General features: G+C 39.4%; 227 protein-coding genes, 2 tRNA genes and 1 riboswitch (2 of these 230 cut by a window edge). Of the genes, 124 read left to right on the plus strand and 105 right to left on the minus strand.

Annotated features, from left to right (window positions below):
* Positions 1 to 361, plus strand: partial view of a TonB-dependent receptor gene (locus tag VOI17_RS06800; RefSeq protein WP_323756491.1) — the 3' portion only. 2,045 nt of this gene lie to the left of the window's left edge; the window shows 361 of its 2,406 coding nt (coding positions 2,046-2,406); the start codon falls outside the window, past its left edge; its stop codon occupies positions 359 to 361.
* A 220-nt stretch (positions 362 to 581) separates the two neighbouring features.
* Here VOI17_RS06800 and VOI17_RS06805 read toward each other — a convergent pair whose 3' ends face one another.
* Positions 582 to 1,451: an SDR family oxidoreductase gene (locus VOI17_RS06805; RefSeq protein WP_323756492.1), complete on the minus strand. Its 870-nt coding sequence runs from the start codon at positions 1,449 to 1,451 to the stop codon at positions 582 to 584.
* A 131-nt stretch (positions 1,452 to 1,582) separates the two neighbouring features.
* On the opposite strand from VOI17_RS06805, the gene VOI17_RS06810 reads away from it, so the two are divergent.
* Both VOI17_RS06810 and VOI17_RS06815 read left to right on the plus strand, forming a co-directional pair.
* Entirely contained in the window at positions 1,583 to 2,533 is a 951-nt protein-coding gene (locus VOI17_RS06810) for an OmpA/MotB family protein (RefSeq protein WP_323756493.1), read from the plus strand.
* A 31-nt stretch (positions 2,534 to 2,564) separates the two neighbouring features.
* Positions 2,565 to 2,822: a hypothetical protein gene (locus VOI17_RS06815; RefSeq protein ID WP_323756494.1), complete on the plus strand. Its 258-nt coding sequence runs from the start codon at positions 2,565 to 2,567 to the stop codon at positions 2,820 to 2,822.
* Between the two features lie 63 nt (positions 2,823 to 2,885).
* Here VOI17_RS06815 and VOI17_RS06820 read toward each other — a convergent pair whose 3' ends face one another.
* Both VOI17_RS06820 and VOI17_RS06825 read right to left on the minus strand, forming a co-directional pair.
* Positions 2,886 to 4,139, minus strand: a complete 1,254-nt coding sequence (locus VOI17_RS06820) for a DUF819 domain-containing protein (protein ID WP_323756495.1) — start codon at positions 4,137 to 4,139, stop codon at positions 2,886 to 2,888.
* 35 nt (positions 4,140 to 4,174) lie between these two features.
* Positions 4,175 to 4,738: a peroxidase-related enzyme gene (locus tag VOI17_RS06825; protein ID WP_323756496.1), complete on the minus strand. Its 564-nt coding sequence runs from the start codon at positions 4,736 to 4,738 to the stop codon at positions 4,175 to 4,177.
* Positions 4,739 to 4,866: 128 nt separating this feature from the next.
* Here VOI17_RS06825 and VOI17_RS06830 point away from each other — a divergent pair, with 128 nt between their 5' ends.
* The 14 genes from VOI17_RS06830 to VOI17_RS06895 all read left to right on the plus strand — a co-directional run bounded on the left by VOI17_RS06830 (position 4,867) and on the right by VOI17_RS06895 (position 18,882).
* Positions 4,867 to 6,258, plus strand: coding sequence for a sodium-dependent transporter (locus VOI17_RS06830; RefSeq protein WP_323756497.1), 1,392 nt, complete (start codon positions 4,867 to 4,869; stop codon positions 6,256 to 6,258).
* A 60-nt stretch (positions 6,259 to 6,318) separates the two neighbouring features.
* Positions 6,319 to 7,410 carry a carbohydrate-binding family 9-like protein gene (locus VOI17_RS06835; RefSeq protein WP_323756498.1) on the plus strand — a complete coding sequence of 364 codons (1,092 nt, stop codon included), beginning with the start codon at positions 6,319 to 6,321 and terminating at the stop codon, positions 7,408 to 7,410.
* Positions 7,407 to 8,498 carry a putative glycoside hydrolase gene (locus VOI17_RS06840; RefSeq protein WP_323756499.1) on the plus strand — a complete coding sequence of 364 codons (1,092 nt, stop codon included), beginning with the start codon at positions 7,407 to 7,409 and terminating at the stop codon, positions 8,496 to 8,498. The genes VOI17_RS06835 and VOI17_RS06840 overlap by 4 nt, the downstream gene beginning before the upstream one ends.
* Before the next feature lie 231 nt (positions 8,499 to 8,729).
* Positions 8,730 to 9,065 (plus strand): n-acetylglutamate synthase, encoded by a 336-nt coding sequence (locus tag VOI17_RS06845; RefSeq protein WP_323756500.1) that lies wholly within the window; start codon positions 8,730 to 8,732, stop codon positions 9,063 to 9,065.
* Between the two features lie 23 nt (positions 9,066 to 9,088).
* Positions 9,089 to 10,081 carry a hypothetical protein gene (locus VOI17_RS06850; RefSeq protein WP_323756501.1) on the plus strand — a complete coding sequence of 331 codons (993 nt, stop codon included), beginning with the start codon at positions 9,089 to 9,091 and terminating at the stop codon, positions 10,079 to 10,081.
* A 40-nt stretch (positions 10,082 to 10,121) separates the two neighbouring features.
* Positions 10,122 to 10,484 (plus strand): glyoxalase/bleomycin resistance/extradiol dioxygenase family protein, encoded by a 363-nt coding sequence (locus tag VOI17_RS06855; RefSeq protein ID WP_323756502.1) that lies wholly within the window; start codon positions 10,122 to 10,124, stop codon positions 10,482 to 10,484.
* 176 nt (positions 10,485 to 10,660) lie between these two features.
* On the plus strand, positions 10,661 to 10,924 hold the full coding sequence (locus VOI17_RS06860) for an acyl-CoA-binding protein (protein ID WP_323756503.1): 264 nt from the start codon (positions 10,661 to 10,663) through the stop codon (positions 10,922 to 10,924).
* A gap of 107 nt (positions 10,925 to 11,031) precedes the next feature.
* Entirely contained in the window at positions 11,032 to 11,496 is a 465-nt protein-coding gene (locus tag VOI17_RS06865; protein WP_323756504.1) for a hypothetical protein, read from the plus strand.
* A gap of 170 nt (positions 11,497 to 11,666) precedes the next feature.
* On the plus strand, positions 11,667 to 15,362 hold the full coding sequence (gene purL / locus VOI17_RS06870; protein WP_323756505.1) for a phosphoribosylformylglycinamidine synthase: 3,696 nt from the start codon (positions 11,667 to 11,669) through the stop codon (positions 15,360 to 15,362).
* A 215-nt stretch (positions 15,363 to 15,577) separates the two neighbouring features.
* The gene (locus tag VOI17_RS06875; protein ID WP_323756506.1) at positions 15,578 to 16,168 is read left to right on the plus strand and encodes a hypothetical protein; all 591 of its coding nucleotides are present in this window, start codon (positions 15,578 to 15,580) and stop codon (positions 16,166 to 16,168) included.
* 142 nt (positions 16,169 to 16,310) lie between these two features.
* Complete coding sequence (locus VOI17_RS06880) at positions 16,311 to 16,898, plus strand: DUF6642 family protein (RefSeq protein WP_323756507.1); 588 nt, start codon at positions 16,311 to 16,313, stop codon at positions 16,896 to 16,898.
* Positions 16,899 to 17,256: 358 nt separating this feature from the next.
* Positions 17,257 to 17,688: a hypothetical protein gene (locus VOI17_RS06885; RefSeq protein ID WP_323756508.1), complete on the plus strand. Its 432-nt coding sequence runs from the start codon at positions 17,257 to 17,259 to the stop codon at positions 17,686 to 17,688.
* Between the two features lie 655 nt (positions 17,689 to 18,343).
* The gene (locus VOI17_RS06890) at positions 18,344 to 18,586 is read left to right on the plus strand and encodes a hypothetical protein (protein WP_323756509.1); all 243 of its coding nucleotides are present in this window, start codon (positions 18,344 to 18,346) and stop codon (positions 18,584 to 18,586) included.
* Positions 18,568 to 18,882, plus strand: a complete 315-nt coding sequence (locus VOI17_RS06895; RefSeq protein WP_323756510.1) for a type II toxin-antitoxin system RelE/ParE family toxin — start codon at positions 18,568 to 18,570, stop codon at positions 18,880 to 18,882. The genes VOI17_RS06890 and VOI17_RS06895 overlap by 19 nt, the downstream gene beginning before the upstream one ends.
* Positions 18,883 to 19,168: 286 nt before the next feature.
* Here the strand turns inward: VOI17_RS06895 and VOI17_RS06900 are convergent, their stop codons facing one another.
* The 8 genes from VOI17_RS06900 to VOI17_RS06935 form a co-directional block, all read right to left on the minus strand.
* A complete protein-coding gene (locus tag VOI17_RS06900; RefSeq protein ID WP_323756511.1) occupies positions 19,169 to 20,992 on the minus strand; it encodes an adenylate/guanylate cyclase domain-containing protein in 1,824 nt (607 codons plus the stop codon).
* Between the two features lie 20 nt (positions 20,993 to 21,012).
* On the minus strand, positions 21,013 to 21,501 hold the full coding sequence (locus VOI17_RS06905) for a hypothetical protein (protein WP_323756512.1): 489 nt from the start codon (positions 21,499 to 21,501) through the stop codon (positions 21,013 to 21,015).
* 164 nt (positions 21,502 to 21,665) lie between these two features.
* Positions 21,666 to 22,271 carry an HD domain-containing protein gene (locus VOI17_RS06910; RefSeq protein WP_323756513.1) on the minus strand — a complete coding sequence of 202 codons (606 nt, stop codon included), beginning with the start codon at positions 22,269 to 22,271 and terminating at the stop codon, positions 21,666 to 21,668.
* Between the two features lie 3 nt (positions 22,272 to 22,274).
* Positions 22,275 to 22,805, minus strand: a complete 531-nt coding sequence (locus VOI17_RS06915) for a Pycsar system effector family protein (protein WP_323756514.1) — start codon at positions 22,803 to 22,805, stop codon at positions 22,275 to 22,277.
* 110 nt (positions 22,806 to 22,915) lie between these two features.
* Entirely contained in the window at positions 22,916 to 24,679 is a 1,764-nt protein-coding gene (locus VOI17_RS06920; RefSeq protein ID WP_323756515.1) for an adenylate/guanylate cyclase domain-containing protein, read from the minus strand.
* An 86-nt stretch (positions 24,680 to 24,765) separates the two neighbouring features.
* Positions 24,766 to 25,239 carry a hypothetical protein gene (locus VOI17_RS06925; protein WP_323756516.1) on the minus strand — a complete coding sequence of 158 codons (474 nt, stop codon included), beginning with the start codon at positions 25,237 to 25,239 and terminating at the stop codon, positions 24,766 to 24,768.
* A 625-nt stretch (positions 25,240 to 25,864) separates the two neighbouring features.
* On the minus strand, positions 25,865 to 26,869 hold the full coding sequence (locus tag VOI17_RS06930) for a bifunctional oligoribonuclease/PAP phosphatase NrnA (RefSeq protein WP_323756517.1): 1,005 nt from the start codon (positions 26,867 to 26,869) through the stop codon (positions 25,865 to 25,867).
* 464 nt (positions 26,870 to 27,333) lie between these two features.
* The gene (locus VOI17_RS06935) at positions 27,334 to 28,074 is read right to left on the minus strand and encodes a hypothetical protein (RefSeq protein WP_323756518.1); all 741 of its coding nucleotides are present in this window, start codon (positions 28,072 to 28,074) and stop codon (positions 27,334 to 27,336) included.
* 309 nt (positions 28,075 to 28,383) lie between these two features.
* On the opposite strand from VOI17_RS06935, the gene VOI17_RS06940 reads away from it, so the two are divergent.
* From VOI17_RS06940 to VOI17_RS07015, 16 genes are all read left to right on the plus strand, one after another.
* On the plus strand, positions 28,384 to 28,821 hold the full coding sequence (locus VOI17_RS06940; protein ID WP_323756519.1) for a cupin domain-containing protein: 438 nt from the start codon (positions 28,384 to 28,386) through the stop codon (positions 28,819 to 28,821).
* Between the two features lie 130 nt (positions 28,822 to 28,951).
* Positions 28,952 to 29,464: a tetratricopeptide repeat protein gene (locus tag VOI17_RS06945; protein ID WP_323756520.1), complete on the plus strand. Its 513-nt coding sequence runs from the start codon at positions 28,952 to 28,954 to the stop codon at positions 29,462 to 29,464.
* Positions 29,465 to 29,641: 177 nt separating this feature from the next.
* On the plus strand, positions 29,642 to 30,517 hold the full coding sequence (locus VOI17_RS06950; RefSeq protein WP_323756521.1) for a DUF808 domain-containing protein: 876 nt from the start codon (positions 29,642 to 29,644) through the stop codon (positions 30,515 to 30,517).
* A 13-nt stretch (positions 30,518 to 30,530) separates the two neighbouring features.
* Entirely contained in the window at positions 30,531 to 30,887 is a 357-nt protein-coding gene (locus VOI17_RS06955; protein WP_323756522.1) for a hypothetical protein, read from the plus strand.
* A gap of 73 nt (positions 30,888 to 30,960) precedes the next feature.
* Entirely contained in the window at positions 30,961 to 32,802 is a 1,842-nt protein-coding gene (locus tag VOI17_RS06960; RefSeq protein ID WP_323756523.1) for a cystathionine beta-synthase, read from the plus strand.
* A 100-nt stretch (positions 32,803 to 32,902) separates the two neighbouring features.
* A complete protein-coding gene (locus VOI17_RS06965) occupies positions 32,903 to 34,042 on the plus strand; it encodes a helix-turn-helix transcriptional regulator (RefSeq protein ID WP_323756524.1) in 1,140 nt (379 codons plus the stop codon).
* A gap of 82 nt (positions 34,043 to 34,124) precedes the next feature.
* Positions 34,125 to 34,898 carry a hypothetical protein gene (locus VOI17_RS06970; protein WP_323756525.1) on the plus strand — a complete coding sequence of 258 codons (774 nt, stop codon included), beginning with the start codon at positions 34,125 to 34,127 and terminating at the stop codon, positions 34,896 to 34,898.
* A gap of 1 nt (position 34,899) precedes the next feature.
* Positions 34,900 to 35,934, plus strand: a complete 1,035-nt coding sequence (locus VOI17_RS06975; RefSeq protein WP_323756526.1) for a S41 family peptidase — start codon at positions 34,900 to 34,902, stop codon at positions 35,932 to 35,934.
* A 145-nt stretch (positions 35,935 to 36,079) separates the two neighbouring features.
* Positions 36,080 to 37,522, plus strand: coding sequence for an SDR family oxidoreductase (locus VOI17_RS06980; RefSeq protein WP_323756527.1), 1,443 nt, complete (start codon positions 36,080 to 36,082; stop codon positions 37,520 to 37,522).
* A 150-nt stretch (positions 37,523 to 37,672) separates the two neighbouring features.
* Entirely contained in the window at positions 37,673 to 38,506 is an 834-nt protein-coding gene (gene surE / locus VOI17_RS06985; RefSeq protein WP_323756528.1) for a 5'/3'-nucleotidase SurE, read from the plus strand.
* 191 nt (positions 38,507 to 38,697) lie between these two features.
* Positions 38,698 to 39,165, plus strand: coding sequence for a tRNA (cytidine(34)-2'-O)-methyltransferase (locus VOI17_RS06990; protein WP_323756529.1), 468 nt, complete (start codon positions 38,698 to 38,700; stop codon positions 39,163 to 39,165).
* A gap of 104 nt (positions 39,166 to 39,269) precedes the next feature.
* Positions 39,270 to 39,818, plus strand: coding sequence for a sigma-70 family RNA polymerase sigma factor (locus VOI17_RS06995; RefSeq protein WP_323756530.1), 549 nt, complete (start codon positions 39,270 to 39,272; stop codon positions 39,816 to 39,818).
* A 52-nt stretch (positions 39,819 to 39,870) separates the two neighbouring features.
* Entirely contained in the window at positions 39,871 to 40,590 is a 720-nt protein-coding gene (locus VOI17_RS07000) for a PIG-L family deacetylase (RefSeq protein ID WP_323756531.1), read from the plus strand.
* Between the two features lie 10 nt (positions 40,591 to 40,600).
* Positions 40,601 to 41,542 (plus strand): arsenite methyltransferase, encoded by a 942-nt coding sequence (gene arsM, locus VOI17_RS07005; protein WP_323756532.1) that lies wholly within the window; start codon positions 40,601 to 40,603, stop codon positions 41,540 to 41,542.
* Between the two features lie 338 nt (positions 41,543 to 41,880).
* On the plus strand, positions 41,881 to 42,606 hold the full coding sequence (locus tag VOI17_RS07010; protein WP_323756533.1) for an RluA family pseudouridine synthase: 726 nt from the start codon (positions 41,881 to 41,883) through the stop codon (positions 42,604 to 42,606).
* Between the two features lie 156 nt (positions 42,607 to 42,762).
* Complete coding sequence (locus VOI17_RS07015) at positions 42,763 to 43,893, plus strand: hypothetical protein (protein ID WP_323756534.1); 1,131 nt, start codon at positions 42,763 to 42,765, stop codon at positions 43,891 to 43,893.
* A gap of 451 nt (positions 43,894 to 44,344) precedes the next feature.
* Here VOI17_RS07015 and VOI17_RS07020 read toward each other — a convergent pair.
* The 8 genes from VOI17_RS07020 to tsaD form a co-directional block, all read right to left on the minus strand.
* Positions 44,345 to 44,415, minus strand: a tRNA-Cys gene (locus VOI17_RS07020).
* A gap of 132 nt (positions 44,416 to 44,547) precedes the next feature.
* On the minus strand, positions 44,548 to 46,608 hold the full coding sequence (rpsA, locus tag VOI17_RS07025; protein WP_323756535.1) for a 30S ribosomal protein S1: 2,061 nt from the start codon (positions 46,606 to 46,608) through the stop codon (positions 44,548 to 44,550).
* Positions 46,609 to 46,763: 155 nt separating this feature from the next.
* On the minus strand, positions 46,764 to 47,261 hold the full coding sequence (locus VOI17_RS07030; protein WP_323756536.1) for an HNH endonuclease: 498 nt from the start codon (positions 47,259 to 47,261) through the stop codon (positions 46,764 to 46,766).
* A 1-nt stretch (position 47,262) separates the two neighbouring features.
* Complete coding sequence (locus tag VOI17_RS07035) at positions 47,263 to 48,057, minus strand: C40 family peptidase (protein ID WP_323756537.1); 795 nt, start codon at positions 48,055 to 48,057, stop codon at positions 47,263 to 47,265.
* Positions 48,057 to 48,524 carry an SsrA-binding protein SmpB gene (gene smpB / locus VOI17_RS07040; RefSeq protein ID WP_323756538.1) on the minus strand — a complete coding sequence of 156 codons (468 nt, stop codon included), beginning with the start codon at positions 48,522 to 48,524 and terminating at the stop codon, positions 48,057 to 48,059. Before smpB ends, VOI17_RS07035 begins: the two co-directional genes overlap by 1 nt.
* Positions 48,525 to 48,920 carry a thioesterase family protein gene (locus tag VOI17_RS07045; RefSeq protein ID WP_323756539.1) on the minus strand — a complete coding sequence of 132 codons (396 nt, stop codon included), beginning with the start codon at positions 48,918 to 48,920 and terminating at the stop codon, positions 48,525 to 48,527. It abuts the gene before it with no gap.
* Entirely contained in the window at positions 48,910 to 49,230 is a 321-nt protein-coding gene (locus tag VOI17_RS07050; RefSeq protein WP_323756540.1) for a hypothetical protein, read from the minus strand. The genes VOI17_RS07045 and VOI17_RS07050 overlap by 11 nt, the downstream gene beginning before the upstream one ends.
* A gap of 7 nt (positions 49,231 to 49,237) precedes the next feature.
* Positions 49,238 to 50,251 (minus strand): tRNA (adenosine(37)-N6)-threonylcarbamoyltransferase complex transferase subunit TsaD, encoded by a 1,014-nt coding sequence (gene tsaD, locus VOI17_RS07055; protein WP_323756541.1) that lies wholly within the window; start codon positions 50,249 to 50,251, stop codon positions 49,238 to 49,240.
* Between the two features lie 62 nt (positions 50,252 to 50,313).
* On the opposite strand from tsaD, the gene VOI17_RS07060 reads away from it, so the two are divergent.
* The 3 genes from VOI17_RS07060 to VOI17_RS07070 all read left to right on the plus strand — a co-directional run bounded on the left by VOI17_RS07060 (position 50,314) and on the right by VOI17_RS07070 (position 57,607).
* Complete coding sequence (locus VOI17_RS07060; protein WP_323756542.1) at positions 50,314 to 54,816, plus strand: translocation/assembly module TamB domain-containing protein; 4,503 nt, start codon at positions 50,314 to 50,316, stop codon at positions 54,814 to 54,816.
* A gap of 41 nt (positions 54,817 to 54,857) precedes the next feature.
* Entirely contained in the window at positions 54,858 to 56,162 is a 1,305-nt protein-coding gene (locus VOI17_RS07065) for a deoxyribodipyrimidine photo-lyase (RefSeq protein WP_323756543.1), read from the plus strand.
* Between the two features lie 80 nt (positions 56,163 to 56,242).
* The gene (locus VOI17_RS07070; protein ID WP_323756544.1) at positions 56,243 to 57,607 is read left to right on the plus strand and encodes a sigma-54 dependent transcriptional regulator; all 1,365 of its coding nucleotides are present in this window, start codon (positions 56,243 to 56,245) and stop codon (positions 57,605 to 57,607) included.
* A 1-nt stretch (position 57,608) separates the two neighbouring features.
* Here the strand turns inward: VOI17_RS07070 and VOI17_RS07075 are convergent, their stop codons facing one another.
* Complete coding sequence (locus VOI17_RS07075) at positions 57,609 to 57,980, minus strand: response regulator (protein ID WP_323756545.1); 372 nt, start codon at positions 57,978 to 57,980, stop codon at positions 57,609 to 57,611.
* A gap of 296 nt (positions 57,981 to 58,276) precedes the next feature.
* Between VOI17_RS07075 and VOI17_RS07080 the strand changes: the two genes are divergently transcribed.
* The 7 genes from VOI17_RS07080 (at position 58,277) to VOI17_RS07110 (ending at position 69,800) form a co-directional block, all read left to right on the plus strand.
* A complete protein-coding gene (locus tag VOI17_RS07080) occupies positions 58,277 to 60,661 on the plus strand; it encodes a prolyl oligopeptidase family serine peptidase (protein WP_323756546.1) in 2,385 nt (794 codons plus the stop codon).
* A gap of 6 nt (positions 60,662 to 60,667) precedes the next feature.
* Positions 60,668 to 62,374 carry a gamma-glutamyltransferase gene (gene ggt / locus VOI17_RS07085; protein WP_323756547.1) on the plus strand — a complete coding sequence of 569 codons (1,707 nt, stop codon included), beginning with the start codon at positions 60,668 to 60,670 and terminating at the stop codon, positions 62,372 to 62,374.
* A 133-nt stretch (positions 62,375 to 62,507) separates the two neighbouring features.
* Entirely contained in the window at positions 62,508 to 63,848 is a 1,341-nt protein-coding gene (locus VOI17_RS07090; protein WP_323756548.1) for a serine hydrolase domain-containing protein, read from the plus strand.
* Positions 63,849 to 63,933: 85 nt separating this feature from the next.
* Complete coding sequence (locus VOI17_RS07095; RefSeq protein WP_323756549.1) at positions 63,934 to 65,424, plus strand: S10 family peptidase; 1,491 nt, start codon at positions 63,934 to 63,936, stop codon at positions 65,422 to 65,424.
* Positions 65,425 to 65,813: 389 nt separating this feature from the next.
* Positions 65,814 to 66,440, plus strand: a complete 627-nt coding sequence (locus VOI17_RS07100) for a TMEM175 family protein (protein WP_323756550.1) — start codon at positions 65,814 to 65,816, stop codon at positions 66,438 to 66,440.
* Positions 66,437 to 68,770, plus strand: a complete 2,334-nt coding sequence (locus VOI17_RS07105; RefSeq protein WP_323756551.1) for a tetratricopeptide repeat protein — start codon at positions 66,437 to 66,439, stop codon at positions 68,768 to 68,770. The genes VOI17_RS07100 and VOI17_RS07105 overlap by 4 nt, the downstream gene beginning before the upstream one ends.
* Before the next feature lie 55 nt (positions 68,771 to 68,825).
* On the plus strand, positions 68,826 to 69,800 hold the full coding sequence (locus VOI17_RS07110; protein WP_323756552.1) for an NAD(P)-dependent alcohol dehydrogenase: 975 nt from the start codon (positions 68,826 to 68,828) through the stop codon (positions 69,798 to 69,800).
* Between the two features lie 15 nt (positions 69,801 to 69,815).
* On the opposite strand, the gene VOI17_RS07115 is transcribed toward VOI17_RS07110, so the two are convergent.
* Together VOI17_RS07115 and VOI17_RS07120 are read right to left on the minus strand one after the other, a co-directional pair.
* On the minus strand, positions 69,816 to 70,340 hold the full coding sequence (locus VOI17_RS07115) for a hypothetical protein (protein WP_323756553.1): 525 nt from the start codon (positions 70,338 to 70,340) through the stop codon (positions 69,816 to 69,818).
* Between the two features lie 140 nt (positions 70,341 to 70,480).
* The gene (locus tag VOI17_RS07120; RefSeq protein WP_323756554.1) at positions 70,481 to 71,461 is read right to left on the minus strand and encodes a GlxA family transcriptional regulator; all 981 of its coding nucleotides are present in this window, start codon (positions 71,459 to 71,461) and stop codon (positions 70,481 to 70,483) included.
* Between the two features lie 124 nt (positions 71,462 to 71,585).
* On the opposite strand from VOI17_RS07120, the gene VOI17_RS07125 reads away from it, so the two are divergent.
* The 8 genes from VOI17_RS07125 (at position 71,586) to VOI17_RS07160 (ending at position 74,656) form a co-directional block, all read left to right on the plus strand.
* Positions 71,586 to 71,999 carry an SRPBCC family protein gene (locus VOI17_RS07125; protein ID WP_323756555.1) on the plus strand — a complete coding sequence of 138 codons (414 nt, stop codon included), beginning with the start codon at positions 71,586 to 71,588 and terminating at the stop codon, positions 71,997 to 71,999.
* A 17-nt stretch (positions 72,000 to 72,016) separates the two neighbouring features.
* A complete protein-coding gene (locus VOI17_RS07130) occupies positions 72,017 to 72,235 on the plus strand; it encodes a DUF4287 domain-containing protein (RefSeq protein ID WP_323756556.1) in 219 nt (72 codons plus the stop codon).
* 15 nt (positions 72,236 to 72,250) lie between these two features.
* Positions 72,251 to 72,652 carry a VOC family protein gene (locus VOI17_RS07135; protein ID WP_323756557.1) on the plus strand — a complete coding sequence of 134 codons (402 nt, stop codon included), beginning with the start codon at positions 72,251 to 72,253 and terminating at the stop codon, positions 72,650 to 72,652.
* A 9-nt stretch (positions 72,653 to 72,661) separates the two neighbouring features.
* Positions 72,662 to 73,153 carry a VOC family protein gene (locus VOI17_RS07140; protein WP_323756558.1) on the plus strand — a complete coding sequence of 164 codons (492 nt, stop codon included), beginning with the start codon at positions 72,662 to 72,664 and terminating at the stop codon, positions 73,151 to 73,153.
* A 107-nt stretch (positions 73,154 to 73,260) separates the two neighbouring features.
* Positions 73,261 to 73,473, plus strand: a complete 213-nt coding sequence (locus VOI17_RS07145) for a hypothetical protein (RefSeq protein WP_323756559.1) — start codon at positions 73,261 to 73,263, stop codon at positions 73,471 to 73,473.
* A 12-nt stretch (positions 73,474 to 73,485) separates the two neighbouring features.
* Positions 73,486 to 73,779 carry an RNA polymerase alpha subunit C-terminal domain-containing protein gene (locus tag VOI17_RS07150; protein WP_323756560.1) on the plus strand — a complete coding sequence of 98 codons (294 nt, stop codon included), beginning with the start codon at positions 73,486 to 73,488 and terminating at the stop codon, positions 73,777 to 73,779.
* Between the two features lie 16 nt (positions 73,780 to 73,795).
* On the plus strand, positions 73,796 to 74,236 hold the full coding sequence (locus VOI17_RS07155; protein WP_323756561.1) for a VOC family protein: 441 nt from the start codon (positions 73,796 to 73,798) through the stop codon (positions 74,234 to 74,236).
* Between the two features lie 63 nt (positions 74,237 to 74,299).
* Positions 74,300 to 74,656 carry an iron chaperone gene (locus VOI17_RS07160; protein WP_323756562.1) on the plus strand — a complete coding sequence of 119 codons (357 nt, stop codon included), beginning with the start codon at positions 74,300 to 74,302 and terminating at the stop codon, positions 74,654 to 74,656.
* 89 nt (positions 74,657 to 74,745) lie between these two features.
* Here VOI17_RS07160 and VOI17_RS07165 read toward each other — a convergent pair whose 3' ends face one another.
* A complete protein-coding gene (locus VOI17_RS07165; protein WP_323756563.1) occupies positions 74,746 to 74,946 on the minus strand; it encodes a hypothetical protein in 201 nt (66 codons plus the stop codon).
* A gap of 67 nt (positions 74,947 to 75,013) precedes the next feature.
* Between VOI17_RS07165 and VOI17_RS07170 the strand changes: the two genes are divergently transcribed.
* The 5 genes from VOI17_RS07170 to VOI17_RS07190 all read left to right on the plus strand — a co-directional run bounded on the left by VOI17_RS07170 (position 75,014) and on the right by VOI17_RS07190 (position 79,679).
* The gene (locus tag VOI17_RS07170) at positions 75,014 to 75,793 is read left to right on the plus strand and encodes a HipA family kinase (protein WP_323756564.1); all 780 of its coding nucleotides are present in this window, start codon (positions 75,014 to 75,016) and stop codon (positions 75,791 to 75,793) included.
* On the plus strand, positions 75,771 to 76,154 hold the full coding sequence (locus tag VOI17_RS07175) for a DUF3037 domain-containing protein (protein WP_323756565.1): 384 nt from the start codon (positions 75,771 to 75,773) through the stop codon (positions 76,152 to 76,154). The genes VOI17_RS07170 and VOI17_RS07175 overlap by 23 nt, the downstream gene beginning before the upstream one ends.
* A gap of 9 nt (positions 76,155 to 76,163) precedes the next feature.
* Positions 76,164 to 76,556, plus strand: a complete 393-nt coding sequence (locus VOI17_RS07180) for a thioesterase family protein (RefSeq protein ID WP_323756566.1) — start codon at positions 76,164 to 76,166, stop codon at positions 76,554 to 76,556.
* 877 nt (positions 76,557 to 77,433) lie between these two features.
* The gene (locus VOI17_RS07185; protein WP_323756567.1) at positions 77,434 to 78,546 is read left to right on the plus strand and encodes a VCBS repeat-containing protein; all 1,113 of its coding nucleotides are present in this window, start codon (positions 77,434 to 77,436) and stop codon (positions 78,544 to 78,546) included.
* Between the two features lie 149 nt (positions 78,547 to 78,695).
* A complete protein-coding gene (locus VOI17_RS07190; protein WP_323756568.1) occupies positions 78,696 to 79,679 on the plus strand; it encodes a formylglycine-generating enzyme family protein in 984 nt (327 codons plus the stop codon).
* Positions 79,680 to 79,797: 118 nt separating this feature from the next.
* Here the strand turns inward: VOI17_RS07190 and VOI17_RS07195 are convergent, their stop codons facing one another.
* The 5 genes from VOI17_RS07195 to VOI17_RS07215 all read right to left on the minus strand — a co-directional run bounded on the left by VOI17_RS07195 (position 79,798) and on the right by VOI17_RS07215 (position 83,086).
* Positions 79,798 to 80,703: a histone deacetylase gene (locus tag VOI17_RS07195; protein WP_323756569.1), complete on the minus strand. Its 906-nt coding sequence runs from the start codon at positions 80,701 to 80,703 to the stop codon at positions 79,798 to 79,800.
* A 117-nt stretch (positions 80,704 to 80,820) separates the two neighbouring features.
* A complete protein-coding gene (locus VOI17_RS07200) occupies positions 80,821 to 81,384 on the minus strand; it encodes a hypothetical protein (RefSeq protein WP_323756570.1) in 564 nt (187 codons plus the stop codon).
* A gap of 94 nt (positions 81,385 to 81,478) precedes the next feature.
* Positions 81,479 to 82,000 carry an acyl-CoA thioesterase gene (locus tag VOI17_RS07205; protein WP_323756571.1) on the minus strand — a complete coding sequence of 174 codons (522 nt, stop codon included), beginning with the start codon at positions 81,998 to 82,000 and terminating at the stop codon, positions 81,479 to 81,481.
* Positions 82,000 to 82,512 (minus strand): DinB family protein, encoded by a 513-nt coding sequence (locus VOI17_RS07210; protein WP_323756572.1) that lies wholly within the window; start codon positions 82,510 to 82,512, stop codon positions 82,000 to 82,002. Before VOI17_RS07210 ends, VOI17_RS07205 begins: the two co-directional genes overlap by 1 nt.
* A gap of 49 nt (positions 82,513 to 82,561) precedes the next feature.
* A complete protein-coding gene (locus VOI17_RS07215) occupies positions 82,562 to 83,086 on the minus strand; it encodes a gamma carbonic anhydrase family protein (RefSeq protein ID WP_323756573.1) in 525 nt (174 codons plus the stop codon).
* A 134-nt stretch (positions 83,087 to 83,220) separates the two neighbouring features.
* On the opposite strand from VOI17_RS07215, the gene VOI17_RS07220 reads away from it, so the two are divergent.
* From VOI17_RS07220 to VOI17_RS07245, 7 genes are all read left to right on the plus strand, one after another.
* A complete protein-coding gene (locus VOI17_RS07220) occupies positions 83,221 to 83,958 on the plus strand; it encodes a YceI family protein (protein WP_323756574.1) in 738 nt (245 codons plus the stop codon).
* A 90-nt stretch (positions 83,959 to 84,048) separates the two neighbouring features.
* Complete coding sequence (locus tag VOI17_RS07225; RefSeq protein WP_323756575.1) at positions 84,049 to 85,305, plus strand: anthranilate synthase component I family protein; 1,257 nt, start codon at positions 84,049 to 84,051, stop codon at positions 85,303 to 85,305.
* Between the two features lie 205 nt (positions 85,306 to 85,510).
* Positions 85,511 to 86,893, plus strand: a complete 1,383-nt coding sequence (locus VOI17_RS07230; RefSeq protein ID WP_323756576.1) for a serine hydrolase domain-containing protein — start codon at positions 85,511 to 85,513, stop codon at positions 86,891 to 86,893.
* A 1-nt stretch (position 86,894) separates the two neighbouring features.
* A complete protein-coding gene (locus tag VOI17_RS07235; RefSeq protein WP_323756577.1) occupies positions 86,895 to 87,368 on the plus strand; it encodes a sigma-70 family RNA polymerase sigma factor in 474 nt (157 codons plus the stop codon).
* Between the two features lie 4 nt (positions 87,369 to 87,372).
* Positions 87,373 to 87,918: a hypothetical protein gene (locus VOI17_RS07240; protein ID WP_323756578.1), complete on the plus strand. Its 546-nt coding sequence runs from the start codon at positions 87,373 to 87,375 to the stop codon at positions 87,916 to 87,918.
* 109 nt (positions 87,919 to 88,027) lie between these two features.
* On the plus strand, positions 88,028 to 88,255 hold the full coding sequence (locus tag VOI17_RS18000; protein ID WP_416376045.1) for a PLDc N-terminal domain-containing protein: 228 nt from the start codon (positions 88,028 to 88,030) through the stop codon (positions 88,253 to 88,255).
* A gap of 84 nt (positions 88,256 to 88,339) precedes the next feature.
* Positions 88,340 to 91,177: a pitrilysin family protein gene (locus tag VOI17_RS07245; RefSeq protein ID WP_323756579.1), complete on the plus strand. Its 2,838-nt coding sequence runs from the start codon at positions 88,340 to 88,342 to the stop codon at positions 91,175 to 91,177.
* Positions 91,178 to 91,245: 68 nt separating this feature from the next.
* Here VOI17_RS07245 and VOI17_RS07250 read toward each other — a convergent pair whose 3' ends face one another.
* The 4 genes from VOI17_RS07250 to VOI17_RS07265 all read right to left on the minus strand — a co-directional run bounded on the left by VOI17_RS07250 (position 91,246) and on the right by VOI17_RS07265 (position 95,542).
* Positions 91,246 to 91,794 (minus strand): hypothetical protein, encoded by a 549-nt coding sequence (locus tag VOI17_RS07250; protein ID WP_323756580.1) that lies wholly within the window; start codon positions 91,792 to 91,794, stop codon positions 91,246 to 91,248.
* 11 nt (positions 91,795 to 91,805) lie between these two features.
* Entirely contained in the window at positions 91,806 to 93,071 is a 1,266-nt protein-coding gene (locus VOI17_RS07255) for a hypothetical protein (protein ID WP_323756581.1), read from the minus strand.
* A 160-nt stretch (positions 93,072 to 93,231) separates the two neighbouring features.
* Entirely contained in the window at positions 93,232 to 94,503 is a 1,272-nt protein-coding gene (locus tag VOI17_RS07260; protein ID WP_323756582.1) for an acetyl-CoA hydrolase/transferase family protein, read from the minus strand.
* A gap of 118 nt (positions 94,504 to 94,621) precedes the next feature.
* On the minus strand, positions 94,622 to 95,542 hold the full coding sequence (locus VOI17_RS07265) for a hypothetical protein (RefSeq protein ID WP_323756583.1): 921 nt from the start codon (positions 95,540 to 95,542) through the stop codon (positions 94,622 to 94,624).
* Positions 95,543 to 95,740: 198 nt separating this feature from the next.
* Between VOI17_RS07265 and VOI17_RS07270 the strand changes: the two genes are divergently transcribed.
* The gene (locus VOI17_RS07270; protein WP_323756584.1) at positions 95,741 to 96,124 is read left to right on the plus strand and encodes a hypothetical protein; all 384 of its coding nucleotides are present in this window, start codon (positions 95,741 to 95,743) and stop codon (positions 96,122 to 96,124) included.
* Positions 96,125 to 96,176: 52 nt separating this feature from the next.
* Here the strand turns inward: VOI17_RS07270 and hisB are convergent, their stop codons facing one another.
* From hisB to VOI17_RS07330, 12 genes are all read right to left on the minus strand, one after another.
* Positions 96,177 to 97,274 carry a bifunctional histidinol-phosphatase/imidazoleglycerol-phosphate dehydratase HisB gene (gene hisB, locus VOI17_RS07275; protein ID WP_323756855.1) on the minus strand — a complete coding sequence of 366 codons (1,098 nt, stop codon included), beginning with the start codon at positions 97,272 to 97,274 and terminating at the stop codon, positions 96,177 to 96,179.
* A gap of 149 nt (positions 97,275 to 97,423) precedes the next feature.
* Positions 97,424 to 98,470 carry a histidinol-phosphate transaminase gene (gene hisC / locus VOI17_RS07280; RefSeq protein WP_323756585.1) on the minus strand — a complete coding sequence of 349 codons (1,047 nt, stop codon included), beginning with the start codon at positions 98,468 to 98,470 and terminating at the stop codon, positions 97,424 to 97,426.
* Positions 98,463 to 99,752 (minus strand): histidinol dehydrogenase, encoded by a 1,290-nt coding sequence (gene hisD / locus VOI17_RS07285; protein WP_323756586.1) that lies wholly within the window; start codon positions 99,750 to 99,752, stop codon positions 98,463 to 98,465. Before hisD ends, hisC begins: the two co-directional genes overlap by 8 nt.
* Positions 99,749 to 100,609 carry an ATP phosphoribosyltransferase gene (gene hisG / locus VOI17_RS07290; RefSeq protein WP_323756587.1) on the minus strand — a complete coding sequence of 287 codons (861 nt, stop codon included), beginning with the start codon at positions 100,607 to 100,609 and terminating at the stop codon, positions 99,749 to 99,751. The genes hisD and hisG overlap by 4 nt, the downstream gene beginning before the upstream one ends.
* Before the next feature lie 346 nt (positions 100,610 to 100,955).
* Positions 100,956 to 101,309 (minus strand): MmcQ/YjbR family DNA-binding protein, encoded by a 354-nt coding sequence (locus tag VOI17_RS07295; protein ID WP_323756588.1) that lies wholly within the window; start codon positions 101,307 to 101,309, stop codon positions 100,956 to 100,958.
* A gap of 29 nt (positions 101,310 to 101,338) precedes the next feature.
* Positions 101,339 to 101,560: a DUF6728 family protein gene (locus VOI17_RS07300; RefSeq protein ID WP_323756589.1), complete on the minus strand. Its 222-nt coding sequence runs from the start codon at positions 101,558 to 101,560 to the stop codon at positions 101,339 to 101,341.
* Positions 101,561 to 101,572: 12 nt separating this feature from the next.
* Positions 101,573 to 103,558 (minus strand): (E)-4-hydroxy-3-methylbut-2-enyl-diphosphate synthase, encoded by a 1,986-nt coding sequence (ispG, locus tag VOI17_RS07305; protein ID WP_323756590.1) that lies wholly within the window; start codon positions 103,556 to 103,558, stop codon positions 101,573 to 101,575.
* A gap of 76 nt (positions 103,559 to 103,634) precedes the next feature.
* Entirely contained in the window at positions 103,635 to 104,072 is a 438-nt protein-coding gene (gene sufU, locus VOI17_RS07310; RefSeq protein ID WP_323756591.1) for a Fe-S cluster assembly sulfur transfer protein SufU, read from the minus strand.
* On the minus strand, positions 104,069 to 105,280 hold the full coding sequence (locus tag VOI17_RS07315) for a cysteine desulfurase (RefSeq protein WP_323756592.1): 1,212 nt from the start codon (positions 105,278 to 105,280) through the stop codon (positions 104,069 to 104,071). Before VOI17_RS07315 ends, sufU begins: the two co-directional genes overlap by 4 nt.
* Positions 105,281 to 105,310: 30 nt before the next feature.
* On the minus strand, positions 105,311 to 105,994 hold the full coding sequence (locus tag VOI17_RS07320) for a GOLPH3/VPS74 family protein (RefSeq protein WP_323756593.1): 684 nt from the start codon (positions 105,992 to 105,994) through the stop codon (positions 105,311 to 105,313).
* A gap of 89 nt (positions 105,995 to 106,083) precedes the next feature.
* On the minus strand, positions 106,084 to 106,770 hold the full coding sequence (locus tag VOI17_RS07325) for a DUF6090 family protein (RefSeq protein ID WP_323756594.1): 687 nt from the start codon (positions 106,768 to 106,770) through the stop codon (positions 106,084 to 106,086).
* 89 nt (positions 106,771 to 106,859) lie between these two features.
* Positions 106,860 to 107,807, minus strand: a complete 948-nt coding sequence (locus VOI17_RS07330) for an acetyl-CoA carboxylase carboxyltransferase subunit alpha (RefSeq protein ID WP_323756595.1) — start codon at positions 107,805 to 107,807, stop codon at positions 106,860 to 106,862.
* A 125-nt stretch (positions 107,808 to 107,932) separates the two neighbouring features.
* Between VOI17_RS07330 and VOI17_RS07335 the strand changes: the two genes are divergently transcribed.
* Both VOI17_RS07335 and VOI17_RS07340 read left to right on the plus strand, forming a co-directional pair.
* Positions 107,933 to 109,012 carry an AI-2E family transporter gene (locus VOI17_RS07335; RefSeq protein ID WP_323756596.1) on the plus strand — a complete coding sequence of 360 codons (1,080 nt, stop codon included), beginning with the start codon at positions 107,933 to 107,935 and terminating at the stop codon, positions 109,010 to 109,012.
* A gap of 66 nt (positions 109,013 to 109,078) precedes the next feature.
* The gene (locus VOI17_RS07340) at positions 109,079 to 109,252 is read left to right on the plus strand and encodes a hypothetical protein (RefSeq protein ID WP_323756597.1); all 174 of its coding nucleotides are present in this window, start codon (positions 109,079 to 109,081) and stop codon (positions 109,250 to 109,252) included.
* Between the two features lie 55 nt (positions 109,253 to 109,307).
* On the opposite strand, the gene VOI17_RS07345 is transcribed toward VOI17_RS07340, so the two are convergent.
* Both VOI17_RS07345 and VOI17_RS07350 read right to left on the minus strand, forming a co-directional pair.
* A complete protein-coding gene (locus VOI17_RS07345; protein ID WP_323756598.1) occupies positions 109,308 to 110,627 on the minus strand; it encodes a M20/M25/M40 family metallo-hydrolase in 1,320 nt (439 codons plus the stop codon).
* Positions 110,628 to 110,818: 191 nt separating this feature from the next.
* Complete coding sequence (locus VOI17_RS07350) at positions 110,819 to 114,256, minus strand: amidohydrolase family protein (RefSeq protein ID WP_323756599.1); 3,438 nt, start codon at positions 114,254 to 114,256, stop codon at positions 110,819 to 110,821.
* 104 nt (positions 114,257 to 114,360) lie between these two features.
* On the opposite strand from VOI17_RS07350, the gene VOI17_RS07355 reads away from it, so the two are divergent.
* Entirely contained in the window at positions 114,361 to 115,362 is a 1,002-nt protein-coding gene (locus tag VOI17_RS07355) for a DNA/RNA non-specific endonuclease (protein WP_323756600.1), read from the plus strand.
* On the opposite strand, the gene VOI17_RS07360 is transcribed toward VOI17_RS07355, so the two are convergent.
* Positions 115,359 to 115,958 (minus strand): tetratricopeptide repeat protein, encoded by a 600-nt coding sequence (locus tag VOI17_RS07360; protein ID WP_323756601.1) that lies wholly within the window; start codon positions 115,956 to 115,958, stop codon positions 115,359 to 115,361. The two genes, VOI17_RS07355 and VOI17_RS07360, sit on opposite strands and share 4 nt — an antisense overlap.
* Before the next feature lie 314 nt (positions 115,959 to 116,272).
* Positions 116,273 to 117,088, minus strand: coding sequence for a 2,3,4,5-tetrahydropyridine-2,6-dicarboxylate N-succinyltransferase (locus tag VOI17_RS07365; protein ID WP_323756602.1), 816 nt, complete (start codon positions 117,086 to 117,088; stop codon positions 116,273 to 116,275).
* Between the two features lie 35 nt (positions 117,089 to 117,123).
* Between VOI17_RS07365 and VOI17_RS07370 the strand changes: the two genes are divergently transcribed.
* On the plus strand, positions 117,124 to 118,254 hold the full coding sequence (locus VOI17_RS07370) for a hypothetical protein (protein ID WP_323756603.1): 1,131 nt from the start codon (positions 117,124 to 117,126) through the stop codon (positions 118,252 to 118,254).
* Between the two features lie 159 nt (positions 118,255 to 118,413).
* Positions 118,414 to 119,073, plus strand: a complete 660-nt coding sequence (locus tag VOI17_RS07375; RefSeq protein WP_323756604.1) for a metal-dependent transcriptional regulator — start codon at positions 118,414 to 118,416, stop codon at positions 119,071 to 119,073.
* Here the strand turns inward: VOI17_RS07375 and VOI17_RS07380 are convergent, their stop codons facing one another.
* Both VOI17_RS07380 and VOI17_RS07385 read right to left on the minus strand, forming a co-directional pair.
* Positions 119,074 to 119,670: a hypothetical protein gene (locus tag VOI17_RS07380; RefSeq protein WP_323756605.1), complete on the minus strand. Its 597-nt coding sequence runs from the start codon at positions 119,668 to 119,670 to the stop codon at positions 119,074 to 119,076. It lies immediately after the preceding gene.
* A gap of 93 nt (positions 119,671 to 119,763) precedes the next feature.
* Complete coding sequence (locus VOI17_RS07385) at positions 119,764 to 120,639, minus strand: LytTR family DNA-binding domain-containing protein (RefSeq protein ID WP_323756606.1); 876 nt, start codon at positions 120,637 to 120,639, stop codon at positions 119,764 to 119,766.
* Between the two features lie 59 nt (positions 120,640 to 120,698).
* Here VOI17_RS07385 and mnmE point away from each other — a divergent pair, with 59 nt between their 5' ends.
* The 4 genes from mnmE (at position 120,699) to VOI17_RS07405 (ending at position 124,092) form a co-directional block, all read left to right on the plus strand.
* Entirely contained in the window at positions 120,699 to 122,114 is a 1,416-nt protein-coding gene (gene mnmE / locus VOI17_RS07390) for a tRNA uridine-5-carboxymethylaminomethyl(34) synthesis GTPase MnmE (RefSeq protein ID WP_323756607.1), read from the plus strand.
* Between the two features lie 184 nt (positions 122,115 to 122,298).
* Positions 122,299 to 122,715, plus strand: coding sequence for a GxxExxY protein (locus VOI17_RS07395; protein WP_323756608.1), 417 nt, complete (start codon positions 122,299 to 122,301; stop codon positions 122,713 to 122,715).
* 311 nt (positions 122,716 to 123,026) lie between these two features.
* On the plus strand, positions 123,027 to 123,809 hold the full coding sequence (locus VOI17_RS07400) for a leucine-rich repeat domain-containing protein (protein ID WP_323756609.1): 783 nt from the start codon (positions 123,027 to 123,029) through the stop codon (positions 123,807 to 123,809).
* Positions 123,810 to 123,858: 49 nt separating this feature from the next.
* Positions 123,859 to 124,092, plus strand: a complete 234-nt coding sequence (locus VOI17_RS07405; protein WP_323756610.1) for a hypothetical protein — start codon at positions 123,859 to 123,861, stop codon at positions 124,090 to 124,092.
* A 440-nt stretch (positions 124,093 to 124,532) separates the two neighbouring features.
* On the opposite strand, the gene VOI17_RS07410 is transcribed toward VOI17_RS07405, so the two are convergent.
* Both VOI17_RS07410 and pnuC read right to left on the minus strand, forming a co-directional pair.
* A complete protein-coding gene (locus tag VOI17_RS07410; RefSeq protein WP_323756611.1) occupies positions 124,533 to 125,525 on the minus strand; it encodes a hypothetical protein in 993 nt (330 codons plus the stop codon).
* Positions 125,506 to 126,111 (minus strand): nicotinamide riboside transporter PnuC, encoded by a 606-nt coding sequence (gene pnuC / locus VOI17_RS07415; protein ID WP_323756612.1) that lies wholly within the window; start codon positions 126,109 to 126,111, stop codon positions 125,506 to 125,508. Before pnuC ends, VOI17_RS07410 begins: the two co-directional genes overlap by 20 nt.
* A gap of 47 nt (positions 126,112 to 126,158) precedes the next feature.
* Positions 126,159 to 126,268, minus strand: a riboswitch (TPP riboswitch).
* 117 nt (positions 126,269 to 126,385) lie between these two features.
* On the opposite strand from pnuC, the gene VOI17_RS07420 reads away from it, so the two are divergent.
* Positions 126,386 to 126,769 (plus strand): hypothetical protein, encoded by a 384-nt coding sequence (locus tag VOI17_RS07420; RefSeq protein WP_323756613.1) that lies wholly within the window; start codon positions 126,386 to 126,388, stop codon positions 126,767 to 126,769.
* A gap of 3 nt (positions 126,770 to 126,772) precedes the next feature.
* On the opposite strand, the gene VOI17_RS07425 is transcribed toward VOI17_RS07420, so the two are convergent.
* From VOI17_RS07425 to VOI17_RS07435, 3 genes are all read right to left on the minus strand, one after another.
* Complete coding sequence (locus tag VOI17_RS07425; protein WP_323756614.1) at positions 126,773 to 128,068, minus strand: type II toxin-antitoxin system HipA family toxin; 1,296 nt, start codon at positions 128,066 to 128,068, stop codon at positions 126,773 to 126,775.
* 2 nt (positions 128,069 to 128,070) lie between these two features.
* Positions 128,071 to 128,379: a helix-turn-helix domain-containing protein gene (locus VOI17_RS07430; protein ID WP_323756615.1), complete on the minus strand. Its 309-nt coding sequence runs from the start codon at positions 128,377 to 128,379 to the stop codon at positions 128,071 to 128,073.
* A 548-nt stretch (positions 128,380 to 128,927) separates the two neighbouring features.
* Positions 128,928 to 129,827 carry a hypothetical protein gene (locus tag VOI17_RS07435; RefSeq protein WP_323756616.1) on the minus strand — a complete coding sequence of 300 codons (900 nt, stop codon included), beginning with the start codon at positions 129,825 to 129,827 and terminating at the stop codon, positions 128,928 to 128,930.
* A 406-nt stretch (positions 129,828 to 130,233) separates the two neighbouring features.
* On the opposite strand from VOI17_RS07435, the gene VOI17_RS07440 reads away from it, so the two are divergent.
* On the plus strand, positions 130,234 to 130,953 hold the full coding sequence (locus VOI17_RS07440; protein ID WP_323756617.1) for a DUF4397 domain-containing protein: 720 nt from the start codon (positions 130,234 to 130,236) through the stop codon (positions 130,951 to 130,953).
* A gap of 73 nt (positions 130,954 to 131,026) precedes the next feature.
* Here VOI17_RS07440 and VOI17_RS07445 read toward each other — a convergent pair whose 3' ends face one another.
* The 3 genes from VOI17_RS07445 to VOI17_RS07455 form a co-directional block, all read right to left on the minus strand.
* Entirely contained in the window at positions 131,027 to 131,347 is a 321-nt protein-coding gene (locus tag VOI17_RS07445; RefSeq protein ID WP_323756618.1) for a hypothetical protein, read from the minus strand.
* Between the two features lie 80 nt (positions 131,348 to 131,427).
* A complete protein-coding gene (locus VOI17_RS07450; protein WP_323756619.1) occupies positions 131,428 to 132,477 on the minus strand; it encodes a hypothetical protein in 1,050 nt (349 codons plus the stop codon).
* A 313-nt stretch (positions 132,478 to 132,790) separates the two neighbouring features.
* A complete protein-coding gene (locus VOI17_RS07455) occupies positions 132,791 to 133,186 on the minus strand; it encodes a hypothetical protein (protein WP_323756620.1) in 396 nt (131 codons plus the stop codon).
* Positions 133,187 to 133,396: 210 nt separating this feature from the next.
* On the opposite strand from VOI17_RS07455, the gene VOI17_RS07460 reads away from it, so the two are divergent.
* Genes VOI17_RS07460 through VOI17_RS07470 form a run of 3 tightly spaced genes read left to right on the plus strand, consistent with a single transcriptional unit; the run spans position 133,397 to position 135,374 of the window.
* Positions 133,397 to 134,143 carry a YHYH protein gene (locus VOI17_RS07460; protein ID WP_323756621.1) on the plus strand — a complete coding sequence of 249 codons (747 nt, stop codon included), beginning with the start codon at positions 133,397 to 133,399 and terminating at the stop codon, positions 134,141 to 134,143.
* Positions 134,144 to 134,149: 6 nt separating this feature from the next.
* Positions 134,150 to 134,746: a hypothetical protein gene (locus VOI17_RS07465; RefSeq protein WP_323756622.1), complete on the plus strand. Its 597-nt coding sequence runs from the start codon at positions 134,150 to 134,152 to the stop codon at positions 134,744 to 134,746.
* Entirely contained in the window at positions 134,712 to 135,374 is a 663-nt protein-coding gene (locus VOI17_RS07470) for an SCO family protein (RefSeq protein WP_323756623.1), read from the plus strand. The genes VOI17_RS07465 and VOI17_RS07470 overlap by 35 nt, the downstream gene beginning before the upstream one ends.
* On the opposite strand, the gene VOI17_RS07475 is transcribed toward VOI17_RS07470, so the two are convergent.
* The gene (locus VOI17_RS07475) at positions 135,349 to 135,807 is read right to left on the minus strand and encodes a hypothetical protein (RefSeq protein ID WP_323756624.1); all 459 of its coding nucleotides are present in this window, start codon (positions 135,805 to 135,807) and stop codon (positions 135,349 to 135,351) included. The genes VOI17_RS07470 and VOI17_RS07475 overlap by 26 nt on opposite strands.
* A 982-nt stretch (positions 135,808 to 136,789) precedes the next feature.
* Entirely contained in the window at positions 136,790 to 137,401 is a 612-nt protein-coding gene (locus tag VOI17_RS07480; protein WP_323756625.1) for a DNA-binding response regulator, read from the minus strand.
* 206 nt (positions 137,402 to 137,607) lie between these two features.
* Between VOI17_RS07480 and VOI17_RS07485 the strand changes: the two genes are divergently transcribed.
* The 3 genes from VOI17_RS07485 (at position 137,608) to VOI17_RS07495 (ending at position 143,018) form a co-directional block, all read left to right on the plus strand.
* On the plus strand, positions 137,608 to 139,512 hold the full coding sequence (locus VOI17_RS07485) for a sensor histidine kinase (RefSeq protein WP_323756626.1): 1,905 nt from the start codon (positions 137,608 to 137,610) through the stop codon (positions 139,510 to 139,512).
* A gap of 276 nt (positions 139,513 to 139,788) precedes the next feature.
* Positions 139,789 to 140,370, plus strand: coding sequence for a TIGR00730 family Rossman fold protein (locus VOI17_RS07490; RefSeq protein ID WP_323756627.1), 582 nt, complete (start codon positions 139,789 to 139,791; stop codon positions 140,368 to 140,370).
* Positions 140,371 to 140,519: 149 nt separating this feature from the next.
* Positions 140,520 to 143,018, plus strand: a complete 2,499-nt coding sequence (locus VOI17_RS07495; protein WP_323756628.1) for a hybrid sensor histidine kinase/response regulator — start codon at positions 140,520 to 140,522, stop codon at positions 143,016 to 143,018.
* Positions 143,019 to 143,028: 10 nt separating this feature from the next.
* Here VOI17_RS07495 and VOI17_RS07500 read toward each other — a convergent pair whose 3' ends face one another.
* On the minus strand, positions 143,029 to 143,688 hold the full coding sequence (locus VOI17_RS07500) for a CoA pyrophosphatase (RefSeq protein ID WP_323756629.1): 660 nt from the start codon (positions 143,686 to 143,688) through the stop codon (positions 143,029 to 143,031).
* Between the two features lie 137 nt (positions 143,689 to 143,825).
* Here VOI17_RS07500 and VOI17_RS07505 point away from each other — a divergent pair, with 137 nt between their 5' ends.
* The 3 genes from VOI17_RS07505 to VOI17_RS07515 all read left to right on the plus strand — a co-directional run bounded on the left by VOI17_RS07505 (position 143,826) and on the right by VOI17_RS07515 (position 146,274).
* The gene (locus tag VOI17_RS07505) at positions 143,826 to 144,488 is read left to right on the plus strand and encodes a DUF4159 domain-containing protein (RefSeq protein WP_323756630.1); all 663 of its coding nucleotides are present in this window, start codon (positions 143,826 to 143,828) and stop codon (positions 144,486 to 144,488) included.
* A gap of 108 nt (positions 144,489 to 144,596) precedes the next feature.
* Positions 144,597 to 144,965, plus strand: coding sequence for a BlaI/MecI/CopY family transcriptional regulator (locus tag VOI17_RS07510; protein ID WP_323756631.1), 369 nt, complete (start codon positions 144,597 to 144,599; stop codon positions 144,963 to 144,965).
* A gap of 10 nt (positions 144,966 to 144,975) precedes the next feature.
* Positions 144,976 to 146,274 carry a M56 family metallopeptidase gene (locus VOI17_RS07515; protein ID WP_323756632.1) on the plus strand — a complete coding sequence of 433 codons (1,299 nt, stop codon included), beginning with the start codon at positions 144,976 to 144,978 and terminating at the stop codon, positions 146,272 to 146,274.
* Here VOI17_RS07515 and VOI17_RS07520 read toward each other — a convergent pair.
* Positions 146,271 to 146,741, minus strand: coding sequence for a hypothetical protein (locus tag VOI17_RS07520; RefSeq protein ID WP_323756633.1), 471 nt, complete (start codon positions 146,739 to 146,741; stop codon positions 146,271 to 146,273). The two genes, VOI17_RS07515 and VOI17_RS07520, sit on opposite strands and share 4 nt — an antisense overlap.
* Before the next feature lie 69 nt (positions 146,742 to 146,810).
* Here VOI17_RS07520 and smc point away from each other — a divergent pair, with 69 nt between their 5' ends.
* The 4 genes from smc (at position 146,811) to VOI17_RS07540 (ending at position 152,889) form a co-directional block, all read left to right on the plus strand.
* The gene (smc, locus tag VOI17_RS07525; RefSeq protein ID WP_323756634.1) at positions 146,811 to 150,341 is read left to right on the plus strand and encodes a chromosome segregation protein SMC; all 3,531 of its coding nucleotides are present in this window, start codon (positions 146,811 to 146,813) and stop codon (positions 150,339 to 150,341) included.
* Positions 150,342 to 150,377: 36 nt separating this feature from the next.
* A complete protein-coding gene (locus VOI17_RS07530; RefSeq protein ID WP_323756635.1) occupies positions 150,378 to 151,079 on the plus strand; it encodes an SGNH/GDSL hydrolase family protein in 702 nt (233 codons plus the stop codon).
* Positions 151,076 to 151,930, plus strand: a complete 855-nt coding sequence (locus VOI17_RS07535; RefSeq protein ID WP_323756636.1) for a cyanophycinase — start codon at positions 151,076 to 151,078, stop codon at positions 151,928 to 151,930. Before VOI17_RS07530 ends, VOI17_RS07535 begins: the two co-directional genes overlap by 4 nt.
* 143 nt (positions 151,931 to 152,073) lie before the next feature.
* Positions 152,074 to 152,889, plus strand: coding sequence for a DUF6503 family protein (locus tag VOI17_RS07540; protein WP_323756637.1), 816 nt, complete (start codon positions 152,074 to 152,076; stop codon positions 152,887 to 152,889).
* Between the two features lie 176 nt (positions 152,890 to 153,065).
* Here the strand turns inward: VOI17_RS07540 and VOI17_RS07545 are convergent, their stop codons facing one another.
* Genes VOI17_RS07545 through VOI17_RS07555 form a run of 3 tightly spaced genes read right to left on the minus strand, consistent with a single transcriptional unit; the run spans position 153,066 to position 155,525 of the window.
* The gene (locus VOI17_RS07545; RefSeq protein ID WP_323756638.1) at positions 153,066 to 153,611 is read right to left on the minus strand and encodes a YceI family protein; all 546 of its coding nucleotides are present in this window, start codon (positions 153,609 to 153,611) and stop codon (positions 153,066 to 153,068) included.
* Positions 153,612 to 153,667: 56 nt separating this feature from the next.
* On the minus strand, positions 153,668 to 154,930 hold the full coding sequence (locus VOI17_RS07550) for a hypothetical protein (RefSeq protein ID WP_323756639.1): 1,263 nt from the start codon (positions 154,928 to 154,930) through the stop codon (positions 153,668 to 153,670).
* Positions 154,931 to 154,937: 7 nt separating this feature from the next.
* Entirely contained in the window at positions 154,938 to 155,525 is a 588-nt protein-coding gene (locus VOI17_RS07555; protein ID WP_323756640.1) for a YceI family protein, read from the minus strand.
* A gap of 275 nt (positions 155,526 to 155,800) precedes the next feature.
* Here VOI17_RS07555 and VOI17_RS07560 point away from each other — a divergent pair, with 275 nt between their 5' ends.
* The 7 genes from VOI17_RS07560 (at position 155,801) to VOI17_RS07590 (ending at position 163,007) form a co-directional block, all read left to right on the plus strand.
* Positions 155,801 to 156,421 carry a sigma-70 family RNA polymerase sigma factor gene (locus VOI17_RS07560; protein ID WP_323756641.1) on the plus strand — a complete coding sequence of 207 codons (621 nt, stop codon included), beginning with the start codon at positions 155,801 to 155,803 and terminating at the stop codon, positions 156,419 to 156,421.
* 19 nt (positions 156,422 to 156,440) lie between these two features.
* Entirely contained in the window at positions 156,441 to 157,184 is a 744-nt protein-coding gene (locus VOI17_RS07565) for a hypothetical protein (protein WP_323756642.1), read from the plus strand.
* Position 157,185: 1 nt separating this feature from the next.
* Positions 157,186 to 157,791 (plus strand): hypothetical protein, encoded by a 606-nt coding sequence (locus VOI17_RS07570; protein ID WP_323756643.1) that lies wholly within the window; start codon positions 157,186 to 157,188, stop codon positions 157,789 to 157,791.
* 24 nt (positions 157,792 to 157,815) lie between these two features.
* Positions 157,816 to 159,150, plus strand: a complete 1,335-nt coding sequence (locus tag VOI17_RS07575; RefSeq protein WP_323756644.1) for a hypothetical protein — start codon at positions 157,816 to 157,818, stop codon at positions 159,148 to 159,150.
* A gap of 562 nt (positions 159,151 to 159,712) precedes the next feature.
* Positions 159,713 to 160,900: an MFS transporter gene (locus VOI17_RS07580; RefSeq protein ID WP_323756645.1), complete on the plus strand. Its 1,188-nt coding sequence runs from the start codon at positions 159,713 to 159,715 to the stop codon at positions 160,898 to 160,900.
* Positions 160,893 to 161,978 carry an aminotransferase class V-fold PLP-dependent enzyme gene (locus tag VOI17_RS07585; protein ID WP_323756646.1) on the plus strand — a complete coding sequence of 362 codons (1,086 nt, stop codon included), beginning with the start codon at positions 160,893 to 160,895 and terminating at the stop codon, positions 161,976 to 161,978. Before VOI17_RS07580 ends, VOI17_RS07585 begins: the two co-directional genes overlap by 8 nt.
* A 105-nt stretch (positions 161,979 to 162,083) precedes the next feature.
* Positions 162,084 to 163,007, plus strand: a complete 924-nt coding sequence (locus tag VOI17_RS07590; RefSeq protein ID WP_323756647.1) for a universal stress protein — start codon at positions 162,084 to 162,086, stop codon at positions 163,005 to 163,007.
* A 73-nt stretch (positions 163,008 to 163,080) separates the two neighbouring features.
* Here the strand turns inward: VOI17_RS07590 and VOI17_RS07595 are convergent, their stop codons facing one another.
* Both VOI17_RS07595 and VOI17_RS07600 read right to left on the minus strand, forming a co-directional pair.
* Positions 163,081 to 163,488 carry a heme-binding domain-containing protein gene (locus tag VOI17_RS07595; protein WP_323756648.1) on the minus strand — a complete coding sequence of 136 codons (408 nt, stop codon included), beginning with the start codon at positions 163,486 to 163,488 and terminating at the stop codon, positions 163,081 to 163,083.
* Between the two features lie 113 nt (positions 163,489 to 163,601).
* Positions 163,602 to 164,138, minus strand: coding sequence for a MarR family winged helix-turn-helix transcriptional regulator (locus tag VOI17_RS07600; RefSeq protein ID WP_323756649.1), 537 nt, complete (start codon positions 164,136 to 164,138; stop codon positions 163,602 to 163,604).
* Between the two features lie 86 nt (positions 164,139 to 164,224).
* Between VOI17_RS07600 and VOI17_RS07605 the strand changes: the two genes are divergently transcribed.
* From VOI17_RS07605 to dapA, 8 genes are all read left to right on the plus strand, one after another.
* Entirely contained in the window at positions 164,225 to 164,764 is a 540-nt protein-coding gene (locus VOI17_RS07605) for an RNA polymerase sigma factor (protein ID WP_323756650.1), read from the plus strand.
* A gap of 13 nt (positions 164,765 to 164,777) precedes the next feature.
* Positions 164,778 to 165,449 (plus strand): hypothetical protein, encoded by a 672-nt coding sequence (locus VOI17_RS07610; protein WP_323756651.1) that lies wholly within the window; start codon positions 164,778 to 164,780, stop codon positions 165,447 to 165,449.
* Positions 165,450 to 165,459: 10 nt separating this feature from the next.
* Entirely contained in the window at positions 165,460 to 165,945 is a 486-nt protein-coding gene (locus VOI17_RS07615; RefSeq protein WP_323756652.1) for a hypothetical protein, read from the plus strand.
* Between the two features lie 62 nt (positions 165,946 to 166,007).
* Positions 166,008 to 167,345 (plus strand): exodeoxyribonuclease VII large subunit, encoded by a 1,338-nt coding sequence (xseA, locus tag VOI17_RS07620; RefSeq protein WP_323756653.1) that lies wholly within the window; start codon positions 166,008 to 166,010, stop codon positions 167,343 to 167,345.
* On the plus strand, positions 167,338 to 167,535 hold the full coding sequence (gene xseB / locus VOI17_RS07625; RefSeq protein WP_323756654.1) for an exodeoxyribonuclease VII small subunit: 198 nt from the start codon (positions 167,338 to 167,340) through the stop codon (positions 167,533 to 167,535). The genes xseA and xseB overlap by 8 nt, the downstream gene beginning before the upstream one ends.
* A 17-nt stretch (positions 167,536 to 167,552) precedes the next feature.
* Positions 167,553 to 169,607 (plus strand): NAD-dependent DNA ligase LigA, encoded by a 2,055-nt coding sequence (gene ligA, locus VOI17_RS07630; RefSeq protein ID WP_323756856.1) that lies wholly within the window; start codon positions 167,553 to 167,555, stop codon positions 169,605 to 169,607.
* Positions 169,607 to 170,104, plus strand: coding sequence for a DUF6913 domain-containing protein (locus VOI17_RS07635; RefSeq protein WP_323756655.1), 498 nt, complete (start codon positions 169,607 to 169,609; stop codon positions 170,102 to 170,104). Before ligA ends, VOI17_RS07635 begins: the two co-directional genes overlap by 1 nt.
* A gap of 5 nt (positions 170,105 to 170,109) precedes the next feature.
* On the plus strand, positions 170,110 to 170,970 hold the full coding sequence (dapA, locus tag VOI17_RS07640) for a 4-hydroxy-tetrahydrodipicolinate synthase (RefSeq protein ID WP_323756656.1): 861 nt from the start codon (positions 170,110 to 170,112) through the stop codon (positions 170,968 to 170,970).
* A gap of 73 nt (positions 170,971 to 171,043) precedes the next feature.
* Here the strand turns inward: dapA and VOI17_RS07645 are convergent, their stop codons facing one another.
* Positions 171,044 to 171,220, minus strand: coding sequence for a histone H1 (locus VOI17_RS07645; RefSeq protein WP_068416894.1), 177 nt, complete (start codon positions 171,218 to 171,220; stop codon positions 171,044 to 171,046).
* Positions 171,221 to 171,318: 98 nt separating this feature from the next.
* A complete protein-coding gene (locus VOI17_RS07650) occupies positions 171,319 to 172,569 on the minus strand; it encodes an aminotransferase class I/II-fold pyridoxal phosphate-dependent enzyme (protein WP_323756657.1) in 1,251 nt (416 codons plus the stop codon).
* A gap of 165 nt (positions 172,570 to 172,734) precedes the next feature.
* On the opposite strand from VOI17_RS07650, the gene VOI17_RS07655 reads away from it, so the two are divergent.
* From VOI17_RS07655 to cls, 4 genes are all read left to right on the plus strand, one after another.
* Positions 172,735 to 174,225 (plus strand): acetyl-CoA carboxylase biotin carboxylase subunit, encoded by a 1,491-nt coding sequence (locus VOI17_RS07655; protein WP_323756857.1) that lies wholly within the window; start codon positions 172,735 to 172,737, stop codon positions 174,223 to 174,225.
* 5 nt (positions 174,226 to 174,230) lie between these two features.
* The gene (locus tag VOI17_RS07660) at positions 174,231 to 175,529 is read left to right on the plus strand and encodes a DUF1015 domain-containing protein (RefSeq protein ID WP_323756658.1); all 1,299 of its coding nucleotides are present in this window, start codon (positions 174,231 to 174,233) and stop codon (positions 175,527 to 175,529) included.
* Positions 175,495 to 176,061, plus strand: coding sequence for a Maf family nucleotide pyrophosphatase (locus VOI17_RS07665; protein WP_323756659.1), 567 nt, complete (start codon positions 175,495 to 175,497; stop codon positions 176,059 to 176,061). Before VOI17_RS07660 ends, VOI17_RS07665 begins: the two co-directional genes overlap by 35 nt.
* 118 nt (positions 176,062 to 176,179) lie before the next feature.
* Positions 176,180 to 177,637 carry a cardiolipin synthase gene (cls, locus tag VOI17_RS07670; RefSeq protein ID WP_323756660.1) on the plus strand — a complete coding sequence of 486 codons (1,458 nt, stop codon included), beginning with the start codon at positions 176,180 to 176,182 and terminating at the stop codon, positions 177,635 to 177,637.
* Here cls and VOI17_RS07675 read toward each other — a convergent pair.
* Positions 177,634 to 178,398 (minus strand): MerR family transcriptional regulator, encoded by a 765-nt coding sequence (locus tag VOI17_RS07675; RefSeq protein ID WP_323756661.1) that lies wholly within the window; start codon positions 178,396 to 178,398, stop codon positions 177,634 to 177,636. The two genes, cls and VOI17_RS07675, sit on opposite strands and share 4 nt — an antisense overlap.
* Before the next feature lie 150 nt (positions 178,399 to 178,548).
* On the opposite strand from VOI17_RS07675, the gene VOI17_RS07680 reads away from it, so the two are divergent.
* From VOI17_RS07680 to VOI17_RS07695, 4 genes are all read left to right on the plus strand, one after another.
* On the plus strand, positions 178,549 to 180,357 hold the full coding sequence (locus VOI17_RS07680) for an acyl-CoA dehydrogenase (protein WP_323756662.1): 1,809 nt from the start codon (positions 178,549 to 178,551) through the stop codon (positions 180,355 to 180,357).
* A gap of 112 nt (positions 180,358 to 180,469) precedes the next feature.
* Complete coding sequence (locus VOI17_RS07685) at positions 180,470 to 181,714, plus strand: ectonucleotide pyrophosphatase/phosphodiesterase (RefSeq protein ID WP_323756663.1); 1,245 nt, start codon at positions 180,470 to 180,472, stop codon at positions 181,712 to 181,714.
* A gap of 40 nt (positions 181,715 to 181,754) precedes the next feature.
* The gene (locus VOI17_RS07690) at positions 181,755 to 182,306 is read left to right on the plus strand and encodes a hypothetical protein (RefSeq protein ID WP_323756664.1); all 552 of its coding nucleotides are present in this window, start codon (positions 181,755 to 181,757) and stop codon (positions 182,304 to 182,306) included.
* 87 nt (positions 182,307 to 182,393) lie between these two features.
* Positions 182,394 to 183,446: an aromatic ring-hydroxylating dioxygenase subunit alpha gene (locus tag VOI17_RS07695; RefSeq protein WP_323756665.1), complete on the plus strand. Its 1,053-nt coding sequence runs from the start codon at positions 182,394 to 182,396 to the stop codon at positions 183,444 to 183,446.
* A gap of 48 nt (positions 183,447 to 183,494) precedes the next feature.
* Here the strand turns inward: VOI17_RS07695 and VOI17_RS07700 are convergent, their stop codons facing one another.
* From VOI17_RS07700 to VOI17_RS07720, 5 genes are all read right to left on the minus strand, one after another.
* Positions 183,495 to 183,704 (minus strand): hypothetical protein, encoded by a 210-nt coding sequence (locus VOI17_RS07700; protein ID WP_323756666.1) that lies wholly within the window; start codon positions 183,702 to 183,704, stop codon positions 183,495 to 183,497.
* A 557-nt stretch (positions 183,705 to 184,261) separates the two neighbouring features.
* Positions 184,262 to 184,789 (minus strand): hypothetical protein, encoded by a 528-nt coding sequence (locus VOI17_RS07705; protein ID WP_323756667.1) that lies wholly within the window; start codon positions 184,787 to 184,789, stop codon positions 184,262 to 184,264.
* A gap of 90 nt (positions 184,790 to 184,879) precedes the next feature.
* Positions 184,880 to 185,335, minus strand: a complete 456-nt coding sequence (locus VOI17_RS07710) for an SMI1/KNR4 family protein (protein ID WP_323756668.1) — start codon at positions 185,333 to 185,335, stop codon at positions 184,880 to 184,882.
* Positions 185,336 to 185,446: 111 nt separating this feature from the next.
* Positions 185,447 to 185,917 (minus strand): DinB family protein, encoded by a 471-nt coding sequence (locus VOI17_RS07715; protein WP_323756669.1) that lies wholly within the window; start codon positions 185,915 to 185,917, stop codon positions 185,447 to 185,449.
* A gap of 24 nt (positions 185,918 to 185,941) precedes the next feature.
* A complete protein-coding gene (locus VOI17_RS07720) occupies positions 185,942 to 186,649 on the minus strand; it encodes an SDR family oxidoreductase (protein WP_323756670.1) in 708 nt (235 codons plus the stop codon).
* 154 nt (positions 186,650 to 186,803) lie between these two features.
* Between VOI17_RS07720 and VOI17_RS07725 the strand changes: the two genes are divergently transcribed.
* The 11 genes from VOI17_RS07725 (at position 186,804) to VOI17_RS07775 (ending at position 193,856) form a co-directional block, all read left to right on the plus strand.
* Entirely contained in the window at positions 186,804 to 187,538 is a 735-nt protein-coding gene (locus VOI17_RS07725) for an ABC transporter permease (RefSeq protein ID WP_323756671.1), read from the plus strand.
* Positions 187,535 to 188,284 carry an ABC transporter ATP-binding protein gene (locus tag VOI17_RS07730; protein WP_323756672.1) on the plus strand — a complete coding sequence of 250 codons (750 nt, stop codon included), beginning with the start codon at positions 187,535 to 187,537 and terminating at the stop codon, positions 188,282 to 188,284. The genes VOI17_RS07725 and VOI17_RS07730 overlap by 4 nt, the downstream gene beginning before the upstream one ends.
* A 143-nt stretch (positions 188,285 to 188,427) precedes the next feature.
* Entirely contained in the window at positions 188,428 to 188,862 is a 435-nt protein-coding gene (locus VOI17_RS07735) for an Rrf2 family transcriptional regulator (RefSeq protein ID WP_323756673.1), read from the plus strand.
* Between the two features lie 42 nt (positions 188,863 to 188,904).
* Entirely contained in the window at positions 188,905 to 189,291 is a 387-nt protein-coding gene (locus VOI17_RS07740; RefSeq protein WP_323756674.1) for a group III truncated hemoglobin, read from the plus strand.
* Positions 189,288 to 189,746: a hypothetical protein gene (locus VOI17_RS07745; RefSeq protein ID WP_323756675.1), complete on the plus strand. Its 459-nt coding sequence runs from the start codon at positions 189,288 to 189,290 to the stop codon at positions 189,744 to 189,746. Before VOI17_RS07740 ends, VOI17_RS07745 begins: the two co-directional genes overlap by 4 nt.
* Positions 189,730 to 190,455 carry an iron-sulfur cluster repair di-iron protein gene (ric, locus tag VOI17_RS07750; protein WP_323756676.1) on the plus strand — a complete coding sequence of 242 codons (726 nt, stop codon included), beginning with the start codon at positions 189,730 to 189,732 and terminating at the stop codon, positions 190,453 to 190,455. Before VOI17_RS07745 ends, ric begins: the two co-directional genes overlap by 17 nt.
* A gap of 3 nt (positions 190,456 to 190,458) precedes the next feature.
* Positions 190,459 to 190,782 carry a cupin domain-containing protein gene (locus tag VOI17_RS07755; protein WP_323756677.1) on the plus strand — a complete coding sequence of 108 codons (324 nt, stop codon included), beginning with the start codon at positions 190,459 to 190,461 and terminating at the stop codon, positions 190,780 to 190,782.
* A gap of 70 nt (positions 190,783 to 190,852) precedes the next feature.
* Entirely contained in the window at positions 190,853 to 191,317 is a 465-nt protein-coding gene (locus tag VOI17_RS07760) for a hemerythrin domain-containing protein (RefSeq protein WP_323756678.1), read from the plus strand.
* A 104-nt stretch (positions 191,318 to 191,421) separates the two neighbouring features.
* Entirely contained in the window at positions 191,422 to 191,961 is a 540-nt protein-coding gene (locus tag VOI17_RS07765; protein WP_323756679.1) for a DUF4142 domain-containing protein, read from the plus strand.
* A gap of 80 nt (positions 191,962 to 192,041) precedes the next feature.
* Complete coding sequence (locus tag VOI17_RS07770) at positions 192,042 to 192,401, plus strand: plastocyanin/azurin family copper-binding protein (protein ID WP_323756680.1); 360 nt, start codon at positions 192,042 to 192,044, stop codon at positions 192,399 to 192,401.
* A gap of 9 nt (positions 192,402 to 192,410) precedes the next feature.
* Positions 192,411 to 193,856, plus strand: a complete 1,446-nt coding sequence (locus VOI17_RS07775) for a pyridoxal phosphate-dependent decarboxylase family protein (RefSeq protein ID WP_323756681.1) — start codon at positions 192,411 to 192,413, stop codon at positions 193,854 to 193,856.
* Positions 193,857 to 193,878: 22 nt separating this feature from the next.
* Here VOI17_RS07775 and VOI17_RS07780 read toward each other — a convergent pair whose 3' ends face one another.
* The 21 genes from VOI17_RS07780 to VOI17_RS07880 all read right to left on the minus strand — a co-directional run bounded on the left by VOI17_RS07780 (position 193,879) and on the right by VOI17_RS07880 (position 219,582).
* On the minus strand, positions 193,879 to 194,316 hold the full coding sequence (locus tag VOI17_RS07780) for an energy transducer TonB (protein WP_323756682.1): 438 nt from the start codon (positions 194,314 to 194,316) through the stop codon (positions 193,879 to 193,881).
* A gap of 3 nt (positions 194,317 to 194,319) precedes the next feature.
* Positions 194,320 to 195,456: a PQQ-dependent sugar dehydrogenase gene (locus VOI17_RS07785; protein WP_323756683.1), complete on the minus strand. Its 1,137-nt coding sequence runs from the start codon at positions 195,454 to 195,456 to the stop codon at positions 194,320 to 194,322.
* Between the two features lie 61 nt (positions 195,457 to 195,517).
* A complete protein-coding gene (locus VOI17_RS07790) occupies positions 195,518 to 198,970 on the minus strand; it encodes a hypothetical protein (protein ID WP_323756684.1) in 3,453 nt (1,150 codons plus the stop codon).
* A 2-nt stretch (positions 198,971 to 198,972) separates the two neighbouring features.
* A complete protein-coding gene (locus VOI17_RS07795) occupies positions 198,973 to 202,659 on the minus strand; it encodes a HAMP domain-containing sensor histidine kinase (RefSeq protein ID WP_323756685.1) in 3,687 nt (1,228 codons plus the stop codon).
* A gap of 34 nt (positions 202,660 to 202,693) precedes the next feature.
* Positions 202,694 to 203,077 carry a DUF983 domain-containing protein gene (locus tag VOI17_RS07800; RefSeq protein WP_323756686.1) on the minus strand — a complete coding sequence of 128 codons (384 nt, stop codon included), beginning with the start codon at positions 203,075 to 203,077 and terminating at the stop codon, positions 202,694 to 202,696.
* Entirely contained in the window at positions 203,037 to 203,303 is a 267-nt protein-coding gene (locus tag VOI17_RS07805) for a hypothetical protein (RefSeq protein ID WP_323756687.1), read from the minus strand. Before VOI17_RS07805 ends, VOI17_RS07800 begins: the two co-directional genes overlap by 41 nt.
* Positions 203,304 to 203,329: 26 nt before the next feature.
* Entirely contained in the window at positions 203,330 to 203,872 is a 543-nt protein-coding gene (locus VOI17_RS07810) for a DUF420 domain-containing protein (RefSeq protein WP_323756688.1), read from the minus strand.
* On the minus strand, positions 203,865 to 204,464 hold the full coding sequence (locus tag VOI17_RS07815) for a hypothetical protein (protein WP_323756689.1): 600 nt from the start codon (positions 204,462 to 204,464) through the stop codon (positions 203,865 to 203,867). Before VOI17_RS07815 ends, VOI17_RS07810 begins: the two co-directional genes overlap by 8 nt.
* Before the next feature lie 75 nt (positions 204,465 to 204,539).
* Positions 204,540 to 204,860, minus strand: a complete 321-nt coding sequence (locus tag VOI17_RS07820; RefSeq protein ID WP_323756690.1) for a cytochrome C oxidase subunit IV family protein — start codon at positions 204,858 to 204,860, stop codon at positions 204,540 to 204,542.
* A gap of 67 nt (positions 204,861 to 204,927) precedes the next feature.
* Positions 204,928 to 205,692, minus strand: a complete 765-nt coding sequence (locus tag VOI17_RS07825; protein ID WP_323756691.1) for a cytochrome c oxidase subunit 3 — start codon at positions 205,690 to 205,692, stop codon at positions 204,928 to 204,930.
* Between the two features lie 16 nt (positions 205,693 to 205,708).
* Complete coding sequence (locus tag VOI17_RS07830; RefSeq protein ID WP_323756858.1) at positions 205,709 to 206,293, minus strand: cytochrome c oxidase subunit 3; 585 nt, start codon at positions 206,291 to 206,293, stop codon at positions 205,709 to 205,711.
* On the minus strand, positions 206,293 to 207,195 hold the full coding sequence (cyoE, locus tag VOI17_RS07835; protein WP_323756692.1) for a heme o synthase: 903 nt from the start codon (positions 207,193 to 207,195) through the stop codon (positions 206,293 to 206,295). Before cyoE ends, VOI17_RS07830 begins: the two co-directional genes overlap by 1 nt.
* A 4-nt stretch (positions 207,196 to 207,199) precedes the next feature.
* The gene (locus VOI17_RS07840) at positions 207,200 to 208,249 is read right to left on the minus strand and encodes a COX15/CtaA family protein (protein WP_323756693.1); all 1,050 of its coding nucleotides are present in this window, start codon (positions 208,247 to 208,249) and stop codon (positions 207,200 to 207,202) included.
* Positions 208,230 to 210,104, minus strand: coding sequence for a cytochrome c oxidase subunit I (locus VOI17_RS07845; RefSeq protein WP_323756694.1), 1,875 nt, complete (start codon positions 210,102 to 210,104; stop codon positions 208,230 to 208,232). The genes VOI17_RS07840 and VOI17_RS07845 overlap by 20 nt, the downstream gene beginning before the upstream one ends.
* A gap of 22 nt (positions 210,105 to 210,126) precedes the next feature.
* The gene (locus VOI17_RS07850) at positions 210,127 to 211,161 is read right to left on the minus strand and encodes a cytochrome c oxidase subunit II (protein WP_323756695.1); all 1,035 of its coding nucleotides are present in this window, start codon (positions 211,159 to 211,161) and stop codon (positions 210,127 to 210,129) included.
* Positions 211,162 to 211,179: 18 nt separating this feature from the next.
* On the minus strand, positions 211,180 to 212,595 hold the full coding sequence (locus VOI17_RS07855) for a quinol:cytochrome C oxidoreductase (protein WP_323756696.1): 1,416 nt from the start codon (positions 212,593 to 212,595) through the stop codon (positions 211,180 to 211,182).
* Between the two features lie 19 nt (positions 212,596 to 212,614).
* On the minus strand, positions 212,615 to 213,232 hold the full coding sequence (locus VOI17_RS07860; protein WP_323756697.1) for a cytochrome c: 618 nt from the start codon (positions 213,230 to 213,232) through the stop codon (positions 212,615 to 212,617).
* A 13-nt stretch (positions 213,233 to 213,245) separates the two neighbouring features.
* Entirely contained in the window at positions 213,246 to 213,779 is a 534-nt protein-coding gene (locus VOI17_RS07865; RefSeq protein ID WP_323756698.1) for a DUF3341 domain-containing protein, read from the minus strand.
* 2 nt (positions 213,780 to 213,781) lie between these two features.
* Positions 213,782 to 215,146, minus strand: coding sequence for an NrfD/PsrC family molybdoenzyme membrane anchor subunit (gene nrfD, locus VOI17_RS07870; protein ID WP_323756699.1), 1,365 nt, complete (start codon positions 215,144 to 215,146; stop codon positions 213,782 to 213,784).
* A 19-nt stretch (positions 215,147 to 215,165) separates the two neighbouring features.
* Positions 215,166 to 218,282, minus strand: a complete 3,117-nt coding sequence (locus tag VOI17_RS07875; protein WP_323756700.1) for a TAT-variant-translocated molybdopterin oxidoreductase — start codon at positions 218,280 to 218,282, stop codon at positions 215,166 to 215,168.
* A 37-nt stretch (positions 218,283 to 218,319) separates the two neighbouring features.
* Positions 218,320 to 219,582 (minus strand): c-type cytochrome, encoded by a 1,263-nt coding sequence (locus tag VOI17_RS07880; RefSeq protein ID WP_323756701.1) that lies wholly within the window; start codon positions 219,580 to 219,582, stop codon positions 218,320 to 218,322.
* A gap of 612 nt (positions 219,583 to 220,194) precedes the next feature.
* Between VOI17_RS07880 and VOI17_RS07885 the strand changes: the two genes are divergently transcribed.
* Positions 220,195 to 220,268 (plus strand) — tRNA-Pro (locus VOI17_RS07885).
* A gap of 326 nt (positions 220,269 to 220,594) precedes the next feature.
* On the opposite strand, the gene VOI17_RS07890 is transcribed toward VOI17_RS07885, so the two are convergent.
* Genes VOI17_RS07890 through sdaAB form a run of 3 tightly spaced genes read right to left on the minus strand, consistent with a single transcriptional unit; the run spans position 220,595 to position 224,103 of the window.
* Positions 220,595 to 221,962: an efflux RND transporter periplasmic adaptor subunit gene (locus VOI17_RS07890; protein ID WP_323756702.1), complete on the minus strand. Its 1,368-nt coding sequence runs from the start codon at positions 221,960 to 221,962 to the stop codon at positions 220,595 to 220,597.
* A gap of 1 nt (position 221,963) precedes the next feature.
* Complete coding sequence (locus VOI17_RS07895; protein ID WP_323756703.1) at positions 221,964 to 223,412, minus strand: TolC family protein; 1,449 nt, start codon at positions 223,410 to 223,412, stop codon at positions 221,964 to 221,966.
* A gap of 13 nt (positions 223,413 to 223,425) precedes the next feature.
* On the minus strand, positions 223,426 to 224,103 hold the full coding sequence (gene sdaAB / locus VOI17_RS07900; RefSeq protein ID WP_323756704.1) for an L-serine ammonia-lyase, iron-sulfur-dependent subunit beta: 678 nt from the start codon (positions 224,101 to 224,103) through the stop codon (positions 223,426 to 223,428).
* An 82-nt stretch (positions 224,104 to 224,185) separates the two neighbouring features.
* Here sdaAB and VOI17_RS07905 point away from each other — a divergent pair, with 82 nt between their 5' ends.
* Positions 224,186 to 224,992, plus strand: a complete 807-nt coding sequence (locus VOI17_RS07905) for an aminotransferase class IV (RefSeq protein ID WP_323756705.1) — start codon at positions 224,186 to 224,188, stop codon at positions 224,990 to 224,992.
* Here the strand turns inward: VOI17_RS07905 and VOI17_RS07910 are convergent.
* From VOI17_RS07910 to VOI17_RS07935, 6 genes are all read right to left on the minus strand, one after another.
* On the minus strand, positions 224,970 to 225,764 hold the full coding sequence (locus VOI17_RS07910) for a thymidylate synthase (protein WP_323756706.1): 795 nt from the start codon (positions 225,762 to 225,764) through the stop codon (positions 224,970 to 224,972). The two genes, VOI17_RS07905 and VOI17_RS07910, sit on opposite strands and share 23 nt — an antisense overlap.
* Before the next feature lie 111 nt (positions 225,765 to 225,875).
* Entirely contained in the window at positions 225,876 to 227,249 is a 1,374-nt protein-coding gene (locus VOI17_RS07915) for a DUF5723 family protein (RefSeq protein WP_323756707.1), read from the minus strand.
* On the minus strand, positions 227,249 to 228,877 hold the full coding sequence (locus tag VOI17_RS07920; protein WP_323756708.1) for a hypothetical protein: 1,629 nt from the start codon (positions 228,875 to 228,877) through the stop codon (positions 227,249 to 227,251). Before VOI17_RS07920 ends, VOI17_RS07915 begins: the two co-directional genes overlap by 1 nt.
* 27 nt (positions 228,878 to 228,904) lie before the next feature.
* Positions 228,905 to 229,093, minus strand: a complete 189-nt coding sequence (locus VOI17_RS07925; RefSeq protein ID WP_323756709.1) for a PspC domain-containing protein — start codon at positions 229,091 to 229,093, stop codon at positions 228,905 to 228,907.
* A gap of 23 nt (positions 229,094 to 229,116) precedes the next feature.
* Positions 229,117 to 230,112: an endonuclease/exonuclease/phosphatase family protein gene (locus VOI17_RS07930; RefSeq protein WP_323756710.1), complete on the minus strand. Its 996-nt coding sequence runs from the start codon at positions 230,110 to 230,112 to the stop codon at positions 229,117 to 229,119.
* A gap of 110 nt (positions 230,113 to 230,222) precedes the next feature.
* Positions 230,223 to 230,686, minus strand: partial view of an ABC transporter permease gene (locus VOI17_RS07935; protein ID WP_323756711.1) — the final stretch only. 1,951 nt of this gene lie beyond the right edge of the window; 464 of the gene's 2,415 nt are visible here — the last part of the coding sequence; the start codon falls outside the window, past its right edge; its stop codon occupies positions 230,223 to 230,225.

Below are 230,686 nucleotides of genomic sequence, written 5' to 3' on the forward strand. Positions count from 1 at the left end.
GGATGACAGTTCAGTGAGCCCTTCCAGACATGCAGCTCCTTCCTTTGGCGTAACCCGAATCACTTATAGCCAACAAAACCTGAAAATGGATTTGTATGCCATGTATAGTGGTGAAGTAAGTTTCGATAAAATGCCTGCCGAAGAACAAGGAAAGGACTATATGTACGCAGCAGACAGCAATGGAGATCCTTATTCACCAAGCTGGTACACGCTTAATTTCAAAGCGCTTTACAAACTATCCAACGGCATGACCATTAGCGGTGGGGTAGAAAACATTACCGATCAGCGTTATCGCCCATACAGTTCGGGGATTGTTGCTGCCGGAAGAAACATCATCCTTTCTTTAAAGGTTGATCTTTAGTGGTTGTTTTGTTCATGGTGCGTTCTGTGTATTCAGAGCGCACCTCTTTTTCTTCTTAATTCCCCCCTACTTCTTTAGTGCATTTTCGCACAAAAAAAGCGGCCAAAACATTTTGGCCCCTCTTGAAATATCTTACTGAGCCAGTAAAAAGACATCAGCTACAACTCAATATCTTTAATTTTACGCTTGGCTTTCCAGTAGCCCCAAAGTAGCTTAGGGCTTATTGCTTTTTTCCGCGTTGGGCTTCAAGCATGTCCCACATTTCTTGTGGTATTTTCTCCAAATGGCTGAATTCTCCAGCGCCTTGTAGCCACTCACCGCCATCAATGGTTACCACTTCGCCATTTACATATGCCGAATAATCCGACATTAAATAAGCCGCCAAATTGGCCAGTTCTTGGTGTTCTCCTACCCTGCCTACTGGCACCAGTTTAGCAGGATCGAATTTCTTCACTAAATCACCTGGCAGCAAACGGCTCCATGCACCTTCCGTAGGGAATGGTCCTGGGGCAATAGCATTCATTCTAATTTTATATTTGGCCCATTCTACCGCCAGAGAGCGTGTCATAGCCAAAACACCAGCTTTGGCGCAAGCAGAAGGCACTACATAACCAGAGCCTGTCCAAGCATAGGTAGTTACAATGTTCAATACCGTTCCTGGTTGCTTGTTGGCAATCCATTTTTTACCCAAAGCCAGGGTGAAATTGGTGGTGCCTTTTAAAACAATATCTATTACCGTGTCGAAAGCGCGGTTAGACAGCCGCTCTGTAGGACTGATAAAGTTTCCAGCCGCATTATTCAAAAGTGCATGGATCTGACCAAAACGTTCTTCGGTTACTTTCAGCACATTTTCTACTTGCTCGTAATCACGAACATCGCATTGAACGGCCAATACCTTTCCACCCGTTTGGGCTTCCATTTCCTTAGCCGTTTGCTCTAATACTTCAATCTTACGACTCGTGATCACCAAATTGGCACCCAACTCTAAGAAATATGTACCCATGGCACGGCCAAGACCTGTACCTCCACCCGTTACAATAATCGTCTGATCTTTTAGTGCTCCTTCTCTGAGCATTCCGTCTGTTCTCATAGTCTGTTTTGCTTCGATTACCAAGTTATAAATTATTATGCATGCAGCACAATCTTTTTAAGGCCGTCCATCGTTAATGTCCGTGATTTTCCGGTTCAGATTATTCATATTTACCCTGTAAACCTCAATTTATGAAACAGCTCCTTTCTTACCTTTCAATCGTTATTGTTCTTTCCTTATCCTCTTGCGTGGCCAAAAAAGATTTTGATGCCTTAATGTCGGAGAAAAACGGGCTATTAACAGAGAAAGCTCAATTAGAAAGCGAACTCTCCATAGCCAATGAGAAAATCAATCGATTGGAAGTTCAACTTAATGACCTAACCACCGAAAAAAACACCTTACAAAGTGACTTCGATATTATCGATAAGGAATTAAAAGCCCTGCGTTCTGAACATGGAAGAATCAAAGGGCTTTATGAAAACCTATTGACCAACAGCGGCCAGTTGAACCAAGATTTGGCCCGTCAACAAACACGCTTATTGGCCATGGAAGAAGACCTTGGTATTCAGAAAAAGAGAAATGAAGAATTGGCAGAGGACTTAAGCAAGCGCGAAGCGCGTGTAGCCGAATTAGAAAAGCTGATTTCTGATAAAGAGGCAGCTGTGCAGGCGCTTAAAAATAAGGTAACCAACGCACTGCTCAACTTCAATGAAGACGATTTAAAAGTGGAAGTAAGAAACGGAAAGGTCTATGTTTCGTTAGCAGAGCAACTATTATTTGGTTCTGGAAGCATAGCTGTCGACAAAAAGGGTGTTAGTGCATTACAACAATTGGCCAATGCCATTAAGACCAACCCTGATATTAATATTATGGTGGAAGGCCATACGGACAATGTCCCTTTTTCAAGAAAAACGCAATACATGAGCGATAACTGGGATTTGAGTGTACTCCGTGCTACTTCCATTGTGAGGATTCTGGTAGAAGGTGGTGTAACGCCTATGTCAATCACCGCTTCTGGCCGAGGCGAAAGCACTCCAGTTGCCGCAAATGATAGCCCAGAAAACAAAGCTAAAAACCGAAGAACAGAGATTATCTTGACGCCAAAACTGGACGAACTCTTTAAGATTCTAGAGAATTACTAAACCAATTTCATCAGCATTTGATTTCATAGTTATGTCAACACAAAACGAGTTTTCGAAATACAGTTTAGAAGAACTGGAGAAAAAGAAAAAGCACTTTAAAAGGCTGCAAATCATGATGTTTGCACTGACTGCGCTATCAGCCATTTTGCTTACAATCGCTGCCCTTGTAAAACATAATAACCAAGCCTATCAGCTCATCCCCTTCCTCGTGATTGCTGGCGTTGTATTCCCACTTTTGGTCTTTATGCCCATCCGTAAGAAGATACAGGCGGAGATTGAGAGTAGGTAGTCTATTTCAAGCTGAAAAAGAATAAACTTTAAACACTTTCTTCAATAAACTTTAAACTCCCTCTCAAGTCGAAACCCATTCCATAAGCTGAGCGCAAAGAATAGCGCCATAAGTACCGAGCGCATAGCCTAGTACGGCAAGTAATACTCCTACTGGTGCTAAAGCTGGGCTAAATGCCGAAGCCACAACTGGAGCCGAAGCAGCTCCGCCTACATTGGCTTGACTGCCTACAGCCACAAAGAAGAAAGGCGCTTTAATAATCTTCGCTACGATAATCATAATGATCACATGAACGAGCATCCAGCTGATGCCAATGGCAAACAGCCCTGGGTTATCAAACACTTCGCGGATGTTCATCTGCATACCAATGGTAGCCACCAGAATAAAGATAAAAACAGAACCCAAACGACTGGCACCTGCGCCTTCTAGTTTTCTGGCTTTGGTAAACGAAAGCCCTACACCAATGGTAGTGGCAATTACTACCAACCAAAAGAAGTCTGAATTGAGCGATGTTAGATTATACTTATCAAGGAAATCAATATTTCGTTCCATTACCGGCTGAATGGAATCAGCCCCCCAACGGGCCAAGGCAGTGGCACCAAAGGCCACTGCTAAAATGGTCATCACTTCGTTGAGGGTTGGCACCTTAGCGATACTCGCTTGATAGTCTTCTACCCTCTTTTTAAGGTCGTCTATGGCCGTTGTATCCGATTTCAACCAACGGTCTACTCTTTTGGCTTGATTGGCTCCATAGAGCAAAAATCCTGTCCATATATTGGCGCAGATCACATCGATTACAATCATCTGAGAAAAGAGCTCATCGCTTACCTCATAAATTTCTTTCATGGACGCTTGGTTGGCGCCTCCTCCAATCCAACTCCCCGCCACAGTAGTTAATCCTCTCCATACTTCTTCGGCACCCCCAACATCCAAAACACTTGGTGCAACAGCCGAAATAAATAAAATGGCAATTGGTCCTCCGATGACAATACCGATGGTGGCGGCAAAAAACATGATCAACGCCTTTGGCCCCAGGTTAATAATTCCTTTTAGATCGATGCTTAGACAAAGCAAAACCAAACTGGCTGGCAATAAATAGCGTGAAGCCACAAAGTACAAGTTCGACTCTTCACCCGAAATTAAGCCCAAAGGCCAATTGAGTAAAGCAGGCAAAAAGTAACACAATAGAATACTGGGGACAATAGTATAAAACTTCTTCCATAAAGGCTTTGGCGAATGCGAAGTGTGAAACACTGCGGCAATGACAATAAGAAGTAAACCGAGAACTACGGCATCATTAGTAAAAAATGGCTCCATACTTATTTGAATTTCGAACCCTAAAAAAAGGGATTTTAATCGTATTTATAACCTTCTCCTTTATCTTCTTCCAATTGAACACCTAAACCTAACACCAATCGGTTCACAAAATTGAAGTAAGCAATCACCAAAGCGGCATCTAAAATGGCCCTTTCTGATATTCCAGCTTCCTTTAAAGGAGTAATAAACTCGGCTTCATTCACCATACTTGGTGCGCTAGTTAATCCAGCTGCATAACGGCAGAGCAACAGATCCACCTCTTTGAGTTCTACTTTCTCGTAATCATTCCAAAGCGCCTGCACTTTCGTTTCATCTTTCCAGAAATGATTAAGTGCTGCGCCATGATGCGTTTGGCAGTATTCACAATCGTTAACAGCCGACACCACCACCGCAATCATTTCGCGCTGGTACCTTTTTAATGGTGACTGGCCAAACATAATTGTCATGTACAAATCCATATGATTCATGATGGACTCCGGATTTAGACTTTGTATTTTATGTACTTCGGCCAACTTTCCACGGGTTTCTAATAAGTGATCATAAACCTCCTTTAGCTTTCCTTCCGCTTGGGCGTGTTCAATTACTTCTATATAAGGCATGGTGCAATTCAAATTCGGCACAAATTAACATATAGACTACCAGTAAGGGAATTTCTGAAAGATTTTATGACCAATGGGAGGCACGGATTAATTTAAACACATATATTCGGGTTTTAAACTATTCAAATATGGCTAATAGAGGAGGTTTTTCAAGTCGGTTGGGTTTTATCATGGCAGCAGCTGGCTCTGCCGTGGGACTAGGTAACATTTGGGGGTTCCCTTATGAGGTAGGACAAGGCGGAGGAGCCGCTTTTGTGGTGATGTACCTTATTTTTTGTTTTGTATTGTGTTACCCCGTAATGGTTACGGAAATCGCTATTGGTCGAAAAACTCAAAAAAACCCTGTTGGGGCTTTCAACGCTTTAGGGTTTAAAAAATGGAATTTTGTAGGAAAAATGGGGATATTCAGTGGTTTCCTGATCCTTTCTTTCTATAACGTAATTGCAGGTTGGGCTTTCGGTTATGTGTACGAAATGGCGATAGGCAACTTTGATATTGCCACACATTTCAGTGAATTTACACAAGATGTATTTAAAGTGGGCGCGTACGGAATGGTATTTATGGCAACTACGGCTTACGTGGTATCCAAAGGTATTTCGGGCGGAATCGAAAAGGCGGCTAAATTTTTAATGCCTTCGCTTTTGATCATGATTCTCCTTATTGTGGGTTACGCTTTAACCTTACCCAACGCAATGGACGGTTTGAGATTCTACCTAGTCCCTGATTTTTCTGAAATCAATACCCAAGTAGTAATCAACGCTTTAGGACAAGCTTTCTTCTCTCTTTCTTTAGGAATGGGTGCCCTAATTACTTACGGTTCTTATGTGAATAAAAAAGAAAACATTGTTTCTGCTGCGGCTTTTATTACGCTTGCCGATGTAGGTATTGCTGTATTGGCGGGTATGATGATCTTCCCTTTAATTGGCTTTATGAGTGGTGGCGCAATGGACAATGTAGGCAGTGGCCCTGGATTAATTTTCGAAACCTTGCCTGAAATTTTTGGAACCATTGGAGGAACTCTTGGAGCAGTGGCAGGAACATTATTCTTCGTGTTGCTCTGTTTCGCAGCCCTTACATCAACAGTCTCTCTACTTGAAGTGCCTGTAGCCTATGTAGTGGACGAAAAAAATGTTAGAAGAAGCAGAGCAGTTTGGTTGGTAGCAGGTGCTATCTTCTTAATCGGTATTCCTTCTTTATTAGGAAACGGATATTCTGAATTCTTCTCGAAATTCGTTACTTACCCTGGCTCTGAAACCGCTACCGATTTCTTGAGTTTTATCGCCAATGTAGCCAATGATACACTTCTGCCTTTAGGTGGATGTTTGATCGTTTTCTTTGCTGCCCATGTTTGGAAAAAACACAATTTGGATGAAGAGCTTTCTCATGGCGCACCTAACTACAAAGGATCTTTCCTACAGAAGTACTTGAACTTTGCAGTAGGATATTTAGCGCCTGCCGTACTAGGGTTTATTTTCGTAATTACTGTGTTGAAGACCTACTTTGGTATAAGCATTTTTTAATTACTGATCAGAATTTATGATATTGAACCTCTTCCATAAACGGAAGAGGTTTTTTTATTTATGATGTTGAAGAAATTCTTATTTTTCATGGCCATTCTAGGCCATTGCATTACGGTCCAAGCCCAATTTCAGTTTATTCAAGGACGTTCTTACATAAGTCAAAAGACAACCACTCCTCTCAAAATTGATGGTTTAGAAAAGGAAGCTGCTTGGCAGTCAGCGCTATGGACGGATACTTTTATAGATATTGAGGGGGATAAAAAACCCAAGCCCTATTTCGACACCAGAATGAAAATGCTTTGGGACGATAATTACTTCTATTTCTATGCTGAAATGGAAGAACCGCATGTTTGGGCTACTCTTACAGAACGTGATGCCGTAATCTTCTACGACAACGACTTCGAAATTTTCATTGACCCGGACGGTGACACCCAGAATTACTATGAATTTGAAGTAAACGCCCTCAATACGGTATGGGATTTACTGCTCACTCACCCCTACCGCAATGGCGGTCATGCCATAGATCATTGGGATATCCATGGTTTAGAATCGGCTGTGCATGTCAACGGAACCCTAAACGACCCTAATGATAAAGATAAAGGTTGGTCGGTTGAAGTAGCCATTCCATGGGATGCCCTGAGTGAGGCCACTACTATGAAAACCCCACCTAATAATGGCGACCAATGGCGCTTAAATTTCTCACGGGTGCAATGGAAAACCGAAGTGGTTGATGGGAAGTATCTAAAGCAGAAAGATCCTCAAACAGACAAAAATCTACCAGAGCACAATTGGGTTTGGTCGCCACAAAGGGCCATTGCCATGCATGAGCCCGAGTTTTGGGGCATTGTTCAGTTTTCTGATAAAAATGTACTTGACGAAGGAGTTAGCATTGTGAAAGTCAATCAAACCGATGAAGAAATCAGGCAGGTGCTCTATTACTTTCATCGGGGTCAAATTGATTTCAAAAGAGACCAAAAAGCATTCGATCAATCACTTGATAATTTCGATTTACCAAACAAAGTGGGTCGATCCAATACAGTAACCTATAGCTTAAACAGCACCGAACAAACCTATTTATTAAAAGCACAAACCTCTGACACTGCTTGGTTCATTAACGACACGGGACGTATCTGGAAAGAAATAAAGCCATGAAAAAACGAGAATTTATAAAAAACATTAGCCTTGGTTCAGCAGCCTTTATGCTGGCGCCTTCCCTACTTACTTCTTGCGGAACAGCCAGTTCTACTGAAGGTGATTTTAAATACTGGGTATGGGTGGACGGCAACAATGAAAAAACCCTAGCCGACTGGAAAACAGAATTAACTGGGCTTCGCGAAGCAGGAATTACTGGGCTTATTATTGGCGGTGGACGACAAATGTTAGAGAAGCTGATTCCGATTGCACAAGAGCTTGGTCAGGAAGTACACGCTTGGCTTTGGACTATGAACCGCCCGGGCGACACCGAAGCACAGGCGCATCCAGAATGGTATGCCGTGAGCCGAAATGGAGAGTCTAGTCTTGATGTGAACCCCTATGTAGGCTATTACCAATGGCTCTGCCCTTCTAAACCAGAAGTGCAGGAGTATGTGAAGAACTTCATGGTGTCGCATTGCGATATCGAAGGGCTTTCTGCCATTCATTTGGATTATGTGCGCTATTGCGATGTCATTCTGCCCAACGGACTTTGGGCTAAATACGACTTAGTACAAGACCACGAGATGCCCGAATACGACTTCTGCTATTGCGAAACATGCCAAGGCAATTTCGAGACGGAACATGGTTACAGACCCGACAGCGTGGAAGACCCGAGTCAAGATGAAAAGTGGAGAAAATACCGATGGGACAGCATTACTAAATTGGTAAACCAAGTTTCGGCAGCGGTGCACGCCAAAGGCAAGAAAATGTCGGCTGCGGTATTCCCTTATCCAGAATTGGCCAGAAAACTTGTGCGTCAGTCTTGGAACGAATGGGATTTGGACATTGTGTTCCCAATGATTTACCACAACTTCTATGAAGAAGACATTCCTTGGATTGAATACGCTACGCAACAAGGCGTAAACGAATTGAATGGTAAATTCCCGCTGCACACTGGTGTGTATTTACCAGAAATGAAACCAGAAGAAATTGCTCAGACCATAGCCGCTGCCAAAGCTGGTGGTGCCAAAGGCATGTCTTTCTTTTCGAATGGTGCTTTAAAAGAAGAAAAGTTGAAGGCCTTTGCGGCAGTGAAAAAATCTTAACCCAGAGCACCGGAACATCAACTCACAATCAAAAGGAGCAAATCAAATAGGTTTGCTCCTTTTGTAATTTAGAACAGAGGATTGCTTAACTTCAAAAAGTAATGTGCTCAGCAGAGGAGCACATCAACCAAACCCAATATTAAGTTTTGTTTATCATTAAAATATATAGCTCACTCTCTTAAAATATTTTTACTAATTGTTCCCCAGAATAAATTATCACTTAGTACTTTCATGAACTACAACAATCGAAAATTCAGATCTGTAAGCAATACATTGAATGGTGAAACATCAGCTGATACCATTTTTGAATATGTGCAGGAAGGGAACATTCTCACCGCCCAATATCAAGGAGGCGAAATCGTTAAAGGTCATTTAATTGGATCAGTAGACGAACAAGGCTACATAGACATGCGATACCATCAAGTAAATCGTAAAGGTCAATTGATGACAGGCAAGTGTCACTCTAGGCCTGAAGTATTATCAAATGGAAAAATCAGGCTTCATGAAATTTGGGAATGGACCTCTGGAGATCTCTCAAAGGGAAATTCTATCTTGGAGGAAATTTAGGCAGCGTAAACTCAAAACACAGCATGCGTCATACAATCCTTCTCATTGGCCTCGTATGGCTCGTTTCTTCTTGTGCCACTGTAATCAATGGCAATTATTCTCAAATAAGAATAAAATCTGATAAAGAGGTTAATTACATCTATGAAGGCGACACAGTTATAAACAAGTTGAATGCGCCTGTTACTTTTGTAGCCAAAAATAGCAGAGAGCCTATCATCGTGTCAATTTTCAACGAAGAGAAATCCAAACGAGTTTATATTCTCCCCAAAAAAGCACCTGTCTATTGGTTAAACACCTTTAGCCCTTATCTCTCTGGCTATGTGGTTGATGAAATCACTGGCAAGAAATGGAAGTACCCTAGAAAAGTACACATCAATATGGACCTGCCCGGCAATTCTTATACCCCTTATTTCCCCATGGATAGCACGCTGCTGCTGAGGAGAAACAAGATCGGATTCAATCCATTTTCAGTTTTTTTGGCCTATCACCCGGGCGTGGAAGTAAGCTATGAAAGACTACACAATGATAAATTTGGCACCCAAATTAGTTACACCCATTTTCTAGCCAGAGACAATGAATATGCACGAAACGCCAATGGATTCAAGCTCAATATAGAAGAGAAGTACTTTTTCAGGAGCTATGAGCAAACAAGGTGGTATGTGAGTCTTGCCGGAGAATATTTGCATAAAACGCATGATGCTGTCCTTGATTTCTATACACAGACAACACCTGATGATCGCTTCTATTTTTCAGAGAGAATGAGAATCGAAAAAACATTTTACTCTATTTCTCCGCATATTGGAATTCAACATTACCTTTCTAAAAACTTGGTAGTTGAAACCTTTTTTGGAATAGGCTTGAGGTATCGAAAAACTGATCATTCTTGGACTCCCGACAACTATTACTACTATGAAGACCACTGGGATTGGCTGGACATAGAATATTATTCCAACAAAAAAGAGACGCGTATTTCAGGAAATTTCGATCTAAGTTTTAAATTAGGCTGGGCTTTTTAATACTAAGCACCTATAATATACCCATTTTAAAACCAGCTTTATGGAAACTGAAATGCTTCATGTAGTACCGGTATTACCTTCCACTAACATTGAAAGAGATGTAAAATGGTATGGCGAAAAAGTGGGTTTCAAATTGCTTTCTGGTGACCATATGTACGCTGTGCTCCAGCGTGAAAACATTTACATGCATTTACAGTGGCATGCAAACACGGAAGATGATCCTTTGAATGGAGGTTCAGTAATGAAGATTTTCGTAAAAAATATCCAACACATTTTTAATGAATTTGTAACCAGAGGAACTGTTACCAAGGAAAAGCTTAGACTCAAGACTTCATGGGGCACAAACGAGTTTGGCTTTTACGATTTGAACAACAATGCAATATTCATTGTAGAAGATGCCTAATCTCTATTAATAGAATGGCAATACTGAAAACCAGCTGACTTTGTTTAGCCTAGAATTCTCTATTGATTAACCTGAGCAAACTGATATTTAAAAGTTATACCCCTTGCATTTTCATAGTTGCATATCGCTCAATATTCAATAATTTTAGATTTCAAATTTAGCTAAACAAGATCGGAATGGAATCAAACGAAGCGTTTCAGAATGCACTAAAGACTGTGGACACCTTAACCCAACGTCCGTCAAACGAACAACTTCTAAAGCTATATGCCCTTTACAAACAAGCCACCCACGGAGACAATGACACCGACAGACCAGGAGGTTTTGACTTTAAGGCAGCCGCAAAATACAATGCTTGGAAAAATATAGAAGGACAAAGCGAGGAGGAAGCAATGAAAGCCTATATAGACCTTGTAAACGAGTTAAAATCCGCTGAAAATTAATTTCACAATAGCATTTAATGAAAGTCGTTTAGCCTAGGCGACAACAATTAATAATATTTTTCTTCGCATATTGCGAACGGTTAAATCAAAATTCAAAATAAACAACAATGGGATTATTTAGTTTCGGAAAGAAAAAGAAGAAACCTGCTAGGTCATGTGATTTAGAAGGCTCACTATTAGAGTTTGGTGAGGGTTATCTTTTAACATCCGCACAGATTATTAAATCAAAACGCTTTTGGGATAACAAAATGATAGAGCCTGAAACACTGGCTTATTCAAAAGCTCATTTTCAAAGAAATGACGAAATGGGTACCAAAATGCGCACAATGATTTTTCAAAAGTACAGCAGCCAAGAAAAACCTTGGTTATTGGGAGACGGTCAGGTCAGCCAATTTGAAATTGATAAAGAGCAAGCCAAAGATTATGCCCGTCAATGGTGGGAATCAAGCTTTAGCTTCACTCCTCCTTCGGCAGGCGCTGCAGAAAAAAACATGGATGCTGAAGAATATGAAAAATGGCGCGATTATGCCATTAACAAAGCCGGAGAAGAGCAATTGAGCAAAATGAAGTAATCGCCTTAGGCATACAAATAATTAATTATCCGTCAGTTCAGAATCTATTAGATCATGGGCTGACGGATTTTCTTTTTATGCCCCATTCAATCTCCATGTTTTAATTCCCAAAGCCGAATCTTTTACTAATTTTGCAAGCATAAATCTACACTCCTTAAAACCTCGTTCTAATGATTCAGTTTTTCGATGCAGGAAACGACAAAATCTACGCTTTAAATATTACGCAACCCCTACAAGATCAGGACATACCAAAACTTTCTTGGCTTTTTGGTGATGCTACTTTGATTGCGAGCGAAACCCTAGAAGGCACTTTTGTCGGCCCTAGAAAAGAAATGATTACGCCTTGGAGTACCAATGCGGTTGAAATCACCCAAAACATGGGCGTTTCTGGAATCGAGCGTATCGAGGAATTTGACAAAGTAGATTTAAACAACACCGCTTTCGACCCCATGTTGCAAGCGGCTTATAAAGGTTTAGATCAGCAGATTTACAAAATCGATATTCAGCCCGAACCTGTGCTTTATATCGAAGACATTGCAGCCTATAACCAAAAAGAAGGTTTGGCGCTGAACCAAGAAGAAATTGATTACCTCAACGGTGTCAGCGATCAACTGGGTAGAAAATTAACCGATGGCGAAGTATTCGGTTTTTCTCAGGTAAACTCCGAGCATTGCCGACATAAAATCTTTAATGGCGTATTCATTATCGATGGCCAAGAAATGCCTTCTTCCCTCTTCAAACTCATTCGTAAAACTTCGGAAGCACACCCTGCAAGATTGGTGTCTGCTTATAAGGATAACGTAGCTTTTGTAGAAGGCCCTCGTGTAGAGCAATTCGCACAAAAAACCCAAGACAAAGCCGACTGGTTTGAAACCAAAGATTTTGATTCGGTAATTTCATTAAAAGCCGAAACGCACAACTTCCCTACTACCGTAGAGCCCTTCAACGGAGCGGCTACTGGCGCAGGTGGAGAAATTAGAGATAGAATGGCAGGTGGAAAAGGTTCTATGCCTTTGGCTGGAACTGCCGTGTACATGACCTCCTATTCACGTTTAGAAAACGACAGAAACTGGGAAGCCAACATGCCGGAAAGAAAATGGTTGTACCAAACCCCAATGGACATTTTGATCAAAGCTTCGAATGGAGCTTCTGATTTTGGAAATAAATTTGGTCAACCGCTGATTGCTGGTTCGGTACTTACTTTTGAACATGCGGAAGCCGACAAAAAATACGGTTTCGATAAAGTGATTATGCTGGCTGGTGGCGTGGGTTACGGCAAGAAAAAAGACGCCTTGAAAGAATCTCCTGCTACTGGCGATAAAATCATCGTAATGGGTGGCGACAACTACCGCATTGGTATGGGCGGAAGTGCTGTATCTTCTGTAGATACGGGTGTTTTCTCTAGCGGCATCGAGTTAAACGCCATTCAGCGTTCGAACCCAGAAATGCAAAAGCGTGTGTACAACGCGGTGCGCGCCATGGCCGAAATGGATGAAAACCCAATCGTTTCAATTCACGATCACGGAGCAGGTGGCCATTTGAACTGCCTTTCGGAACTGGTAGAAGAAACGGGCGGCACCATTGACGTGAAGAAATTACCGGTAGGCGATCCTACCCTTTCCGACAAAGAGATCATCGGCAACGAATCTCAAGAGCGAATGGGCTTGATCATGAAGCAGAAAGACATTGAATTGATGGAGCGGGTGGCCAAAAGAGAAAGAGCTCCTTTCTATGTGGTGGGTGAAACCACTGGCGACCAGCACTTCAAATTCGAGAATAAAGTATCGGGTGAAAACCCAATTGATTGGAACCTCTCTCATATGTTTGGTTCTTCTCCAAAAACCATTTTGGAAGACAAAACCATCGCCAACACTTTTGCGGACTTGACTTATGACAACGCTAAAATTGAAGACTATTTAAAAGCGGTCCTTCAATTAGAGGCAGTTGCTTGTAAAGATTGGCTCACCAACAAAGTAGATCGTTGCGTTACGGGTCGTGTGGCCAAGCAGCAAACGGCAGGACCAATTCAATTGCCTTTAAACAATGTGGGCGTAATGGCCATGGATTACCGAGGCATTAAAGGAATTGCTACTTCTATCGGTCATGCGCCAGTGTCGGCTTTGGTCGATCCGGTGGCAGGTTCTCAGCTTTCGATTGCCGAGGCTTTGACCAACCTGATTTGGGCACCGATTGAAGGTGGACTCAAAAACGTTTCGTTGAGCGCCAACTGGATGTGGCCAGCGAAAAACGAAGGCGAAAACGCTCGTTTATACAAAGCGGTGGAAGGCGTAAGCCAGTTTGCCATAGAATTGGGTATCAATATCCCTACGGGGAAAGATTCCATGTCGATGACGCAGAAATACGAGAACGATGTGGTGTACTCTCCGGGCACTGTGATTATTTCTGCCGTAGGCGTAGTAACCGACCTGAAGAAAGTGGTGGAGCCTGTGCTTCAACCGATTGTTAACTCTTCTTTATTGTACATCGACCTTTCTGAAGATGACTTTAAATTGGGCGGAAGTTCTTTTGCGCAAGTCATTGGCAAAGTGGGCGTTTCGGCACCAATGGTGAAGGACAGCGCTAAATTCGCCAAAACCTTCGATTTGATTCAAACCTTAATTGAAGAAGAACACATTTTGGCCGGGCACGATATTTCTGCTGGAGGTATGGTGACTGCCTTATTGGAAATGTGTTTTGCACAAGAAGAATTTGGTTTGGAAGTAGACCTTTCTGGCATCGAGGCTGGAGACGATGCGCAACTGCTCTTCTCTGAAAAGCCAGGTTTACTCATTCAAATTGCCAACGAAAACAACGTTTCGATCAAAGACAGACTGAAAGCACTGGGCGTTACTTTCCACGAAATTGCGGTTCCAAAACCAGAAGACGAATTATCGATTAAAACAGCCAACGCTGATTATAACTTCGATATTTTGGAAATGAGAGACCTGTGGTACAAAACCTCATTCTTATTAGACCAAAAACAAAGCGGTGCCGAACTGGCCAAAACCCGTTTTGAGAACTATAAAAAACAACCATTACAATTCACTTTCCCACAAGGTTTTGAAGGCCAATATGCTGCGCTAGGCTTAAACCCCGACCGCAAAGAGAAAACAGGAATTAAGGGAGCGATTATCCGTGAAAAAGGCGTGAATGGCGACAGAGAAATGGCTTATGCCATGCATTTGGCTGGTTTCGATGTGAAGGACATTCACATGACCGACCTTATTTCTGGTGCCGAAGACCTGAGCGATGTCAACTTTATTGCCTTTGTTGGTGGCTTCTCCAATTCCGATGTTTTGGGTTCTGCCAAAGGCTGGGCGGGTGCTTTCTTGTACAACGAAAAAGCAAAAGCTGCCCTCGACAATTTCTATGCCCGTGAGGACACCATTTCATTGGGGATTTGTAACGGTTGCCAGTTGATGGGCGAACTTGGTTTGCTTTACCCAGAACACGAAACGCATCCTAAATTAAAGCACAACATTGCAGGCAAATTTGAGTCGGGTTTTGTGAATGTGACCATTCCAGAAAATGACTCGGTAATGCTAGGCTCACTTTCGGGCGCAAGGCTTGGTATTTGGGTGGCACACGGTGAAGGCCGTTTTGCTTTACCAGAGAAAGAATCGGCTTACAATGTAATTGCCAAATACTCTTACGAGGCCTACCCTGCTTCGCCAAACGGTTCTGACTACCATGTAGCAGGTTTGGCGAGTAAAGACGGCAGACACTTGGCCATTATGCCGCACTTCGAGCGCTCTATCTTCCCTTGGAACTGGGCGCACTACCCAATAGAGCAGCGCAAAGACATTCTCAGCCCATGGATTAAAGCCTTTATGAATGCTAAGGAATGGGTGGCTGCGCGAGCGTAGCTCGGTAATGCGTATTGAGTATTAAGTATTGAGCCGCTAAGGCTTATAAAGCATCAAAACCCACTTTTTCCGACACTTCGGAGGGAGTGGTTTTTTTGTTGGGAGTTGGTTAAAAAATAAGGTATGTAAATTTTACACTATGAAAATGTATATTCACTGCCACACTTCACCTTTGTGAACCATAAATAACGTTAGGTACAATACAAGATACTACTATGAAACAGCGGAAATTATTTGCAACTCGTGAATTCGATTTTAAAGATGAAGGACTGTTTGTTAGGGAAAAAAATCTAACAAGTAGCCATGAAACTGTTATCTCCTATGAAGACATTGCGATTAACAATCTTAGTAGGCGAAAAAAGATAGATACTATAATTATTGTTGTAACTGCCTTTTTTGGATTGATGTCTATTATTTTTTTGATAGCGAAAATATCGAGTGAGAAAACAGGCTGGGGTGAAATCATTGTGATGTTCGGTTTAGCATTGTTTAGTGGTATAATTAGTTATGTCAATTGTAAAAGGGAAGTAATAATTCCACTATATATTTCGGGAGGTATTATTTTATTTGAAAGAATCCCAAATAAGAATACTGTTGATCAATTCATTCTTGATCTCAAGAGTAAGATTAACAATTACCTAATAAATAAGTACGCAACAATCGATCATGACTTACCTAGCGAAGGTCAATTGAATAATTTAATTCACCTTAGAGAAAGGAAAGTGATTGATGATGATAAGTTCAGACAATTGAAAGAATCTTTACTAAAAGGAAAGAGTCAATCTGAAATTGGGTTTAGGAAATGAATTTCCCCAAGCCAAACCAACTCATCCTCGATTGTATCGAGGATGTAAGATAAGTCGGTTTTTAACCGATGGATAAGACAAAAGCTTCTATTAGAGTTACTTTTCGCCACTTGATGATTCAGCAGGTAACCAACAAACCACGATGAGAAACAATAATCAAAAAAAGAATATCTTTTGTTTAGAAGGAAGTTGGGATGCCAATTTTAAATCGAAATCAACAATTGAACCTGTTCTTGATTTGCTTGACAAATGTCAAATCACAAAATATATTCATAAGGATTGCGCTACAAAATCTGAAATGGAGTTTTACCTTAAAAAATGGACAAATAAACAATATGACGATTACCCTATCTTATATTTAGCGTTCCATGGAGAGCAAAACACATTACACCTTCAGGACAGTAAAATTACTCTTGAAGAAATTGCTGAAATACTCGCAAACAGATGCAAAGGAAGAATACTCATTTTCGGATCTTGCAGCACACTTAATATTGATAAACGTTACATAAAAAAACTTCTAAAAACGACTGCTGCACTAGCGGTATGTGGATATGGAACAGACGTTGATTGGGTTAAGTCAACCGCAAATGATCTACTAATAATAGAAGCATTACAAGGTAATGAGTTTTCACTCCGTGGAATCGATTCTATTGTAATCAAGATCAATGACATTGCTAAAAAATTTAAAGAATTAGAGTTTAGAATGATTACCCAAAAGGAACTAAAATAAATACTTCTCCGCCCTTGTGTTGGTGTTCTTCACCAACAAGCCACTAAGGACTAACCCACTATCGCAGGTTCTCTGATTTATCTGCCTTTGGGAGGCAGGCTCAGGGAAAGAAAAGAGCCGTCATCGAACAATTAGCATTTCACAGGTCAGAGGCCCCAACTGGTCTTAGCGTCTCGCTGAGACCTACAACCATATTTAAATGGTTAAAACCATGCATTCCAATCTCCCAGAGCTTACCCCTTGGGCTATAAAGCTAAGACAACTCACAACTTCGTTAAATAAACATGATTATAACCATTATAATTATACCTATATTATAGAAGAAGTAACCAACCCGTATTAAAACCACTGGATAAACATGAACAACTCCATCAGAATTGCTAGTCTATTTTTACTCTCTTTGATTCTTTCATGTAATAATGATGATACTGAGATTAAGGATGAAATAGAAGGTGCTATTACCTGTGCTCTTACTAATGGAACTGGGGTATGTCTTGATGGGCCCAAAAGTATAGTTCCAGGCAAAACGTACACCTACGCATTTAAAGTAAATAAAGAGAGGTCTGGCAATAAAGTGCATGAGGTAATTAATTGGGATGTAAAATCAGGAAAACTGGCAATCATAGATATAAAAACTACTATATCTGGGGATTTCACGACCTCAGTTGCAACCATGAAGTTTGAAAGCGATTTTGCCGGAGGCGTCATTAAAGCAAGTACTGTTCCTGATGATCAAGCCTCCCCTCTAGCGGTGAGTTCCATTCAGGTGCCTATTGGTGTTGAAAAGTAAAGATAACGTAGAAAGACTTTTTAATCCCCCACTGGTCTTCGCGTCTCGCTGAGACCAGCCCCAACTCATCCTCGATTGCATCGGGGAGGTAAGGCAACCGAAGTGTCGGAGGTCACGGTATCCTTCAAAATGAGCTTTGCGGTTCTTAGTGGTCTTTTCGGTTTTTTCATCCCATCTATATTTCTGAAAAAGACCTCCGAAGTCTCGGAGCAGGGTGACTGTTCTGAGCGATAACTTATTAAACTTTCTATTCAATTAATTTGTCGCAGTAGACCACTGTCGCAGGTTTTCCAAACCTGTGACCACTATTCACCAAGGACTCTGTCCTTGGGAAACCACATTTATCTCCAACATTGAGGTTTTAGACCCTTCGTTCCTCAGGGAAAGAAAAGAGACATCACCTAACAATTAATCTTTTACAGATCAGTAGGCTCTAGTTCATTGTCTTTCTACTAATTTACCCTATGCGCTACTCAGCGCTCTTTGCGGTAAAATAAGTAAACCGAACTCATCCTCCATTTTATTGAGTATGTATGACAAATCGGTTTCGAACCGTTAGATAAATTACCTTTGTACCATATATGCCTGGCCAAACGGGAATCTGGTATTAGTGAAACTCGTCAATTTTAAAGATATTTAGGTAAAGAAAATCAACATGGCAACTGTAGATAAATTAAGGAATGGATTGATTGACAAGATCCTAACCATACAAAACAAGGAGGTTTTGGAGGCACTCGACAAGCTCGTTTCTTCTAGTGTACCGGAAAGCCAAACTGTTCAACTTTCGGAGGAACAAAAAAAGATGTTGGAAATGAGCGAGGAAGACATAAAAAACGGGAGGTTGATTTCACAAGATGAAATGAACAAACGAAATCTGGAATGGCTGAACGCAATGTGATATGGACTAAAACAGCCGATATCCAATTTGTCGGAGTACTCGAATATTGGGTAAATAGGAACAAGTCACCCCGATATTCAAAAAAATTAGTCCGTTTAGTTGCCGAACGAACTAAGCAAATCGCCAAATCCCCCTTCATTTACAAATCCACTGATTTTAAAGATGTTTTCGTAGCCTCGCTAGGTAACTTCAGCATCTATTATAAAGTAACGAAAGACTTCATTCTGATTTCTGCCTTTTGGGATAACCGACAGAACCCGAAAAAATTACTAGAAATTTTACAGAGCGAAAAATAACGTGCTCAAACTCATCCTCGATTGTATCGAGGAGGTAAGGCAACCGAAGTCTCGGAGCAGGGTGACTGTTCTGAGCGATAACTTATTAAACTTTCTATTCAATTAATTTGTCGCAGTAGACCACTGTCGCAGGTTTTCCAAACCTGTGACCACTATTCACCAAGGACTCTGTCCTTGGGAAACCACATTTATCTCCAACATTGAGGTTTTAGACCCTTCGCATACTCAGGGAGAGAAAAGAAACATCATCGAATAATTTTCATTTCACTGATCAGAGGCTTTATCGTTAAGAAATCTTATTGACAAAGTACATCTTAATTTTTCCTTTTCCTTTGGCTTCAATTGCGCCTCTATATTCAAACTCAAACTCTTTATACTCTTTTAATAAATCATAGGTTTCTTCACTAATATTTACCCTACCTATTTCGCCTGAGCTTTCCATTCTACTAGCAACATTTACCGTATTTCCCCAAATGTCATAGGCAAATTTTGTAGTCCCAACGACTCCAGCGACAACAGAACCAGTATTGATTCCTATTCTTATATCAAAATTTGCCTTTTCAGAAAGATTGACATCCATCGTTTCTTTTACAAAATCGACAATATCAAGAGCTGCTAATGTAATTTTATAAGTGTGGTCTTTTGTTGGCATTGGTAACCCCGCAGCACACATGTAGGCATCTCCAATCGTTTTTATTTTTTCAAGACCGTATTTTTCAATAATCTTATCAAAATTTGAAAAGTAAAAATCGATGCTTTTTACAATTTCTTCTGGAGATAAATTTTCTGAATATTTAGTAAACCCTTTGAAATCTGTAAATAAAACAGAAACAGATTCAAATCTCTTAGCCTCTACAAATCCATTTAGTTTTAACTCATCTGCTGTTTCTTCGGGTAAAATATTTTTTAACAAAGTCTCAGACCGTTCCTTTTCTTGCGCTATTATTTTATTCTTTTTAAAAAGTGAAAAACCAAATACTACCGATAAAATTAGTGCGATAGTAATTGCAATGGCTATAATTCTTTGTTTTTTCTTTTGCTCGTTTAGTAAATTTACCTCCCCTTGTTTTTTAGCAACTTCAAACTTTGTTCTTTCATTTTCCATATCTTGAACTGCTTGAATATTTTGAACACTATCTCGGTATTGAATGTGTTTTTTATATAAACCGAATGAATTCTTGTAGTTTTCTCCTCTTTCATACAAGTCAGAAAGCTTTAAATAACCATCACTAATTTGTTCCTTTAAGCCGTACTTCTTCGCTAATTCCAAACTTTTACTTGCATAGTCAAAGGCCTTTTCTGTTTGATTTTTATCCAAATACACATCTGACATCGCATTTAAATACACACAAATTGGATAGTAATCTTCTAATTTTGTCAATACCAATATGGCTTCATTTAAATTTTCTTCTGCTTTAATATTTTCGCCTTTTTCTGCATAAACCAAACCAACGTTACCGAGATTATAAGCTTCTCCTTCCTCATATTTTAAGGCTTTAAATATACTTCCTGATTCTTTGAAAAAATATAAGGCTGAATCTAGTTTTTTTTGATTATAGTACTCATCTCCTAAGTTTAACTGCGCAGATGCTAAATTTATGGAGTCCACTACGTTTTCCTTTTTAAGTAACGATATACTATTTCTATAATAGCTTACGGCATTTTTACTATCGCCCATGATTGAGTATGCATCAGCAATAGATATTTTTATCGTGGCTTGTTTCTTAAAAAATTGATTGTCTTCTGCTATTTTAGCGGCTATGAAGTAATTGTCAAGGGCCTTCGTTAAGTCGCTTTTCAAACGATATGCATTTCCCATTTGTAAATAACCATGGTACACAGAATTAATAGAATCCAGTTCTTTTGCTGACTCAATTAATTCTTTACTATAAATTATTATTTCATTTGGATCAGTCTCAAACTCAGCAATCTCTTTTAAAATAGATAATTTCTGAGCTCTTTGATAGCTGTTGTTTTTTAAAACAAACTTTAAACTATCTATTTGTTTTTGATCTTGAGAATACGCCACTAGACTATACATCAAAAAAAAGCCCATTAATAAACAGGCTTTTAATTTTTTGAATACAGCTATTATTGCTTTCTTTCTCACTTATAGACTTAGATTATACACTACCTAACAGATCTAATTTTAATTTTTGGATCTATGATATATGTTTTTTGTGTTTGAAGAACCCCGTTTACTTCTAATTGAAACAGCATATTAAATTTAACCTCTACATTATTTTCAGTTGCATCTGGATTCACCATAAAACCTACAAGCCAACCCTCAGTGCTTAAGGGCTTTAAACAAACCCATAATTCATTACTTCCTGAAGTGTACTCATATTTTTGGAAACGAACAATTGTCGTAGGATCATTTGTTTCTATTTTGTAGGTGATTTGATCTCCAGGTATCACGTCTGAAGTAAATTGGTCTGCAGCAACTCCATTAAATTTAATTAAAGCTGTAGCATCATTTCCTGATATATTTGCCAAGGCATTTAGATCTAATGTTGCTTTAACTTCTTGAGTCATTGGAGTAACGTCCATATCATCACTTGATGAGCAAGAATTAAATGTTATTAAAGTGATAATCAGCAATAGTAAAAATTTCTTCATAACCTCTATTATAAAATTATACTTCCGAATATACCAATTCTTTAACTAATGAAACTTAATGCAATGAATGTTTAGTTGTTGATAAAGCTATTTTTGACATGCCTCCCTTGTTGGTGTTCTTCACCGACAAGCCATCCAAGGCTCAATACACAATTGGCATTAGATTAATTATTGCCAAACTCTTTATTCTTCAGCTCAGCTTTTATTCGCTTGATGTGTTCCTCTAAAACGGGTTGTCTTTGCTCCAAACCAAATTCAGAATGAAACCGATGATTTTCTAAGAATGCCAGCTCTCTCTTTTCCCATTCAGCCCTATTTTTGATTATACCCAGTGCCAGCCATTCTTTGTACAGCAATTCACTCCTTTCCTCATACTCGGGTAGCCCGAGATAGTCAAGATCTATATCGCAGATAATGCGCTCTAGAGTAGATTCAGGCTTTTGAGGTACTTTGGTCGCCTTGATTAACTTTTCGACCATGCTCATCTCCTGCGTTGAATAGCCTAATTCATTCATGGCTTCTTTTGCCATTTCTGCCCCTCTCTTTTCATGGTCGACAGCGCTTTCAGCAAAACCTAAGTCGTGAAAAAGAATAGCAATTTTCAATAGTTCTATCTCTTGATCGGATATGTCCTGATGCTCTGTATAACCTGACACTGCTGCAAGCATGGCTTGGGTATGCTCTACACTATGATAGGTATAGACATCATCCAAATCGTGTTGTAGTTTTTCAAATACAGCTTTTCGTAATATATCTAGTCTGCTTGCCAATTTTTAGAAGTTAAGTAAAGAGACAATAATCAAAATGAGCAACCAGAAAAAGCTCAACGATAAAAATTTGAGTGATTTTTGAACCGTTGCAAATTTAAAATCAATGATTTTACTATGGACATAAATCTGCTCTGCAAGTTGGCCATAAAGCTTATCTGGGTCTTGATTAATATCTCTATAGGCATCCCTGAAACCTTTTACATCACCATAATTTCTATTGGCATCTATAAAGAAGAATGCATTTGTATCGAAATTCATTTCCATTTGAGGCCTAAAACATCTTAACGCAAAAAATAAGCTGACGATCACAAGCGCAAACCACAAGCAAACCATGCCAGCGTATAATAAACTACCTTCCATAAACAGCGACACGTTAGCAATTTTATCGATGACCACTCCAATAAATAGACTGTGGAAAGAGAAGATCAAACCGGCCTTTATCTCTGCTGCCCTTATCAATCGATCGAGCCTTTCTAACTGTTCCCAATAGTTAGTTGAGTCTTCGGTAATGCGCTTTTTTTTAATTTCAGACATCGGTGTATTTGAATAAATTTCTAATTCTTAATATCAAAGAGTTAAGGAAGCACTTAACACCTCTCTTTAACCAGCTTTAAGCATTAATAGCAATTTAGTCTTTTTATGTATTAAGACATTACAGAATTACCTTCTTCAAACTGCTTAAATGTAACCCCATCAATTATGCTATCAGCATAATACATTTTTAAGATCCCTCTATTTTTCACTTCAATTTCGCCCCTATAACTACACTTAAAACTGTCTTTGACTAGATTATAGGTGCTTTCTGATATGTTGATTTTACCCGGCTCAGCGTTCGACTCCATTCGAGCGGCTATATTGACAGTATCTCCCCAAATATCGAATGCAAATTTCTTTGAGCCTACAACTCCGGCCACTACAGGCCCTGAACTGATACCGATTCTAATATCAAAGCTCATTTCTCTTGTATTTAAATCTTGCTTTGTCTCCTCTGTGAAACGTGCAATTTCAAAAGCAGCACAGAGCATTTTATGCGCATGGTCTTTTGTGACAAAAGGTAGGCCTCCCGCACACATATATGAGTCTCCTATAGTTTTAATTTTTTCGAGCCCATATTTCTCCATGATTTCATCGAATTTTGAAAAGTAGTGACTCACCGTTTCTACCAAAACCTCTGGAGAAAGATCTTTGGAATAGGATGTAAAACCCGCGAAATCAGTAAACAAAACGGTAGCGGATTCATATTTTTTAGCCCGCACTTTACCATTGGCTTTCAGCTCTTCAGCCGTTTCTTCAGGCAAAATATTGAGCAGTAAATTATCCGATCGCTGTTTTTCTTCTTCAATGATTTTATTGGTGGCACGAACGAACCTAAAACGCCTGTATTGCGCAATAGCCAGCAATGCAATAAAGAGAATGGTAATCGATGTGGCAATAACAATGATGCGTTGATTCTTCTTTTGTAAGTCTACTTCAAGCTGTTTTTGGGCTACTTCAAAATCCGTACGCGTATCGGCCATTTGTTGAACGGCCTCAATATTCTTCACACTGTCTCTATAGGCGATATGCGACTTAAAATAATTCAAGGCCAATGCCTGCTCTCCTACTTTTTCATAGAGTTCAGAGAGTTTGAGATTAGCATCACTTATCTCGTCTTTCAAGCCATACTGGGTGGCTAAATCCAAACTTCTTTTAGCATATTCAATGGAGGTTTGCCAATCTTCCTTTTTTTGATAAATCTCTGAGATCGCAATGAGATACTCAGAAATTGGCGGATAATCTTGTAGCTCTTCCAGTATCTCAATGGCCTCATTCATATTCTGTTCAGCCAAATCATCTTTACCTTGTGCTGCATAAACCATTCCTACATTCCCCAAACCATATCCCTTTCCCAATGGATAATCGACTTCCCCGAAAATATCCGTTGATTCTTTAAAATAAGTCAGGGCTAAATCAAATTTATCAACTTTAAATGCATTATCTCCAGCATTCAATAAGGCACTTGCCAAAGATGGTGGATAATCTGCCTCTCTCAATAACTCAATCCCTCGGCCATAATAGTTTTCAGCCGTTATGGAATTACCCATAATAGAATACACATCAGCAATAGATATGTATATCTCGCCTACACCTTGTTTCTTAATTGATTTTTCCGCAAACCTCATACTTTCAAAGTATGACTCAAGCGATTCTGGATAGTCTCCGAGAAGTCTCAAAGCATAACCTTTTTGCATATAACCATCTCTGAGGTCGAGAAACAAAGAATCCTTAGCGGCCATATTTATCAACAAGTCAGCAAAGATTATGATCTTCTCAGGATTCGTCTCATCCACTAATATCTCCCTAAGTAATGCCAATTCATTACCATTAAATTCACTCGAATTATAAATGGCTATTAGACTATCTGCCACTTTTTGATCTTGTGAAAAAAGAGAGTTGCTTAGGATACAAATGAAGCCTATTAAAAAACAGGCTTTATTTTTAATATTCATTTGAACTAAGTCCTTGGTGGTGGATTCAGTTTAATCTTTGGATCAACGCTATAGGTCGTTTTATTTCCATCGGCATCTTTCATCTGGAAAGTGAAGGTGTATTCTTGAATATCTCCTTGTAAAAACTTCTTATCGCTGATCGTCTTGGTAATTGAAGTCTTTCCAGACTTTACATTCTTGGTTTTTGCACCTAAAATGGTATCCACCGATATACTTTTAAGTGCCACGGTAAATCCTGAGTCTGCGACTAGAGGCTTAACAATCCACTTCACCTGCCCGCCCAGATAGGCATTGGATTGAAATCGTTCTATACTTCCCTTACCATTATTACTTCCAGGTGCTGCGCTATTATTATCTAATACTTTACAGGCGTCATCGATTGGGCCTTGTTTTCCTTTAGGATCAACTGAGGATAGCTTAACTGTGTCAACTTGCAGAGTAATTGTAATCTTAGGTATTGTTTGAGGTGTGGTACTCATAATTTTAAAAAATTAAATGGTTGAAAATGCTTTTACAATCTCTTGAGAAGGCAAAAATTGAATGAATGCTTAGGATCAGCGATTAGTAGTATTTACTAATCTAATAAATGATTGATTATCATTTATTTATTATCTGACAGGCGGTAATTATGACATTAATTAAAAAAACGCTTCTGAATAAGCCTGCCTGCGCCAAGCAGGCTGCCAGATGACTTACTTAATGGGATTGTCAAAAAATTTATTTTCTCTTCATTTACCAATGTAATTCGGAGTGTCATACCACCCCTAGGCTTCGTGGGTTTCGGTATCCTTCAAATTAACATTCAAGTTAATTCCAACTCATCCTCGATTGTATCGAGGAGGTATAATAAGTAGGTTCCTAACCGATAGATAAGTTAAAAACATCCGCCCTTGTTGGTGTTTTTCACCAACAAGCCGCAAAAGGCCTACACCCCTCTTTTTTTCTAGCTTTCGAATTTTCACTCGTTTCTCCCAAGCAGCTTAAATGGTTAAAACCATTTAACAAAGATATGTACAAAAATAGCCCACGGTTTAAACCGTGGGCTATTAATCTCAAAGCTCGGATATCCGTTTCAACGGTTTGATTTTATTCTTTTCGCAAGTATTACTGAATCGAAAAATACGCTGGTATTAAGCCTTTAATCTTCTCTACCGTTTCTGTGACGGATAATTCGCTCATCCCTCCTGAAGCATTGGCATGTCCGCCCCCATTAAAGTGTTCTGCTGCCAGTACATTCACAGGGTTCTCTACTCCTTTCGAACGGAAAGACATTTTCATGATGCCGTCTCTTTCTGTAAACACAATGGCCGCCTTCATTCCTTTAATCGATAAGGCTTGGTTGGCCAAGTTATCGGTATCTCCTTTTTGATAATTGTATTTCGCTAACTCCTCTTTCGATAATGAGATAATCGCCACCATGTAGTCTTCCATGATCTCCAACTTTTCGCACAGGGCATAGCCCTGCAAACGCAAACGACTCGCGGTGTTGTTATCGCATAATACTTCGTGTACTAAGTGATGCTCCACCCCTGCCGTCAATAGCTTCGCCAATATTTCGTGCGTACGTGGCTTGGTAGAAGGAAATCTAAAACTGCCCGTATCTGTCAATATACCGAGGTACAAAGGTGTGCCAATCTCGGAATCGAGTAAGGCGCCATTTCCCGATTGTTCGATCAATTCTACAATCAACTCCGAGGTAGAAGAAGCCGTGGTTTCAGAGACCGTTAAGGTGGGGAATGCCTCAGGGTTTAAATGATGGTCAATCATTACTGTTTTACAGGTTACTGCTTCTAACAAGGCTTGCATATCAGGCCCAATACGGTTGGTCGCATTGTAATCCAAACAGAAAACCAAGTCGGCTGCGGCAAAAGCGGCTGCGACTTCCTCTGGTTGTTCTGTCATTAACAGAAAAGCCGAAGTATCTAACCAATACAAAAAATTAGGTGCAGGATCGGGGTGACAAACCCTAGCTGTTTTACCTAGCTTTTCGATAAAACGTAAAAGGCCTAATGAGCTGCCAATTGAATCGCCATCTGCCGATTTATGTGAGGTGATTACAATGTTTGAAGCCGCTTTAATTTCAGCTTCTATTTGTTGATATATATTCATTTATATGTTGTTGATTTTTTACTCTTCTCTGCTCGGCTGATACTCTTTAACTATAAAAAGGCATCTCGCATTATTGGCTTACTGTTCAGCCTGCCCTCAGATTGGAAGGGCGACAAAGAACGCAGTTTAGATTAATCAATCCTAGGCTCAGACGAAGCATTCGCACGCAGACTGGGAGTCATGATAGGAAAACAGGTGAGTCAGATTTAAAAGATTAGAAGTTATTCTAAAATGGCACACATAAATGGTTAAAACCATTCTCCAAAGCTATATATACAAATAGCCCACGGTTAAAACCGTGGGCTATCAGTCACAAAACTTGCTTCAACCGTTTCAATTTGACCCAACGAATCCTCGAATGCATCGAGGATGTAAGACAATTCGGTTTTGAACCAATAGATAAGTAAATAGCACCTTAAAATCTTCGCCCTTGTTGGTGTTCTTCACCAACGAGCACTTAAAACCTACAGCGACTTTGAAAGTACTAGACCAGCAACAGTCAATGTGTTATTATCATTTGAAAGTACTGCATCAAGCGTAATCGATGCTCCGGTATCACCGACACCCGAATCCTCCCCAGGAGCGTTATCATCGTACTCAATATCGAATATTAATTCTTCTTTACTCGGATCATATGCAAAGGTCCCCACTTCTAAACCATTCTCTGCGCTAGAGGTCACTGTCAAGTCATTTTCAGCATACAGAAAGGTATTGTCTGACAAAAGCATCAAATAAGAAAATTCATCCCCATTTTCCACTCCCCAAACACCTATCACAGGAGAAGTAGCTGTTAACTCTATTTTATCTAAGATTAAATCACCATCAGCAAGGCTTAATCTAGTACTCCCCTCCAGAACTGATGCATTAAAAGTTACTGGAGTTCCAATATCACCAATACCCGAACCATCACCTGGTGCATTATCATCGTAGGCAATATTGAATGTTATTTCTTCTTTACTCGAATTATATGAATACGTGCCCAGTTCTAAGCCATTCTCTTGGCTGGAGCTAACAGACAAGTCATTTTCTGCATACAGAAACGTATTGTTCGACAAAAGCGTCAAATAGGCAAACTCCTCTCCATTTTGATTCCCCCAGATAGCTACTACTGAAACAACTTCATTATTGTCAGTATCTTCATCTTTCCCACAAGCGGATACTAAAAAAAGTAGGGCACAAATAATTCCGAAAATCTTGCTCTTCATAATTTTATTTTGATGGTTATAAGAAAAAAGACACCTCAATAAAGGTAGTTATAAATTATTACCCCACTCTTTTCTTGCTTTCCAGCCTTTGTTGACACTCTTTACCCACCTAACTCAGGTTGGTGTTCTTTACCAACAAGTCATATAACTTCTACGCTCTTCCTTATCTCAAAAAAATGTCTTCACATATTGCTCAGTCATTGTCTCGGCCTTGAAGTAGGTTTTGAATGAGTAATTAAAAAATAGATATATTCATGGCCATAAGTCGCTTCTGTGATACATAAATGAGGTTATACACAATTAGATTAGATGATGACATCCAAAGAAGTTATTAGAAAAGGTGAAGGTGAAAATTACAATTACTCGCAGGATCACTGTTTTATTAAATTGTCGTCACGACATACGAATGGAGAATTATGCATAGTCGAAGACACCATAAAACCAGGCTTCCATTTAAAGCGACATCATCATAAAATAATGACAGAGGTTTTCTATATGTTAGTTGGAGAACTTGAGCTCGTTTTTGATGACGAAACAATCATTCTTAGAGAAGGAGATACAATAACAGTTCCTCCAAATGTTTGGCATGAAGCTAAATCCTTGAAGGGAGGAAAAATGCTTACAATATTTAAAAACGGTGAATTTGACATCTTTTTAGAGCAACTCTCAACTATGACCGAAGGTGATTTTTCTAATCAAGAATTAATGAAGTCTTTCTCTGCCAAATTTGATATCTATGAAGAATAAAACGGTGTACAACAAAATTTAAACTGTAGGATCGGTAGGTATGTAGGCACTATGAAGTTTACAAATGCATTGAATTCCAATATACAAAATAAGCTAACTTATATAACTCCATCACGAGCAACCTATTGACATGAAGCCTTTAAGTCGAGAATTGAAAATTTACTCCAGCCTACTTATACTTCTATCTTCTGTATGCCTATTATTTTGGATTATTTATAAGCCAAAAAGCCCTGACGAAATCTTTGCCTCTAACTTTCAACCTTATGAAGCCCCATCAAATTTTCGTGGAAACGATTTGACCACGATGGATAATGATTATATACTGGGCTTAATAGAATACGATCAAGGTAATTACCCGTTGGCAATTTCGCTGTTCGAACAAACAGTAGAAAAAGACGCTCTTAACTACTCCGCAAGATTCCTATTGGGCATAAGCTTTATGGCACAGAAGGATTTTGACAATGCTGAACCCATACTTAAACAAATGGCAGAAGACCCTTCTCATCTCTTCCAAGACCAAGCTAGATGGTACCTAGGACTTATCTATTTGAGCGATGAAAATGAGGACAATGATGATTTGAGCAAAGCATTATTCGATAAGATCGAAAACGAAAGTTTGCGGAAGAAAGTAAAAAGCCTTTGATAGAGCTATCGTACACACGTTTGGCGTTCATCGCACGAATAAGCCACATGAAACAGCACTCTTCTCCTATCTTAATATAAAAAATTGAAAGTTGTAGCCGTAGTGCAGTTTCACTAGTTTTATCTCACAATACCTTAGTGGTGTAATTCAATTTATTCAAAACATTTAATACATAATATGGCCTCAGGATTTTTTGCGCTATTCGATGACATTGCAGTGCTCATGGATGATGTTGCCGTTATGACAAAAGTCGCATCCAAGAAGACAGCAGGGCTTCTTGCCGATGATTTGGCCGTAAATGCTGAAAAAGCATCAGGCTTTGTTTCTTCACGAGAACTGCCCGTTTTATGGAAAATAACCAAAGGCTCTTTCCTAAATAAGCTCATCATACTACCAATTGCCTTTCTGTTGAGTGCTTATCTACCGGAAGCCATTGTCCCTATCCTGTTATTAGGCGGCATGTACTTGGCTTTTGAGGGTGCTGAAAAAATATACCATTACCTTTTCCATAGAGGTCATACTAAACAAGCTGCTGATCTCACAAAACTATCAAAGGTTGAAGTACTTGAGCGTGAGGGGAAAAAGATCAAATCTGCCATCATTGTAGATTTCATCCTATCAGTAGAAATAGTCATTATAGCGCTGGGCACCGTAATTGACGAACCGATTAAAGTTCAAATTGTAGTGGTAACGGTGATAGCCATATTGGCCACTATTGGGGTTTACGGACTAGTAGCCTTGTTGGTGAGGATGGACGATGTAGGATACAAACTTATTGCCGCAAGCAACAACCAAGCTGGCGCTTCAAAAAGTATAGGTACGGCCTTAGTAAAGACATTACCAGTCTTGATAAGGATTTTAGCCGTTGTAGGAACCATCGCCATGATTTTGGTAGCAGGCGGAATTTATGTCCACAACATTCATTTCATACATGAGCTTGTTCATTCTTTACCCGGAATCTTAGGCGAGTTTATCGTTGGCTTAATGGTTGGTATTGTATCATTGACCATTTTTAAAGTATTCTCTAAAATCTTCAAGAACAAAAAGAAGTAGAACAGCAATCATTATGAAACAGGAAGAGTTAGCAGGTTCACCTGAGGAAAAATCACTTCAAGAACAAAAGAAGATCAAGTCGAATAGGTTGAATACATTTATTATAGGCATGCTCATTGGTGTTTCCGTGTATAGTGCTATAAAAAATGGCTTTGAGTTCTTTACATTTTTCCCATTAATCATTGCCTACTTTTTTTTTTTGCAAGAAGAAGAAAAAAAGAATAATCTTTCTCCAAAAAATGACTCCTCCTTGTTGGTATTCTTCACCAACAAGCCTTCCAAGACAGGAAAAGCCCCATCACCATTAGCCCCCATTTACCCTCGATTGCATCGAGGATCTAAAACAAGTTGGCTTCTAACCAGTGGGTAGGACAAAATCTCCTATAACATTTACATAATAAAGCGAATTGATGTATTATAGCGGCCTATCTAATTTGCAAATTATGGAAGGCAGTAAAACGCTCAATTATATTAAAGATGTATTAGAAAATATGCCAGCTGATTGGTTAAATCTAACCACTCATCGACTGGATATTTATGATGAGTCAAAGGCTAAAACTCAATTTATAGATCAATTTGAAGCTTTATTCAAAAATAATAACGTTTCAACATCGGCACTCAATGAATTACCAACAGCTTACGATTATATCCGATTAGGCCATCCGCTGTCTTGTGTGCTAGAATGGGCAATCGCTCACTTGAATAACCTAAAGTCAGAAAATGTAATCAGCTTTTCTTCCAAAACTACTCCTGTTTTGGCCATTCTTAGAAAAAACTTATTGATCCATAAAAACACCCAAATCAATTACACAGGTGAATTACCTGCATACTTCGATGCTGAAGTAATCAGGAGCGTCTATGGTTATAAATTTGAGTTGAATAAAGTCGGAAAAGCAGAAGATGTTATTTCGTTTGATGGTAGTACTGTTTTTCTTTCGGAAGAAGGTAAAATTGGCCAGATCACTCTCAATTCAAATATTGATTTTGTGGTGAACCTCCACTCCCACTTGGGAAGTGTCTTGGTGGTAAATGGAACAGAAAATGAAAGTTACGTTTCAGAAATTCAACATGTAAGAAGAAGAGAGACCATTGCCATGACCCCTGCCAATTGTCTTGTGGCTCTAAAGGCACTGGTAGAACAATCTTCTATTAAAAGTCAGCACAGTGCGGAGCCTTCAAAAACATCGGTATTAGATTCTCTTAAGTCCATTACGGGTACAACTTTAAAACCACTTGTTGCCTCAAGTGGATTGTCCATGCAGTATGCCATAATGATGGGACTGGTACACGATGCGTTAGAAAACCATAAAGGGAAGTCAATCAAGTTTCTTGTTCCTCCAAACTGTTATGGCGGAACAAATGACCAAGCTAGACGTGTTGCTGCTTGCCTTGACAATGTCGAAGTCGTAGACTTACCAGTAGATGGTGACAACGATATGGTGCAAAGTATCGATACCGTATTAGATAAAGTAGCGCAAGAAGATGCTATTCCTTACATCATTGCCGAAATCCCAACCAACCCAAGGGTTGAAGTGCCAGACCTTCAGCAATTAAAAGCGGTGTTAAGCAAAACACGCAAAACAAGCCAAGGAGCAATCGCTATTGACCCTGTTTTTGTTTTAGATCAAACCTTTTGCCCCAACTTCCACTTCTTGGGCGAGGGTGAAATACTCTCAACCATGAGGGCCATCTCTTACGCCAGTGGATCAAAATTTCCGAGTGGCGGAAAATGTACGGCTGGTTACGTTGTAGGAAATAACAAAACTGCGGCACTGATGGCCCACATAGAAAAGCATCTAACACTTTGCGATAACGAGGCTACAGACCTTCAATATGAAATCTTAGCCAAGCAATTGCCTTCAATGAACCAAAGAATCATTGATGCTTATAAAAACACACGCGAGTTCGTAAACTTCATTCACGAAGCTTTACCAACTGCTAAAATCAATTTCGTTTCGGAAGAACTGGCAGCACAAGGGTTTACACCATCTGTGTTTTCATTAGACCTTCCTACCAAAGGGAATACTGCGGAAGAAAAAGAAGCTTACAAAAGGGCCTTGAATCATAAGTTAATCCACTTAATGATTACAGAAATCCCGAATGAAAGCAAGTACTGTGTGAGTTATGGCCAGTTAAAAGGATGTTACTGGACAATCCCAGCAACCTCTACCCAGGGAACAACCAAAGAAGGCGACAAAGATTACATTGCCCGTGTATCACTTTCTGCTGACATGGACCTCGAACTACATAAAAAAGTGTTCTTAGATTTTGTAAAGGGAATTTAAACAAATGGGAGGCCGTAATAGCCTCCCATTTTTCATTAGGTATTTACCGAACACTAAAAAATAATTACAGGGAAAGTTCATGGAAAGAAAATAGGTCACAATGAATTTAAATGTAATCGAGATTCTGGTTTTTGTAAGTTTGATTCAAGGCTTCCTTTTTTCAATAGTCATTCTAACTCAAAACACCTTTAAAGTAAAAGCCAACAAGTATTTAGCATACAGTACTTTTTTGCTCTCCTATATTGGTGTAATCGAACTTTTAGTTGCCAAAGACCTAGATAAAGAATATTACTTCATCGACTATTTTGGGGACGATATTCCCTGGCTATTACTGTTTTACATTCCAATGGTTGTCTATTTTTTAAAGTCAACAAAAAACAAGTTTGCCAACAGTAAAAAACTATTTCTCCTTACCATTCCATTCTTTCTCTTTTGGGTTTTGTACACAATTATTGACCTACAGATAGACTTTGGGCTAATAGACTGGGAAATTGTAAACAACAACTACAGGCTGGTTTATGATATAGAATTCTACTTCTCAATCTTATTTAATGTGGTTCTATGTGTACTTTCATATTTTATCATCAAGCGTAGTAACATAAGTTTTGATGAAAGGAAATGGCTAAAAAACATCTGGTTTTTCATTGCTTCCCTACTGCTTATATGGGTAATTAACACCTTCATTCCAGATGACATTTACCCTTTTGAACATACAGACATCACCTATCCCGTTTGGCTAGGAGTTTCAATTTATGTCTACTGGCTTATTTTCAGAGGACTTATCCAATTAAAACTCTCTCAAGACAAATCCGAAATTCACAGCTTATTGAGTATACCAGAAAATGAAAAAGTGGTTACTCAAGCTGACGATAATTCCAAGAATCCATCTGAAACCAAGAACCTCTATTTTCAGAATTTTTTAGCGTTAATGAATAAAGAAAAGCTCTACAGAAACCCAGAATTGAGCAGAGATATTGTTGCCGAAAAACTAAACATGAGCACAGGCTATCTTTCTCAATTGATCAGTGCATCGACCAGTTCGAATTTCACTTCATTAATTAACGATTATAGGATTGAGGATATAAAACAGATGTTGTTAAATCCTGATTTCGATAAATACAGCATCGTTGCCATTGGTCTCGAAGCAGGCTTTAAATCGAAATCAACTTTTTATAGTGAATTCAAAAAGAGTACTGGGTATACACCCAATCAATTTAAATTGATAGAAAATAAGTCCTAATTCATTCATTTCTAACTTTTCCGGACTCCTACTTCTCTAGTTAACCCTAATATTGGGCTATCAATTAAAACCCTAATACCCTATGAAAGTATCGGTTTCGATAGTCATTTTAATCTCCTTTTTAAAAATTAGCGCGTTTGCCCAGGAACAAGAATCATTGCCCATGAACTATTTGGGTATTGGTGTTGGCTATAGTTTTGACAGAATCAAGGACGTTAATTTTTCACCACTTCAACAGCACGGAAGCTCCCTGTTTTATTCAATTTTCTACGAGCGACATGCTGAAAACACATTAAAAATCAGCATCAAATACAGTGATACGATACTGAAATCTGGACGCTCAAATAGATTTAAATCTTCAACTTATAACCCAAGTGTTAGCGTCACCTATTTAAAGAACTTATCTCCTGAACAGTCCTCCAACCTATACATTGGTGGCACTTATGAATTGAATATCCTATACATGGACTGGAATGGTCAGGATGCCTTCAGTTATCTTTCAACCAATGGATTATCCGTAAGCGCAGCCATTTCAAAACAATTAACATCGGAAAAAAATTTAGAGAGTACCATCTCAATTCCGGTAATACAGTTTTTAAGCCGCCCCCCTTATAATGGCATAGACGAGTACATTATTGAAAACCAAGACGACCCTCTAAAAATCATTTTCAATAGTGACTTGGTCTCATTCAAAGACTACAAATCGATTCGCTGGAACATCAACTACAACCATGAAATTTCCAATCGATTAAACTGGAAAGTTGATTACGACCTGAATATTCAAAAGGTAGAAAAAGCGCCAACATTTACCAGTTTATCCAATCGAATCTCGACAAGTCTCCTATATAAGCTCTAATATGAAAAAGCTCACTCTTCTACTCATGATGGCCTCATTATCCTCCTGTACTAACCTTATTTTGGATGAAGACGAACCTAATACCCAAAGCAATAATTTCGAGATCTTCTGGAATGATTTTGATAAGCATTATAGCCTCTTTACCATCAGAAACATCAATTGGGGTGAATTATATGAAACCTATAGGCCACAGATCAATGACAACATTTCAGATGAAGAACTGTGGAACATACTATCAAATTTAATTGAGCATTTAGATGATAGCCATACGGTTTTATATGATGGAAATGGAAATAGATACCGCTCTGGTTATACATTAAACCAGCAGTCTACAACTGAAATTAGCGAGGAACTCATCGTATCTAAATACTTAGACTCCGTTACAGAGGTGCCTTCAGAAGACCACCTTTCTTTCGGTAAAGTGAAAGACAAAGACATTGGGTATATCTATTTAGGTACTATGGACGGCCAAAACCCTGCTGCAATAGATAATGTAATCAATGAATTGAAAGACTATAAAGCTATAATTTTGGACCTGAGGCAAAACACGGGAGGAGATGATCGGTATTCGTCAAGAATTGCAAAAGCCTTTTCAGATGGAGAACACTTTATCTACACCGTTCAGACTAGAAATGGGCTTGATCATGATGATTTTGATGAAAAGAAAGAGTACCGCACCTATTCGAATGAAGAAAACCCTTACTTAAAGCCAGTTGTCGTTTTAACCGATAGAAAAACCATAAGCGCAGGAGAAATATTCTTACTACATATGAAATCCTTCGAACAAGTAGTTCAGATTGGAGATACAACGGCTGGAGATTTTTCAACCGTCAGCAACATGAGATTTCTACCCAATGCTTGGCATTATCAATATTCTATTCAAAAATTTCTATTGCCTAACGGAGAAAGCTTGGATGGCATTGGGCATGCTCCTGATATCTATGTAAAGAACAGCCAAGCAGATATCAGCGCTTCAAATGATAAAGTACTAGAAAAAGCAATTCAATATCTTTTTGATGAATATCAAATTCGATAAAGGGTATTGAATAGAATTATGAATCTTTTTGTCTAAGTTACTTTCTTAGGCCTACAAAGTCAATATCAACTAATTTCAGAACAACTAACCACAGTATGGAGTTGATTAGCCAATAGAAAATAAACCTTTGTGCTTAATTAAGAATATGAGAATACTACTAACAGGCGCATCGGGGTACATCGGAAAACGGCTTCTCCCCATTTTAGTTGACTCAGGACATCATGTTATTTGCTGTGTTAGAGACGTAAAAAGGTTTGCCCCGCCAGAATCACTGAAGTCAAAGATCGAAGTCATTCAAATTGACCTGCTAGATAAAGCTTCATTAGAAAACATCCCAAAAGACATTGATGGCGCTTTTTACTTAGTCCATTCTATGTCAGCATCCTCTGACTATGAATCACTAGAAAAAGAATCTGCTGTTAATTTTAGAGAAGCAATAAATAAAACTCAGGTAGCGCATGTAGTCTACTTAAGTGGAATTGTAAATGAATCTGCGCTATCAAAACACTTGGCTTCGAGAAAAAATGTTGAAACAGAACTGGGAAAAGGAAACTATAGTTTAACCACTTTAAGGGCTGGAATTATCATTGGCTCTGGGAGTGCTTCCTTTGAAATAATGAGGGATTTGGTAGAAAAACTCCCCATTATGGTTACGCCCAAATGGCTCAACACTAAATGTCAACCCATTGCAATCTCGGACGTAATTAAAATACTTACTCAAACGATCCTTAATCCTAAAACCTACAATAGTGATTTTGACATAGGTGGCCCTGATATTCTATCGTACAAAGAAATGCTGATTGAGTTTGGTCGGATGCGAAATCTCAAGCGCTATGTTTTTACTGTTCCGGTAATGACACCCAAACTCTCTTCCTATTGGCTTTATTTTGTAACATCCACTTCTTACAAACTTGCCACTGCGCTAGTAAATAGCATGAAAATCGAGGTGATATGCCGAAATGACGAGATCAATAAGATACTGAAAATACAGCCCCAGAACTACCAAATGGCTTTGCAAAGAGCCTTCAGTAAAATTGAAAGAAACGAAGTAGTTTCCAGTTGGAAAGATGCCTTTATAAGTAGTGATTTTGAGTTTAAAATATCAGATTTCCTTGAAGTACCCTCGTTTGGCTGCTTCAAAGACGTTAAGGAGAAACCTCTGTTTGATCGGGAGGCTAGTATTAATAAAATCTGGAGTATAGGAGGAGAAAACGGCTGGTACTATGGAAACTGGTTATGGAAATTAAGAGGCTTTTTAGACAAACTGTCTGGTGGTGTAGGCTTAAGAAGAGGCCGCACCTCCGAAAACTCTTTAAATGCTGGAGATGCGCTAGATTTCTGGAGGGTTTTGTATGCTAATAAAGAAGAGGGAAGATTACTCTTATACGCAGAAATGAAACTGCCAGGTGACGCTTGGCTTGAATTCAGAGTTGTCGGTAATAAACTCATCCAAACCGCCACATTTAGGCCTCTAGGCTTATTTGGTCGGTTATATTGGTTCTCAGTCCTCCCATTTCACGGCCTCATCTTTCAGGGAATGATAAATCAAATAACCAGCCCCAATCAATTAAACAGTAATCCACAATAATTAATTCGAGTATCTTATTAGTCTTTGTCTTTCGGACTGGCGTAGCCTATTTTAAAGAAAAACATAAACTTCAAAATCTCCTTCTATTGTATTCACTCCGTCAAAAGCTTATTTATTTTACCTTTAAGGAAACAACGACCTGCCAAAACCATGAAATGCTTTAAAAATATTACCCTCATAATTCTGCTCCTCTGCATCACGAGAGTTGCCGTTGGCCAAAACTACCGCATACTGATTTCTAATGACGATGGGATTCAATCACCATTGATAAGTACGTTGAAAACAGAGATTGAAAAACTCCCTAATGTTGAAGTTATCGTTGCGGCTCCCGCCCAGAACCAATCTGGTAGTAGTCAATCCACGAATACTGGTCCATTAGAAGTTGAAAAGATATTTAAAGGCGACCAATTTCTTGGTTATGCTGTGAATGGACGACCAGCCGATGCGGTCAGGTTTGGTATTCGGATATTGGGTAAAGACAAACCATTCGACCTTGTGATCTCAGGCATTAATAGTGGCTCTAATGTGGGGAACCTCTCCCACCTTTCTGGTACGGTAGGTGCGGCCATGGAAGGTCTCTATCATGGCATTCCTGCCATTGCCGTGTCGCAAGAGAGCCGAGGAGTAAACACAGAAGCCACCTCACGATTCATTGCTCAATTGGTGGCCAAATACCAAAACGAAGGTGCTCCAAAAGGGGTGGTGCTCTCGGTTAACATTCCTGCGGGCGAACTTAAAGGCATCATGGTGAAACCAATGGGAGACGCTTATTTGGACATGGGAAATTATGAACTGATAAGTGAAACCGACAACAAAATGGTGTACAATCAAAGAATAGGATTTGTAAGGTCGCAGAATGAGCAAACAGACACCTATGCCTACCAAAATGGTTACGTCACCATCACCCCAATTAAATTCGATTGGACGGCCTATGAGTTGATGGGATCCATTTCCAATTGGGGACTGAAACTGGAAAATAAATAAGGCCTAGGGCACTTTTTTCCGCCCTCGTTGATGTTCTTCATCAACAAGCCATCTAAAGGTTAAATACAACGAGGAGTTGAAAAGTAAAAACCACAAATAATGGGATTTTCGCCCTTGTTGGTGTTCTTCACCAACAAGCCACCTAAAGGTTACTTACAGCAGAGAAAGTAGAAAAGCAAAAACTTCAAATAATGGGATTTAATATTGTATTGATTGAGCCCGAGATACCTATGAATACGGGGAATATTGGCCGACTAAGCTTGGCCTCTGGATCCAAGTTACATCTGGTAAAACCCTTTGGTTTCGAGCTAGATGACAAGAGGGTAAAAAGAGCTGGATTGGATTACTGGAAGCATGTTTCTCTCTTCGTTTATGAGAGCATTGATGATTTTTACGCTAAAAATAAAGGTGGGAATTTCGCGTACTTTTCAAGCCATGGATTCCAAGATTATTGTGCTATTGACTACAAAGACGATATGTTCTTGGTATTTGGAAAAGAATCAAGTGGCTTGCCAGAAAGTATAGTGACAAAGAATGCGGATTTAGTTTATAACATCCCCATTTACAGTCCTCATATTCGAAGCTTAAACTTGGCCAATGCGGTTAGCATAGTTGTATATGAAGGCCTTCGAAATTTAAAAATGAATATCAGATCATGACTCTCAAATAATTCCTAGTAGAACATTACTGGTTAAGTGAAAACTGCGTCTTTTTTAAGCCTTGCGCGTCCCACGGTAAGTTTGAATCAATATTGAAGAATTATATGAATAACATCACCGAAAATATTTGGAATGATTTCTATAAAGAGCTGAAGAGCTTCACCCTAAAAAAGGTAAAGGATGAGGATATTGCCAATGACATTTTACAGGACGTATTCCTAAAGATCATTGCCAATTCAGACAAAATAGCAAATGCCACGAACCTGCGCCAATACATTTATGGCATTACTAGAAACGCCACAGTTGACCACTTTAGAAAAGCAGTTAGAGTAACGCACATAGAAAACGAATACTCCCTTATTTCAGAAGAAGAGACTGAATCGTTAAATGCCACAATTGCAGATTGTTGCATGAAGTCCTTCATTGCTCAACTTCCAGAAAAATACCGACAAGCCCTGATTAGAACGGAATTCGAAGAGGTTTCTCAGAAGGATTTGGCGAAAGAACTAAATATCTCCTATTCAGGAACAAAATCCAGGGTACAGAGAGGAAAAGAGAAGTTGAAAGCACTCATTTTAGAATGCTGTAACTTCCCAAGCGACAGCTACGGTAATCTCCAACCAACGAAATCAAAAAACTGTAACTGCGACTAATTTTTCATGCGTCTTTTTCTGACAACCAGCGTGTTAGAGAAAAAAGACAGAAATGAAAATCATGTACATCTTTCCCCATCCCGATGACGAATCATTTGGACCAGCGGGAGCAATCGACAGACAAATTCAAGAAGGTAACGAGGTTATTCTTCTTACCCTCACCAAAGGTGGCGCAACCAAGGTTCGCCATCAGCTTGGACTTACGGTTCAAGAAATGGGCAAAGTGAGAGAAAAAGAAATGCAAAAAGTACAGACGACTTTAGGCATTTCAGAAATGACCATCCTTGATTATGAAGATGGTGGACTTGCGAAGATCAATCCCTCCTATCTTGAAAGCGAAATTCTAAAATGGATCCAATATTACCGTCCCAATGTGGTGGTTACTTACCCGGTTCACGGAGGTAGCGGACATCACGATCACATTACACTGCACCACATCATCAAGCGTCTATTCTTCAACAAGAATGAAAGCCTAAACTTCTGGAAGCGACTGGCCTATTTCACGGTTATCGACACCGGACTCCCCATGTTCTTTGAAGGAGGAATACCTAGAGTCACCTGGACCAAAAAAGAGGACATCATGGTGACTGAACAACTGAGCGAGGCCAATATCACAAAAATGAAAGAAGCACTGCTTTGCTACGACACTTATCAAGAAATGGTAAAGACGACCAACGTAATCGACAGAATCGGAAATAAAACTCACTTCGAACTCGAAGATGAAATACATCCAAATACACTTTCATCCCTAACCGAATCAATTAACGCCTAAACTCAAGAACATGGAAACTCAAGTGATTAAAGAAGAGATCAAAAAGTCCTACGGAGCAATTGCCAAAAACGATATTCAAGCGGGCTGTTGCTCAACAGATTCAGGCTGTTGTGGAACCGAAGAACTAGGCAATTCAATGATGGCTGAAAACTATGAAAATATCAAGGGTTACGAAAAAGCCTCAGACATGTCTTTAGGCTGTGGATTGCCTACCGAAATAGCCAATATCAAAGAAGGCGACACTGTCATCGATCTCGGTGCTGGTGCTGGCAACGATGCATTTATTGCCAGAAGACTCGTGGGTTTAACAGGAAAAGTCATTGGAGTTGATATGACACCCGAAATGGTCATTCGCGCTTTGCAGAACAACCAAAAGTTGGGTTACAAAAACGTGGAGTTTGTATTGGGTGAAATTGAAAGTATGAATGGAATAGCCACAAATACGGCCGATGTGGTGATCAGTAACTGCGTAATGAACCTTATACCTGACAAGGAAAGGGCATTTAGTGTAGTTCACAGGGTATTAAAAGTAGGTGGCCATTTCAGTATTTCAGATATCGTATCCATTGGGAAACTTCCTGCGGCCATTTTAGAAGCTGCAGAAATGCATTCTGGCTGTGTAGCTGGAGCAAGTGAGAAAGGGGCTTATTTAGGCATTATAAAATCCGTTGGATTCAAGAACATCCAAATCAAAAAGGAAAGACGGATTGAATTACCTGATGAACTTCTTTTAAAATATGTCAGTCCTGAAGAATTATCCGCCTTCAGAAAAACAGATGCTGGAATTTATAGTATTACACTATATGCCGAAAAATTGGAAGAAGGCGCTTGTTGCGACAGCACAGGCAGCGGTTGTTGTGGGGGCGAAGAAGTTGCTACTACAAGTAAAGTGGAAGAAGTATCCTGTTGCGGGACTGTATCAGGCGGTAGTAATTCAAGTTGTTGTAGCTAGGAACAGCCATTCATGGTTTACAAAATAAAATAGCGGCTTTGGTGCTAAACCAAAGTCGTTATTCCTATTTATAGTCGGTTATAAATAGAATGGTCTGCGTTCATTATCCCTGAAAACTAAAAACTATCTTAGCAGGAGATAAATTGCTCCCAAAATTTATTTCAGCCTAGGAAGATTAAGTAACATAAAACAACATCAGCGTTATCGAAATCCATATTGCTCCAAACTTACCCGCTCCTACCCGTCTTCAAGAGTATGGCGTTGGTATTTTCAGTCTTCTCCCAACCAAATCGGCACTAAAGAAAGCTTTAAAGAAACAGTACATTACTGTCAATGATATGACTGCTACTTCTGCCACTTTTATCAATGGAGGGGAAAGCATTAAGCTAACCATGCCAGAAGACCTTGATCAAGATAATAGACTCGTCTACGCCCTTGAAGTACTCTTTGAAGATGAGCACCTAGCTTTAATCCATAAACCTGCTGGTATTTTGGTCAGTGGCAATAGTTTTAAAACCATTGCCAATGCCTTGACCCAAAACTTAACACCAAGCCAACGCCCAGATGCAACAATACCACAGCCTGTCCACAGGTTAGACTATGCCACCACGGGCATTTTATTAGTGGGGAAAACCAGCAGCAGTATTCGCGCTTTAAATAAAATGTTCGTAGAGAAAACCGTTGAAAAAACTTACCATGCAGTAACTATTGGGGTTATGACCAATGATAGCGGCACCATCTCTTCAGACATTGACGACAAAGAATCACAATCGGATTATAAGGTAATCGAGTCCGTATTCTCGAAAAGGTTCGGTCAACTCAATTGGGTTGAACTAAAGCCTAAAACAGGAAGAAGACATCAATTACGAAAGCATTTGGCAAGCATTGGCCACCCCATTTTAGGCGACAAAGATTATGGAATTGAAGGCTTGTTGCTGAACGGGAAGGGACTGTACCTGCATGCTTTTTCACTCAATTTTATCCACCCATTTACTGGTGAGGACCTTCTGCTCAAAGATGAGCTACCTAAGAAATTCAAGAAAATATTTATTCAAGATCAATAGTAAGTTGTCTCGGTCTTTCAGAACATTTCTCCCTACCTGTTAAGCAGGTAAAAATACCGGAAAGAGAATACTCTAATTTCTTATCCAGATAAGGTAAAAATAAATATGAATTATATACTTTTATTGAAAACCAAATATTAGTACTGATCCCTAATTATGAAGAGTAAAGCGTTCACCTTGCTTGTTGCATTATCAGTAATTGGCTGTTCACAAGGCACAACCAATAAGGTGGAGTCGTCCAATTCCCCTCAAAACACGGTTGTTACTGACACTGTAATCGTTAAAACCAAAACAACTTTAAATCAACCTATATCAGAAAATTTCTTAGTAGTTTCGAGCTACAACAGTAATGAAAAAGGCGTCTATGGCATAAATCTAAAGGAGTTTGAAATTATAGATGGGAAAACAGAGGTTAAGAATCGAAACCTTGATTTAGGAGAATATAAGGAAGGATTAATGAACGGTAAATACAACGCCACCGGCTCCTCCTTTCCTGTTCAATTCGATTTAAATAATAACAAAGCCTACCTCTCTATCTATAGCGATAACGAAATTGAGGACATATACTACTATGGTAAAATTTTAGAGTATGACTTACAAACTGACAGCATTAGAGAAATCATTACCTTCTCAGATTACTTCAGGTCATGGCATTACTCACCATATAACAACAAAATTTACGGATTCGACAACGCAAGTGAATCAATCATTTCTATAGATACCAAAAATTTGGAAGTTAACACTTTACATACCTTCCGTACCTTTCCTGAGAAATTAGAATATGTGGAAACCAATCAAGGCATATTGTCGATATTTGCATATTATAGCCCTGGAAACTTATCCAAATATGATGTAAATCTAACCAACAATGATTTCACCCTAAAGGATAGCTTTTCATCCACAAAATATTGGAGCTACAGGAAGGGCATGATCACTCAAGCTTTCAAAGACTTTGAAACTGGCCATGCTGAATTGCGCATACTTAAAAACTCAGAGACAAAATCTACCCCCTTCGACTTATCAAATTTTAATACCTATTGGATAAGTGATTCAGAATTTCTTGGTATTCAAAAAAACAAAATCGTCAAATTCAATACGGAATTACAAAGGGTCAATGAGTTCACAAAGAACTCAATACATGTTATAGAGGTATTGAAAAACTCTCTGGTTATTTTCTTCCTTGAAGGAAAAGAGATAAAACTGGCACTAGTTGATTTCGATTTCAATCAATTCATCGAGATAAAAGGTATTGACCAAAATCATCTGATAACTATTGTAAGCAAATGATAGTCATAAAGTATTACTTTTTCCGCCCTCCCAGCCCTTGTTGGAATTATCTCCAACAAGCCGATGCTTTCTCCTAGCCACAACCACTTCGGTTCAAATACAAAAAACTATATTGAAAAAGAGTGAAATCCTGATGTTTGTGGGTGACAACCCCCACAAAGGCGTTAAGGCGTAGAGTTACGTAGAGTATACATATAGCCCATTGTTTAAACCGTGGGCTATAATGTGTAATAGAAGCATTAACCGTTTAACGGTTTACCAAGGCACTAAAAAAAAATGCATCAACCATTACTGATTCATGCTTTTACTTGAGGCGTTGAACTGATTACTCATACACACGGCCATCCCGCACAAACCCCTCGTGAATCTTCGATTTCGAACCGCGCGGTTCTCATCCGCTTAAGTACAAACAAAAAAAGCATCAACCATTTCTGATTGATGCTTTTACTTGAGGCGTTGAGCGGATTCGAACCGCTGTACGAGCTTTTGCAGAGCTCTGCCTAGCCACTCGGCCACAACGCCCTTTCGAGAGCGCAAAGATATCAATTAATGACTATGCACCCAATGTTTGTTAGAATTTTAAACCTCAAAAACAAAAAAAGACACCCCATTAATAAGGTGTCTTCTTTGTATGTATTTAAATAAGCCTTTACCCTATTTCTCCTCTTCAGACGAAGCTTCGTCAGTTTTAGGAGCCGCTTCGTCAGTTGCTGGTGCTTCTTCTTTAGCACTTGCTTCTTTCTTAGCTTTTGGGGCTGCTTTCTCTTTCTTTACCTCTGCTGCTTTTTTAGCTTCGTTAGCCTTTTTCGTGTTGTCTTCCATTTCGGCTTTCAATGCAGAAAGTGCATCAAGGTCACCTAAAGTAGAGACATCTTCGTTATTAGACTTGTTCGCTGCTTTAGCTTTAGCTGGTTTGCTTGCTTTAGCTGGCTTCTCAGAAGGAGCTGGTTTAGTATGAGTGTTTGTGTGTGACAAAACAATTCTCTTATCATCTTTAGAGAATTCAACCACAACAAAATCAATAGTTTCACCTACTTCTACTTCAGAACCATCTTCTTTCTTCAAATGCTTGTGAGTAGCAAGACCTTCTAAACCGTAAGGTAATTCAAGTGTTGCTCCTTTGTCATTTTTAGAAAGTACAGTACACTTGTGCGCTGATCCTTGTTTGAATACAGTTTGGAAAGTATCCCAAGGGTTCTCTTCCAATTGCTTATGACCTAGGGCCAATCTTCTGTTATCAATATCAAGTTCTAACACTTGTACTTCAAGCTCTTCTCCTACTTTAACAAATTCAGATGGATGCTTGATTTTCTTAGTCCAAGAAAGATCAGAAACGTGTACCAAACCATCGATACCTTCTTCTAACTCGATGAATAAACCGAAGTTAGTAAGGTTACGAACAATACCTTTGTGGTTTGTACCCACACCGTATTTCGTCAATACATCGCTCTTAGTCCAAGGGTCTTCAGTCAATTGCTTGATACCCAATGACATTTTTCTTTCTTCTCTATCTAGGGTCAACACAACCGCATCAAGTTTATCACCAATATTGATGAAGTCTTGAGGGTTTCTTAAGTGCTGCGACCAAGACATTTCTGAAACGTGGATCAAACCTTCAACACCTGGGAACAATTCAAGGAATGCACCGTAATCGGCAACATTAACGATTGAACCAGCTACTTTAGAACCGATTTCGATTCCAGCATCCAATTTATCCCAAGGGTGCTCAGTCAATTGCTTCATACCAAGAGAGATTCTCTTCTTGTCATCGTCAAAATCAAGAACAACCACGTTCACTTTTTCGTCAAGGTTTAACACCTCAGCTGGATCGTTGATACGTCCCCATGAGATATCTGTGATATGCAATAGACCATCAACACCACCAAGATCGATGAATACACCGAAGTTAGTCATGTTCTTGATCACACCTTCGAGTACTTGACCTTTCTCAAGGTTTTCTAGAATCTTAGCTTTTTGCTTCTCAAGATCTTTCTCGATAAGTATTTTGTGTGATACTACTACGTTATCGTTAGTGTAGTTGATTTTCACAACTTTCACTTCCATTTTCTTACCTACAAAAACATCAAAGTCTCTGATTGGCTTCACATCGATTTGAGAACCTGGTAAGAAAGACTCGATACCGAATACGTCTACGATCAAACCACCTTTGGTTCTTCTCTTCACCATACCCTCGATCACTTTGTCGTTCTCGTATCCATCTTGGATCAATTCCCAAGCCTTAACGATCTTAGCTTTTCTTCTAGAAAGCACTAATTGACCCAAAGAGTTTTCTTGCTCTTCAATGTAAACCTCTACTTGGTCACCTACTTTTAATCCTGGAGTGTCTCTGAATTCAGAAGCACCAACTAATCCATCAGATTTGAAACCAATGTTCAAAACCAAATCTCTATCATTGATAGAAACGATGGTAGCAGATACAACCTTCTTCTCTTCTACAGTAGTAAGGGTGTTTTCGTAGATTGAAGCTAGTTCTTCTCTCTTCTTACGAGAGTAACCTTCTCCAAAACCTTTTTTCTCGAATTCTTCCCAATCAAATTCTTCTTCGGCTTCAGCAACTTTTGCAGCTGGTGCAGCTTTGATAGATTTTTCTTTTTTGGGAGCTTTCTCAGTAGAAGGGGCTTCTACTGGTGTTTCAACTTCAGCAGCGGGAGTTTTCACTTCTTCTGCTTCGTTTGTCTTATTTTCTTCTGACATAAAAAAACTCTGTGTATTACTCCATCCGGCAACCAGAGCTATAACCGGTGGATTTTATTTAGAATAACCTTTCGTAAAACACGAAAAGCCCGCCTTACTCAAAACGGACTGCAAAGGTAGAAAAATCTGCCAAAAACTAAGAATAGAATAGAGAATTAATTAAGGCTCAAGTATTTGAGCCATTGTTCGGAAGTTAAGCCACTGAAATTCCTCACAAACATGATGTAAGAAGGTTTAAAAGGGCGGTTTTTAAGCAGCATACCAGCTTCTTCTGGTGTTTTGTCTCCTTTCATGGAGTTACATTTATTGCATGCTGCTACCAAGTTTTGCCATGACGACTTGCCCCCTCTTGATTTTGGCACTACATGGTCTAATGTCAAACTTCTAGGGCTTCCGCAATATTGACATTCTTGACTATCTCGTTTAAAGATATTTTGTCTAGAAAGCACCACACTCTTAAATGGAGAATATATATACTTCTGAAGCCTTATAACTGATGGCATTGGAAACTGAGCAGTTACGGTTCTAAGGAATTTACCAGGAGCATCATGAACCAAATCGGCTTTGCTTAGAAATAAAAGCAGAAAGGCCCTTTCAACAGTACAAACTGTTAACGGGCTAAAATCCTGATTTAAAACTAAGACGCGCTTCATGTCATGTGTAATCTCTCAATATTCGCTTGATTTTAAATAAGTGGTGAGAGTAATTATTTTGTTCTACAGAAAAAATGCCCTGCTCATCTAGCTTATCAATCTTTACTTTGCCAGAAGCATGAATGATTTCCGTTGGGCTTAATACCATGCCCACATGATTCATTTTACCTTCTTTATTCGTGAAAAAAGCCAAATCTCCTGGCATTACATTTTCAAAATTCACCTCTTTCCCTTTAGCGATTTGATCTTTGGAATCGCGCGGCATTCGGTAACCAGCAATCCGCAGCACCATTTGAGTAAAGCCAGAACAGTCAATTCCGAAAGGCGTAGTCCCCCCCCAGAGATAGGGTGAATTTAAATATTTTTTTGCTAATTCTAGGGTCAAATCAACACTCCACCGCTGGTGTATACTTTTGGCTTCGCCATTAAAAGCAAAGCGCTCTTGATCCATAAATAACGAATTATTCAAAATAGGTAAAACAGCACCTAACGTAATATGAATTACACTTTTTCCGTAAAGGATTTGTGAAGTAAGATCTGTGCATATTTTATACTCCGAATTGTCGATTTGCTCAAAATATTCTTGAGTAATTCGATAATGTTGTTTGGCATCTATCCAGCCTTCATAACTATCAAAAACATTTTGAATACGAAGCCATTGTTTGTTCTTGGACTCTTCCAAAACAGCATAGTGTTCACCAAACAGTAACTGAGAGATCATTTCAGAAGCATCTGACCCTTTTGCTCGAATAGGCACAATGCTCAAACGTGAGATTCCGTAATCAATAGGCTCCATTAGTATTTTGCACGTTCTAAATCCCGCTTAATATCTTTGTCTTTAATAGAATTACGCTTGTCAAAAAGCTTTTTACCCTTACCCAGCGCTATTTCTGTTTTGGCAAAGCCTCTATCGGTAATAAACAATCTTAACGGAATGATAGACAATCCCTTTTCGTCAAGTTTAGTTTCTAATTTAGAAAGTTCCCTTTTATTTAACAGTAGCTTTCTTTCTCTGTCGGTAACATGGTTGTTGTAGCTACCTTCAGAAAACTGGGCAATATGCAATTGCTTAATATACAGCTCACCATTCTTAAAATAGCAATAAGCGTCTTGTAACTGAACTTTACCTTCTCTAATAGACTTAATTTCTGTGCCTTGCAATTGCATGCCCGCCACATATTTGTCTAAGAATTCAAATTCATAGCTCGCTCTTCTGTTCTTTATATTAACATTGTTCGAAAACCTATTTTTATCCTTCGCCATCTATCTTTCTAAACTAGTAAAAATTTGGTTCAACTTCTCTTTCTTTAAAATTTTCTGTCCGGTCCGTCCAGTCGCTACTATCCTTTCCTCATCTGTCACCAGTATTTCACAGGTCAATTCGTTTTTAACAACCGCTACGAGTTTGGCTTCAAAAACCAGTTCAGCATTAAAGAGTGCTGGAGAAATATGTTTTATCTCCAACATAGTGCCAATTCCTTCTTCATCGGCTTCTTTCATTTCAAGTGCAAATAAACGTGAAGACCACTCCATTTCTCTACCGAGTGAAAAAGTGCTCATAACCTGATGTACTTCCCCAGCATCAAAACTGGCTGCATCAGTAGCTTTTACGGTATACTTATGTACCCTAACTGCTCCCAATTTCACATTATTTACCATTGGCTAACCCTAATTTAGTTTTAATCAATTCGGCCTGAAGCTGCTCTGTGAGTTTTCTGCAATCGCTCAATTTATTAGAACATGACTCTATACTTTCCTTTTGTTGCCTTACATAAAGATCCATTTTAATTTGAATCTTTTCTTTTGGCGTCATCTTTTCTTTAATCTCTTTTTCAACTTTCAATGCGGCCTCCAGCTTTTTTCTCATTTTAAACTGATTCCCCACCTCTGCCTTCAAAGCTTCATTTTCTTTTTCTAAAGCAGTAATATAATTTTTGGCTACTACCAGTTGTTCAAAATCTGACTTCATATTTCTTCTAAAATTTCATTCTCGGTAAAGCGCTTACCTCTTGGGTAGTAAACTCTCCTGCTAAATACTTGTAATGTGCAGCCATACCAATCATTGCAGCATTATCAGTACAATATTCAAAAGCAGGCACAAAAACACTCCAGTTTTCCTTTTCCGCCATAACATTGAGTCCATTGCGTAAACCACTATTGGCCGATACACCACCAGCCAGTGCAATGTTTTTAATTTTAAATTGTCGAGCGGCTTTTCTCAACTTCTGCAAAAGCATTTCCACAAGTGTATGTTGAATACTTGCACAGATATCGTTGAGATTTTCGTCAATAAATTTTTCATTCTTTTTTAATTCGTCTCTCAAAAAATATAGAATACCAGTCTTAATCCCACTAAAAGAATATTCCAAACCAGGCATTTCAGTTTGCGGAAGTGTAAAACGATGAGGGTCGCCCAATTGCGCATATTTATCAATTAATGGCCCACCTGGGTAACTTAGACCTAAGAGTTTGGCCGATTTATCGAATGCCTCCCCTACCGCATCGTCACGGGTTTCACCTACTATTTCCATCTCTAAATGGCTCTTTACCAACACAATTTGAGTATGGCCTCCACTTACGGTTAAGCACAAGAATGGGAACGCTGGTTTTGGGTCATCAATAAAATGAGCTAAAATATGGGCTTGCATATGATTCACTTCAATCAGGGGAATATTCAAAGCCAAAGCCATTGATTTTGCAAAAGAAGTCCCAACCAAGAGCGCTCCCAAAAGCCCAGGGCCACGGGTAAAAGCAATAGCCGATAAACTCGACTTATCTATGGCCGCATTTTTGAGTGCTTCGTCTACTACTGGCACAATATTTTGCTGATGAGCGCGTGATGCTAATTCGGGGACAACTCCTCCATAATTTCCATGGACAGATTGTGTAGCGATTATATTATTAAGTACTTTGCCGTTATCTACAATAGCTGCAGAAGTTTCATCGCAAGAAGATTCAAGGGCCAGTATTTTGATATCGGAGGTGGGCATTGACAGAGAAAATTAAAAGATCGCAAGTTATTAAAAAACGGATAGTCAAATCAATATTATGGTTGTGCCTTTCGCCAATCATTCTATTATTTATAATTATTGGGTTAATCCACCTTCCTCCCGTTCAGAATTACTTAGTTGATAAGGCCGCAGACTACTTAACCGAAAAAACAGGTTATCGTTCCGAAATAGGTTACGCAAATATTAGATGGTTCAACTCTGTTACCATTGACGACTTAACCGTATACGATCAAAATGAAGTGAAAATGATTGATGTCCGTGAAGTGGTCATTTCATTTAAACTGAAAGAACTTATTGGAGGAAAGGATATTTTAATCAATGAGGCATGGTTAAACAAAGCTTCGGTTAATCTAAGAGACGAAGGAGCCATCGGCCTAAATATTGACAACTGGGTAAGCAAAATCACGGATTTGACTTCATCACCAAGGCCAGCTCCTGCAGAACCTAGTGTATTCTCTATCGATAAAATTACGCTCCTCAATTCAGAATTTAGTCTTTCAGACGCTAAAAAGGATTCAATTACCGATGGTTTTGACTACAACCATTTCACCCTAAAAAACCTAAGGACTGATATTCGCAACCTCGAATCTTTTGATGGTAATTTTGAAATTAATGTTCAATTCCTTACAGCTGAAGACGAAGTTTCAGGCCTAAAAATAGAGAAGTTAGAAACCGTTTTCCAGACCTCGTTAAAGAAGATGGCCTTTACCAACCTTGACCTTTTGATTGGAAAAAGCCATATCAAAGACTCTGTCGTACTCAATTTTGACGACCCCTCTGCCATGAGTGAATTTGTGACAGATGTTACATTTGACGCCAACTTCAAAAATTCATTATTGCATTCAGACGAGCTCAGCTTTTTTGTACCTGAATTCAAAAAGTACGATCAGCAAATCAAGATTGATGGTTATTTTCAAGGGAAAGTAAATTCCTTCTATTCGGATGATTTCACCATTTCCTTTGGAGAACACTCGAAACTAAATGGCCGACTGGACATTGAAGGCCTACCAAATATCAATGAAACCATATTTGACATTGACTTGGACGATTCATTTCTCAAAGCCACTGACATAAAACAATTCATCAACGATCGTACATTCAAAATATCAAACAAGCTTGGGCTAATTGAATTAAATGGTCAATACGATGGTCTAATAAACGATTTCGTAGCGGATGGCGAATTTAAAACTGCTTTGGGTAATGCTAAACCAAACGTTCAAATTACTTTACCAGAAAGCAAGGTAGCCTCATACAGTGGTAGGTTGTCTTTAGAAGACTTCAATGTGGGGGTGCTAACAGAAGACAGCACTTTTCAAAAAGTAAACCTGAATGGTAGTATTGAAGGGGAAGGTTTTACGCTTGAACAAGCCAATTTTAAGCTTGACGCCAAAGTCAGTAAAATAGGTATTTTAGGATATCAGTATGTAAACATCACCACTAACGGAGAATTTGCACAGTCATTCTTCTCAGGAAATATTTCAGTAGATGATCCTAACTTGATTTTTAAGGCTGAAGGTTCTGTAGACTTAAGAAACAATAAAAGACTATTCAAAATCAACGGGCGTTTGTCTCGTGCAGACCTAACAGCCATTAATCTAACAAAGGAGGAAGTCTTTGTTGCTTCTGATTTTAATTTAGACTTTGAGGGTGTAAAACTCGATAGTCTACTGGGTAATTTTCAGCTCACCGATGCTTACCTCAAGTATGGCAATGAAGATATACTTGTTGATTCAGTTTTCTTTTCTTCACAGCGTAGCTCCAGAAATAGAACTGTAAGATTTAATTCAGATTACTTTAATATTAATATGGATGGCCAATTTGAGTTTTCAACCCTACTCACTGAACTCCAAAATATTAACGGTCAATACAAGCTCGTTTTCTCTAGCCGAAGCAATGAGATTCTTGAATACTTAAAAACCAACGGCCGTAGTCCACAGGCTTTCGATATTACCTATTCAGCAGAATTACCCAATATTAACCCTATCATTCAACTTTTCGATTCGGTTATTTATATAGGAAAGAACGCTTCGTTACATGGGCGTTTCAATAATTCCAACACAGAAGACTTTCAGTTGAACGCAAAAATTGATTCGCTGATTTATTCCAATATCTCTTTTCTAGAGAATGAAATTGACATTAATGCCAGCAGTTTACGAGACCCTGAAAAAGTTCTTGCCCTTGGATATTTATACTCTAAAAAACAGATCTATGCGAACACCTCTGAAACGGACGCCTTAACCCTTGAAACCGTTTGGGATGGTAAAAGAATTGAATTAAGACAAAATATTGAGCAGACGACCAGTGGAAACTATGCTGAAATAGGAGCTGGAATTGATTTTTTTGAGAACCGAACTGAGCTTAGGTTTCAAGAATCAAACATTATTGCTTTAGACCAAACCTGGAACATTACCGAAAACAACGTAATCGTTTTCGGTAAAGACAACATCAGCATTGAGAATCTAGACATCTATAACGATACGCAGTCAATTACTTTAGATGGCAACATTTCTGTGTCCAGAGATAGCACTGAAAGTATGAAGATAGCCTTTGAGAATGTTGAAGTAGAAAATTTAAATACACTTACGTTAAAATCTTATTCGGGTAGAATCAATGGTTCCGTTAATATTCAAAATCTTCTCTACAACCCATTGATCTTTGGGGATATCAATATCAAAGAATTTAAAATTGACGAATTTTTGGTGGGCGATATCAGTGGAGCCTTACTTTGGAACGATTTGAATAGAAAATTCGACATCAATTTAATCGTAGATAGGTTGGGGAAAAAAATCATTCAACTCGAAGGTGATTTTTTCCCTTCAAGAAACAGCAACCAGCTGGATTTAGACCTCATCCTAAACGAGGCCAACCTAAACATTGGAGAGCCTTATATTGAGGATTATTTCACTCAAATAGCAGGAAACATAAGTGGCAAATTAACAGTTGGGGGGATGCTCTCTGATCCGTTAATCAGGGGCAATGGAACGATTAGGAACGGAGGTATTAAAATCAATTATTTGAATACCGAATACAAATTTGGCGGTGGAGTTAAATTCGACAAAAACCTGATTTCCCTATCAGAGTTGGATTTCCTTGACATCAATGGAAGTCCTGCCCAATTCAGGGGAGAAATACGCCACAATTCATTCCGTGACATTAGCCTAGACCTCAATGGAGATTTGACCACATTTCAAGTATTAAATACCACGGTTGACAATGGCGACTTATATTATGGCGATGCCTATGCTTCCGGAAATGTAAGCCTCAGAGGTGCAGCAAGCAATCTCTCAATCAATGCCGATGTAACCACAAGTCCGAACACAAAAATATACATCCCCATTAGTGAGACCGATGATGATACTTCTGTTGATTACATCAACTTTATTAACCTAACAGACACCACTCAAACTTACAATTCAAAAGGTGATGAAGTGGATAAAATGAAAATTGAAGGCCTTAAACTCGACCTGAATATTAACATCACTCCAGATGCATATACTGAGATCATCATTGACCCAAAAACTGGAGATATTATTAGAGGACGAGGTAATGGCCAGTTGAGATTACAAATCGATACCCAAGGCAACTTTCAAATGACAGGAGGATTGAATATTACTGAAGGAGCTTACAATTTCTCATTGTATAATATTATCACTAAGGAATTTGACATTGAACAGCCAAGTAGAATTACTTGGTCAGGTGACCCCTATACTGGCATAATGGACATTAACGCCTCCTATTCTCAAAACACTTCACTGGCCCCTATTCTAAAGCAAACTGGTTTTGATGATGAGAATTCGTCTGCTGCGAACAGAAGATACCCGACCAAGGTGCTATTACGCCTAAATGGCCCATTACTCTCCCCTGAAATAGGTTTTGATATTGATTTCTCAGAAGTCAATGCACAAGATTTCGAATTACAGACTGCCTTAAATGCTTTCAAGAATCGTTTGGCCAGTGACGAACAAGAACTTACCCGACAAGTAGTCAATGTAATTGTACTCAACAGTTTCTCTGATAGTAACACCTTAAATATTGGAGGGCAGACTGCCTCACAAAACGTAAGTCAATTACTTTCCAATCAATTGAGTCAGTTGGTGGCCCAATTAGATGAAAACCTAGAGATAGACTTTGATTTGGCCTCATTAAACCAAGACGCTTACAATACCTTCCAATTACGCCTCTCATACACTTTCCTTAATGGACGCTTAAGAGTCACGCGGGAGGGCGGACTATCCAATCAAGTAGATGGAGACAGCTATGCCACGGACATTAATAGTATTGCGGGCGACTGGACAGCAGAATACCTTCTTACTTCTGATGGTCGCTATAAAGTAAAAGTCTATTCACGAAGCAATTATAATTTGGTAAATTCCACCACTGGTGGTTCCACTAACCAAACTAGTGGGGCAAGTATTACGCAATCCAGTAGCTTTAACAGCTTGAGTGAATTCTTTACAGGCGTTGATAAAAAAAGGAAGAAACGAAGGGAAGAGGAGTTGGCAAAAAAGAAAGAAGAAAATAATTCTGGGAACGATTCAAACTAATCATCCTCCACTCAGTTATTTTCTCAAAATCCAAATAACTCATGTCGAAAATCAATATATTCTGGTTTAGAAGAGATTTACGTTTTGCCGACAATACAGCGCTGTATTATGCACTTAAAGAAGGCCTTCCGGTGCTCCCAATCTTTATTTTCGATAAAAATATTCTTGACAACCTAGAGAATAAGCAGGATGCCCGAGTGAAATTTATTCAGAATACTGTTGCTCAAATGAATCATAACCTGGGGGCAAATGGTTCGAAGCTCAAAACGTTTTACTCCACTCCTATTGAGGCTTATGAAACACTGACTGATAAGTATGAAATTGAAGCCGTTTTTACCAATCGAGATTACGAGCCTTACGCCACTGAACGAGACAAGCAGATAGAAGCGTTTTTGAAAGAGAAAGGGATCGGCTTTTATACATTTAAAGACCACGTGATTTTTGAAAAGGAAGAAATCGTTTCTGGCAACGGCACCTTCTACAAAGTATTTACCCCTTACAGTAAAACATGGTTGGAGCAATACTCGAAGAACAAACCTACAATACTACCTAATGGGCTAAATGAAAAAAATTGGCACCAAACAACACATGAAGAAGTTCATTCTTTAACGCAGATTGGTTTTCAAAAAACGGAAATCAATATTCCTCCGGGTAGCCTAAAAGAAGAGCTAATCAAAAAATACGATCAACTGAGGGATTATCCGGCACAAGACGCCACTTCACGCTTGGGTATTCACTTAAGATTTGGCACTATAAGTATTCGACAATTGGCAGAAAAAGCCAGTACAATTAACCAAACCTACCTCAATGAACTGATCTGGAGGGATTTTTACGCGATGATTCTTGCCAATAACCCACAAGTAGTGAATAGCGCTTTCAAATCTCAATACGATCAAATCCCATGGCTACACGATGAAGAAGGTTTTCAGAAATGGTGTAATGGCGTTACTGGCTACCCCATTGTAGATGCAGGCATGAGACAGCTTAATACAACTGGCTTCATGCACAACAGGGTTAGAATGATAGTAGCCAGTTTTCTAACCAAACACCTACTTATAGATTGGCGTTGGGGTGAAGCTTATTTTTCTGAAAAACTGCTAGACTTTGATTTAGCTTCAAATAATGGTGGTTGGCAATGGGCCGCTGGAACAGGTACCGATGCCCAACCCTATTTTCGTATTTTCAACCCTGAATCCCAAACCAAGAAATTTGACCCAGAATTAAAGTACATTAAAAAATGGGTATCAGAATATAATACTCCGGACTACCCAAAACCAATGGTTGACCATAAGTTTGCTAGGCAAAGAGCCCTCGATACTTATAAGGTCGCGTTAGCAGCTAATTAGTATAGATTAAACCTATTAAAGGTATTTTTTTAAGCTTATTAAATTAATAACTTCGCCATGCATTACAGTCCAATTTTTTAATGGAATATACCCCAGAACCAATAAAGATTTTTGTTGTAGAAGATGACCCAGTCTACCAAAAACTACTTCAATACATTGCTGAATTAAACCCTGACCATGTGGTCAAAGTGTTTTCTAATGGCAAAGATTGTATTGCTCATTTAAACGAGAACCCTTCGGTAGTTACCCTCGATTATTCATTACCAGATATGACTGGAGGTGAGGTATTAAAAGCCATTAAACGTAACAATGTAGAAACCAATGTTATTGTTGTTTCTTCTCAAGAGGACATTAATACTGCAATCGATTTGTTAAAAGTTGGGGCATACGACTACATAACTAAGGACGAAGAGACAAAAGACAGACTACTCAACGCCATTAATAACGCCAAGAAAAATGCTTCACTAAAAGAGGAAATAATCCACTTACGTGAAGAAATTGGTGAGAAATACGAATTCGGAAAAAGTATCATCGGAGAAAGTAAAGCCATCCAAGGTGTTTTCAGGCTCCTGGCCAAAGCCATAAAAACTAACATCATCGTCTCTATTACTGGCGAAACAGGAACAGGTAAAGAAGTAATTGCCAAGGCCATTCATTATAACTCCGCCAGAAAAGGAAAACCTTTTGTAGCCGTAAACATTGCTGCAATTCCAGACAATCTTATTGAAAGTGAGTTATTTGGGCACGAAAAGGGGGCATTTACTGGTGCAATGGCCCGTAGAAAAGGGAAATTTGAGGAAGCAGATGGGGGTACTATATTTTTAGATGAGATTGGTGAAATGGATATTAACCTCCAAGCCAAACTCCTGAGGGTTATACAAGAAAGAGAACTAAACCGTGTTGGCGGAAATGAAGCAGTAAAATTTGACGTAAGAATATTAGTCGCTACTCATAAGAACCTAGCAGAGGAAGCAAAGAAAGGAACTTTTAGAGAAGATTTGTATTACAGATTGCTCGGCATTCCAATAGAATTACCTCCACTGAGAGATAGAGATAAAGACATTCTTCTAATTGCACATCATTTGTTGGCTAACTTCGCTAAAGAGAATGGTTTGGGAAAGGTTAACCTTAGTAAAGCAGCTCAAACTAAACTGCTGAAATATGGATATCCTGGAAATGTTCGGGAACTCAAGTCAGTAATTGAATTGGCAGCAGTAATGTGCGACAACAATCAAATTGAAGAAGAAGATATTACCTTCAATTCATTGGCCAAGGAAGGACAGTTTTTAATGGATGAAATGACCTTGAAAGACTACACCTTCAAAATCATTAGACACTTTCTGGACAAGCATGATAACAACGTACTGCTGGTGGCGAGTAAACTGGACATTGGTAAATCGAGCATCTATCGCTACCTAAAAGAAATGGAAGACGAAGACCTTTAATTTAGGTCTGGGCTTCGTTCAGCATTCTTGACACACAACTTTGTAGTGAAGAAAATTGAGCTGATTTATGAAGATATGTACAATGACATGTGATTTTCTCTTTTGCTTCTTTTTCATCTAAACTAGAGGTGACTAAGATTTGAGTATACCGAAATCTACCATCATTTCGTACTTGCTTAACAAATTCAAAGCCATCCATTGTTGGCATTTCCAAGTCCGTAATAATCAAATCAGCTTTATAACCATTCTCCAACCAAGCCAGGCCCTCCAGTCCGTTTTCGTAAATCGACAAATCGTAATCTTCTGAAAGATAATAACTCAAGAGCAATCTTGTGACCGCCTCATCTTCTAAGATTAGTATACTTTTCTTCATAGCACTGTACACTTACTTGCGGAATTCGTGCCTAAAAACTTCAAAGTACCTAAAAAAGCCAAATCAATGGATTTCAAACCTAAATGAAATGTTATTAACTTTCCCCTACTCCCAATTCGGGATTCAAATCCCCATTACTGTCCCCACCTTCAATAATTACCTCTCATAAAAAGCTAAACCCCAATTGAATCTTTTTTAGTTATTTTTCCCTGTTGAAACAGAACAAGGTTAATTTCTATCTTTAGTTTTAATTCCAATTGAAAAAAATGAAAGTCAACAATCAAATATCTATTACCATGAAGAAATTTTTACTAACGATTTGCTTTTTAATCGTATCAGGCTTCTTAGGTTTTGCCCAACAAAAGCCACTTTCTCAACTTACGGTTGAAGAACTTATGCAAGAGCCCGACCAGTTTGTTGGCATCATGCCTTCAAGGCCTCAATGGTCTAAGGATAGCAAGACTATCTATTTTATGTGGAACCCAAGCGGAGAAGGATTTCCTAGCTATCACGAAGTAGGTTTAGATGGCAACAACCCTCAAGAGGTAGAAGATACTAGTGAGGGTTTTCCTTCAAACTATCAATACAATAAGGACCGTACTAAAATAGTGTTTGAAAGATCTGGCGACATTTATACTATGGATGTAAAAACCATGGCTGAGAAGAAAATAATCTCTACAGTTGCCCGAGAATCTAGCCCTTCTTTCCATAGTGATGAATCTGTTATCACTTTTATCTCCGATAACAACTTATTTTCTATAGACACAAAAACTGGCTTAATCAGACAGCTGACCAATATAAAAATCAGCAATGATAATGAAGACAGACCTAACCGTCCTACAATAGCGAGGAACGGTAATAGAGAAATGGACAAATGGATTTCGGACGATCAGCAATCCACTTCTGAAATATTAAAAGAGCAACAGAACCGACCAAGGCGTTTTTCTGCTGCTGGCCAAAGGTTTTTCCAACAAAGCCAATCCGAAGACAGAATGTCTACAATAGAGTTGGATAATGTAAGTGGACTTCAACTTTCTCCTGATGGAAAATATGTAAGCTTCAGCGTTCGTGTTGCAGCAGAAAACCCAGCAAAAAATACGATTGTACCCAACTATGTGACCAGCAGTGGTTATACAACAGACATTAACGCAAGATCAAAAGTAGGTGGAGATCAATCTTACAGAGAGTTGGGTATCTACAACATTGAGGCCGACAGTTTTTATATCTTAGACACCAAGCAATTACCCGGTATTTCCGATTTACCTGATTATGTTACAGACTATCCAGACAAAAAATTCTCTAAAGAACCAAGAATAGTATCTTCAGGGAATATTGTTTGGTCTAATGACGGAAAATACACTGTTGTTCAGTTTTCGTCTTTAGATAACAAAGACCTTTGGATCATGAGATTGCTTCCGTCCTCGGGGGAATTAGTTCCAGTAGATCGTCAACGTGACGAAGCTTGGATTGCAGGTCCTGGTATTGGAAGAGGGATGAGCTTCTTACCCGACAACAAAACCATTTACTACCAGTCGGAAAAATCAGGCTACTCCCACCTTTACACACATGATCTATCTACAGGAGTTGTAAAGCAGCTTACTTCAGGAAACTACGAAGTATATGACCCTCAGCTTTCTAATGATGGGAAAACTTGGTATTTCACTGCAAATCTGAAACACCCTGGCATACGTCATTTCTACTCAATGCCACTTAAAGGCGGAAAGCCAACACAGATTACTTCAGAAGATGGTCACAATGAAGTAACGCTTTCCCCTGATGAGAAAAACCTAGCCATTCTTTACTCTTACACCAATCGCCCACCTGAGCTATTCATTCAAGCGAACAAGCCAGGTGCTGCTAAAAAACAAGTAACTGAGAGCTTACAGGCTGGTTTTAAGCAATACGATTGGTATCAACCAGAAGTAATTTCCTTTAAAGCCGAAGATGGCGAAATGGTAAATGCAAGAGTATATAAGCCAGAAAATCCAAATGGCGCGGGTGTAATCTTCGTACATGGTGCTGGTTATTTGCAAAATGCACATTACGGTTGGAGTAGCTATTTGAGAGAATACATGTTCAACAACATGTTAATGGCTCAAGGTTACACCGTGCTCGATATTGACTACCGTGGTAGTGCTGGTTACGGAAGAGACTGGAGAACCGGAATCTACCGACACATGGGCGGAAAAGACCTTTCTGACAATATTGATGGTGCGAAGTTATTGATTAGTGACTATGGTGTTGAACCAGGCAAGATCGGAATGTATGGTGGATCATATGGTGGTTTCATTACCCTATTCGCCATGTTTAACAACCCAGATGTAATTGCTTCAGGTGCAGCGCTAAGATCAGTTACAGACTGGGCGCATTACAACCACGGATACACTTCTAACATCTTGAATACACCATTAGAAGACCCTATAGCCTACAAAAGAAGTTCACCAATTTACTTTGCTGAAGGTTTACAAGGCAATCTTTTGATAGCGCATGGAATGGTAGATACTAATGTTCATTTCCAAGATGTAGTGAGGTTGGCTCAAAGACTTATTGAGCTAGGAAAAGACAATTGGGAAATGGCCCTCTATCCTGTTGAAAATCATGGATTCACAACCCCAAGTAGCTGGACAGATGAATACAAAAGAATTTTCAAGTTGTTCGAAACAACTATAGGCAAGAAATAACCTCATATGAAAAAACTAATGATAGCGGTTTTGGCACTGGTCCTTGTGGCCTGCCAAAACCAAGAATCAGTCGACAATCCAAACATAGCTAGAGGCCTAATTGCTGCAGAAGCGATGGTGGTTTCTGCCCATCCAATTGCCTCAAATGTTGGGAAGGAAATCATGCAAAAAGGTGGCAACGCAGTAGATGCCGCAGTGGCAGTTCAATTTGCATTGGCCGTTGTTTACCCTGGCGCTGGCAATATTGGTGGTGGTGGATTTATGGTTACGCGCATGGCTGATGGCACTGCAAGCACCTTAGATTATAGAGAAAAAGCTCCAAATGCAGGTGGCCGTGACATGTACCTTGACGAAAACGGAGATGTAATTTCTGGTTTGAGTACTCGCGGACATTTAGCCGCTGGTGTTCCAGGTTCCGTGGCCGGAATGGTGGAAGCTCATAAAAAATATGGTAAACTGGATTGGGTTGAAGTGGTTCAACCCGCTATCGACTTGGCTTCAAAAGGCTGGGTACTTACCGCTAGAGAAGCTTCAGGTTTAAACGGTAATCGTAAATCCTTTATGGAATTAAACACCGTAATGCCTGATTTCTTTTTGGCTGAAGAAGGTCAAGAATGGAAAGAAGGCGACTTGGTGAAAATTCCAGAATTGGCTAAAACATTCGAGAGAATTCGCGACAATGGACGTGATGGTTTCTATAAAGGTGAAACTGCCGATTTAATTGTGGCCGAAATGAAAAGAGGCAACGGCATCATTTCTCATGAAGATTTAGAGCAATATGAAGCAGTATGGCGCACCCCAATTCAAGGCACTTATGGTGACTACGAGTTTATCTCAATGCCCCCCCCTTCGAGCGGAGGAATTGCTTTGGCACAATTATTTGGAACCATGGAGAATTACAAACTCAGCAATATGGATTTCCATAGTACTGAGGCCGTTCATTTAATTGTTGAAGCCGAAAGAAGAGCCTATGCAGATCGTGCTGCACATTTAGGCGACCCTGATTTCTATGATGTCCCATTAAAAGGTCTTCAAGATGGAAATTACATTAAAGACCGAATGAAAAGCTATGACCCTAGCAAAGCCACTCCAAGTAGTGAGGTGAGTGCGGGAAAGCCTGCCCCTAATGAGAGCATGGAAACCACTCATTTCTCAATCGTTGACCCGATGGGGAATGCAGTATCGATCACTACAACACTCAATGGTGGAATGGGATCGAAGGTATTTGTAGGCGGTGCTGGTTTTCTATTGAATAATGAGATGGATGATTTTAGCGCAAAACCGGGTGTGCCAAATATGTATGGCCTTGTTGGTGGAGAAGCCAATGCCGTTGAACCCGGCAAAAGAATGTTAAGTTCTATGACACCAACCATCGTTTCGAAAGACGGAAAGCTCTTTATGGTGGTCGGAACTCCAGGGGGTTCAACCATTATTACTTCAGTTTTTCAAACCATCATCAACGTAACTGATTTTGGAATGGGAATGCAAGAAGCGGTAGCTGCCCCTCGCTTCCATCACCAATGGTTACCAGATCAAGTTACTTATGAGCGCGATGGTTTGAGTGCAGAAGTAATTCAAGCATTAGAGGCCAAAGGACATAAATTCAGAACCACAGGAGGAATTGGCCGTGTAGATGCCATTTTGGTAATGCCAAATGGTAAGCTAGAAGCTGGAGCCGACCCTCGTGGTGACGATGCCGCTTCGGGTTTTTAACCTAACCGAAAAAATATAAGGATTTAACCTTCCTTAAACCCATTTAGCCTGTAACTGGCTCCATTTATCAATCGATAAAACTTTGGAGACCAATTACAGGCTATTTTTATTTTATACCTTTAAAATAAAAATCATGAAGAAACTGCTTTTCATTGCCCTCCTATTCAGTTACTCCATTGCATCTGCCCAAGATTTTGACAAACAAAAGTTAGACAGCTACATCAATTCACTTCAGAAAAACAACAAAGCTAGCTTGGCTGTTTCCATTTCTAAATCGAACAAACCCGTCTATGAAGGCTATGCTGGTTTTCTTTCAGATAAGACTCAGCAGAAGATTGATTCAAACACCAAGTTTAGAATTGGATCTATCACCAAAACCTTCACTGCGGTAATCGTTTTCCAATTGATAGAGGAAGGAAAACTAAGTTTAGACACAAAAGTGAGCCGGTTTTTTCCTGACATCAAAAATGCTGAAAAAATCACTATAGCACAACTCTTAAACCATCAAAGCGGTATTTTCAACCTTACAGATGCTCCTTCATTCATGAACATCATGACTCAGAAGAAATCCAAGGAAGAATTGCTTAACATTATAAAAGACCAAGTTTCTGATTTTGAGCCTGGCACTCAAACTTCCTACTCCAATAGCGGCTATATCCTCTTGGGCTTAATTATTGAAAAAGCAACCGGAATAAGCTATGAAGCCCATTTGAACACAAGAATCATTGATAAGCTTGGCTTGCAAAACACGGCTTATGGCGACAACATTGAAACTGAAAAAAACGAAGCCAATTCAATGAATTTTCAAAACGGAAAGTGGACTAATTTTCCATTCAAATCAGATATGAGCATTCCTTTTTCGGCAGGCGCCATTATTTCTACCCCAAATGATTTGAACGAGTTTACCTATGCCCTCTTCAACAACAAACTGGTTTCCGCTACATCATTAGCAAAAATGAAAGAGATCAAAAATGGTTTAGGCCATGGTCTGTTCTCCGTTCCTTTTTATAACAAAAGTGCTTTTGGCCATAACGGTAAAATCGACAATTTTGAATCCAGCGCCTACCATTTTGAAGCAGACGATGTCAGTATTTCTGTTTTGACCAATGGGTTGACCATTACTTTCAATGATATTTTGGTCGGAGTACTGAGCATTTATTACAATAAGGATTTCGACCTACCTAACTTTGATCAAAAGCCCATTGAGATCAGTGCAGAAAGCTTAAAAAAATATGCCGGCTTATTTTCATCCGATGCCCTACCCATCCAAATGGTGATCAATGCGGAAGGTGGAAAAATAACCGCACAAGCCACTGGGCAAGGTGCATTTCCACTTACCCCCTACAGCAATAGAGAGTTTAGGTTTGATCAAGCAGCCATTGTAATTCTTTTTGGTGGAACAGAAGATGCTGTAGACTACACCACTTTCACGCTCAAGCAAGGCGGCCAACAATTCCCTTTTAAGAAAAAATAGCTAAAAGAGAGCACCAATAAATACCATTCCCCTTCTTCGCTAGAATTCTTTAAATTCAGCCAACCAAATGCAACAATCATTACTTATGAAACGCTTCAAATCAACCTACCTCATCCTCACCTATCTTCTTTGTTCGACATTTAACTTTTACGGCCAAGAACAAAAAAGCCCAGAAATACCTGAACCAAAGAAATTTACAACCGAGCACGAAGGTATTTTTGGTGGTAAAAAGATAGCCTACACCGCCACGGGCAGCGAAATGCAATTGACCAATTCAAAGAACGAACCCACTGGTTCCATGTGGTCGGTAGCCTACACCAAATCGGGCAGTATTGAGCAAAGCACGCGTCCTGTTACTTTCGTTTTTAACGGAGGCCCTGGTTCTGCTTCGATGTGGCTTCACATGGGCTTCTTTGGCCCAAAAGTGGTACGTGTAGATAGTGATGCCGTAGAAGATGATGGTGGTGCTCCCTACCCTATTGAAGAAAATAAATTTGGCCTATTAGACATTACTGACTTGGTATTTATCGACCCGATTGGTACAGGTTATAGCCAAATGATTGGCAATGGAAAAGGGGATGAATATTGGGGTTTGAACCAAGATGCTCAATCGGTAGCTACTTTTATTCGTCAGTGGGTAACAGAGAACAACCGATGGATGTCGCCTAAATATATTGCGGGTGAAAGCTTCGGAACCACCAGAGCAGCAGCGGTTTCGCAGGCACTGGAAGGTAACGGACAAGCCTTGGCTTTGAATGGTTTGATCTTGATTTCTCAGGCTTTGGATTATGAGGGTTCAACTTCCATTGAGGACAACATTACTTCTTACGTTACTTACATGCCTACCATGGCGGCAACAGCTTGGTACCACAAAAAAGCGGGCCAGGGCAAAACGCTCGAAGCCTTTGTTGAAGAAGCCCGGGATTTCGCTTATAACCAATATGTATCTGCACTCTACAAAGGCGATCTAATCTCAAGTCAAGAAAAGGATGCCATTGCTCAAAAGCTTGCATATTTCTACGGCATCGACATTAATTTCATAAAAAGAGCCAACAACCGCGTATTGACAGGCCGCTTTAAGAAAGAACTTTTAAGAGACCAAGGCGTAGCTTTAGGTACACTTGACGCTCGTTATTATGGCGATGATCCAGATGACACTGCCGACTCTCCAGAATTGGGTGACGCCTCTAGCTATAAGGTTTCCGCAGCCTATACCGCAGCCTTGAACCACTATTTCACCAATGATTTACAAATCACAATGGACAGGCCTTACCTTTCTAGCGGAAGGTTGAGCGGCTGGGATTGGGGTTCTGGTGGCGAACCGATGTACGTAAAAACCTCCCGCAGATTGGCCAATGCCATGCGCAGAAATGAAGGAATGAAAGTATTAGTGGCATGTGGTTATTACGACATGATTACACCATTTTTCGATGCAGAATTCACCTTCTCTCGAAATGCCATTCCGATGGATCGCGTAAAATTAACCTATTATGAAGGTGGCCATATGATGTACAACCATCAACCCGATTTCGAAAAACTGGCCAAGGACATCAGGGCATTTATTACTGAGAAGTAAAGGGTGAATTAATAGTATTCTGAAACAATTCAGACTTGCTTCTTGAATATACCAACACTTTCTACACCTGGGATTGGAAGTTTTAAGACCTTTCGTTCCTCAAGGAAAGAAAACAAGCATTTTCGGTTTTAGCGAATGGAAGTTGTATGCACGCTCCTTTTCATCCTGAGCGGCAGAGAAGGAACTGAAAACCATGTCATTATGAAAGACCAAAATAAATCACGTAGGGATGGCCTGTTTGTAATGCACATATACAGCTAATAATACCAAGCTCCTTAAGTGCGACCCAATAGATGATCGTTTGTAACCGCATAAATAACCTTAAGCGCTAATATCACCTCCTACCTTTAAGTAATTCTTACTATTTTTAGCTTTAAGCCAAAGCATCAATGACCAGAACACCATTCGAAAGAGGCCGAATTATCAGTTTTATAGACGCAGTATTTTCTATCGCGATGACATTACTGGTTTTAGAGGTGGCCATTCCCACTTATGAAGCTGTAGCCGAAAAAGGCACTTGGGGTATTCTGGCTGGTCTAATCCCAAACTTCATCGGTCTTTTGGTGAGCTTTTTAGTCACTGCGGTGTATTGGATTGCCCACCTGCGCATCATGAGTTATGTAGTCGACTTTGATAAAAAGCTCTTATGGCTCAATATTTTTCTATTGCTTTTTGTGGTGCTTATGCCCTTCTCTACTTCATTTTACGTGAATGGATTCGACCTCCTAGGGCCATTTATTTTTTACAGCTTTAACCTAGCAGCCATTGGTCTCTTCAATTACCTAATTGTACGTTACGTGGTGAAAAAAGAAATAGCCACACAAGGCATTGACCCAGTTACCGGACAATGGGAAAGTTGGCGTGCTTTCAATTCCTTTGCCGTATGGGCAATTGCAGCCATTCTTGGTTTCTTCTTTCCGTGGGTAGCCCGGTTCTTTTTTATCACCATTTTCATTTTTCAAGCGTTCATCAATGCGCACTTTCAGAAGAAAATGAATAAAACCGTTTCCTCATGAAAAGTCAAAAGAACCGCAGGTTGGCAGCCATTATGTTTACCGACATTGTGGGCTACACTGCCTTGATGCAGAAGGATGAAAAATCAGCTGCTGCAGTGAGGACGCGTCACCGTGAGGTTTTTCAAAACAAACACCAAGAACATAATGGTGACATCATTCAATACTTTGGTGATGGCACCTTAAGTGCTTTTCAAAGCGGAGTAGAAGCTGTTGAGTGCGCCATCGCTATACAAAGAATGCTTGGCATTGAGTACGGTATTCCCCTTCGGATAGGGCTTCATATTGGCGACATCGTTTTTGATGGCTTAGAAATATATGGTGACGGGGTCAATTTTGCTTCCAGAATTGAAAGTATGGGCGTTGCTGGAGCCATTTTGATTTCAGGACAGCTGAACGCTGAACTTAAAAACCATCCTCATATCTCAACCTTTTCGCTGGGCCATTTTGAACTTAAAAACATCACAGAACCAGTTGAGGTATTTGGCATAAACAATGAGGGTATTAAAACGCTCTCTCCTTCAGACCTCAAAGGAAAGCAGAAAAAGCATTTGAAAACGATTGCCGTTTTGCCCTTTGCCAACTTCAGTAGCGAACCAGAAAACGAATACTTTACCGATGGGATGACCGAAGAAATCATCAATGCCTTGGCGAAGATAAAAGGCCTAAAAGTTACGTCAAGAACTTCTTCGTTCTATTTCAAAAACAAGAACATCCCCATTTCACAAATTGGGAAAGAGTTGAATGTCGGTATTATTCTAGAAGGCAGTATTCGCCTATCAGGCAAGGCCATTCGAATTACCGCACAGCTGATTGATGTAGCTGAGGATTATCACTTTTGGTCAGAAACCTGGGACCGTCAGCTCGAAAATGTATTCGAAATTCAGGATGAAATAAGTCTTTTGATTGCGGATAAATTAAGAGAGCAATTCGGCCATTTCGAAATTCAAGAACACTTAGTAACCAAACAAACCGAGAGCCTTGACGCTTATGAATACTCCCTCAAAGCCCGGTTCCATTTCAATAAATGGAACCCAAATGACATGCATACGGCTATTTCACTTTATGACAAGGCCCTTGAATTGGATGACAAACATGTAGAATCTTATTTAGGTTTAGCCGACTGCTATGGTTTTCTGGCCACCACAGGTTTTATGGATCATGCCGAAGCTTGGCAAAAGGCTTCTCAACTCACCCATAAGGCGCATACCCTGAACGATCAACATGCAGGGGTGTATTATCAACTGGCCAATCTCGCCTTTTTCACTGCCATCAATTACAAAGAGGCGGTGAGGCTAACGATCAAAGCTTTAGAAATTCAACCCAATTATGTAGAGGCACAGCAGTTCATGTCCTTTCTGTATTTAATTGCAGGAAAGAGAGACCTTGGGTTTGTTCACCTAAACAAAGCCCTAGAAATAGACCCGCTGTCTCAAGAAACACTTTTCTACAAGGGCTACTATAATTACATCACAGAGAATTATGAGCAGGCCATTGATGTGATGGATCAATGTCTAAAACATAACCCAAAAAATATTCCTGCAAGCACCGTTAAAAGCTATTGCCTCATCAAACAAAACCGTCTAGACGAGGCCATCAATCATTTCGACACCATTCCATCCGACATTGTAATCGAAGGAGATAAAATTGGAGTACAAGCCATCGCTTATGCACTTAAAAATGATGTAGTCAATAGTGAAAAGCTTAAACATCGTTTGTTAGAATTTGCGCAGAACATCGAGAATTACCATGCGCAATCCTATCTATTCATGCTCTACGCTGCCACTGGAGAAAATGACAAAGCCTTTGAGTGGATCAGAGAAGCCATGGAAAACAACTCGCCTTTGCTCCACCTACATTTTGTCGATCCTTTAGTCAACGCTATTAAGACTGATCCTCGATATCCTGAATTTCAAAAGGCAATATTTCACGAAGTACCCGAGGTTAAAAAAGTCAAAAAGAAGAAAGAACTTTTAGATCAAGATACGGCTTTAGATTACTCAAATCGACTACTGAAATACATAGAAGAAGAAAAGCCATTTCTAGATCCAAATCTATCCTTAAGGGCTTTGGCAGAACAAATAGAGATCAACCCGAACCAGCTTTCTTGGTTGCTCAATGAAAGTTTAAATAAAAATTTTAGCGAATTCATCAATGGTTATCGGGTGCAGCACTTCAAAGAAAAGGTAGCCGATGCAAGTCAACGGCACCTCACCATTTTAGCCTTGGCTTATGACAGCGGCTTCAACTCTAAAACCGTTTTCAACACCTTCTTTAAGAAAATCACTGGGCAAACCCCCAAGGAATACTGGAAAGAACTAACCAAGAAATAGGTTCGGATTTAGAAATCAGAACGATCAGGCTTTGAATTATACCCAACTTTGATTCATGAAAGCGATTGAATATCACACTTATGGGTCACCTGAGGTTCTGCAGATCCTAGAAAGAGAAATACCTACACCAAAAGACAATGAGATTTTGGTGAAGGTATTTGCCACTACGGTTACGGCCACGGAAGCCACTTTCCGCCAAGGTAAACCCTATTTCTCAAGGCTTTTTACGGGTTTGACAAAACCGAAAATCAAAACCTTGGGCGAAGAACTCGCGGGAGAGATAATAGAAACGGGAAAAGCAGTGACCCTTTTTAAAAAAGGTGATCGAATTTTTGGAACTGCTGGCCCTAATTTCGGTGCCAATGCAGAATACATCACCCTTCCAGAAGATGCGGTAATTGTGCCCTTGCCTTCTAATTTGAATTACGAAGAATCAGCTTCGACATGCGATGGTTTCTTAACCGCCCTACCCTTTCTTCGTGATACAGGGAAAATCAAGCAAGGTCAGAAAGTACTGATTTATGGCGCTTCGGGTAGTGTGGGAAGTTCTGCAATTCAAGTAGCCAAATATTATGGTGCGGACGTTACAGGAGTATGTAGCAGCACGAACCTTGAGCTGGTCAGTTCATTGGGTGCCGACCATGTAATTGACTACAAAAAAGAGGATTTCACGAAAAATGGCCAACAATACGACATCATTTTTGATGCCGTTGGCAAAACGACCTTCTCAAAGGCTAAGAACTCCCTTACCAAAGAAGGACGGTTTTTGGAAGCGGGAATCGGCCTGAATGTTTTTGGCCATGTGCTCATTACAGCGCTGTTTGGTAAAAAGAAAGCCCTGATTGCCGCCACAGGCTTACGTCCGCCAGTAGAAAGAACCAAAGACCTTCATCTACTCAGGTCACTTTTAGAAGAAGGCAGTATAAAACCTGTGATCGATAAGACCTATACTTTTAGCAACATAGCCGAGGCGCATCGTTATGTAGACCAAGGGCACAAAAAAGGAAATGTGGTGATCAGGATAGTTTAAGGGAATAACCAAAACTCAAAAAATAGGCTTGATTGGGTTTTCAAAAACATCAGTCGCGAAACTGGTATTCAGATAAACGCTACAGTCTGGCATGCGTTCTTTCAAGATGATTCCTTTTTCAATAATGCTTTCTTCATCCTCTTCTGAATCTAAAAACACTTCTTTGAGACTCTGGTTGTCCAAACTGTCACATATATCGAATAAAGAGATTTCTGTTTTTGTGATGTTTAAGCTTTGTAAAGACGCCATTTCATTGAAAAACGGAATACTTGCTTTAGTGATTTTACTATGATTCCTTAGATAGAGAATTTCCAAGTCCTTGAGCTTAGAGATGTACTTGACGCCCCCATCTGTAACCAAGGTATCCTTCAAATGAATCTCCATTATGGATGAAACGCGTAAAGTAAAAAAGTAAAAAAAGTCATCATCATTTTCAGAATCTATTGATTTATAACCACTCCACTTATGCGGAATGTCTTCCACCTTTTCAATGCGGAAATGTCGCTGCCAGAATTTCTTTTCTTCTTTCAAGAGGTTCATTTTAATATTTTTTCAATCTTCAAACACTGTGTAAATTTCGCCCTTACAGGTGTTCTTCACCGACAAGCGTATCATTATTCTTTTCGCCCTTGTTGGTGTTTTCACCAACAAGCCTGTCAATATTCTTTACCTATTAATAACTAAACAGTCACTTCCACCTTAGCATATTTGTTTCGGTACTCAATCGGTGTGAGTCCTGTGATTTTCTTAAACACATTGCGGAAGGCTTTGGTATCGGTATAACCTACATCGAACATCACTTCATTGATGTTCTTTCGACTCGATTCAAAACTACGTTTGGCGGCCTCAATTTTGATCCGTTGTAGGTATTCTAGCACCGTATTCCCCGTGGCTTGCTTAAACCTCCGCTCAAAACTTCTTCGGCTCACGGCAACATGCTCAGCCACTTGATCTACGGATACTTTCTCTTGAAAATTCTCTTCTAAATACTGCTGCGCCAGTTTCACCGCTTCATCATTATGACCCTTCTGTCCATTGAAAATAGCAAAGGAAGATTGACTGCTTCTGTCGATGTCTATCGCAAAATATTTGGAGGCTAGAATGGCCGTGTCACGGTCGGTGTATTTTTCAAGAATATAAAGCAGTAGGTTCCAATAAGAATTAGCTCCTCCACTCGAATAGATTCCTTTCTCTTCCGTAATAATGCTCCCATCCATAATTTCGACATCTGGAAAAGTTTCTCGAAACTCATTATAATAAGCCCAATGGGTAGAGCACTTTTTGTCTTTCAACAAACCTGTGGAAGCCAATAGAAATGCCCCAACGCAAAGCGAAGCCACCTCTGCACCATTGTCATGTTGTTCAATAATCCATGGAATGGCAGCCTGGTTTACCGCTACGGCATTGTTCATATCACCAAAAAGCGCAGGGATAATGATCAGGTCCGTTTGTTTCACCTCTCCAATCAACTTGTCGGCATGAACGGAAAATACGCCTCCGTGAAGCCTTACTTCTTTCGTTAATGCCACCAATTGCACATTGAAAAGGGGCGCTTTACCTGCCGCTTGCAAAAATTGATTAGCAGCAGTAAACATATAACGAGGATCAGCCACAGCCTCCATTACAGACGACTCCGGAACAAATATGGAAACGGTTTTCATACCTAAATGTAAATCAAAAGTTTGGCGGAATCAACCCTATAAAGTGTCGCATTCACCCATCCGTATATACAAATGAATCCAGATATTTGTAATGTAATCTATCGAGAACCTAAATAACAAGCACATGGAAAAAATCACAATTAATGCAACGGTTAATGCGCCCATTGATAAAGTCTGGAATTTCTGGGGAGCACCAGAACACATTACGCAATGGTGTATGGCTTCAGATGATTGGCATGCACCGAGCGCTGAAAACGACCTAAGAACAGGCGGTAAATTTTCAACAAGAATGGAAGCCAAAGACGGTAGTTTTGGTTTCGATTTTGGCGGAGTTTATGATGAAGTAATCAAGCATAAACTGATTGTTTACACCATGGAAGATGGCAGAATGGTGAAAATCACTTTCGAAGAAAAAGAAGGCGTTACTGAAATCATAGAAATATTCGATGTAGAAAGCGAAAACCCTGTAGAAATGCAACGTGATGGATGGCAAGCAATTTTAAACAACTTCAAAAGCTATGCTGAAAAGAATAAGTAACCATAAAGTTTAGAGAAATGTCATTTCAAGCTTACTTAGATAACATTCAAACTAAAACAGATAAAACGCCAGAAGACTTTAAAGCTTTGGCTGAAGTCAAAGATTTCACCGAAAACGGTGAGCTCAAAAAAGGTGTAAAAGCCACAGAAATCATCAATTGGTTGAAAGAAGAATTTGACTTGGGTCACGGACACGCCATGGCGATGTATGCCTATATCAAAGGAAAAAGAAGTTGACCAAAAGTGAGTCAATTGCTTCCATACCTCACCTTTAATGGCAATTGCCACGCGGCAATGACTTTCTATCATGCCTGTTTCGGAGGTGAAATTCAGCTGCAAACCATTGGTGACTCGCCTCTCGGGAACAAGTTGAGCCCTGAAATGCGACACTACATTCTCCAAGCCTCCATTTCAACTGACCATTTTACATTGTTCGGAACGGACATGGTTGGAGAGCAAAGCTTAACTCAAGGTAATTCAGTTTCGATTTGGGTAGAATGCAATACGCTAGAAGAGGTTCATGCTTACTATAAAAAACTCGCCCAAAATGGTAAGACTTTCCAACCTATAGCACAAACATTTTCAGGTGCTTTATTAGGCAGCCTCACCGACCAGTTTGGTAAACACTGGCTCTTTCATTTTAAAAACAATTAATTCAACATCATGAAGAATACAGCAGAACAAAAAATCACCACTTTTCTCACATTCAACGACAAGGCCGAAGAAGCCATGGATTTATATATCAGTCTTTTTAAAGACAGTAAAGTAAGTCATAAGTCATATTACGGTGACGAATATCCTGAACTGAAAGGTAAGCTCATGACTGCTACAATTGAACTAGCAGGACAGCGCTTTATGGTGCTGAATGCGGGGCCCTCTTTCAGTTTCAGTCAAGGCTTTTCTCTGTTTGTAAATTGCAAAGACCAAGACGAAATTGATGAATTATCGGCCAAACTTATCGGTGAAAATGGCGAGCAATTGCCATGTGGCTGGCTACAGGATCAATTTGGTGTTTCTTGGCAGATTGTACCTTCTAATTTGATTAACAAAATGCAGGGTGAAGACCGTGAAGGCTTCAAAAGAATGTTTGCCGCTTTAATGAAAATGAAGAAAATAGACATGGCCACATTGCAAGCAGCCTATGATAATGCTTAATGTTAGTGGATGCTTTAATATTTACGATTGTCTTAGTGCTTTATTATCTTCATTATCATAAATTGAATCCTGAAATTAGAGGTTAAACCGCTAACAGCAAATTAGTTATGATCGAAGTTTTTGCTACAAATATCGACACCGACCGACAAGCTGAAAAAGTGCTTCTCCAAATCAGTGAAGTGTTTCCAAACTATATGGCCAACTTCGATTTAGAGGATTGTGATAAAATTCTTCGTATCGAAACAAAGCAAACTATGATCGACACCCAATCCATTATTAAGTTGGTAAATGAAATGAACGGTGAAGCTTCGCTTTTATAAATGCAAATGACAATGGAACAAAAGAAGCATTTAAAAACATGTCCTCAGGGGCATCAATATTACAAAAGCAGTGACTGCCCAACTTGCCCAATTTGTGAGGCAGAAAGAAAGCCAAAAACTGGTTTCCTTTCACTCATTAGCGCTCCTGCAAGAAGGGCTTTAGAATCAAAAGACATTTCGAACTTAAAGCAACTTTCACAATACACCGAAAAAGAAATATCAACGCTTCACGGTATGGGGCCAAAGGCCATCACGCTGTTAAACACCGCGTTGGAAGAAAATAACTTACATTTTAAAACAAATTAAAACCAAACTCAAAATTATGGCAGCAGTTAGCACTTACCTCAATTTTTCTCGCAATACCGAGAAAGCATTTAACTATTACAAATCTGTATTTGGCGGAGAGTTCTTTGGTGACGGCATTATGCGCTTTGGCGATATTCCAGCGCAAGAAGGGATGCCTCCTATGGCCGAAGATGACAAAAATCTTGTAATGCATGTTGAACTCCGCATTTTAGGATGCCACACCTTAATGGGAACAGACGCACCTGAAAGCATGGGCTTCAAGGTAAACTTTGGCAACAATAGCTACATTAACCTTCAGCCCGACACCAGAGTAGAAACAAAAAAACTTTTCGATGCGCTTTCAAATGGTGGAACTATAACTCAAGATTTACAAGACATGTTCTGGGGTGATTATTACGGAAGCTGCACCGATAAATTTGGTGTACAGTGGATGTTTAATTGTGGTGAAAAGGCATAAGCTGAATCAAAACTGACCCTTTGGCAATACTTGGGATTACATCACCTCATTAAGACAAATAAAATGAACCAATCACCCGAAATAGGTCAGTATATTTTAGGCTTTCCGCTAGAAGTTCAAAATGTGCTTGCCGAGATCAGAAAGACCATTCAAATGGCAGCACCCACCGCGGCAGAATGCATAAGCTATGGCATTCCTACTTTTAAGTTAAACGGAAAAGGCTTGGTGCATTTTGCGGCCTACAAGAAGCACATTGGTTTTTATGCTACGCCTACTGGTCACTCAGCTTTTGCAGAGGAGCTCTCACAGTACAAGCAAGGCAAAGGGTCTGTTCAATTTCCGCTTACTCAGCCCATGCCCTTGGTATTGATTGAGCGGATTGTGAAATTCAGGGTAAATGAAGTGATGAAGAGCTGTTAATTAGCCGTCATTGTGCCTTCGCTGAAGCCTTTATGAAAGGCTACGGCCACCGGTGAAAGCTACAGCTCAAGCGTTGCGAGAAGCAAACTTCACGAGAGCGAAAGGCAGTGACGAAGCAATTTCTGGTAGTCAACTCGACATTCAGATTGCTTCATGTAAACATCCTCACTTCGAATAGATTCGGCAGGTTCGCAATGATGGTACCGAGGTGAGCCGCACTTTCTTCTGACTTCGTACTTCCCACTTCCGTCTCCACGCTTCCCTCTTCCTACTCCCTTAAAAATCCTCAAATAGTAATTTTTGTTTACCTTCGAAAATATTCAAGAGTGAAGGCTTAAAAAGGGGATTTCCCGCGCCATGTTAAGAACTGTAAATGTAACCCGATACATCCAACCCTTACGCGAGGGCGGCTCATTGCCCGCTTTGGCCGAAGCGGACGATGACTTCAAATACGTATTAAAATTCAGGGGCAACGGCCACGGCCCCAAAGTGCTGATTGCCGAATTGATTGGTGGAGAAATTGCCCGTGAACTCGGTTTAAGAGTTCCGGAATTGGTCTTCGCAAATTTGGATGAAGCCTTTGGTCGTACCGAAGGAGACGAAGAAGTACAAGACTTATTGAAAGGAAGCCAAGGCCTAAATATTGCACTTCACTTTTTGTCGGGCGCTATTACCTTTGATCCGGTGGTTACACAAATTGATGCAGAAACTGCTTCGAAAGTGGTGTGGCTCGATTCCTTTATTTCGAACATCGACCGCACCGTGAAGAACACCAATATGCTGATGTTCAATAAAGAATTATGGCTGATCGATCATGGTTCTTCCCTATCATTTCACCATGCCTGGATGCACCTTGAGGAGCGCGCCAAATCGCCTTTTCCTTTTGTGAAAGAACATGTACTGCTGGCACAAGCTTCTTTGCTAAAAGAAACCAATGAGGCCTTCAAAACGCTGCTGACGCCTGAGAAATTACAGACCATTGTGGCCTTAATTCCCGATTCTTGGCTCGAATGGCCTGACACCGATGAAAGCCCTGAAGCATTGAGAGAAGCCTATGCCCAGTTTTTGATTACGCGTTTACAGCATTCCGACATTTTCACCAAACAAGCCCAAGATGCAAGAGCAGCACTTATATGAATATGCGATGATTCGGGTGGTCCCTGTTTTGGAACGTGAAGAGTTTCTGAATGTGGGGGTGGCTGTATTTAGCAAAAGAGCGAAATTCATTAAAGTGCTTTGGACGATTAATGAATCAAAAATTGCATTGCTTTCAGACGAACTGGACATTGATCAAATTCGGTTGAATTTGCAGAGTTTCGAAAAAGTAGCTTTGGGTAATAAAGAGTGCGGTCCTATAGCGAAGCTCGACATTACCGAGCGTTTCCGTTGGTTAACTTCCACCCGGAGTTCAGCCCTTCAGGTGTCTAAAACCCATGCAGGTTTATCAGATGATTTAGAGAAAACTGCCCAGCGCTTATTTGAGAATCTAGTACTATAAATACCCACCATGCCCGCTATTTATGAATCTACCTTTAAAGTAACTGCTGCCGATTTAGACGCTATGCAGCACGTAAATAACGTGCGCTATTTGCAGTGGGTACAAGATGTGTCTGAAGCCCATTGGACACAAGCAGCAAAAGCCATATGGCTAGAACAATACAAATGGGTGGCCATTAATCACTTTATTGAATACAAGAAACCTGCATTTTTAGGCGATCAAATCCAGATTAAAACCCATGTACACGAACACACGGGAGTAAAAAGCAACCGTCTCGTGCGTATGTTCAATGCCACCACAGGCGACCTGCTCATGCAGTCCAGTTCATGGTGGTGTATGATAGATGCCAACAGCCTAAAACCCACCCGAATCCCAAAAGAAGTTACTGAGGCGTTTGTCTGATAAGGTACTTTGAACCTCCAATCGGAGTGTCATTGCGAGAAACAAACCTTACGATAGTGAAGGTTTGTAACGAAGCAATCTCTAGCCTCTCAACCTCAAAAGCACAGAACAGACAGATTGCCGCGTCATGAAACCTTGTTCGCACAGGTTTCATTTCTCGCAATGACGCTTCGATAAACCTAAGCAGGTTCGCAATGACGAGGCGAATAATCACTGTCGCAGGTTCTCCGATTTATCTGCCATCGGCAGAACCTGTGACCAGCTATTAAACAAGGACTCTGTCCTTGACCTAATTTTCCATTCATAAAACTGGAATGCAAACAACACAATCGCTATGGGTCGCCCCGCTGGGGCTTAATGTGCGGTGTATATTTCATTGTGCTACGAAGAGGCCGCCCCGATAGGGCTTTGCTTTTGCACAAATATTCAGCTTCTACTAGCCCTGAATGGGCTCAATAGCAAAACGAAGGGTGCAACCCTTCGTAAAAGAACCATATCGTTATAGAATTCCTGAAAGGACGTGATAAGGATATAACTTTACGCTACTCAGCTGGCTTTGCGTAGGGCACAATGACGAAGCGAATAAACCTTCGCTCCATAATGGTTTAATCCATTCCCAAAGAAAATCCTTATCCATAGCCCAAGATTTAAACCGTGGCCTATGGATTACAGCAGCAACACCAACCGTTTTTTTTACGGTTTACCTCTGGCACTCATTGGTCTGACCAATTACCTCCCACCCTTGTTGGTGTTCTTCATAACTAGCCACTAGAAGTCGATTTTATTTCTAGCTTTAACCCTAAGTTTAGCTAGTCTTATTAGCGATACATTGACACTTTTTTATTTCATTACACCTCGTAACAACCGATAAATCACCATGAAGTACTTAATACTATTTTTCTGCCTATCAATTCCGAGTTTAGTAATTGGACAAGAGATTGAATTTGTTACAAGTACTAGGTTGGTGCTAGGGATAGACAAAGACAGGTCTGCTTCAATAAGCGCTGGAGACATCGATAATGATGGTGATATAGATTTAGTAGTGGCCAATGGTAGGCATTGGCCTCAAGCCAACAAGGTGTTCTTCAACAACGGATTTGGAATATTCACAGTATCAAGACTACTCGATAACATTGAAGAAACCAGCTACGCCACTGAGTTAGCTGATTTTGACGGTGATGGAGATTTGGATATCGCGGTGGGTAATGACATGGCGCCAAACACTATTTATTTGAATGATGGAACCGGTAATTTTCTGAAGTTAGGCCATTTTGGGGACCCTTATTCGCCAACCCGAAATTTAAGAACCACTGATATTGATTCGGACGGAGACATTGATATCCTCATCACCAACCGAGGAAAAGTAAATGAAATATGCCTTAACAATGGCAAAGGAGAGTTTACCGAAACCCTGAAATTTGGCTCAAAAGATGACTCTACAATTGATGTAGACGTTGCAGACATCAATAAAGATGGCCATAAAGATTTGATATTAGCCAATAGAGATGGACAGCAAAACTTCATCTATTTAAATGATGGAAAGTTAAACTTCTCTGAAAAAAATCCTTTTGGTAGCGGGAAAGATGAAACGAGATCGGTAGGCGTAATTGATATTGACAATGATGGTTACCTGGACATTATCACAGCCAATATTGGCGAACCAAATGTGATCTATTTTGGAGACGGACGGATGGATTTCAACAGAAAAATAGCGTTTGATGATAGTGCTGACAGTTCCTATTCCTTAGATTTTGGGGATATAGACGGAAACGGAACTACTGATATTGTGGTGGCCAATTCTGGTGAGCCGAACAAAGTCTTCCTCAATTTCAAAAATGGACTTTCTTGGACGGAAATCATGCTCAGAAATGAAAAACAATCAACTTATGATATCATTCTTGCCGATCTAAATAATGACAAAAGATTGGACATTATCGAAAGCAATTCAGAAGGCATTAATTACTTCTACCGAAATACTAAGAAGAAGTAAGAGTTAAGGTTGCTTTATTCCTTAAGTATATAAAGTCAGTCATATTGAACGGTGCGTGAAGCACTGAAGTGAAATCACAATCTTTGGCGTCAACTTAAAAACAACTATCTTAAAAATTAAACCTCTCTCGAATAAAAAAATAAGAAGTAATGAGTATCAAATCGAATTCCGCAATTGCATTTTGCTTAATGTTACTCACATTTTCGTGTAGCAACGATGATGGCCCAACAAAGGAAGAACCAATTACAAGTGACCAAGAACTACCCACCAGCATTATTCTAAAAGATATTCCAGCAGGAAGTTTCACCATGGGTGGTTCCACGACTGGAGATGCTCCCTCTATAAGCGTCACATTGACAAAGTTTCAAATATCAGAGAAGGAAATCACCAACCAACAATACATCGACTTTTTAAACAACGCATACATCGATGGTTGGATTACCGTTTCTTCACAGTCAACTTCTGACCCTTGTGGAACACATACTGAAAACATGATTGTTGGAGCAGGTGATGCCCCAAACACTGGTCAGATATTCTTACAATTAGGAGAAACAGGCGGATGTACAAGTGGTGGAGAATCTGAACACATTGACAATAAAAGTTGGATCTCATTTAATAGCTCAAGCAGCACTTTTGAGTTATTAGACGCTACAAAAGGAAATTGGCCAGTAAATTGGGTGAAATGGTATGGAGCAGATGCATTTGCGCAATACTATGATGTAAGTTTGCCTTCTGAAGCTCAATGGGAATATGCTGCAAGAGGCGGACAGCAATTAGATTTCCCGACTGATGATGGAACACTGTCTTCATCAAAAGCCAATTACAATGGTGATAGCCCAGGGGTTTATAATCCAAATGGGCATTCATTAGCAGTTGGCTCTTACCCTGCTAACCCTTATGGTTTATATGATATGGGTGGCAATGTTTGGGAATGGTGTCAAGATTATTACAGTAGTTCATTTTATGCTGATGCTACGGATCCAGTTAACACTGTTCCTGGAACAGATTCAAAAAGAGTGAGACGTGGGGGTTCTTGGAACTATCATAAGGCAACTTTATTGACTTATGAAAGAGCCAGTGACTTTGAAAACAGAGGAAACAACCATTTTGGATTTAGAATTGTAAAGAACTAAAATCCTGTGCTCTTGCGTCCTAGTAGATGTTATTCAACAACTAGCCTTCAATAAGCAACTTAACTGCTGTTGTAGGCTCTATGAACCTATGACCACAATTAATCAAGGACTTTGTCCTTTACCTAAAAAAAATCTCTTGAGCGAGCCGAAAGGTATTGGCATGGGCCTCAACAATATGGTTTACCTTTTCTGAATAACCTCCCCCCATGCAAGCCATAATAGGAATGTCGTTTTGCTTGCAGGTTTCTAAAACGATCCTATCGCGCTGCTTGCAACCTTGCAAGGTCATTCCTAAGCGCCCCAGCTTGTCTGTCGCTAAAACGTCTACTCCGCACTGAAAGAATACAAAATCAGGTTGAACCGTGTCGATTAAGGCTTTTAGGTTGGCATCTAATAGACTTAAATAAGTATTGTCGTCAGTACCATCTTTAAGCCCTACATCTAAATCAGATTTTTCTTTGTGTAGTGGGTAATTGGCGGCTCCGTGCATACTGAAAGTAAAAACTCTTGGTTCGTTCTCAAATATTTGGGCAGTTCCATTCCCTTGATGTACATCTAAATCCACCACTAACACTTGAGTCGCCAATCCGTTGTCGAGCAAATCATGCGCGGCAATGGCAATATCGTTGAGCAAACAAAAACCCTCTCCCCTGTCGGTAAACGAATGATGTGTACCACCAGCCATATTCATAGCAATTCCATTTTCAACCGCAAGACGCGCGGCCATTACCGAGCCCTGCATAATTACACGCTCTCTCTCCACCAAAGCTGCTGAAAGTGGAAAACCCGTTTTTCGTTCTTCTTTTCTAGATAAGGAAAGTGTATTCAACTTATTCCAATAATCAGGATTATGGGTTCGTAGTATGGCCGTTTCACTCAATAACTCAGGGGTGAAAAAATTACGCTCGGAAATGGTGCCTTCATACAAAAGCTGTTCGGGCAGCAAGTTGTATTTCTCCATCGGAAAGCGATGGTTATTGGGCAATACATGAGCATAAAGGTCTTTCCAAGCTATTTTCAACATAAAAACAAAAAGCTATTATTAAAGGTAATTGTTTGCATCAAAGATGGTAAAAAGAAAAATCCCTAAAAGTCGAACTGGCGACCGTTAGGGATTTCCTATCTTGAAATTAATCAATACTTATTCTTCGTCATCTTCATCGTCCTCATCCATTTGGAAAGAGAAGTAAGTTGGATCAAGCGCTAATGTGTCGTTGGTAAAATCTTTAATAAATTTCTCAATCACTTCAGGAGTGATTTTTTCCACATTCAACCCAACATCCAGTCCTACACCAAAGTCGATGTTCTCGTCAATATCAATATGCTCTTGAACCTTTACAGCATCTTCCTCTTCTAGCTCTTCCATCACTTCGGCCATGTAAAGCCCAATTTCTTCTTCTAAATCACCCAATGGAGCAATATCTCCATTTTCGTCTTCATCGTAGGCAATGGCTTTGTACTCAGGGAATTTCTTGGCGGCTTCGTGTTCAGCCAATTCATAAATTTCGCTGGCGTGTTGAATCTTCAAAGTATAAAGTGCTACATCATACACTACTTCTTTACCGTCAAAGTCTCCAACAAAATTAAAGTTCATGTAATCATCAGAATTATCTTCTGATTCGATCACAGTATATGATTTTCCCGATGCCTTAATTTTGGCTTTAATTTCTTCGATTTCTTTGGCGTCAAACCCTTGATTTTCCATGGTTACAATACAAATATATTAACTATCATTTTTTGAGGTGGCAAGATAGTAGCCCGTTCGAATCTTTAATAAGATAATCTTCTATTTCGATAAATCAAAAGATCGAGCGGGTCTCATTTTTAACTTGATAGACACGTTCGTCAAATTTTGCCGAGTGATATTCAACCCCAGGATACAATATAGCCTTCAAATAAGCCTCTACTTCTTCTGAGTGTTCTACCGTTCTACTGGTATCCATACCAACATACTTAAAGGTGGTCCACATCATGGTTTTTAAATAACTTTTCGAATCATCAAACATACAATACTCCACTACCAAGGTGTTTTTGTTGTACCAAATCACCCTGCTCACTATACGTACCCACTCAGCCATATTCGCGGGTTTTATATAGGCAATATGATGATTATACACTACCCAAACGGCATCAAACGACTTGATAATTTCCCGCATTTCTACTCCGTAAATTTTCGGCACTTGATCTTCTCGGGCATTGAAAAAATAATCAAAGTATTTCGCATTATTCAAGTGACGCAAGGGATCGCAGTCCTGAAAACGGATCAATACTCTAGACTCTGTTTCTTTGGGGTAGTTAAAATTTGGGTCGATGATGAACATTATAGATATCTTTCTTTGATGATTTGAATATGGTGAGCTGCATGTCCCACTGTCATGGCAGCAAGTGCCCTAACGGTTACTTTATTTCCACTGGCAGTCCCTTCTTTCATCGTCTCATCTTCCCTTAAGTTTTCAAAGAAAAGGATGGAAGCCGACCGAATGGCTTCAAATTCGGCCAAATAGCTGGTCAGTGGACGAGACGGATTGGTCGCTGCCGCTTGGTATGAATCTTGGTCCATTCCAGGAAGTGATTGCTTGTCACCTCTGGCAATGGCCAAAGCACGGTAAGTGAAAATACGTTCCACATCATTGATGTGGTTCAACACTTCTTTAATCGTCCATTTACCTTCAGCATAAGCAGTGTTTGACTTTTCTTCTGAAATGGAATTAAAAAGCGCGGTCATTTCTGCTTTCTGCTCGTTGATGCGCTCTAGAACATTATGGCCTTCTAGCTGGCTAATATAAGTCTGATAGAAGGGGTTGTATTCACCAGTTTTTGGAAGAGAAATCATACTTCAAGGTAATTTATTTTTTGAAAAAGGCACAAGAATAAATGAATCATCATGGCTTTGGAAGATCTTCGATCCAACCGCTATACATAATATAGTTTTCAGGTGTTTTATCAATCACCATTCGTAGTCGCTCATCAATTTCTTTGATTTTTTTAGCGGGCGTTCCAGCATAAAGTGAATTGGGTTCAACCACGGTATTGGCCAACACCACTGCGCCCGCAGCAATCATAGAACCTGTACCGATTACAGCATTGTCCATTACAATAGCACCCATTCCAATCAGAACATTGTCTTCCACAATACAGCCATGCACAATGGCATTGTGGCCAATGCTTACATTTTTACCCAATACGGTTTTGGACATATTCAACGTACCGTGAATCACTGTGCCATCTTGAATATTACAATTATCTCCTATCTCTATTCGACATACATCACCCCTTACCACCGCATTGAACCACACACTGCAATTATTGCCCATGTGCACATCGCCCACTACGGTAGCATTGTCTGCCAAAAAACATTTCTTTCCAAAAACAGGCTGTACGCCCTTTACTGCCTTAATTACTGCCATCGAATAAAATTATATGTACATACATTGAACTTAACCACTCTAGATGTAGTTTTGCTTTTCGATAAACAAAATGGGTAGAAAATCGATTACCCAATACATCTTGAAAAGCAATTAACAACAATTAATTAAACTAAATGAAAACTTTGAAATCAACCTTTGCTATGGTAGCCGCAGTACTTTTAGTAGTAGCCTGTGGACCTAAGGAAAAAACAGTGGAAACTTCTGACGCTAAGGCTGTAGCTTCTGCCTCAGGTGAAGCCATGATGGTACGTACAGATAACAGCATGGTAACTTGGATTGGAAGTAAGCCTGCAGGAAAACACAATGGCACAATTCCAATTACTGCAGGAGTAATCAACGTAGAAGGTAATGATATCGTAGCAGCGAATTTCCAAATGGACATCACCAACTTAGTCGTATTAGACTTACCAGCTGATTCTGAGTACAATAGCAAGTTAAAAGGTCATTTAATGTCTGCTGACTTTTTTGATGCTGAGAATCACCCAACTGCTACTTTTGAAATGACAGGAGCGGAAATATTTGATGCCACTAAAGTTTCTTCTGACTTAGATGAACCTAAAACAGATTATACGCCTGCATCAATGGGCGATATTATGGTAGAAAATCCTACTCACATCATTTCAGGAAACCTGACCATGCGTGGCACAACAAAAAACATCTCATTTCCTGCGATAGTGACAATGGAAAACGGGATGGTGAAGGCCAAAGCTAGCTTCAATATCGACAGAACTGAATGGGGCTTGACCTTTAAGGAAAGAGCTTCACTTGCTGAGAAATTGAAAGATGACTTTATTTACAACACTGTAAATGTAGGTTTTGAGTTAGAGGCTGAAACAAAGCCATCTCTTTAATAAAAATTGAAATAGAATAAAGAGGGAGCACAAAGCTCCCTTTTTTATGCTCTTTGCTTTACTAACTTTGCATCGCTTTAGTACAACGCATTGAAAACAACTTCCATTAATAACAAAACGCTGTTCCTTAAAAAGGCCTTGCACTGGGCGAATGGCTTTTCGCATTGCGCCTTCTTTCAATCTAACGGGATTTCTTATCCCTATCAGGGTTTTGAAGAAATACTAGCCGTTGGAGTAAAACGCATTTTTGTACCGAATGAAATAGATCGCTTTTGTTCGCTTTCTGCCTTCCACCAAAACAAATGGTTGTTCGGCTATTTAGGTTACGATCTGAAAAACGATACGGAAAACTTATCGAGCAATAATGCCGACACCGTTCAATTTCCGGAAATTTCTTTTTTTGAACCGCAGCATATTTTGTTCTTTAAGGGAAATGAAGTCGAAACTTGGTCGGAAGAAGATGTATTGGGGCAAATAGAAAGAACTGAGCTTGATTTAATTCAAAGCAAACTAACCAAACCCACAGCCAGTATTAGTCAACCAGAGTATTTAACCATTATTGAAAAACTTAGACAGCACATTGAAGAAGGCGATTGCTATGAAATCAATTTCTGTCAGGAATTTCATGGCGAAATAGAAACCGTCAACCCGACTCAACTTTACTTAGACCTTAATCAACTCTCTCCTAGCCCGTTTTCCTGCTTTCAAAAACACGGAGATCACTATATCCTCTCGGCTTCGCCAGAAAGGTTTATGAAGAAAGATGGCAATAAAATCATTTCCCAACCGATTAAAGGCACGCGCGCAAGAGGAAAATCAGAGACGGAAGATGAAATACTAAAAAAAGACCTTCGCACAGATAAAAAAGAGTTGGCTGAGAATATGATGATCGTGGATTTAGTCAGAAATGATTTAGCGCGTTCTTCCAAAATTGGAAGCGTTAAAGTAGAGGAGATTTTCGGTATTTATTCCTTTCAGCAAGTACACCAAATGATCTCCACTATTACTTCAGAAAAGCGAGAAGATATGAATGCTTTTGAGGTGATCAAAAATGCTTTTCCGATGGGCAGCATGACGGGCGCACCAAAGGTAAAGGTGATGGAGCTGATTGAGCATTACGAAAACACGAAGCGTGGCGCTTTCTCTGGTGCCGCGGGTTACATTAGCCCTAATGGAGATTTCGATTTTAATGTATTGATCCGAAGTCTATTTCTAAACTCCTCATCTAAAACCTATTCCTTTCAAGCAGGAAGTGCTATTACCTACGATTCTGTTCCACAAAAAGAGTATGAAGAGTGCATGGTAAAGGCTAAGGCGATAATCTCCCTTATTCAGCAAGGCGCATAGTAAACAACCATCCTGAAAAATCTCATTTCACTAATACTAATTAACTGTAGAATCATTATTCACCATCCCATATAAAAGTAAAACAGGTGCTATTTAAACCATTTCATACCTTCTAGCTAAAAGGGTAGCAAGAATTATATTTAAGCCCACTGTAAGTTTTCACCCCACTTTAGCAACCTATAGGGAAATCAAAAAAATCGACATCATGGATTTCTCAAAAATCTTCTACCTAATTCTATTCCTACAGCTTTCATCCAATAGTTTAAAAGGGCAAAATAAGATCATCGTAAAGCAAACAGAAGATTTAGCGGCATATCTCGAATACATTCATGAACAAAAAGGGTTTAGTGGAGAAGTTCTGATAGGCAACTCAAACTCCATTACATTCCAAAAGACCATTGGTTTGGCCTCAAATGAACATAACGTTCCTTTAAAGCCTAAAGCTAAATATAAAATCGCGTCTATAACCAAAACCTTTACGGCTGCCTTAATAGCAAAAGCGAAAGTAGAAGGGACACTTTCTTTTGATGACAAAGCATCACAATACATTCCCGAACTGGCCAGCAAGTTCAAATCCATCAGCATTCATCAGTTACTTACCCACACTTCTGGCCTACCTCATAACGAAGCCATTAGAGACTATTGGCCCGTTAAATCCAGATTAACGCTTAACAGTAATCAGGTTATCGCTGAGATCAACAAAGTAGATTTACTCTACGAGCCAGGTACTCAAATGCATTATTCTAGTCTTGGTTATTATTTATTGGCTACAATTCTTGAAAAGGTATATCAAGAAGACTACGGACAAGTATTAGCATCAAAAATCTTAAGCCCACTAAATATGCTATCGACAGGCAGTTCAAACTCTTTAGCCATTATTCCAGAAATGACAAATGGCTATCATTTGGTGAGTGACGATAGTCTTGTAGTAGCACCGTACCGCAACTACTCCATGTTAAAAGGTGCGGGTGATTTATACTCTAATGGTTCGGATTTATTAAAGTGGGCCAATACTTTATTAAACCAAGAACTACTTCGGAACACCACTGAAACCCCTATATTCACTCCAAATGGGGATTTCAAAGATGATTCCGGAAGACAGTACGCTTACGGGTGGTTTATCGAAACAGGCGATCGTTTAAAGTATTCACATGGAGGAGGTACTTGGGGTTATTCTTCAATTCTGGCCTTATACCCTGAAAGTAATATGAGTATTGTGGTGCTAAGTAATGTATCTACTCTTCCGACAGAGGCAATTCTTAAAAATATCGAAAAGATCATTTTCAATGAGGATTTTGAAGTTCCAAAAGCGAAAACTCAAGTCGCTTCAACCTCCACTGATTTAGACCAGTATGCTGGTAGTTATATTTCAGATTCTGGGCAAATGAAGTTGAATATTGCAAAAAACGAGAACGGCTTGATAGCTCAAATGGGTGGCAACCCTGCTTTTCAAATATATCCAAAAGGTGAGCATGAGTTTTTCGGTAAAAAAATAGAAATTCTATTCTCCTTTAAACTTACCAACAGCATAATTTCAGGGCTTACAGCGGAAAGAATGGGTCAAAAATTTGAGTTCAAAAAACAATAAAATGAAAGCGGAATTCCTGCAGATCATAGAGGAAAATCAGGGCATCATTCACAAAGTGAGCAAGATGTACCGAAACTCAAAAGAAGACCAAGAAGACCTGTTTCAGGAAATAGTTTTTCAGCTCTGGAAGGCCTTCCCAAAGTTTAGACAAGCTTCTAAAGTAAGTACTTGGATGTACCGCATTGCACTGAATACCGCAATGGCTTCTTACAGAAAAAGGAGTATCTCTATTGACTATGACAGTCAGATTTCTGATCAATTTCACCCTACTGAAAACACCGAAAAGTCAGAAAATGAGGAAAAAATGTATGAGGCCCTAAGACGATTAACCGATTCAGAAAAAGCCATCATATCACTCTTTTTAGAAGATTACTCTTATTCTGAAATAGCTGAGATAACCGGTATTACTGAAAACAATGTTGGCGTAAGGATCAACAGGATTAAAAGCAAATTAAAAACAATTTTAAATCAATAAGCAGATGGAACTTGACGAATTAAAAAAGAATTGGCAGCAGTCTGGAGAAAGCTATAAAAGCCAAACACAATTGGATAGGATGACCCAAATTCAGCAACACCCAAAACTCAAACGCATCCGATTCAGGTTAATTTTTGAAAGCATTCTATTACTAGCATTTGTCTTCACTTACAATGACATACTGGATGGCGCCAACAAAGCTTTATGGGCAAATATTATGTTGATTGGCAGTACCTTAGTATTCATTTTATCTGATGTGATTGGATATTTCACTTTCCAAAACCCGATTAAGTCAAATAACCTCAAACTGTCCATGAAGTCATTTAACAGAAGCTTAAAAAAGCTAAGCCTATTCTCTGTTACATCAACTTTCTTGTTCGGAGCATCACTCATTCTGTTCATGGTTTCAACCATTGATTTGACCCAAATAAAGCAGCTAATACTTGCAGGAATGTTGGTCACATTGATTGCTTTAACTTATGCCTCATACAAAAACTGGAACCTCAGAATTAAAGCCATACAAGCTACTTTGAAAGACCTCAATGATTGATTTGACTTGTATTTCTCTTCCCATTTTGGTAGCCTAATAAATCAGTCATATTAAATTAATTTGTAAGGACCTGATTTAATATATAAAACTAAATAATTACATTAGGTTTATGGAAATCACTGACATATTAGTTCCTGCAGTACTCTTACTCACTATAGCTTTATGGGTTTGGGCATTGGTGGACTTATCTAAATCAAGGTTTAAGTCGGGTAGAACCAATTTGTTATGGCTTTTGATCATTCTTTTCTCCCCTATTATAGGCTCTATTCTTTACTTTCAATTGAAGAAGGGCTTTACTGAAAGGCGCCCGAGACAATTTGAGCCTAAATTTAATTAAGGACTTTTCAGACCATACATAGTGCTCAATATTGTTTTGAGCAGATTATTTAGTTAACTATCGGTACTAAATAATTTAACAACTATGTTGAAAAAAATAACTCTACTTGCTGTATTAGTCTTATCAGCCTTCGCTTGCACCCAAAAAAGCAAAGTTCCGAAAGTCGACTTCAAAGTCGATTACGAAAAATTTACCCTCGATAATGGCCTAGATGTCATTCTTCATGTAGATAAATCTGATCCTGTAGTGGGGGTAGCACTAACCGCCCATGTGGGTTCGGCCAGAGAAGTTGAAGGAAGGACTGGTTTTGCCCATCTTTTCGAACACTTATTATTTTTAGAATCTGAAAACCTTGGTAAGGGTGGATTAGATAAAATGAGCGCCCGAATTGGCGGCTCAGGCGCTAATGGTTCTACCAGTCGCGACCGCACCAATTATTTCCAAACCGTTCCTAACGATGCGCTAGAGAAAATGATTTGGGCCGAGGCAGACAAATTAGGCTGGTTCATCAATACGGTAACGGATCCAGTATTGGCCAAAGAAAAGCAAGTTGTTAAAAACGAAAAAAGACAAAGTGGAGATAACCAGCCTTATGGTCATACTTCATATGTAATCGATAAAAATCTTTACCCAGCCGACCATCCCTACAACTGGCAGGTAATCGGTTCTTTAGAAGACTTGCAAAACGCAACACTTCAGGATGTAAAAGACTTTTTCAAACGATGGTATGTGCCCAACAACGTAACATTAACGATTTCTGGTGATTTTGACCCTGAACAAGCCAAAGCTTGGGTGAAGAAGTATTTTGATGAAATTCCAGCAGGCGAACCTATTGAACCCCTCACTCCTCGTCCTGGAAAAGTAGTCGTAACCAAAAAGCTTTATCACGAAGATAATTTTGCCCGTGTGCCTGCCCTTACTTTAACATGGCCTACAGTTGAGCAATACAGCACTGATGCTTATGCGCTAGACGTATTGAGCAATTATCTTTCTAGAGGAAAGTCTGCTCCATTAAATCAGGTTTTGGTGGAAAACAAAAAACTAACTTCCGGTGTAGGTATGTCTAACCGTACCTCTGAGCTGGCGGGTCAATTGCAGATTTCTGTAAGGGCTTTTGCCGACAAGGATTTGGACGAAGTGTTAGCTGCGATTGAAGAAGGATTAACCAAATTTGAAAATGAAGGAATTCCGCAAAAGGATTTAGAGCGAATCAAGGCTGGCCAAGAAACTGGCTTCTACAATAGCCTTTCTAGTGCTTTAGGTAAAGGTTTCCAACTTGCTCAATACAATATTTTCGCTAGCGACCCAGGCTTTATCAGCAAGGACATCGAGAACATTCTTTCTGTAACTACAGAAGATGTGATGAATGCTTACAATAAATACATCAAAGGAAAGAACTATATCGCTACCAGCTTTGTACCTAGAGGACAGATAGATTTGGCCTTAGAAGGTTCTGAAAAAGCTGAAGTGGTAGAAGAGAAAATTATTGAAGGTGCCGAAGAAGGCTTCGATCCTTCTATCATTGCTACTTACGAAAAAACACCTTCAACCATCGATCGCTCAATTGAACCACCAAGTGGAAATACTCCAGAAGTTAAAACCCCTGAGGTTTGGCAAGAGTCTTTAGAAAATGGACTTAAAGTTTATGGAATCGAAAGTAAAGAAGTACCATTGATTCAATTCAATATTGTTATAGACGGAGGTCAATTACTAGACGACCCTAACAAGGGCGGAGTAGCCAACCTTACTGCTGAAATGATGACCAAAGGCACAGCCATTAAGACCACTGCGCAGCTTGAAGAAGCAATTGAGCAGTTGGGAGCCTCAATCAGAGTGTCTGCATCTACAGAAAGCATCAACATATCGGTCAATACCTTGAAACGCAACTATAATGCGGTGATTGATTTGGTTGAAGAAATTTTACTGGAGCCAAGATGGGATGCTAGTGAATTTGAATTGGCCAAGCAAGCCGTAATTGCTAGAATTAGACAGCAAGAGGCCAGTCCTAATTCAGTGGCGCAAAACGCTTATAACCGTTTGATTTATGGCGAAGGAAACATCAGGGCTCAGAACATTTTAGGTACTGTAGAGTCTGTGAATGAAATCACGATGGATGATTTGAAGAAGTATTACGAAAATTACATCTCTCCTTCCGTGGCTAAAATGCACGTGGTGGGCGACATTAATACAGTTGGTGTAATGACTTCTCTGCGTGACCTCAATTCTAAATGGGAAGCCAAAGCAGTGGAAATCCCAACTTACGATCCACCCGCAAAACCAACTGAAGCCACTGTTTACTTCTTTGACATTCCAGATGCAAAACAATCTGTACTTAACTTTGGCTACCCAGCCTTAGCCGTTACAGACGAAGACTACTACCCTGCTACAGTAATGAATTACATTCTTGGCGGTGGAGGTTTCGCTTCTAGGTTAACCCAAGAGTTAAGGGAAGGAAAAGGTTACACCTATGGTATAAGATCTGGTTTTTCAGGAAGTAAAACCAGAGGTGCTTTCACAATCTCAAGTGGAGTAAGAACTAATGTAAGTTATGAATCGTCACAATTGGTAAAAGACATATTGACCAACTATGGCAATACCTACACCGAAAAAGACCTCGAAACCACTAAAAGCTTTATGATCAAAAGTGGGGCAAGGGCCTTTGAAACGGCTGGCGCTAAACTTAACATGTTGGAAAATATGAGTGAGTATGGTTGGAGCGCTGACTATGTGAAGCAGCAACAGCAGATCGTAAAAGACATGACAGTTGAAGAAATTCAGCGATTGTCTCAGGAATACCTTGATCCTGAAAAAATGATTTGGTTGGTGGTTGGTGATGCCAAAACACAACTGAAGAAAATGGAACAATTAGGCTTTGGCAAACCTGTTTTGATTAACAAGACTTCTGGACCAGAGAATAAATAAGCTGAGATTCAATTTCATCAAAAAGCCCTGTATTCGTGAGAGTACAGGGCTTTTTAATAAGTACGTATTTAATTCTTTGTCCAAATTCTTATCAATCCATTTTTTGCATCAGCCCCATAAATAGAAAGTGGAGCATGTTTGTTAAAACTAATATGATCGATGTTTCTAGGCCTCAATACAGAAATAGATTGTCTTGCCTCTTGAGCACTTAATTGTCTGTCATTCAACATAAAAGCGGGAGGTTCAGAGGTACTGGAAAGCATTTCTATGGCTTTCCGTAATTCCTTTTTCTTGTTCTTCAACTTTAAAGGCTGAGCTCTATGAATCAGAACAATCAGTAAATTAGGTTTAAAAACAGTTGTTGAAAGTGAATCAGAAAAGAGATAATCTATGAAGAGGAATTTATCATTAAGTTTGTATTTAACGAGTTTAGACTCGATTTCAATATTACTATTAGGAACACCATCAATGACATACAGCTTTTCCTTATTCCCAAACTCTATACTAGGTTGGCTCATTTGAATATACTGATCAATATACTCTACGGTAAGCGATTGCCCGAGTAAACAATGAGATTGAAAAACAATAGCAAGTAAAATTAGAATTCTTGTCCGCATAGTTTTTTGCGTTAATTCAACTTTATTCTTCTGATTTCGATGGGCTTTACTTTGCTTAAATCAAGCTCTCTGTCTTCATTGTAAGCGATCCAAGGGCTATTGGCTAAATAATAGAAATAACCATCTTTCACCTGACCTAAAGTAGGTTCACCCAAAGAAGGCCCACCTTGATTAATCACTCTTCCAAACAAAATATATTGGCCAGTCTCGTCCAAAAAGTACTGCATCACCCGGTAAGGCTTTACACCATTATGAATGGCTATTAAGCTATTTTCATAATAATACAGTCCATCAATTCCTTTCAACAGAATCTCTTCTGGAGCGAATACTTTAACCACATCATCGGTTTCGGTATCAATCCTATGAATTCCCGTGATATAATCGGCCATATAGAGGTACTTTTCATCATCATTCAAGGCCAAACCTTGCGGACTAAAGAATCCATTTGCCAGATCAAGTTGTTTCCTGATAAACGAACCCGTATAATCCGTTGTATCGGCATTACTTCTTGCCAAAGAAGGTTCTAGAGAGTTGGAAAGCCAAACCCTAGACTCTTTATCGATAGCCAAATCTCCGATGGTTGTTCCTTCATCGTATTCCAAACCTTGAATCACCACACCTGAAGTCGGATCAATTTGCATGATTAGACTTTTGCCTTTGTCTGCTGGATTATAATCTATCATTTGAGGCATGGCTGCAGTGGCCGCCCAAAGCAATCCGTTGGCTGGGTCGATATGCATCCCCAGCACTGAATATTCAGTTTTCACCAAATCAATCTTACTTCCTTCAGGATCAACCCTAATGATTTTCTTGTCTCGAACACTTCCTAAAAGAATATTGCCATTATCCATGATCACAAAGCTTTCAGGGTGAATTTCTCCTACGTCTATGGTTCTAAAAACTTCATCGTGCTCTTCTACCCTATTGAGTTTTGCTTGAAGGGCGACCAACTCATCATATCCTTTGTTTCTTCTTACTTTTCTGAAATCTTCATTCTGTTGAAAATCATAGGTGGCGTCCATCAACAACAATTGATTGAGTCTTTGAATGCTTCTGATTTTCCTGCCATTCAAGGCATATGCCCCCGCCAAATTATAGACAACAGTTGGATTATTAGGCCTGATTTCATCAAGCGTCTGCATAATTTCTAAATAGAGTTTGTAATCTTTGGCTTCGTAGGCTGCGATGCCCTCATTAAAGTATTCTCTAAATGTTTTTTGGCTAAAAGCTAAAGTTGAAATGAAAAGAAGCGATATTGATAAATAGAATTTAATCATAATCAGAGTGGCCTTAAAAAACAAATTCCAGTGTTCAGCTGGAATTCAAGGTAGTTAATGTGAAGGTTTAACCTTCAAAATATCTCGTTAAAATAACACCAGAGTAACCGCATACCCTTAGTGATCGTTTAAATCCGAAAGCAAAAACCATTTTTCATTCTTAAAAATGAACAAAGCGGGTAAAAGCTTCACGTTCCAAACGCTCTCTATGATCTGGATGCGCAATATTGATTAAAGCTTTTGCTCTTTGCCTCAATGATTTCCCATAAAGGTTCGCGACCCCGTATTCTGTAACAATATAATGGACGTGAGCCCTGGTTGTCACCACACCCGCTCCTGGCTTTAAAAAAGAAGCAATTTTGCTTTCCCCTTTACTAGTCACAGAAGACAAGGCTATAATAGGCTTACCTCCTTCAGAAAGTGAGGCGCCACGAATAAAATCCATTTGACCTCCCACTCCTGAATAAATCTTTGTACCAATACTGTCAGCACAAACTTGCCCCGTAAGATCGACTTCTATGGCGCTATTGATACTGATTACTTTGGGGTTTTGTCTGATTACACGGGTATCGTTCACGTATTCAATATCCAGCATTCTAATGGAAGGATTATCGTCAACAAAATCATACAACTCCCTTGAACCCACCATAAAACCAGACACCAATGCGTAAGGGTGTTTCTTCTTGAACTTATTATTAATCACCCCACTTTTCATTAAGGGAATTACCCCATCAGAAAACATTTCTGTATGTACACCCAAATCTTTGTGGTTTCCTAGTGCAGCCAAAACTGCATCGGGTATTGATCCAATACCCATTTGTAATGTTGAACCGTCTTCAATCATTTCAGCAATAAAGCCACCCATTTTCACCTCAGCGTCTGAAAGGTGATGAACTTTTGCCTCATAAATTGGTTCCTCGCTCCAAGTCATGGCTGCAAAATTCCTGATGTGAATCATCCCATCACCATGGGTGCGTGGCATATTAGGATTTACTTGAGCAATTATTGTTTTGGCACTTTCCGCAGCCGCCAGGCTTGCGTCTACGGAAACACCTAAAGAGGTAAAGCCATGGGCATCAGGTGGTGATACCTGAATCAAGGCTACATCTATGGGCAGTACTCCTCTTCTGAACATAATTGGCACTTCGCTCAAAAAGCAAGGAATAAAGTCTGCGTCACCTTCACTTATTGCATTTCTACAGTTACCTGCTACAAATAATGAATTCGTATGAAAACTAGCAGCATGCTCTTTTTTAGCATACGGTGCGTCACCTTCAGTATGTAAATGAAATATCTCAACATTCCTCAATTCGTGTGAACGTTCGGTCATGGCATTTACCAAGGCTACTGGCGTAGCTGCTGCTGTATGGATAAATACTTTATCCCCAGACTTTATCAATTGAACTGCTTTTTCCGCTGTAGTATATTCCATCACATTACCTTTTTCTTAAAAACAAAGATAAAGGCTTGAAAAGACACCCCGACTGATGATGATTAGTTAAAAAGGTGACTTAAATCAGGTAAGATTACTGACGCGACTTGGTGCAGGCCTAGTCTAGAACTTCGCTTACATTAATTCTATAATTGATTGAGAAAGTATCCCAGTCCCATTGCCTTAATCCGTGGTGATAGCCTAAACTAATAGCTCCTCCACTCAGCTGCCTAGTCAAATTAAAGCGAAGGAAAGATGGGTTATCCCTATGCTTCTGATAGCCCTGATAATTCGACCAGTCTGTATCCATTTGCCATTTAGAATGATGATACTCTAAACCCAAACCATACAATGGTGCATCATTCTGTCTTTCAGTTGAGCCATTGATCAAACGGTTAACATTGGTTTGGAAAGTATAAAATCCTAACATCATTTTCCCCAAAAAGCGTGAGTTCCCCTGCTCTAGGAAAGACTTACTAAAAGTCCCTTCCCAATACAACATGCCTGCATCGGTATAGCGTGCATTGGCCAAATTACCTCCCGTAGTGGTTTTTGCATGAGCACGCATAGCAAAATTGAATGGCCCCATTTTGTCTTCATCAAATATTTTATACAATACGCCAAAGGAAATATCTCCAGTGGTTCTTCCTTTTCCAGAAACACCCATCATCCTGCGCTCATCACGGGTTGAGGTCTCTACAACCCATTTTTCGAGCGGAATACTGTTCACGTAGAACATTGCTCGATCTCTTTTTATGGGGAAGTTAAATTGAAGAAAAGCATTATCTGTTATGTCTCCGTTCCCTACATGGTGTTCGTAACGAATGTCAAATGATATATTATTATCGATAATCACATTTCCCAAAACAGGCATTCTAAGCGCATTTGGCCCCATAAAACCAGGTGATATGGAAATATAATCCAAGCGATCTGGGCCTGCTGCATCGGGATAATTATGCATTTGATCCCACCAATCTAAACTTTGAGCCTGAGTTTGCCCCATCAATAACAAGGCGAAAAAAGCCATTAAAAATTTCATCGTTCGAAATAACAAAATTTTAAATTAATCCCACGACCAATATCAGATATAGAATTCCGTCCAAATAAATTCTAACTGCTGGATTGATTGGTAGATAGATTCTTATGATTGAGCCCATCATTTCATTCGTTGGTATATTAGTAATGAACTGATGTTAACTAGTTGGTTTACTGGGAGGTCTTATCAATAAAAATAAATATGAAAAATATATCCCATCCTCTATTTAGAATTTTGACAGTTGTAATACTTGTTGGCTTCTTTTCACTCAATATTTCTGCGCAGTCCGAAACAGTACGAGACAAGAAAGTCAGCATTGCAAAGGAGTTACTGAAGTCTTATGCAGGTGATTACGAAATGAATCCTGGTTCCTTTTTAAAAATCATTTTTGAAGGCGACTCCATTAAGGCCATGGGACCAGATCAAGTACCTGTTCAATTGAAGCCGATAAAGGAAAATCTGTTCTACCTCAAAAAATTCGGGGTAGATATTGAGTTTGTAAAAGGGCAAAATGGGAAAGTTGAAAAACTACTAATGATTAGGGAAGACGGACAAACCCTAGAAGCCAAAAAAGTCATTAAATAAGCAATCAACAGCCGAGAACAATCTCGGCTGTTGTGATGAAGTTAGAGGCAAACTAAAGCACTCCTTTAGTACTGGGCAACCTGTCCATTTCATCTTCATTTCGCTTAACCGCCATTTTAATGGCCTTAGCAAAAGCTTTAAAAATTGACTCAATTTTGTGATGTTCATTATCGCCTTCAACCTTGATATTTAGGTTGCATTTGGCGGCATCCGAAAACGATTTAAAGAAGTGCATAAACATTTCGGTTGGCATATCGCCCACCATTTCACGTTTGAATTCGGCTTCCCAAACCAACCAAGGTCTCCCGCTAAAATCAATGGCCACTTGGGCCAAAGCTTCATCCATTGGCAATAAAAAGCCATATCGATTTAAGCCCTTTTTATCTCCTATGGCCAGTGCATAAGCTTCGCCCAAAGCCAAAGCGGTATCTTCAATCGTATGGTGTTCATCAATGTGTAAATCGCCTTTCACCTTTACGGTTAAGTCAGCACCAGAGTGTTTCCCCAATTGATCGAGCATGTGATCGAAGAAGCCCAAACCTGTTTCATTCTTGCATTGGCCTGTTCCGTCTAAATTTAACTGAATTAGAATATCCGTCTCTTTGGTTACACGATGCACCTCAGCCGTTCTTTCAGACATTTGCAAGAACCTGAAAATTTCATCCCAGCTATTGGTGCTCAACGCTGCTTTAGCGTTTTGTTCTTCAGCAATAAAAATGGCTTTAGCGCCTAGGTTTTCCGCCAATTGGATGTCGGTTTCTCGATCACCCAAAACGAATGAATTAGCTAAATCGTAATCGCCATTGATGAATTGAGTGAGCAGGGCGGTTCCTGGTTTACGGGTTGGCGCATTTTCGTGTGCAAAAGTACGATCGATGATAATTTCATCAAACACCACTCCCTCTCCTTCAAGAGTTTTGAGCATCTTGTTCTGTGCTGGCCAAAAGGTGTCTTCAGGGAAGGAATCCGTTCCCAATCCATCCTGATTGGTTACCATCACAAGTAAAAAATCTAACTGCTCTGCAATTTTTCTCAGGTTAGAAATGGCACCCGGTAAAAACTCAAGTTTCTCCAACGAGTCAACTTGAAAGTCGGTTTTCGGTTCAACAATGATCGTACCGTCACGATCTATAAATAGTATTTTTTTCATCATTTGGTTAAATAGGTTGTTCGTCATTGCGAGGAGGCTTTCTTGCGATAGCAAAGAAAGGTGACGAAGCAATCTCTTTATAAGGTACAGTGAGATTGCTTCGTCACGAGCCATTGCTTTCGCATGGTTCGTTTCTCACAATGACGGGTTCAATTTAAGTTTTTGAGCGCTTCAATTAGTAATTCATTTTCCTTTTCAGTGCCCACAGTGATTCTAATTCCCCCTTCGCAAAGCGCTACTTTAGAGCGGTCGCGAAGAATGATTTTTTGATCAATCAGTTTCTTATATACTCCAGAAGCATGATCCAATTTCACTAAAAAGAAGTTTGAATCGGTAGGGCAAATCGTTTTGATCATAGGGATTTGCTTTAAGGCATTACCTAAAGATTCTCTATTCTTCAGAATTTGAGCTACCATCTTGTCCTTCTTCCCTAGATTTTCCAAAGCCTTTAAAACGGTTTCCTGAACTAAACCACTTAGATTATAAGGTGCTTTGATTCTATTCAAAATAGCCAATATTTCTTCCGAAGCGAAAGCCATTCCTAGTCTTAGGGCTGCTAAACCCCAAGCTTTACTGAAAGTTTGAAGCACCAATAAATTGGAAAACTCTTCAAGCCTTAGTGCAAAACTCTGTCGACTCGTAAAGTCAACATAAGCCTCGTCTACCAAAACAATTCCATTGAAAAAGCGTAATACTTCTTTGATCTTATCCAACGAAACATCATTGCCTGTCGGGTTATTGGGAGAACAGATAAAAATGATTTTCGTGTTTTCGTCTACGGCCGATTTAATCGCCTCCACGTCTAAATCATAATCCGCTGTAAGTAGCACTTCACGCGCCTCTACATTATTGATGTCGGCACTTACCTTATACATTCCGTAGGTGGGCGGATTGATAATCACATTATCCTTTCCTGGCTCGCAAAAGGCTCGGAACAATAAATCGATAGGTTCATCGCTGCCATTTCCCAAAAAGATATTTTCTGACCTCACTCCTTTGATCTGAGCAATTTTAGTCTTCAACTCCTTCTGATAGGGATCAGGATAGCGGTTCCAATCTTCTTCAGTAATTGAACCCAGCGGGTTTTCGTTGGCATCTAAAAAGACCCCTTCGATACCTTTATAATCATCTCTGGCAGACGAATAAGGCACTAACTTTTGCAAGTGCGCTCTTAGAAGTACGTTCGGATCAAACATTATTCAAAGATTTAAGTCTCAAAGTAACTGCATTCTTATGTGCTTGAAGCAATTCGGCTTCGGCCATAATTTCCACCACAGGACCTAAGTTTTCAAGTCCTTCTTTCGTGATTTCTTGATAGGTAATTTTCTTCACATAGCTATCCAAAGAAACACCACTGTACATTTTAGCATAACCATTGGTAGGTAAGGTATGGTTTGTACCTGAAGCGTAATCTCCAGCCGATTCGGGGGTGTAATTACCAATAAATACAGAACCAGCGTTAATGATTTGATCCGCTACTTCCCATGGTTTTTCAACACATAAAATCAAGTGCTCCGCCCCGTATTCGTTCAATAAATCAATGGCCTGTTCTCTATTCTCCAATACTATTGACACGCTGTTTTTCAAGGCCCTGGAGGCCAAGTCAGCCCGTGGCAAATTCAACAATTGCGCTTGCACTTCTTGTTGAACCGCATTCACAATTTCTTCAGAAGAAGCTACCAACACTACTTGAGAATCAGCACCGTGTTCCGCTTGCGAGAGTAAATCGGCAGCCACGAAAGCAGGGACAGCAGTTTCATCTGCATACACTGCTACTTCCGAAGGGCCAGCAGGCATGTCTATCGCCAAGCCATACTTAGTTGAAAGCTGTTTCGCAGCAGTGACAAACTGATTACCAGGGCCAAAAATCTTATTCACTTTAGAGATAGTAGCTGTTCCAAAAGTTAAGGCTGCAATGGCTTGCGCCCCGCCCACCTTGTAAATCTTAGTTACGCCCACCAGTTGTGCTGTAAACAAAATGGCTGGGTTTACATTTCCATTTTTATCTGGAGGTGTACACAACACAATCTCTTTGCAGCCTGCAATTTTAGCTGGGACAGCCAACATCAAAACGGTAGAAAATAATGGCGCAGTACCTCCGGGGATGTACAAACCAACCTTTTCAATGGCCACAGATTTGCGATAGCAATTCACACCAGGCATTGTTTCAACCTTCAGCACTTCGCCTTTTTGGGCAGTATGAAAGGTCTCAATATTCTGTTTTGCAATGCGAATAGCTGCTTTCAATGCCTCTGGCACCAAATCTACTGCTGCATCAACCTCGTGCGAAGACACTTCGAAATTGATAATTTCTACATCATCAAACTTCTTGGTAAAGTCGATCAAGGCCTGGTCTCCATCTGCTTTCACCGCTTCCATTACAGGCTTTACAATGGCCTCAATGGTTTCCAATTCCATTGTGGGGCGCTTTAGTAAAGCATCCCACTCTGCTCTTTTTGGGTTAATCGCGACAATCATAGAATCATCTTTTCAATTGGCACCACTAGAATTCCTTGTGCACCCGCATTGCGAAGTTCTTCAATAATCCCCCAAAAATCGTCCTCCTGTATTACGGAGTGGACAGAACTCCAGCCCTCAGTCGCTAAAGGCAAAACCGTTGGACTTTTCATTCCAGGAAGAATGCTGATGATGCTCTCCAAAGCATCGTTTGGTGCGTTTAACAAAATGTATTTGTTGTTTTTTGCTGTCTGAACTGCATCAATTCTAAAAATAAGTCGATCGAGGATTTCCTTTTTCTCAGCTGAAAGGTTCTTGTTGGCCAACATTACAGCTTCCGACTTGAATATCACTTCAACTTCTTTCAGTCCATTGCTCATTAGGGTGGAACCAGAACTAACAATATCGCAGATCCCATAAGCCAAACCAATGCTCGGGGCAATCTCTACGGAACCACTGATTTCGTGAATGTCAGCATTGATGTTATTCGCCTTGAGGTAATCACCTAAGATTTTCGGGTACGAAGTGGCCAAGCTCTTGCCTTCAAAGTCTTGAATTCCATTGTAGGTTTCTGCCTTATCAATGGCCAAAGAAAGGCGGCATTTTGAAAAACCTAGTTTTTTCACCCAATCCACTTGTTTGTCCTTTTCTTCGGCTTCATTGGCACCTACAATTCCGATATCTGCGATGCCATCTTGTACGTAACCCGGAATATCGTCATCTCTTAAGAATAGAAATTCCATTGGGAAATTTGATGCCTCGGCTTTGAGTTTCCCCATGCCATTATTCACTTTAATACCACATTCTTTGATCAACGCGAGGGAATCATCGCTCAATCTGCCACTTTTTTGTACTGCTATGCGCAAAGTATTTTTCATCTGTATGTTATTGTAGAGTTCAGGTAAATCGAAGTTTAAAGCATACCTAACCCTAAATGTTTAGAAATTGATTTGAGTTTTTTCAGAAAAAGCGAACATAATCATGAACTGCTAAACTGAAACGGGTAATTAATTGAATCGAATGTTCCGGCAGAACCTGCCGGGTAGGGTGTTATATATATCTCTCTTACGAGAGATGGTGGAAATGATGCACTTGAGGTGCAGTAGTAGAAGCGATATGTGTGTTTTTCAACATCGAGAGCAAAGGTAACTAAGCAAATGGCTTTGGCAAAAATTATTATGAAAAAATGGTTTATTCTTATTTAGAAAATTGAATAATCTCTTTTTAGAGAGAAAGCCACTCTTCTTTAACCTTTTTAGGTAAACTCTCTACTACAAGGTTGTAGGAATGATCAATCAATTCTTTTATTAGGTTTTCAGCAACTGTACCATCCGTTTTCACTGAATTCCAATGCGTTTTATTCATATGCCAGCCAGGCGTAATTCCGGGCTCTCTATCCCGAAGTTCTGCAGCATATTCAGGATCACATTTTAGATTGATAAACTCGTAAACATCGAGGCCCGTGAGTGCAAACATTTTGCCCATCACTTTTAACACCAATGTATCTGGACCAAAAGGAGTGTGTTCAGTTACTCCTTTTTTGGCGATACAATATTCTCTGAACTCATCAATATACATAGTTTAAAAAATTAGGCACCCCTATATTTTTACATCCGTCCTATCATTCTACTGACAATCACAATTACTGCGATTATAAACATAATGATCGAAATTTTATTGATGGTGTGCATGGCCTTTATATTGAAATTGGTAGGCCGAGACGGATCCTTTTTTCTGAAAAAATATCCCAAAACAGGACCGAAATCAAAGGCTTCTTTGGTGGTTAGCTTTGAATCCTCTTGCTCTTCATTTTTAATTTCTTCGCTCATCACATTTCAATTTTAAAATTCGGCACTTGCCAATTCGGGCTCCAACCATCTGCCATCTTCACGAATGATATCAATCAATTCGTCCACGGCTTTTTCAGAGGCTACTCCCCTTTTCATTACTTCCTGACCTTTATACAAGGTAATCTTTCCTTTGCCCGAGCCCACATAACCGTAATCAGCATCGGCCATTTCGCCTGGGCCATTTACGATACACCCCATGATTCCGATTTTCACTCCTTTCAAGTGATCGGTACGCTTACGAATCATGGCCGTAGTTTCTTGTAGATCGAACAAGGTTCTACCACATGACGGACAAGAAATATATTCAGTTTTGGTCATTCGCGTACGAGCCGCTTGTAAAATGCCAAAGCCAGTTTCATTCTTCAACTTTAAATCAGCCAGTTGAGTTTCCTTATCGGAATGCTTATCTACTTGAAGCATGAGGCCATCTCCAAATCCATCGACTAACAAACCACCAAAATCTGTAGACGCATGAATCAAGAACTCCTCGGCATCAATAACGGTGTAGTTTCTAGATACAATCACCGGAACTGACAACTTCCTTTTTACCAATTCAAAAAAGAAGCGTCTCAAAGCCGGCATAGCATGTTCATTCTCTGTTTCGAGAATTACCACTAAGTTGGATGCTTCCAACACCGACATTACATCTTCCGATAATTCATCGGCTTTTAACTTAATGAAATTGAGTTGATCATCAGCGTTTTCCGCATCGGCCAATTGATCGAAAGTAAAAACGGGGTAACGATTCGCCTTGTCCTCCAAAGCATTCCATTGCGGGTAATCGACCAACTCCTTCAAGCCATTCGGCAGCATAAAATCGATCGCCTTATTGCCCGAGTAAACGTAATCTGCACCTTGATCATTCATTCGCCATTTATCGGGTTCTGGCAAATAGAAGTGTCCAACGTTCTTTAAGTCTTTGATGGTAATTTCTTCAAACTGACTCAAGTCGGCAATTACGCGTGGCACATTAGAAGCGCCAATATTTACGACTTCTCTCGACTGACGTTTGTGATACAAGAACGGATCAATCGGGTTTTCGTCAATCTCAGCTATCGTTTTGTGCTCATGTCGGTTATGATAACGATCAACAAGCTTTTGCGCCACAGGAGCTTCGAATTCTGGTTCCTCGGTCAACGAAACACGAACAGTATCTCCTAAACCATCTTCCAGCAAAGTACCAATCCCCACTGCGGATTTGATTCGGCCATCTTCAGCTTCACCTGCTTCGGTTACACCCAAATGCAATGGATAAGGTTTTAGGCCTTCTTCATCTAACTTCTGCACCAGCAAACGATAGGCCTCTACCATCACTTGCGTATTGCTAGACTTCATGGAAAGCACAATATTATAGTACTCTAAGTCTTCGCAAATGCGCAAGAACTCCAGTGCCGATTCCACCATACCAAGGGCAGTATCGCCATAGCGGCTCATGATTCTATCTGAAAGCGAACCGTGATTGGTGCCAATTCGCATGGCAGTTCCGTATGCTTTACAAATCTCGACTAAAGGCGTAAAGCGTACCCGAACTCTGTCCAATTCATCCTGATAGGTTTCGTTGGTGTATTCTATATTTTCGAATTTCTTTTTATCGGCATAGTTACCTGGGTTCACCCTTACCTTCTCCACAATCTTGGCCGCCAGTTCGGCAGCGTTTGGGGTGAAATGGATGTCGGCTACAAGCGGAACATTACAGCCGCGCTTTTTCAATTCTTCTTTAATGGCACGAAGGTTTTCGGCCTCCTTTAAGCTCGGGGCTGTAATGCGCACCAATTCGCAACCCGAAGCCACCATGCGCAAAGTTTGCTCCACCGACCCCATGGTGTCCATGGTATCAATGGTAGTCATCGACTGCACCACAATGGGGTGATCGCCCCCAATGGTTACACTGCCCACCTGAACAGGAATGGTTTTTCTGCGACTGTATTTTACTAGGCTGTTGCAGTATTTCTTTACTGCGCTTACTGCTGAATCCATGCGTTTTATGCTTGCTCCAAAGTTAACTTGAAATGAATTAAAATGTTAGACGAAATAGGGAAAGGTTGACATGACCTTACGCTACCTCTAAAACCTCCTTCACTTTTTCCCAGGCTAGGTTGGCACAGGTTAAGCGTTCTGGGAATTCGCGGGCGGAAGCGAAGGCCAAAAGCTCTTCATCAGAAGTCAACGATTCGGGTGATTCACTGTTCTCAGGGTTAATGACCTTCAAAAACAGCTCGATCAATGCTTTTGCTTCGCTTTTGCTCTTTCCTAACAGTTGCTTTGCCAATACGGAAGTTGAGGCCTTTGAAATAGCGCATCCGTAACCTTTAAAAGAAGTATTATGAATAACATCTCCTTCGAACTTTAAGTACAGGTCAAACTGGTCGCCACACACTGGATTATAGGCTTGTATTTTATGCGTATAGTCGTCCAAAACACCTTCGTTAAAAGAATTTTTGGCATGGGCCAATATTTGAGTTTTATAAAGTGCTTTTAGACGGTCGTTCATAAAAAGAAGCTTCTGATTTCGTCTAAGGTATTTTTGAGCAAATCCACTTCTTCTTCAGAATTGTAAATACTGAAAGAAATCCTTACGGTTCCTGCAATGTCAAGCTTCTGAATTAACGGATGTGTGCAATGATGACCCGCACGAACCGCAATTCCCTTTTCAGCTAAAAATGCTGCAATGTCATGCGGATGAATTCCTTCCACCGTAAAGGAAAGAATGGCAGTACCTTCCGCATCTTTAGCTAAAAGCGTTAGGCCTTCAATTTCAGATAAGCACTCCACTGCGTATTTTCTTAACTCAGCGCTGTGCCTTCCGATTTCCTCCACTCCTACTGAATTGACAAAGTCAATCGCAGCTGCTAGACCAATTGCTCCTGCAATATTGGGCGTTCCTGCTTCGTGTTTCGATGGCAAGTCAGCCATGATCGTTTTATCTACGCTCACTTGCTGCACCATGCCTCCTCCATAAGCCAAGGGAGACATCTTATCAAACAAGCCCTGTTTTCCATACAATACGCCAATACCTGTTGGGCCAAAAACCTTGTGTCCCGAAAAAGCCAGAAAGTCGCAGTCCATTTCTTGAACGTCAATCTTTTCTGATAGCGGCAGTTGTGCGGCATCTACAAAAACCTTGACATTATGTTGATGGGCTAATTTTATGATCTTCTTCAAATCATTCTTCACCCCCAGCGTATTGGATATGGCGGTAATGGCTAATATTTTCACGTTGTCTGTCAACATGGAAGCAAGCTCGCTGAGATCTAAGTTCAACTCAGCATCTAGTGGAATCACTTTCAGTTGGGCGCCCTTTGATTGACAGGCTTGTTGCCAAGGAACGAAATTACTGTGGTGCTCCATTTCTGAAACCAGCACTTCATCGCCTTGTTCCAACTGTGGCAATAGAAAAGAATTGACCACTTTATTGACAGCATCTGTAGTTCCCGAAGTAAAAACCACTTCCTTTTTAGACGAAGCACCGATGAATGCCCTCACCTTTTCACGGGATTGATCATAACTGGCAGAGGCAATGGTGGCAGGCCAATATAAGCCACGCCCTACATTCGCATAATAACCTGTATAGAATCCTGAAATGGCGTCAATTACACATTGAGGCTTTTGGGTCGTTGAAGCATTATCTAAAAAAATCAGTGATCTACCCTCTTTTCTTGCGTTCTCAAAAATCGGAAATTCAGACTTTATCGATTGCATAGTTGAAACGTAGTAGATTTACCTTAATTACTAATTTGAAGAAGTATTAATAGTAGTCGTTACAATAATGGCCGACATCATGGCCACCATAATGGCAGCTTGAATTTCTCGAATACTTTTGTTCACACTCTGGCTGATCTTAATATCTTGAGTTACTTCTTTAATCTTCTTTTTTACCACTTTATACTCCTCCTTATCTCGGAAAGCTTCTTTAGTAAGGTCGGAAACATCAATTAAGCTCAAGAGCATCACATCACGGGCTTCTGATTTTGCTCCGCGAAGCATCACATCACTCAGGCGCTGCCTTACTTTATTTTCAGGGGTAATATCGGTAGTTGGGTATTTATTGTTCGGAATAATCCATAGAATTTTATGCTCTTCCTTCCGTAAAATACCTTTATTCTGAAGCCCAAACAAAGTATCCTCTTTAAGCTCTTTAGCTTGTTTTGATAAAATCTCAATCCAGGTTTTTAACTTACGTGGCTTCGAGTTATTAATCTGGTCGATTACTTTATTAATAACCATTTCCACTTCATATTCATCGTGAATAAGCTTGAGCTTATCTCCTGACACGTCAATCTTTTCGCGAAGCGCCATTTCTAACAAAATGGCCCCTGCAAACCCAAAATATAAATGAGTAGAGTCGATAACGAATTGACCTTCTTCGTCATCAAGAGCGATTAATAAAAATTCTTCAATGAGGTTGAGTTGCATGTTGTTTGTTTTGCCTTACTCTTAAAATTTTGGTTTGTACCGTTTCTAAAGGTCGCATTTTTTTCGTTTTGGTTCAAAGCTTAAGTGATCTACTTCAACTTAGCCAATTCAACATTAATACCCTTCAACAAGCTATCGCACTTATTGGAAGTTAAGCGGTAAATAACCTCTCTTTCCTTTAGCAGATTGGTATAACTTCCTATCATGTTTCTTACCCTGTTATTCTTTAAGGGCGTATCATCCAGTATTTCATTCTGGCCAAACTGTGCATTTCCAAACTGAATATTTTCAATCATATAAGGATAAATTTGTCCGTTCACCAAGTCATGAATAAAGTCATCTGCTTTGGATATTTCATCATAATGAAAATTATATAAATCTGTAATAGATGCCCTCAGTTCATAGTTACTGATCATATCTAAGGAACCAGAATTGACGAGTGAATGATATGTCCCGTCTTTCGCATTAAAATAGGGTGCAGCATAAGTGCTTGTTATGTGACCATATTTTAAATCTTCTAAAGGGCCACTAGCATAAACATAACGCATCAAGAAATCAATGTTGCCATTAAGTACTTGGGATGAATCCAAAATACGATTCAATTCGGTGTTATCATTTGTGATATCGTCCTTTAAGGAGGTTAAATAGTTAATTTGGGCCTCTCTGTCACGCCTTTTTTCAGCCCAATTCTCCATACCAAAGGCAATGGAAATACCAATCACCACTACCAAAAGCTCTATAAAATGATTAAGCCAGTTGATTTTACTTTTAGCCATACTGATCTATTTAAAACGGAAAGTAGCTAAAAACAAAAGAACCACAAAGCGCTGGCCTTGTGGTTCTTCAATCAGAATGTCTTTGTTTTTTATTCTATCACAGAGCCCATGTCCGAGAATTTATCGATCCGTGAATCGATACGTTTGTTGGCATCCATTGCACTCAACGCTTTCAATTCATCTAGAATATTCTTTTTCAGTTCGTTACACATCCAAGGAATATTTCGGTGTGCTCCTCCAAGTGGTTCTTTGATAATTCCGTCAATTAGGCCAAAGCCCTTCATGTCTTGGGCCGTGAGTTTTAAAGCTTCGGCTGCCTGCTCCTTATAATCCCAGCTTCTCCATAAAATAGAAGAGCATGATTCAGGAGAAATAACAGAGTACCATGTGTTTTCTAACATCAATACTCTATCACCAATTGCAATCCCCAAGGCTCCGCCCGAAGCACCTTCACCAATGATGATGCAGATCACAGGAACCTTGAGCATGAACATATCTCGGATATTTCTGGCAATAGCTTCGCCTTGCCCCCTTTCCTCAGCCTCGAAACCTGGATATGCTCCAGGAGTATCGATGAGAGTAACAATGGGAATGTTAAATTTCTCGGCCATCTTCATTAAGCGAAGTGCTTTTCTATAGCCTTCGGGGTTGGCCATACCAAAATTACGCATTTGGCGCTGCTTGGTGTTTCTACCTTTTTGCTGACCTATAAACATTACTGTTTGACCATCAACGGTACCCAAACCGCCCACCATGGCTTTATCATCTTTCACCGTTCGATCTCCAAACAGTTCGATAAAGTCATCGGTAATACTATATATGTAATCCAGTGTATAAGGTCTATCAGGGTGACGCGAAAGTTGTACTCTCTGCCACCTGGTTAAGTTCTTATAAGTATCCTCCTTGAGGGTTTGGATCTTTTTCTCCAGAGATTTAATGTCCTCGCTTACATTCACTTTGCTGTTCTCAGCAAGCTCCTTCATTTCAGCAAGTTTCTCTTCAAGTCTGACAATTGGTTGTTCGAATTCCAAAAGCATTAATTTAGTTGATTCAATGTACAAATTTAATATATAAACCCATGCCCACCTTATAAGAGAATGAAAATTTCGATGAAGGCGGGTCGATTCTTCATTTTTCCGTACTTTTCGGTAAATCCGATTATATGCTGCCCGATAACGATATTGTAACGATTAAAAACATACTGCTCCTCTTTATGGGCTTAGTCATAGTGCTCGTAATCAAAGAATTATCGGCACTTTTAATCCCATTAACTTTTGCCATTTTCATTGGTATTCTGCTTCAGCCTGTGATTGCCTATTTGGATAAAAAAAATTGGCCCTACATGCTCAGTATTATCGTGATAACGGTACTCACCTTAGGCTTTGTCTTTTTGGTAGGTCTAATAGTTTTCGACACGGGTTTACAAATTGCTGATCAGAAAGATAAGCTGTTAACGCAGATTGGAAATAGACTAAATGATTTAGTCATTCAGTTCGAAAATATTCCGGGATTTTCCGCCTTAAAAGAACGAGACTTCAAGGAAACTTTATACCAAATTGTGTCTCCTGAAATGATGCTCAATACTTCGGGTCTGGTAGCAACCGAGGTAGGCAATTTTGTTTTTAACCTAGTGCTTTCAGCCATTTACTTGGTCGCGGTTTTGGGGAGTATTGTTAAATATGAGAAGTACATCAGCTATTTGGAAGGGGATGACGACATTGCAAAACAACGTTTGCTCAAGGCTTTTGTGGAAATTAAAGATGCCGTAGCCAGTTATATGAAAGTGAAGTTTTTCACCAGCTTAAGCACTGGCGCTTTCTTCGGACTTATTTGCTGGGGTTTTGGGGTTGACTTCCCTCTATTCTGGGGTTTCTTGGCTTTTATGCTCAACTTCATTCCTACGGTTGGGTCAATTATGGCCACCATTCCTCCTGTGCTGCTGGGCCTTATTCAGATTGACAACGGTACGAGTTATATATTTTTCATCTTGCTTCTGATTGCCACACAGTTTGTTTGGGGGAATGTGGTAGAGCCGCTAATGATGGGTTCTAAAGTGGCCTTAAATACAGTAGCCGTAATCCTTGGCCTTGTAATCTGGGGGTATATTTGGGGAATTGCAGGAATGCTGCTTTCAGTGCCATTAATTGTTTTGGCAAGGGTAATACTGGCTCAAATTCCTGATGCCGACCTTATTGTAAAGCTGATGGGACGGAGTCAGCTAGATGCTGACGAGCCAGATTAAAGTTCTAATTTTGAAGACCAGCACCTTTTTTCTACTTTAGTTTGAAATTCAAAACCACAAAGAAAAATGAAAAAGAAATCACTTATGCTCATTGTTGCGGGCATGTCTGTTATTGTTGCTAGTCAATTCATAACACACTTTGCTTCTACATCAGACTTTCTCAGTGGAGCGCTTTTAGGGGTTGGTATTGGGATAATGTTTTTGGGCTTAGTTCGGTTAAGGCCCAAGACTGCCAAGTAAAAAACTTAGCAGTCATATTATTCTAAAGCTCCCAAAAGCTAAAACTCAAGATCGCCTATTTCTTAGTTTTTAAATCCACGCCCTTATTAAGTCTATAAATCAAAACGGCTGCTCTTTTTGATTGCTTCGGAAGTGCACGAAGATCACCCGTTTCATTGATTGTATGATCGTCAGCGCCAGACATTCCCATGGCATCAATTCCCATTTCGATATGACCCGAAGTAAAAGAAATATCAGCTGCACCCGCATCGGCAGGGTTTACTGATGTCACTTCCCCAAAACCCAAGTCTTGACTCACCTTGCTGAACAGATTCATCAGCTGATAATTCCCTTCGGTTGGTGCGAAAGGAGGATAGCCTTCAGCAAAAGTAATAGTTGCGTTAGTTCCTGGCAGATGCTTGGACACAATTCGCTTCATGGTTTCTTGGGTTCTTGTAATTTGCTCTGGCGTTAAGGCACGAATATCACCCGTTACAGTTACATCTTTAGATACCACATTGTTCTTCCCAAAAGCAGTTCCCGTGTTTTCTGATTTGCTATAGTCTACTTCTGTTCCACCTGCAATCATTCCAGGATTGAAGGTTAAATATTCTTCTCCAGCCAACTCATCATAAAACTGATATAGAATTCTAGAGGCCTCATAAATGGCCCCTGCTCCTACTTTTGGTTTGAAGATTTGAGAAGAATGCGAAGCATTGCCTGTTACCGTCAATGACCATCCTGAAGAACTTCTTCTGGCTACGTTTACCGTGGCTGGATTTCCGTCTCCGTTCTCAAAGCCCAAAGCGACATCAGCCCACTTTGCGGCTTCTATCAATGCTTTTTTCGATTCAGAAAGCGGGCTTCCTGAAAGCTCTTCATCACCCGTCATCACCACGGTTATGTTCATCTCCTTTAACAAACCAGCGCTATGCAAAGCCGCCAACGATTGAAGTATAATCACATCACCACCTTTCATATCGGCAATACCCGGGCCTTTGATTGTGTTCTCATCTACTTGAGACCATTTCTGATTGGGGCTGTCTGGCTCGAAAACTGTATCTAGGTGACCGATCATTAAAATCTTCTTCCCTTTTCCGCCTTCAATTCTCGCCACCAAATGACCAGCGCGATTAAATGACGATCCATCTACCCATTCTACTTCCATGCCCAATGCCTTGAACTTCTCCATGAGCACATCGCCAACCTGACGAACACCTTTGAAATTCATGGTGCCACTATTGATGTTGATCAGTTCCTTCAGTAAAGTCAAGTATTCCTCATTGTGGCTGTCCACATACTGAATCAGTTCTTTTTCGATTTTATCAGTTTGTGCCGTTAAAGGCGAAGCGATGATGAGTGCAACTAAGGCAAACAGAATAGATATTTTTCGCATAGTGTCTTTTTTACGTTCGTGAATTAAGAACTATTCCTAACCCATTCGACCCAATAGGTGAATGATTTACGACAATCTTAATTTCTTGGTGTAATTCTAAAATTGAAATTAAGAAAGATTAAGTGATGAGACACTAAAAAACCCCAGCTTTTCGACTGGGGTTTAGTTTTATATTCATTAAAGTCTCTAATCTATTTTTTAATACCAGGCAAATTTACTGGTTTGGAAGTGTGCCAATTGAAAGGCCCTGCTTTCTTCTTTCTAGGATACACCTCATCCAAAGTATTTCCATCGTAGAGCCTTCCATTTTTCATTACTTGAATAATGGTGTTTGTATTTCGAATGTTCTCCAAGGGATTTTTATCTAGAATCACCAAGTCAGCAAGTTTACCTACCTCAATCGAACCCAGATCACCTTCTAAACCTAAGGCTGTGGCTCCAAGAATTGTAGCCGTTTTTAGTGCATCAATATTCCTCATTCCGCCAGAGGCAACCGACCACAATTCCCAGTGATAACCCAAACCCTGTAACTGACCATGACTACCAACTCCCGCTAAGCCGCCATTTTCAACCACATCTTTCACTCCAACGGCATGCTTTTTAAACACATGCTCTTCATCCATAAACCACCCTGGTCTTCTTCTAGATTTAGCGGCCAATTCATTGTATGGCGTGAAAAAGCTCAATTTAGGATCGTTATACGGATTCTCTCTAGAGTAATAATAATTTTCAGCCCAAGGACCTCCATATGAAACCAACAAAGTGGATGTATAAGCCATTTTGGACTGAGCCACCGACTGAATTACATCTTTGTATAAAGGTGCAATTGGAAACGAATGTTCGTGTCCAGGATAACCATCAAGCATTTGGGTCATGTTCAATTTGAAATCCAGTCCACCTTCGGTAGTTGGCATTAGCTCTTGTTCTTTGGCCGCCTGAATCACCCATTGACGTTGCTTTCTATTCCCTACCAAATACATCTTAATAGATTTAGTGTTGTAGTATTCCGAATACTGCTTCAACACCTTTCGGGTTTGCTCAAGGCTCTTTAGATTATATGCCCAATAGCCTACTCCAGGTCCTGTAGAATAAATTCTAGGGCCAGGAATCTGTCCAGTCTCCACCATGTCGGAATAAGTTAATACATCGGTGGTAGCAGTTTGGGGATCACGCGTGGCAGTAACGCCATAGGCTAAATTAGCCGCGTAAACCCAAACTTCATTTTTCTCCAAACCCCAAGCCGGCCACATGTGCGCATGGGTATCTATAAAGCCGGGAACAATAGTTTTACCCGTCAAATCGATGGTTTCTGTACCTCTTGGCACCGAAAGGGTACCAGAAGCACCGACAGCTTTGATTCGGGCATTTTCTATAAGGATATCCCCATTTTCAATTACCTGATCGCCATTCATGGTGATGATTCGAGCACCCTTTAAGAGGGCCGTGCCTTTCGGAATGTCTTTCTTGACTTTCACTTCTACATTGAACTCAACAGGCTTAAAAGTGGCTTCCTCTTTCTTGTCATCCTTCTTCTCTTCAGCCTTTTCTTCCTCAGTTTTCTCCTTATCGGCCTTCTCTTTGGCTTTTTTGGCCGTAGCGACAGAATCAGAATAAGCTTCTCCTTTTTCTAAGTCATAAATGAAATGGGCTTTACCAATGCTCCAATGCACCTTCTTAGCATCAGCAGACCATTTAGCAAACTCTCCTCCTATTTCAGTCAGTTTCTTAGCCGGAAATTGAGCCGACTCTGGACTGGCTACAGAAATGGTTGGAGTTTGCCCCAGCTTAGGTACGGTTACAATGTAAATATCATTGTTGATCACCGCCATGGCCTTATCTCCTTCAGGCGCCATATAGATTTCACTCGCACGGGCTGGGGGATTGTTTTCACGCCAGTTATCGGTTTCACTCAATGCAGTATTATTAGCCGCTGCTCCTAAATGATCATCCACTGGATTCGAACCATAAGTTGTGATACCAGTAATGGCAACCAAGTTCTTTTCATCAGTTCCATCCCACCTCACAGAGCTCAGACCTTTCCCACTGCTTAAGTAAATTCTATCATCATTTCTCACGAAATGAGGATTGCCTCGACCATTGGTTTTCATGATAAAATTAACCTCGCCCCCATTATCGCTAATCCAAGCCAAATCTTCAGTAGCCCTAGGCGCAGACGGCCCTTCAGCGTCTTTCATGTTTTGAGCACTTCCCTTCGTGAAAACTATTTTACCGTTCTTATTCCAAGCTGGTGCCGTATAAATTGCAGATTCTTTGGTGAGCTTCACAGGTTTAGCCTTTCCATCCATCAACAGCTTATAAATGCTCCCACCCTCAGTTTCAGACCAAGAGACAAAGGCTATAGATTTACCATCTGGTGACCATGTAGGCATGGCTTCCGTCATTTCGAAATCTGTAATTCTTCTTGGACTGCCCGAAGGAATGTCCATTACATACAGTCTGTTCAAAGCGGTAAACACCATTTTCTTTCCATCAGGAGAAGGTACGGCATCCCTGATTTGAGTAACCAACATGTTTTCGTCATCAGAAATTGGGTAGTTAAATTTTAACCTAGGCCCCATTTCTAGTTCCACATCTACTTGGAATGGAATATTCTTAGCATCACCGCCTGCCACAGGAATTCTCCAGATTTTACCTCCGTAAGAGGCCAATAGCTCTTTACTGTCTGGCGTAAACGTCATGGCAGGCAAAACACCCAATGGTGCAATAGACTCCTGATCATCGCGCTGAACAGGGTAAGCCAACCAACGCTCATCTCCAGACTTAAGGTCACGCAAGACCAAACCTGTTTGTTCTTCGTAGCGCGAACCGTACACCAAATACTTTCCATCTGGCGATAGAGTTGGCGTAAATGCAGAGCCGTAACGCGAGGTAATTGTTGATCTTTCACCGTTATCTCTATCATACATTCCCACCTGATATTGAGGCAATTGAGCGTTGTAATTCCAAGCGCCATTGCGTTGCGAATAGTAGATGTAACGACCATCAGCACTAAAAGCTGGTTCAACAAGCTTTAAGCCAGCGGGTTCTTTAATCAACTCAAAACCTCCACCACCATTTTTGTGGTACATGAATAGTTTCAGATTTCTTCTACCTCTAGAAGTCACTATATAATCTCCATCAGGTGACCATTCAGCGGATTGAAAATTTTCGTTTTCACTTTTGGTGATTTGCTTTGTTTCCTTCGATTCCAATTCCATCGTCCAGATATTGTCATTTCCACTTCTATCTGAAGTAAAAACAATACTTTTTCCATCTGGGCTAAATTTCGGATGCGTATCATAAGCCATTCCGTCTGTGATTCGAGTGGCTTGACCTCCTTTAAAGGGCACTGTATAAATATCACCCAGCATATCGAAAATAATGGTTTGGCCGTTAGGGCTAATATCCAATGAAAGCCAAGTACCTTCGGTAGTATTAAATTCCAAGGTGCGCTCAGCCTTTAGCGGTAAACCCTTGAATGTAGTTTGACCGGTTGTATCTTGCTCCTCTTCTTGCCAATTGTAATTGGCCTGTAAAGAAAAACTTGAGGAGATTAAAATAAGGCAATAGAGACACCAAGAAAGGTGCTTTAGCCACTTTGTTGGTGGTTTGGTTTTAACTTCTTTCATGTATTGTGGTTAATTTGGTTCATAAAATGAAAAGTAATTTAGTGAATTAAAAAAAGTCCGCTCAAGAAAAATATCTTTATCATTGCGGAAAATCAGAACAGGGCATGGCAAAACGGAAGGCAGCAGTTTCAAGTCGGGGTACAACAAAAAAGAAAACCACTTCGGGAAGAAAGGGACAAAAGGGAGGTTTTAGCCTCTGGAAGTTCTCATTAGGGCTAATTATCTTAATTGGGTTGGGATATGGCTACTTGGCCATCAAGGAAGAAAAGCTAATTCCTTCATTTTTTGATGAAGAAGTAACTCCAGATTTAGCTCCAGAAAAAATTGACCCTAAGCAGGAAATTCCAAAGTCAGAAAAGGAAATTCAACCAAAGCAGGAAGAAAGCAAAGTCGATTTTGATACTTACGACCTCTATTTCACCAAGGCATTCGATTTTGCTTGGCCAGCATATGAGGCCTCTCAGGCCATTGTAGAAAGACCTTATTACACTTTACGCTATAGTGAAGAGCACGAGCAAGCTTTATGGGTAGCTTATATTTTGTATGCCGACAGTTTAAAACAAACCACTTACGAAAGAAAAGATGATTTCAGGGCAGACACCAGAATAAAAACAGGTTCAGCCGCTTTGGATGATTATAAAGAAAGTGGTTATGATCGTGGGCATTTGGCGCCAGCTGCAGATTTCTCTTATAGCGAATTCGCTTTAAGCCAATCTTTCTTTATGAGCAATATGAGCCCTCAAGACGCTTCCTTTAATCGAGGAGTATGGAAAAAATTGGAAGACCAGGTAAGAACTTGGGCCATGGAAAATAATCAAGTTTATGTGGTTACAGGCCCTATATTGAACAAAAAATACAAAACCATTGGCTCGAACCAAGTCTCAGTTCCTGAATACTACTACAAGATTATTCTTGACATGAGAAAACCAGAGATTAAAGCCATTGCCTTCTTAATGAAGAATGAGGCAAGTTCTGCTCCCCTTTCGTCCTTTGTAGTCACAATCGACAGCGTAGAACAGTTGACAGGACTAGATTTCTTCCCAGGCATTTCAGACGAACTAGAAAATGCCCTAGAAGGGAGTTTAATGACTTCGAAATGGTTTTAACGACAGTGCTTTGCTAGTGCGTCAGAAGCCTCCAAAGAACCTAAAGCTTTAGACCTTGTGAAATCCTGACAAGCAGTTTTGGTTTGATTTAAAGCTATCTTAAGTGCTCCTCTGTAAAGAAATGCCTCAGCGTTGTCATTATCAAAGTTAATCGCTTGGTTGTAGTTTTCCATCGCTTTGTCGAAGTCGCCTTTTTGATGATAGCTACGACCTCTGAGCATATAGGCATCAGAACGAAGGCCATCCAGTTCGATCACTTTATCAAAAAATATGATGGCTTTGTTATAGTCTTTTTGATTGTACCAATATTTACCCATGCTCAGGTTAGCACTTAGGTTATCTCCATCAATGTCTAAAACGCTGATAAAGTCATTCTTGGCATTTATCAATTCCTTCATCTCTTCATAAGCCCTTCCGCGGTTATACAGTGATTTGATGTCCTTAGGGTTGGTTTTAAGGTATTCCGAATAGGCATCCACCGCCTCTTTGTAATTTCCTTCATTATAAAGCTGATCTCCTTTTCTGGTAACATCATCGTTACAAGAAAATAAGAAAGTCGTAAGGACTAAGACCAAAAGAGATAAGCGATTTTTCATTGAATGTGATATAAATAGTTTTTAAGAATGAATCCGTTTCAAACAACATTTAAGATTGATTCAGCCATAAATGGTTTAAAGGCTGCAAAAGTATTTGTTTATACGGAATACAACAATGTTTTTAACAGAAGAAGGGCCCGAAGGCCCTTCTCTAGGTAGCGTGAAAGCACTCTACCCAACCACAATATGGTCAACTCAAAACAACACAAACAGTATTGCAAAGCTGAGGCCAAAAAATAAACCACTGAAATTCAGTTGTTTATAAAAATATCATTATTGATTATCTTCTCAATTCGAGAGATTCATTCCCATTTTTACACGGCAACATTATTTTCACGCAAAGCTTCGTTCAGGGAAGTTTTTTTGTCGGTGCTCTCTTTTCTTTGGCCGATAATCAATGCGGCAGGTACATTATAAGTACCTGCTGGAAACTCTTTTGCATAAGAGCCTGGAATTACCACTGATCTTTCTGGTACATATCCTTTGTATATGACGGGGGTATCACCTGTTACATCAATAATTTTAGAACTCCCTGTTAAGGTAACGTTTGCTCCCAAAACCGCCTCTTTTCCAACCCTCACGCCTTCTACCACAATACAACGAGACCCAATAAAGGCACCATCTTCTATAATCACTGGAGCCGCCTGTACAGGTTCTAGCACTCCGCCAATCCCAACTCCTCCGCTAAGGTGTACATCTTTACCGATTTGAGCGCAACTGCCCACCGTAGCCCATGTATCAATCATGGTGCCTGCATCCACATAAGCGCCAATATTCACATAAGACGGCATCATCACTACACCACTGCTGATATATGCACCATAACGAGCAACAGCATGAGGTACAACACGGATGCCCTTACTCGCATAACCTGTTTTCAATCGTATCTTATCATGAAACTCAAATGGCCCAACTTCGATGGTTTGCATTTTCTGTAAAGGGAAATACAGAATCACTGCTTTCTTAATCCACTCATTTACTTGCCATCTGTCTGCAGTAGGTTCTGCCACACGAATGTTACCGCTATCGAGGTCTTCGATCACCGTTTTCACAGCCAAAATCGTTTGTTTCTCTTTTAATAATTCTCGGTTATCCCAAGCCGCCTCAATGATCTTCTTTAATGCCTCCATCAGTAGTTAGAAATTTTCAATAAATTCGAATGTTTATGAACAAGACCAAACTTCTTATTGCTTCTACGCTAAAACCTATTGACGATTCTCGTATGTATGAGAAGTTTGGTGTTTCTCTGGCGAAAACAAACGAATATGAGGTTAATATCATAGGCTTTGCTTCAAAAAATACGTTAACCCACGATTCAATTCATTTCCACCCTCATGGACCTTTCGGAAGAATGTCCTTTGATCGGATCACAAGTTCTTTAAAAATATTCAAAACATACATTAAAGTAAAGCCTCAAATCATCATATGTAATACACATGAATTACTGATAGTTACCTCTATATACAGAATATTATTTGGTGGGCGAATTATCTACGATGTAAGGGAAAACTACGTGAAAAACATTCGGAACACCAACGTCTTCAACCCTATTCTCAGACCCTTTTTGGCAGCTTATGTTCGAGTAAAAGAGTTAATTACGAAACCATTCTTTGACGGCTTTATCTTAGCAGAAAGGGTTTATACTGAACAATTGGGTTTTATTCCTTCACGTAAATCCATTCTGATCGAAAACAAGTACATGCCTGTTGAAGTGCCTGAGAACGAACCGATGGTGAATTCAGAAAATACCGTTTTACTATATTCAGGGACAATTTCAGCATCAAACGGAATATTCGAAGCCATTGAAATTACCCATCAACTTCACCAGATTGATTCAAGCATAAAGTTGTGCATTATCGGCTACTGTGCCCTCAAAAAAGACCTTATACAGCTAAAAGAGGCTATCTCAGGTAAAGACTATATTGAATTGATTGGAGGTGATTTCCTTGTTCCTCACCATCAAATCATTCAGCAAATCAAAAAGGCAGACTTTGGCTTTGTGCTCAAAAAACCTAACAATGGCGTAAATGATGATAAAATACTGACGCGCTTGTTTGAATACTCTGCCAATAAGCTCCCTATGCTGCTTTTGAACAATTCGACTTGGATTAATTTCTGTGATGAATTCAATGCCGCCATACCAATAGACCCTAGCTATTTTGATCCTGAAAAGGTACTCGCCTTAATGAAGGATTCTCGCTTTTATACCCAAGGAGATACCAAAACCAGCTTATGGGAAAGCGAGGAGTCTAGGTTCCTAGATTTCATTGCTCAATTCAGCAATTCCAAAGTTTAGATTAACCGAAAATATATCTTTCCAATATCCAACTCACTGTAAATAAGTCTTAAATATGCATTTTGTTTTAATTTAGTTTATACATAAATTTTTATTAGATTCATCTAAATACTATATTTACGCTGTAATCAATCATTACCCTCAGTCCAATACACTCCTATGTTAAGCTTTGTTGAAGAGAATTATTTAAAGGCCATTTACCATCTTTCAGAAGGTGGAAAACGCTCTGTGAATACTAACGCCTTGGCGGAAGAAATGAAGACCGCCCCTGCTTCGGTGAGCGATATGATTAAGCGACTTTCGGAAAAGAAAATGGTGGATTACCAAAAATACCGAGGCGTAAATGTTTCGGAAAAAGGTAAGTTCAAGGCTCTGCATGTTATTAGGCAACACAGAATCTGGAAGGTGTTTTTAGTGGAAAAACTCAACTTTCAATGGGATCAATTGGACGAAGTAGCCGAACAGTTAGAGCACATCAAATCCCCCCTACTCCTTCAGCGGCTGGATGAATTTTTGGGCTTCCCTAAATTCGACCCACATGGCGATCCGATCCCAGACGAAAACGGCCAACTGATTGAAAAGCGAAAAGATCCGATTACTCAACTTCCAGTGGGAACATCTGGTATCGTGGTGGGCGTAAATGGCTCCAGTGCTTCGTTCTTAAAGTACTTGGATAAAGTAGGCATCTCCATTGGTACCAGACTGCAGATTGTAGACAGAATGGAGTTTGATGGCTCGGTAGACGTAACCATTGACGGTAAGAAAACCATTACCATCTCCATGGCGGTAGCCGAAAACATCTTACTTTCAGAAGCCTAGTTATTCTTTGATTTTAGTACAATCTATTTTCCAAGTGGGAAAAACTATGGATTCGGCTTTATCCACCCATTCCCCTATCCATTTATACCCTTCGGTACTGATATCGTAGAAAGTCAATCGAAAAAAACCATCCGCACCGTTAGGCGCCTTTTGTGCCTTATAAAACACCCTCTTACCCTGCTCTTCTACACGCTTTCCTTCCCAGGCAGGTAATGTAGCCACAGCGGTACTGGAGGTGTAATAATGGACATACCATTTAAGGCTATCGCTATTGAACTGCCGAATACTGCCAGAATGAACTCCGTTTGCTTTCATCGTCTCGTCCTGAACGGCCATACCATTCATAATGTACTTAAAGCGCCAAGTCATTGCTTCAGGTTCCGCCCAAGTCTGATCTGCATTTCTGGCTTGTGAAACACAATTACACAAACCAATCATGGGTGCGAAATCCTTAATGGCAGGATTCGCCTCGGGGTTTGGCAAACCAAATGGGTTTTCAGCCGAAGGCTCATAAGGAAACGACAATTTTTGAGCGTTGAGCGAAAGCCCTATTAGAAACAAAGCACTGAACAGGATAGAGATTGATATTTTTTGCATGACCTTTTTTCTTCAATAATGGCCTAAATAGCCAATTGAGTCAAGTTTTTTGCAGTGAAGCCCCATACAAATGCAGTAAAGCCAAGGCCTTTCTTAGTTCATTGCTGTCTTTACCGACTTAATCCGCGACTGCGCCAAAGGCAACTCTAGTCCATTGTGCATAGTAACGGAAGCCGATGCTCCCCATTCGATCCGCTCTACAAACTTTAGGTTGACGATTGACCTGCGGTGAATCCGTTGAAAATAATCTGAAGGAAGTTTCTCTTCTAAGCTTTTAAGGGAATTCCGAAGTGTATAGGCTTTTCCTTGCCGGTCATGGATTTTCACGCAATAATCGTCCGCTTCAATCCAAACAATATGCTCAAGCGGCACAATCTGCGACCTATTCCCTACCCTTACCTGAATTACCTTGGCAGCATCTGTAAAACTACTCTCCGTGGATTTTATCTGCTTATACAGCTTAGAATTAGTGTTCTTCAGGTCACCCAGTTCTTTGATGTAGACTTCAATTTCGGATTTATACTGAAAAAAATGAACGAGAAGAATCACCACCACCAGAAAAACGAAAACGATGGGCGCCTTATGAAAGAAGTAAAACTGAAATAATTCGGCAAAAACAGACCCGCCCTTTTGATCGGCTGGCATATTGATCAAAGCCGCCAAAGCGATATCAAGCAGCAAAAGCAAAAGCAGAAGGCCTCCATAAGCCAAAAGCTTTCGAACCAGTTCATAACCAGACCTTATCGGGAACTTGCGAACGTAGAACACCAAACCCACCGAAGTAGCCAACCAGAGCCCCCATCGGAGCATGCCGCCTTTGAGCACCTCTAAAAACGTAACATCAATAGGCACACCATTATTAAAGTTTTCAGCATAAAAAAGCTGCTGAAATGCCTCAAAAACCACAAAGGCCATAAAGCAACTCAGCGCAATCAAGAGACTCTTATAATGGGTTTGTATCCAGTTCATTTTGCTAAATAAGTTTCAATATAATGAAGCTAGCCGAATAGAGCTTATTAGAAATGAAGATGCCTAATTATCAAATTACCGCTACCTTTGCTGCCATGCGCAAACTTGCTCAAAACGAAGACACCATTATTGCACTGGCCACACCACAAGGCGTGGGCGCCATTGGCGTTATCCGTTTATCTGGAAAAGAAGCCATAAGCATTACCAATGCGGTTTTTAAGGGAAAAGATCTCACAAAACAAGAATCTCACACGATTCATTTTGGCACCATCAGGGATGAGAACAAGATTCTGGACGAAGTGCTTATCTCGCTTTTCATTGCGCCAAAATCCTTTACCAAAGAGAACGTCATTGAGATCTCTTGTCACGGATCGAGCTACATCATCCGCCAGATTATTCAGTTGTTAATCCGCAAAGGTGCGCGGCCTGCCAAACCGGGTGAGTTTACTAAGCGTGCCTTTATGCACGGCCAATTTGATTTGGCGCAAGCCGAAGCCGTAGCCGACTTAATCAATGCAGATTCTGAAGCGGCACATCAAACCGCCCTCAACCAGATGCGTGGTGGTTTTTCTGATGAAATTAAAAAGCTTCGTGAAGAACTCATCCACTTTGCTTCCATGATTGAGCTTGAACTCGATTTTGGCGAAGAGGATGTAGAATTTGCCAGCCGCGAGGATTTAACGAATTTGGTCAACAGACTCCTGAAAGTCATCAATGCTTTGATCCAAAGTTTTGATTTGGGCAATGTGATCAAAAACGGAGTACCTACCGTGATTGCGGGCAAGCCCAATGCAGGTAAGTCTACCCTACTGAATGCCTTGCTGAATGAAGAAAAAGCAATAGTGTCCGAAATAGCCGGAACTACACGTGACTTTATTGAAGATGAAATCATTATTGGCGGCATCGCTTTCCGCTTTATCGATACGGCTGGCTTGAGAGAGACTACGGATGTTATCGAAGCCATGGGCGTAGAACGCACCCATGCCAAAATGAAGACCGCTTCGCTGATCATTTACCTGTTCGATTTGGCGGATACTTCTATTGTGGAAGTGAACAAGGAAATCAATATTCTGGAAAATGCTGGCGTGCCCTTTTTAAAGCTGGCCAATAAGCTCGACAAAGCCGATCCTGCTTTTATTGAAACGCTTCAAGGGCAACACCCCGGTATGCTGTTCCTATCGGCCAAAGACCCAGAGCAGGTAGAAATGCTTAAAGTGCGCATTCTCGAACTCGTCAACCTCGATAAGTTCAAGAAAGGCGACACCGTAGTGACCAACATCCGTCATTACGACTCTCTGCTTCAAACCAAAAACTCTTTAACTGCGGTCATCGAAGGCATTGACAACCAAGTCACTAATGATTTTGTAGCCATGGACATTCGCCAAAGCCTCCACTACCTCGGTGAGATCACTGGGGAAATCACTACTGATGACTTATTGGCGAATATTTTTAGTAAATTTTGTATCGGAAAGTAAAACAGTTAGAAACACAGATTATACGGATTAATGGATAACACAGAAGTATACCTAGGCTTCATTCTACTCCAATGCTAAATCAGAGTAATCCCATAATCCATCAAATCTGTGATACCCACAAAAAAATTAGAAATACAGATTCATAAGGATTTTAGGATTCCACAGATTCAAAGTATCTTAAGGCATGGCACCTTCGGAATATAAATACAAAGACTTAACGCATAAGATCATCGGGTCAGCTATGAGAGTTCATTCCTTTCTAGGCAACGGTTTTCAAGAGGTTATTTATCAAAGAGCCTTGGCCTATGAGTTCAACCAATCTGATATTTCATTTCAAAGAGAACAAAATCAAGAAATCTATTATAGAGATTGCCCTGAGCCCATTGGCACAAGAAGAGCAGATTTTATAGTTGAAGGAAAGGTGTTAGTTGAATTGAAAGCAACAACTAAAATCGAAGAGGTTCATTGGGCTCAGATTTTAAACTACCTTAGGGCTTATCGTTTTGAAGTTGGTCTGTTGATCAATTTTGGGGAGAAGAGTCTTAGTTTTAAGCGCTTTGTCCTAGACCTAGATAGCAAAGCCGATACTACCACACCTTAGCCAATCAGAGAAATCCCGTAATCCATTCAATCTGTGATGCAGACAATAAGGGAAGAAACACAGATGATAAAGATTAAATGATAGCACAGATATCTACCCTCTTTCAATTTGTTGGTGAAAACACACAACAAAGGCTGGCTTTGAGCTCCAAATCAGCGAAATTCCGAAATCCAATGAGTCTGTGATGCAGACAAAAAAATTAGAAACGCAAGTGATATTCATTAAAGAATGACGCAGGTTTCTGTAACTTTTAAATAAGTCATCCGTCTCATAAGTCGGTCACCAATTTTTTTATCTCAAAATATCAATCAATGCAGAGCTCATCCGAACTCAAAAAAACTGCTATACTATTCTTAATTCTCACCTTTTTTCTCTCCTGTAATTCGAACAATGAAGAGCTTACTCCATATCCAGTAATAGATCCTGATGTGGGGCCTTCTGTAAGCATACCCGACCATAATTTCGAAGCAAGTTTGATTGCTCAGAGAATAGATACCGATGGTGAGCTCAATCATCAAATTTGGGAGCAAGATGCCTTAGCGGCAATTGAGATGAATTTGTTTTTTACTGGCTCTGATAATGAAGACAAAATAACTGACCTTACGGGAATAGAGGCTTTTAAAAATGTAGAACACCTCATAGTAGGAGATCATGCACTTCAAACAGTTTCTCTTGCCGAGAATACGGCTCTAAAGAAACTCTATTTGTCTTTTAACCAAATCACTGAAATTGATCTAAGTAAGAATACCTCTTTAACCCACTTATTCATTGGCAGAAACGACCTTACAACTCTTGATTTATCTCACAACACTGAACTTCAGTATTTACACGCGGAAGCAAATCAGTTGACATCGTTGGATCTTAGCCATAACCCAGACCTTATTGAAGTCTTGGTAACTGCAAATTTACTTTCTTCTGTAACCGGATTTGAAAACACTAGCCAATTGACAAAACTCTATTTAGGTTTTAACGACCTTCAGGAATTTAGCATTCACCAACCATCGCTAGAAGGTTTGAACATTGAGAACAATCTTCTAACCGTACTCAATGTAGATAATTGTTCCAATTTGGAGTACTTACTGGCTAGGCAATAAATTGACTGAGTTGAACATTAGCGCCAATGAAGCGCTCAAACATTTAAAAGTGAGCTATAATCAAATCAGTGATTTATCACTAAGCAGCAACACGAACCTAGAAATGATATGGGCATCTGGTAATCAGCTTACTCACTTAAACGTGTCTCACCTTTCTGCATTATATGACTTAAGAATAATAAGAAACCCAAGCCTAACTTGTGTTGAAATCAGCTCAGGACAAGACATTGCTACAGTTCAAATCGAGAATCACCAGAGCCTGAATCCAGAAGGCTGCGATTGAAGATTAAGGCTTACTTCTTGAGCAATCGACATCAGCCAAGCCTTGCATTACCTTGTTGAGGTCACAACTGACGATCTACTATCGAATACTTTAGCAAGTTTGTGTTTGGATGGATAATATTGTCTGAAACGCTGATTTTAAGGATTACTAACCTGCCCTAGTCTTTGCGTCTCGCTAAGACCAAGAACCGTTGGACTAGCTTAAAGTTAATCTTGTTTGGTCTAAGCGTGACGCTTAGACCAGTTGGGGAGCAATCCCTAAATCCATTCAATTTGTGATGCCCACAAAAAAGGTAGAAACGCAGGTAATAAGGATTAATGGATGTTACAGATGCACACCCTCCCAGTTTGTTGGTGAAAACACACAACAAAGGCGGGCGTTTGGTGGGGAAATCAGAGCAATCCCGAAACCCACCCAGTCTGTGATACCCGCAAAAAAACTCACCTCGTGAAAATATGATGCTGGGTAGCAGTAAAGTAGTCTCTGAAGATTTGGTTAAGTACAGCATCCTCTCTGCTTGCATTCACTCCTAAATAGGGCTGCAAACCAATAATAGCAGCCGATAAGTTTTTAACTGAAGCGGAAGCAACTTGGTGAACTTCCTTAATAAAAGGTTCCGTAAACTCCTCGCTATGCGTTGTCATATCTTCTACCTGTTTGGCAATTTCGTAGAGTTGAGCGTTTGCAGAATCAATCGCTTCTTTTAACTCCGTTAACAGAGTTTCATCTTTTACCTGAGCTTCTTCCAAAAAATGCTCCGCCATACCAACATAATTCACCCAAAGGGTAAGGTCAGCAAAAACTGAAAAATGCGTTTTGAAAATGGGCTGCGAAAGGTGAAACCGATTGTACACAAAACTGTATTCCTCGCCTACTAACACATCCTTCACTTCGAAGGAATGGGTAGCTGAGGCTTTGAGCCCCATAGTGTTCCAGTCATGGATGATGCGCACTTGACTTGTAGGAATGATAAAAGAGAGAAATTTAGGCGAACCATCTTCATTTACCTGCTCAACTCCATTTTCTACAATCTTAGCATTCAAGGTAAAGTGTGTTAGGTAAGGTGCGCCAGTGGCATATCGCCAGGTGCCATTCAATCGGTAGCTACTCCCCTCCTTTTCAGCTGTACCGAACATACCTCCACTTCCCCCAAAAATTACGGGCTGAGCAAACAGCTCCTTTGCCACTTCAGGTTGAAGGTTTCCAATAAAGAAATTCGCACCACTGCAAAGCGTCACAGTCCAGCCTAAACTGCCATCAATTCTAGCCAATGATTGAAGTTTCCTGAGCCCTTCAGTTAAGGCCATTTCTCTTCCTCCAAATGCTTTTGGAACCCAAATATTCCACAAGTTTTCTTTGGCGATCCAGTCCAGCACCTCTTGTCTGAAGACAGGTGCATCGCTACACCATTCTTTAAGCTGTTGCAAATACATTCCCATTTTCTTTATTCATTAATTTGCGCCACTTTAAATAGCCAGAAGTACCCATAACAAATAGAAACACCGACATACCCGCGTAGATATAGAGGTCTTTATAAATCAAAAGCGGAATAGAAATAATGTTGCTGATATTCAAATAAATCCAATTTTCAATCTTTCTTTTGGCCATCAGCCACATACCCGCCCAAGCAAAGGCACTTACCGCTGCATCCCAAATGGGCACATCAGAATCGGTGTGAAAATTTAGCCAATAGCTCATTAGGCCAAAACACCCTAACACTATCAAAACTGCCTTTAAATGTTCTTGCTGAGTGGAATTACTGATTGGAGCTTCCGCCTTCTGCTTACCGTATTTCCAGTACAGCCAGCCATAAATACTCATAACCAAATAATACATATGCAGCAAAATATCGGCATATAGTGCACTTTGGTAGAGTACCCACATGCTCATTAATATGGCCACTATCCCAAACAAATAAGTATTGATGTTATTTTGGCGTGCCAGTATCACCTGAACAATGCCAAAAAGCGTTCCTAAGCCTTCAAGCCAAGTTAATTGTGTTAGAAATTCCTCGATCATTGTTCTTTATTTTCAATGAAATGAGGAGATGAACTAGGCCATTACAGAACTGTAAAAGCCTAAATCCCTACGCCAGCATTATCTGGATCAGGTGCGGAGCCAGAGCTCCTGGGTATCATCTCAGCCTGCCATTTAGCAAGCACCCCACTTGGAGAGCAAATGTAGGATTCAACCTCCTAGTAGAAAAGGATTCAGAAGTTTTTATTAAGCGTAACTGAATGATTATTTTAGACTTGACACCTAACCAACCAGAAAATATACTTTCTTCACCTTTATGATCAATATCCCCACCCTCACAGTGAATGAAGATTCCATTACCGTTTTTTCTGAAGAAGCCCTTCCTCAGCATGTTCGAGGTGGAATGGTTTTAACCAAGAGAATTGATGCGTTGAACCTAAGAATCAGAACCAGTGATGCAGGTTACGAAAGTGATTGGCATGTAGCAGGCGACCCAACCCTGATTGTGATTCAGAGCGGTATTTTAAGAATTACACTTCGGAATGGAGAACATAAAGACTTTAGTACTGGCAGCATGTTTATAGCGAAAGACTACCTGCCGAAGCATATTCCTTTCGATACTGAAAAGCATGGCCATTGCGCTAAAGTGATTGGCAATGAAACTTTATTGGCTGTGCATATCAAATTGGAGCAAATCTAAACTCTATTTCAGCTTTCGGTGAGTTTTACCAATGATGGAAGACCTATTCTCTTCCACTCCAGTTTTGGAGGCGTATTTGGGCCAATCACTCACTATAGAAGTCACATGATCGATCAACTGTTGAGGTTTCTTGATGGAATTTTCTTTGGCAAAAGCCAATAGGTCGTCCAGTGTAAAATTATCACGCTTTCCCCTAATCGACATCTGATGCTGACTGGTCCAGTCGCCCTGAGGATTATAGGCCCAATTGACATCATAGGCGGGTGACAACCTCCACTCGCCCCCCTGAGGTAATAAAAAAGCAATGTTCTTAGTATGGTCGTCTTGGTTTCTAGCAATTACATTGAACACCATACGTACATACTGTTGCTCAAAATCCTGATACGGCAACCTCAGCTCACGCATGTCAGCAAAAGCATCTTCATAACCGTACAGTCCAGGCATCATGAAATCGTAATGTGCCATGGCACACAAGGTTTGCATATGAATCTTCTCTCCGTCCGCTCCCCTATCGAAACGCTGCGTCATAAAATGCGCTCTACCATTTTCTTCTAAAAGCCGACAAGGCATCATGTTGATTCCGCAATCCTTAGCCATTAAATGATAAGCCATTTCTATGCGTCCGTAACCAGCTGGATCACCTAAACTACCTTCATTTACACCATCAAATTTCAGCATGTAATAATCAAAGCCTTTGGGTAAAGTGAACTGCCCCGATTTAATCGCTTTCGTTTTGGGGTTGAAACCAATAATCGCTTTCGGCCGCTGACCACCAGCCGAAGTTCCTACTCGAATCAAATCCGTCATGGCCTGTTCCTCATCGGCTGTCAGGTTGAGGTTTACCGCTTGCCTTTCTTCGAGCACTTTATTCGTCAGCGAAAGCAAGGATTCCACCTCAATATCTTTGACTTGGGTTCCGAAAGGAGTGGTAGCAGGTTCAAACTCCAATGCTCCCATACCACGAATACCAACGTAACCCAATTTCTCAATAGGATTGATCGAATTAACCGCTCGCCCCTGAGAAGCCAGCCAAGAACGGATGATCTGATTTCCAAAAGCATCGGGAAGCGAATCGGAAAGCAGACCAGGTAAACCACTGTAAGTGGCCTTCCCTAAATTGGGGAACGAAAAAATGCGCTCCCCACGCTTAATATCTTCCAAGGGCATGGTAAGTGGTGCTAAGTCTGTAGTGCCTTCTGCAAACTCAGGAGCAAATTCAAAAGAAGCTAGTTGCTGCTGCTCGTTCCAAAGCACAGCCCCCACCAGTTCGCTCCAAATCTTTACCCTTAAAACCACCATAATTATTGATTTTTGGATTTACGTACCCGCTGCATGGGTTTGAGTTCACGCTCCATTACCTTCATTGGGCTTTCTACCACTTCTGGAATCAGGTAATCGAGCTGATCGAGGGATTTGAGCGCACGAAGCACCTGAATCAATACCGACAAGGTAACGGAACGCCCGTATTCCAAATTTTGAATCGTATTGATGTTTACCCCAGCATTTTGAGCCAGCTCTTTCTGAGTGTACCTTTTCTGCAACCTTAGCTGCTTAACCCGCCTGCCCATCTCATCGACAATGGCCTGATCTGTCATTCTTTTCCAGTTCATACACCTGAATTTATAGGTTTTAAAAGGAATATCAATACATAAAACCTAATTACATAGGTGTAACGTAATACATAAAGTTAAGGTTCATTATTTAAACACCTATTATAACAGGTGTAAAATATTAAAAACGTACATAAAACCTATTAAAATAGGTTTTATGTACGTTCAGCTAACACAACAAAGTAATGGATCAATGAGACTAATTATCGCATGAAAAAAAAGATAAAGCTTATAAGACTCAACAAGAGCGCCCCACCGATTATATACCAGTTCAACTTTACTAGTCTTTGGTCAAGCTTCTTATGCCTCGCCCAAAAATTAAGTGAAATAGCAATCAACAGCGTGGGCAAGCTAAGTACTAAGTTGAAATAATAAAACCACATCCAGCTAGTAAACAAAGACCAAATGGCCAAGACGGCCACAACAAAAGGAATTGCTCGATGCATGTTCGGAGTGGCCTTCTCAGGCGAACGGAAATAATAAACAAGCAACAAGAGCACCGAAAGTCCCGCTAAAATCAACACCCATGAGAGTATACCCGGCATATGCTATTTATTTATAGGGTTCGTCTTCTTGATAAACGCATAATCTGGCTCCAAAGCGCCAGTAGGTTCCTTCCACCATATTTTAGTTTTCTTAAAACCATAAAGCTCCTCAATCACATTCCCTTCTTGATCGAACCTTTTGCGATATACTTTAGTCCAGTTGTCCTGTCCATCATACTCATACACACTCTCAGAGTTAGTGTATTGCTTATCTCTTGCTTCCATCACTGATTTAACCACAGAATTATGCTCATCTCGGAATAATGTTTCTTTTCGTTCTTCCTTCAGTTCATAACTTTTTCTATATCCATTCTCATCAAACACGATCTCCTCGGCACCCAGCTTTCGATCGCCTTCAACATGGGTAATATTAATACTACTGGGAACCATGCTATTTGGATAATACTTATGGTCTTCTATTCTTTTTCTTACCCCTTTACCATCGAACACTATTAACATCTTGGGCGTTTCAGGCGACCCAGTAACATACTGATATACCTGTGCAGTATCAGCTGAAATTTCATAAGTAACCCACTTTGATCCGCGCCTTACCTGACTAAACTTGACCAAGTTGCTTCTCTCATCACCCTCAAACTTCACACCGTTGAACATTTCACTTGGCGAACCATCCATATTCCATGAGTATCTATTCTCCACCCTTCTGTCCTCTAGTACCTCGAAAGTTTTGTCTTGTAATTGTCTTCCTGCCTCATCAAACAAAGCATAAGTTTCTCTTATTTTAGTAATGGTCTTACTTTCGCTGTCATATCTATACCAGTCAATTTGACTCTCAACCACATTACCATTAAGGGAATAATCAGCTATGGATTTTGAAAATTGTGCAAAGGCCGAATGGGCTACAATAACAAAAAATGCACTCACTAATGTCAATATCTTTCTCATTTCTATTGATTTAACTGATTACATAAAAATGATCCAAATCCACATTATAGCAGTCAAGGATAGATAGGCTCATCATTTTATACTAACAAACTTACCTCTTAGATCAACGTACTTCAATACCGCCCAAATGGGATTAGGAATACCCTCTAGACGGTATAGAAAGGATTTTTTTACAAAAAAAACATTAGTCTAATTCCAACCTTTAATTATGGGAGCTTGTCTTTAAAGATTGTGGAAACCCCATGCCGTGTTGTTCTGCAATAAAAATCATAACTGTATGCGTTAAAGCATTGGGTTTCATTGAAACCAATGGCATTAAACTTGTGGTTTTAATATTGAATATCCGCCTACTAAAACAGGAGGCTCAGCTTTATAAATAACCTAAATCAAATTAAAATTCAGAATTATGAGATTAAATGCAAAGCAAGAGATTCCGTTAAACGGAATGATGAGGAGTATGATGATGTTGGTTGCCATCGTGTTTATGCTTTCTAGCTGTAATAATGATGACGGAGATAGTCTTCCCGAAAATGTAGCCTATGTATCACTTTATCAGGCATCGCCTAATGCCCCAGCAATGGACATCGGAATCGATAATAGACAATTGAACATTTACCCTTTCGATTACGCTGATTACACTGGGTATTTAAGATTCTTTACAGGAAGTCGCTACTTCCAGTTTACACCAGCTCACGCCAATAATGTAGTAGCCGATACTACCTTCATTTTAGGCGCTGGCAGAACTTATTCCATATTTACTGTAGGTGATTATAATAATTTGAAAGTGCTGAAATTAGAAGACAATTCCGATGCGCCAAGTGATGGAAAGGCCAAAGTAAGACTTGTGAATTTATCGCCAGACGCACCCGCTTTAGATGTTTCGGCCAATGATCAAAATGACCCACTATTCAGTGATTCCAATTTCATGGATGCTTCTGGTTTTATGGAGCTTACAGCCGATGAATATGATTTAATAGTAACTTCTCCTGACGACAACAGTATTCAGCTTAACGTGCCTAATGTTAAATTCCAAAATGGATATTATTACACCATCATTTTAAGAGGATACCATGTTCCGCCAGCGGGAAATAACAATTCACTCAGTGCAGAGATTATCGTAAATTAATTAGTATCAGACGAGTGAAAAGCAGAAAGACAATCCGTATGGACTGCCTTTCTGCTTTTATGTTTTCTAGTTCCTAAAGAATAATAATCAACAAGAGAATGATAATAATAGCTCCTGAAGAAATATAAATCCCTCCCCCTCCGCTATCACGGATATCGCTTTTCATAGTACGCACTTCTTTGCGTAGTTCCTTTCTTTCAGTTCTCGTCAAACTGGACTTGTCCATGTCTTTGATTTCATTCAATCGAACTACCATCGCTTGCATTTCTTCATGCGTGAGTTTTTCAGCTGATTCAGTTGTAACCGGGTCGCTTTTTGAAGCGGCATTCATTTGACTTGGAACAAACATTAATAGTATTATCCCAAAAGTGATATAGACAGATAATTTCTTCATTGCTTAAAATTTAATGTTTCAAGAATAACAATGAAGTTACATCAAATGTTTTTCATCTGCTAATAGCCTGCTGCACATTCCTATTTCTTCTTTAACTTCGATTCACCCTTTATTTCATAGAACTGGTTATCGGAAGTCATAAAACCAAAGACCCAACCTGTAGCCTTACCTTTGAACACCATAATCAAATCCCCAATCTTCACCTTTTCATAACTATTCTCGCTTACACTGATCAATTGATTGTTCGTGCGAACCATAAAGCCTCTCGTATTTCCCGTTTGCCTAAACTTGTCAAGTACTAATTCTGAATAAACTATTTTCATTCCAGAATTAACTTCATTTCTATAGGCTAACACGTATTTTATCATCTTTCTCAAAACCATTAACCACCAAATGGTAAAGGGAAAGAGCATAATAGGCAAAAACCATAAGCCTGAAAATAAAGGACCAATGACTACCCATCCAAGGATCAAAATTATAATGAGTCGGGATTTTAAGGCACGATTTCTCGCCTTTTTTAGAAACTCGAAATCGTCTTTTGTCATTTGCAATTCTCTTTCCTTAGGAACAAAATTTTGATTTTTATCCACATTTGGAACTATCGCCTTAACCTTCTCTTCACTGATCTCAGCCTCCGCTAAGACCCTGTGACTTAATATAGATTTTGAGTATTTGGTGTAATGAATTTCTACCTCGGTACCCACCGCCAATCGACCGTATAGACCTGCATCTACTGCCAATTGTTTTTCATCAAAATACAGATAGTATGTTCGTTTTGTAGAGGTTCTGGAACTGCTACCTCCTCTGCTGCTTCCACTGGTGCTATGTGATGTAGTAATATCTATCCGCTTATCGCTAATAACTCCTGTGAGGATGATTTTTCTTCTTTTAATAAAGTCCAAAAGGAATCCTCGCATTATGAAGCCGAGTATCCCCATGAACATAAGAAAAAACACCCCGAAAATAATAATCGGGATAATTTCATCCATGTCTGAAAGAAGGTTATCCCAAAAAAAGAACTTAATAAAAGCGAAAAAAATGAGCATGAAAATAAAAACCCCGATCAAATTCACCCTTGCTTTCTTTAATTCCTTGGGAAGTAAATCTGTCTCAAATTCCGAATACGCCATGTTCTTTTTTTTGAGTTCAATTTCCATAAGTAAACTCAAATGCACTATACCACGCAGCGGGTATATTCCTATACCCTAAAAAATAAAAAGTACTTTTCACTATAGTTTCTGGCTCCAGAGTAAGCCATGGTGACCAAGCTGACCAGTGATGAAGTCATTTAGAACATTAAAAACCTACAGGAGTTGCATATATTTCAATGCTACGGCTAAAGTCAATTTTAGCCATGGGGTCAGGATTGTTGGATTACACTTCTGAATTTAAATAAAATGTATGAAAAGGGTGGTGAATCGCTAAAGAAGAAATGAAACGGGTTTATTTAATCTCGTAGGAGAAACTAACCATTCCAGAAACGGCCAAATCCTTCCGAATACACTTCGTATCAATTTTCATATTGGCTTTTAACGCTTCTTTTAGTTCATTCAGGCGATAATAGGTTTCAGAAACAATGCCTATTGCCTTTCCATTATGTACAATTGAAATCTGGTTAGATCCTGCGTTGAGCTTTAGGTTTACCAAGTTTCCAGTTTCTAACTGCTTAAAATCAGACTGATCCTTTTCAAATTCAGCTAAATCAAAAGTACCAAAACCCGATGCGAGAGTCATTTGTCCTTCCTCATTCAGGTTACGAACAACCGTGGCTTCTTCTTTTTGTAAATCTTTTTGTAACAACAGTGCATTCGATAAAAAACCAGCTACTTCTAAAATCATAAGTCTATATTTAGATATAATGGCAATACGCCATTGTAACCACTTGAGTTACACAGACCAAGATACTCCTTTTCTATAAAAAAATGAATGAACTAGGTTAATCGGTTCATTCAGCAAGGTGAATATTTAATGCTCAAAAAAATATTTCAACCTAAACGCAAGTTATTTTACGAGTTAGCATCAAAGCTATTATACGACAAATATAAACTCATGAAACCGATGATCCTTAAATCTAGCATGGCACTTTTCCTTCTTCTCAGTTTTAGCTGTGGTGGGGATGACTCTCCCCAAGAGGAAGAAGAAACCAATCAAGACCTGCCCGCAGTTTTTGAAAATTTTACGGATAATGTGACAGTCTATGTTGACGGTTCATTTGTAGTTATTGAAACTGATGATGTCCCCAACCATTCGAGTCCTTATTTTGCTCAGTCAGACGCTAGGTATGAAGCCTACAATGGGAACAACAGCAATTTCAGAATAAACCCAAACCGGATTGTTGAACAAAGCATTACGCTGCGTATTCCCTTAAACCCAACAGAAGCAAGTAACAAACAAGCTACCCCTTTGGGCGCTATTGGAGTTTCTGTAAATGGCGTGGTTTTCTTTAATCAGTATGCAGGCCCAAACGAACCGCTGACCAACGAGATAGATTCTTTCGATCAATACCTTGGACATCCGCAGCAATCTGGCACTTATCATTATCATCAAGAACCACTTTATCTTACAGCAACCCTTGGGAGCGACAAACTTTTAGGTTGGTTGCTAGACGGTTTCCCTGTGTATGGCCCAGTAGAAAACGGAACTAGAGTAACCAATAGCGATGTAGATGATTACCATGGACATAGTCATGCAACAACAGAATATCCAAATGGTATTTACCATTACCATATCACAGATGCTGATCCATACATTAACGGAAGTGGCTTTTTTGGTGTAGCAGGAACGGTTTCCAATTAATTCAAAATGAAAAAGATTTTTCTTTATATCGGACTTTTGCTTTGCACTTATACAACTACAGAAGCTAACTTCAAGGACAGCCCACCAATTCCAGATGTTATTGTTAACGCAAATGAAATAAATCTAAGAAGAAGTGGTGCATTCATGCTTTTGGATGACCAACCCTTTTCGGGTCATTTGGTAAGCTATTATTCCAATGGCCAACTAGAATCGGAAAACACTTATTTTGAAGGGCTTCGCGAAGGTAAATCCACTCAGTTTTATAGTGATGGAAGTTATAAAGAAGAGAGATGGTACAGCAAAAACCAGAAAACAGACATTCATTATGGTTGGTGGCCCAATGGTAATATGAAATTCGAATTCCATTTTGTTGACGGTTTTCACCATGGAGAAGCCAAGGAATGGCAAATAGATGGCCAGCCTTATAAGTTCTTCACCTACACCATGGGGAAAGAAGATGGATCTCAAAAAATGTGGAAATCGGATGGTAGTATTCGAGCCAACTACGTGGTAAAAGACGGCCACAGATATGGCCTTATTGGATTGAAAAATTGTAAATCAGTGGATAATGAAACAGGAACATTTAGCGCTTTACCTTATTAGTTTCGGACTTCTATTCCTTTTTGGCTGCGCGAACCAAAGCAAAGAAACCAAAGGAACACCGCTACCATTTTACAATTCTGCAGATTTCACTCCCGAATGGATAAATGACGAAGATGAGCAGTATTCTCGAATCCATACTATTGCAAGCTTCAGTTTTCAAAATCAAAATGGAGACATTATTAACAATAAAAGCCTCGAAGGAAAAATATATGTAGCCGACTTCTTCTTTACCATTTGCCCCAGCATTTGCCCAAAAATGACTTCGAACCTAGAGAAAATACAAACTGAATTTTCAGATGACGAATCGGTCATGTTAGTATCTCATACCGTAATGCCTTGGGTTGATTCGGTCGCGGTGTTAAAAGCTTATGCAGATATGCATAGTATTGAGGACAGCAAATGGCACTTACTCACAGGCGGTACTGAGGAAATATACCAATTGGCGCGTCAATCTTATTTTGCTGAAAAAGAAATTGGTTTGGATAAAGGTTCAAATGAATTTCTTCATACTGAAAATTTTATTTTGGTCGATGCTTTAGGAAGAATTCGTGGAGTGTATAATGGTACCATTCCATTAGAAATGGCTCGTTTGATTACCGATATTAAAACATTGAAGCAATTAGGGTAAAGAGCCAAGAAATTGCCAATCCAGACCAAACAACAAGAACACCCATTCTTGACTTAATTTTTTCTCCGTGTTTGTGCCAATGATAACCAAACCCAACAAAGAAAAGAATTAGGAAGGGCCAGTCTAATACTTGAAAATCCATAGGAAGTACAGAGGCCATTGAAAATACAAAAAAGCCAAAACCACTGAGCACAAAGAAGGCCACCTGACTCCTTTTCATCGAAAACGAACTCGTTGACTCAAAACTTGCGAGCAACGAAAAAAAGCCTACTGCTATTGGAGCGTAAGAAGAAATCTCATAATAATTAACAACAGAAGCTATTGCACTGAAACCAAGCAACACAATAACGACTTTAGTAAACTGACTACGGGATTTCTTGACATTAAAAAGCCCAAAAACACCAGCCAAAGCAACTATTAAAGATGAAATCATTTCTTAAGTAAAAGTAGTAAGGCCAAATCTATTTTGGTGAAATGTTCATTTATCGAATTGTGAACTTTATATAACTAATACAAGCCATTTAATTTTCAACTCATTATTTCACTCGTTTAAATTTCCAAACAAAAATGGAATAAGGCCTACCCTTTTTGGGTGGTTTTAACATAAATCGGCTTTTAAACAATCAAAAAGAGCTAATTGAATACCAAAAAAAACGTTATTCACGCAGGCTTATCTGGTTCAAGTATTAATTAGTCAACATCTCCTTTTATGTTTTTAACTCACCCTATCTGTATGGGATAACAGTCTGTCAAATTCTATTTTTGATTTATCATTGATCCAGAGAACTAAATAGGATGTAGCAAAAAAACAAGAGCTCCAATATTTAGGAGCCCTTGCGGAATTATGGTTGAGGGTAAATATTTTGACTAATATTATATTTCGAAAACTACAGTCCGCTTATCATGGTAATAGAAAACAAAACCCAAATCATTAATTTCAATACGAAGTCAATGTTCCTTTTTGATGTATTTCTACTACTTCTGTATTTTCCCATTTTCACTTAATTCAGAAAAGAGAAATGCCGAAGTACTCTTCCTAACTTTGTTTACTTCTTAATAATCCGTTTGTGGTTTACCTACCAACCTTATATGTATAAACGACTTGGCAAACTGCTACGATCGAACCCTATTTTGAATTCCTTACTAACCTCAAGCTGTTCTGAAAATCTCATCGAGTTCCACCTTTAGTAGAGGTGTGTTCATTAAAATATGTTTTGGTTAAATTATTCACTCGGTAAGACGAACCTATTTAAACCTAATCAGTCGCAAATTGTGAAATAAAAAAACTGCCGCCCTACCCATTTTGAGTAGTTATTATATTAAAAAGCCGTAAACTGCCCAGTTGGGAGTTTGAGAAGACTAGCCAATGCTTAAATTAGGTTGTGATAAGAAAAAAGAGAAGAAGATCTATTCAATCAAACTTCTTTTTTCATGACTTGAAGTTTCTCTAAAAAATCTGCTCGGCTAACTACATCAAATTTACTATACAGGTTTTTCAAATGATACTTTACAGTATTTGTAGATATTGACAGCTCATTAGCGATCTCTGTAGTTAACAACCTGCTATTGAAGCATTTGAGCACTTCCATCTCACGGTCAGACAGATCAAGGTGACCTACAGATCTCTCCAATAAATGTGAGTCCTCCTCGGAGTGATTAATCGTAGCCATTTCAATACCAATCATAATATCTTGTGGAGTAAAAGGTTTATTCAGATAACCTCCTGGTTTGGTTTCTTTGGCAGCGATAACTGTATCACGGTCTGAATAAGAGGTAATGTATAAGAATGACTGTTTGTTTTTGTAACACAACTTACCAAGCTCAATCCCATCGTTCTTGCCATTTAGATTGATATCGAGTAAGATTAAGTCAACTTCCCCACCTTTTATAACACTTTCAGCCATTAGAATAGAGTTGGTTGTCCCCACACACAGATGTCCTAGGCTTTTTAGAATTAACTTTAGAGACTCTGCAATGATGAGTTCGTCTTCTACTATAAAAATTTTAAGGCCTTTTGAGGTCTCCATAAACTGACTAGCTACCGATCGCTTAGATTAAAAATTGGCAGTAATTGCAATATGATGTTTCCCAATGAGATTAACGAATCTCTTCTAAATATTTCAAGTTGAGGAGTTATTATTTTAATAAGAACATGCTCATCTAATTGTGATTAATTTTAATACACTCATTAGGGCAGGGAAATAATTACTTTAACTTTGGCGCATCCATTTTTATGAAATTCGCGCACTATTTAATTGTAATTGCTTTATTGTTTAGCACTGCTTTTCAAGAAAAAAAAGACTCTACTCCAAATATTTCAGGGCCAGAACAAGTATTGCGTGAATTAGAAGGTGCACTTTCTTCAACACCTTTTGATTCACACCAAATCTTTAAGCTTTACTCTGAGGCCGCTCAGCACTTAGCTATTCGAGGTAGTTATAAAGAGGCCGACTCCCTTTTCATTAAAGCAGATGCTCTTTCCATACATGAATCCGATTCTATAGAAATTATGGAAATGAACCTTTCTAGGGCCAACATGTATAAAGAACAAGGTAAATATACTGCTGCGCTCCAAACCTACATGGAAGCTCTGGTTTTTTATCAAAAGCGAAAAGATGTTAATGCTCAACTGTGGGTTTATGGCTACTTGGTGGAGTTTTATAGAGCTACCTATAATGAAGACCTATCTCTTAAATTTATTGAAGAAGCCGAAAATTTAATGATGCAAAATGAGGTAGAAATAAGGCCAAAGGCCTACTTTTATCATGCAAAGGCCGCCTATTTTTTACAGTTTCAAATCAAGGAAATAAGCACCAGTTTTAAAGAAACGCGCGCTTACTTGGAACAAGCTCTGACCTTGGCAGAATCAACCGGAGATTCATACCTTATTGGACTAAATCTAAATGGGTTGGGTTTTTTATTAATGCATAATAATCCTTCTGAATCAAGTGAGATTGTAGATTATTTAGAATCGGCCAAAGGCTATATGCTCGCCAACGAACGATACAGAAATTACACCTCTGTATTACAAACACTATCGCTCTATTATACCCGAAGTGGCCATCCAGAAATGGCCGTAGAATTAACATTTGAAGCTATTGAATTGAGTAAGAAGAATAGCTGGAGTAGCAACTTAGGGGACTTGTATCGACTGGCTGGAGAAGTGTATTATGAACTGGGTATATTCAAAGAAAGCGCAGTGTACCTGAATATGGCTCTTGAAGCTACAAAAGAAAGCATGGACAAAATTCATTCTATTGAACTTAGTGAACTCACCACCAGTTATGAAAAAGCCATTGCAGAACAAAAACTCTCTGAGCAACAAATAGAAACAGAAATAGCTCAAAAACAAGCTGTTAATAATAGAAAAGCCCTAATTACTACGGTAATAATTTCTGTAATTCTGCTTACTATTTCAATTGTCAGTGTAGTCCTCTATAATCGTTTTAGAAAAGCCAATACACAACTCCGAACACAAGAGGAGATAACCCGCAAAACCAACGATGAGCTCAATAATGCAGTCGAACAGAAGAATGTACTTTATAAGGAGCTGAATCATCGTGTAAAAAATAACCTCACCGTTTTATCAAGTTTGATTCATATACAAGAAGATGGCGAGAAAAATGAGACACAGCGAGAGCTCTATCAAACGCTCAGGCATAGAATACAATCAATGGCCTTAGTACATCAAAACCTTTATCAGCTTGACGAGGCACTCAATATCAACTTCCAACAATACCTTCGGAAGTTAATACCTAGTATTGCTTCTGCTTTTAATATTCACCATGATGTAGGTACTACTATTCGTTGTGAGAATCTCATTGTAAATATGGACGAAGCTGTTCCAATCGCGATGATTATTAATGAATTGATCACCAACTCTTTCAAGTATGCTTTTGAAAATGGTAAAAATGGTAAAATCGAACTTTGGTCTGAAGTAGAAAAGGACAAAAGACACATTCATTACAAAGACAACGGCCCTGGAATGCCTATAGAATCAAAAACGGCAGAAAGTCAGAAATTAGGCATGACGCTCATCAGATTGATGGTTCAACAGTTGAATGGTGAGCTTATATATAATGGAGATAAATCAGGGCTTTATTTCATCATAGAATTACCTTTGCTTCAAAGGAGTTAAACGCCTAAGTTAACAATACCAAAAGTAACTGGCTTATGTGACTATTGTTGCGATTATTCCAACTGAGGCAGTAATTCAAGTCAACTAAATCACCTTTAACTAAGGATTAATGTCCTTAAATCTGCCATGGTAAAGCTGTTAGTATTAGCAAGACTTGTTCGATTCTGACCGTACAAGGAATTAAAAGTTATTTCTCCTGACTTGATAATCCATTTTATATTTGTTTGAGTTACGATTTATCTTCTCGAACTTGCTCAATTACGAAACCACCAATTAATGCAGAAAATCAAAAAGGTATGTGTCTATTGTGCATCCAGTGAAAACATTGATCCTAAGTATTTTGAGGCCACCGAAAAACTAGCTAGAGTGCTGGTGAAAAACAATATTACGGTAGTATATGGAGGCGGTAGCCGAGGTTTAATGGGTAGGCTTGCCGATACTATACTTGCTGAAAAAGGCCGAATTGTTGGGATTATGCCTCACTTTATGAAAGAAGTAGAATTCCATCATAAAGATGTTAACGAGTTCATTTTTACAGCCGACATGCACGAGAGGAAGAAGCAGTTTATGGTAGGGGTGGATGCCCTTATCACCTTACCTGGAGGATGTGGTACTATGGAAGAGTTATTGGAAGCGATGACCCTAAAAAGATTGGGTATATTCACAAAGCCCATTGTCATATTAAATGCCTTTGGCTATTATGACCACCTTATCAAAATGTTGGAATTTTCCATAGAAGAAAATTTCATGAAGCCTATCCATAATGACATATGGAAAACCTTTGAAGACCCAGAAAAAGTACTTGAAGCTATTTCTCAGTCTACACCTTGGAGTAAAGACTCATTGAAGTATTCGTAGTTCAAAAACACAATTAACCCATTGGAATATAGTATTATGCTTATTACCAAAGAATTCAATTTTAAACATATTGATATTTAACAAAGCAGGAAATTATTAGCATTTTTGAGCACTAGTTTACAGAACCATCCCCCCTTGTTTAAGACTTTATGCCTAGGGTTACAATTCTTATAATTCTACTTATTAGCGGGCAATCACTCCTAGCAAACACAGATAGCATTTCCGACTACTGGTATCAGCACAGAATATATAATAACGAAACCCAGTATATCCCAGCATCTCAAGTGATGGTATTCAGAGATGATAGTAATAATTTGAATTATGATCAGGTCAAGGATTTTGGAGCGAGTTACTATATTGGTTTAGATGAAATTGACTTATTCGAAACAAATAAAACTTATTGGGTAAAACTTGTTCTTTCAAACTATTCAGAGCGATATCAAAACTTAGTTGTTTACACTGGTGACAACTCCTACTCAACCGTTTATTTTGAAAAAAGTGGAATTTTAGACTCAATTAAAACAGGCTATTTTGCACCTGTTAGCGAGCGTAATATTAAAAAAGGGTTTCAATCTCAATTTAAAATGGATTTAAAAGAGGATGAAAGCGTCTCTCTTTTAATAAAAACAAAATCACTTGATAATTACCCCCCTCGCTTCGACTTCAGGACAGTTCAGCTTGAAAAATGGAGCCAGCAAATGGAAAAAAAGGCCCTTTTGGAAGGTGTTTTCACTGGCCTATTGATCATTTTATCCATTCTAGGCATTTCTCTTTACCTCTATGTAAAGAGAATCGTCTTCCTTTTTTATGCATTCTATGCTATCACAAACACTGTTTACTTTCTGTTCTTCCATGGTTTTTTAGACCCTTACATCTTTTCTGAACACCCAGAAAACCTATCTTTATTATGGTTGTTACCCAATCTGGCTGCTGTATTCTATTTTTCTTTTGCTCGTCACTTCCTAAACACCAAAGAGTACTACCCAAAATGGGACAACTACTTCAAAAATTTTATTAAAATAATGTTGACTGCTTTTGTGGTCAACGCTATTTATATTACTGTTACCAAAGATGTATATAATGGACTTATTGTCCACAACCTCTTTAACATTGCTCTTTCAGCCAGCGTTGTTGTTTTCATACTATCACTAAGAAGACTGAATAGTTTGGAACTACGCTATTTCGTAATTGCCTCTATTCTGTTAGTGACCCTAGCCTTGTTTGCCTCGGCCCAATACATTTTTAACCTTGACGCTAAAATTGTCCCTTATGTTCAGCTTGGGGTAGGTATAGAAATTATATTTTTCGCTTTAGGTTTAGGTCATAAAATGAGAAATCTTGTTGAAAACCAAGCTATTACTCAAGAATCATTAATTATTCAATTGGTTGAAAATGAAAAACTCCAAGAAAAGACGAATTCAGAGCTGAAAGAAAAAGTGGCAGAACGCACCCATCAGATCAATGTCCAGAATATTGAACTGAAAAAAGCCCGAATGGAAGCAGAACAGGCGACAAAGTCTAAGTCTGATTTTCTCTCTGTGATGAGTCACGAGATCCGAACACCACTGAACGCTATTATTAGCTTAAGCCATTTAATGGATATCGATAATGAAAATGAAGAAACTCAAGAATACATTGATGCCTTGAAGTTTTCAGCCGAGAGTCTCAGTTCCTTGATTAATGACATACTTGATTACAATAAAATTGAAGCTGGAAAATTAAAACTGGAAGTGATTGACTTCTCGTTAATCGATCTGCTTAAAAACATAAGGGACAGTTTCAAATTTAAAGCACATAGCAAAAATATAGCATTGGATTTTCACCTTTCGGAAAATACACCAAACAGGCTTATTGGAGACCCTACCCGACTAACCCAAATCTTCAATAACTTAATGAGCAATGCCTTAAAATTCACAGAAGATGGCAGTATTGTAGTAAGCGCAGACTTATTAGGGATTGAAGACGAAAAAGTGAGCATAGAATTTACTGTAACAGATACTGGTATTGGAATTCCTGAAGATAAGATCAATGAAATTTTTAACGACTACGAACAGGCCAGTAGCGATACCACAAGAAAATATGGCGGCACTGGACTAGGCTTATCTATTACCCAAAAGTTATTAGGACTACATAATAGTAAAGTATCTGTATTAAGTAAGCTTGGTGAAGGCACTTCTTTTAAATTTATTATAGAGTTTAAACTCCCCGAAACCTTTGATTTATTGGCTGCAAATAAAGCCGACACCATTTTTGACCTTAAACAAGCCAAAATACTTGTGGTAGATGACAACTATATGAATCGCATGGTGCTTAATAGGTTATTTCAGAAATGGAATGCTGAGTTCCATGAAGCCTCCAGTGGCAATAAAGCATTTCAAAAAAGTAACGAAGAGCTTTTTGACCTCATTCTAATGGACATTCATATGGATGAAATGGATGGATTTGAGTGTACTGCATTGATACGGGAAAAATCAGTATTGAATAAGAAAACTAATATTATTGGGATGACAGCATTTTCTAAAAACGATCTACAAGAAAATCCAATGAGAAATGTTTTAGATGAATTTATCTCGAAACCCTTCGATCCAAAAGAGCTCTTGAACAAATTGGTTATCTATTTAAAAAAGGAGACTCCCAAAGAAAGCTAATCTTTGTTTGCTAGGTATTCCTTAAATCATTTCCCATATCATCAATAACGGCCAGCAACTCACTAAGCATCATGGCCGTTGCTCCCCAAACCAAATGCTCTTCCACCTTAAAATAAGGTGAATGGATTACATACTTGCCAAACCTCATTTCTTCCACTCCTTTTTTTTCTAGATTGTAAAATTGAGAAATGGGAACTTCTAAAATTGATTCTACTTCATAAGGGTCTGGGATGAACTGAGGTGCATGGTCCAAAATCCCAACGGTAGGCAAAACCTTGAAATTACTGGCAATAATAAATAGTTCAGACAGCTGGCCCAAAACCAAAATATCTGTAGCCTTCACTCCAATTTCCTCTTCAGTTTCTCTCAGGGCTGTCTCAATCAAACTTAAATCCTGTTCCTCAGCCTTACCTCCTGGGAAACTGACCTGACCTCCATGAGTACCATTGTACCCAGGTCGTTTCATCAATGGTAAATATAACTCTCCATTCTTGGGGTAAAGTAGTACCATTACACCTCCTGGCCTAGCGGGTCTATTGACCATTTCACTAAAACGGTTCTCATCTACAGGTGTTGGTGCCATTCTTACTTGAGCCTCTCTTCCTGGTAATGGTAAACCAAGACGGTCTTTCAACTGATTTGCAACTATTTCAATGTTAGAAAACCTCATTTCACTATTTTGAGTAAACTTCGCTGAAAATATATCGTTCTTGTATAAAAGTTGGTTCAATTATAACCTGCTTTCTTTATTTCATTTGGAATTTTACCTAATATGTTCTCTTAAAGAAAATAAGCATAGCCCAACTTATGAAAACCACCCCAATTCTTTTTTCATTTATCCTTCTTTTTGTAGTCACCTTAGGTTCCGCTCAACAAGCCAAACTAAAAATTGCAAAATTAAAATACAATGGCGGAGGCGATTGGTATGCTAACAAAACTGCGCTACCCAACTTGGCCACCTTCTGCAATGAAAACCTTAAAACGAACATTGATACGCAAGATGCTGTCGTAGAAATTGGCAGCCCCAGTTTGTTTGAGTATTCTTATGTCTACATGACGGGCCATGGCAATGTGGTATTTTCGAATCAAGAGGCTGAAAACATGAGAAACTACCTTACCGCTGGAGGCTTCCTACACATTGACGATAATTACGGCTTAGACCAATTCATTCGGTTAGAAATGAAAAAGGTATTTCCTGAATTAGAATTTATTGAATTGCCTCATGATCACCCAGTTTACAACCAGAAGTTCAAATTTGAAGAAGGCATTCCGAAAATACACGAACACGATGGTAAATCACCTCAAGGCTTTGGCTTAATTTACGAAGGCCGTTTGGTATGCTACTACTCCTATGAGAGTGACTTGGGAAATGGCTGGGAAGACCAGCGTATATACAACGACCCTCAGTCGGTTCGTCTTCAAGCATTAAGAATGGGTGCCAACCTGATTGCTTACGCTTTCACTCAATAATTCACTAATTATTATATTGAAGTTAAAAAACTATTGCATTAGTTGGAAAACTAGTGCAATAGTTTTATTATTGATATTAGAATAACTCGAGTGTTTTAATCTATAGATATGAAAGAATTAACGAAAGCAGAAGAGCAGGTGATGCAGATTTTATGGCAGATTGAAAAAGGCTTCGTAAAGGATGTACTTTCAAAGATGTCAGAGCCAAAACCTGCATACAATACAGTATCAACAATCATTAGAATTTTAGAAAAAAAGGGATTTGTGGGCTATAAAGCTTACGGAAAAACTCATGAATATTTCCCGATAGTGGACAAAACAAGCTACAGTAATTTCTACCTAAAGAATTTTATTGGTGGCTATTTTGGAGGTTCTTTCCAAAAGCTAGTATCATTTTTCGCACAAGAAAACGACATGGATATTAAAGAATTCGAGTCGCTAGCGAAACACGTTGGAGATGATTTAAAAGAAGACTAAACGTAAGGTTATGTCAAAACACCCCACTTTAGTATTGTTAGACACGCTAAATGAGGCGCTTCTATATGCATTGGAAACCGCTACGTGTTTAGCTGTATTCTATTTGCTATATCATTTTGTTTTGAGAAAAGAAAGTAGCTTCCAATACAATAGGTTCTATTTATTAGCTGCCATAATTATCTCATTCTCATTTCCATTACTAAACGTGGGGTATAATCCCGAAAACACACCTAGTGTACTGAACTCTTTACACGAAGTAAGCAGTGAAGTAACCAAAGAGCCTATTATTCAACCTAAAGGTTATTATTTTGTAACTGTAATGGCGAATTCCGAGAAACCACTTATACAATGGTGGGAAGCCGTTATATTTATATATATGGCTGGGTTGATCGCTTTAGCCTTAAAGCTATTTATCCAATTGAGATCTTTCAAGGATTTCCTCTGGTACAGAAGGCACAACACTCGATTCAAGGATGGCTTTTTTACAGTAAAAACCGAAGGTTCAATGCCAACCTTTGCTTTCTTCAAGTACTTAATGTGGGACGACAGCTTAGACCTTTCTAAAGAAGAACAAAAGCAAATTCTTGACCATGAGAAAGTGCATATCAAGCAAAAACACTCCTATGACATTATGCTTATGGAGGTTTTAAAAGTGCTTTTCTGGTTTAATCCTTTCATTTATCTCTATAGAATTTTATTGGAAGAAATTCATGAATACGAGGCGGACCGTAAAGCCGTAAAGGCCAATGGACAAGTGGCTTATACCAAGTTGCTTGTAAAACTTGTTTTTCAGAAAATGGGGATCCCTCAAGGAAGTTTCTTTGCCAAAAGCAAAACATTGAAAAGAGTAGATATGATTACTGCACAAAAGAGAGTTAATTGGATTAAATTGCTTGCTCCAATCCCTGTAGTAGCACTCCTTTTCTTTATTTTTTCATGTGAGGCTTATGTAAAAAAAGAATCTGTAAGTATAGCAGAAACAGCCTATGTATATATGAGTTTTGGCGAAAAGGACATAAAGCCAACCCCAGAGAAAGGGTTTAATGATTGGAAAGACTACTTACTTGAAAACATTAAATACCCTGAAAAAACCGTTTTCGGAAAGTTGGAAGGGAAGGTAACTGTATCTTTTATGGTGAATGAATCGGGTGAGATAAGAGACGTTAGGCTTGTTGATGGGATTGGTAGAGACTTTGATGAACAAGTATTAAGCGCTATTAAAAAATCGCCTAAGTGGTCTCCTGGGGTTAAAGGCGGATTCGCGATTCCTACTAAAATTGAAATCCCTATAATTTTTACCGCTTCCTAGTACTTTCGGTTAAAAATCTCGCTCATTACAAAAGCTTTTCGAGCACCATCGGTATCACTTACTAATGCAGCATAGTCTGTTTGTTCTACTACTTCTTCATCAGGTTCATGAAATATTATGCTTGGTGTTTCTGTGCGTTTTTTAGCTCCATATAGTTTGTTCGCCTCACTATAGATAGACTTCCTAGATTGGTTTGACTTTATTTCTTCAATCACAGTTGAGGCTGATTCTTCTACTACAACTGGTTTAGCTGCTTCCTTTACTTTTCGCTGTCCAGTAAACTGCTCCAATAGATCTTCAAAAGTGGGTTGCTGATTGGTGGGAACTGGCCCAACAGTATCTCCCCTCCTATCTGATGATGAAGATGGTTCACCTTCGTTATTCTTTTGTCCTTTCTTTCTTGCAGTAAAAACAAAGTAAAGAATGGCAAAGGCGATATAGAGTAAGTTACTTGAGTCAAATTCCATGCTATTAGCAAATCTAAGAATTAATTCTAATTTTGCTTACTAAGGTCGTTTTTTCGCAATCCACGTTCAATGCAACTCACAAAATTAGAAATCAAAGGCTTTAAAAGTTTTGGTGACCGAATCGTCATCAATTTTGATGAAGGCATCACTGGTATTGTAGGCCCTAACGGCTGTGGCAAGTCAAATGTTGTGGATGCTATCCGCTGGGTGTTGGGCGAGCAAAAAACCAGAATGCTTCGTTCCGAAAAAATGGAGAACATAATCTTTAACGGAACCAAGAAAAGAAAACCAACTCAGCTGGCTGAAGTTTCATTAAGTTTTAAAAACACAAAGAACCTACTTCCAACAGAATACACGGAAGTTACCATCACCAGACGGTATTACAGATCTGGCGAAAGCGAATACCTGCTCAATGGCGTTAGCTGTAGGCTGAAGGATATCAATGAATTATTCATGGATACCGGCATTGCTTCGAATAGTTATGCCATCATCGAGCTTAAAATGGTCGATGACCTTTTGAACGATAAGGAGAACTCAAGACGAGACCTTTTCGAGGAAGCGGCCGGAATTTCAAAATTCAAGAAGAGAAAGAGAGAGACACTCAAAAAACTTAAAGATACCGATGATGATTTAGATCGTGTGGAAGACTTACTTTTTGAGATTGAAAAGAACCTCAAATCTCTAGAGAAACAAGCCAAACAAGCCATTAAATACTACGAGTATAAAGAAGAGTATAAAAACTTAAGTGTTAGGCTCACTCGAAAAACAGTTGAGACACAAACCAACAAACTCAAAGTACTTGAAAAAGAAATTCAGCAACTGAACGACAAAAAGATTGAGATCAATCAAATGATGTCAACACAAGAGGCAGCCATAGAAAAAGGAAAGGCTGACCTTATTGTGAAAGAAAAACTACTTTCTACCCGCCAACGAACACTGAACGAGCACGTGAATAAAATACGTCAGTTTGAAAGCGATAGAAAAATCAAAAATGAAAGACTCACTTTTCTACAAGACAAAAGTGATAACCTACGTGAGCTACTTGAGTCAGATAAGAAAAGTAATGAACGTGCGGCATTCAGTTTAGAAAGCTTAAAAAACGAGAAAGAAGCAGCAGACAAGGATTTAAAAGCGGCAACTACTCAAATTGAAAGCTTAAAAACTGCTTTTGAAGCACAACGCACTACAGCTCAAGAAGCTCAAGCTAACTTCGATCAGAAAAGCAAAGCTTTTAACGAAACTCGTGAAACCCTCTATAACTTAAAGAAGGAGATTGAAATTAAGGAAATTCAGCTTCAAACCTTAAATAGGGAGTTAGAAAAAACCACTTCAGACACTTCGGAACAATCGGCCAATCTTGAATCCTTTGATTCTAAATTGGAGGAAATTGGAGCAATTCTTGAACAGAAGAAAAAAGACCTTGAGGCAAAGAAAAATCAGGAAGAAAAGCAGCGCACATCCATTGATAGCACCGAAGAAACAATCAATGTTGTTCGTGAGAAATTAACGAAACTAAGCCGTAAACTTGATTCACAACGCAACGAGTATAACCTAACCAAAAGTTTGGTTGAAAACCTCGAAGGTTTTCCAGAGGCCATTAAGTTCTTAAAAAAGAAAGCCAGCTGGAGTAAAAATGCCCCACTCCTCTCTGATATTCTTACCTGTGACGACCGCTACCGAATTACGATAGAAAATTATTTAGAGCCTTACATGAACTACTATATTGTAGACAATGAAAGGCAGGCTTTTGAGGCCGTCAATATTCTAAGTGATGCCGCAAAAGGAAAAGCAAACTTCTTCATTCTCGATGCTTTTGACCGATATGAAGCTCCGCAAGCCAAGCTCTATCAAAATGCAGTTCCTGCTACAGAGATTGTGGAATACGAACAGAGGTACAAACGATTGATCAGCTTTATTCTGGATAATGTATTTGTCATTGCAGGTGGCCCAGGAGAAATCCCAATTGATGAAGATGCTGTTTTTATTACCGAAAGCGGAAAATACACCAAACGTAAATTCAGTATTTCCGGAGGCTCCGTGGGGCTTTTTGAGGGTAAGAGAATTGGACGTGCGAAGAATTTAGAGAAGCTTCAAAAAACTATTAAAGAGCTAGAAACTCAAATTGCAGAGGTCAAAGAAAGGCTCGATGAAAAGCAAAAGGAATTGGCGCATTTGAAATCAAGCAGCTACAGAACCGAAATTGACACGCTACAAAAAGAATACAATCAGGTAAACGAGGAGTTCATTTCGGTAAAAACCAGAAAAGAGCAGCTTGGTCAAATGCTGAATAGCAATGCCAACCGAAGAGAAGACATTACTCGAAACATTGATAATATTTCTGCTGATCTAGTTGAGTTAAGGCCCGAAGTAAAAGAGGCCGAAAGAAGCTATTTAGAACTTCAACAAGGTATTGGCGAACTGGAAATAAATGCCAAAAAGGAAAATGAGCTACTTTCTGAAAAGTCGCAGAAATACAACGAAATAAATATTCAATTCCATCAAAAGCAGAACAAGCTTCAGTCGGTAACACAAGAAATTGATTACAAGCAAACCGCTTATGATGGAAGTAAATCTAGGATTGAAAAGAACCAGCTTGAGTTAGAAAGAAACGAAACCGAAATCAAACGTTTGATCGATACCACGGAAAGCAACGATGATGAACTCATAGGGCTTTACGATGAAAAAGAGAGTATCGAAAAGGGAGTAAACGAATCGGAAAAGGAATATTATGCCCAGCGCGGTAATATCGATGTGTCGGACAAAACCTTACGAGAGCTGCGCCAAAAGCGAGAGCAGGCTGACACAGTTTTAATGGAGTTTCAATCTAAACTGAATGAAACCAAGCTGGAACTCAGTGCGGTAAAAGAGCGATTATCGGTAGAGTTCAATATAGACTTGAATGTGCTTCTGAAAGAAGAAGTCGAAGAGGAAGATCAAACGTCTGTTGAAGAGCTTAAAGCATTGGTTCAAAAAGTAAAGGACAAAATTGAACGCATTGGGCCAATTAACCCTATGGCGATGGATGCTTATGAAGAAATCAAACAGCGTTATGATTTCATCACGGTTCAAAAGAATGATTTAATAGAAGCCAAGGGTTCTTTAATGCAAACTATCGATGAGATTGATGCAGTTGCCAAGGAAACCTTCCTTACGGCATTTGGGCAGATTAGAGATAATTTCGTGAAAGTTTTCAGGTCTTTGTTTACCGATGAAGACGATTGTGAGCTGAAATTAGTAGACCCAAGCAATCCATTGGAATCCGCCATTGAGATAATGGCCAAACCAAAAGGTAAGCGTCCGTTAACCATTAACCAGCTCTCGGGGGGCGAAAAAACACTAACGGCCACGGCCCTGTTGTTTTCCATTTACCTGCTTAAACCAGCTCCATTCTGTATATTCGATGAAGTGGACGCTCCACTAGATGACGCCAACATTGACAAATTCAACGAAATCATCAAGAAATTCTCGGCTGAATCTCAGTTCATTATCGTAACACACAATAAAAGAACTATGCTCAGTACCGATGTGATTTATGGCATCACTATGATCGAGCAAGGGGTTTCCAGAGTAGTGCCCGTAGATTTAAGAGAGTTGGTGTAGTCGCTAGTTTTATTAATTTTATTAAAAATAAATATTATGAAACAAAGGCTCCCCCTTTTAGCATTGTTAATCATTATGATTTCCTTTTCAAGCATGAAGACTTCATCAGCTCAAAAAACAAACACCCAAGAACCATCAAAAACATATTTAGCGCTCGGAGACTCATATACTATTGGTGAAAGTGTAGCCGAATCTCAGCGATGGCCAATGCAGCTCGCTGCGCGTTTGGTACATGAGGGTATTCCAATGAAAGACCCAAAAATCATTGCTAAAACAGGTTGGAGAACCGATGACCTAAAAGCAGCCATTGAAGCCGATAATGAACTTTTAGAAAGCTATGATTTGGTGTCGCTATTAATTGGCGTTAATAACCAATACCAAGGGAAATCGGTAGATAGTTTTGCTCCTGAATTTGAAGAACTACTTCAGATTGCTATTAAGTATGCTGGTGGTAAAAAAGAAAACGTATTCGTGGTGTCGATTCCAGATTACGGAAAAACACCATTTGGCGCAGCCAAAGAAGAGCAAATAAAAAAAGAGTTAGATGCCTATAACAAAGTGAGCAAGAACATCGCTAAAAAATACGGGGTCGCCTACTTCAACATCACGCCAATATCAAGAATGGCAAAATCTCATCCAGAACTCGTTGCACACGATGACCTCCACCCTTCCGGTAAAATGTATACCAAATGGGTTGAATTGTTTGAGAAGAAGATTGAAAAAATCCTAAAAAAATGACAAAACTGACCCTAACAATTCTTTGCGCACTTTTTACCTTCTCATTATTTAGCCAAACCACAGAAGGACCAAAAAACGGACATTTGATTATTGCTGGTGGTGCATTAAAAGACGCCAACGTATACGCCAAAATTATTGAATTGGCGGGTGGTGAAGGGAAAGCACACATCGTGGTAATTCCTACTGCTGGAGGAAACAATGTGACTCCTGAGGTAATACAAAGTTTGGAAAATCAGTGGAAGGGCTATGGTGCTGCAAAAGTCTCTGTGCTCCATACTACAGACCCTAAAGAAGCCAATACGGAAGCCTTTTCCAAAGTGATAGATGAAGCAGGTGGTGTTTATTTCTTGGGCGGTCGCCAATGGCGCTTGGCAGATTCTTATTTGAATACAAAAGTGCATGAAAAACTTTTCAACCTACTTAAGAGAGACGGAGTGATTGCAGGAAGTTCTGCTGGCGCAACCATTCAAGGTTCATATTTAGCCCGTGGCGATACCAAGGGCAGTAATATCATGATTGGTGATCACGAAGTGGGTTTAGGCTTTATCTCAAACATCGCCATAGACCAACACACATTAGCCAGAAACCGCCAGTTCGATATGTTTGAGATTTTAGGGAAATACCCGAAATTATTGGGTGTCGCCCTTGACGAAAACACGGCCATGCTGGTTTCAGGAAATGAGTTTGAAGTAATTGGCCAAAGCTACATAATGATATACGATGGCACCCACTGGGATCAAACTTCAAGTAAATATGAAGCCAATGCCGTAGGAGAGCATAAATTTCATGTGCTTCGTGCTGGAAGAAAATATGATATGGCCGAAAGGAAAGTGGTAAGGGGAAGTAGATAGACTTGTCTTCACTCTTTTCAGATCAAAAATTTCATAATTCAAAGTCCTGCTTATAGATTTTAACGAAAATCGCATTTAACCACCTTAAATCATAACATTCCATATCCAAGCTTGTTGATTTTATACAATTAACATAACTAGATATGAAAAAAACACTTACTATATTATTCAGTACCTTCTTTATTTTCGGTTGTTCAAACGGGAAAAATCAGAAAGAAAACAGTACAGAAAGTACTGCATCCATGTCCAAAGCTGAAACCATTGTCAGTGAAATGATTAATGAAATAGGTGGACAAAATGCCTTAAAAGACTTGTTCGATGTAGAATACACTTACATCTATGAATCCCCAGAGGGTGATAGAGACGTTTCTAAAGAAAGATATATTTTCGATGGTGAACTCTCTTGGGCCGAATACCTTGAACGTGGAGGTAATATGATGCCGGATTACCAAGGAACTATTATTCAAAGCTACAACGGTGACTCTACAACAACGACTGTAGACGGCAAAGAGTTGGACACTCCAGAAATAAATAAGCGATCGGATTTTTTAAGGAAAACCAACTTCTACTGGTTTGTAATGAACTTTAAGCTACTTGACCCTGGGGTGAACCTAAAATATAATGGAGTTAGAATATATGATGGTATTAATTACGAAATGGTTGAAGTTACCTTTGATGAGCAAACTGGTGATGTTCAAGATAAATATCTGCTATATATAAACCCAGACACTAAATTGATTGATCAATTTTTATTTACAGTAAGGGATTATGGTCTTGAACAGCCATTTATGATGCGCGTTAAATATGAAGCGGTAGAAGGCGTGAAACTTACTACCTACAGAGAATATGCACTTTCTAATTGGAACGGTGAGATAGTTCAAGAGCAGTGGACAAAAGAATGGTCTAAAGACATTTCTTTTAACAACGGGTTTAGGGTAGAAGATTTTGAAATAGAATAGTTATTTAAATTATCTCGTCCTAAAAAAAACTGTGTCCCACCCTGAAATAGCTGTGTTTAAAAAGCATTATTATGAATGCGATTTAAACTGTTTTCCAATTTGAATACTGGCTTGGAAAATTGTCATAAAATCAGAGTTTGAGTTGATCTAAAAAGTCTGTTTGAATGGTGCAAATCTTACATCTTCAAACTCAATTCAATTATTAGTTCGTCCTGAACTTTGATTAAACCGAAGAGTTTATTTGGAGGGCTTAAATCGAAATAATCCAAGGATATGGTGATTTCGGAGTAAAGAAACTCCCCTGTTTCATCCTTGTTAATGGTAAAAGGGATATGCTCCATTTTCATTTCTTTACCTGTGAGCATGATCCAAATATCACCGAAATAATGTTGATCAATTCGTTTAAAGTCATCAAGCTTCACTTCGATGTGAGGGAACTCATCAGACCTTAATGTTTTCCCAAAATCTCTATCTAACATTCTATTTCCGCAATCAAACGAGGCCACTGGAATAGATAATTCCATTAGGGACTCTACCTCAGCTTGTTTCTTAAAGCTAACAGTATCCTGATCTTTCCCATTTTGATAAGTACAAGAAAACCTCCCGAAGGAGGTCTTACCTTTAATAAGGACTGTTTTCCCCATTACCACTAGGTACTCTTGCCCTGTTAGTGATAGTGTAGAAAACAGTCCTAAAGCTATTATAATGATCAGTTTCTGCATTCAGTTAAAAACTTGTGTTTTAAAAAGTAACATGAATCTAATCATTGTAAATTTTATTAGAAACTAATTGCTGCTTCTAAAACAACTCCATTGAACTTACCATCTTGGAATCGGCTTCCTGTAAATCCAGCACCAGAGTATTCTTGATTAACATATTCTAGTTTCACCAAAACATTGTTAGTCATAAACCAACCACCACCAAGATTCATTCGGCTGATGTCATTTGTACTCGCTGCATCACTTTTCTCACCACTCACGCTGTTATAGCGACCACCAAAGTACCATTGTTCGTTCATCCCGAATCTATAAAGGCCTTCTATACCCACTTGAGTAAAACTTCCACCTACGGCATCATTTCCGTTGTTCACGAACTCCATAATTCCAAAGAACTCTAAGCCTTTAAATTTAATGAATGGATTGAATTGAATAGCTGTTTGAGAACCAAATCCAGGGTTGAATCTAGGATCGAAGTCTGAACCGCCATTGGCCACTGTCGCCAAAGTGCTGTAGTATCTACCTCCAGCTCTGTCTCCACCGTAGATGTAGTCACGAGTACTTTTGTCTGAACTTGAGTACAATGAACCTGTCAATCTTAGTCTTAGGTCGTCATTCATTTGCTTGTCCCAACCTGCTTTTCCATAGACAACCATTCCGTTATCACCTTTAATTGGACTTTGATTTAATCTACCGTTGGTAACCCCAGCCACTAAAATGAAATCTGAAGGTTGTAATGTTACTTCAAAGAAAGGCTCAGTAGTAAATGCATCCATAATATAGTTACTCACAAACGGATTGTAAATGGTCATCGCATTGTCTGATCTTCTAAATTGGGCATCACCGTAATTAATCTGATCCATACCCACACGAATGGTTGCGATTTCCATTAATTCTGACAAGAATCCTTCTTTGATAAAGTCTAGCTTATCCATTTGGAGATAACCACCCTTTACATAAGATTCAGTATGGTGACGGGATGATAAATAAGTTCTTAAATGCAAACGCATTCCGTCTGCTAGCTGAACATCAAGGTTCAAGTTAGCAGTTGGTAGACTAAAATTCGCACCCAAATCAACTAGCGGATCTCCGATAATTGAATTTTCGTGACTCAAACCTTGAAATTGAAGTGCAAAATCACCACCTACTCGTACATTAATTCCATCAAAAATTACGGTATCTGTTTTTGATGTTTCGAATACGTTTACTCCCTTTTTACCCGCTTGTCTACTGTACTGCAAAGGATTGCGTAAGTCTACCTGAGCAAAACTCATTACACTGCTTAATAGAAACAGTACTAAAAATGTAATTTTAAAATTTTTCATGGCTTTATTATTTTTGGTTTTTGAATGTTAGCTTAAATTCTGCGGTGACATCGTCACCTGTTTTAATTGTCCCGAACAATGCTGTTGGGGGATCAACTTTAAAATCTGTTAGTTTAAAGGCTGTTGTACCTGATACTGTGATTGTACCTGTTCCTTGAACAGTCTCTACATCAAAGGTGACTTGCTTAGTGAATCCAGCAATGGTAAGATCTCCCATAACAAGCCCCTTACCGTCTTGCTTTGCTTCAAATGTTGAGAGTTTAAACTCAATCCAAGGAAAATCATCTGTTTTAAGGGCTTTATAGGCATTTTTGTCCATTCCTCCTTTACCACTTTCTAAGCCCTCAGCTTTGAATTTAACTTCGGCTTTCTGAACGTTCATGACTCCATTAGTTTGAGTCAATACACACTCTCCTTGACCATCAGTGGTCTCCATGTGCCAATCGTGCAGTGACGAAGTGCCCTTCACCACAAAGTGCTGATCGGCTTTGATCAAACTGTATTGTTCCTGCGCGCTCAAAACATTGTACGACAAAGCCATGAGTGTGACGAGCATCAATCTTATTGTGAATTTTATAGTAGTGTTAACCTTCATAGTTCTAGGTTTTAATAACATAACAAAGGTGTAGGATTAAAACCGCCCTTAGGTTGATGTGCATCAAGGTAGGTGGTGACTTTAAACACTTTAAAACATGACCTAGATCATAAAGCTACGGTGGAGTATTTTACTAAAAGTACTTTCAGATTGAAATAAAGCACATTAAGTCGATGTAACCCCTTGCATTGGCTTTGAATTCATATGGATTCTTTAACTTCATTCAAACTTTTTAAAAGCTTAGTTCATCATAAGTTCGGGAACACGATAATCCAATGAAGGAAATCAACCTGATGCCACAAACCAATTTCTTGATTACCGCTGCAAAAGAGGGGGACGCCATTGCGCTGAACCAACTCGTGAAGCATTGGTATAAGCGTATTTACAACTTCGCCCTAAAGTATTTTGGCGACCATGATCAAGCAATGGAGGTGACTCAGAAAACCTTTATTAGCATGAACAAAAACCTGAAATCCTTACAAGATGAACGCAGGTTTAAACCTTGGCTCTACCGGATTGCTTCCAATTATTGTCATGAAGAAGCGCGAAGACAAAAGGCAAAATGGGTTTTCCCTTTTATGAAAGTACAGTCGAAGACCGATCAAGACTTTATTCAGAACACCGAATCGACAGACAGGAATAGCGACCCCGAAAAGGAATTTGGCAGTATGGAATTAAAACAATTGTTGAAAAAAGCATTGGCCGAATTGCCAGAAGAACAACGACTGGTGGTGATTATGAAAGAGTATGAGGGATTGAAAATAAGAGAGATTGCCGAAGCAATGGACATTTCGGAAAACACGGTTAAATCTCGCTTGTATTATGCCTTAGGCTCCTTAAAAAAGCTATTTGCCCAATGGAACATTAACAAAGAAACAATTCATTATGAGCTATAAACCAACAAACGAAGATCTTATGGATTATCTCTACGATGAGATCAGTCCAGAGAAAAAAGCTCAGATCGATGATTATATAAAATCTCATCCTGAGGTAAAAGAAGAACTGCAAGCGCTTGAAGCCACCAGAATGGTAATGGCCGATTTGAATGACGAAGAACCCGAGTCCATTCCTTTTATGATGCCACAAACGAATAGCGAATGGCTCTACTGGAGGAAATATGTAGCCATAGCCGCTACAATCTTGCTCATTATCACAGCGGGTTGGGCTTCTGGTTTTTCAATTCAGTATAACGATGATGGACTTCAGATGGCTTTTGGTGATATCCAAAATGGGCTCACCGAGCAACAAGTCGCTGATATTGTAAATAATGACCGCCAGCTCATGCTGGATTATATGCAAGCAGGCTTAAAATCTGTACAAGACAGTATTGGTATTGAAATGCAAATTCTTCAGGCCAATATGAGTTCAGAAGAAGTAATCAAAAAGGTATTTGAGCAAGAAAAAAATGATTTAATGTATCAAATGGCTTCGCTGAATGACAAGCTGGGAGGTGATTATAGAGATATGCTGAGAGAAATTGTTGTGGCCTTTTCAAACAATTGGGACAGCCAGCGCATCGAAGATTTAAGAAACATTCAAGCCGCATTTACCAATCTTGAAGATGCCACCATCAACAAGCAACTAGACATAGAAGATGCAATATTGACGCTTTCTGAAAAAGTAGAAATCATTGCAGCAAACAACCCAAACAAAAAGTAAAATGGTCAAAAACTCAAAACATCTGATTTACCTCCTTGGTCTGGTGGTAAGCATAAACGCACAAGCCCAACTACAACAAAATGGCCTGAGCCCAATCAAAAGAGACTTAGAAATTACCCGAGTTACTTTTGAAAATTTCCTCAAACACTATGACGATGCATTACTACTGAATAACATAAAGGAAAGCGAAGGGGATTATAAAGACGGCAAAGGCGTTGAGATTCAATTTGAAGCGTACAATGCGAATATCTATATCAATACTGCTGCAAGATTTGGTAACAACGACAATGAAATACTCGACACCTTTTATACCGATGAGATCATCAGCCTTCAACAAAAAAGATTAGAAGAGGCTACCAAGAAATTTATCAAGGATTTCCATTCCTATCTACCTCAGCTGAAACCAAATGAAGAATTCAAGTTTGTGTTTAACATTGAAGACAGCAAGATAAAAGTAGACGGCAAAGAACTTCCTCCTTCTCCAAAATCAGCAAAGCGAACGTACAAGCTTGAAGCAGTTTGGAAAATGAGAGACATAGATGCTTTTAGTAAAGGAGAAATCAACGAAAGTCAATTATCTGACAGAATCAAAATCGAAAAAAAATAACAACAAAATATCAAAATCATGAAAATGAAAACAACAATCAAAACACTCGCCTTAGCATCTCTTATGATGTTTGGTGGCTCATTAAGTGCTCAGCAATTCGGCACTACAGCAACAGTAATTGGTGGGTTTCCTTCCAAAGACCAAGACTTGTCTAAACTCCCCAAAATGGAGCGTGACATCATCATTCTTCAAAACGTTTTAGGTGACATGTTTAGGGATTCGGAACGCCAATTTTACTCTTCTTCAAGCGATATTAAAGGCATTCATATCCCTGGCAAAGGAGTGATTTTCAATATTGGTGATAACAGTTCATCTAGGAGTGTCATATATTCGCAAAATTCATACTTTAACCTTCTATCAAAAGATGAGAGTAAGGAAGATGATGAAAAAGAAATCGACATAGACCAAGCCAACAAAGAGCGAGAAAACAAACTCAAAGAACTCTCTCAGGAGTTTCTATTGAACTACGGCAGCATTCTCAGTGAGGTCAAAGACAATGAAATGATCATGTTGAATGTGAAATTTTCATCTGTAAAACAAGTTGACAAGGACTCTAAGGCACGAACCATCGCATCACGTCAGGGAACCGTTGAAGTTTTCTTAGATGGTAGGAACCAAAACATCAAAAGAATAACTTCTTCTATTCAGTTTAAAGATTTGAAAGATTTATTGAGCGGTAAGCTTTCTTTTGAAGCCGCGAAAGGCAAGGTAACTACCAAGGTGATAGATGACGAAACCAAAGAGTCGTCCGACACTAAAATTATGGCAGGTATTCTAGACGACCTATTTCAATCCAATTTTGACGGAGTCTATAGAAAAACAAGCAACACAAGCTGGACCTATTTTGAAGGCTTTGGGTTAATGTACAATATAGGTTTGACCTACAATACAGGAGGTAATAGTGCCAGAGTAGCTTTTTATACTAGTCAGCGTGCAGACGCTGTCAAAGAAGATACTGAAGAGAAAAAGAAAGATGAAGAGCAGCTCAAAAAAGTGGAAGAATCCTTCGATGATTTGATTGAATTAGCCAAAGAAAGCCTAGTTACTTACGGACGTACATTACGCAGTGTGAAAAGTGATGAAGTGATCATTCTCAACATAAACTTCAGCAGTTTTTTCACAAAAAGTACGCTTCCAAAGTCTGTTCGCATCTCAGTCAACAAAAGCCAGATCGATCAATTTTCTAAAGGTGGCATCAGCTTAGACCAATTGAAGAAGGACATTGATGTGAAGAAGTTGACTTCAAGCATTAACTCTTCTGCTCAAGGTATTTATTTTTATGAACCAAGTACAGAAGGTGCACAGGCAGTTTACGATAAAGTAAGAGTACTTAAAAGTAAAGCAGAAGGTAAAAATTAGCCTTAGTAATAAGTAAGGTCAAGGTCAATTAATAAGTGGTATGATGGATTTCATGCCACTTATTGCTTTTTTAGGACCAAGTGAATTCAACAACTCAGCTTCAATAAAAAGCAAAAAGCTCCGACAAATCGGAGCTTTTTATAAACCCTTTAGAACTCGGATGTTTTTGAACCTCCTTAATAGACAGGATTTGGGCTATCCCTTTGCCCGCAACAGTCCACTGTTATCCTGCTCTTTCGAACGAGGCCCCATCTCGATAAATCGAAACAGGGTGAGGCCTTGTTTTGTGCGAGAATCACCCGGCATTTTAGTTTAACTTGTAAAGTTCAAAAATGTGTCCGAGCCCCTTGGGGAATATACATACAAAGCTACGAAGCCATTTGTTCCCTAAAAACTAAATCAATCATTTTTAGTAGCTGTTACCTAAACTTCTAATTTCGCGTCTCACCGTTAACAATCAATAAAAAATGCGTTTGCGAAGCTTTCTGTTTTCATTCGTGATAATTTATTCTTTGTTTTGTCAAATGCCTACTAGGTAATTATCCATTAAGAGATTTAGCTTTTGCAGACTGATAAGATTTTAACTCGGGATTTCGTCCTTCATTTCATTTCCTATTTCTTAATGGCAACGGCTTTCTATTTCCTGCTGCCTACCCTACCCGTATATGCTGTAGATGTTTTAGGAGCGAATAAGAATCAAGTAGGCTATATTATTGGTGTATATGCGCTTTCTGCATTGATCATTCGGCCTTTTTGCGGTTATGCGCTAGATGCTTACGGAAGGCGATCGGTTTATCTCTGGGCCTTGGCCATTTTCACGGTCCTATTTGCACTATATCACTTCTCTTCTACCTTCTTTATCCTTTTAATCCTTCGTGTATTCCACGGTTTTACTTGGGGAACGATTACAACCAGCGGAAGTACAATAGCCGCTGACCTTATTCCCGAAAGCAAAAGAGGCGAAGGAATTGGTTATTTTGGGCTTGCCATGACTTTTTCAATTGCTTTTGCGCCTTATGCAGGAGATCAGATAATGGGACAAGGTAATTTCACCAATCTCTTCAATATTGCCTTTGCGGTTTGTTTCGCTTCGCTTGTGCTTGCCTTAATCATTAAAGTGCCAAACATTAAGACTGGAGAAACGAAGCTAAGTCTTAAAAAAATGTTCGATGGCCGAGTGAACCGCATCGCAGCCGTGATGTTTATGGGTGCCTTTCCGTATGCCGCCATCATTTCCTTTATCCGAATTTACAGTGATGAACTAGGCTTAAAGCAAGGCGCACTATTCTTCATTTTCATGGCCATTGGCGTAGCCGCATCTAGACTCTTAGTAGGTAAAATCATGGACAGAAAAGGTCCAACAGGCATTGTTGTAATGGGTTTAGTTGTCACCATTATTGGATTGATCTGGCTCAAGTATACCGACAGTTTCTGGCCTTTTATGATGTGTGGAGTTTTGGTAGGAATGGGCAATGGACTGATCATGCCTACTGTTCAAACCATGGCTTTAAACATTGTTCCTGTTGAAAGACGTGGCGCTGCTAATGCTACTTTCTTCTCGGCAGTGGACTTAGGAATTGGGGCGGGCTCAATTGCTTTGGGCTATGTTGCAGAATATTATGGCATCGACACGATGTTTTTCATCTGCGGCTTAATACTTTTGCTTCCGTTAGCATTTTATTTTCTGTTTGTACGTAACCACTACTACCGACAGTTAGAATTGCTGAAAAAGGAAGAACAAAATGGCTAGAAAAATTTTCTTTACTCCAGGGCCCTCTGCCCTCTATTTTACCGTAGAAGAACATCTAAAACAGGCGGTGAAAGACCAAGTGATGGAGGTTAACCATAGAAGCAAGCAAGCTTCGGCCTATTACCAACATGCGGTAGAAAACCTAAAAACCCTGATGAACATCCCTGAAGACTATCATGTCTTCTTTCTTAGTTCAGCCACAGAGATTTGGGAGCGACAAATCCAGAACTTAGTGGTGGACAAATCTTATCACTTCTGCAATGGTGCTTTTTCTAACCGATTCTATGAGTTTTCTAAAAGCTTAGGAAAGCAAGCTTTAAAGAGCGAATCTAAGTTCGGTGCTATTCCAGAAGTTAACCCAGACACTATTCCACAAGACACCGAGTTGATCAGCTTTGCATTGAATGAAACCAGTACTGGAGTTACTTTTCCCGTAGAAGAAATATATAAGGTAAGAAAGTCGCACCCCGAAGCCATTATTGCCGTTGATGGCGTTTCAGCATTCCCTGTCATTGACATTGATTTTTTACAAATCGATAGCGCTTATTTCTCTGTTCAAAAATGCTTTGGGCTACCAGCTGGTTTGGGCGTATGGATCGTGAATAACCGTTGCATTGAAAAATCTTTAAAAAAAGAAGCCGATGGCCATGCTATAGGCACATATCAAACATTACCGAACCTCCTTAAAAACGGAAGTAAGTTCCAGACTACCTACACCATTAATGTACTCAACATCTTTTTATTGATGAAAGTAACTACTGACATGCTCGACAAGGGTATTGATGTAATTAGAAGAGAAAGCAATTACAAGGGCCTACTACTACATAAAATGGTTTCCGACCATCCGTCATTTAATCACTTTGTAACAGATGACAAACTCCGATCCAAAACGGTTATAGTAGCAAATACATTGACCTCATCTCAAGAATGGATTGATGAACTATCATCCAAAGGTTTCGTGCTTGGAAACGGCTATGGCGAGTATAAGGGCAAACAAATTAGAATCGCCTCATTCCCAACCCATTCAAAAGAATTGATCGAATTACTCTACGATACCATAAACGGAATGAAGCTTTAATACCTTCAAAATAAATGGATTAGAATCCTTTTAAATTTTGCCTATATTCATGGGTATATCTACCTTTTAAATCTTTAATTTTGCCCTTAGGTTTATATTAGAATTATGCCCAAAAGAGAAAAAATTTTGGTGTTGATGGACACCAGCGATGTTGACAAAACACTTCTCAGGTTTATTGAGATAATTGCCACCGCACACGAAACCAAAGAGATTCATTTCTTCAATAGTATTAGCGAAATGAAGATTCCAGAGGCTGTTCTCAAAAACTTCCCTGAAATCAAAGACAAGTCTATTGAGGAAAGGAAGAAGATGATCCAAAGTTTGGTATCTTCTACTTTACCTGAAAAGCTAGAAGCTATCAGTGAAGTACACATCAAAGAAGGTTCTCCAGCAAAAGCCATACTTAAGTTTGTCGAAAAACATGATATCGACTTAATTATGATGGGTCGTCATAAAAATTTCGTTGGTGGTGGAATCCTCTCGAACCGTTTGGCCCGAAGGGCCGACTGTGCACTTTTCATCATCCCAGAAAACTCAGGTTCTAATTTAAATCTGATTCATGTGCCCTGCGACTTCTCGGTACATTCTAAAATTGCCATGGAAGAAGCCATTGGTATTTCTAGAAAATACAAGAATGACATTAAGATCATCTGCCAAAATGTATTTACCGTACCTGGTGGATACCATTATTCTGGAAAAACTTACGAAGAGTTTGCAGAAGTAATGAAAGCAAATGCAGAAAGGGATTACAAAAAATTCATGGCTAGTATTGATCATAAAGGTTGTGATATTGAAGTAGTTTATTCACTTGACACTAATGACGACCCGGTGAATGACATTATCGATTTTGCCAACGAACACAAACCAACTACCATCATTATAGGAGTCAAAGGAAGAACAGCTACTACCGCTTTATTTATTGGAAGCAGGGCTGAGCAACTCATCCAAATCAACAATAATATACCTATGATGATTGTAAGACCAAAAGGAAAAAATGCTGGTCTAATGGACTTAATAAGAGAAATTTAAACCAAAGGGCATTCATGCAAAAAGCCTTCCATTCTCAAGAATGAAAGGCTTTTTTATGTTCTCAAAGGTCTAATTATTTCCCCTTGATTCTTTTCTCTTCTACTTCAACCCAAGCCAACAATGCTTTGGTCTCATCATCTGTCAATTTACTTTCTGGATTTCTTTCAACCGTTCTTGCAGGGGGCATTTTACCTTCTTCAAGCACTTCAAACAACTCTGCAATCAAGTGCGTTTGTTCTTCTTTGTTCATTTTTGCCACCTTTTCCCACTGAAGCTTTTCTTTAGCTTTTTCGTTTCGCGCATCAGGCTTATGACAGTTCATACACTTTGCTTCAATGATCAATTGTATATTCTCAGGGATTGTAATACCTTCTTGCTCGACTAAAGTGGTAATTTCAATCGTCTCTGGTTTACTTATAAAAGATACTGAGATCATTAGGAGCGCAAAAAGTACAGCGCTCGTTTTAAGAATGTTTTTCATAGTTATAATAGTTTTACTTGAGTAAGATGAAAAAAACATCCTAAGGTTTAAATCATAAGTTGTTAGATAGTCAAATAAGGCATATCAGTGGTTAAGAATAGTCCTTTCAAACGCTAGCCTTGTAGCGTTCTTAGTTCATCCAATAGGTCATTGGCTACTTGAATCCTATCCTCATTAATTTTTTCAAATCGCTCCATCCATAGTTTGGAGCTCACCTCAATCTCATTTAGCAGATCAAGCCCTTTTTGTGTGATAAGCACATCTTTCGCCCTCCTATCCACCAAGCACACTTCTCTCGCTACAAGCCCCTTAGCTTCAAGCCTATCCACAATTCGTGAAGCATTCGACATTCGATCAATCATTCTGTCTATAATACTATTGATAGTACAGGGTTTGGGGTAATGTCCTCTTAGAATTCTAAGCACGTTGTACTGAGCTGAGGAGATTCCAAAAGGCTTAAACATATTCAATTGCTGCTCCGAAATCCAACTGTTAGTGTAAATCAGGTTTACAATCAGTTTTTCGTACTCATTCTTAAACTTACGGCCTTGCTTAATATCCTCTTCTAACCCCACGATATGTGAATTACTTACTTTAATGTTAAATATAGACAACGAAAACCAAACCCCATAAAATCCTTCTTGGTTCAAAGTTTTTAATTTGGTTAAAACCAATTAACTTTCAACTAAACCTATGAGTCTTATCAGCATCTAACAGGCTAAACAACACATTCTTTTTGGACGATCATCAAATCATAGAGGGTTTTAAAAACCCGGCCACTAAAAACAAAGCTTTTAGTGTACTTCTGGACAAATACCAGCAGCGCATTTATTGGCATGTCCGAAAGATCATTATAGATCATGATGACACCGATGATGTGGTTCAGGATGTATTTATTAAGGTTTTTAAAAATCTTGACGGTTTTAGGGAAGCCTCTCAATTATATACATGGGTTTATAGAATCGCTACTAACGAGGCCCTTACTTTTTTAAAGAAAAGGCAGCGAAAGCAAGCTTGGTCAATTGATGATGTTAATCATGACCTAGAAAACAAACTTACCAGTGGTTCCTATATTGATGGTGACGAAATTCAAATCAAACTTCAGAAGGCAATTTTAACGCTACCAGAAAAGCAAAAATTAGTCTTCAACATGAAGTACTTTGATGATTTGAAATATGAAGAGATCTCAGAAATTATTGGGACTAGCGTGGGTGGATTGAAAGCGAATTATCATTTGGCTGTTAAAAAAATAGAAGAGTATTTAAGCGAAGATTAAACCTTATAACCCTTTGATAATCAAAGCATCGATGTCGGACGAAAATCCATATAAGAAACTTAAAGCCCCTCATCTCAAAAAGAACATTTTTGAGACACCAGAGGGCTATTTTGGTGACCTTAAAGAAAAAATCACCCTAGGGCTTGTTACTGAAGATGAGCGAATTCTTAGCAGTGAGCAACTTAAAAAGAGCATTTTCGAAGTTCCCAATGGTTATTTTGATAAATTAAATGAAAAAATAATTTCAGCTACCAAGCGTACTGAAGAAGAAGGTATTCTTGGTAATGAAACGCTTAAAAAGAACATTTACTCAACTCCTGAAAACTACTTCGAATCACTTAATTCAGAGATTCTTTCAAAAGTTAAACCAGAAACCAAGGTAATTCCACTATACCAAACCACATGGTTTAGAGCTGTGGCCGCTGCGGTTGTCCTTATTATGGTGGCGCTATTATCAATGCCAACAAAGCAACTTAGTGAAAGTGATCTTCTAAGTGAAGTTTCCGATGAGGCCATTATCAATTATTTGGAAGAGCGCCAGGCAATAGAATATGAATTGCTATCATCTGTAGAAGGTTTGGACGCTATACTTGACAACATGATTCTGGAAGAAACTTCAAGCTATAGCTTTGCACTAAACGAAAATCCAGAATTAGATTACGACTTTGAATACTTCGATCATTAGTAAAAGAATCATGAAAAAAATTATATTCTCACTTTTCATTTTAGCCAGTTGCTTTTCAGCATCTGCCCAAAATGATCGGTCCTCACAGGATGAAAGGGATAAAATTCAACAAGCAAAAATTGCCTTTTTAACAAGTCGCTTAGACCTAACTGTAGATCAGGCCAAACTATTTTGGCCTTTATTCAATGAATATGACAGCAAAAAAATAACGCTTTCAAAAGAATACGGCCAGAAGAAAAGAGAAATCTATGCGAAATCTGAAGACTCTAGGAACATGAAAGAAGAGGATGCAGATAAGCTATTGGATATTTACTTGGATCAAAAACAAGCCGAATTAGATGTAGAGAAAACCTACATGAAAAAGTTCAATGAAGTATTAAATTCAAGACAAGTCTGGAGAATGGTTTCTTTCGAAAGTGACTTCAGAAGGTCATTATACGACCGTATGAGGCGTGATGATAAGGAAGAGCCAAAACGAGGCGGTAACCGCAATTAAGTCGAGTCCCATTCCTGAAAAATTTAAATCCTGCTCATGCAGGATTTTTTATTTAAACCCATTTGATCAAGAATAGCATTGATGTAATTTGCGCTATGACTCACCTCTCTCTTTTTGAGTTAACCAGCCTCATCAAATCAGAACTCGAGAAAAATCTCGAACCCTCCTATTGGGTAATTGCCGAAATCAGTGAAATGAGGCTCAACCCAAAAGGCCATTGTTACATGGAGTTGGTGGATAAAGAAGGTCAGTTTGTTACTTCTAAGATCAGAGCAAACATTTGGGCTTACACTTACCGCAACCTTAGTGCTTGGTTCGAATCAATCACAAAAACCCCGCTTCAATCTGGAATAAAAGTATTGCTTAATGTTCAAGTGCAGTATCATGAACTGTACGGAATGAGCCTGAACATCAAAGACATTGACCCCAACTTCACCCTTGGAGAGCGCGCCAGAAAACGTCAGGAAGTAATTCAAAAGCTTCAAGACGAAGGCATTTTTGATATCAACAAAGAATTAGCCCTTCCAACGGTTCCGCAGCGTATTGCTATAATCAGTTCAGAAACAGCTGCCGGATATGGCGATTTCAAAAACCAAATTGAACAGAACTCAAGAGGCTATTCCTTTAAAACAAAACTGTTTCAGTCATTAATGCAGGGTGATCAAGCACCGAGTGCTATGATTGCCGCCTTGCATCAAATTCATTCCGATATAAAAGCATTTGATTTGGTGGTCATTATTCGAGGCGGAGGTTCTCAAGTAGACCTAGATTGCTTTGACGATTATGAATTAGTCTCTCATATCGCTCAATTTCCACTTCCTGTCATTACCGGTATAGGCCATGAACGAGACGAAACCATTGCCGACTTGGTGGCTAATACGCAGATGAAAACACCTACCGCTGTAGCTGAATTCCTCATTTCTGGAATAGAGCGCTTTGACGACAGCTTGAATGAAATGGCCTATCGATTGGAGAAATCAGGCAAGCACCTTCTTCAAGGTTCCGCATATGAGATAATGAACATAGGCTATGCCTTGCAGACCTCGATGAAAGCAATTATGCACCAAGCGGAAAGCAGCTTAGCCCAAAAAGAGTTAAGACTAAATTATGCGATTCAAAATCTTTTTAAGGTTGAAAACAGGAAAGTAGATAACTTTGAAATCCCTTTGATTAAAGCCAAGAGCCAAAGGTTAAAAGAAGCGGAAAAAAAATTGGACGGATTGGAGAAACAGCTGAAATTGCTGGATCCATCATCCGTTTTGAAAAGAGGTTATTCCATCACCTTAATCAATGGAAAGTTGATTTCAGAAGAACAAGAAATACAATCTGGTGAAGTGTTAGAAACAATAACCACCAAGCATAGAATAAAGAGTACGGTAAAATCAGTCGACAATGAGTAAAAAGAAATTGACCTATAAAGAATCGTTAGAAAGGATTGAAACGATTGTAGATATTATTGAAAATAAACAGCCTGACATTGATGACTTATCAAGCTTGGTAAAAGAGGCTACTCAGTTGATTAAAGACTGTAAATCTCGTTTAAAAAACACTGAAGAAGAATTAAGCAATTCTTTAGAAAACCTTGAATGATCCTGAAAAACGAACCCATGACCCCCGATCAAGCTCAAGTACAAATCAAACAACTGACTGATCAAATCAACTACCATAGTGATTTGTATTACCAGAAAAGCAAATCTGAAATTTCCGATTTCGATTTTGACCAACTTTTAGTCAAACTCGCTGCGCTCGAAGCTGAATTCCCTCAATTTAAAGCAGAAGACTCCCCTACCCAACGGGTCGGTGGTGCCATCACAAAAGAGTTTGATACAGTAGTTCATAAATACCCAATGCTCTCTTTGGGCAATACTTATTCTGAAGAAGACCTTATCGAGTTTGATAACCGAGTAGCCAAAGGTTTAGAAGGCCAGACCTACGAATACTTTTGCGAGCTTAAGTTTGACGGAGTTGCGCTTAGTTTAACCTATGAAGACGGAGTATTAAAAAGAGCAGTCACCAGAGGAGATGGAACCCAAGGCGATGACATTACTACCAATGCTAAAACCATACGCTCGATTCCTTTAAAGTTAAAGGGACAAGTACCAGCTGAGTTTGAAGTAAGAGGAGAAGCTTTCTTCCCCATCAAGGAATTTCAACGTGTAAATGATGAACGAGAAGACATCGGTTTGGATTTACTCGCCAACCCAAGAAATGCTGCCTCAGGAACGCTTAAAATGCAAGACTCTTCAGTCGTTTCGCAGCGCAGGCTAGACTGCTTTCTCTATTATTTATTGGGTGAAAACCTTGTTTACCAAACGCACTCAGAATGCATGGCCGCTGTTGAAAGTTGGGGCTTTAATGTTTCTCCTACTTACCGAAGATGCAGTTCAATTCAAGAGGTACTGACCTATATTCATGAATGGGAAGAAAAGCGACATACGCTCCCAGTAGAAACCGATGGCATAGTCATAAAAGTCAATGACCTAAATCAACAAGATCAATTAGGTTTTACTGCAAAGAGCCCGCGTTGGGCCATCTCATACAAATACAAAGCAGAAAGTGCAGCTACAGTTTTAGAAAGTATTACTTATCAGGTGGGAAGAACTGGATCCATTACCCCTGTGGCCAATCTTAGTCCTGTGCTATTAGCAGGCACAACGGTAAAAAGAGCTTCACTTCACAATGCTGATCAAATTGAAAGGCTTGATTTACGTATAGGAGACACTGTTTTTGTAGAAAAAGGAGGTGAAATCATCCCCAAAGTAACTGCCGTTAACCTTGCCTTAAGAAAGCCCAATAGTGAACCTGTAACCTACATCACGGAATGCCCTGAATGCGGCACACCATTAGTGAGACAAGAAGGCGAAGCCAACCATTATTGCCCAAATGCTGACGCCTGTCCTCCACAAGTGTTAGGTAGAATTGAGCATTTTATTCAGCGTAAGGCTGTCGATATTGATTCGCTCGGACCAGAAACAATTCGAGGTTTACTTCAGAATAACCTAATCAGCAATTACGCTGATTTATACAGTCTCAAATTCGACCAACTTAATGGCCTAGAATTCCGTATTTTTTCAGATAAGAAGGGAGAACATACCGTTAGAAGCTTGCGAGACAAGTCGGCTGGAAACATTATTAAGGCCATAGAAGCCTCTAAGCAAGTCCCGTTCGAGCGCGTTCTCTTCGGCTTAGGAATTCGTTTTGTGGGTAAAACCGTAGCAGAAAAGCTGGGGACTCATTTTCAAAATATAGATGCTTTAGCCAAAGCAAGCTTTGAGAGTTTAATTGCTGTGGATGAAATTGGAGACAGAATAGCACGGAGTGTAATTGAATTTTTCAAGAATGATGAGCATATAAAAACCATTGATAAGTTAAAGCAAGCTGGGGTACAGCTAGAAACAGATCAGTCTCAAATAATGGTGCCAGAAAGCAATATTTTTGAAGAGAAAACCTTTGTTATTTCTGGAGTATTTACTCAGTTTTCTAGAGATGATCTTCAAGATAAGATCAAGGTAAATGGAGGCAAAATCATTTCCTCCATTAGTAAAAAACTAGATTACTTAGTTGCTGGGGATAAAATGGGACCCTCTAAACTAGAGAAAGCTACTGCCCTCGGAATTAAGATAATCTCGGAAGAAGAATTCATTCATATGATCAATAATTGATGTCATTATTCGATAAATCATCATCTACTCTAAACAGAAAGTCCCAAGAGGACTTCAAGTTATTTTCTGAATCAGAAAGAATAGGGTTAATATACTCATGGGAAGACAGCCAGAAGGAAAAATCTGTTTACGCATTTGCGAAATCAATAGGGAGTGAGAAATCAATTACTTTTTTATGTTTCAATCCCATAAAAAAAATCGAGCCCGCAACGGATAATCCAACATTCAGTAAAGCAGATTTCAACCTATTTGGAAAGATAAAAACTCAGACGGTTCTTTCTTTTATGGAAGAGCCCTTTGATTACCTATTTCATCTTGACTTTGACGTTAACCCTTTAGTTAGACCTTTACTTGCAAAATCAAAGGCCAACTGTAAAGTAGGTTGTCATTCAGAAGATGGAGAGGGTATATATGACCTTATGATAAAGATAGATAAAAGTGCTGGCCTGAAAAACTTATCAGACCAAATGCTTATTTATGTAAACGCGTTGAAATAAAGAAAATGGAAATATTAATAGGTACAGGCGTGGCTTTGGTCACACCGTTTAAGGCAGATTTAAGCATTGATTTTGATGCGCTTTTAAAACTCTTAGAACACACTGCCGAAGGAGTAGATTACTATGTTGTTCAAGGCACCACAGGTGAATCGGCAACAACCACAGCAGCTGAAAAATCAGAAATCCTCTCATTTGTTAAGCAAAACAACAAGGCAGGCTTACCCATTGTTTATGGCATTGGTGGAAACAATACGCAGTCCGTTTTGGATAATATTAAATCAGCAGATTTAGACGGAGTAAGTGCCATTTTATCGGTCAGTCCTTATTATAACAAGCCTAGTCAAGAAGGGATTTATCATCATTTTAAAATGATTGCAGATGCTTCACCCGTTCCTGTAATTTTATATAATGTTCCAGGGAGAACACAATCAAATATATCAGCAAACACTACATTACGTTTAGCGGAACACAAAAACATAGTCGCAATTAAGGAAGCTTCCGGAGATTTAACCCAGTGTATGACCATTTCGAAAGATGCGCCAGCGGGATTTTTATTAATTTCTGGAGACGATTTATTGACGACTCCAATGATGGCCACTGGAGCAGTTGGAGTTATTTCTGTTTTGGCAAATGCCTTCCCAGAAACTTTCAAACGCATCACAAAAGCAGGGCTTTCTGGCGACTTTAAAGCCTCAAGTCAAGCTACATTTGAACTCATTGACATTAACCCATTGATGTATATGGAGAGTAATCCTGTGGGTATAAAACAGGTTTTAGAAGAGTTCGGTGTTTGTAAAAACCATGTCCGAATGCCACTCTTATCTGCCTCAGGAGAGCTTAAAACAAAGATTAAGGCCTTATTGTAAATAACATAGCGTTCAAAAAAGAAAGGCCAGTCTAACGACTGGCCTTTCTTTTTACTTCTCAAAAGATATATAATTATCCTTCGTTCTTAATGTTTTGAACATCAATACGAATTTCTTGAGCTAAGTTCTTAAGGTCTTGCATTCCTTTTCTTACTCTAGTACCCGCAGCTTGATTTTTTTTGTCGTAGAACTTGTCGAAATCACCCTCTAAAGAGTCAATTAAGTTTTTTACTTCGCTAAATCTGCTCATATTATTTGTGCTTTTAAGGTTGTTGAAAAATGTTTGTTTGGATAGCAATTTAAATCAAAATACTCTATTTGCAACAGTCAGGGCACTTTTTTTTAATATTACTCACCAAAGGCTACCGCTAACTCTGCATTTTTATACTCACCACTGGTTAACTTACCCTTAACCGCCTCAAACGCAGCGATAGTTTCTTTCACATCTTCCATACTATGAGATGCTGTTGGAATCAATCTCAAAATGATCATTCCTTTAGGCACAACAGGGTAAATAACTACCGAACAGAAAATACTAAAGTTCTCTCTTAAGTCCTTACTTAGCGATGCCGCCTCGCCTACGGTTCCGTTCAGTACAACAGGAGTTACACTCGATTTAGTTGTACCTATACTGAAGCCTTTTGCTCGCAACCCACCCTGAAGTGCATCAACAATTTTCCAAAGCTTCTCTTTATGTTGAGGCTGAGTTTTAATGATCTCTAATCTCTTTAAACCACCAATTACAAATGGCATTGGTAATGACTTGGCAAAGATTTGAGACCTAAGGTTATATTTAAGGTAATGGATAATCTTCTTATCTCCTGCAACGAAAGCACCAATAGCGGCCATTGACTTCGCGAAGGTTGAGAAGTACAAATCCACTTCATCTACACAATTTAAATGTTCAGCAGTTCCTGCTCCAGTGGCTCCCATGGTTCCGAAACCATGTGCATCATCTACAAAAAGCCTGAAGTCAAACTTAGATTTTAGGGCAGCAATCTCATTTAGAGACCCTAGATTACCAGTCATCCCAAATACTCCTTCGGTGATTACTAAAATTCCACCACCAGTTTCTTTAGTCAATCGTGTAGCTCTTTCAAGTTGTTTTTCAAGGTTTTGGATGTCGTTATGTGGATACACAAAACGTTTCCCCATGTGTAACCTTACACCATCAATAATACAAGCATGAGACTCCCCATCATAAACGATTACATCCTTACGATCTACTAAGGCATCTATAATTGAAAGTACTCCTTGGTAACCGTAATTCAATAAATAACCAGCTTCTTTACCCACGAAAGTGGCCAAACTCTGCTCTAATTCTTCATGATAAACGGTATTACCTGACATCATTCTAGCGCCCATTGGGTACGCCAAACCCCAGTCCGCAGCAGCCTTAGCGTCTGCTTCTCTCACTTCTGGTAGGTTTGCTAAGCCTAAATAGTCATTTAAACTCCATGTAAGAACTTCCTTGCCCATGAACTTCATTCGAGGAGCAATTTCACCTTCCAATTTAGGGAACATAAAGTACCCTTCTGATATCTCTGAGTGTTTCCCTAATGGGCCATTATCAGCAAGCAATTTTTCAAATAGATCCAATTCCTTTAGACTTTAAGTTGATTAACCTAAGTAACAAATAAGGCTGCAAATGTAACACTATAAACGCCATTTATCAAAAAACCGCACGTATATATCACGAGGACAAACTTAGATTTTAGCAGATAATTAATTAGCATTGTACGGAAAATTTTGAAGGGAATGGAAATCAGGAAAATAAAGAAAATTCTAGTCGCCAATCGCGGTGAAATTGCCATTAGGGTAATGAAAACTGCCCGTGAAATGGGAATTAAAACCGTTGCCATATACAGTGATGCTGACAGTCACTCTCCGCATGTACGCTATGCTGATGAAGCCGTTAACGTTGGCCCACCGCCTTCGGCACAGTCTTATTTAATGACCGACAAAATCATCCAAATCTGTAAAGATTTATCAGTAGATGCTGTACACCCTGGTTATGGTTTCCTCTCAGAAAACGCTGGGTTTGCTAAAAGTGTAGAAGAAAATGGCATATTATTTATCGGGCCATCTATAAAAGCCATTCAAGTGATGGGCGACAAACTCTCTGCAAAAGAGACCGTGGCTGCCTATGATGTACCAATGGTTCCGGGTGTAAACCATGCCGTAACGGACCCTGAGGAGGCAAGAAAAATTGCCGAACAAGTAGGCTACCCAGTACTTATAAAAGCCAGTGCCGGTGGTGGCGGTAAGGGAATGAGGGTAGTTGAAAACCCAGAAGAGCTTGAAGAACAAATGAAACGCGCCATTAGCGAAGCAATATCTTCCTTCGGCAACGGAGCTGTTTTCGTTGAAAAATTCATCACCTCACCTCGCCATATCGAAATTCAGGTGTTGGGCGATAAGCATGGAAACTTGGTTTATCTTTTCGAACGTGAATGTTCTATTCAGAGAAGACATCAAAAAGTAATTGAAGAAGCCCCTTCTGCTATTCTTACCCCAGAAAAGAGAAAAGCAATGGGAGAAGCAGCCTTGGGTGTGGCCAGGTCATGCGATTATTATAGTGCGGGTACGGTAGAGTTTATTGTAGACGAGAATTTAGATTTCTTTTTCTTAGAAATGAATACACGCCTTCAAGTAGAACACCCTGTCACAGAAGAAATCACAGGCGTTGACTTGGTAAAAGAACAAATTCTAATTGCTGAAGGCCACCCGTTAAGTTTCAAACAAGAAGACCTTAAAATAAAAGGGCACTCACTGGAAGTAAGGGTTTATGCAGAAGACCCTACAAATAATTTCCTACCAGACATTGGATACTTGAGTACCTATAAAAGACCTGAGGGACCAGGCGTTAGGGTGGATGATGGTTTTGAGGAAGGCATGGACATTCCTATCTATTACGACCCCATGATTGCCAAATTGATCACCACAGGGAAAGATAGACCTGAAGCCATTGAACGCATGGTGAAAGCCATTCAGGAATATGAAATAACTGGCTTTAAAACCACTTTGAACTTCTGTGAGTTCGCCATTAAACACGAAGCATTTACATCAGGGAAATTTGACACTAAGTTTGTTGAAAGGTATTATAAGCCTGAATTACTTCAGGAAGTAAACCCAGAGCACCATGACCTTGCCCTGGTTCTAGCCGCTTTAGTAGTAGAAGAAAAAAGCGACAACAACCTTAAAGTAAAAAGCAACAGCTCAACAAGTAACTGGAAACTAAGAGTACGCGATTAACCATTATGGCAAGAATAAAACCTTTTCGCGCTTGGCGATATAACCGTGATTTATCATCAAAAATTGAAGAGCTAGCTTCCCCACTTTTCGATGTAGTTTCAAAAAAACAACGGGAGGCGCTTTACAGTAATCCTTATAATAGTATCCATATCAGTGTTCCTAGAGACATTGAGACTCAAAAGAGGACTGTAGAAGAATGGAAAGCGGAAGGTATTATTAACCAAGACCAGATTCCCGGAATTTATGTTTACTACCAGCATTTTACATTACCCGGCAGTAGACGAACATACACCAGAAAAGGCTTTGTATGCTTTATTGAAGCCACTGACTGGAATAGTATAGATTCCGATGTGCTCCGCCATGAAAACACTATGCCGCATTCGGTGAATGACAGAATAGAAATTCTGGCGCAAAGCCAAATGCATGTAAGCCCAACACACGGGCTTTATTTCGACCCTGAATTCAGCCTTGAACAGTACATGGACGAGAGCATGAAAAACCCTATTTATGATAGGGAAGACTATCAAGGGGTGCGTGATGTAATGAGCGTTATTCATGATTTTGAGATCATTAAAAAGTTTGTGGCCAAACTAAAAGATCAACAGGTGATTTTGGCTGATGGCCATCACAGGTACGAAGGTTCATTGTTTTACAAGCAACGAATGGAAGCCCAAAACCCAAACCACACAGGTAATGAGGCTTACAACTTCCATTTAATGTACCTCACCAATGCCGAGGCTGATGATTTAAGGATTCTACCTACACACAGACTCTTATCTGGCTTGAAAAACTTCAGCAAGGAAGAGTTGCTCCAAAAGCTTTCTGAAGACTTCATCATTAAGCCACTTGACAACCCTAATGATGTCAACGAAATTATTCTGGGTAAAAAATGGGCCTTTGGATTATTGTTTGGAAAAGAGGCTGTAAAAGTAAGACTAAAGCCTGAGAGAATTACTGAGCTTAAATGGAGTTTTCCTCAGGTGGTTAAGGACTTGGACCTCACTGTAATGCACTATTTCATTATAGAAAAAGCATTAGGAATTTTAGGTAAAGAACAACGCAGTTCAGACCATATTTCGTTTGAAAGAAACTTCTCTAACTGTTTAGAAAAAACCATGTCTGGTGAAGTAGATTTTGCCATTATCACACAAGACATCAGTATGGAGGATGTGAAAAACGTTTGTCATTCTGGTTATACATTACCGCAAAAATCCACCTATTTCTACCCTAAAGTAATCAGTGGCTATTTATTCGGATCAATCAAAGAAGATGAATTTACCCTACCGTTTGATATTGGCTTCTAAATCGCCCCGAAGACAAGAACTGCTTCGGTCTTTAGAAGTGGATTTTGAAATCAGAACGAAAGAGGTGGACGAGTCTTTTCCAGCTACAATGCCTGTAAACGAAGTGGCTGAATACTTAGCCGTTAAGAAATCTGAGGCTTTTGAGAATTTAAAAGCAAATGAGTTGGTCATTACTTCTGACACCACGGTATTGAATGAAGGCCAAATCTTGAATAAAGCCGAAAATACTGAAGAAGCGTTTGAAATGATTCAGTCACTTTCAGGCAAAACTCACCAAGTAATCACAGGCGTTTGTCTTCGCTCATCGAACAAAAGCGTAAGTTTTTCAGAAACCACTAAAGTTACTTTTCGAGTATTAGAAAAAGCTGAAATAGAGCACTACATCCAGAATTATCAACCTTTCGACAAAGCTGGCGCCTACGGAATCCAAGAATGGATTGGTATGGTGGGCATAGAGAAAATTGAAGGTGACTTTTACAACGTGATGGGATTGCCCTTGCATCGGTTGTATAAAGAACTTAAACACTTTTAAAAATCTATTTTCAGATCAATTATTAGTGATACAGATGGAACATTTAACCTTTTGATATTTTTTAGTTAGCAACTGCCAGCTTATTTTTTCAAAAGGACTTAAATCACTAAATTTCCAAATGTTAGAATATTGGTTTACACTCTCTCCCTTACTACTCGGTGTTTACTATCTAGCAATTATAGCTGTGGTGGTTAACATTCTTCTTGAAAATAAGAACCCCTTAAAGACCCATTCTTACCTCTTACTTTTACTTCTCTTACCAGTTTTCGGGCTCATCATTTACATGTTCTTTGGTCAACATGTAAGAAAGCGTAGAATATTTAACAAAAACCAGCTGATAAATTCTGCATTCGGCCAGAAGTATGTAACTGAATATCTGAGTAAAGAAAACCTTACAAGAATCCGAAAGGCAATTTTAAGCGAGCAGTTTGACAAATTAATTCGTTTTCTTAACAAAGATTTATCCCCCCTTTCGCAGAATAACAAAATCACCCTTTACAAGAATGGAGAAGAAAAATTTGTGGCCTTAAAGGAAGCTTTATTGAAAGCAAAAAATCACATCCATATTGAATACTATATTTTCGTGAATGACGATATAGGAAGCGAGTTGAGCGATATTCTAAGAAGGAAAGCTCAAGAGGGTGTTGAGGTACGCATGATTGTAGATGGTGTTGGTAGTTTGGGGCTAAAAAAGGCTTATTTCCGAAAGATGCAGTCTGACGGAGTAGAGATTTTCGAATTTATGCCTGTGCTGTTCCCTGCACTTACCAGTAAAATCAATTACCGAAACCATAGAAAGGTGGTGATTATTGACGGGGAAGTGAGTTTTACAGGAGGCATTAATGTAGACGACCGTTACATCAACAATGGAAAATTCCCTACCTATTGGCGTGATACGCATCTAAAACTCGAAGGCGTGGCGGTAAGAACTTTGCAATTCCTATTCATCCTCAATTGGCAATTTGTATCGAAGCAGCCTTGGACACCAACCAAAAAACACTTCCCCGATCTGAGAGCCGATATGGGTACAAGCTATGTCCAAGTAAATGCTAGTGGCCCAGATTGGGATTTAGCGAGTATAATGGATTCATTTTACCTGGCCATAAACTCTGCCCGTGAAAGCTTGAAAATTGCGACCCCATACTTTATTCCTAACGAGAGCATAATGGATGGCATAATCACTTCAGCAAAAAGTGGAGTTGACGTTGAAATCATGATTCCACATTCCTCTGACGCGTGGATAGTCCAGGCAGCTTCTATGTCATATATGAAACTGTTGTTAGAGGCTGGAGTAAAGGTTTATTTCTATAAAAAGGGCTTTCTTCATTCCAAAACGCTCACCGTTGACGGTAAATTAGCAATACTCGGTACCGCTAATATGGACTACCGCAGCTTCGATCTAAATCACGAAGTGAATACATACATTTACGATACCCAAATTGCCATGGAACTAAACAAAAACTTTGAAGCAGACAAGGCGGACTGTACTTTACTTAGTGCTCAAAGATGGCGTGATAGAAGTTTGGGTAAAAAACTTTTAGAATCCATTTGTAGGCTACTTGCACCATTGCTTTAGCTTTCAACTTTTAATCCATTATCACAAAAAACCTGAATGGCATCATTGAGAAACACAGCCAAACCTTCTTTATAAGCATCATAATACATTTTAAATCTTTCATCTTCGGTATACATTTCACCAAGCCCTCTGTAGATTTTATCTTTCACCTTATAAAATTTATTTAAGTGCTTAAAATGCTCAAAAACAACTCTTTGTACTTCTACACTTGTGGGATCCAAATGCATTAAATTCACTAACCAGCGGTTGATTTCTTCCGCTTCTTGCTTCGTATCACTCCATTCCGATTTGTCCATTTGGCGTATATTCTTCTCTGCTCCTTCCAACTGCTCCTTCCCCCATCGGTCAGTTACTTCTTGTCTAATTTGTGGAACCTCCTCCTTAGAAAACCCAGCGTACATTTCTTCATCTGAAATCATATCATCTTTACTTTTAAGTGTTTGAATAGTTTTATCAATGGTATTCAGCAATTCAGAAAGCCTTTCAGTTCGTTTCAAAAGTGCATTCCGATGCCGCTCCAAGGACTCAACCAAATCAAAATCGGGCTGATCAAGAATATGCTTTATTTCCTCTAGAGGGTAATCCAGCTCCTTATAAAACAGGATTTGCTGCAACCTAAGGAGTTCCGATTTCCCATAGTAGCGATACCCTGATTCTGCGCGCTCTGCAGGTTTCAGAATCCCTATGGCATCATAGTGATGTAGGGTTTTGGCCGTTACACTGGCCAGCTTAGAGAGTTGCTTTACTGAATACTTTACCATTATGATTTCAAATAAAAGCTATGACCTAAGGTAAGAGTCAAGCGAAAATGCAAATATTTTTTCAATCACTTAAAATTCATTCCATTAGGTCAAGTCTTGTTACCCAAATTTTATTTGTTTTCACTTATATTGAAAACAAACTAATATGCCATGTCCAATTCATCGCAATACACCAACCTGAATACCATCAAATTTTTGATGTACAATGTGCATCAAACAGAAAAACTGCTGGTTGCCAATCGTTATGCTGCCTACGACAAACCCTCGATTGATCTTCTGTTGGATTCAGTCAAAACCTTTTGCGATAAAAGCCTCCACCCCTTTATTAAAGAGATGGACGAAAAGCCTTCAACTTTTAAAAACGGAGCCATCACTATTCATCCACAGTTTGAAACCATCCTAAAAGAATCAGGGGAAATGGGACTGGTAGCCGCAATGTTCGAAGAAAAAGATGGCGGTTTACAACTGCCTAACATCGTTTTCCATACGCTCTATTTTATGATGGAAGCCGCTAATAACCACGTTACAGGCTATTTGGGTTTAACTGCAGGCGCGGCAAATCTCATTGTCTCTTTTGGAAGTGATTTTCTGAAAGAAACCTACGCGCAAAAAATGATGTCGCTGGAATGGACAGGCACTATGTGTTTGACTGAACCACAAGCGGGATCATCATTATCCGATGTAAAAACAACGGCCAGTCTTCAGGCGGACGGCACCTATAAAATTAACGGCCAAAAAATATTCATTTCCTCTGGTGATCATCAGTTTGCAGAAAACATTATTCATTTGGTATTGGCCAGAACTGAAGGGGCACCCTCGGGTACAAAAGGGGTTTCGCTATTCGTGGTGCCGAAGAAAAGTATCGGAGCCGATGGAAGCTTTGGTGAGCAGCAGGTGATTGTGGCTGGTGAATTTGAAAAACTAGGTCAACGGGGCTATTGCACTTCACATTTGGTTTTTGAAGACAGTGTTGGCCATATGATTGGAGAAGAAAATCAAGGCTTGATTTACATGTTCCAAATGATGAATGAAGCACGAATTGCTACAGGCAGAATGGGGACAGGAATTGCCTCCGCAGCTTATTACGCTTCACTTCAATATGCTAAAGAAAGACCTCAAGGCAGAAAACTCACCTCTACAGGCAAAAAGGATTTAGACGAAGAACAAACCTTGATCATCAATCACCCAGATGTAAAGCGAATGTTGCTCTTTCAAAAGGCCATTGTGGAAGGTTCTTTAAGTTTGGTAATGCAGGCCGCACAATATGTAGACCTGGAACACATTTCTGAAGGCGAAGAAAAGGAGCGCTACAATTTGCTGCTCGAATTACTCACACCTATTACTAAAACTTATCCTTCAGAAAAGGGGCTTGAGGCGGTAAGTACAGGCTTACAAGTCCTCGGAGGTTATGGGTTTTGCATGGATTTTATTCTTCAGCAATATTACCGCGATATCCGAATCATTTCAATTTACGAAGGGACAACAGGCATTCAATCCCTAGATTTACTTGGCCGAAAAGTGGGGTTGAAAAAAGGTAAAGTGTTGGAATGGCTGGCCGAAGAAATTCAAGTCACCATAAAAGAAGCCAGTGCTCACGATTCACCTCAGTCCAATATTCGAGTTTTAGGAGAAAGCCTTAATTCAATTCAGCAGGTTTTAGGCACGCTAATGCCACATGCCCAAAATGGTGACTTTGAGCGCTACTTGGCGGATGCCACAGTCTTTATGGATTTATTCGGAACCGTGGTGATGGGTTGGCAGTGGCTTAAAATTGGAGTTTCGGCACAAATTGCTTTAGATGCAGGTGACAGCACTTATTCCAATGATTTTTACGAAAGCAAACTCCATACACTTCAATTCTTCTATAAATATGAAATGAGTCGTTGCAAAGGACTTTCAAAAACCATCATGAATGAGTTGGCCTTAACCGTTGATATGAAACTGAGCTATTTAGACTAACTCAACCGATCAAGCAGCAACACAACCAACCCAATAGCTTAATTAATAAGTAACATTTTCTTGCTTCAACTCTAACACAGAGTAGCTAACTTTATGCCTCCAAACTGGTGTTATGAAGAAGCATTTCGAACTCATTTTATTCATTGTTGTCATCACTTTTGTATCCATCTCCAAAGTGAATCAAGCCAATGAGGAACCGCCCTATGTAATCATGATTTCCTTTGATGGTTTCAGACATGATTATGTAGAAAAATATGACGCCACGAATTTCAAGGAGTTTATCAATTCAGGAGCTTCTGCCAAGGCGATGCTTCCCTCCTTCCCAAGTAAAACTTTCCCGAATCATTACAGTCTAGTCACTGGGCTTTACCCTGGAAACCACGGCTTAGTGGATAATAATTTTTTTGACCGTGAACTTGATTTACGCTACAGTATTGGCAACCGTAAAGTAGTAGAAAACCCTGCTTTTTATGACGGTTTACCTTTATGGCAATTGGTGCAGAAGAACGGAATGAAATCGGCCTCTTATTTTTGGGTAGGATCTGAAGCCCCTATCACCGGCAGCTTTCCTGATTATTACGAAATTTATGATGGTAAAGTAAAGAATGAAGATAGAATCTCGACAGTGATGAATTGGCTCAAATTACCCAAAGCCGAACGCCCTAATTTCATTTCATTGTACTTTTCTATAGTAGACGACCAAGGACATGCCAACGGTCCAAATGGTGCCAAAGAGTCTGTTTTAGAAGCCGATCGGCTTTTGGGTTCAATTATGGAGCAACTCAAACAAATTGACCTGCCTGTGAATGTGATTGTCACTTCTGATCACGGGATGAACGAAGTGGCCAATACAGAAGAAAGTTTGATTGATATTGATGAAATATTGAAAGGTATTGACAAGGCTGATTACAGATTCGTAAATAGTGGAACCCTTGCCCATCTTTACATCAACGATCCGTTTAAAATTGACAAAATATATAATGCCATTAAAGGGAAAGAAAAGGATTTTAATGTCTACAAAAAAGAAGGCTTCCCTGAAAACTGGCATTATCAAAATTCACGAAGTGGAGAAATAGTTTTAGTAGCCAAGGCAGGTCACTCTTTGAGTTCTAAAGGCAATAGAGAGAGAATGATTCAAAGAGGTGGAATACATGGAGAGCATGGATTCGATCCTTATGTCAATGAAGACATGGCTACCATTTTCTATGCCAATGGGCCAAATATTAAGCCTAACACCAAACTACCGAAGTTCGAAAACATTCATGTTTACCCATTTGTAGCCCATATTTTAGGAATTAACGAGTTACCAAATATTGATGGGAAGTTGGAGGTATTGAAGGGTGCATACCTAAAGTAAGAAATGTATATTTGGTTTTTAATCAGACACCAAGTACGTAATGACTGAACAAGAAGCCAACGAACTCCTGACAAGTAAAATTCTTAATAAAAAGCTACACAGCATAAAGGTATATAACCATCATCAGCCCTACCCTTTTGTGGAAGACAATGAAGCCGTGGTGGTTTCTGCTGCCGTAGCCTTCCTTTTTGAAGATGAACCGATCACCTTCTATTGGCATTTAGAAGACAGTATTTTCAACTTCTCTTTGGCCAAGGTAGAAGTAGATGAAGATTGGGATGATATTGAAATCACCAACATCGACACTTTCAAGAACATGGAAGGCGATGAAGTTAGTGAAGTAAATATCAACTGGACTTACTTTCAAAAGCTTGACGAGAATTTCGAAATCCTAGAGGAGAAACTCTATGTGCCCCAAGAAATGGTGCTCAGCTTTTCTAACGGAAGTCAACTGCAAATTGCTTGTGTAGATTTTAATATCGACCCAGTTTCAAATGACCTCGTGAACCTCAGTTACCATATGAGTGGCGGCTTGCTCATTAGTGCTGTTCCTTATACAGAAATAGCCGCTCCCGTATTCAACGACATCTAATAAAACCTCTGGCTTTCAAAATTTCTCACCACTCTAAAAATAGATGCGGTTGATAATCATTATGTTTGTGCGTGCAGATTTGATTTAATGAGTACAGCGAAGACAAAAAATCTAAGAAACATCTGGTATGTAGCCTGTCATGGTAGCCTTTTGAAAAAAGGGAAGACCATTGAGAAGGAAATAGACAGTGAGAAAATTCTTTTGGGCAGAGATGAACAAGGGAAGGTTTTCGCGCTTCGCAACCAATGTCCGCACCGCGGTATTCCTTTAACTTATGGCAATTTTGACGGCTGCGAAATTGAATGCTGTTATCATGGATGGAGGTTTAAAACAGACGGCACTTGCTCTAAAATACCAACGCTCCCCCCTTCTTCTAAATTAGATGTAACCAAGGTAAGAGCACCCTATTATCCGCTGCGCGAAGTTCATGGCATTGTACTGATTTACTTGCCCAAAGACATGCGCAAGCCTGAGGACATGGACGAAAGTCTTTTCCCTCAGTTTCCTTTAAAAGAAGAAGCCAATTTCGATTTTGTGACTGCAAAACCGATGTCTTGCAGCCTCGATCATTCGGTGATAGGCTTGATTGATCCGGCACATGTTCCTTTTGTGCATCAATCTTGGTTCTTCAGAAAAAAGACTAATCTAAAGCTAAAGACAAAGAATTTTGCTCCTTCACACCTAGGTTTTAAAATGGTGCGACATGAACCGTCTAAGAACTCAGCGGCTTATAAAATTCTAAAGAAAGAGCAGACGACAGAAATCAGTTTTCAGTTACCGGGCATCAGAATTGAGCATATAAAAGTAGGCGAAAATGACATCGTGATCATGACTGCTCTGACTCCTGTGAATGAAAATCAGACAGAACTTATTCAATTCATATACACCGACATAGGCTGGTTCAAATACTTAAAACCTATTTTCTATCGCTTTGCTAATACTTTTATTCAGCAGGATGTTGATGTTTTTGAAAAGCTTAAAGAAGGATTGCAAAACAATCCCCCGCTTATGCTCATGGGCGACCCAGACATGCAGGCCAAGTGGTACAATGCCATCCGAACGCGTTACGAAAAATGTCAAGAGGAGAAAACGCCTTTCGAAAACCCAATCAAGCCAGAGACTTTACAGTGGCAGACTTAAGTTATAGCTGAGGATAAATTATTACTTGATGTTTGAAATTACCGACCGTCAAGAATCTTCAATTTTCTTCTTTTCATCCTCTAGAAGCCACTCCCAAAGAACGCGGTAAAAACAGTGATTAATTTGTTTATAATGCTTTCTACCAAACTTGTGAACATCTTCATAGTTGATTTCATTATGAAAAAAATCGTTGATTTCCTGCATCAAATAGAATAAGTCTTTCAAATCCTTTTCTTCTACTTCTAATTTTATTTTCATCTTTTTAAATACTGGGTTTCACCAACAGGCCACAGAAACAGTGATGATTAAATTAACTCACTAGTTTGCACTTTTAATGCAGACTGGTCTTTCTTTACCTTAACAAGATATGCACTTCAAGTGCATAATAAAATAGGTACTCGCCAAAGGCAAGCACCAGTTACCGCTGTGGGTAAGTGAGCGCCAGTGGATCCTTTTTGGGCTGGATGAAAAGAATATTCAACCCCTTCAGGGTTGTCTGCTACCTCAAACATCTCCATGCTACAAATGTAGCATCCCGATGGGATGAGTGTGGAAGTAAAATGCGCATAACCATAAATGCTAAAAATTTGCCTCCAGATAGAAAACTAGCAGAATGGATTCAACCGACCCCAACGGGGTCATATATCTATAAAAAACCACAACCCAACACCATCTTCAGACCCCATAGGGGTCGCACCTTGCACCAAAGAACCTAAATTTATCGGTATGAAAGTTCCATAGGAAGAAAAAGCCTGCTTGTCGCTAGGCAGGTTACCGCAGTGGGCAAGTGAGCGCCAGCGGGCTCTATTTTACCGCTAGGGTTTGATTACTCTTTTGGGTATTGGAAACATTTGCTTTTTCCTTTCGTTTTCATAGCCTAGAAATTTATCACTATCCAAAAGCATACAAGACAATGATAGTAGAGTCTCATCTACCAATGTAACTTCCCAATAATAGAAGTACCCAAAACCAAGAAAATCTATTCTTCCGTCATACTTTGGTGGTGACATAACTTTAACAACTCGTTTAATTTGGCTTGCCTTAAAGGTCAGGTCAAAATCCGCTTCTTTATATCGGTACTCCCAATTTGTAGTGTCTATTACAAATGATACACCCTTACTTGCTTTCAGGTGGCGTGCTGCCAAAATTAGCAGTGGCAATACATGAATTAAGCCCACCCAAGACCATGTAATCCCTACAATAAAAGGTAAATTTTCAGCATCAGTATTAAACCAATACATAGCTATTAATGTAAATACCACAATGGCAGATAATAGCTTTGCCAATGGTAGAATGAAATATTTTTTGCGCTGAGAGTTGCTTAGTCTATAATTAACAATCATTTGTTACGATCTAAAATTTACCGCAGTGGGTAAGTTAACGTTGTACGCTTGTTGATAAAACACCAACAAGGGCAGCAAATACATAATGGTTTACGCTAAACCTTCAAGAAACTCATTAAAATTATTAGCCACCAAATATAAATTGGAGTAATCAGTATCACTAGATATAGAATAATCTACTTCTCTTTCATGGTTCCAGAAAAAAACTCTACCAGTATCAATTTCTAAACAAATCAAATTTCCTCCCGGGTCATGTGCTATAGGAACAATATTAGAGGGTAGTCTTTTTTCATCTATTTTGTATATCGTGTAATACTTTTTAAAATTATCATATTCCCCATCATATACAGACAAAAACCAGTCTATTGAAGAGTAGGCTGGCTTACCGTTTTCTTGAAATTTAAATACATTTGGATCACATCGACCACCATTATAATTCAACAAATGTGACCGAAATTCTTGCGGGAACTTAAAACTCAATTCCTTTTCAATTTGTCCAATTTGCTGATTAGTAAGTTGCTGCTCCTGATCGAAAAAATTTAACATACTATATTTAATTTACCCTCTCCCCAAATAGACATTCTACCTATATGTCCCGTTTTACTATGAGCACTTGCTCGCTACACCAACAAAGACATCAGTAGCAGACTTAAAAGCCTAATCCCATATCCGAGGCCTATCCACTCCTAGCTGTCTTAAATAGTTTAGCATTTGACCTGTATGCACAGATTCGTGATAGGCAATTCGATTGAGATAGTCTCCAAGAATTTTGCTTTGCCCCACTTCCTTCCTCTCAATTTTTATCTCTGATAAGTCCGATTCATTTAAGCCTTTAATCATGGCTATAAATCGATCGTGATATTCAGCAGCGATATCCAATTCATTCTGAACGTCAGTATACTCCAACCCTTCCCATGGCGACTTGTAATCTCCAAGGTTTCCTCTGTTCTCAATGATTTTATGAAAAAGGTGCTCTCCTTCCAACACATGTCGGATCATTTCAATGATTGAAAAGGCATCCTTATCGGGCCTCCAGTTTAAGTGCTCCTGCGGAATTCCCATCCAAACCTTTGTGCTCCTTCTTCTTACTTCTGAAAAATTGAGCAAAATCACATCTATTGCTTTCATGTTCTATATAGTAAAATGTAAAGGTTAAATATCTCCCAATTGCGGACGAAGTATGATTTCCTCCACCACAGTGCTAGGCGACAAGGCATGAGCCGCATAAATCGCGTCAGCAATATCTGAAGCCTTCATAAATCGTTCTTCTGGAAGTCCGGCCCCTTCCCAACTTGGGGTATAGGTTGCTCCAGCCAAAATAGAAGTAACGCGTACTCCATGAGGCTTCATTTCTTCACGCAAGGCTTTTGTAAAACCGAGTAAGGCAAACTTCGAAATAGAATAACTACCACCATTGGCATAGGCTTGAATCCCAGCAATTGAACCTGAGGTAAATACATGACCCGATTTGCGCTCCATCATTCCAGAAATCAATGCACGGGTAAGGTGGTATGCGCTGTAAAGGTTCGTTTCAATCATCATTTCCAGATTCCCATCCTCTTCATTATGCACACTACCTGGAATAAAAGTACCCGTATTATTCAAAAGCAGATCCACGGGGCGGTCGAAAGATTTAATCATCTCAGCAAATTTAAGCACCTCTTTTTTCTTAGATAAATCTGCCTGAACTGTGTGTATCTCAATTTCAGGGAAAGCCTCATTAATTCTTTTTTTGAGCTGTTCTAAGTCCTTCTGATTACGAGCACAGGTGATAATATCGAAGCCTTCTTTGGCAAATTTTTCAATGGTTGCCCTGCCTATCCCCTTAGTTCCTCCGGTAATTACTGCCAGTTTTTTCATGTTTGAATAATTGTTTCAAATTTTTACGTTCTACCAACGACTTGAAATTAGATCAATTTGTTCAATTAAGATGGCACAAGCCGAATCTTTTGCCTCAAGTTTTGTTATTTTACCACCCTGTTAATTTTATCACCCTGATGGAAATGCTTTTTTAATGAAGAGTCTCGGCAAATATTTATTGTTTATAAGCTCTCTTTTCAAAAATCGTGAGTCGTTCAAAACCTATGTCAAACTAACCTTTGAGGAATGTATGCTTGTTGGGATCAACAGCATCGTTTTGGTGGGTTTGGTTTCGCTCTTTATCGGTGCGGTATCTACCCTTCAAACGGCATTCAACTTGGTTAACCCACTTATTCCTGATAGTGTTGTAGGGCTTGTGGTTCGTGATCTCACGATTTTAGAATTAGCCCCAACAATTACCGCTATTATTTTCGCGGGAAAGGTAGGGTCAAGTATTGCAGGGAATTTGGGCACCATGCGAATTACAGAGCAAATCGATGCACTCGAAGTGATGGGAATCAATTCAGCCTCCTATTTAGTGCTCCCAAAAATTGTGGGGACTCTTATTATGTACCCGCTCTTGGTAATTCTAGCTGGCGTGCTAGCGATTTTAGGAGGATTCCTAGCCGCCAAATTTGGTGGTGTAGTATCTACAGCCGACTATTTTACGGGGTTGAAAATGGATTTCAATCAATTCACTGTTTCCTTCGCTTTAATAAAATCTGTCGTTTTTGGCTTCCTAGTTTCATCCATATCTTCCTACATGGGCTTTTTCACCAAAGGGGGAGCGTTGGAAGTTGGTCAAGCTAGTACACGTGCGGTAACGGTGAGTTGTATTGCCATTTTGTTTAGTGATTTTATTCTCGCTCAATTGCTTTTAGTAAGATGATAGAAGTCAAGAATTTAGTAAAGTCGTTCGATGATAAGGTGGTCTTAGAGGACATTAGTGTAACATTTGAAAAAGGAAAAACAAACCTGATCATTGGTGCTAGTGGATCTGGAAAAAGTGTGCTGCTGAAGAACATTGTAGGCCTTTTTAAACCCGATTCTGGGGATATTCTGTACGATGGCAGGGACTTCATTAATGCCCATAGAGACTTAAAAACTGACATTAGACGAGAAATAGGAATGCTTTTTCAAGGAGGGGCACTTTTCGATTCTATGACTGTGGAACAGAATGTCAAATTTCCATTGGACATTCTCACCAAAATGCCTGAAGATGAAAAACTAGATAGAGTAAACTTCTGTCTGAAGCGTGTAAAGCTTGAAAACACCAACAAACAAATGCCTTCAGAGATTAGTGGGGGAATGCAAAAAAGAGTGGGTATTGCCAGGGCCATTGTAAACAGTTCACAATACCTGTTTTGTGACGAACCCAATTCAGGACTGGACCCAATTACTTCGATCAAAATAGACCGCTTACTCGCGGAAATTACTGAAGAATATCAAATCACAACCGTGATTGTAACCCATGATATGAACTCAGTAATGGAGATTGGAGAATACATTATGTTCCTCAGTAATAGCCATAAACTATGGGAAGGCAACAGTGATGATATTATGCATTCTGGTGTTCAAGAACTTGACGAGTTTGTATTCGCCAACAAAATGATGCGCAGATTTAGGGATCAGTAGTCTCACTCTAAGTACTTCAAAAGCCACTAATCTCCTGCTTAACACTCTCATATTTAAAAATTTGACATAGTAATTATTTTTAATTCGGATAAATTTGTCCGAATTAAAAACCTAACCTATCTTTGCATAGAAAATATACAACTATGTTCTCAAAAGCATGTGAATACGGAATTCGGGCAGTGATTTACATCGCGCAAAAATCACTTAATGAGGAGCGTGCGAGTTTGAAAGACATTACTGCTGAAATAGATTCTCCGGAAGCATTCACTGCCAAGGTTTTACAACAATTGGCCAAAGCGAAAATCATCAATTCAGTAAAAGGTCCCAATGGTGGTTTTGAAATCAAGAAAGAAGACATTGACTCCATAAAGCTCAGCGAAATTGTGAACGCCTTGGATGGCGACAGTATCTATAAGGGTTGTGGCCTCGGTTTAAAGGTATGTAATGCCAACGAACCCTGCCCTGTTCATGATAAGTTCACCACCATTAGAAGTGAGCTGAGAAAGATGCTTGAGAATACAAATCTTTTTGAATTGGCCACGAGTTTAGAAACTGGTTTGACCTATTTAAAACGGTAAAATTTAACACAATAAAGGATATAAAGGTATTAATATCTCATAATGAAAGAAATCTTAAGCATAACGGACATCAAACTATTAGTCGACAGCTTTTACGATAAGGTGAGAAAGGATGAACTCTTGGCCGACATTTTCAATATTGTGATTAAAGACAAATGGCCTCAACATTTAGAGAAAATGTACCGTTTCTGGCAAACCATACTTTTAGGTGAACACACTTATTATGGAAGTCCATTTGCTCCTCATGCTCATTTGCCTATCGAAGCGAAGCATTTCGAGCGATGGATTGAGCTGTTTTATAGCACTATAGACGAGATTTTTGAAGGTGAGAAAGCTGATGAAGCCAAATGGCGTGCGCAGAAGATGGCAGAAATGTTCCTGTTGAAAATCGAATATTATAAAGAGCGTGACTCAAAACCTTTATTATGACAGTACAAGTAAAATCGCCTATCACAGTCGTATCCATTTTTATGTGGATTGGCTTTGTATGCGCCATTAGTTTTTTAGAAGCTTGGTTGAAATTTCAGGCACCCGGCATTACCCTGCCCTTGGGTTTGGGTATTGGTCGATTGGTTTTTGACGCACTAAATAAAGTAGAATGGGTATTCGCCATCGCCATTGCAATTCAGCTTGTTATCCATAAAGCACCCCTGTTGAGTACAATAACCGTAGCCTTCTTAATTCCTCTCTTACTTCTATTTATTCAAACACTTTGGCTACTCCCTGCACTTGACGCTCGGGCCGAAATGTACATTCAAGACACCACACCACCTGCTTCTAATCTCCATTTCTACTATGCTGGAGCGGAAGTCGTCAAGGTGATATGCTTATTCATTTATGGTATTACCCAATTTAAAAAAACAGATTATGGAAAATCTAATTGAAAAAACGATCGGTGAAATAGTAGCCGAAGATTATCGTACCGCTGAAGTCTTCGAGTCCTATGGAATTGATTTCTGTTGCAATGGCAATCGCAGTATAAATGTAGCCTGCGAAGCAAAAAACATTAATCAAGATCAGCTTATGGAGAAACTCAATTCAGCAATTACCAAAGTACATGCCGGAGGAAGTGATTATAAATTCTGGCCCATTGATTTACTAGCAGACTATGTTGAGAAAAAGCACCACCGCTATGTAGAGGAGAAAACGCCAGTGATAAAGCAGTACTTGAATAAAATCAGTAGCGTTCATGGCAAAAATCACCCTGAACTATTAGAAATAGAAAAGCATTTCAATGCTTCTGCGGGTGAACTGGCCATGCACATGAAGAAGGAGGAATTAATGCTATTTCCGTTCATTCGAAAAATGATGAGTGCCAAAAGTGAGGACATAAAAGTGAATCCACCTCATTTCGGAACAGTGACCAACCCAGTACAAGCCATGATGTATGAACATGATATTGAAGGAGAGCGTTTTCGTCAGATCAGCGAATTGAGTAACCAATATACACCGCCAGCCGATGCTTGTAATACTTATAAAGTGGCCTTCTCTCTTTTAAAAGAGTTTGAAGATGATTTACACCTTCATATTCACTTAGAGAACAACATTCTATTCCCTAAAGCCGTAGCCTTAGAGAAGAAACTAACTGCCTAGGCCATGAATCACCAATACAAAATCAGTGCGCTTGAATATGCCGAAGGGAAAGTCAAAGGCTTTGCCGGATCGCCATTATTAGACCTGAAAAATGGTGCTGTAAAAATGGTAAAGGTGGCTGCTCATTCTGAATACCCCGAACATGTGCATCCGCAAAAAACTGAATATGCCTTTGTTGTGGAAGGAACGCCTGAATTCGAAATTGATGGCGGCACTTATCAATGTCAGCCTGGAGAATTCTATGTTTTCCCAACCCAAACAAAGCACAAAATTGTAAATAAAGGAAATGAAGAATGTTTGCTACTTATTGGCTCAATAAACAACTGATTTAATAGCGGCCTTTATTTCTTTTCATTCTGAGAAATAAAGGCCTTTTTTTCACACTAGCCCCAAAACTATGGAAGAAAGAAAACCCCTTAAACGACACAAAGCACTTCAACCATTCAGCCGAGAACACCACCACGGTTTATTACTCTGTTGGAAAATACGCAAAGGCTTTCTCTCCAAAGTTGAACCGCTGAGAATTAAAGCATATGCCGACTGGTTTTATAAAACGCATCTCATTCCTCATTTTTCAGACGAAGAAAAATACATCTTCCCTATTTTAGGAGAAGAGCACGAACAAATCAAAAAAGCCTTGGCGGAACACAGAAGGCTTGCTCGGCTTTTTGATGATCAAGAAGATATTGCCCGCAACCTTAACAGAATTGAAGAAGAACTGGAAAGGCATATCCGTTTTGAAGAACGCGTTCTTTTCCCTGAGATTCAAGAGGTTGCCACCCCCGAACAATTTGAACAAATGGCCGAAATGCACGATTCCATTGCCTTTAAAGAAAATAGCGAAGATCCATTTTGGGAGTAAAGTAAGTTCAAGCCCAATTCACTGCAAATTTTTCATTTACACTTGTAACCGATCCCTCTATTCTGTATCCAATAATAAACCAGTTTTAACAGAATAGAAACACAATGAAAAAACATGTAACATCAAAGCTCGGCTTGTTATTAACAGCCATTTGTTTTTTGGCTACTTCTTCTCTTTTCGCTCAAGAAGTACCTCAATTAAACGATACCGAAATAGCTCACGTTGGGGTTGTTGCTAATCAAATCGATATTAGCTATGCTGAAATTGCTAAGAAAAAATCCAAGAACAAGGAGGTTATAAATTTTGCAGAAACCATGATGCGCGATCACAAATCAGTGATTGAACAAGCCACTGCGCTAGTCACTAAACTAGGAGTAAGCCCTCAAGACAACACAGTAAGTCAATCACTCCTCGATGGTGCAGAAAAAACAAAGAAAATATTGAACGGCCTAAGTGCCAGAAAATTTGATAAAGCCTATATCGATAATGAAGTAACTTACCATAAGGCCGTAATTGATGCCTTAAACAATCTATTGATCAAACAATCTAGCAATACAGAATTAAGAGAATTTCTTCAAGCCATAGTGCCAGCGCTCGAAACACACTTAAAACATGCTGAGATGGTTCAAAAATCTTTCAAGTAGAGTCGCTTTCTGTTCATTAAAGGGCTTCATGTTTAGAAGCCCTTTAACTTCTACTCTTTATAATCTCTCAAGTCAAAATCATGAACACGCTATCCATTTCTATCATCAGTTTGATTATTTCGCTATTTAGCTCATCCACTTCAGTATCTCAAAACCATCTCGTAGATTCTGCACCTATCTGCACTACACCTCAGAAACACATTGTTGAAATCAAGCAATTAAAGTTTATTCCAGATTATATTGAGGTCAATAAAGGGGATACTATTACCTTTATTAACAACGACTATGTTGATCATGATGTGACCGAAGAAAAGACAAAAAAATGGTCATCTTCCCTTATGAAAAAAGGAAGTAAGTGGAGTATGGTTGCAAAAGAAGATGCGGATTATTACTGTACACTTCACGTCATTATGAAAGGAAAAATCAGGATTAAGAAATAACCCCACTCAATGAATAAAAGGAAAGATGAATTTTCTGTTCAAAATCACAAATACGAGAACTTGTCAGGACAATTAGAGACCAACGCAGACCAAAGACTTTCTTTACAGAAATCGGTAATTGAATATGCCGAAAGTTTCCTGAATGGCCTTGAAAACAGAAAGGCTTACGAATACGATAGTTATGGAAAGGTGGCTCAAGACAGTTTCTTTGATATTGACGAGCAGAACCACCCTATTGAAAACATTCTTCCTTTTATTGGCGAAAGAGTAGATATGCCGGGTCTCAACCCAGCTTCCGGAGGTCACTTGGGTTACATACCCGGTGGTGGAATTTACGAATCGGCTTTGGGCGATTATTTGGCCGCAGTTTCCAACCGTTACGCTGGCGTGTTTTATGCTTCTCCGGGAGCAGTACGCATGGAGAATGCACTGATCGATTGGGCAGGAAAGCTTATTGGCTATACAGGGCGCTTTGGCGGGAATTTAACTTCGGGTGGAAGCATTGCCAACCTCATCGCTATTTCGACAGCCAGAGAAGCTAAAAAACTAAAAGGAAAAGACCTTGAGTCAACGGTGATCTATACCACCCAACAAACGCATCACAGTTTACAAAAAGCCATTAAGCTATGTGGTTTGGGCGAGTGCATCTTGCGCATCATTGATTTGGATGAAGACTATCGGATTATTCCGGAAAAACTCAATGCTCAAGTTTTAGAAGACAAAGACAAAGGCCTTCAGCCCTTTTTGGTCATTGCCAATGCAGGTTCTACAGATGTTGGCGCAGTTGATCCGCTCAACGACATTGCCAGTATTGCCGAAGAACATGAACTGTGGTTTCATGTGGATGCTGCCTATGGCGGTTTCTTTCAATTGACAGTGCAGGGTAAGGAAGTAATGAGCGGCATTGAAAAAGCTGATTCAGTGATTCTTGATCCACATAAAGGTTTGTTCCTTCCTTATGGTTCTGGCATTGTGTTGATTAAGAATATTGAGCATTTGGCTGCGGCCAACAGCTACGAAGCCAATTACATGCAAGACACTAAAATGCATCAGGATGAAATGTCGCCAGCCGAGCTTTCTCCAGAATTGAGCAAGCATTTTAGGGGCATGCGCATGTGGTTACCGCTTAAGCTTCATGGTATTGCTCCATTTAAAGCTTGTTTAGAAGAAAAAATGGAATTGGCGCAGTATTTCTATACCAAGATTAAAGCAATGGGCTTTGAAGTAGGGCCAGCACCAGTACTTTCAACCGTAATTTTCAGGTACCTGCCAAAAGATAAAGATGCCAATGAATTCAATGCAGCCATAGTGAAAGCCATTCATCAAGACGGAAGAATTTTCATTTCTTCTACCACGCTCAATGGCCAATTCTACATGCGTGTAGCCGTGCTTTCATTCAGAACCCACAAAAAGGAAATTGATCTTCTTTTAGATATTATTCAGGGCCAACTCTAAAAGTATTGATAGCTTAACCTGATTACTTCTTATTGAGATTGACGGTAATGGTGTATCCGCCACTTTTACTTTTAGCAGGATTGGGTTTTGTGGTAGCTGGGGTCAATTGATAATTATACTGTGTAGCCACTTTTTTAGGCTTTGGCAGCTTAAAATCCACTTTCAGCTTTTTATGTGTTAAGGTATTTTTGCCTTTATTAATGGCAGTTTCATACACCAGCATTTTCACCAAACGAATTACTTCTTCATCGCAACCGGAGCCCAAGCCAGTAAGTATTTTAACATTGAGGATTCGACCTAAACCATCCACATCATAGGCTACTTCTACGACTCCTTCAACCTTATTTTTCAAGGCTTCTTCAGGATAATTCAATTGCTCAGACAGGAATTTCTTCAACGCCTGTACTCCTCCCCTATACTGGGGCGTTTTGAGCGGTTCGCCTTTTCTAGGTTTTGACATTGATTACTTCTGCACCAATCTGTAAAGTCCTTTTCCTTCTACACCAACATATAAATAGCCATCGTTGCCCATTTCTACATTACGAACACGGCCTATGCCTTCTGCTATCTTTTCTTCTTTCACCACTTTATCGTTTTCGATTACCAGGCGTACTAAGTAGCTAAATTTCAATGAACCAACAATCAGGTTACCATCCCATCCAGCGTATTTCGCGTTTTGGACAAATGCCATTCCACAGGGAGCGATTGAAGGCACCCAATAAGTAACGGGCTGCGCCATTCCTTCCATGGCCGTTTTATCTGTGATAGCACCACCACCATAATTTTCGCCATAGGTAATTAATGGCCAACCATAATTCTTTCCTTTTCCTATAATATTCACCTCGTCTCCTCCTTGTGGGCCATGTTCGTGTTCCCAAATGTCACCAGTTTCCGGATTGATAGCCAAACCTTGAGGATTTCTATGTCCGTAAGAGTAAATCGCTGTTTTTGCATTGGCCGTATTCACAAAAGGGTTGTCTGAAGGAATTGAACCATCATCATTCAAACGATATACCTTCCCTCCATCTCTAGTAATGTCTTGAGGGTTTACATCGCGGTTGCCACGGTCTCCAATAGAGAAATAAACATGATTTTGGGCATCGAAGGCTATTCTACTCCCGAAATGCTGACCTGCTCTTGTATTGGGCGAACCTTTGTAAAGCACTGTATGATTGTCAAAGGATGAACCATTCCATTGTGCTCTCGATAATGAGGTCATGGCCCCATCCTCTTCGCCTTCTGCACTAGCAAAAGTAAAGTAGACCCATTTGTTCGATTCGAAATTGGGATGCAATTCAATGTCTAATAAACCTCCTTGTCCCTGAGTTTTACTTACTGGGCCACCTTTCACATCCATATTGATCACCTTATCCTTTTCAATCAAGACAATGGTTCCTGCCTTCTCCGTCACCAATATTTTGCCATCAGGAAGAAAAACCATTCCCCAAGGATTACTTAGTTCATCTGTCACCAGCTCAGGCACCAAAGCACTGGTTTGAGTAGATTCAGCGATTTCAAGTGGTCCGCTGGTAGATTGTTGAGCATCACAGGAAAGTGCGAAGAATATTGCAAGTGCGAAAAGAGGTTTGTTTAACAACATAGTTATTTTGTTTTAGGCTTATAACGTTAAAAATAGGGTATTTTGTTTTGAAAACTAATATCTAGAACAAAGCAGAGATCTGAACCCTGCCCAAATGCACAATTGGATTGCCTTCTGATTTACGTGCATCATAACGAAGAAGTAATTGCAGTCCATTGCCGATTTTCTGTTGCCAATTCAAGTTCCATGTAAGGTTACGTCCTGGCCGAAGTGCTTCTAAAAGTTCGTACCCTGTAGGTGAATTTTCTTCTCCTGTGAAATCAATATTGATGTACTTAAAGTTAGCACTCAGGGTAGTTTTGGCCGCTTTAGAAAAACGGGTGTCAATTGAGAATTCGTTGATCTCAGAGCCTTCATTGCTATTTTCAGCAAAGACATTCTTCTTTTCCTTATTGGCATAAGTGGTCGTCAGCCTAAAATAGTTAGTGGGCTGCCATGAAATAGCTGGCTGATAAATTTTACTCTGAATGAGGTAATTTCTTTGGGTTAAAACATCTGAACTACTTGCTCTCTCGCCAGAAATAAAAGTCAAATCTAGATTAGTTTGGTAGTTCACATTCCAACGAACATGGGCTCTCAATTCATCATTATCAATACGTTCAAAACCATTCAATAACAGTTGTCGATTCTCTCGCTGCGCAAAGCCTAAATCAGCAGCAAAGGCAGCTCTAGACTGATTAAAAAAGAGGGTTGAACGAAGGGTTTGTCTGGAAGATAAAATCATGTCATCCGTCACGTTTACAGGCCAAAGTCTGGCAGCAAGGTCTTCATCCGTAATTTTAGAATTCAGCGTATAGGCCGTTGTGTTCGTGAAACGCGCTAAGAGTTTTTTCAGGCCTCCATCTTCGAACCAAGTATTGGGTGTTTTCATTCTTAGGCGATAGCTGATGTTGGTGTTAAAAGCCTCCTCATAATTATCTGTGGGAACAAAAATCTTCGCATAGTTCTTTTCATCGGGGTTTACGGCTATATAAAACTCGTTTAGGTCTTGAACGCCATCACTATTATCATCGCGCCAAGTGTGCGTTCCCTCTCCCGTAGGTACCTGAATAAAGATGAACTCTCTGCGCAGCTCACGGCTGTTTGCAAGGTTATAAGACAGCTCTGACTGAATGGAGCGTTCGAAGAAGTTCCCCAGCCAATCCACTCGGCCCATGATCGTACGGTCATTCCTGTCTTCTCCTGTTTGGTTTAAATTATCTAAATCTCGATAAGTAAAAAGGGTACGCAGCGTTTGCGTTTTGTCAATTTCGGTATTGAAAAACGCAGACCATGTTTCCGCTCTACTGTTATTGATCAGCTCCCCATTAAAAGGTGTTCTGTCTTCCCGAACTTGGTATTCAATTCCATAGTTCGTGGTAAGGCTTTCATCATTTTTCAGGTAGAAAGTATGGGCTTCAAAATTCATTGCTGACCTCACAATTTCATCTGTAGTAGTATTAGAAACCTCATTTCGATCTACACTATAGCGATAACCTGGAATCAACCACTTGGAGCGAATGGATAAATCCGTGGCAAACCTTTGCCACTCTGATGACACAATCTGCTGGTCATTCGTCATGGTAAAAGCATCTACTTTCAGCCTAAAAATATTGAGTTCCTTTGTTCCTTTTAAATACTGCTGAAAACCATCTACCGCCACTCCTCTTTTTCTTCTTACCAAACGATAATCAATGCTATTGAGCGCATCCTTCTGTAAACCTGCCTTGGCTTCAAGTATATTCTCAGCAAAGTTTTCTCCAAAATCATTCGAGTCGAAACTCCAATCCCGATCAAATTCTATGTAACGCACGCGGTCGATAAATGAGAAGGCATCGTTATTGAATTCGTATGAAGCGCCTGCATTAAACTTATAGTCTTCAAGTCCTTTTACTGGTCTGTTCACCGACTCGTAAATGAGCTTATACGCCATTCCTCGATCATCATCCGAGTCTAAATCCGAGAACAGATTGAGGTCATTTTTGGAGAAAGCCACTTCGCCACTCAGTTTTTCGTATTCATTTAGTTTAGCACCAGCACCGAGCGTGACCATTTGTTTTTGGTTGGGCGCATTCAGCAATGAAATGGGCTCATAATCACCTTGGAGTTGGCCATCAGCTGGCCCTATCCATTTGTAAATACGTCCGTTAGTGGTAGAATTTGTCAACAGGTAATTACCGTTCCCCAGCCCCACATAGGTGAATTGAACATTGAAGAAAGCAGAGTCGGGGTTGGTGGAGTATTGAAAAATATCGAATTCATTACCCAGGTTATCTGAGCCTGTGGTTTTACGGTAAAGGATAATATCCGACCTATATTCTAAGCTATCAACACGTGAAGTAAAAGCTTGATTTAGGTCATCTCCTGCATCGGCCAAGATTAGTTTTTCTTCCAAGCTTAAATCAAAAGCCAATGGCTGATTTCGGTTGTCCTTCTCCCCATAATAGTTGAAGGAGAAATCGAGTTTATCGTTAGACTGATAATGGCTGGCTTGAAAAATAGAACGTGAATAGTTTTGATCTGAAAACTCAAAATCAATCCTGATTCTACTGAATTTGGTAATCAGCACTTTGTTGGTGAACGTAACTTCACCCAAATTATAGTCGATTACATAGTCATTATCAAAACCACGAGTCAGTTCTTCCCCATCTACAAACACCTTTTCGGAACCCGCAATTACAATGATGAAACGCTCATTATTTGGCCCTCTAACCCGATAAGGCCCGAGAACCCCTTCAATTGGATCTACATTAATGGAAGCGAAACGGCCTTTGGCCACAGACGCAGCAAAAGTGGTTTCCGCCTTAAATCCATTCTCCATTTCATAAGCAGTTTTGAATTGCGCTCCCTGCACATTTTTATAATAGCGCAAGAAGTTGGATGCACCATTCTTAAGTACGACATCACCCGCTGTTAATGACCAATTGTCATTGTAGAGTTGAATGAAAATATTGTCGAAATCTTGTAATTGCTGCGTGTTCCCTTCCGGTTGAAAGGGTACATTTCTATCCGTAATTACTGCACGTAAATTCACATTTTCAGTCAACTGCCCTTCCATTTGTAGGTTAAGGGAAGAGTTCACAAAAACATCCTGCTTATTCCCGAAGGAAATCCCTCTGGTGATGCTTCCCGTTTTCGAAATATTTTGGGTGGTAAAGGCTTCTTCACGTTTTGGCATGGCCAAGGTTTGTTGGTAGCGAATCGCATCTTTAAACAAAGCAGTAGAATCGTAGATATCGAGGGTTTTATTGGCGCGTTTGGTATGCAAATCATAAGGCAGTGTGCGGTAACAAACGATCACGGAATCCAATGCAGGATAAGAAATTCGGATAGTATTGGTATTCAATTGGAAATTGAACTGGATGTTCTGCCCTTCCAATTGCGCTACCTTTATGGATTCTGGAATGGCGGTAAGGGAATCGAGGACAGTAGGTCTTCCATCAGTTTTCACCCATTTGCATTGTTCCTCTGTTTGGGCAAATAACGCTGACCCAAATAGAATTAAGGAAATACAAATGAATAAGCCGCGCAACACAGTTAATCGCTTAATGGAAACTCTAAGAAGAATGTGGTGCCTTCGTCTGCCACAGTTTCGAACCATATACTCCCTCCTGCATGTTCTACCCCACGTTTAGCAATGGCCAAACCAATTCCAGAGCCTTCTACCTTTGTACTAAATTTAGGAATAAAAATCTTGTCTTGAATATCCTCTGGAATTCCAAAACCATTGTCCTTCACACTAATAATGGCCTTAGAATGTGTTTCTTCTAAGCTAATCTCCAACTTCGGTACGCGCCATTCGGGCATGGCTTGCAGCGCATTCAGAATTAGGTTATTGAAAATTCTGCCTAACAAATTGGCATCTCCTTCTACCCAAATAGGGTTTCGAGGGATATTCGATGTGATTTGTACTTCGTCATCCGCCTTGAACAAACGCACCACTTTACGAAGAGAATCGGCCAAATCGAGCTTTTCATTTCGAGGTATGGGCATTTTAGCAAAAGAAGAAAAGGAAGTAGCGATATCGCTTAGGGATTCCACTTGGTTTAAAATACTATCAATCGGTTTATTGAAATCTTGCCCCAGCCCTTTTCCTTCTGTAAGCACTCTTTTAAGGTGCTGCAATTTGAGTTTCATTGGAGTGAGTGGATTCTTAATCTCATGGGCGACTTGTTGGGCCATTTCACGCCAAGCACTCTCTTTTTCGCTCATGGCCAATTCCTTTTTACTCCGTTCCAAGTTCACCAACATACGATTATACTCGCGCACCATCAGCCCAATTTCATCTTCAGCACTCCATTCCAAAGGCTCATTAATATTGGAGAAAGTAGTGGCTTTAATTCTTTTGGTAAGGTAAGTAAAAGGATAAGTAATGATTTTTGACGCCATAAAAGACAGCAATACGAATACGATAAAAATGAAGGTAAATGAGTTGAGAATATTAGAAACAATATCGGTTTGTTGTCGCTTTAGCTGTGTTTGCGATTCAAAAAACGGCATACTTAAAATCCCCAGCAATTCATTGTTTTGTGACTGAATGCCCACATAAGTCGATTGATATTCCAGCTCTCCCACTCTTTCAGTATACAATCTTTCACTGGACCTATTCTCCATAATTTCAGCCATGGCCTTGGGGTTCACAAAAGTGGAGAGCAATTGGTTTTCGAAAATCATTCGCTGATTAGTAGCCACAAGCACTCCTTTATCATTGAATAAATTAATATCAGCCCTAGAGTATTGGCTAATTTCTCCCACTCTATTCTCTAAGGTCTCATTATTCTCACTTTGACTGTCCAAAAACTCCTTTAAGGTAATCGTCAAGTTTGACCCTGCACTTTCAGCGACCTCAAGGTAGTTCTCTTCAATGTTCTTTCTGACGGTTTCATTGACCAACCGGAGCACCACAATACTTACAATAATCAACGGAAGGAAAAAAGCGAAATTGAGGAGAATTTGAACTTTAGCCGCAATGGTCACCGTTCGTTTTTTCAGGTTATAGAACAAGGCGCTTGCGAAGAAGACTAAGATGATCATGCCCACAATAAAGAGGAAGAAGAGTGAGAAATTGGTAATCATAAAACGAGTAGGATAAACAGGACTACTGATAATGAAATACTCGGTAGCATCTCGCCCTTGCACCGCTAAATGCGTATAGCGATTCGCTAAGAGTCCCTTCCCAAATAACTCTGGATTATCCTTCCATTCGCTTGGAAAGTCTCGAGCGTAGTTGAAATCGCCAACGCTACTGACCATTTCCTCATTTTGGAAAAGGGCGTAATCGAAATGTCCGTTATCAGTTGCATTGCTGCTTTCATCAAAAAGTAAACGAGGAAGAATACTATTATTCAGTTGTTCTTTTTTGACTAATTGGATAATGATATGTCCTATAACGGTGTTATACCGCTTAATATCCATAAACACATAGTAATGATTGGATATGGTTGGAAATCTAAAGCTTAAAAAGTAAACACCATCTTGGTCGGTTCGGTATTGATCTTGGCTATACAAACTGAAAGAAGAATACTCATTCGTTTGGGCATTATTAATTGGCCGCCCAGAGCCATTGAAGAGCGAAATTTCAATGTCATATTTATCGAAATACTCACCTAAATATGACCTCCTTATTCTTTGTCGGATTAACTGCTTTGGGGAGAATAGACTGGAAATATTGGTTTGAATAAAAATATCGTCTTCAATCTTCTTTTTTGCTTCACCGAGCAGATACTCTGCTGTTTCATCTTTGTTTGTAAGCAATTCAGTGGCAATACTTACTTTATCTTGCCGGTCTACTTTCTTAATGTCTTCACTCAAAACCAAGGTGCTCACCAAGGCCACCACAAAAGATGCGGTAAAGAAATACAGGAAGGTATTGTAACTGAGTCTTTTGATTTCAGAAGGGAATTTCAATCGAACGATCAATACCAAATAGATAATATAGATGACTAAATAGACAAATAGGTTTTCCTTGAAAAGCCCGCCAAGCACCACAGAAGCAAGTAAAACGATCGCCAACCCGATTTGAAAAGGAATTTTATTTTTGAGATTTATAAATCTTGTAGCCGTCAGTTGGGTCAATAAAAAGAACATCACCCCTTGAATGAAAATCACAAAGTAGTTGATGAGTTTGTAGATGGTTAGGTTATTATCCTTGGCGATATCCAGCTTCCACTGTGAATTGCTGAGCATGGAATGCAGCTCATAAGTCAGGTAATAAAACGAGAAGACTGATAATGTCAGAATACCAAAGAATTTCCAGTCATACCTTGTATTCTCATTTCTATTATGAAAATTCAAAAAGCCATACACCACTACCACCAAAAGACTGATCTGATTAAGGAGCAAGTCACCTAATGATGGTTCAGAATAACTTGCCGCAAAATGCAAGGGATCGAATAAACCATATGCCCGCACACTGTATGGTAATTGAAACCGAATCATTAGTGCCCTTAAAATAAAGAACATAAGTGCAAGTAGGCCCAAGGCATACATGGGTTTACCCTTGTCATTGAGCAAAGCCGAATAGAAAAATACTGAGCGAACATAAAAAAATATACTGAGCGCAAACATTAAGATAATGATGGTAGAGTATATAGGGTAGTCAATTTTCATTAAATCATTCCCTGTAAATGAAAACAGGTAAACGCCTTGTTGAGATAAAATTCGATTGTTTTGAGGCAAGTTCTCATCTGAACTTATATTATAATTTGACTTTCCGAAGATCTTCTCGTTTAGTCTTGTATTGGTGAAGTACTTTGTTATTGGAACATCATACTTGAGGGGAAGAAAACCATAGATTTCCACAATCCTATTTTGCGCGCTATTGATGGTAGTTTTCTTGACGATGAACTTATCGTTTCCAATTTCTAAATAGCGGTATTGAAATAGTCCTTCTAAGGTTCCGTATTTTGGTACAAAACGGTTGGTGGACCAATAGATCACTTCTCCATTCTCATAAATAAAAATGGGAAACTCTTCACTTACCTCAAGTCGGTTAAAAAGGCGACTTAGATCAACAATGGCTTTACTTTCAACAGACTTTACTTCCTGATCCAAAATTGAAAGTTGCGTCTTTATATTAGCAGAAATGGTTTCTTGGGGCTCTACACGTCTCTTTCTGTCCGAAAAAACAACTTCATCGATAATCAGCGTTAAGGCCAATAAACCAATGCACAGGAGGAAATACCTATGTTTCTGAAATTCGAATTTTCTCTGCTTTACCAACAATCCTTTGCTATTCTTTTAGAACAGGCTTAAAGTACTAATTATTTTGTTTAGGAGTATACTTAAAACCTCCAAAGGCATAAAGGTAGAAAACGCGACTGTAACGATACATCAAAGGGTAGAGCAAAACCACCTCGGTAATAATAGCAATGAGGTAGGTGTTTTCATTGGCGTCCTCAATTGTATTGTAAATAATAAATGCGCTGACTAAGAAGAGACCTACGGACATTGCATAACTAATGTACATGGCTCCATCAAAAAAACGAGGTTCCTTCTCGAACCTAACTCCACAACAATCGCATTCCTTTTTCATTAAAAGGAATTTTCGGAGATTATAAGATTTTGATACGAATAATTTGCCTTGACGGCACTGGGGGCATCTAGCCTGTAATACTGCTGAGAGCTTTGTTCTTTTGGCCATTTCGTTTGCTGGTTCTGTACCAAAAGTAGCCTAACACCGCAAAAAGGACATAAGGAGCAACAAAAAGGTAAAGAATACCTATGTTTAAATTAGAAGCTGTTGTGGTATCACCGCCTGCCACGGAGGATTCTAGAGTCCCTCTGCACATGGCGCATTGCGCGTGAGCTGAAACACTAAAAACAGTTAGAAAAATTGCCGATAAGATAATTTGTTTAACTCTTCTCATGATACCTCAAAGTTAATGCTTTTAAACTAAAACTGATAATATGGGCTAATCATTAAATAGACAATAACACCCGTTAGTGACACATATAACCAAATGGGATAAGTGAACTTCACAATTTTCTTATGCTTATCGATCATACCGCTCCAAGCATAGAAAAAGGCCAAAAGGACTAGCGGTACTACCCCAATTGATAATACAATATGACTGATAAGGAAGAAGTAATAAACTGACTTTACTGTGCCTTCTCCGCCAAATGGAGTAGAAGGTGCAGAAGCATGATAGGTTACATAACAAAGCAGGAACAAGGCACCTAAAACAAGTGCAGTCGTGTTGAAATTCCTGTGAAGGCTTATGTTTTTCTTTACTTTAATGGCGATGAAAGCGGAAATCAAACATAAAGAAGTCAATGTGTTGATTACTCCAATTACATGAGGAAGATTATATACCCAATCTCCTAAATCAAGTTTTTGAGGCAGTCCCAATAATACGGCTACCGCCACGGGAATTACTACGGACAAAATTCTGATCCATAGCATTGACTTTTTCTGTGTCATTTCAACCTTACTCATTTTCTATATCTATTGTTTGTAAAATCCTTATTTCAAGAATCAACCTGTCAGTTTCTTCGCGCTCCATGATATTGTAATAGCCTCTAATCCGGTTTTCAGCATCTACCAATATTACTCTATTGTCGAGATCTGACATTACCATACCGCAATATTTTAAATTGCTCCAACTGGTTGAATCGAGTTCTTTGAAATGCCAGAACTCATCCATAAACGTAATCCGTTGGTTATAGCCCGTAATGGCATCGGTTTGAATTGACGCTTGATTGAGGTACGACATCATTTGAACATCAGGATTTAAATAAAACACATCCTGTACTTTTTCTAGTTCTTCGAGCCTTGTTTTAAGCACTGGGCCATCCATTCTTTCAAAGTGAATTACCTTAGTGCCTCCTATTTTCAACTCTGGACTCTTTACAATGTATTGGTTTGTGTTTCTTTCCAAGCAGGTTACTTGACGCAAAGTATCGCCTATTCCATTGGAATAATAGATTGGGATCTGGAATTGATTCGTACCAAAGCCTTTCAGAAATAGAAAGATCAATGCTGGCATCAAAATCAATAAGAATAAGTAAATGCCTTTCTTGTTTTTCATAATACTTCGATCAACAAAAAATCAGACCAATTGCTCAGTCTGATTCTATAATATTTTCAAATAAATTTCCTTGCGCTAATGACTGTCATCGACCTGTTCAGAACCATCAGGATTATAATCAACAATTCCTCTACTGCTTTTTACAGCACCACCTTCTAATTCTACTAAGGCTACAATAAGCCACAATATGAAAACCATAGGTAGTATTACAGAGTAAATAAGTCCTTTAACCTCATGACCTAAGTGCATAAACTCGCTCACAATGTAAAATGCCTTAACAATGGTTAAGCCAACGAAAATCACATTTCTAAGCGTTCCAGCATCCATCATAAAGGCAAATGCATATTCTATAAGGGTAATGATCGCAAGGATTCCTGCGATTTTCCAAATACCCATTATTTTGTTTTTGTCTACTGGTTGTACAACCACGTTTGATGTTTGTTCCATAGTATATATAATGTCCTTAGATCAAATAGAAGAATGTGAAAACGAAGACCCAAACTAGATCTACAAAGTGCCAGTACAAACCAACTTTTTCAATCATTTCATAATGGCCTCTCTTTTCATACATACCATTGGCAGCATTAAAGAAAGTGATGATGTTAATTACTACCCCTGAGAATACGTGGAAACCGTGGAAACCAGTAATAAAGAAGAATAGTGCAGCAAATGCAGGCGGACCGTATTGGTTAAAGCTCAAGCCAGCTCCCATAATTTCATAGTTCTCAACCCATCTACCGTTTAAGAAAACGTCACCAATAGTGGCTACACCGCTTCCTGAAATAAAGTGAGACCATTCCCATGCTTGGCAGCTTAAGAATGCAACACCACCAATAATGGTCCAAAGCATCCATTTCACCACACCTTTTTTATCCATTCTTTGGCCTGCCTCTACAGCTAAAACCATAGTCACTGAACTCAAAATAAGTATAAACGTCATTAAACCTACGAAGAAAAGCGGTGCTTCAACTCCATGTAAACCTGGGAAGGCATCATATACCTTTTCAGGAATTGGCCAATATTCAGTAGAAAACACAAAATCGCTAGGATCTCCTTTATAAGCAGGGGCGCTCCATCTAAGGAATGCGTATGTGATCAAAAGGCCGGAGAAAGTGAAGGCATCTGAAAGCAGGAAAAACCACATCATGAGTTTTCCATAGCTCGCCTTAAGAGGCGCAACCCCACCTGCCCATAAGCTCTTGTTGCCGACTGTAGCTGTAGTAGCCATAGTTAATAGGTTCTAGTTAATGGTTAAGTAATAAAAATATAAACAAGTATATCCAAAGTCCGCCTAAGAAGTGCCAAAAAGTTGAACACATTTCCATGTTTAACATATTTTCAGAATTCACTTTCAGTTTGAAAGACGAAATTAATAGATATAAAAGATAAATCACAGCAGCTACTAAATGTAGGCCATGCAAACCTGTAAAGATGTACAAGAAACTCCCTGCAGGATTACCCACAAAGAATACACCCGCATCCACCATTTGCCCCCAAGCCATGAACTGCCCGATAAGGAAGGCCATGCCCAAAACAAAAGTGATACTTAAAGCTATTCGTACTTTTACAAAATCGTTCTTTTTGGCAGAAAGGTATGCCCAATGCATAAACCCACTGCTTGTAATTATAACTACTGAAGTAGACCAAAATAAAGAAGGTAAGTCATACTCCAACCAATTTCCGCTGGCTTGTCTCACTATATGAGCACTGGTAAAAGCCGCAAATATCATTACCACAGTTACTATGAACAACCACATCGCAAATTTCTTTGGATGCATTGAAAGCGGCTGTTCCGCTGGGCTATCTACAAATTGATAATTCTCTGTCATCATTTTACCATGTCCAATAGATAAGCAATCTGCACGATCGGTAAATAGAGAAAAGAACCAAACATAATTCTCAATGCTGATTTCCTCGATGGATCGCGCATCAACTTAATCGTCTGCGCTAAAAACAAAACCCCACAAATGGTAGCCACTACTCCTGAGTTAATTCCCGTAATACCAAAATAGGTAGGTAACAAGCCCAACGGAATCAAGAATAATGTATAAGTCATTATCTGAAAAGCGGTCTTCATATCCTTCTCCCCTTTTACAGGAAGAAGCTTAAAGCCTGCTTTTTTATAGTCTTCATCGGCCACCCAAGCAATTGCCCAAAAATGAGGAAATTGCCAAATAAACTGGATACCGAAAATAATCATTGCCTCATGGCTAATTGCTCCTGTAGCTGCTACCCAACCCAATAAAGGAGGTAAGGCTCCAGGAAACGCCCCCACAAACACTGCAATTGGGCCTACTCTTTTTAATGGAGTGTATACAAAGCTGTACAACACCATAGATAGAACAGCTAATCCAGTGGTCAATGGATTAGTGTATAAATAAAGAATGAAAATACCTGCCGCAGCTACAATTGCAGCAAACCACAGAGCTTCATTTTTAGAAAGTCGATTGGTCGGTAAAGGACGGTTTTGAGTACGCGTCATCATGGCATCGTAATCCTTTTCAATTACCTGATTGATTGTACACGATGCACCTGAAACTAACCAACCACCTATAAATAACATAATCAACTGAGGCCAAACCACATTACCCCCCATGGCTAAAGCATAGCCAAAGGCAGAGGAGAAAGCCACCAAAAGTGATAGTCTCATTTTAACCAACTCTAAATAAGCCTTGGCTTTTTGAGCGATTAACACTCCTACTCCAATATTTGCAGAATTACCTGATATCATTCAGTTAACTAGTTTGTACTCTTTTATTTCCAAGAAGCAACAGCACGTAGTACTGTACTCCAATAATTAATGTTCCTAATAACAAATGTATTGGTTGCATAGCCGCAGGCACTCGAAAGTACGCCATAATCACCCCACTTAATACTTCGGCTCCTACAATCCATAATAAAATAGCTCCATAGAACTTTAAATTTTTTGGGGCTTCTTTTTTAAGTGTTAATAATAGCACCAAATAAAGATGTAAAGCTAACAGCAGAATAGAATAAGACCTATGAACTATGAATTCAATTCCAAGTCTTGAAATCCATTCTGATCTAGCAAAATGATCAGCCAAAAGATCAATACTTTCCCTCACCTGTGTGCCCATTACAATTTGAGGTAATGTGGCGAAAAGGCAAATCATAAGCACTGTTCTAAGCTTACTTGTTCCTTGTAAATTTAGATTAAGGGCTTCCCTTTTCGACCTGTAATAAACATAGATCAAAAGACAAACGATCAATAAAGCAAGTAGCATATGAATCGTAATCATCCAATGAAGCAAGTTGGTACTCACTACAATCGATCCAATCCATCCCTGAAAGCCTACCAATACAAATGCAATAAAAGAAAGAACGGTAATGGTTCTGTCAGTTTTCCAGTATCGGATTGACATTACAAATGTTCCGAAGACCAAAAGCCCGATGACCGCGCCCACTAAGCGGTTAACGTATTCTGTAAGTGTTTTTGTAGCATTAAACTCTTCTTCAGTTAGAATATTAGGATCGTTTAATATCTGATCCGCTAACTCGTCAAAACCAAAAGCCGTGAGGTAACTTACAAACCTCTTATTCTTCTCTACCCTTTCTAAGGCATACACTTCTTTGTAATCGGGTGGAAGTTCACTGACATCTGTTGGTGGCACCCAACTTCCAAAACATTTGGGCCAGTCTGGACATCCCATTCCTGACCCAGTGGTTCTTACAATTCCTCCTATTAAAATCAATAGGTAAACCGCAATTACTGTGACGGCAGAAAACCGTCTAAAAGCTTTACCGTTAGTGACCTTTTGATTCATCAACAACGATCTCATTAGCCATCTCCTCTTTCTCAATTGCGATCAAATCATTCTCATGTGGAAGATTAGAATCCATAGTTTCTGAGAAAGGCACTGTTTGAAGAATAAAGTCTTCAGGTGCACCTGGCTTAGAGTAATCGTATGGCCATCTGTATACTGTTGGAATTTCTCCAGGCCAGTTACCGTGTCCGGGAACTCTTGGTGTTGTCCATTCCAATGTGTTAGACTTCCACGGGTTGAGTGGAGCTTTCTTGCCTCTAAATATGCTGTAGAAGAAGTTGAAAAGGAATATAAACTGACCAAAGAAAGTCAGGATAGCCGCCACACTAATGAAGGCATTCAAGTCTGTAAATCCACTGAATGCATCAAAGTTGGTGAAAGAGTAATATCTTCTTGGGAAACCTGCAATTCCGATATAGTGCATTGGGAAGAATACAGCGTAAATACCAATGAAGGTAAACCAGAAGTGAATATAACCCAGTTTTCTATCTAACATTCTACCGAACATTTTAGGGAACCAATGGTAAACCCCAGCGAGTAGTCCGAAAGAAGATGCCGCGCCCATTACCAAGTGAAAGTGAGCTACAACAAAGTAGGTGTCGTGCAATTGTATATCAATTGCTGAGTTACCTAGGAAAATACCCGTAATACCACCTGAAATAAACACTGAAACTAGTCCAATAGAGAACATCATGGCTGGAGTGAAAACAATGTTTCCACGCCAAAGTGTAGTCAGGTAGTTAAATACTTTTACTGCCGAAGGAATTGCAATAATCAATGTTAGGAACATGAAGATCGATCCCAAGAAAGGACTCAGGCCTGACACGAACATATGGTGTGCCCAAACTACGAATGAGAGCACAGTAATTCCCAACATAGAAATAATCATGGCTTTATATCCAAAGATTGGTTTTCTAGAGTTGGTAGCAATAATTTCAGATGTGATACCTAATGCAGGTAACAATACAATATATACTTCAGGGTGACCCAAGAACCAGAATAAATGCTGGTAAAGAATTGGGCTACCACCGACATTCGGAAGCGCCTCGCCTCCAATATAAATTTCAGATAAGTAGAATGAAGTACCAAAACTTCTATCCATTACTAATAAAAGAGCTGCGGCAAACAATACAGGGAAAGATAATACTCCAATTACCGCTGTAAGGAAGAAACTCCAAATAGTTAGAGGTAACCTTGAGAAGGTCATCCCTTTAGTTCTTAAATTGATTATTGTTGTGATGTAGTTAATGCCACCTAACAATGAAGAAACAATAAAGAATACGATAGCAACAAGCCACAAAGTCATTCCAAGGCCAGAACCATCCATTGCTTGTGGCAATGCACTCAGAGGCGGGTATACAACCCAACCGCCAGATGCCGGTCCAGTTTCAAGAAATAAAGAAATAAACATGATAACACTGGAAAGGAAAAAGAACCAGTAAGAAAGCATGTTCATAAATCCGGAGGCCATATCTCTTGCTCCGATTTGTAATGGAATAAGGAAATTACTAAAGGTCCCACTCAAGCCAGCTGTTAATACAAAGAATACCATGATGGTACCGTGCATTGTAACCAGAGCCAAGTAGAACTGTGGATCTAAACTCCCTTCGGCCTGAATCCATTTACCTAAAAGTGGTCTTAACCAAGATAAATCTGCTTCAGGAAATCCCAACTGCAATCTGAAAATTGCAGAAAAACCAGCTCCAATAATTGCCCAAAGAATACCTGTGATCAGGAATTGCTTAGCAATTGTTTTATGGTCCAGTGAGAAAATATACTTCGTGATGAACGTGTCATGGTGCTCGTGATCGTGATCATCATGTGCGTGTGCATCAATATTTGTTGCTGTTGCCATCTTAATATATTGATCTTATTAATTACTCGTTAATGCCCGCTGCAATTACGGCCAGCTCTTTCAAATTCTCAGGTACCTGAGACATGTAATCAGGGTTTTTTGATAACCAAGATTTCTGCTCTGCTTTCCATTTGTCGTATTCCTCAGGCTCTAAAACCGTCACAACTCTTCTCATCGCAAAATGAGAAGTACCACAAATCTCAGCACAGGCCAATTCAAAATTGAATTCAGGATTACCTTCTTCAACTCGCATTTCTTCCGTTGTCTTATTCGGCACAAACCAGAACTGAGTAGGCATACCAGGGACAGCATCCATCTTCAACCTCATATGAGGCATATAAACACTATGAAGCACATCCTTTGCTCTAATCTTCAACAAGACAGGTCTTCCTTTAGGTATTACAATTGAGTTATTGTTAAAGTCATCAAAATTGTTCTTGTCAGTAAAGTCCATTCCTAAATCATTTGTCGCATCGATCAAACGATAATCATAGTCCCCTACTTCATTGTCCATTCCGCCATAGCGAATTAGCCAAGTAAACTGCTGTCCGGTGATCTCAATTTGCTCTGCATCCTCTGGCGCATTGCTTGTGATATCAGACCAAGCTGCAAATCCAGAAATTACCAACCATGTTAAAACAATGGCAGGGACACCAGTCCATAATAGCTCTAATTTGTTATTATGGGGATAGAATTCAGCTCTGTGATTCTCTCTATATCTGTACTTATAAGCAAATACAAACAGTAAAATGTGTGTGATTATGAATACGATACCCGTAATCCACATTGTTCTCCAAAACAACTTATCTGTAACAATACCGTGATCAGACGCTACAGGAGGATCATACGCATCAAAATACACAAATGAATACCAAGCCATTAAACCAAAGAACAGCACCATGAAAACCACCATAAGAATGGCGTTTACATCATTACTCCCTGTGATTGACTTTTCATCAGAACCTTTTACAATACTGACCAATCTACTTACTCTGAAGATCAACAAGAGGATCGCCAGTACTAAGAAAATCGCTAAAACTATATAAAACCCGAACATATCTTTAGTTTACTCTTATTAAATATGATGATGTTTTGCCTCTTCATACATTGGATGATTTTTAGCCACCAACGCAGATTTAGATAAGGCACTTAAGGTGACGAAAACAAATGCTACACCGAATACCATGAACAAGCCAATTTCTGTAAGTCCAAATGCACCATTTTCACCAAGGGTACCTGGTGTTACCATCAAGTAGAAATCGATCCAATGACCTGCCAATACCACAATACAAACGATTTTCAAGAATACATTCAATCGTTTCGCATCCCTTGTCATAAACGTAAGGAGTGGAAAAATGAAGTTCATTATTAGGTTAATGAAGAAGAATGGTGCGTATTTATCACTTAACAATCTTTCTACAAAATATACAGACTCCTCTGGAATGTTCGCATAGTAAATCAACAAGAATTGAGAGAACCAAATGTACGTCCAGAAGATACTGAAAGCGAAAATAAATTTACCCAAATCGTGCAAATGGTTAGACGTTACTTGTGATAAATAACCTGCCTCCTTCAATAACACAGTTACGAGTGTAATAAAGGCTAATCCCGTTACCCACCAACTTGCGAACACATACCAACCAAACATGGTAGAGAACCAGTGAACGTCAATTGACATGATCCAATCCCAAGCTGATATTGATGAGGTTACAGCAAATACTACCAAGAATATTGCAGAGAACTTTCTTATTTTAAACCAGTAGCTATCTCCACCTAGTTCGTCTTCGGCCATGGCCAAAGACTTAATTTTCTTAAATAACCAATACCATACTCCGAAGAATAATGTCATTCTTAAAACAAAGAAAACTGGAAAAGAACCTCCTTCTAAAGGAAGGAAGAAATAAGTGCTTTTTCCTGCAATCAATGCATCGAAATGTGTATTCAAATCTCCATTAGGTAGAAACTTGTTATATAAGTCACTATGGGTCCAGTGAAATATGTCATGACCGAAAATAAAGAAAGTAGCGATCATTAGCACAAATGCATATGGTAACCAACTTCCCATTGCCAATGGCACTCTCAACAAATAAGTTGACCATCCAGCCTGTGATGCATACTGTAGTGTGAAGAAGAATATTCCAATTAGACCCAAACCAACAAAGTAAACATTGTTGATCCAAAGGTTAATACCAAGCCTCTTTAACCAACCACCACCATGGTCAGCCTCACCTGCTTCGTGCTCTTCACCTGATTCATCAGATATCATTCCACCATGAGCGTCATCGCCACTATGGTCATCGCTAGTATTGGTTTCATGGTCTCCAGAAGCACCAGCATCGTGTTGCTCCGTTCCTTCATGATCTCCTGCAGCCTCTTCATGACTACCACCTGGGAATATTGCACCAACAAGCAGCAATACAAACCCAATGATGGCTACGAGGTATAGCTTCTTTTTTAAGCCTGTCGTAAATTCAAATCTTTCTTTTGCCATTTTCTAAAAAATTTGGGGGTTACTGCTTTTGCAATTGTTTAACATACTTCACAATTTTCCATCTTTTCTCTGGACTAATCTGAGAACCGTGGGCTCCCATTCTTCTTATTCCATAAGTAATAACATGGAAAACATGTCCTTCCGAAAGATCTCTCTGAGCCGGAGCTGTATAAGGAGGAACACCAAGGTATACTGGCGCTACCAAACCATCAGCTTGACCGTTTGAACCATGACAATGATCACAATACAATTCATATAGCCTTTTACCTTCTGCCAGAATCTCTGGTGTATCAGCTAAAGGGTTTTCTATAAGATTAGCCGCTTCAATGTCATCTTTTTCTAAACGATAAGGAAGTACACCATCAGCAGTTCTTCTTACAGTACCCGCTACTGGCAACTTTACATTTTGTTCATAAGGATTGTTTGAGTTTGAGTTATAAAACTCACCTAATCCATCTTCTCTATTACTCAACCATTCTCCTCTATCCTTGTCCTTGATTTGCGTCAATGGCTCATAAGGTATTGAGTGATACATCTGAGGTGCATATTCTGTACCTGGGTTATCGCCACTGGCATTACAAGAAGCCAGAGCAAAGATCGCTATGAGTGGTAAAAATGCTTTCAATCTATTCAACATGATCATCTTTAGCTTAGTCTTCAACTTCTTTATCGTTCACTTCAACAGCACCTGAATCTTTCAATACACCATTGATGGTTTGAGCATCCATTGATTTATTTTTACCCAAGTCAATTGCCATGATATGCTTATCATCGGTAATTCTTAAGTCAAGCATCTTAGGATCTTTCCATGGTTTCAAGTCACTACTTACCAAGAATGTACCCACCATACCAAAAGCTGCAAGTAAAACTGTTAGCTCAAAAGTTACAGGAATAAAATCCGGTAGTGGGGTAAAGTCCTTACCACCAATAATCATTGGCCAATCCACACCTAGCATCCAAAATTGCATTGTTAATGCTAAGGAAGTTCCCAATATACCGAACATAAAGGCGGCAATCGGAAGCCTAGATCTCTTATAGCCTAGTTCATCATCAAGCCCGTGCACAGGGAATGGAGAATACACCTCGTCAATTTTGACACCGGCACCTCTCACCTTTCGTACTGCACTTAATAATACGTCCTCGTCATCAAAAACCCCGAGAACAAAGTTTCTAGAATCGCTCATAATTATGCAGTCTGTTTTTCTGATGAAGATTTCACAATACTTTTAATTTCGGCCATGTTCACCACTGGGAAGAACTTAGCAAATAGCAAGAATGCTGTAAAGAATAATCCGAATGTAAATAAGTATACTCCCATGTCATAAACCGTTGGGTAGAACATAGACCATGATGATGGTAGATAATCTCTATGCAATGAGGTAACAATAATTACAAAGCGTTCGAACCACATTCCAATGTTTACAATAATTGAAATAATGAAAGTAGCCGAAATACTTGTTCTAATTCTCTTGGACCAGAATAACTGTGGAGAAATCACATTACAAGTCATCATCGACCAGTACGCCCACCAGTAAGGTCCTTGCATTCTGTTAAAGAACGCATATTGTTCTGCAGGAACACCTGAATACCATGCTACAAAGAACTCAGTGATATAAGCAATACCTACAATTGAACCCGTAACTGTGATTACAATATTCATCAAGCTAATGTGCTCGATCGTTATATAGTCTTCTAATTTAAATAATCTTCTGGTTACCAACATTAAAGTCAATACCATGGCAAACCCAGAGAAAATCGCTCCAGCCACAAAGTATGGAGGGAAAATGGTGGTGTGCCATCCTGGTATTACTGAAGTTGCAAAGTCAAAAGATACAATGGTGTGTACTGAAAGTACGAGTGGCGTTGCTAAACCAGCAAGGATTAAAGATACACTCTCGTATCTACTCCAAGTTCTAGCAGCTCCATCCCATCCAAGACTTAGTGCACCATATATTTTCTTTCTCATTCCAGTAGCTCTATCTCTGATGGTAGCAAAATCAGGTACAAGACCTAAATACCAGAATACAAGCGATACTGAGAAGTATGTAGAGATCGCAAATACGTCCCAAAGCAGTGGTGAGTTAAAGTTTACCCAAAGCGACCCAAATGTGTTTGGCAAAGGCAATGCCCAATAAGCACCTAACCAAGGCCTTCCCATGTGAAGCACAGGAAACATTGCGGCACATATTACAGCAAAAATTGTCATGGCCTCAGCAGCCCTGTTAATGGCCATTCTCCATTTTTGACGGAAAAGTAAAAGTACTGCGGAAATCAAGGTTCCAGCATGTCCAATACCTACCCACCATACGAAGTTGGTAATATCCCAGGCCCAACCTACGGTTTTGTTCAGCCCCCACATTCCAATTCCTTCCCAAAGGGTAGCGGCTACAGCGATGAAACCAATGCCAAAAGCAGTAAGTGCCATTCCCATTCCCAATAACCATGATTTGGATGGTTTGCCCTCTACCTGCCTGCAGATATCCTCGGTAACATCATGGACAGTCTTACCGCCTGTTATCAAAGGTGTTCTTACGGATGAAGTAACCTGCATAGTGTATCTTTTTTAAAAATTAAGCTTCAGTTGATTGTTTTTCCTTATTTCTGATTTTGGTGAAATACCAAACGTTAGGGTTAACGTTGATTTCCTCCAACACGTGATAAGCTCTGTCTTCTTCCACCACACGCTCAGTTGCTCCTTGACCATCTTCCTTCTCTTGAATTTTCAAAGCTTGAGAAATCCTAGAGTTTTTGTCGTTTAAGTCACCAAAGGTGATCGCATCCGCAGGACAGGCCGAAGCACATGCCATGTTGATTTCGCCATCTACAGGTCTTCTATCTTCACGTTTAGCAGCAAGTTTACCAGCTTGGATTCTTTGCACACACATTGAGCATTTCTCCATTACACCTCTTGAGCGAACAGTTACATCTGGGTTCAATACCATTTTACCCAAATCGTTGTTCATTGAAAGGTTTTTGTCGAACTGCGTATTGTCGTGATACTTGAACCAGTTAAATCTTCTTACTTTATAAGGACAGTTGTTAGCACAATATCTTGTACCAATGCATCTGTTATAAGTCATTTGATTAAGCCCTTCAGTGCTATGCGTTGTAGCCGCTACCGGACAAACAGTCTCACAAGGAGCGTTATTGCAATGCTGACACATCATTGGTTGGAAAGTAACTTCTGGATTTTCTGAAGCTTTTTCTAAAGCGATCAAATCATCAACAGGAGCATCAGAGCTATAGTAGCGATCAATTCTGATCCAAGCCATTTCTCTTCTGTTCAATACTTCTTCTTTCCCAACTACAGGAATGTTATTCTCTGCCTGACAAGCAACCGTACATGCACCACAACCAGTACAAGAGTTCATATCAATGGCCAATCCCCAGTGGTGATTGTTATATTCGTGACCTCCCCAAAGCGTGATTTTAGAAGGCTTAACGTATTCTCCTTCCTTGTAAATCAACGGATATTCTCTTCCCGCTTTAGTATCTTTTTGGTAAGCACTTAATGTTGACTCCTGAATTACATTGGATCTGCCCATGTAAGTCTGGTGTGTCTGCGTTTGAGCAATTCTATATGACTCGCCAGTTTTCTCTACAGAAACTCCAGCGAAGACATCATACACATTAGCGCCATTCAACTTGGTGATGAATGGGTATGCATTTACACCCACTTCATTTCCAACTCTACCAGCACTTGTTCTTCCGTAACCTAAGGCAAGCCCTACAGTGCCAGCAGCTTGTCCTGGTTGTATCAACACTGGTAAGGTCACTGAAGTATTACCTACTGTAAGGGTTACTTTTTCAGTAGTACCATCATTCATTTTGATGCCCCACTCTTCGGCTTGTGCTTGAGAAACGGTTAAGTAGTTATCCCAAGTTGTTTTTGCAATTGGATCTGAAGCCTCTTGTAACCAAGGGTTGTTGGCCATTGATCCATTACCAATTGTAATTTTTTCATAGAGTGCCAATTCAAGGCCTTCTCCATTTCTCTTATAGTTCTGAGCTATGCTTGTTGCAGCTGGGGTAGCTGCACTAAAGTCATAAGATAAAGTATCGTTGTTTCCTCCTGTCTCAAATACACCATCAAACAAAGTTTTGTCCCAGAATGTCTGGAAGTTAGAAGTGTCAGATTGTTTAGTGAAGAAGTTTTCTCTCCAGTTGTCTTGTAGGTAGGTGTAATACTCTACACTTTTTCCAGACCATTTCAAGAAAGTCTCTGGTGCCTGACGAGTACTGAACAGCGGTGCAATAGTTGGTTGAATCAAACTGAAGTGACCCGTTCTCAATTCAACATCATTCCACTGCTCTAAATAATGATGATCAGGAGCAATGTAGTCTACTAAAGCAGCCGTTTCATCCATTCTATCTGATGTAGATATTTTCAGAGAAACTTTAGCCAAACCAGCTTGTAATGCTTGTCCATCAGCCGAATCGTAAACTGGGTTACAGTTAAAGAAGATTGCAGCGCCAATTAAACCAGCGTTAGTATCTTTTACAAAAGAACTCATAGCTTGGTCATCTCCCTGACGGAAATGAAGTGGTGCATTTACATTAATTGTAGCACCATAATTACCTAGCATGTTATTGATACCATTCACCAACACCTGAACTACAGGGTCGTTTGAGCCAGAAACTACAAGGCCTGCGCCTCTATTCGCCCAAAGTTCATTAATAGCTGCTGTTACATGAGCAACATCGCCAGCATTTCCACCATTCACTTTGGCTTGTCCAGCTTTAGCTGCAATACCATTATAAATAGCAGCTATTAAAGGCCCAGCTTGTGAAGGCCTAATGCCTGTTCTATAATCTGCGTTAGCACCAGATAATGAAAGGTTAGACTCAAATTGGTAGTGTCTAGACATTTCACGGTGCTCCGCGCTAATTTTCCTTGTTCTTGAATACTGTTTCGTGAATTCAATTGGTGAAATCCAAGTGCCTAAGAAATCAGCACCTACACTTACAATTGTTTTCGCTTTGCTGAAATCGTATGATGGCACCATTGAAGTACCGAACGATCTTCTGTTTCCTTCAGAAATACCATAAGCTGAAGATGAATCGTAGCTTACGTGTTGTGCTGTTGGGTATTTAGCAGAAAACTCGCTTATTGTTCTTTTAGTAGTAGGGCTCAATACAGAATTACTAACAATTCTAATTTGACCGCCTTTAGCAGAAATTTCACCCAACTTGGCTATTACTTCTTTATCCAAAGTATCCCAGTCAGTTTTAGAACCCGCCTTTTTAGGCCCTACAAGTCTTTCTTTATCATATAATGAAAGTACAGAAGCCTCTACTTGAGCATTAGTACCACCCTTTGTCATTGAAGAAAACTTATTTCCTTCAATTTTAATCGGACGACCTTCTCTAGTTTTCACTACTATACTCACAGCGTCACCGCCATTTACATAGGTAGAAGCATAATAATTAGGAATAGACGGGTCAACGTCAACAGGCTTATTCAAATAAGGGATTGCTTTCCTTATTGGAGTTTCACAAGCTGCCAAAGAAGCCGCTGCGATACCAAAGCCCATTAATTTTAAGAAGTCCCTTCTGTTACTGCTTCCTTCACCATTTTCGTTGATAGGAAGGTATTCCGGAAATTCCTTCTCAGCACTCTTAACAAACGAAGGCTCGTTAGTTAACTGCTCTATCCCTTTCCAGTATGTTTTTTGATTTTCTTTCATTGTATATCAATCAGAAATCGAAATTCTATTCAATAAATTAATAGTGACATTTAGCACATTCCAAACCACCGATATCGGCTACTTTCATTGGTGTTTTTGAGGTTGCGTTGTGCATCTCCACCAACTTATCATAATATCCGTTACCCTGCGTATTTACATCTGTATTTCTATGGCAGTCAATACACCAGCCCATTGTTAAAGGAGCAAACTGTTGAACAACCTCCATTTCTTGAACCTCACCATGACAAGTCTGGCAGGCAATCTCTCCTACTGTTACGTGTTGTGAGTGATTGAAATAAGCCAAATCAGGTAAGTTATGAACACGAACCCACTCAATTGGCTTTCCGCTCTCTTGCGCATCATATAATTTCTGAATCTGAGGTGACATACCAGCTTGACCTCCTACATTTTGAATTTCAGAATGACAATTCATACAAATGTTGACTGATGGAATGTTGGCACTTTTAGCAATTTCAACACCAGTATGGCAATACTGACAATCAATCTCATATAAACCAGCATGCAGCTCATGTGAGAATGCTATTGGTTGAGTTGGAGCGTAACCTTGTTGCACGCCCACAGTATAAAGACCGTCAATTACATTTTTGGCAGCCAAGGCAACCACAAGGAAGGTAATGATACCTATAACCGTTGGGCTTCTTAAGAATGCAGTAATGCTGAATTTCTCATTAACAATTTCTTGATCGGTCTCAGTAAGCTCTTTCTTGTCCTTTAAGTAACGGCCAACAAAATTGATAATAATGGCCAACACTATTAACAATAGCACTAACACTACTATCAATGTCACCATAATTACGTTAAGGTACTCCGAAGGCACACCACCAGATTGAGCAGCACTACCTTCAGTGGCCGTTCCTGCCACAGGAGCAGCTTCTACCGGAGGATTCTCTTCAGTATATCTTACATAAGCCATAATGGCTAAGATTTGATCATCAGCCAAATCTTGGTTTGGCATTACCTGATTGTACTCTTTGAAAAGAGCTACAGCTTGAGGATCGCCATCGTTGATCATTTTGCCTGGGCTCTTCACAAAAGATAAAATCCAGTCTACATCTCTTCTATCATAAACACCAGCCAAGGCAGGACCAACAACTTTCTTGTCTACCGCATGGCATGAGTTACAGATGTATTCTTTAAAGAGATCTTCTCCATTTTTGATGATTGCTTCATCGGTTGGAATTTTATCTCTCTGAGCAAGGGCTTCCTGGCCAGAAAAAACAAAACAACACACAAACAAGCATGCTGTCGCGAAGCGGACTAGTAGTTTTTTGGATAACATGTAATCAATAGTTAGAGTCACAGATTGTCTCATCACGTAAAATCGAGACAAAGGTAGTACCGGAATGCCTTATTTCAAACTAAAGTTTAGATAGTACATGAGTGGTCGAAACAGATTTAAAAACCACATATTTAATTCATTGACAGCTATTTACGGACATAAATTATCGCTCTTACCTATTTAGAATTATTATAAATAGACTAGGTAGACAGAATTAGTGTAACCCTGTATACAAAACGGTTTTCACAAGTAATACTTAAAGATTAAAAGAACCTAAACCTTACTGGAACAAACCTTTGATTAACTGCCATATTCATTGATTCATGTATCTAATTGGTTGTCAGATATATTAGCGTTCTCCGAGTTTTTTCTTAGTATTTACTAATACCTAAACCCAATATTTCTATAAACTACAACTCCTAAAAGTCTCTTACAAAACAATTTCATTGTTGCTGAATAAAAATTTAACCAGAGGTATTGCCTAATAAAAATTATCCCTATATTTGCACTCGCAATTGGGACAACGGTCTCAAAAAGCAAACTAAAACAGTCTTGATATATTGAATAAAGACTGAAAGAAATTGGGAACCGAACTCCCTCAAAATTAAAGTTCGGGGTGTAGCGTAGCCCGGTATCGCGCCTCGTTTGGGACGAGGAGGTCGTAGGTTCGAATCCTGCCACCCCGACAACAAAAGCTTCTGAGAAATCAGAGGCTTTTTTGTTTTTAGACCTTCAAGTATTCTAATGGAGAGGTCGTAGGTTCGCTCCGAAGTCTCGGAGCTGCCACCCCGACAACAAAAGCTTCTGAGAAATCAGAGGCTTTTTTGTTTTTAGACCTTCAAATATTCTAATGGAGAGGTCGTAGGTTCGCTCCGAAGTCTCGGAGCTGCCACCTTTACTTTTTTTTATTGAAAACAAAGTGTCTTCAAATAAAAAAATCTCCTTGCTAGTAGTTAACTAGTGGCAAGGAGATTATATACTTTCAAATGGCTCTTAAGCCATTAAGTTCATCTTAGTTATTAGAGGTAGCACCGAAGTTCTTAGCCGCAGTCTTTTCAATTAAGTCACCTTCTTTAATGGTTTTAGAAACCACCAAGAATGGGCCAGAAACTACAACATCACCTTCTTTCAAGCCTTCCAATACTTCAATATTGTCGTAATCACTGATGCCAGTTCTCACTACAACCATTTTTGCTTTTCCACCTTCATCGATGAACACTACTTCTTTGGTTTCATCCTTTGATGCAGCATTAGTAGTCGCTACAGTAGTAGTTCCTGTGGTTTGACCCTCAGTCACTTTGGCATTTGGATTCCTAGTAGTCACAGCTGACAATGGCACAGAAAGAACTCCCGATTTTGTGTTGGTAATAATTTCAACACTGGCAGTCATCCCTGGTCTGAATGGAGAAGCACTTTTAATCTCAGAAAGTAAGTCTGCAAATGACTCATTCAATATCCTGATTTTCACTTCGAATTCAGTTACTGCATCTGCCGATGATTTAGCATTTGCCGTATTAGCAATTGAAGTTACTATCCCTCTGAACTCTTTATCCATTGAGCTGTATGAATCAACATCAATGATGGCCGTGTCGCCTTGAGTTACTCTAATGATATCGTTTTCGTTTACATCAACTCTAACTTCCATCATAGTTAAATCCGCGATACGCATCATTTCAGTACCCGCCATTTGCTGAGTCCCTACAACACGTTCTCCTTTTTCAACATCTAGTTTCGATACAGTTCCAGAAGATGGTGCTCTTACCACAGTAAGTCTTACATTCTCTTCTGCCTCCTCTACGGTAGCTTGACTTGACTTAATTACATACTCAGAAGCGTTAACACTTTCTTTAGCGGCATCTAAGTTCTTTTTAGCTACTTCATAATTAGCCTTGGCGGTTTCAAAATCAGATTCAGAGATTACATTCTCTTTTCTTAATTGCTCAGAACGCTCAAAGGCTTGTTTAGACTGAAGCAATTGCGCTTCGTTTCTTGCTACCTGAGCAATGCTAGACGCCAAATTGGCCTTTTGCTGATTCAGGTTTGCTCTCGCTCTTTCTAATGCAGATTGTAAGTTGTCAGGTCTAATTTTAACCAAAATCATTCCTTCGGTTACAAAATCTCCTTCTTCAACATTCAATTCAATAATCTCTCCTGCCACATCTGGGCTAAGTTTGATTTCCGTTACGGGCTGAACTACACCAGAGGCAGTTACTTTCTCTATAATAGTAGCTTTTTTGGCAGATGCCATCTGAACTTTTAACGTTTTAGGCTGGCCTATAAAGCCCGCTTGTTTGCCAACCACGGCAACTACTAAAATCAGTACTACCGCTACTAACAGTATATAGATTAGTTTATTTGATCCTTTCTTTTTCTTAGCCATGTTATTGTAGTGTAATTGGGTTCCCTAAATAGAAATCTAAAATCTTTGTTCTAAAAATGTACTCGTATTTGTTTCGAATTAAATCTGCTCTTGCAGAAAATAAGTTATTGCTCGCAATTTGATAATCAAGGTTGTTTACGTCACCTACATTAAACCGTTGTTCAGTAGCTCTGAACGACTCCTCTAAAGCTGTTACTCGCTTAAGTGTTGCATTGTATGTATTTAATGCTGCTAAAGCACTGTTGTAAGCTGACTCTATACTTTGCCTCAGTTGATTTCTTGTGTTCATTGAGGTGATCTCTGCACGTTGCTTAGTGATTTGCGCCCTCTGAAGGTTAGCACTGTTAGAGTACCTACTGAAAATTGGGACATTTAACCGGAGAGAAACTGACTGACCTAGGTTGTCATCATACTGATTGAATACGCCATAGTTCTCTGCATAAACGGGTATAGTTTGTTGACTTGGATTTGAGAAAACAGATTGGTTGGTACCTTCCACAAAACCAATGTTCTGAGCAGGCACAGTAGTTTGCTGGGTACCTATTAACTGCCTGGCCCTTCCAGAATGGTTAGTTGATACACTACCACTTAAACTTACAGTTGGCAAAAAAGCACTCTTAGCAATATCCACTCCTATTTCACTAGTTTTCACTCCTAGCTCAGCACTTTGTATTTCTGGCTGCACACCCATTGCGATATTGTAAATCTCACTTGGGCTTTGAGAAATAAAACCGAGTTGATCTACAGAAACTTCTGGAGCAACTACTTCCAAAGATTCATCCGCAGGCATTTGCATCGCTTGTTTTAAATTAAGAGAGGCAGCGCGAAGACTGTTTTCAGCATTCACTACTGACACTTCGTTTGTTGCAACTTGAGACTCCAAATCCAATTGGTTTGTCATAGGAAGTGATCCTGCATTCACCAATTTTTTTGTCCTTTCAAGTTGAGCTTGAGAAGACTCTAATTGAAACTGAGAATTCTTCAACTGCTCTCTGCCCAATAAAACATTTAGGAAATTGGTTGCTACTGTTACACCAATGTCATTCTTAGCTTTCTGAAGATCGAACTCACTTGCGTCAAGGTTAAGCTCATTTCTTCTAATAGAGTTTCTTAATGCCCCTCCATTAAACAATGTAACCGATGTACTAGCTGATAAACCACTACTCACAAAGCTAGTACTGATAAAGCCGTTCGTTACAGGGTCAATAGTTCTACCAAAAGACTTCCCTAAATTTCCCCCAGCACTTAAACTAGGTAGAAGGGCAAATTTTGATTCCTTCAACGATATTTCGCTGTTCAACTTGTTCAGTTCACTAGAACGAACTGTAAGGTTATTTTGCCATGCATAATTAATGCATTCTTCCAGCGTCCAGTTATTTTGCTGACCATAGGACGCAAGCAGCATAAAGAGTCCTGTAAGACTCAGGTAAATTTTTCTTTTCCAAATCATGTTTGATTGCTTTTTAAAAATCTATATCGGGTATATAAATGACCTTTTTGACCCAACTTAAATGGTTTAAATATTCAATTGTAATTTTATCTAATCCCGAATCTGCTTCAATACAGTGACAAGCCATATCCGACTTTCCTTTTCTATTCACCGACATATGTGCAATATTGCATTCAGAGTTCGCTAAAATATTCGCTATAAACGCTATGGCTCCTCTTCTATCCTCTGCTGTTATAATCAAAGTGTGTAGATTGGCATTAAAGCCAGTCGAAAACCCATTTACACTTACTATTTTAATCACTCCTCCCCCTCTACTTTCACCAACCACCTCAATTGTTTCTTCTTTGGCAGTCACTCTTATTTTAACTGTATTCGGGTGCATTGTAAGCGAGTTACCAACCGATCTAAAGCTGTAAGTAAATCCCGCCCTCTCTGCTTCGTCAAATGACGTTTTAATTCTAGCGTCATCTGTCTTAAAGTCTAGAAGCCCAGCAACAATAGCCCTATCACTTCCATGCCCCTCGTAAGTTCTAGCAAAAGAATTGTAAAAAGTAATTTCAGCAGTTTCAGGCTTGCAGCCCAAAATCTTTCTTGCCACTCTGCCAATTCTAACCACTCCAGCGGTATGTGAGCTCGAAGGGCCTATCATTACAGGACCAATCATATCAAATACACTACTTTGTTCAGCCATAACCTAAATTTATTCTGCTTTCAAAATTAGAGAATAATCCCCTACTTGAATTCGCAATCTGTTTAAGTGGTTTATAGAATACATGAAAGCGATATTTAATTCCCGACTCATAGAAATTGATAGCCAAGTGCTCAATACTAAAAACAGAGCGTTCTGCTATGGAGACGGCCTGTTCGAAACAATTGTTACAGGTCCCCACCGAATTAATTTGACTGATTTTCACTTAGAAAGATTAACACGGGCATGTAAAGTATTAGATCTTGACTCTCCACAATTTTCGAATCAAAATTTAAGAGAAATGACTTCACAACTCGCTGACATTAATCAACTTAATGGAGACACAAGGGCTAGACTTCAAATTTGGAGGGAAGACGGAGGACTTTATTCTCCACAACTTTCTTCCTATTCTTTTCTGTTACAGGTAGCAGAAACTACAACGCCCGCTTTTGGACAAGGAGGGTCTATCGGCATTTCTACCTCATCAAAGACCAGCCATAACGCGATCTCTTTTGCCAAGACCATGAGTGCCTTGCCTTATGTGCTCGCAGGAATAGAAATGCGCCAAAAAAAGTTAGATGAAATTATTTTATTGGATGACCAAGGAAATTTATCAGAGACCCACAGCTCAAATCTGTTCTGGATAGAAGCTAATGAAATATTTACTCCATCACTTCAGAGTGGCTGTGTAGAAGGAGTAATGAGAAGACTTATTTTAGAAACATTGAAAGTAAATGAAGTGATGTACAAGCCAGAAAGACTTACTCTGGCAGACTCAGTATTCAGTTCTAACGCCAGTGGAATTCGTTATTTCACTTCTTTCGAAAATAAGAGGTATCTGAACCCAAAAGAAAAGCTCAGGAAAGTACTTAAACTGCTACAGCACCTTTAATATGTGGGTGCGGATCATACCCAACCAACTCAAAATCTTCAAACTTGAAATCAAAAATATTCTTCACCTCAGGGTTGATCTTCATTGTAGGCAATGGACGAAAATCTCTTGATAATTGAAGTTCTGTTTGCTCAAGGTGATTGTTGTAAAGATGAGCATCGCCAAATGTGTGAATAAACTCTCCAGGCTCTAAATCACAAACCTGAGCCACCATCAATACCAATAAGGCATAAGACGCTATATTAAACGGAACACCCAAGAACACATCTGCACTACGTTGATAGAGCTGACAAGATAATTTCCCGTCTGCTACGTAGAATTGAAACAAAGCATGGCAAGGGGGAAGTGCCATATTATCTACATCGGCCACATTCCAGGCACTCACCATTAATCGTCTGGAGTTGGGGTTTTTCTTAATTTGATCTATCAGCTTAGAGATTTGATCAATAGTACCACCGTCTCTGGCAGGCCAGTTCCTCCACTGATATCCGTAAACGGGGCCTAAATCACCATTTTCATCTGCCCAGTCATCCCAAATAGAAACTCCGTTATCTTTCAGATATTTAATATTAGTATCTCCTTGAAGAAACCAAAGCAACTCATGAATGATAGACCTCAGATGAAGCTTCTTGGTAGTAACCACAGGAAAACCCTCTGATAAATCAAAACGCATTTGATAGCCAAAAACACTCTTTGTACCAGTTCCTGTTCTATCTCCTTTGCCCACTCCGTTTTCCAGAATGTGTTTCATTAGGTCGTGGTACTGCTTCATAAATATGCACTTTTTCGAATGAAGAATTGATCTTCAAAATAAGCCATTTTAAAGATCAATTCGAAGTTTGATGCAAGGTTTTTAATCCCTACTCGCCCGACCCATTAAGAATTAGAGTGAGTCTAAATCAACAGCATCCGATTTAGAACTCCACTTTTTGTAACCAAACATAAGATTCAGTCCAAAACGAAAATCCATTTTAGAATACTGCTCTGGCTTGTTAGAAATCAACATATTGTCTGTCGCGAGATAAAGTTGCATTGGCCCAATATCAGTAGCAAGATTCAACCCGAGGTTAACTTCATTTTGAGGTCCTCTATAACTGCCCAAAACTCCAAAAGTGAATTTATTTACGGTATGGTTATATGCAAGTGCAAAAGATGGATCTATCTCTTTAAACACATGATTATTGAAAGCTATCACGGTAAACTTATCTCTTGGTGTTAGAAAAAGTGATGCTGCCAAATAGGTTTTCATTGGTAAACTGGTACTAAATTCCTTCTGAGTTTCGTTAGACCTAAACTTATTCTGAATACTGTCTTTAAACGAATCTGAAGAGTTCTCAAGCCCCCTTAATTGTATACCACTAATGGTAACAGTTGTGTCGGCAGTATTATAATTCCTTACCTGCTCTTTCCAGTTAATAGTGCCAATATCATTCATTGCCGCCTCAACAGTAAGCCAATCCAACACCTTGAATTTAGCACCCAAATCGAAGGCAACCGTTTTGTTCTGATTACTCATGGCATAACTTGATGCAGCATTACTCTCGTAGTCATCACTATTCATCAATAAGTCTAATCCTGCAGTATTTACTGTTGCATTTTGAAGAGATATTCGCCAACTATTGTCTATCTCGTTAGTATACAAAGTCCCACTTGCTCCCTCAGCAGTTGATGCATGAAATAAGCCAGTGATCACCTTGACCCTTGCGCCTACAGTTAACCTATCTTCTAAGAATTTATGTGCATGACCTATACCAATCTCATGATACGTATTTGCAAATATTCTGGTGTCTGAAAGATTAATTTCAGCGCCAATGCGATTGGAGTTACCATTGGCTAAGAACTCCATTAGGTCTTTCCCATATCTTAAATCTATAGAGGCTCTGGCGTTAGCAAAAAGGCTATACCCTCCATTCTTTGTTTTATATCCGACATGGAAAAGATTAGCGGTTACATCTGTACTTATTGTATTGATCTCTGCAGAAGCCGCTAGCATTACATCAAAGTTAACTTCAAAATTGACGTCACCACTTTGTTTAGAAATCAAATCTCTCAACTTGAAATCAGATTGTGCTAAAAAACCCGCAGTAGGTAATCCAAATGTAAAAGTTCCCTTAGGGATAAAAGCCGGTTGTAAGCTTTGTGTTTGAGGAACCAATTCTCTCAACTGAAAATACGAAAAGTATGCCTGTGAGTACGAAAACTGAATAGTAAATACTAAAAGAGCTGTGGTTAGTAGAAGTTTTTTCATGGCTTTCATCAGTTCTTAGTGTTTAATTCAATATCCGCTTGAGCAGCTAATTTTATTTTTAGGCTATAGTCCGAAAAGAACTTCACGGCCAGATTCGAAGATGCGTCTGTCGTAGTGAGTCTTGTAACTACATCAATACTTGTCGCATTTTCTAGAAGTCGAATATCGGCATCTAGAAAATTAATATCTACAATATTAGTGGTTGGGCCAGTTGTTCTTCCATCCCCCCCCACTGGGGCGCCTTCAAATAAAGCTCTTTGACTGACCGTAAACACCGCGTCATCATTTACATCTTTAAAAACCAACTCAATCTCACCTCCAAGTGGTAGCTCATTTTCAGCTATCAACCTTAAGGTCAATTTCTTGGCTTGTTCTAGGTCACCAGCAATATCAAAAGCAACATTCTGACGAGAAATTAAACCATTGATATTGACAATCATTGGCATTTCTAGCAACACGCCAATACTTAATTCATTACTAGCTCCAATAAAATTATATTGGGCGGGTGCACTAGCGGGGTTCGTTTCAGTATTCACTTCTATAATTACTTTTTTCGGCATTGAACTGATCAATTCGGGGATGTTGGAATTTGTTGAGTTCAACTTCAGTACCGTATTTACGCTAGTCCCGACTGCCCCTACTAGAGGTCCATTAACAATCCCGGGTGTTGTAGCTGCACTCCCAGTTAGCGGGATAATTTGACCCTTTTGGGTAATTGCTGCAATCTGGTTAAAATTAATCCCGAGAGGAAACCCAAAGCTATTATCAAAAACAAAGTTGAAGCTTGGCTCTGCGAAACTGATTGATCCTTCTTTAAAGGAATCAAAAAAGTCAAGGTTCAAAAGTTCAAAGTTTATATCAAGATTACGTGATCCAATAAAGCCATACACCAAATCAAATTTTGGACTGACCAATGACATAGAAAAACTAACCCCATCTGTTGCCCGAATAACGGAACTGCCTGAAACTCTCACCTGATAATCCAGTTTAACAACTATTTTATTCCTTACTTCATTACCGTTCTTATCCTTCGAAAAATCACCCACATACTTACTTAAGGCATCACTTAAGTTTACATTTGCGTTTCCGGGTGTGAGTGTCCCGGATACTACCAAGGGCAAATGAGTATCACTATTGACTAATGAACTTAATGTAAGTGTAAAGTCTACTTCAGCATCAATTTCAGAGTTCAGCACTATATCGATACTACCTCCACTAAACCTCACGCTATCAAATGCCTCATTTTGAGTTGCCGCCAAATCAAACTCATATACTTCATTAAAATTGAACTGAGCACCAAAGCCCGTAGCATTAATATTGAGTCCTGCATCTACCTCTTGAGCAAAGGTTTGATCCGCTAGTGTAAGAAAGCCAGTTGCTGTTTGAGATTGCAGCTGCGCCTCATACGTAAGCATAACTACATCCTCCGAGTTTTGCCCAATATCTACTCCTGCACCACTTAACTCACTAAACAAATCCTCTACAGTATAGGATAGTTCACCTATAGGGATCGCCAAGGAAGGCGTCCAAACGAAATCATTGAGTTCTGCATCTGCGAAATATTCAAAATTACAACCCACTAAAACGGCTGTAGCACATACTGCTAACAGAAAGCTTCTTATTCTTTTTATTGACATAGAAATATTGTTAAGTACACACGCTTGTTATTCTTGTGGCAATACAACCCACAAAATTATATAAACTAAAAGTCCCGAAAATGCTGTAAAAATTGTGGCCAAAACGTATAGAACTCTGACAAGACTCACGTCCCAGCCCAGCCATGCCGCAAGACCTCCACAAACTCCAGCTACTACTTTATCAGAAGACCTTTTAAAATCCTTATTTGACGACATACCTTGACTTAAAAGCTACTAAATTAATAACTTATTGAGTAAATACCTACTACTGGGAAGTGATCTGAGTAGTCTATTTCATTAAGTGTGGTGAAATCCAGCACCTTCAATTGATTATTATAGAACTGATTATCTATTCTAAGAAAGGGTAATTTACCATTATATGTAAATCCGAAGCCATTACCAGCATCCTCAAAGGCATTATTGAATTTTCTTGAAACCTTAAAGTAATTATAACCATAAGGTATATCATTAAAATCGCCAGCAATCAAAATTGGATAACGGCATTCTTTTGCGTGTTCCAGTAAATCATTAATTTGAGCAGCTCTTCTTACTGAGCCATCCTGAAATTTCCTTCTCACTTTTTCATACTTTTTCTCAAACTCCCCTTGATCAATTACTTCCTGATCAACATCGATCCCCATTGACTGTAGATGGACATTGTAAACACGCAACGTATCCTTACCTATTTTTAAATCGGCAAAAAGTATGTTATTGGTTGTCTGCTTTTCATAAAACACACCTCGATTTAGAATAGGGTATTTCGAAAATATGGCATAGCTGTTAGCATACCCCCCTACAAAACTATTGTATTCCCCCTTTTCAGATATCGTATTGATCACACTCGATCTACCCAAGAACTCTTGAAAAAATTTAATATCAGCGGTGTTTGACGTAATCCATTCAAGCATGGCCTTCTCATTCCCTTTATTCATCCTCATCATGTTGTAACTCAATACCTGAAATGATGAAGAAGACTTCTGGGTTCTGCTTATAGAAAAGGTGGACTGGATAAATGATAATCCAATAATGAGAAGTAAAGCCGGAAGGATTGCCCTTTTTGGCCTTGTAAACAACATAAAAAGGAAGAAAACCAAATTAATAATCAATAGAAAAGGTATGCCCAATGAGATTAAGGCTGAATACTTAAAAGTTTCGGGAGACACCCATACGCTTCCGTAAACAATCAAGGTTACGAGACACCAAATGATAATGGGAAGTTTTAAAATACTTTTCATTGGATAGGCTATCGGCCACTATTCTAACCATTTTCAAGCGAAGATCTTATATTAAGGACATAAAAAAAGCAGTCCGTATACGAACTGCTTTATAATCAATTAGATAGTTTTTATTCACTTCGAAGTGATTTCACGGGGTTAGCTCTTGCTACTTTAATAGACTGATAGCTCATGGTTAATAAAGCAATTGCAAAAGCCGATACCCCAGCCAAGACAAAAGCCAATAAGTTAATTGGAGGGCGATATGTAAAATCTTGCATCCACCAGTTCACACCCCAATACCCAAGAGCTGATGCAAGCACAAAGGATATAAACACTAAAATTGAAATCTCTTTGGACATTAAATAAATCAGTTGGATTACAGATGCTCCCAACACTTTTCTGATTCCTACTTCTTTGGTTTTCTTTTGCGCGGTAAAGGCTGCCAAACCAAACAAACCTAAACAAGCAATTATGATGGCCAATGCTGCGAAAACTGTAAAAATCTCTCCCAACTTACTCTCGGCAGTATACATATTGGTAAAGCGATCATCCAAAAATGAATATTCAAAAGGTTGTCCTGGAGCCATTTCAT

Origin of the sequence: Roseivirga sp., assembly GCF_034669765.1 — a bacterium.
In the GTDB taxonomy this organism is placed as follows: Bacteria; Bacteroidota; Bacteroidia; order Cytophagales; family Cyclobacteriaceae; genus Roseivirga.

Coding starts and splice junctions, on each gene's coding strand:
- VOI17_RS06855 (WP_323756502.1), top strand. CDS start 10,122: ATGGAAACTGAAATGCTTCATGTAGTACCGGTATTACCTTCCACTAAC.
- VOI17_RS06850 (WP_323756501.1), top strand. CDS start 9,089: ATGCGTCATACAATCCTTCTCATTGGCCTCGTATGGCTCGTTTCTTCT.
- VOI17_RS07675 (WP_323756661.1), bottom strand. CDS start 178,398: ATGGTAAAGTATTCAGTAAAGCAACTCTCTAAGCTGGCCAGTGTAACG.
- VOI17_RS07890 (WP_323756702.1), bottom strand. CDS start 221,962: ATGGCTAAGAAAAAGAAAGGATCAAATAAACTAATCTATATACTGTTA.
- VOI17_RS06995 (WP_323756530.1), top strand. CDS start 39,270: ATGAATAACATCACCGAAAATATTTGGAATGATTTCTATAAAGAGCTG.
- VOI17_RS07905 (WP_323756705.1), top strand. CDS start 224,186: ATGAAAGCGATATTTAATTCCCGACTCATAGAAATTGATAGCCAAGTG.
- VOI17_RS07680 (WP_323756662.1), top strand. CDS start 178,549: ATGTCCAATTCATCGCAATACACCAACCTGAATACCATCAAATTTTTG.
- VOI17_RS07215 (WP_323756573.1), bottom strand. CDS start 83,086: ATGGCAGTAATTAAGGCAGTAAAGGGCGTACAGCCTGTTTTTGGAAAG.
- VOI17_RS06940 (WP_323756519.1), top strand. CDS start 28,384: ATGATGACATCCAAAGAAGTTATTAGAAAAGGTGAAGGTGAAAATTAC.
- VOI17_RS07335 (WP_323756596.1), top strand. CDS start 107,933: ATGCTGCCCGATAACGATATTGTAACGATTAAAAACATACTGCTCCTC.
- VOI17_RS18000 (WP_416376045.1), top strand. CDS start 88,028: ATGGAAATCACTGACATATTAGTTCCTGCAGTACTCTTACTCACTATA.
- VOI17_RS07850 (WP_323756695.1), bottom strand. CDS start 211,161: ATGTTCGGGTTTTATATAGTTTTAGCGATTTTCTTAGTACTGGCGATC.
- VOI17_RS07190 (WP_323756568.1), top strand. CDS start 78,696: ATGAGTATCAAATCGAATTCCGCAATTGCATTTTGCTTAATGTTACTC.
- VOI17_RS07520 (WP_323756633.1), bottom strand. CDS start 146,741: ATGGAATTTGACTCAAGTAACTTACTCTATATCGCCTTTGCCATTCTT.
- VOI17_RS07120 (WP_323756554.1), bottom strand. CDS start 71,461: ATGAAAACCGTTTCCATATTTGTTCCGGAGTCGTCTGTAATGGAGGCT.
- VOI17_RS07785 (WP_323756683.1), bottom strand. CDS start 195,456: ATGTTGTTAAACAAACCTCTTTTCGCACTTGCAATATTCTTCGCACTT.
- VOI17_RS07445 (WP_323756618.1), bottom strand. CDS start 131,347: ATGAAGAAATTATCTGTCTATATCACTTTTGGGATAATACTATTAATG.
- ligA (WP_323756856.1), top strand. CDS start 167,553: ATGACCCCCGATCAAGCTCAAGTACAAATCAAACAACTGACTGATCAA.
- VOI17_RS07170 (WP_323756564.1), top strand. CDS start 75,014: ATGTTAAGAACTGTAAATGTAACCCGATACATCCAACCCTTACGCGAG.
- VOI17_RS07865 (WP_323756698.1), bottom strand. CDS start 213,779: ATGAGCGATTCTAGAAACTTTGTTCTCGGGGTTTTTGATGACGAGGAC.
- VOI17_RS07145 (WP_323756559.1), top strand. CDS start 73,261: ATGATCGAAGTTTTTGCTACAAATATCGACACCGACCGACAAGCTGAA.
- VOI17_RS06840 (WP_323756499.1), top strand. CDS start 7,407: ATGAAAAAACGAGAATTTATAAAAAACATTAGCCTTGGTTCAGCAGCC.
- VOI17_RS06950 (WP_323756521.1), top strand. CDS start 29,642: ATGGCCTCAGGATTTTTTGCGCTATTCGATGACATTGCAGTGCTCATG.
- VOI17_RS07725 (WP_323756671.1), top strand. CDS start 186,804: ATGAAGAGTCTCGGCAAATATTTATTGTTTATAAGCTCTCTTTTCAAA.
- VOI17_RS07695 (WP_323756665.1), top strand. CDS start 182,394: ATGAGTACAGCGAAGACAAAAAATCTAAGAAACATCTGGTATGTAGCC.
- VOI17_RS07435 (WP_323756616.1), bottom strand. CDS start 129,827: ATGAGAAAGATATTGACATTAGTGAGTGCATTTTTTGTTATTGTAGCC.
- VOI17_RS07595 (WP_323756648.1), bottom strand. CDS start 163,488: ATGAAAAACATTCTTAAAACGAGCGCTGTACTTTTTGCGCTCCTAATG.
- VOI17_RS07930 (WP_323756710.1), bottom strand. CDS start 230,112: ATGAAAAGTATTTTAAAACTTCCCATTATCATTTGGTGTCTCGTAACC.
- VOI17_RS06895 (WP_323756510.1), top strand. CDS start 18,568: ATGGCTGAACGCAATGTGATATGGACTAAAACAGCCGATATCCAATTT.
- VOI17_RS07505 (WP_323756630.1), top strand. CDS start 143,826: ATGAAAACCACCCCAATTCTTTTTTCATTTATCCTTCTTTTTGTAGTC.
- VOI17_RS07755 (WP_323756677.1), top strand. CDS start 190,459: ATGAATCACCAATACAAAATCAGTGCGCTTGAATATGCCGAAGGGAAA.
- VOI17_RS07615 (WP_323756652.1), top strand. CDS start 165,460: ATGAAAAAAATTATATTCTCACTTTTCATTTTAGCCAGTTGCTTTTCA.
- VOI17_RS07250 (WP_323756580.1), bottom strand. CDS start 91,794: ATGCGGACAAGAATTCTAATTTTACTTGCTATTGTTTTTCAATCTCAT.
- VOI17_RS07560 (WP_323756641.1), top strand. CDS start 155,801: ATGAAGGAAATCAACCTGATGCCACAAACCAATTTCTTGATTACCGCT.
- VOI17_RS07045 (WP_323756539.1), bottom strand. CDS start 48,920: ATGGTAAATAATGTGAAATTGGGAGCAGTTAGGGTACATAAGTATACC.
- ispG (WP_323756590.1), bottom strand. CDS start 103,558: ATGGATTCAGCAGTAAGCGCAGTAAAGAAATACTGCAACAGCCTAGTA.
- VOI17_RS07295 (WP_323756588.1), bottom strand. CDS start 101,309: ATGTATATTGATGAGTTCAGAGAATATTGTATCGCCAAAAAAGGAGTA.
- VOI17_RS07220 (WP_323756574.1), top strand. CDS start 83,221: ATGAAAACTTTGAAATCAACCTTTGCTATGGTAGCCGCAGTACTTTTA.
- VOI17_RS07635 (WP_323756655.1), top strand. CDS start 169,607: ATGTCATTATTCGATAAATCATCATCTACTCTAAACAGAAAGTCCCAA.
- VOI17_RS07460 (WP_323756621.1), top strand. CDS start 133,397: ATGAAACCGATGATCCTTAAATCTAGCATGGCACTTTTCCTTCTTCTC.
- VOI17_RS07325 (WP_323756594.1), bottom strand. CDS start 106,770: ATGGCTAAAAGTAAAATCAACTGGCTTAATCATTTTATAGAGCTTTTG.
- VOI17_RS06905 (WP_323756512.1), bottom strand. CDS start 21,501: ATGAAGAAATTTTTACTATTGCTGATTATCACTTTAATAACATTTAAT.
- hisD (WP_323756586.1), bottom strand. CDS start 99,752: ATGATTGTCGCGATTAACCCAAAAAGAGCAGAGTGGGATGCTTTACTA.
- VOI17_RS07800 (WP_323756686.1), bottom strand. CDS start 203,077: ATGGCCAAAAGAACAAAGCTCTCAGCAGTATTACAGGCTAGATGCCCC.
- VOI17_RS06880 (WP_323756507.1), top strand. CDS start 16,311: ATGAGAAACAATAATCAAAAAAAGAATATCTTTTGTTTAGAAGGAAGT.
- VOI17_RS07075 (WP_323756545.1), bottom strand. CDS start 57,980: ATGAAGAAAAGTATACTAATCTTAGAAGATGAGGCGGTCACAAGATTG.
- VOI17_RS07530 (WP_323756635.1), top strand. CDS start 150,378: ATGAAACAAAGGCTCCCCCTTTTAGCATTGTTAATCATTATGATTTCC.
- tsaD (WP_323756541.1), bottom strand. CDS start 50,251: ATGCCCACCTCCGATATCAAAATACTGGCCCTTGAATCTTCTTGCGAT.
- mnmE (WP_323756607.1), top strand. CDS start 120,699: ATGCCTAATTATCAAATTACCGCTACCTTTGCTGCCATGCGCAAACTT.
- VOI17_RS07070 (WP_323756544.1), top strand. CDS start 56,243: ATGGAATATACCCCAGAACCAATAAAGATTTTTGTTGTAGAAGATGAC.
- VOI17_RS07830 (WP_323756858.1), bottom strand. CDS start 206,293: ATGACAGAGAATTATCAATTTGTAGATAGCCCAGCGGAACAGCCGCTT.
- VOI17_RS07545 (WP_323756638.1), bottom strand. CDS start 153,611: ATGCAGAAACTGATCATTATAATAGCTTTAGGACTGTTTTCTACACTA.
- VOI17_RS07375 (WP_323756604.1), top strand. CDS start 118,414: ATGTTAAGCTTTGTTGAAGAGAATTATTTAAAGGCCATTTACCATCTT.
- VOI17_RS07270 (WP_323756584.1), top strand. CDS start 95,741: ATGAAAAATATATCCCATCCTCTATTTAGAATTTTGACAGTTGTAATA.
- VOI17_RS06970 (WP_323756525.1), top strand. CDS start 34,125: ATGAAAGTATCGGTTTCGATAGTCATTTTAATCTCCTTTTTAAAAATT.
- VOI17_RS07395 (WP_323756608.1), top strand. CDS start 122,299: ATGGCACCTTCGGAATATAAATACAAAGACTTAACGCATAAGATCATC.
- VOI17_RS06875 (WP_323756506.1), top strand. CDS start 15,578: ATGAAACAGCGGAAATTATTTGCAACTCGTGAATTCGATTTTAAAGAT.
- VOI17_RS06990 (WP_323756529.1), top strand. CDS start 38,698: ATGGGATTTAATATTGTATTGATTGAGCCCGAGATACCTATGAATACG.
- VOI17_RS06915 (WP_323756514.1), bottom strand. CDS start 22,805: ATGTCTGAAATTAAAAAAAAGCGCATTACCGAAGACTCAACTAACTAT.
- VOI17_RS07110 (WP_323756552.1), top strand. CDS start 68,826: ATGAAAGCGATTGAATATCACACTTATGGGTCACCTGAGGTTCTGCAG.
- VOI17_RS07685 (WP_323756663.1), top strand. CDS start 180,470: ATGAAGAAGCATTTCGAACTCATTTTATTCATTGTTGTCATCACTTTT.
- VOI17_RS07555 (WP_323756640.1), bottom strand. CDS start 155,525: ATGAAGGTTAACACTACTATAAAATTCACAATAAGATTGATGCTCGTC.
- VOI17_RS07065 (WP_323756543.1), top strand. CDS start 54,858: ATGTCGAAAATCAATATATTCTGGTTTAGAAGAGATTTACGTTTTGCC.
- VOI17_RS07470 (WP_323756623.1), top strand. CDS start 134,712: ATGAAACAGGAACATTTAGCGCTTTACCTTATTAGTTTCGGACTTCTA.
- VOI17_RS07200 (WP_323756570.1), bottom strand. CDS start 81,384: ATGGAAAATCAAGGGTTTGACGCCAAAGAAATCGAAGAAATTAAAGCC.
- VOI17_RS07855 (WP_323756696.1), bottom strand. CDS start 212,595: ATGGCAAAAGAAAGATTTGAATTTACGACAGGCTTAAAAAAGAAGCTA.
- VOI17_RS07350 (WP_323756599.1), bottom strand. CDS start 114,256: ATGAAAGAAGTTAAAACCAAACCACCAACAAAGTGGCTAAAGCACCTT.
- nrfD (WP_323756699.1), bottom strand. CDS start 215,146: ATGCAGGTTACTTCATCCGTAAGAACACCTTTGATAACAGGCGGTAAG.
- VOI17_RS07450 (WP_323756619.1), bottom strand. CDS start 132,477: ATGGCGTATTCGGAATTTGAGACAGATTTACTTCCCAAGGAATTAAAG.
- VOI17_RS07715 (WP_323756669.1), bottom strand. CDS start 185,917: ATGAAAGCAATAGATGTGATTTTGCTCAATTTTTCAGAAGTAAGAAGA.
- VOI17_RS07740 (WP_323756674.1), top strand. CDS start 188,905: ATGAAAGAAATCTTAAGCATAACGGACATCAAACTATTAGTCGACAGC.
- VOI17_RS07080 (WP_323756546.1), top strand. CDS start 58,277: ATGAAGAAATTTTTACTAACGATTTGCTTTTTAATCGTATCAGGCTTC.
- cyoE (WP_323756692.1), bottom strand. CDS start 207,195: ATGATATCAGGTAATTCTGCAAATATTGGAGTAGGAGTGTTAATCGCT.
- VOI17_RS07300 (WP_323756589.1), bottom strand. CDS start 101,560: ATGAGCGAAGAAATTAAAAATGAAGAGCAAGAGGATTCAAAGCTAACC.
- VOI17_RS07385 (WP_323756606.1), bottom strand. CDS start 120,639: ATGAACTGGATACAAACCCATTATAAGAGTCTCTTGATTGCGCTGAGT.
- VOI17_RS07255 (WP_323756581.1), bottom strand. CDS start 93,071: ATGATTAAATTCTATTTATCAATATCGCTTCTTTTCATTTCAACTTTA.
- VOI17_RS07705 (WP_323756667.1), bottom strand. CDS start 184,789: ATGATTGTTAATTATAGACTAAGCAACTCTCAGCGCAAAAAATATTTC.
- rpsA (WP_323756535.1), bottom strand. CDS start 46,608: ATGTCAGAAGAAAATAAGACAAACGAAGCAGAAGAAGTGAAAACTCCC.
- sufU (WP_323756591.1), bottom strand. CDS start 104,072: ATGAACGACCGTCTAAAAGCACTTTATAAAACTCAAATATTGGCCCAT.
- VOI17_RS07475 (WP_323756624.1), bottom strand. CDS start 135,807: ATGATTTCATCTTTAATAGTTGCTTTGGCTGGTGTTTTTGGGCTTTTT.
- VOI17_RS06820 (WP_323756495.1), bottom strand. CDS start 4,139: ATGGAGCCATTTTTTACTAATGATGCCGTAGTTCTCGGTTTACTTCTT.
- purL (WP_323756505.1), top strand. CDS start 11,667: ATGATTCAGTTTTTCGATGCAGGAAACGACAAAATCTACGCTTTAAAT.
- VOI17_RS07440 (WP_323756617.1), top strand. CDS start 130,234: ATGAGATTAAATGCAAAGCAAGAGATTCCGTTAAACGGAATGATGAGG.
- VOI17_RS07425 (WP_323756614.1), bottom strand. CDS start 128,068: ATGGTGGTTTTAAGGGTAAAGATTTGGAGCGAACTGGTGGGGGCTGTG.
- VOI17_RS07735 (WP_323756673.1), top strand. CDS start 188,428: ATGTTCTCAAAAGCATGTGAATACGGAATTCGGGCAGTGATTTACATC.
- VOI17_RS06960 (WP_323756523.1), top strand. CDS start 30,961: ATGGAAGGCAGTAAAACGCTCAATTATATTAAAGATGTATTAGAAAAT.
- VOI17_RS07355 (WP_323756600.1), top strand. CDS start 114,361: ATGGCAAAACGGAAGGCAGCAGTTTCAAGTCGGGGTACAACAAAAAAG.
- VOI17_RS07515 (WP_323756632.1), top strand. CDS start 144,976: ATGTCAAAACACCCCACTTTAGTATTGTTAGACACGCTAAATGAGGCG.
- VOI17_RS07540 (WP_323756637.1), top strand. CDS start 152,074: ATGAAAAAAACACTTACTATATTATTCAGTACCTTCTTTATTTTCGGT.
- VOI17_RS06810 (WP_323756493.1), top strand. CDS start 1,583: ATGAAACAGCTCCTTTCTTACCTTTCAATCGTTATTGTTCTTTCCTTA.
- VOI17_RS07500 (WP_323756629.1), bottom strand. CDS start 143,688: ATGAGGTTTTCTAACATTGAAATAGTTGCAAATCAGTTGAAAGACCGT.
- arsM (WP_323756532.1), top strand. CDS start 40,601: ATGGAAACTCAAGTGATTAAAGAAGAGATCAAAAAGTCCTACGGAGCA.
- VOI17_RS07370 (WP_323756603.1), top strand. CDS start 117,124: ATGAACAAGACCAAACTTCTTATTGCTTCTACGCTAAAACCTATTGAC.
- VOI17_RS07480 (WP_323756625.1), bottom strand. CDS start 137,401: ATGGAGACCTCAAAAGGCCTTAAAATTTTTATAGTAGAAGACGAACTC.
- VOI17_RS07180 (WP_323756566.1), top strand. CDS start 76,164: ATGCCCGCTATTTATGAATCTACCTTTAAAGTAACTGCTGCCGATTTA.
- VOI17_RS06930 (WP_323756517.1), bottom strand. CDS start 26,869: ATGAATATATATCAACAAATAGAAGCTGAAATTAAAGCGGCTTCAAAC.
- hisC (WP_323756585.1), bottom strand. CDS start 98,470: ATGTTTGATCCGAACGTACTTCTAAGAGCGCACTTGCAAAAGTTAGTG.
- VOI17_RS07125 (WP_323756555.1), top strand. CDS start 71,586: ATGGAAAAAATCACAATTAATGCAACGGTTAATGCGCCCATTGATAAA.
- VOI17_RS07910 (WP_323756706.1), bottom strand. CDS start 225,764: ATGAAGCAGTACCACGACCTAATGAAACACATTCTGGAAAACGGAGTG.
- smc (WP_323756634.1), top strand. CDS start 146,811: ATGCAACTCACAAAATTAGAAATCAAAGGCTTTAAAAGTTTTGGTGAC.
- VOI17_RS07330 (WP_323756595.1), bottom strand. CDS start 107,807: ATGCTTTTGGAATTCGAACAACCAATTGTCAGACTTGAAGAGAAACTT.
- VOI17_RS07410 (WP_323756611.1), bottom strand. CDS start 125,525: ATGTATTTGCAACAGCTTAAAGAATGGTGTAGCGATGCACCTGTCTTC.
- VOI17_RS07775 (WP_323756681.1), top strand. CDS start 192,411: ATGAATAAAAGGAAAGATGAATTTTCTGTTCAAAATCACAAATACGAG.
- VOI17_RS07100 (WP_323756550.1), top strand. CDS start 65,814: ATGACCAGAACACCATTCGAAAGAGGCCGAATTATCAGTTTTATAGAC.
- VOI17_RS07205 (WP_323756571.1), bottom strand. CDS start 82,000: ATGTTCATCATCGACCCAAATTTTAACTACCCCAAAGAAACAGAGTCT.
- VOI17_RS07895 (WP_323756703.1), bottom strand. CDS start 223,412: ATGATTTGGAAAAGAAAAATTTACCTGAGTCTTACAGGACTCTTTATG.
- VOI17_RS07235 (WP_323756577.1), top strand. CDS start 86,895: ATGAAAGCGGAATTCCTGCAGATCATAGAGGAAAATCAGGGCATCATT.
- VOI17_RS07585 (WP_323756646.1), top strand. CDS start 160,893: ATGGCTAGAAAAATTTTCTTTACTCCAGGGCCCTCTGCCCTCTATTTT.
- VOI17_RS07210 (WP_323756572.1), bottom strand. CDS start 82,512: ATGATTTCTCTTCCAAAAACTGGTGAATACAACCCCTTCTATCAGACT.
- VOI17_RS07175 (WP_323756565.1), top strand. CDS start 75,771: ATGCAAGAGCAGCACTTATATGAATATGCGATGATTCGGGTGGTCCCT.
- VOI17_RS07810 (WP_323756688.1), bottom strand. CDS start 203,872: ATGAGTAAGGTTGAAATGACACAGAAAAAGTCAATGCTATGGATCAGA.
- VOI17_RS07320 (WP_323756593.1), bottom strand. CDS start 105,994: ATGCAACTCAACCTCATTGAAGAATTTTTATTAATCGCTCTTGATGAC.
- VOI17_RS07340 (WP_323756597.1), top strand. CDS start 109,079: ATGAAAAAGAAATCACTTATGCTCATTGTTGCGGGCATGTCTGTTATT.
- VOI17_RS06890 (WP_323756509.1), top strand. CDS start 18,344: ATGGCAACTGTAGATAAATTAAGGAATGGATTGATTGACAAGATCCTA.
- VOI17_RS07230 (WP_323756576.1), top strand. CDS start 85,511: ATGGATTTCTCAAAAATCTTCTACCTAATTCTATTCCTACAGCTTTCA.
- VOI17_RS07925 (WP_323756709.1), bottom strand. CDS start 229,093: ATGTCGTCAAATAAGGATTTTAAAAGGTCTTCTGATAAAGTAGTAGCT.
- VOI17_RS07000 (WP_323756531.1), top strand. CDS start 39,871: ATGAAAATCATGTACATCTTTCCCCATCCCGATGACGAATCATTTGGA.
- VOI17_RS07665 (WP_323756659.1), top strand. CDS start 175,495: ATGAATTTACCCTACCGTTTGATATTGGCTTCTAAATCGCCCCGAAGA.
- VOI17_RS06805 (WP_323756492.1), bottom strand. CDS start 1,451: ATGAGAACAGACGGAATGCTCAGAGAAGGAGCACTAAAAGATCAGACG.
- VOI17_RS07575 (WP_323756644.1), top strand. CDS start 157,816: ATGAAAACAACAATCAAAACACTCGCCTTAGCATCTCTTATGATGTTT.
- VOI17_RS06965 (WP_323756524.1), top strand. CDS start 32,903: ATGAATTTAAATGTAATCGAGATTCTGGTTTTTGTAAGTTTGATTCAA.
- VOI17_RS06935 (WP_323756518.1), bottom strand. CDS start 28,074: ATGAAGAGCAAGATTTTCGGAATTATTTGTGCCCTACTTTTTTTAGTA.
- VOI17_RS07195 (WP_323756569.1), bottom strand. CDS start 80,703: ATGTTGAAAATAGCTTGGAAAGACCTTTATGCTCATGTATTGCCCAAT.
- VOI17_RS07465 (WP_323756622.1), top strand. CDS start 134,150: ATGAAAAAGATTTTTCTTTATATCGGACTTTTGCTTTGCACTTATACA.
- pnuC (WP_323756612.1), bottom strand. CDS start 126,111: ATGATCGAGGAATTTCTAACACAATTAACTTGGCTTGAAGGCTTAGGA.
- VOI17_RS07700 (WP_323756666.1), bottom strand. CDS start 183,704: ATGAAAATAAAATTAGAAGTAGAAGAAAAGGATTTGAAAGACTTATTC.
- VOI17_RS06865 (WP_323756504.1), top strand. CDS start 11,032: ATGGGATTATTTAGTTTCGGAAAGAAAAAGAAGAAACCTGCTAGGTCA.
- VOI17_RS07745 (WP_323756675.1), top strand. CDS start 189,288: ATGACAGTACAAGTAAAATCGCCTATCACAGTCGTATCCATTTTTATG.
- VOI17_RS07455 (WP_323756620.1), bottom strand. CDS start 133,186: ATGATTTTAGAAGTAGCTGGTTTTTTATCGAATGCACTGTTGTTACAA.
- VOI17_RS07150 (WP_323756560.1), top strand. CDS start 73,486: ATGGAACAAAAGAAGCATTTAAAAACATGTCCTCAGGGGCATCAATAT.
- VOI17_RS06845 (WP_323756500.1), top strand. CDS start 8,730: ATGAACTACAACAATCGAAAATTCAGATCTGTAAGCAATACATTGAAT.
- VOI17_RS07860 (WP_323756697.1), bottom strand. CDS start 213,232: ATGTTGAATAGATTGAAAGCATTTTTACCACTCATAGCGATCTTTGCT.
- VOI17_RS07920 (WP_323756708.1), bottom strand. CDS start 228,877: ATGTCAATAAAAAGAATAAGAAGCTTTCTGTTAGCAGTATGTGCTACA.
- VOI17_RS07845 (WP_323756694.1), bottom strand. CDS start 210,104: ATGGCAACAGCAACAAATATTGATGCACACGCACATGATGATCACGAT.
- VOI17_RS06945 (WP_323756520.1), top strand. CDS start 28,952: ATGAAGCCTTTAAGTCGAGAATTGAAAATTTACTCCAGCCTACTTATA.
- VOI17_RS07535 (WP_323756636.1), top strand. CDS start 151,076: ATGACAAAACTGACCCTAACAATTCTTTGCGCACTTTTTACCTTCTCA.
- VOI17_RS07875 (WP_323756700.1), bottom strand. CDS start 218,282: ATGAAAGAAAATCAAAAAACATACTGGAAAGGGATAGAGCAGTTAACT.
- VOI17_RS07155 (WP_323756561.1), top strand. CDS start 73,796: ATGGCAGCAGTTAGCACTTACCTCAATTTTTCTCGCAATACCGAGAAA.
- VOI17_RS07485 (WP_323756626.1), top strand. CDS start 137,608: ATGAAATTCGCGCACTATTTAATTGTAATTGCTTTATTGTTTAGCACT.
- VOI17_RS07825 (WP_323756691.1), bottom strand. CDS start 205,692: ATGGCTACTACAGCTACAGTCGGCAACAAGAGCTTATGGGCAGGTGGG.
- VOI17_RS07360 (WP_323756601.1), bottom strand. CDS start 115,958: ATGAAAAATCGCTTATCTCTTTTGGTCTTAGTCCTTACGACTTTCTTA.
- VOI17_RS06955 (WP_323756522.1), top strand. CDS start 30,531: ATGAAACAGGAAGAGTTAGCAGGTTCACCTGAGGAAAAATCACTTCAA.
- VOI17_RS07105 (WP_323756551.1), top strand. CDS start 66,437: ATGAAAAGTCAAAAGAACCGCAGGTTGGCAGCCATTATGTTTACCGAC.
- VOI17_RS07815 (WP_323756689.1), bottom strand. CDS start 204,464: ATGAAAAACAAGAAAGGCATTTACTTATTCTTATTGATTTTGATGCCA.
- xseB (WP_323756654.1), top strand. CDS start 167,338: ATGAGTAAAAAGAAATTGACCTATAAAGAATCGTTAGAAAGGATTGAA.
- VOI17_RS07160 (WP_323756562.1), top strand. CDS start 74,300: ATGAACCAATCACCCGAAATAGGTCAGTATATTTTAGGCTTTCCGCTA.
- sdaAB (WP_323756704.1), bottom strand. CDS start 224,103: ATGGCTGAACAAAGTAGTGTATTTGATATGATTGGTCCTGTAATGATA.
- VOI17_RS06980 (WP_323756527.1), top strand. CDS start 36,080: ATGAGAATACTACTAACAGGCGCATCGGGGTACATCGGAAAACGGCTT.
- VOI17_RS07880 (WP_323756701.1), bottom strand. CDS start 219,582: ATGTTATCCAAAAAACTACTAGTCCGCTTCGCGACAGCATGCTTGTTT.
- surE (WP_323756528.1), top strand. CDS start 37,673: ATGAAATGCTTTAAAAATATTACCCTCATAATTCTGCTCCTCTGCATC.
- VOI17_RS07565 (WP_323756642.1), top strand. CDS start 156,441: ATGGATTATCTCTACGATGAGATCAGTCCAGAGAAAAAAGCTCAGATC.
- VOI17_RS07010 (WP_323756533.1), top strand. CDS start 41,881: ATGACTGCTACTTCTGCCACTTTTATCAATGGAGGGGAAAGCATTAAG.
- VOI17_RS06830 (WP_323756497.1), top strand. CDS start 4,867: ATGGCTAATAGAGGAGGTTTTTCAAGTCGGTTGGGTTTTATCATGGCA.
- VOI17_RS07765 (WP_323756679.1), top strand. CDS start 191,422: ATGAAAAAACATGTAACATCAAAGCTCGGCTTGTTATTAACAGCCATT.
- VOI17_RS07260 (WP_323756582.1), bottom strand. CDS start 94,503: ATGGAATATACTACAGCGGAAAAAGCAGTTCAATTGATAAAGTCTGGG.
- VOI17_RS07315 (WP_323756592.1), bottom strand. CDS start 105,280: ATGCAATCGATAAAGTCTGAATTTCCGATTTTTGAGAACGCAAGAAAA.
- VOI17_RS07035 (WP_323756537.1), bottom strand. CDS start 48,057: ATGGAGCCTATTGATTACGGAATCTCACGTTTGAGCATTGTGCCTATT.
- VOI17_RS07090 (WP_323756548.1), top strand. CDS start 62,508: ATGAAGAAACTGCTTTTCATTGCCCTCCTATTCAGTTACTCCATTGCA.
- VOI17_RS07690 (WP_323756664.1), top strand. CDS start 181,755: ATGACTGAACAAGAAGCCAACGAACTCCTGACAAGTAAAATTCTTAAT.
- VOI17_RS07710 (WP_323756668.1), bottom strand. CDS start 185,335: ATGTTAAATTTTTTCGATCAGGAGCAGCAACTTACTAATCAGCAAATT.
- VOI17_RS07030 (WP_323756536.1), bottom strand. CDS start 47,261: ATGAAGCGCGTCTTAGTTTTAAATCAGGATTTTAGCCCGTTAACAGTT.
- VOI17_RS06825 (WP_323756496.1), bottom strand. CDS start 4,738: ATGCCTTATATAGAAGTAATTGAACACGCCCAAGCGGAAGGAAAGCTA.
- VOI17_RS07430 (WP_323756615.1), bottom strand. CDS start 128,379: ATGAACTGGAAAAGAATGACAGATCAGGCCATTGTCGATGAGATGGGC.
- VOI17_RS07265 (WP_323756583.1), bottom strand. CDS start 95,542: ATGAAATTTTTAATGGCTTTTTTCGCCTTGTTATTGATGGGGCAAACT.
- VOI17_RS07590 (WP_323756647.1), top strand. CDS start 162,084: ATGCCCAAAAGAGAAAAAATTTTGGTGTTGATGGACACCAGCGATGTT.
- VOI17_RS07805 (WP_323756687.1), bottom strand. CDS start 203,303: ATGAGAAGAGTTAAACAAATTATCTTATCGGCAATTTTTCTAACTGTT.
- VOI17_RS07365 (WP_323756602.1), bottom strand. CDS start 117,088: ATGGAGGCATTAAAGAAGATCATTGAGGCGGCTTGGGATAACCGAGAA.
- VOI17_RS07420 (WP_323756613.1), top strand. CDS start 126,386: ATGATCAATATCCCCACCCTCACAGTGAATGAAGATTCCATTACCGTT.
- VOI17_RS07770 (WP_323756680.1), top strand. CDS start 192,042: ATGAACACGCTATCCATTTCTATCATCAGTTTGATTATTTCGCTATTT.
- VOI17_RS07095 (WP_323756549.1), top strand. CDS start 63,934: ATGAAACGCTTCAAATCAACCTACCTCATCCTCACCTATCTTCTTTGT.
- VOI17_RS07915 (WP_323756707.1), bottom strand. CDS start 227,249: ATGAAAGCCATGAAAAAACTTCTACTAACCACAGCTCTTTTAGTATTT.
- VOI17_RS07245 (WP_323756579.1), top strand. CDS start 88,340: ATGTTGAAAAAAATAACTCTACTTGCTGTATTAGTCTTATCAGCCTTC.
- VOI17_RS07140 (WP_323756558.1), top strand. CDS start 72,662: ATGAAGAATACAGCAGAACAAAAAATCACCACTTTTCTCACATTCAAC.
- VOI17_RS07660 (WP_323756658.1), top strand. CDS start 174,231: ATGGCAAGAATAAAACCTTTTCGCGCTTGGCGATATAACCGTGATTTA.
- ggt (WP_323756547.1), top strand. CDS start 60,668: ATGAAAAAACTAATGATAGCGGTTTTGGCACTGGTCCTTGTGGCCTGC.
- smpB (WP_323756538.1), bottom strand. CDS start 48,524: ATGGCGAAGGATAAAAATAGGTTTTCGAACAATGTTAATATAAAGAAC.
- VOI17_RS07730 (WP_323756672.1), top strand. CDS start 187,535: ATGATAGAAGTCAAGAATTTAGTAAAGTCGTTCGATGATAAGGTGGTC.
- VOI17_RS07720 (WP_323756670.1), bottom strand. CDS start 186,649: ATGAAAAAACTGGCAGTAATTACCGGAGGAACTAAGGGGATAGGCAGG.
- VOI17_RS07185 (WP_323756567.1), top strand. CDS start 77,434: ATGAAGTACTTAATACTATTTTTCTGCCTATCAATTCCGAGTTTAGTA.
- VOI17_RS07400 (WP_323756609.1), top strand. CDS start 123,027: ATGCAGAGCTCATCCGAACTCAAAAAAACTGCTATACTATTCTTAATT.
- VOI17_RS07840 (WP_323756693.1), bottom strand. CDS start 208,249: ATGAATCAAAAGGTCACTAACGGTAAAGCTTTTAGACGGTTTTCTGCC.
- VOI17_RS07380 (WP_323756605.1), bottom strand. CDS start 119,670: ATGCAAAAAATATCAATCTCTATCCTGTTCAGTGCTTTGTTTCTAATA.
- VOI17_RS07820 (WP_323756690.1), bottom strand. CDS start 204,860: ATGGGTATTTGGAAAATCGCAGGAATCCTTGCGATCATTACCCTTATA.
- VOI17_RS07495 (WP_323756628.1), top strand. CDS start 140,520: ATGCCTAGGGTTACAATTCTTATAATTCTACTTATTAGCGGGCAATCA.
- VOI17_RS07240 (WP_323756578.1), top strand. CDS start 87,373: ATGGAACTTGACGAATTAAAAAAGAATTGGCAGCAGTCTGGAGAAAGC.
- VOI17_RS07760 (WP_323756678.1), top strand. CDS start 190,853: ATGGAAGAAAGAAAACCCCTTAAACGACACAAAGCACTTCAACCATTC.
- VOI17_RS07570 (WP_323756643.1), top strand. CDS start 157,186: ATGGTCAAAAACTCAAAACATCTGATTTACCTCCTTGGTCTGGTGGTA.
- VOI17_RS07550 (WP_323756639.1), bottom strand. CDS start 154,930: ATGAAAAATTTTAAAATTACATTTTTAGTACTGTTTCTATTAAGCAGT.
- VOI17_RS07345 (WP_323756598.1), bottom strand. CDS start 110,627: ATGCGAAAAATATCTATTCTGTTTGCCTTAGTTGCACTCATCATCGCT.
- VOI17_RS06860 (WP_323756503.1), top strand. CDS start 10,661: ATGGAATCAAACGAAGCGTTTCAGAATGCACTAAAGACTGTGGACACC.
- VOI17_RS06925 (WP_323756516.1), bottom strand. CDS start 25,239: ATGAGTACCACACCTCAAACAATACCTAAGATTACAATTACTCTGCAA.
- VOI17_RS06835 (WP_323756498.1), top strand. CDS start 6,319: ATGATGTTGAAGAAATTCTTATTTTTCATGGCCATTCTAGGCCATTGC.
- VOI17_RS06885 (WP_323756508.1), top strand. CDS start 17,257: ATGAACAACTCCATCAGAATTGCTAGTCTATTTTTACTCTCTTTGATT.
- VOI17_RS07780 (WP_323756682.1), bottom strand. CDS start 194,316: ATGTCAAAACCTAGAAAAGGCGAACCGCTCAAAACGCCCCAGTATAGG.
- VOI17_RS07645 (WP_068416894.1), bottom strand. CDS start 171,220: ATGAGCAGATTTAGCGAAGTAAAAAACTTAATTGACTCTTTAGAGGGT.
- hisG (WP_323756587.1), bottom strand. CDS start 100,609: ATGAAAAATACTTTGCGCATAGCAGTACAAAAAAGTGGCAGATTGAGC.
- VOI17_RS07510 (WP_323756631.1), top strand. CDS start 144,597: ATGAAAGAATTAACGAAAGCAGAAGAGCAGGTGATGCAGATTTTATGG.
- VOI17_RS07115 (WP_323756553.1), bottom strand. CDS start 70,340: ATGAACCTCTTGAAAGAAGAAAAGAAATTCTGGCAGCGACATTTCCGC.
- VOI17_RS06975 (WP_323756526.1), top strand. CDS start 34,900: ATGAAAAAGCTCACTCTTCTACTCATGATGGCCTCATTATCCTCCTGT.
- dapA (WP_323756656.1), top strand. CDS start 170,110: ATGGAAATATTAATAGGTACAGGCGTGGCTTTGGTCACACCGTTTAAG.
- VOI17_RS07050 (WP_323756540.1), bottom strand. CDS start 49,230: ATGAAGTCAGATTTTGAACAACTGGTAGTAGCCAAAAATTATATTACT.
- cls (WP_323756660.1), top strand. CDS start 176,180: ATGTTAGAATATTGGTTTACACTCTCTCCCTTACTACTCGGTGTTTAC.
- ric (WP_323756676.1), top strand. CDS start 189,730: ATGGAAAATCTAATTGAAAAAACGATCGGTGAAATAGTAGCCGAAGAT.
- VOI17_RS07015 (WP_323756534.1), top strand. CDS start 42,763: ATGAAGAGTAAAGCGTTCACCTTGCTTGTTGCATTATCAGTAATTGGC.
- VOI17_RS06815 (WP_323756494.1), top strand. CDS start 2,565: ATGTCAACACAAAACGAGTTTTCGAAATACAGTTTAGAAGAACTGGAG.
- VOI17_RS07130 (WP_323756556.1), top strand. CDS start 72,017: ATGTCATTTCAAGCTTACTTAGATAACATTCAAACTAAAACAGATAAA.
- hisB (WP_323756855.1), bottom strand. CDS start 97,274: ATGAAAAAAATACTATTTATAGATCGTGACGGTACGATCATTGTTGAA.
- VOI17_RS07490 (WP_323756627.1), top strand. CDS start 139,789: ATGCAGAAAATCAAAAAGGTATGTGTCTATTGTGCATCCAGTGAAAAC.